This is a genomic window from Thermoflavimicrobium daqui (assembly GCF_003313465.1).
Classification (GTDB): Bacteria; Bacillota; Bacilli; order Thermoactinomycetales; family Thermoactinomycetaceae; genus Thermoflavimicrobium; species Thermoflavimicrobium daqui.
The window spans coordinates 1-230,686 of sequence record NZ_KZ845666.1 but is presented as its reverse complement, the minus strand read 5'-3'; the positions used below and the strand labels follow the sequence as shown (position 1 = coordinate 230,686).

General features: G+C 36.8%; 195 protein-coding genes, 2 tRNA genes, 1 rRNA gene, 1 other RNA gene and 2 pseudogenes (1 of these 201 cut by a window edge). 154 read left to right on the top strand and 47 right to left on the bottom strand.

What is annotated here, in order from left to right; translation table 11 throughout:
• Positions 1-3,194: the 5' portion of a phosphodiester glycosidase family protein gene (locus DL897_RS09165; RefSeq protein ID WP_113658846.1), read on the bottom strand. 172 nt of this gene lie to the left of the window's left edge; the window shows 3,194 of its 3,366 coding nt (coding positions 1-3,194); the start codon lies at positions 3,192-3,194; its stop codon lies off the left edge, out of view.
• 556 nt (positions 3,195-3,750) lie between these two features.
• On the opposite strand from DL897_RS09165, the gene DL897_RS09160 reads away from it, so the two are divergent.
• The 8 genes and pseudogenes from DL897_RS09160 to DL897_RS09125 all read left to right on the top strand — a co-directional run bounded on the left by DL897_RS09160 (position 3,751) and on the right by DL897_RS09125 (position 9,590).
• Positions 3,751-4,533, top strand: coding sequence for an alpha/beta hydrolase (locus tag DL897_RS09160; RefSeq protein ID WP_168188736.1), 783 nt, complete (start codon positions 3,751-3,753; stop codon positions 4,531-4,533).
• 106 nt (positions 4,534-4,639) lie between these two features.
• Positions 4,640-6,937, top strand: a complete 2,298-nt coding sequence (rnr, locus tag DL897_RS09155) for a ribonuclease R (protein WP_113658844.1) — start codon at positions 4,640-4,642, stop codon at positions 6,935-6,937.
• Positions 6,938-7,112: 175 nt separating this feature from the next.
• Positions 7,113-7,580 (top strand): SsrA-binding protein SmpB, encoded by a 468-nt coding sequence (gene smpB, locus DL897_RS09150; protein WP_113658843.1) that lies wholly within the window; start codon positions 7,113-7,115, stop codon positions 7,578-7,580.
• A gap of 114 nt (positions 7,581-7,694) precedes the next feature.
• Positions 7,695-8,058, top strand: a transfer-messenger RNA (tmRNA) gene (ssrA, locus tag DL897_RS09145).
• Between the two features lie 13 nt (positions 8,059-8,071).
• Positions 8,072-8,147: transfer RNA gene (locus DL897_RS09140), tRNA-Thr, on the top strand.
• Positions 8,148-8,193: 46 nt separating this feature from the next.
• Positions 8,194-8,508, top strand: a complete 315-nt coding sequence (locus tag DL897_RS09135) for a hypothetical protein (RefSeq protein WP_113658842.1) — start codon at positions 8,194-8,196, stop codon at positions 8,506-8,508.
• 74 nt (positions 8,509-8,582) lie between these two features.
• Positions 8,583-9,022: pseudogene (locus tag DL897_RS19040) on the top strand (phage holin family protein).
• Positions 9,023-9,026: 4 nt separating this feature from the next.
• Positions 9,027-9,590: an N-acetylmuramoyl-L-alanine amidase family protein gene (locus DL897_RS09125; RefSeq protein ID WP_113658841.1), complete on the top strand. Its 564-nt coding sequence runs from the start codon at positions 9,027-9,029 to the stop codon at positions 9,588-9,590.
• Positions 9,591-9,683: 93 nt separating this feature from the next.
• Here DL897_RS09125 and DL897_RS09120 read toward each other — a convergent pair whose 3' ends face one another.
• Entirely contained in the window at positions 9,684-11,135 is a 1,452-nt protein-coding gene (locus DL897_RS09120) for a helix-turn-helix domain-containing protein (RefSeq protein WP_168188735.1), read from the bottom strand.
• Between the two features lie 380 nt (positions 11,136-11,515).
• Between DL897_RS09120 and DL897_RS09115 the strand changes: the two genes are divergently transcribed.
• The 14 genes and pseudogenes from DL897_RS09115 to DL897_RS09055 all read left to right on the top strand — a co-directional run bounded on the left by DL897_RS09115 (position 11,516) and on the right by DL897_RS09055 (position 22,500).
• Positions 11,516-11,809, top strand: coding sequence for a hypothetical protein (locus tag DL897_RS09115; protein WP_113658839.1), 294 nt, complete (start codon positions 11,516-11,518; stop codon positions 11,807-11,809).
• Positions 11,810-11,858: 49 nt separating this feature from the next.
• Positions 11,859-12,155 (top strand): hypothetical protein, encoded by a 297-nt coding sequence (locus DL897_RS09110; RefSeq protein ID WP_113658838.1) that lies wholly within the window; start codon positions 11,859-11,861, stop codon positions 12,153-12,155.
• Positions 12,156-12,167: 12 nt separating this feature from the next.
• Entirely contained in the window at positions 12,168-12,602 is a 435-nt protein-coding gene (locus tag DL897_RS09105) for a hypothetical protein (protein ID WP_113658837.1), read from the top strand.
• Positions 12,603-12,882: 280 nt separating this feature from the next.
• Positions 12,883-13,095 carry a hypothetical protein gene (locus DL897_RS09100; RefSeq protein WP_113658836.1) on the top strand — a complete coding sequence of 71 codons (213 nt, stop codon included), beginning with the start codon at positions 12,883-12,885 and terminating at the stop codon, positions 13,093-13,095.
• A gap of 90 nt (positions 13,096-13,185) precedes the next feature.
• Complete coding sequence (locus DL897_RS18245; protein WP_168188712.1) at positions 13,186-13,329, top strand: hypothetical protein; 144 nt, start codon at positions 13,186-13,188, stop codon at positions 13,327-13,329.
• Between the two features lie 73 nt (positions 13,330-13,402).
• On the top strand, positions 13,403-13,900 hold the full coding sequence (locus DL897_RS09095; protein WP_113658835.1) for a lasso peptide biosynthesis B2 protein: 498 nt from the start codon (positions 13,403-13,405) through the stop codon (positions 13,898-13,900).
• Between the two features lie 79 nt (positions 13,901-13,979).
• Entirely contained in the window at positions 13,980-15,497 is a 1,518-nt protein-coding gene (locus DL897_RS09090; protein WP_206186507.1) for an asparagine synthase-related protein, read from the top strand.
• On the top strand, positions 15,490-15,759 hold the full coding sequence (locus DL897_RS09085) for a PqqD family protein (protein WP_113658833.1): 270 nt from the start codon (positions 15,490-15,492) through the stop codon (positions 15,757-15,759). Before DL897_RS09090 ends, DL897_RS09085 begins: the two co-directional genes overlap by 8 nt.
• 36 nt (positions 15,760-15,795) lie before the next feature.
• Positions 15,796-17,571 (top strand): ABC transporter ATP-binding protein, encoded by a 1,776-nt coding sequence (locus tag DL897_RS09080; protein ID WP_113658832.1) that lies wholly within the window; start codon positions 15,796-15,798, stop codon positions 17,569-17,571.
• A gap of 581 nt (positions 17,572-18,152) precedes the next feature.
• Positions 18,153-18,899, top strand: coding sequence for a hypothetical protein (locus DL897_RS09075; RefSeq protein ID WP_113658831.1), 747 nt, complete (start codon positions 18,153-18,155; stop codon positions 18,897-18,899).
• Positions 18,889-19,398: pseudogene (locus DL897_RS09070) on the top strand (alpha/beta hydrolase family protein); the annotation flags it as partial. The gene DL897_RS09075 and the pseudogene DL897_RS09070, both read left to right, overlap by 11 nt.
• A gap of 209 nt (positions 19,399-19,607) precedes the next feature.
• Positions 19,608-20,162 carry a TetR/AcrR family transcriptional regulator gene (locus tag DL897_RS09065; protein WP_113658829.1) on the top strand — a complete coding sequence of 185 codons (555 nt, stop codon included), beginning with the start codon at positions 19,608-19,610 and terminating at the stop codon, positions 20,160-20,162.
• A gap of 1,007 nt (positions 20,163-21,169) precedes the next feature.
• Complete coding sequence (locus tag DL897_RS09060; protein WP_113658828.1) at positions 21,170-21,694, top strand: DUF3995 domain-containing protein; 525 nt, start codon at positions 21,170-21,172, stop codon at positions 21,692-21,694.
• A gap of 272 nt (positions 21,695-21,966) precedes the next feature.
• The gene (locus DL897_RS09055) at positions 21,967-22,500 is read left to right on the top strand and encodes a GNAT family N-acetyltransferase (protein WP_113658827.1); all 534 of its coding nucleotides are present in this window, start codon (positions 21,967-21,969) and stop codon (positions 22,498-22,500) included.
• A 1,081-nt stretch (positions 22,501-23,581) separates the two neighbouring features.
• On the opposite strand, the gene DL897_RS09045 is transcribed toward DL897_RS09055, so the two are convergent.
• Positions 23,582-23,998, bottom strand: coding sequence for a DUF6463 family protein (locus DL897_RS09045; RefSeq protein ID WP_113658825.1), 417 nt, complete (start codon positions 23,996-23,998; stop codon positions 23,582-23,584).
• Between the two features lie 586 nt (positions 23,999-24,584).
• Here DL897_RS09045 and DL897_RS09040 point away from each other — a divergent pair.
• From DL897_RS09040 to DL897_RS08970, 17 genes are all read left to right on the top strand, one after another.
• The gene (locus DL897_RS09040) at positions 24,585-25,067 is read left to right on the top strand and encodes a DUF3995 domain-containing protein (protein ID WP_240627329.1); all 483 of its coding nucleotides are present in this window, start codon (positions 24,585-24,587) and stop codon (positions 25,065-25,067) included.
• A gap of 1,236 nt (positions 25,068-26,303) precedes the next feature.
• Complete coding sequence (locus DL897_RS18630; RefSeq protein ID WP_240627327.1) at positions 26,304-26,546, top strand: hypothetical protein; 243 nt, start codon at positions 26,304-26,306, stop codon at positions 26,544-26,546.
• The gene (locus DL897_RS19035) at positions 26,519-26,701 is read left to right on the top strand and encodes an N-acetylmuramoyl-L-alanine amidase (RefSeq protein ID WP_420824126.1); all 183 of its coding nucleotides are present in this window, start codon (positions 26,519-26,521) and stop codon (positions 26,699-26,701) included. Before DL897_RS18630 ends, DL897_RS19035 begins: the two co-directional genes overlap by 28 nt.
• A gap of 109 nt (positions 26,702-26,810) precedes the next feature.
• On the top strand, positions 26,811-26,963 hold the full coding sequence (locus DL897_RS18240; protein WP_168188734.1) for a hypothetical protein: 153 nt from the start codon (positions 26,811-26,813) through the stop codon (positions 26,961-26,963).
• Positions 26,964-27,794: 831 nt separating this feature from the next.
• Positions 27,795-28,358, top strand: coding sequence for an antiterminator LoaP (loaP, locus tag DL897_RS09030; RefSeq protein ID WP_113658823.1), 564 nt, complete (start codon positions 27,795-27,797; stop codon positions 28,356-28,358).
• A gap of 548 nt (positions 28,359-28,906) precedes the next feature.
• Entirely contained in the window at positions 28,907-34,012 is a 5,106-nt protein-coding gene (locus DL897_RS09025; RefSeq protein WP_240627325.1) for a non-ribosomal peptide synthetase, read from the top strand.
• A gap of 34 nt (positions 34,013-34,046) precedes the next feature.
• Positions 34,047-35,315, top strand: a complete 1,269-nt coding sequence (locus tag DL897_RS09020; RefSeq protein ID WP_113658989.1) for an MFS transporter — start codon at positions 34,047-34,049, stop codon at positions 35,313-35,315.
• 175 nt (positions 35,316-35,490) lie between these two features.
• A complete protein-coding gene (blsG, locus tag DL897_RS09015) occupies positions 35,491-36,600 on the top strand; it encodes an arginine 2,3-aminomutase (RefSeq protein WP_113658822.1) in 1,110 nt (369 codons plus the stop codon).
• A 98-nt stretch (positions 36,601-36,698) separates the two neighbouring features.
• Positions 36,699-43,220: a non-ribosomal peptide synthetase gene (locus tag DL897_RS09010; protein ID WP_168188733.1), complete on the top strand. Its 6,522-nt coding sequence runs from the start codon at positions 36,699-36,701 to the stop codon at positions 43,218-43,220.
• 29 nt (positions 43,221-43,249) lie between these two features.
• A complete protein-coding gene (locus DL897_RS09005) occupies positions 43,250-50,509 on the top strand; it encodes an amino acid adenylation domain-containing protein (RefSeq protein ID WP_168188732.1) in 7,260 nt (2,419 codons plus the stop codon).
• 51 nt (positions 50,510-50,560) lie between these two features.
• Positions 50,561-51,475 (top strand): GHMP family kinase ATP-binding protein, encoded by a 915-nt coding sequence (locus DL897_RS09000; RefSeq protein ID WP_113658819.1) that lies wholly within the window; start codon positions 50,561-50,563, stop codon positions 51,473-51,475.
• Between the two features lie 311 nt (positions 51,476-51,786).
• Positions 51,787-54,297, top strand: a complete 2,511-nt coding sequence (locus DL897_RS08995; RefSeq protein WP_206186506.1) for a non-ribosomal peptide synthetase — start codon at positions 51,787-51,789, stop codon at positions 54,295-54,297.
• 27 nt (positions 54,298-54,324) lie between these two features.
• On the top strand, positions 54,325-55,587 hold the full coding sequence (locus DL897_RS08990) for a cytochrome P450 (protein ID WP_113658818.1): 1,263 nt from the start codon (positions 54,325-54,327) through the stop codon (positions 55,585-55,587).
• A gap of 116 nt (positions 55,588-55,703) precedes the next feature.
• Positions 55,704-56,459, top strand: a complete 756-nt coding sequence (locus DL897_RS08985; RefSeq protein ID WP_113658817.1) for a thioesterase II family protein — start codon at positions 55,704-55,706, stop codon at positions 56,457-56,459.
• 296 nt (positions 56,460-56,755) lie between these two features.
• Positions 56,756-57,382: a FusB/FusC family EF-G-binding protein gene (locus DL897_RS08980; protein ID WP_113658816.1), complete on the top strand. Its 627-nt coding sequence runs from the start codon at positions 56,756-56,758 to the stop codon at positions 57,380-57,382.
• A 704-nt stretch (positions 57,383-58,086) separates the two neighbouring features.
• Positions 58,087-59,517: an alanine/glycine:cation symporter family protein gene (locus DL897_RS08975; protein ID WP_113658987.1), complete on the top strand. Its 1,431-nt coding sequence runs from the start codon at positions 58,087-58,089 to the stop codon at positions 59,515-59,517.
• A gap of 369 nt (positions 59,518-59,886) precedes the next feature.
• Positions 59,887-60,753 (top strand): hypothetical protein, encoded by an 867-nt coding sequence (locus tag DL897_RS08970; RefSeq protein WP_113658815.1) that lies wholly within the window; start codon positions 59,887-59,889, stop codon positions 60,751-60,753.
• A 71-nt stretch (positions 60,754-60,824) separates the two neighbouring features.
• On the opposite strand, the gene DL897_RS08965 is transcribed toward DL897_RS08970, so the two are convergent.
• Positions 60,825-61,529 carry a DUF1259 domain-containing protein gene (locus DL897_RS08965; RefSeq protein ID WP_276308578.1) on the bottom strand — a complete coding sequence of 235 codons (705 nt, stop codon included), beginning with the start codon at positions 61,527-61,529 and terminating at the stop codon, positions 60,825-60,827.
• A 441-nt stretch (positions 61,530-61,970) separates the two neighbouring features.
• On the opposite strand from DL897_RS08965, the gene DL897_RS08960 reads away from it, so the two are divergent.
• Both DL897_RS08960 and DL897_RS08955 read left to right on the top strand, forming a co-directional pair.
• The gene (locus DL897_RS08960) at positions 61,971-62,816 is read left to right on the top strand and encodes a YitT family protein (RefSeq protein ID WP_113658986.1); all 846 of its coding nucleotides are present in this window, start codon (positions 61,971-61,973) and stop codon (positions 62,814-62,816) included.
• 250 nt (positions 62,817-63,066) lie between these two features.
• On the top strand, positions 63,067-63,825 hold the full coding sequence (locus DL897_RS08955; protein ID WP_113658813.1) for a DUF4931 domain-containing protein: 759 nt from the start codon (positions 63,067-63,069) through the stop codon (positions 63,823-63,825).
• Between the two features lie 308 nt (positions 63,826-64,133).
• Here DL897_RS08955 and DL897_RS08950 read toward each other — a convergent pair whose 3' ends face one another.
• Both DL897_RS08950 and DL897_RS08945 read right to left on the bottom strand, forming a co-directional pair.
• Positions 64,134-64,619, bottom strand: a complete 486-nt coding sequence (locus tag DL897_RS08950) for a hypothetical protein (RefSeq protein ID WP_113658812.1) — start codon at positions 64,617-64,619, stop codon at positions 64,134-64,136.
• An 82-nt stretch (positions 64,620-64,701) separates the two neighbouring features.
• Positions 64,702-64,884, bottom strand: a complete 183-nt coding sequence (locus DL897_RS08945; protein ID WP_113658811.1) for a hypothetical protein — start codon at positions 64,882-64,884, stop codon at positions 64,702-64,704.
• A 351-nt stretch (positions 64,885-65,235) separates the two neighbouring features.
• On the opposite strand from DL897_RS08945, the gene DL897_RS08940 reads away from it, so the two are divergent.
• From DL897_RS08940 to sat, 7 genes are all read left to right on the top strand, one after another.
• Positions 65,236-65,772 carry a GNAT family N-acetyltransferase gene (locus tag DL897_RS08940; protein ID WP_113658810.1) on the top strand — a complete coding sequence of 179 codons (537 nt, stop codon included), beginning with the start codon at positions 65,236-65,238 and terminating at the stop codon, positions 65,770-65,772.
• Between the two features lie 249 nt (positions 65,773-66,021).
• Positions 66,022-66,942, top strand: a complete 921-nt coding sequence (locus DL897_RS08935; RefSeq protein WP_113658809.1) for a sulfite exporter TauE/SafE family protein — start codon at positions 66,022-66,024, stop codon at positions 66,940-66,942.
• A gap of 118 nt (positions 66,943-67,060) precedes the next feature.
• A complete protein-coding gene (locus DL897_RS08930; RefSeq protein ID WP_168188731.1) occupies positions 67,061-67,855 on the top strand; it encodes a sirohydrochlorin chelatase in 795 nt (264 codons plus the stop codon).
• Positions 67,856-67,887: 32 nt separating this feature from the next.
• A complete protein-coding gene (locus tag DL897_RS08925) occupies positions 67,888-69,513 on the top strand; it encodes a nitrite/sulfite reductase (protein ID WP_113658807.1) in 1,626 nt (541 codons plus the stop codon).
• Entirely contained in the window at positions 69,510-69,731 is a 222-nt protein-coding gene (locus tag DL897_RS08920) for a DUF3906 family protein (RefSeq protein WP_113658806.1), read from the top strand. The genes DL897_RS08925 and DL897_RS08920 overlap by 4 nt, the downstream gene beginning before the upstream one ends.
• A gap of 17 nt (positions 69,732-69,748) precedes the next feature.
• Positions 69,749-70,477 carry a phosphoadenylyl-sulfate reductase gene (locus DL897_RS08915; protein ID WP_113658805.1) on the top strand — a complete coding sequence of 243 codons (729 nt, stop codon included), beginning with the start codon at positions 69,749-69,751 and terminating at the stop codon, positions 70,475-70,477.
• Between the two features lie 25 nt (positions 70,478-70,502).
• Entirely contained in the window at positions 70,503-71,666 is a 1,164-nt protein-coding gene (gene sat / locus DL897_RS08910) for a sulfate adenylyltransferase (protein ID WP_113658804.1), read from the top strand.
• Between the two features lie 131 nt (positions 71,667-71,797).
• On the opposite strand, the gene DL897_RS08905 is transcribed toward sat, so the two are convergent.
• Positions 71,798-73,090, bottom strand: coding sequence for a homocysteine synthase (locus DL897_RS08905; RefSeq protein ID WP_113658803.1), 1,293 nt, complete (start codon positions 73,088-73,090; stop codon positions 71,798-71,800).
• Positions 73,091-73,504: 414 nt separating this feature from the next.
• Here DL897_RS08905 and DL897_RS08900 point away from each other — a divergent pair, with 414 nt between their 5' ends.
• The 5 genes from DL897_RS08900 to DL897_RS08880 all read left to right on the top strand — a co-directional run bounded on the left by DL897_RS08900 (position 73,505) and on the right by DL897_RS08880 (position 77,249).
• Positions 73,505-74,041 (top strand): NAD(P)H-dependent oxidoreductase, encoded by a 537-nt coding sequence (locus DL897_RS08900; RefSeq protein ID WP_113658802.1) that lies wholly within the window; start codon positions 73,505-73,507, stop codon positions 74,039-74,041.
• A 193-nt stretch (positions 74,042-74,234) separates the two neighbouring features.
• Positions 74,235-74,310 (top strand) — tRNA-Ala (locus tag DL897_RS08895).
• A 765-nt stretch (positions 74,311-75,075) separates the two neighbouring features.
• A complete protein-coding gene (locus tag DL897_RS08890; RefSeq protein WP_113658801.1) occupies positions 75,076-75,684 on the top strand; it encodes a DedA family protein in 609 nt (202 codons plus the stop codon).
• Positions 75,685-76,217: 533 nt separating this feature from the next.
• Positions 76,218-76,358 (top strand): winged helix-turn-helix domain-containing protein, encoded by a 141-nt coding sequence (locus DL897_RS18865; RefSeq protein WP_276308577.1) that lies wholly within the window; start codon positions 76,218-76,220, stop codon positions 76,356-76,358.
• Positions 76,359-76,691: 333 nt separating this feature from the next.
• Positions 76,692-77,249 (top strand): hypothetical protein, encoded by a 558-nt coding sequence (locus DL897_RS08880; RefSeq protein WP_113658800.1) that lies wholly within the window; start codon positions 76,692-76,694, stop codon positions 77,247-77,249.
• A gap of 304 nt (positions 77,250-77,553) precedes the next feature.
• Here the strand turns inward: DL897_RS08880 and DL897_RS08875 are convergent, their stop codons facing one another.
• Positions 77,554-77,739 (bottom strand): hypothetical protein, encoded by a 186-nt coding sequence (locus tag DL897_RS08875; RefSeq protein WP_113658799.1) that lies wholly within the window; start codon positions 77,737-77,739, stop codon positions 77,554-77,556.
• A gap of 449 nt (positions 77,740-78,188) precedes the next feature.
• On the opposite strand from DL897_RS08875, the gene DL897_RS18860 reads away from it, so the two are divergent.
• On the top strand, positions 78,189-78,323 hold the full coding sequence (locus DL897_RS18860; RefSeq protein ID WP_276308573.1) for a hypothetical protein: 135 nt from the start codon (positions 78,189-78,191) through the stop codon (positions 78,321-78,323).
• 487 nt (positions 78,324-78,810) lie between these two features.
• Here the strand turns inward: DL897_RS18860 and DL897_RS18855 are convergent, their stop codons facing one another.
• Positions 78,811-78,942, bottom strand: coding sequence for a hypothetical protein (locus tag DL897_RS18855; protein ID WP_276308572.1), 132 nt, complete (start codon positions 78,940-78,942; stop codon positions 78,811-78,813).
• Between the two features lie 397 nt (positions 78,943-79,339).
• On the opposite strand from DL897_RS18855, the gene DL897_RS08870 reads away from it, so the two are divergent.
• The 5 genes from DL897_RS08870 (at position 79,340) to DL897_RS18235 (ending at position 86,325) form a co-directional block, all read left to right on the top strand.
• On the top strand, positions 79,340-80,341 hold the full coding sequence (locus tag DL897_RS08870) for an ABC transporter permease (protein ID WP_113658798.1): 1,002 nt from the start codon (positions 79,340-79,342) through the stop codon (positions 80,339-80,341).
• A gap of 12 nt (positions 80,342-80,353) precedes the next feature.
• The gene (locus DL897_RS08865) at positions 80,354-81,334 is read left to right on the top strand and encodes an ABC transporter ATP-binding protein (protein ID WP_113658797.1); all 981 of its coding nucleotides are present in this window, start codon (positions 80,354-80,356) and stop codon (positions 81,332-81,334) included.
• Positions 81,335-81,550: 216 nt separating this feature from the next.
• Positions 81,551-82,534: a S16 family serine protease gene (locus DL897_RS08860; RefSeq protein ID WP_168188730.1), complete on the top strand. Its 984-nt coding sequence runs from the start codon at positions 81,551-81,553 to the stop codon at positions 82,532-82,534.
• 631 nt (positions 82,535-83,165) lie between these two features.
• A complete protein-coding gene (locus DL897_RS08855; RefSeq protein WP_113658795.1) occupies positions 83,166-85,070 on the top strand; it encodes an ABC transporter ATP-binding protein in 1,905 nt (634 codons plus the stop codon).
• A gap of 1,102 nt (positions 85,071-86,172) precedes the next feature.
• The gene (locus tag DL897_RS18235; RefSeq protein ID WP_168188729.1) at positions 86,173-86,325 is read left to right on the top strand and encodes a hypothetical protein; all 153 of its coding nucleotides are present in this window, start codon (positions 86,173-86,175) and stop codon (positions 86,323-86,325) included.
• Positions 86,326-86,513: 188 nt separating this feature from the next.
• Here the strand turns inward: DL897_RS18235 and DL897_RS08850 are convergent, their stop codons facing one another.
• From DL897_RS08850 to DL897_RS08835, 4 genes are all read right to left on the bottom strand, one after another.
• Positions 86,514-86,699, bottom strand: a complete 186-nt coding sequence (locus DL897_RS08850) for a hypothetical protein (protein ID WP_113658794.1) — start codon at positions 86,697-86,699, stop codon at positions 86,514-86,516.
• 247 nt (positions 86,700-86,946) lie between these two features.
• The gene (locus DL897_RS18230) at positions 86,947-87,090 is read right to left on the bottom strand and encodes a hypothetical protein (protein ID WP_168188728.1); all 144 of its coding nucleotides are present in this window, start codon (positions 87,088-87,090) and stop codon (positions 86,947-86,949) included.
• Positions 87,091-87,922: 832 nt separating this feature from the next.
• Entirely contained in the window at positions 87,923-89,701 is a 1,779-nt protein-coding gene (locus DL897_RS08840; protein WP_113658792.1) for a protein kinase domain-containing protein, read from the bottom strand.
• A 16-nt stretch (positions 89,702-89,717) separates the two neighbouring features.
• Positions 89,718-91,640: a protein kinase domain-containing protein gene (locus DL897_RS08835; RefSeq protein ID WP_113658791.1), complete on the bottom strand. Its 1,923-nt coding sequence runs from the start codon at positions 91,638-91,640 to the stop codon at positions 89,718-89,720.
• A 778-nt stretch (positions 91,641-92,418) separates the two neighbouring features.
• On the opposite strand from DL897_RS08835, the gene DL897_RS08830 reads away from it, so the two are divergent.
• The 4 genes from DL897_RS08830 to DL897_RS08815 all read left to right on the top strand — a co-directional run bounded on the left by DL897_RS08830 (position 92,419) and on the right by DL897_RS08815 (position 96,794).
• The gene (locus DL897_RS08830) at positions 92,419-93,927 is read left to right on the top strand and encodes a hypothetical protein (protein WP_113658790.1); all 1,509 of its coding nucleotides are present in this window, start codon (positions 92,419-92,421) and stop codon (positions 93,925-93,927) included.
• Between the two features lie 227 nt (positions 93,928-94,154).
• Positions 94,155-95,087: a tetratricopeptide repeat protein gene (locus DL897_RS08825; protein WP_113658789.1), complete on the top strand. Its 933-nt coding sequence runs from the start codon at positions 94,155-94,157 to the stop codon at positions 95,085-95,087.
• Between the two features lie 237 nt (positions 95,088-95,324).
• On the top strand, positions 95,325-96,182 hold the full coding sequence (locus DL897_RS08820) for a DUF6612 family protein (protein WP_113658788.1): 858 nt from the start codon (positions 95,325-95,327) through the stop codon (positions 96,180-96,182).
• A gap of 270 nt (positions 96,183-96,452) precedes the next feature.
• Positions 96,453-96,794 (top strand): hypothetical protein, encoded by a 342-nt coding sequence (locus tag DL897_RS08815; RefSeq protein ID WP_113658787.1) that lies wholly within the window; start codon positions 96,453-96,455, stop codon positions 96,792-96,794.
• Between the two features lie 291 nt (positions 96,795-97,085).
• On the opposite strand, the gene DL897_RS08810 is transcribed toward DL897_RS08815, so the two are convergent.
• A complete protein-coding gene (locus DL897_RS08810; RefSeq protein WP_113658786.1) occupies positions 97,086-97,448 on the bottom strand; it encodes a peptidase inhibitor family I36 protein in 363 nt (120 codons plus the stop codon).
• Between the two features lie 820 nt (positions 97,449-98,268).
• On the opposite strand from DL897_RS08810, the gene DL897_RS08800 reads away from it, so the two are divergent.
• Complete coding sequence (locus DL897_RS08800; protein ID WP_168188727.1) at positions 98,269-99,219, top strand: class I SAM-dependent methyltransferase; 951 nt, start codon at positions 98,269-98,271, stop codon at positions 99,217-99,219.
• Positions 99,220-99,270: 51 nt separating this feature from the next.
• On the opposite strand, the gene DL897_RS18225 is transcribed toward DL897_RS08800, so the two are convergent.
• Entirely contained in the window at positions 99,271-100,113 is an 843-nt protein-coding gene (locus tag DL897_RS18225; protein WP_168188726.1) for a sunset domain-containing protein, read from the bottom strand.
• Between the two features lie 188 nt (positions 100,114-100,301).
• Here DL897_RS18225 and DL897_RS08790 point away from each other — a divergent pair, with 188 nt between their 5' ends.
• From DL897_RS08790 to DL897_RS08780, 3 genes are all read left to right on the top strand, one after another.
• On the top strand, positions 100,302-101,123 hold the full coding sequence (locus tag DL897_RS08790) for an SDR family NAD(P)-dependent oxidoreductase (protein ID WP_113658782.1): 822 nt from the start codon (positions 100,302-100,304) through the stop codon (positions 101,121-101,123).
• Between the two features lie 331 nt (positions 101,124-101,454).
• On the top strand, positions 101,455-104,406 hold the full coding sequence (gene fdhF, locus DL897_RS08785; RefSeq protein ID WP_113658781.1) for a formate dehydrogenase subunit alpha: 2,952 nt from the start codon (positions 101,455-101,457) through the stop codon (positions 104,404-104,406).
• Positions 104,406-104,891: a helical membrane plugin domain-containing protein gene (locus tag DL897_RS08780; RefSeq protein ID WP_113658780.1), complete on the top strand. Its 486-nt coding sequence runs from the start codon at positions 104,406-104,408 to the stop codon at positions 104,889-104,891. Before fdhF ends, DL897_RS08780 begins: the two co-directional genes overlap by 1 nt.
• A gap of 53 nt (positions 104,892-104,944) precedes the next feature.
• Here the strand turns inward: DL897_RS08780 and DL897_RS18220 are convergent, their stop codons facing one another.
• Positions 104,945-105,121, bottom strand: a complete 177-nt coding sequence (locus tag DL897_RS18220) for a hypothetical protein (protein WP_168188725.1) — start codon at positions 105,119-105,121, stop codon at positions 104,945-104,947.
• Between the two features lie 384 nt (positions 105,122-105,505).
• On the opposite strand from DL897_RS18220, the gene DL897_RS08775 reads away from it, so the two are divergent.
• Together DL897_RS08775 and DL897_RS08770 are read left to right on the top strand one after the other, a co-directional pair.
• Positions 105,506-106,216 carry a response regulator transcription factor gene (locus tag DL897_RS08775; protein ID WP_113658779.1) on the top strand — a complete coding sequence of 237 codons (711 nt, stop codon included), beginning with the start codon at positions 105,506-105,508 and terminating at the stop codon, positions 106,214-106,216.
• Entirely contained in the window at positions 106,213-107,955 is a 1,743-nt protein-coding gene (locus DL897_RS08770; RefSeq protein WP_113658778.1) for a sensor histidine kinase, read from the top strand. Before DL897_RS08775 ends, DL897_RS08770 begins: the two co-directional genes overlap by 4 nt.
• Before the next feature lie 27 nt (positions 107,956-107,982).
• Here the strand turns inward: DL897_RS08770 and DL897_RS08765 are convergent, their stop codons facing one another.
• From DL897_RS08765 to pyc, 4 genes are all read right to left on the bottom strand, one after another.
• On the bottom strand, positions 107,983-108,708 hold the full coding sequence (locus tag DL897_RS08765) for an ABC transporter permease (protein WP_113658777.1): 726 nt from the start codon (positions 108,706-108,708) through the stop codon (positions 107,983-107,985).
• Between the two features lie 15 nt (positions 108,709-108,723).
• Positions 108,724-109,437, bottom strand: coding sequence for an ABC transporter permease (locus tag DL897_RS08760; RefSeq protein WP_113658776.1), 714 nt, complete (start codon positions 109,435-109,437; stop codon positions 108,724-108,726).
• Positions 109,434-110,354, bottom strand: coding sequence for an ABC transporter ATP-binding protein (locus tag DL897_RS08755; protein ID WP_113658775.1), 921 nt, complete (start codon positions 110,352-110,354; stop codon positions 109,434-109,436). Before DL897_RS08755 ends, DL897_RS08760 begins: the two co-directional genes overlap by 4 nt.
• A 147-nt stretch (positions 110,355-110,501) precedes the next feature.
• The gene (gene pyc, locus DL897_RS08750; RefSeq protein ID WP_113658774.1) at positions 110,502-113,948 is read right to left on the bottom strand and encodes a pyruvate carboxylase; all 3,447 of its coding nucleotides are present in this window, start codon (positions 113,946-113,948) and stop codon (positions 110,502-110,504) included.
• Positions 113,949-114,573: 625 nt separating this feature from the next.
• Between pyc and murC the strand changes: the two genes are divergently transcribed.
• The gene (gene murC / locus DL897_RS08745; protein ID WP_113658773.1) at positions 114,574-115,863 is read left to right on the top strand and encodes a UDP-N-acetylmuramate--L-alanine ligase; all 1,290 of its coding nucleotides are present in this window, start codon (positions 114,574-114,576) and stop codon (positions 115,861-115,863) included.
• A 137-nt stretch (positions 115,864-116,000) separates the two neighbouring features.
• Here the strand turns inward: murC and DL897_RS08740 are convergent, their stop codons facing one another.
• Positions 116,001-117,173 carry a polysaccharide deacetylase family protein gene (locus DL897_RS08740; RefSeq protein WP_113658772.1) on the bottom strand — a complete coding sequence of 391 codons (1,173 nt, stop codon included), beginning with the start codon at positions 117,171-117,173 and terminating at the stop codon, positions 116,001-116,003.
• A 473-nt stretch (positions 117,174-117,646) separates the two neighbouring features.
• Here DL897_RS08740 and DL897_RS08735 point away from each other — a divergent pair, with 473 nt between their 5' ends.
• The 6 genes from DL897_RS08735 to DL897_RS08715 all read left to right on the top strand — a co-directional run bounded on the left by DL897_RS08735 (position 117,647) and on the right by DL897_RS08715 (position 124,518).
• Positions 117,647-118,966 carry an APC family permease gene (locus tag DL897_RS08735; RefSeq protein WP_113658771.1) on the top strand — a complete coding sequence of 440 codons (1,320 nt, stop codon included), beginning with the start codon at positions 117,647-117,649 and terminating at the stop codon, positions 118,964-118,966.
• A gap of 223 nt (positions 118,967-119,189) precedes the next feature.
• Complete coding sequence (locus DL897_RS08730; RefSeq protein WP_113658770.1) at positions 119,190-119,423, top strand: hypothetical protein; 234 nt, start codon at positions 119,190-119,192, stop codon at positions 119,421-119,423.
• Between the two features lie 127 nt (positions 119,424-119,550).
• The gene (gene holB / locus DL897_RS08725) at positions 119,551-120,549 is read left to right on the top strand and encodes a DNA polymerase III subunit delta' (RefSeq protein ID WP_113658769.1); all 999 of its coding nucleotides are present in this window, start codon (positions 119,551-119,553) and stop codon (positions 120,547-120,549) included.
• Positions 120,550-120,695: 146 nt separating this feature from the next.
• Positions 120,696-120,821, top strand: a complete 126-nt coding sequence (locus DL897_RS18850; RefSeq protein ID WP_276308571.1) for a hypothetical protein — start codon at positions 120,696-120,698, stop codon at positions 120,819-120,821.
• 129 nt (positions 120,822-120,950) lie between these two features.
• The gene (abc-f, locus tag DL897_RS08720; protein ID WP_240627323.1) at positions 120,951-122,585 is read left to right on the top strand and encodes a ribosomal protection-like ABC-F family protein; all 1,635 of its coding nucleotides are present in this window, start codon (positions 120,951-120,953) and stop codon (positions 122,583-122,585) included.
• A gap of 598 nt (positions 122,586-123,183) precedes the next feature.
• Positions 123,184-124,518: a tetratricopeptide repeat protein gene (locus DL897_RS08715; protein WP_168188724.1), complete on the top strand. Its 1,335-nt coding sequence runs from the start codon at positions 123,184-123,186 to the stop codon at positions 124,516-124,518.
• 73 nt (positions 124,519-124,591) lie between these two features.
• Here the strand turns inward: DL897_RS08715 and DL897_RS08710 are convergent, their stop codons facing one another.
• Together DL897_RS08710 and DL897_RS08705 are read right to left on the bottom strand one after the other, a co-directional pair.
• The gene (locus DL897_RS08710) at positions 124,592-125,272 is read right to left on the bottom strand and encodes an ABC transporter permease (RefSeq protein ID WP_113658767.1); all 681 of its coding nucleotides are present in this window, start codon (positions 125,270-125,272) and stop codon (positions 124,592-124,594) included.
• 21 nt (positions 125,273-125,293) lie between these two features.
• Positions 125,294-126,205 carry an ABC transporter ATP-binding protein gene (locus DL897_RS08705; RefSeq protein WP_113658766.1) on the bottom strand — a complete coding sequence of 304 codons (912 nt, stop codon included), beginning with the start codon at positions 126,203-126,205 and terminating at the stop codon, positions 125,294-125,296.
• A gap of 270 nt (positions 126,206-126,475) precedes the next feature.
• Between DL897_RS08705 and DL897_RS18845 the strand changes: the two genes are divergently transcribed.
• Positions 126,476-126,607: a hypothetical protein gene (locus DL897_RS18845; RefSeq protein ID WP_276308570.1), complete on the top strand. Its 132-nt coding sequence runs from the start codon at positions 126,476-126,478 to the stop codon at positions 126,605-126,607.
• A 2-nt stretch (positions 126,608-126,609) separates the two neighbouring features.
• Positions 126,610-126,801: a hypothetical protein gene (locus tag DL897_RS08700; protein WP_145962212.1), complete on the top strand. Its 192-nt coding sequence runs from the start codon at positions 126,610-126,612 to the stop codon at positions 126,799-126,801.
• A gap of 148 nt (positions 126,802-126,949) precedes the next feature.
• Here DL897_RS08700 and DL897_RS08695 read toward each other — a convergent pair whose 3' ends face one another.
• On the bottom strand, positions 126,950-127,360 hold the full coding sequence (locus DL897_RS08695) for a hypothetical protein (protein WP_113658764.1): 411 nt from the start codon (positions 127,358-127,360) through the stop codon (positions 126,950-126,952).
• Between the two features lie 154 nt (positions 127,361-127,514).
• On the opposite strand from DL897_RS08695, the gene DL897_RS08690 reads away from it, so the two are divergent.
• Together DL897_RS08690 and DL897_RS08685 are read left to right on the top strand one after the other, a co-directional pair.
• Positions 127,515-128,459 carry a 4-hydroxy-3-methylbut-2-enyl diphosphate reductase gene (locus DL897_RS08690; protein WP_113658763.1) on the top strand — a complete coding sequence of 315 codons (945 nt, stop codon included), beginning with the start codon at positions 127,515-127,517 and terminating at the stop codon, positions 128,457-128,459.
• 234 nt (positions 128,460-128,693) lie between these two features.
• The gene (locus tag DL897_RS08685; RefSeq protein ID WP_113658762.1) at positions 128,694-128,930 is read left to right on the top strand and encodes a DUF2553 family protein; all 237 of its coding nucleotides are present in this window, start codon (positions 128,694-128,696) and stop codon (positions 128,928-128,930) included.
• Positions 128,931-129,048: 118 nt separating this feature from the next.
• On the opposite strand, the gene DL897_RS08680 is transcribed toward DL897_RS08685, so the two are convergent.
• The gene (locus DL897_RS08680) at positions 129,049-129,237 is read right to left on the bottom strand and encodes a hypothetical protein (RefSeq protein ID WP_113658761.1); all 189 of its coding nucleotides are present in this window, start codon (positions 129,235-129,237) and stop codon (positions 129,049-129,051) included.
• A gap of 119 nt (positions 129,238-129,356) precedes the next feature.
• Entirely contained in the window at positions 129,357-129,755 is a 399-nt protein-coding gene (locus DL897_RS08675) for a DUF4383 domain-containing protein (RefSeq protein WP_113658760.1), read from the bottom strand.
• A gap of 214 nt (positions 129,756-129,969) precedes the next feature.
• On the opposite strand from DL897_RS08675, the gene DL897_RS08670 reads away from it, so the two are divergent.
• A complete protein-coding gene (locus DL897_RS08670) occupies positions 129,970-130,875 on the top strand; it encodes an alkaline phosphatase family protein (protein WP_240627355.1) in 906 nt (301 codons plus the stop codon).
• Positions 130,876-130,879: 4 nt separating this feature from the next.
• Here DL897_RS08670 and DL897_RS08665 read toward each other — a convergent pair whose 3' ends face one another.
• Together DL897_RS08665 and DL897_RS08660 are read right to left on the bottom strand one after the other, a co-directional pair.
• Entirely contained in the window at positions 130,880-131,233 is a 354-nt protein-coding gene (locus tag DL897_RS08665) for a L,D-transpeptidase (RefSeq protein WP_113658758.1), read from the bottom strand.
• Positions 131,234-131,286: 53 nt separating this feature from the next.
• Entirely contained in the window at positions 131,287-131,469 is a 183-nt protein-coding gene (locus DL897_RS08660; protein WP_113658757.1) for a hypothetical protein, read from the bottom strand.
• A gap of 779 nt (positions 131,470-132,248) precedes the next feature.
• Here DL897_RS08660 and speD point away from each other — a divergent pair.
• The 8 genes from speD to DL897_RS08620 all read left to right on the top strand — a co-directional run bounded on the left by speD (position 132,249) and on the right by DL897_RS08620 (position 141,056).
• Positions 132,249-132,653: an adenosylmethionine decarboxylase gene (gene speD, locus DL897_RS08655; protein ID WP_113658756.1), complete on the top strand. Its 405-nt coding sequence runs from the start codon at positions 132,249-132,251 to the stop codon at positions 132,651-132,653.
• Positions 132,654-132,786: 133 nt separating this feature from the next.
• Positions 132,787-134,295, top strand: coding sequence for a carboxypeptidase M32 (locus tag DL897_RS08650; protein WP_420824125.1), 1,509 nt, complete (start codon positions 132,787-132,789; stop codon positions 134,293-134,295).
• A 206-nt stretch (positions 134,296-134,501) separates the two neighbouring features.
• Entirely contained in the window at positions 134,502-135,356 is an 855-nt protein-coding gene (locus tag DL897_RS08645) for a hypothetical protein (protein WP_113658754.1), read from the top strand.
• Positions 135,357-135,492: 136 nt separating this feature from the next.
• Complete coding sequence (gene bioB / locus DL897_RS08640; RefSeq protein WP_113658753.1) at positions 135,493-136,497, top strand: biotin synthase BioB; 1,005 nt, start codon at positions 135,493-135,495, stop codon at positions 136,495-136,497.
• Positions 136,498-136,650: 153 nt separating this feature from the next.
• Positions 136,651-137,424, top strand: a complete 774-nt coding sequence (locus DL897_RS08635) for a sporulation protein (RefSeq protein WP_168188722.1) — start codon at positions 136,651-136,653, stop codon at positions 137,422-137,424.
• Between the two features lie 183 nt (positions 137,425-137,607).
• Positions 137,608-138,456: a malonyl-ACP O-methyltransferase BioC gene (gene bioC, locus DL897_RS08630; protein ID WP_113658751.1), complete on the top strand. Its 849-nt coding sequence runs from the start codon at positions 137,608-137,610 to the stop codon at positions 138,454-138,456.
• A gap of 108 nt (positions 138,457-138,564) precedes the next feature.
• Positions 138,565-139,284 (top strand): response regulator transcription factor, encoded by a 720-nt coding sequence (locus DL897_RS08625; protein ID WP_113658750.1) that lies wholly within the window; start codon positions 138,565-138,567, stop codon positions 139,282-139,284.
• Positions 139,281-141,056, top strand: a complete 1,776-nt coding sequence (locus DL897_RS08620) for a sensor histidine kinase (protein WP_113658749.1) — start codon at positions 139,281-139,283, stop codon at positions 141,054-141,056. Before DL897_RS08625 ends, DL897_RS08620 begins: the two co-directional genes overlap by 4 nt.
• A 136-nt stretch (positions 141,057-141,192) precedes the next feature.
• Here DL897_RS08620 and DL897_RS08615 read toward each other — a convergent pair whose 3' ends face one another.
• On the bottom strand, positions 141,193-141,990 hold the full coding sequence (locus DL897_RS08615; RefSeq protein WP_113658748.1) for a PIG-L deacetylase family protein: 798 nt from the start codon (positions 141,988-141,990) through the stop codon (positions 141,193-141,195).
• Positions 141,991-142,396: 406 nt separating this feature from the next.
• On the opposite strand from DL897_RS08615, the gene DL897_RS08610 reads away from it, so the two are divergent.
• From DL897_RS08610 to DL897_RS08600, 3 genes are all read left to right on the top strand, one after another.
• Complete coding sequence (locus DL897_RS08610) at positions 142,397-144,775, top strand: 3-hydroxyacyl-CoA dehydrogenase/enoyl-CoA hydratase family protein (protein WP_113658984.1); 2,379 nt, start codon at positions 142,397-142,399, stop codon at positions 144,773-144,775.
• Between the two features lie 23 nt (positions 144,776-144,798).
• Positions 144,799-145,980, top strand: a complete 1,182-nt coding sequence (locus DL897_RS08605; RefSeq protein ID WP_113658747.1) for an acetyl-CoA C-acyltransferase — start codon at positions 144,799-144,801, stop codon at positions 145,978-145,980.
• Positions 145,981-146,092: 112 nt separating this feature from the next.
• Positions 146,093-147,868: an acyl-CoA dehydrogenase family protein gene (locus DL897_RS08600; RefSeq protein ID WP_113658746.1), complete on the top strand. Its 1,776-nt coding sequence runs from the start codon at positions 146,093-146,095 to the stop codon at positions 147,866-147,868.
• A 250-nt stretch (positions 147,869-148,118) separates the two neighbouring features.
• On the opposite strand, the gene DL897_RS08595 is transcribed toward DL897_RS08600, so the two are convergent.
• From DL897_RS08595 to DL897_RS08585, 3 genes are all read right to left on the bottom strand, one after another.
• Positions 148,119-148,853, bottom strand: coding sequence for a YheC/YheD family protein (locus tag DL897_RS08595; RefSeq protein ID WP_113658745.1), 735 nt, complete (start codon positions 148,851-148,853; stop codon positions 148,119-148,121).
• Between the two features lie 310 nt (positions 148,854-149,163).
• A complete protein-coding gene (locus DL897_RS08590; protein WP_113658744.1) occupies positions 149,164-150,357 on the bottom strand; it encodes an aminotransferase class I/II-fold pyridoxal phosphate-dependent enzyme in 1,194 nt (397 codons plus the stop codon).
• Positions 150,354-150,845 (bottom strand): Lrp/AsnC family transcriptional regulator, encoded by a 492-nt coding sequence (locus DL897_RS08585; protein WP_113658743.1) that lies wholly within the window; start codon positions 150,843-150,845, stop codon positions 150,354-150,356. Before DL897_RS08585 ends, DL897_RS08590 begins: the two co-directional genes overlap by 4 nt.
• A 286-nt stretch (positions 150,846-151,131) precedes the next feature.
• Here DL897_RS08585 and pruA point away from each other — a divergent pair, with 286 nt between their 5' ends.
• From pruA to DL897_RS08550, 7 genes are all read left to right on the top strand, one after another.
• Positions 151,132-152,676, top strand: a complete 1,545-nt coding sequence (pruA, locus tag DL897_RS08580) for an L-glutamate gamma-semialdehyde dehydrogenase (protein WP_113658742.1) — start codon at positions 151,132-151,134, stop codon at positions 152,674-152,676.
• 297 nt (positions 152,677-152,973) lie between these two features.
• The gene (locus tag DL897_RS08575) at positions 152,974-153,702 is read left to right on the top strand and encodes an amino acid ABC transporter ATP-binding protein (protein WP_113658741.1); all 729 of its coding nucleotides are present in this window, start codon (positions 152,974-152,976) and stop codon (positions 153,700-153,702) included.
• A 20-nt stretch (positions 153,703-153,722) separates the two neighbouring features.
• Positions 153,723-154,559 carry a glutamate ABC transporter substrate-binding protein gene (locus DL897_RS08570; protein ID WP_113658740.1) on the top strand — a complete coding sequence of 279 codons (837 nt, stop codon included), beginning with the start codon at positions 153,723-153,725 and terminating at the stop codon, positions 154,557-154,559.
• Positions 154,560-154,730: 171 nt separating this feature from the next.
• Positions 154,731-155,378, top strand: a complete 648-nt coding sequence (locus DL897_RS08565) for an amino acid ABC transporter permease (protein ID WP_113658739.1) — start codon at positions 154,731-154,733, stop codon at positions 155,376-155,378.
• 15 nt (positions 155,379-155,393) lie between these two features.
• Positions 155,394-156,047: an amino acid ABC transporter permease gene (locus DL897_RS08560; protein WP_113658738.1), complete on the top strand. Its 654-nt coding sequence runs from the start codon at positions 155,394-155,396 to the stop codon at positions 156,045-156,047.
• A 160-nt stretch (positions 156,048-156,207) separates the two neighbouring features.
• Positions 156,208-156,831, top strand: coding sequence for an undecaprenyl phosphate transporter UptA (uptA, locus tag DL897_RS08555; RefSeq protein WP_113658983.1), 624 nt, complete (start codon positions 156,208-156,210; stop codon positions 156,829-156,831).
• Between the two features lie 168 nt (positions 156,832-156,999).
• Positions 157,000-157,188: a twin-arginine translocase TatA/TatE family subunit gene (locus DL897_RS08550; RefSeq protein WP_113658737.1), complete on the top strand. Its 189-nt coding sequence runs from the start codon at positions 157,000-157,002 to the stop codon at positions 157,186-157,188.
• 58 nt (positions 157,189-157,246) lie between these two features.
• Here DL897_RS08550 and DL897_RS08545 read toward each other — a convergent pair whose 3' ends face one another.
• Together DL897_RS08545 and DL897_RS08540 are read right to left on the bottom strand one after the other, a co-directional pair.
• Entirely contained in the window at positions 157,247-157,441 is a 195-nt protein-coding gene (locus DL897_RS08545) for a YbdD/YjiX family protein (protein WP_113658736.1), read from the bottom strand.
• Positions 157,442-157,445: 4 nt separating this feature from the next.
• Positions 157,446-159,521, bottom strand: a complete 2,076-nt coding sequence (locus tag DL897_RS08540) for a carbon starvation CstA family protein (RefSeq protein ID WP_113658735.1) — start codon at positions 159,519-159,521, stop codon at positions 157,446-157,448.
• Between the two features lie 348 nt (positions 159,522-159,869).
• Between DL897_RS08540 and gatC the strand changes: the two genes are divergently transcribed.
• The 8 genes from gatC (at position 159,870) to DL897_RS08500 (ending at position 166,953) form a co-directional block, all read left to right on the top strand.
• The gene (gatC, locus tag DL897_RS08535; protein ID WP_113658734.1) at positions 159,870-160,160 is read left to right on the top strand and encodes an Asp-tRNA(Asn)/Glu-tRNA(Gln) amidotransferase subunit GatC; all 291 of its coding nucleotides are present in this window, start codon (positions 159,870-159,872) and stop codon (positions 160,158-160,160) included.
• Between the two features lie 10 nt (positions 160,161-160,170).
• The gene (gatA, locus tag DL897_RS08530; RefSeq protein ID WP_113658733.1) at positions 160,171-161,637 is read left to right on the top strand and encodes an Asp-tRNA(Asn)/Glu-tRNA(Gln) amidotransferase subunit GatA; all 1,467 of its coding nucleotides are present in this window, start codon (positions 160,171-160,173) and stop codon (positions 161,635-161,637) included.
• Positions 161,634-163,067: an Asp-tRNA(Asn)/Glu-tRNA(Gln) amidotransferase subunit GatB gene (gene gatB, locus DL897_RS08525; protein WP_113658732.1), complete on the top strand. Its 1,434-nt coding sequence runs from the start codon at positions 161,634-161,636 to the stop codon at positions 163,065-163,067. Before gatA ends, gatB begins: the two co-directional genes overlap by 4 nt.
• Positions 163,068-163,126: 59 nt before the next feature.
• Positions 163,127-163,423 (top strand): hypothetical protein, encoded by a 297-nt coding sequence (locus DL897_RS08520; protein WP_113658731.1) that lies wholly within the window; start codon positions 163,127-163,129, stop codon positions 163,421-163,423.
• A 126-nt stretch (positions 163,424-163,549) separates the two neighbouring features.
• Positions 163,550-163,798 (top strand): hypothetical protein, encoded by a 249-nt coding sequence (locus tag DL897_RS08515; RefSeq protein ID WP_113658730.1) that lies wholly within the window; start codon positions 163,550-163,552, stop codon positions 163,796-163,798.
• 18 nt (positions 163,799-163,816) lie between these two features.
• The gene (locus DL897_RS08510) at positions 163,817-164,473 is read left to right on the top strand and encodes a YidC/Oxa1 family membrane protein insertase (RefSeq protein WP_113658729.1); all 657 of its coding nucleotides are present in this window, start codon (positions 163,817-163,819) and stop codon (positions 164,471-164,473) included.
• Positions 164,474-164,794: 321 nt separating this feature from the next.
• A complete protein-coding gene (locus tag DL897_RS08505) occupies positions 164,795-165,523 on the top strand; it encodes a response regulator transcription factor (protein ID WP_113658728.1) in 729 nt (242 codons plus the stop codon).
• Positions 165,520-166,953, top strand: coding sequence for a sensor histidine kinase (locus DL897_RS08500; protein WP_113658727.1), 1,434 nt, complete (start codon positions 165,520-165,522; stop codon positions 166,951-166,953). The genes DL897_RS08505 and DL897_RS08500 overlap by 4 nt, the downstream gene beginning before the upstream one ends.
• A 53-nt stretch (positions 166,954-167,006) precedes the next feature.
• Here the strand turns inward: DL897_RS08500 and DL897_RS08495 are convergent, their stop codons facing one another.
• The 3 genes from DL897_RS08495 to DL897_RS08490 form a co-directional block, all read right to left on the bottom strand.
• Complete coding sequence (locus tag DL897_RS08495) at positions 167,007-167,882, bottom strand: GNAT family N-acetyltransferase (RefSeq protein WP_168188721.1); 876 nt, start codon at positions 167,880-167,882, stop codon at positions 167,007-167,009.
• Between the two features lie 128 nt (positions 167,883-168,010).
• Positions 168,011-168,139, bottom strand: a complete 129-nt coding sequence (locus DL897_RS18840) for an EYxxD motif small membrane protein (protein ID WP_276308568.1) — start codon at positions 168,137-168,139, stop codon at positions 168,011-168,013.
• 16 nt (positions 168,140-168,155) lie between these two features.
• Positions 168,156-168,398 carry a YgaP family membrane protein gene (locus DL897_RS08490; RefSeq protein WP_113658725.1) on the bottom strand — a complete coding sequence of 81 codons (243 nt, stop codon included), beginning with the start codon at positions 168,396-168,398 and terminating at the stop codon, positions 168,156-168,158.
• Between the two features lie 115 nt (positions 168,399-168,513).
• Here DL897_RS08490 and DL897_RS08485 point away from each other — a divergent pair, with 115 nt between their 5' ends.
• A complete protein-coding gene (locus DL897_RS08485; protein WP_113658724.1) occupies positions 168,514-170,286 on the top strand; it encodes an adenine deaminase C-terminal domain-containing protein in 1,773 nt (590 codons plus the stop codon).
• An 81-nt stretch (positions 170,287-170,367) separates the two neighbouring features.
• On the opposite strand, the gene DL897_RS08480 is transcribed toward DL897_RS08485, so the two are convergent.
• Positions 170,368-171,177: an ABC transporter ATP-binding protein gene (locus tag DL897_RS08480; protein WP_113658723.1), complete on the bottom strand. Its 810-nt coding sequence runs from the start codon at positions 171,175-171,177 to the stop codon at positions 170,368-170,370.
• 413 nt (positions 171,178-171,590) lie between these two features.
• On the opposite strand from DL897_RS08480, the gene DL897_RS08475 reads away from it, so the two are divergent.
• Entirely contained in the window at positions 171,591-172,946 is a 1,356-nt protein-coding gene (locus DL897_RS08475; RefSeq protein ID WP_113658722.1) for an O-antigen ligase family protein, read from the top strand.
• A 33-nt stretch (positions 172,947-172,979) separates the two neighbouring features.
• On the opposite strand, the gene DL897_RS18475 is transcribed toward DL897_RS08475, so the two are convergent.
• Complete coding sequence (locus tag DL897_RS18475) at positions 172,980-173,762, bottom strand: carbohydrate-binding protein (protein ID WP_113658721.1); 783 nt, start codon at positions 173,760-173,762, stop codon at positions 172,980-172,982.
• Positions 173,763-174,243: 481 nt separating this feature from the next.
• On the opposite strand from DL897_RS18475, the gene DL897_RS08465 reads away from it, so the two are divergent.
• On the top strand, positions 174,244-175,134 hold the full coding sequence (locus DL897_RS08465; protein ID WP_168188720.1) for a DNA-3-methyladenine glycosylase family protein: 891 nt from the start codon (positions 174,244-174,246) through the stop codon (positions 175,132-175,134).
• Between the two features lie 30 nt (positions 175,135-175,164).
• Complete coding sequence (locus DL897_RS18210; protein WP_168188719.1) at positions 175,165-175,314, top strand: hypothetical protein; 150 nt, start codon at positions 175,165-175,167, stop codon at positions 175,312-175,314.
• 190 nt (positions 175,315-175,504) lie between these two features.
• On the opposite strand, the gene DL897_RS08460 is transcribed toward DL897_RS18210, so the two are convergent.
• On the bottom strand, positions 175,505-176,503 hold the full coding sequence (locus tag DL897_RS08460) for a mechanosensitive ion channel family protein (RefSeq protein WP_113658719.1): 999 nt from the start codon (positions 176,501-176,503) through the stop codon (positions 175,505-175,507).
• A 48-nt stretch (positions 176,504-176,551) separates the two neighbouring features.
• Entirely contained in the window at positions 176,552-177,526 is a 975-nt protein-coding gene (locus tag DL897_RS08455; protein ID WP_113658718.1) for a metal-dependent hydrolase, read from the bottom strand.
• A gap of 641 nt (positions 177,527-178,167) precedes the next feature.
• On the opposite strand from DL897_RS08455, the gene DL897_RS08450 reads away from it, so the two are divergent.
• The 22 genes from DL897_RS08450 (at position 178,168) to DL897_RS08345 (ending at position 206,349) form a co-directional block, all read left to right on the top strand.
• Positions 178,168-178,482: a hypothetical protein gene (locus DL897_RS08450; protein WP_113658717.1), complete on the top strand. Its 315-nt coding sequence runs from the start codon at positions 178,168-178,170 to the stop codon at positions 178,480-178,482.
• A gap of 25 nt (positions 178,483-178,507) precedes the next feature.
• Positions 178,508-179,608 carry an A/G-specific adenine glycosylase gene (mutY, locus tag DL897_RS08445; protein WP_113658716.1) on the top strand — a complete coding sequence of 367 codons (1,101 nt, stop codon included), beginning with the start codon at positions 178,508-178,510 and terminating at the stop codon, positions 179,606-179,608.
• Positions 179,609-179,755: 147 nt separating this feature from the next.
• Positions 179,756-181,597, top strand: a complete 1,842-nt coding sequence (locus tag DL897_RS08440; RefSeq protein ID WP_113658715.1) for a VanW family protein — start codon at positions 179,756-179,758, stop codon at positions 181,595-181,597.
• A 338-nt stretch (positions 181,598-181,935) separates the two neighbouring features.
• Entirely contained in the window at positions 181,936-183,711 is a 1,776-nt protein-coding gene (locus tag DL897_RS08435) for a VanW family protein (protein WP_113658714.1), read from the top strand.
• 459 nt (positions 183,712-184,170) lie between these two features.
• A complete protein-coding gene (locus DL897_RS08430) occupies positions 184,171-186,066 on the top strand; it encodes a VanW family protein (RefSeq protein WP_168188718.1) in 1,896 nt (631 codons plus the stop codon).
• A gap of 552 nt (positions 186,067-186,618) precedes the next feature.
• A complete protein-coding gene (locus DL897_RS08425) occupies positions 186,619-188,553 on the top strand; it encodes a VanW family protein (protein ID WP_113658712.1) in 1,935 nt (644 codons plus the stop codon).
• 295 nt (positions 188,554-188,848) lie between these two features.
• The gene (locus DL897_RS08420; RefSeq protein WP_240627321.1) at positions 188,849-190,030 is read left to right on the top strand and encodes a VanW family protein; all 1,182 of its coding nucleotides are present in this window, start codon (positions 188,849-188,851) and stop codon (positions 190,028-190,030) included.
• 239 nt (positions 190,031-190,269) lie between these two features.
• Positions 190,270-191,697, top strand: a complete 1,428-nt coding sequence (gene pabB, locus DL897_RS08415) for an aminodeoxychorismate synthase component I (RefSeq protein ID WP_113658711.1) — start codon at positions 190,270-190,272, stop codon at positions 191,695-191,697.
• 285 nt (positions 191,698-191,982) lie between these two features.
• Positions 191,983-192,651 carry a hypothetical protein gene (locus tag DL897_RS08410; RefSeq protein WP_113658710.1) on the top strand — a complete coding sequence of 223 codons (669 nt, stop codon included), beginning with the start codon at positions 191,983-191,985 and terminating at the stop codon, positions 192,649-192,651.
• 158 nt (positions 192,652-192,809) lie between these two features.
• Positions 192,810-193,232 carry a GNAT family N-acetyltransferase gene (locus DL897_RS08405; RefSeq protein ID WP_113658709.1) on the top strand — a complete coding sequence of 141 codons (423 nt, stop codon included), beginning with the start codon at positions 192,810-192,812 and terminating at the stop codon, positions 193,230-193,232.
• 115 nt (positions 193,233-193,347) lie between these two features.
• Positions 193,348-194,646 (top strand): S8 family peptidase, encoded by a 1,299-nt coding sequence (locus DL897_RS08400; RefSeq protein ID WP_113658708.1) that lies wholly within the window; start codon positions 193,348-193,350, stop codon positions 194,644-194,646.
• Between the two features lie 501 nt (positions 194,647-195,147).
• Complete coding sequence (gene proC / locus DL897_RS08395; protein WP_113658707.1) at positions 195,148-195,969, top strand: pyrroline-5-carboxylate reductase; 822 nt, start codon at positions 195,148-195,150, stop codon at positions 195,967-195,969.
• Positions 195,970-196,080: 111 nt separating this feature from the next.
• Positions 196,081-196,635, top strand: coding sequence for a DUF402 domain-containing protein (locus DL897_RS08390; RefSeq protein WP_113658706.1), 555 nt, complete (start codon positions 196,081-196,083; stop codon positions 196,633-196,635).
• A 1-nt stretch (position 196,636) separates the two neighbouring features.
• Positions 196,637-197,152: a signal peptidase I gene (lepB, locus tag DL897_RS08385; protein ID WP_168188717.1), complete on the top strand. Its 516-nt coding sequence runs from the start codon at positions 196,637-196,639 to the stop codon at positions 197,150-197,152.
• Positions 197,153-197,353: 201 nt separating this feature from the next.
• Entirely contained in the window at positions 197,354-198,133 is a 780-nt protein-coding gene (gene codY / locus DL897_RS08380) for a GTP-sensing pleiotropic transcriptional regulator CodY (protein WP_113658704.1), read from the top strand.
• Positions 198,134-198,519: 386 nt separating this feature from the next.
• The gene (locus tag DL897_RS08375; protein WP_113658703.1) at positions 198,520-200,274 is read left to right on the top strand and encodes an ABC transporter ATP-binding protein; all 1,755 of its coding nucleotides are present in this window, start codon (positions 198,520-198,522) and stop codon (positions 200,272-200,274) included.
• 49 nt (positions 200,275-200,323) lie between these two features.
• Positions 200,324-200,746: an ATP-binding protein gene (locus DL897_RS08370; RefSeq protein WP_113658702.1), complete on the top strand. Its 423-nt coding sequence runs from the start codon at positions 200,324-200,326 to the stop codon at positions 200,744-200,746.
• Positions 200,747-201,201: 455 nt separating this feature from the next.
• Positions 201,202-202,158 (top strand): heme o synthase, encoded by a 957-nt coding sequence (gene cyoE, locus DL897_RS08365; protein WP_240627319.1) that lies wholly within the window; start codon positions 201,202-201,204, stop codon positions 202,156-202,158.
• Positions 202,159-202,454: 296 nt separating this feature from the next.
• On the top strand, positions 202,455-203,462 hold the full coding sequence (coxB, locus tag DL897_RS08360) for a cytochrome c oxidase subunit II (protein ID WP_338067081.1): 1,008 nt from the start codon (positions 202,455-202,457) through the stop codon (positions 203,460-203,462).
• Positions 203,463-203,593: 131 nt separating this feature from the next.
• Positions 203,594-205,414, top strand: a complete 1,821-nt coding sequence (gene ctaD, locus DL897_RS08355; protein WP_420824131.1) for a cytochrome c oxidase subunit I — start codon at positions 203,594-203,596, stop codon at positions 205,412-205,414.
• Positions 205,414-206,037, top strand: coding sequence for a cytochrome (ubi)quinol oxidase subunit III (locus tag DL897_RS08350; protein ID WP_113658701.1), 624 nt, complete (start codon positions 205,414-205,416; stop codon positions 206,035-206,037). The genes ctaD and DL897_RS08350 overlap by 1 nt, the downstream gene beginning before the upstream one ends.
• Positions 206,038-206,040: 3 nt before the next feature.
• Entirely contained in the window at positions 206,041-206,349 is a 309-nt protein-coding gene (locus DL897_RS08345; RefSeq protein ID WP_113658700.1) for a cytochrome C oxidase subunit IV family protein, read from the top strand.
• Between the two features lie 175 nt (positions 206,350-206,524).
• Here DL897_RS08345 and rlmD read toward each other — a convergent pair whose 3' ends face one another.
• A complete protein-coding gene (rlmD, locus tag DL897_RS08340; protein ID WP_113658699.1) occupies positions 206,525-207,910 on the bottom strand; it encodes a 23S rRNA (uracil(1939)-C(5))-methyltransferase RlmD in 1,386 nt (461 codons plus the stop codon).
• A 394-nt stretch (positions 207,911-208,304) separates the two neighbouring features.
• On the opposite strand from rlmD, the gene DL897_RS08335 reads away from it, so the two are divergent.
• From DL897_RS08335 to DL897_RS08310, 6 genes are all read left to right on the top strand, one after another.
• Positions 208,305-209,045 carry an ABC transporter ATP-binding protein gene (locus tag DL897_RS08335; protein ID WP_113658698.1) on the top strand — a complete coding sequence of 247 codons (741 nt, stop codon included), beginning with the start codon at positions 208,305-208,307 and terminating at the stop codon, positions 209,043-209,045.
• Entirely contained in the window at positions 209,042-211,750 is a 2,709-nt protein-coding gene (locus DL897_RS08330) for an ABC transporter permease (protein WP_113658697.1), read from the top strand. Before DL897_RS08335 ends, DL897_RS08330 begins: the two co-directional genes overlap by 4 nt.
• 69 nt (positions 211,751-211,819) lie before the next feature.
• Positions 211,820-212,515, top strand: a complete 696-nt coding sequence (locus DL897_RS08325; protein ID WP_113658696.1) for a response regulator transcription factor — start codon at positions 211,820-211,822, stop codon at positions 212,513-212,515.
• Complete coding sequence (locus tag DL897_RS08320) at positions 212,512-213,498, top strand: sensor histidine kinase (RefSeq protein ID WP_113658695.1); 987 nt, start codon at positions 212,512-212,514, stop codon at positions 213,496-213,498. The genes DL897_RS08325 and DL897_RS08320 overlap by 4 nt, the downstream gene beginning before the upstream one ends.
• A 181-nt stretch (positions 213,499-213,679) precedes the next feature.
• Complete coding sequence (locus DL897_RS08315; protein ID WP_113658694.1) at positions 213,680-214,096, top strand: YjdF family protein; 417 nt, start codon at positions 213,680-213,682, stop codon at positions 214,094-214,096.
• A 462-nt stretch (positions 214,097-214,558) separates the two neighbouring features.
• Entirely contained in the window at positions 214,559-215,071 is a 513-nt protein-coding gene (locus tag DL897_RS08310) for a hypothetical protein (protein ID WP_113658693.1), read from the top strand.
• Between the two features lie 141 nt (positions 215,072-215,212).
• Here DL897_RS08310 and DL897_RS08305 read toward each other — a convergent pair whose 3' ends face one another.
• Positions 215,213-215,617 (bottom strand): globin domain-containing protein, encoded by a 405-nt coding sequence (locus DL897_RS08305; protein WP_113658692.1) that lies wholly within the window; start codon positions 215,615-215,617, stop codon positions 215,213-215,215.
• Between the two features lie 5 nt (positions 215,618-215,622).
• Positions 215,623-216,921 carry a glutamate-1-semialdehyde 2,1-aminomutase gene (locus tag DL897_RS08300; RefSeq protein ID WP_113658691.1) on the bottom strand — a complete coding sequence of 433 codons (1,299 nt, stop codon included), beginning with the start codon at positions 216,919-216,921 and terminating at the stop codon, positions 215,623-215,625.
• 226 nt (positions 216,922-217,147) lie between these two features.
• Here DL897_RS08300 and DL897_RS18205 point away from each other — a divergent pair, with 226 nt between their 5' ends.
• From DL897_RS18205 to DL897_RS08265, 6 genes are all read left to right on the top strand, one after another.
• Positions 217,148-219,052: a hypothetical protein gene (locus tag DL897_RS18205; protein ID WP_168188716.1), complete on the top strand. Its 1,905-nt coding sequence runs from the start codon at positions 217,148-217,150 to the stop codon at positions 219,050-219,052.
• Positions 219,053-219,086: 34 nt separating this feature from the next.
• The gene (locus tag DL897_RS08285) at positions 219,087-219,824 is read left to right on the top strand and encodes a sporulation protein (RefSeq protein ID WP_168188715.1); all 738 of its coding nucleotides are present in this window, start codon (positions 219,087-219,089) and stop codon (positions 219,822-219,824) included.
• A 25-nt stretch (positions 219,825-219,849) separates the two neighbouring features.
• Positions 219,850-220,605 (top strand): sporulation protein, encoded by a 756-nt coding sequence (locus tag DL897_RS08280; protein WP_113658688.1) that lies wholly within the window; start codon positions 219,850-219,852, stop codon positions 220,603-220,605.
• Between the two features lie 89 nt (positions 220,606-220,694).
• Entirely contained in the window at positions 220,695-221,702 is a 1,008-nt protein-coding gene (locus DL897_RS08275) for an ABC transporter ATP-binding protein (protein WP_113658687.1), read from the top strand.
• A 34-nt stretch (positions 221,703-221,736) separates the two neighbouring features.
• The gene (locus tag DL897_RS08270; protein ID WP_113658978.1) at positions 221,737-222,489 is read left to right on the top strand and encodes an ABC transporter permease; all 753 of its coding nucleotides are present in this window, start codon (positions 221,737-221,739) and stop codon (positions 222,487-222,489) included.
• A 2-nt stretch (positions 222,490-222,491) separates the two neighbouring features.
• A complete protein-coding gene (locus tag DL897_RS08265; RefSeq protein ID WP_113658686.1) occupies positions 222,492-223,277 on the top strand; it encodes an ABC transporter permease in 786 nt (261 codons plus the stop codon).
• A 30-nt stretch (positions 223,278-223,307) separates the two neighbouring features.
• On the opposite strand, the gene gerPC is transcribed toward DL897_RS08265, so the two are convergent.
• Positions 223,308-223,595, bottom strand: coding sequence for a spore germination protein GerPC (gene gerPC, locus DL897_RS08260; RefSeq protein ID WP_168188714.1), 288 nt, complete (start codon positions 223,593-223,595; stop codon positions 223,308-223,310).
• Between the two features lie 121 nt (positions 223,596-223,716).
• Here gerPC and DL897_RS08255 point away from each other — a divergent pair, with 121 nt between their 5' ends.
• The 8 genes from DL897_RS08255 (at position 223,717) to DL897_RS08220 (ending at position 227,832) form a co-directional block, all read left to right on the top strand.
• On the top strand, positions 223,717-224,151 hold the full coding sequence (locus DL897_RS08255) for an Hsp20/alpha crystallin family protein (protein ID WP_113658684.1): 435 nt from the start codon (positions 223,717-223,719) through the stop codon (positions 224,149-224,151).
• 108 nt (positions 224,152-224,259) lie between these two features.
• Positions 224,260-224,481: a spore germination protein gene (locus DL897_RS08250; RefSeq protein WP_113658683.1), complete on the top strand. Its 222-nt coding sequence runs from the start codon at positions 224,260-224,262 to the stop codon at positions 224,479-224,481.
• A complete protein-coding gene (locus tag DL897_RS18200; protein WP_168188713.1) occupies positions 224,478-224,669 on the top strand; it encodes a hypothetical protein in 192 nt (63 codons plus the stop codon). Before DL897_RS08250 ends, DL897_RS18200 begins: the two co-directional genes overlap by 4 nt.
• 86 nt (positions 224,670-224,755) lie before the next feature.
• Positions 224,756-225,220, top strand: a complete 465-nt coding sequence (gene bcp / locus DL897_RS08240; protein WP_113658681.1) for a thioredoxin-dependent thiol peroxidase — start codon at positions 224,756-224,758, stop codon at positions 225,218-225,220.
• A gap of 16 nt (positions 225,221-225,236) precedes the next feature.
• Positions 225,237-226,025 carry a class I SAM-dependent methyltransferase gene (locus DL897_RS08235; RefSeq protein WP_113658680.1) on the top strand — a complete coding sequence of 263 codons (789 nt, stop codon included), beginning with the start codon at positions 225,237-225,239 and terminating at the stop codon, positions 226,023-226,025.
• A 21-nt stretch (positions 226,026-226,046) separates the two neighbouring features.
• Complete coding sequence (gene nth / locus DL897_RS08230) at positions 226,047-226,694, top strand: endonuclease III (RefSeq protein WP_113658679.1); 648 nt, start codon at positions 226,047-226,049, stop codon at positions 226,692-226,694.
• Positions 226,695-226,942: 248 nt separating this feature from the next.
• Complete coding sequence (gene perR, locus DL897_RS08225) at positions 226,943-227,380, top strand: peroxide-responsive transcriptional repressor PerR (protein ID WP_145962210.1); 438 nt, start codon at positions 226,943-226,945, stop codon at positions 227,378-227,380.
• Positions 227,381-227,514: 134 nt separating this feature from the next.
• Positions 227,515-227,832 (top strand): YbjQ family protein, encoded by a 318-nt coding sequence (locus DL897_RS08220; RefSeq protein WP_113658677.1) that lies wholly within the window; start codon positions 227,515-227,517, stop codon positions 227,830-227,832.
• 63 nt (positions 227,833-227,895) lie between these two features.
• Here the strand turns inward: DL897_RS08220 and DL897_RS08215 are convergent, their stop codons facing one another.
• A complete protein-coding gene (locus DL897_RS08215) occupies positions 227,896-229,254 on the bottom strand; it encodes an AMP-binding protein (RefSeq protein WP_113658676.1) in 1,359 nt (452 codons plus the stop codon).
• A 404-nt stretch (positions 229,255-229,658) separates the two neighbouring features.
• Positions 229,659-230,102 carry a DUF2614 family zinc ribbon-containing protein gene (locus DL897_RS08210; RefSeq protein WP_113658675.1) on the bottom strand — a complete coding sequence of 148 codons (444 nt, stop codon included), beginning with the start codon at positions 230,100-230,102 and terminating at the stop codon, positions 229,659-229,661.
• Positions 230,103-230,430: 328 nt separating this feature from the next.
• On the opposite strand from DL897_RS08210, the gene DL897_RS08205 reads away from it, so the two are divergent.
• Positions 230,431-230,686: ribosomal RNA gene (locus DL897_RS08205) — 16S ribosomal RNA — on the top strand; the annotation flags it as partial.

The following is a 230,686-nucleotide window of genomic DNA, read 5'->3' as shown; positions in this document are numbered from 1 at the left end:
AATTGAACATTAGCTGGGTATTGAATTGGAAATGTATAGTTATCAGCCTGTATACCAATGAGAGTGACCGTTTCTTCTTTTCCTACTGAAAAAGCCTCCTTATCTACTTTTGCATCTTCTAAAATGGGGCGAACATCCACCACCCTGCTTCGTTCTTGCGTAAAGAGTGGCATAGACTGCTGTTTTTGGCTTGCATTTTGACTCATGCCGAATACAGCATAAGCGAAGAAGCCACCTTTGTCTTTCGGAGCGTATGGGCGTTTTCCGTTGGGACCAACGATGGCATAAGTAACACCGTCTCGTTTTTCAAAGTGATTGGAGTGAGCATGCCCCGTAATCATCATCACTTCTTTTTTACTTTCTTCTTTAAATTGGGTCAATTGTTTTTGGACTAAGGCTGCCTCTTTACTATCCGTAAACTGGGAGGTATGTGAAGAGAGTTGGTCAAATAAGGGATGGTGACCAAGTATCACTAACTTTTGTATCGTTTGATCCTTTTTTGTTTTATTTAGCACTTCTAGTAATCGGGGCCATTGCTGAGAGTCACTAGCACGCAGACCACCTTGTGAGGTATTAAGGATCACAAACCGGGTTCCTTTATGATCAAAAGTTTGGAAAGCATTTTTCAGACGAAATGTTTGTAAGAAATGATTGAGATTTCCAGATCCATAAGATTCATGATTTCCTGGAACAACATAATAAGGAACGTTTACATGCTCGTCTAGCAATTTTTTAAGAAAAGCAAAGTTCTCTTTTGTATCATGATCGATCATATCACCATTAAAAACAATGAAATCCACACCCGATTTTTGTACATCTTTGATTGCAGCTATCGCATTTTTTACTTCCTTGCTTTCAGGACTATCACTTACTAGATGCAAATCTGTAAGTACAGCAAATTTCCACATTTTAGTGGAAATGGGTTTGTTTTGTAGTACCATTGGATGTTTGGTTACGGAAGTTTCAGGTACATCGAGTGTAGTAGATACTTTGGTCGTAACATCATCAAGGATGATAAAACCTTTATCCTTCTTTTTTATATCTGGTTCTACCAAATAGATTTGGTTTAGTGAAATCGGAAATTTCACTCCAGCAGGTACTGCTGCCTCTACATACTTCCAACCTTTCCAATTGACTTGATTGGCTAAATCAAGTGTATGATAAGTACCGTTGGCATCTCGAATACGCGTTCTCAACCAATGATGATTTCCTTCATCTCCATATACTTTTACGCCTATTTTCTTGACATCTCCACTTAGCTCTAAAAAGGTATTCGGTGGTAAAGTATAGACAGCACGCGTACGATCTGAAGTAGTAAAGTCATAATCTAATTTGATTGCTTTCCCTCCATGACCGGGTGAGTCTACATAAGAAAGGCTACCAATAACCTCAGTGGGGAACTTTTCGAACTTCCACGGTTTACTTTGATCCTCAAATGTTTCAATCGTATTCGACTTTAGACCCACTGTTACACCTAAATGGGCTGTAAATTTACCTGCTTTTGCCTTAATTAGTGTTGCTCCCTGATCTGTTTTTGGAATGACTGTAAAGGAACCATCTTCGCCCGCTTTCACTTCAATCACATTGTTATCATAAGACAGCTGGATATCACGAGGCTCGATATAGGTCTCATAACCTTCTGCATCTTTGCCTGTGACTAAGAAATTGGCTGTTTTTCCTTGATCTAAGCCGATATGATCTGGTTTAATGCTTAAAGAGGCAAGCTCGCCTAATACACGAACTTCTTTCCTAGAACTTACAGCCTTGTGTCGAACGGTGACATATCCTTTTCCAGGACGCATTGCTTTAAAAATGGATCCATTACCTTTAAAAGTACCAATCGATCCATTGGCATACCAGTGCATTTGTTGCTCTGTTAATTTCATAGGTGCATATGCGGTATCATAAGGGAATGCCTTAAAATCACGACTGAACTTGGGGAAAACACGATCACTGCGTGTTTCGATTTTAAATCCTTTTATTTTTCCAGTTTGGCTATTGTTCCAAACTCCGACTCCATTGGGAACAGGACGTTCTTGACCATCAGAGGGACTATTCACGACTTTAAGTCCTCCTTCTCCCAAAGGACGACTAACCATTGTTGAGGAACCACCACCATCTAGATTAACCGCATGGTAAGCACCTTGTTCTTTCATAAATTCGGCTAGCTGCATTAAAGTCATACCCCGACTGTCATTAGAGCGACCATCAACAACAGTTAGGATCATTTTTTTTCTATCTTTACTAAAACCGATGGCGGTACGTGGGTGTACAGGTCCATTATCTTTCGTAGCGACTTCGCCATCTTTGACTAAGATATCCCCAGCTCCAACAGCGAAGAAAAGATCTTTGGCATTTGGACGAGTTTGAATTTGAATGTCAACTGAATCACCAACTGATAAACTCCGAAGGAATTCGGCTGCTTTTCCTTTACCGGATAAGAGACTTTCGCCATCTTTTAAAGCATCAGAGTATACTTGTCCATCGAAGTGTTTGACTATTTTTCTATCGCGAATTAACACTTCACTATAAACATGGGCTCCTTCTTTTAGATGTTGTCGAGAAGCATTGCCCCAATCCGATGTATAAAGGTTTAAGTGATCATTTTCGATGGAATGGTTATTGATGGCTGAAAGAGTAAATGTTTTTTCTTGAGCAACGACCTTTCCTTCAAACAAGAGTGACGTTATCTGTCCTAAGTGATCTTTGCTGACAAAAGCTGAATTGCGAGTTCCCCCACTTTTTAAAACTTTTCCATTTTGCACAGCAGCGCCTAATGGAGCTTGAGTATTACGGATATCAAAAAAATCCCCATTGACCCCTGCAATGGCTCCACTTTTCTGCATTTGCTTGCTAAGGGCTTCCGAACTGGCTACTTGCCCTGGAGTCAGTAGGTTGGTTTGTACTCCAGGTTTAGTTAATTCAACACTTAACGTAGCTCCTTTGTTCCACCCTAGGGAGTCAAAGCGATGAAAACGTGTCAGTTCGATTCCGGAAGCAATCATCTCCTTTGTACTTTCTTGATGAATAAGTGTAGGGTTGTTTTGCGATTCATTAGGTACAAATGAGCGTGGTTCAATCCGTTGTAATTCACCTGACTCGTGAATGGGATTAATAGCTCCTTGAACAGAGATAGGAATAAGAAGTAGGAAAAAAGTAAGAAAAAGTGCAAGGGTTTTTCTCAACTTGTTCATCTAATTACTCCTCTCAAATTTGCCTATAATGTAATTTCATTAGATCAGTCGCTGATCGTTTTTGTACTTTCTCTTGATATCATCTGGCAATTGTTGAGATTACAAAAAACGACTGACTCAAATAGAACGATGGTCTGAGTTTAATGTGATTTTACAAAATAATATATTTCCAAAAATAATACTTATATATTAACTATTAATTAATTTAATATATATATTTATAAAAATTACCTATAATACTTATGCGATTCCAATTCATACCAAGCCTATTTACGTAAGATGGGAGTAACTTTTTACAGATGAAATTCTTTTTAGGATCATATATTTAGAAACTTGATTAAATCAAAGTGCCTAAAACAAATGATTACTGTCTAAAATATCAACCTTAGAATTGTTATGAATTAAAAATGAAAAGTAAAGGGGATATTTTAGTAAAATAATATTTATGGTTAGACTGACGATGGATTAATAAAAAGGATTTAGTGGAATTAAGAGCTTGTGGACAACCATTATTTGCATGTTTTATATTAATTTTTTTGAAAAGGAGTGGGGATCAATGAAGATCGTTCGACGCTCACCAGAGCCTTTTTTTTATTCTGGTGGAAAAACGGGAATCCTGTTAATACATGGTTTTATGTCTAATCCTTCAGAACTTAGACCTATGGGACAATATTTTATAGATAAAGGGTATACAGTATATGCACCTTTGTTAGCTGGACATGGTAAAACAGCAGAAGTAATGGCAGAAACTGATTGGGAAGATTGGTGGAAAACGGTTGATGACGCCTACGACTATTTGAATAAGGAAAATTTGGATCATATATATGTTGCAGGATTATCGATGGGTGGAGCGCTTAGCTTATATTTAGCATCACAAAAGCAAGTCGATGGCGTTATTTCGATGTGTGCCCCGATTTGGATTCAGCATTGGGGAGACATGCTAGCATCATTTATTTATCACTTCTACCCCTTTTATAAACCTAAAAATAGACGGAAACGCGATCCGGAAATTGAAGCAATGATGGTTAAAATGGATCGAACACCCATAAAATGTGTTGCAAGCTTACGAAAGTTTATTCGTTCCGCTTTGCGCCCTAATCTTTCTAAAGTGAATGTCCCAGCACTGATTATTCAATCCCGGCATGATGAAACAGTAAAACCGGAAAGTGCTAATTATATTTATAATCATATTTCATCTGAAAAGAAATCTTTATCTTGGTATGAGAAATCCTGTCATATTATTACATTAGATAAAGAACGAGGGAAATTATTCCAGGAAGTTGAACAATTTATAGTTAACAACAACCAAAATTTGAGTAAAAATCCTAATCACGTCTAAACTAGAGAGCGAAACATTTGATTATAGACCTTTAAAAAAAGATAAACCGTCTAGTTTAGATGGTAAGCTTGAAGAGGTTAGGTTTAGTTGAAAGGAGCAAAAATGAATGACAACTGAACTCGATATTCGAAGGTTTATGCTGGAACAAGCATATAAACCACTTACACTTGAAGAATTAATCATCGCTTTTGCAGTAGATGAAGAAAAGAAAGATGAATTTATTCGGTTAGTCAATGAGCTTGAAGCAGATGGAAAAATCGTACAGACAAGGACTAAGAGATATGGTGTGCCAGAACGCTTTAATTTAGTTCGAGGGACATTACAAGGGAGTTCCAAAGGATATGGATTTGTCATTCCTGATCATGCTCAAATGCAAGATGTCTTTATTCAGCCTAATGATATGAATGGTGCAATGGATAAGGATCTAGTTTTAGCCCGTATCCATACACGGAAAAGACAAGATCGTCGTCCTGAAGGAGAAATTGTCCGTATTGTAAAGAGAGGGCGCGAGCAAATTGTAGGTACCTTTATTGCATTGAATCAGCATTTTGGGTTTGTGGTACCTGATGATCCGCGTTTAACCACCGATATATTTATTCCAGCTGAACATCGTCAAGGAGCGGAAAATAAACAAAAAGTAGTAGTCAAGCTTCTAAATTATCCCAAAGGTAGACATAGTGCAGAAGGAGAAGTCATTGAGATTTTGGGGAATAAAGATGATCCAGGTGTTGATATTGTTTCCATCATCCGAAAGCATGGTTTGCCTGAGGAATTCCCAGAAGATGTTATTCGAGAAGCAGAGGAGATTCCGGAAAAAATTAGCCCAGAAGAAATCGAAGGAAGACGTGACTTGCGAGCTCGGAAGATGGTGACGATCGATGGTGAAGATGCTAAAGACTTAGATGATGCTGTATCAGTCGAGCGCCTTCCAAATGGTCATATCCGTCTGGGAGTGCATATTGCTGATGTAAGCTACTATGTACAAGAAGGTAGTGCTCTTGACCGAGAAGCTTATGAGAGAGGGTGTAGTGTATACTTAGTAGACCGAGTTATACCGATGCTACCCAAACGTTTGTCTAATGGGATCTGTAGCCTTAATCCTCAAGTAGATCGTCTAACCATGACTTGTGATATGGAAATCAACCAACAGGGACATGTGGTCGATTATGATATCTATCCAAGTGTAATCTGTACCAATGAGCGGATGACTTATACTGCTGTGAAAAAGATTTTGATCGATGAAGATCCTGAGTTAATCGCTCAGTACTCATCCTTAGTTGAAGACTTCCGATTGATGGGAGAGTTAGCTGAGATCTTAAGAAATAAACGAATGCATCGAGGGGCGATCGACTTTAACTTTGATGAAGCTAAGGTCGTCGTTGATGAAAGTGGGAAGCCGGTCGATGTAGTCAAACGCCCTCGAACAGTGGCCGAACGTTTAATTGAAGAATTTATGTTAGCAGCCAATGAGACAGTAGCCGAACATTTTTATCGCTTGGATATCCCTTTTGTTTATCGGATCCATGAAAACCCTGATACCGAGCGACTACGGTCGTTTTTTGAGTTTGCTTCTAGCTTTGGTTACTCCATCAAAGGAAAGCCAGATAAAATAAAACCACGCTCTCTACAACGATTACTAACGAAGATTAGTGGTTTGCCTGAGGAAAAAGCGATTAGTACGGTTATGCTAAGATCGATGAAACAAGCCAAGTATGCTGCCGAATGTATCGGTCACTTTGGTTTGGCGGCGCCTTTTTATACACACTTTACCTCACCGATTCGCCGCTATCCAGATCTACTTATTCATCGCATTATGCGTGAAGTGTTCACCCAAGGGAGCCTATCGTTGGAGAGAATCGATCAGCTTAATAACTTTTTACCTGATGCCGCACAGCATTCCTCCATTCGTGAGCGTGTAGCCGTGGATGCCGAACGTGAGACACAAGCCCTAAAACAGGCAGAGTACATGCAGCAGCATATTGGTGAAGAGTTTGAAGGAACCATCAGTAGTGTAACATCGTTTGGTATTTTTATAGAGCTACCTAATACGATTGAAGGCTTGGTCCATGTGAGCTATCTCACTGATGACTACTATTACTACGATGATCGTTCCTATCTATTGATCGGTGAGCGGACAGGAAGGATCTTCCGTATTGGTGATCGGGTGATCATTCGTGTTCATCAGGTTAGTTTGGAAGAAAGGAAAATTGACTTTGAGCTCCTTGAGCACTTTGGCGAGCTTACAGAGCGCAGTCGCAAGAAAAATAAACCTAAAAAGAATGAGTCAAGAAATGGTAAACCGAAAGAAAGACCTAAAGTAATCGACCTTGATGAAGCGAAAGATAAAGCCAAGAAGAAAAAGAAGAAAAAAGTAAAACGGAAAAAGGCAAAGAAAAAGAAATAAAGGAGGAGGTATAACTAACGAAGATTTAGCAAAAGGGAGGCTGCGTTGTTATATGCAATCCAAGCCTCCCGTATCTTCTCAGGATAAACCACTACTTTATATGAAAGTATTGACTATTTTCATTTCTATTTGATATAATTTAATCCACTGTATTTTAAAAGTTGGTGGTGAGAACATGGGTCAAAATAAAGGGGTTAAAGTGATTGCAAGAAATAAAAAAGCACTGCATGACTATCATATCGAAGAGACGTTTGAAGCTGGTATTGTCCTTACAGGTACCGAGATCAAGTCGATTCGCCAAGGACGGGTCAACTTAAAAGATAGCCATGCCCGTATTGATAAAGGAGAAATATTTATCATCGGAATGCACATTAGCCCATATGAACAAGGCAACCGCTTTAATGTAGATCCTACTCGCACCCGAAAGCTTCTGATGCGTCGGAAAGAAATTGATAAGCTACTGGGTACCACCAAACTAAAAGGATTAACATTAATTCCGCTCGATCTCCATCTTAGAAATGGATATGCGAAAATACAATTGGCCCTTGCACGTGGGAAAAAATTATATGACAAGCGAGCAACAATGGCTAAGCGGGATGCAGAGCGGATGATGCAGCGGAAACTCAAGGAATATAATCGGTAGAAAGTCAAAAACGATGAGCGATTTCATAGAGGAAAGCCTGGATAGAGTATTGCATTTTTAAATAAATCTGTTATAATATAGAAACGTAGCCAGTCAATCTCAAGACACTCATAAGGGGGCGTTTTTGGGATTCGACGGGGATAGTTCGAGCGTTAGTAGCGAGCCGAGGGGCTGCGCTTCTCGTTAAACACGCAGAGCCAAAATGTAACTGGCAAACAAGAAAACTACGCTCTAGCTGCCTAATAAATCAGCTAGGACTCACTTCTCCATCGCCTATGTGGAGCTGCTGGGTCTCAAATTCTAGTAGGCTAGCCGACTAGTCCGCCACAGACTAGAAGGCGAAATATTTGTGGCTGGCCTGAGAAATCGCCTGTCACTGGGCAGTTTCGAGGGTGAGATTTGAATACAGTGACTGCGCTCGGAGAATCTGGCGTGGCGATATCTTCGGACAGCGGTTCGACTCCGCTCGCCTCCACCAAAACCAATATCGTGCTGATGTAGCTCAGCTGGTAGAGCACTTCACTCGTAATGAAGGGGTCGCAGGTTCGAATCCTGTCATCAGCACCACTTCAAACCCTTGAGAAATCAAGGGTTTTCGTGTTTTTAGGGGGTCTTGGAACTATTAAAAATTAGCATAAAAATGGAAATTGACCACATTTTGACCACGCACTTAAGTGAAAGAGCTGAGGCTGACTTCTTATGTACCGCAGTAATGAAAGGGACGTTTAAAGGGGAGAAGCTAAAAGATGTAGACACTGAGTTTTTTCTACTTGTTGATCCGCAGGGGTACTCCTATCCACGTTATGTAGGGTTGAGTATACACTATGTAAGAAGTAATCAAAGGATTGGGAAAGACTACCACACGCTGATTTCAAATGTAAGCGAGCAAATGGAAAAAATAAAAACGCCCGGCAGACACCGGACGTAAAGCAAAAGACCTAATTACAATTTTAACAAAATTCCTCACTAGAGACAACTGGTGAGGAATTTTGTTTTTTTAAAATGAAGGAAGGAGCAATGAAAATGGACTCTGTTTTTAAAGTTGCTACGGGAGTAACTGGTTCTCTAACCGTTTATTTATGGGGAGGTTGGTCTTCAGGGCTACAAGCCCTTTTAGTACTTGTCATTATTGATTTTCTACTAGGTGTGATAGTAGCAGGAAAAGAAAGACAGCTATCTAGTCGAGTAGGTGGAAGAGGCATTCTGAAGAAAATTATGATGTTCATCATTGTGGCAATCGCTCATATGGCAGATACAGTTGTAGGGAGTGGGCATCTGTTCCGAGATGGAGCGGTCTTTTTTACTTAGCGAACGAAGCATTAAGCATTATGGAGAATGTGGCTAAAGCAGGGGTTCCAATTCCAACACAGGTAAAAGGGGCATTAAAAGTTCTACAAGATAAGGGTCAGGTTAATAAAAAAGAAAAAGCGGAGCAGGAGTGAAATTATGAGAGAGTTTAGGCTATTCATTGATCCAGGTCATGGTGGCAGAGACTTTGGAGCTGTTGACCATGGGCTAAGAGAGAAGGATTTAACATTATCTATTGCATTGGAGATGGAAAAGATTATTCGATCTGAGTATCAAGGTGTGAAAGTAAGAATGTCGAGATGGAATGATAGGTATGTTTCACTGTCTCAACGGACAAGAAAGGCAAATGTTTGGGGAGCTGACTTTTTCCTCTCCATACATATTAATGCAGGTGGAGGGACAGGTTGGGAGTCTTTCACTTATAGTGGGGACTATCCTGAAAAAGCCAAAACACTTGAAGCTCAGAATCAAATTCATAAGGGTATCATCAAACGATTGGAATTTTTTAAGGACAGAGGCTCAAAACAAATGGATTTACAGGTTTGCTGGCAAACCAACATGATGGCGATTTTAACAGAAAATGGCTTTGTAGATCACTGTAATGATGCCATTTTTTTAAAAGATCATAACAAGATTAGTGAAATAGCTAGAGCACATGTATTAGCTATTGCAGAAATTGTTGATTGGAGAAGGAGAGCTTGAGGTATAGATAAATGGATACTTAATTGGATGAGAGGTAGAGGTACAATCCCCTACCTCGATTTATTTAATGATCTTTTTCTAGCTTGTTTACTATTAAATCAGATTATCTGGTGGTTCGCCTTCTAAAGACGTTGATCGATTGTCAGGGGGCTCTCCAATATGGAGTAAAATTTTGCTTGAAAATTGTTTATCCATGTATTCGCCACCTCCTCTTTTAATATATTCTACGTTAAAACGGAAAGATCTTTCCATACATAATTTTAATTTCTCAGAATCAAACTTTTCATAACACATTCCAAGCTTTACCCATAGTTCATGTTCTTTTTCTACCCAAAAAAACTTTTTATGAGCCTGAGATTGTATTTTGGCAATTTCTAATGCCTGGGAATAAGGGGCAATTGCTTTTCTCAATTTATTTTTTGAGAAGTAACAGTCACCAAGGGCCACCAATGCATCATGATATCTTAGGACTTCTTGCGATTTAGTTTTCTTCCCTAGCTCTACGGCTTCCAATAAAGCTTTTTCCGCTTTCGTAGTATGGCCTTGAGCTTTATATAGTTTGCCGAGTAAGGTTAGAGTGGTTACTAATAAATACTCTTTCTGATACTTTTTTTGTATTTTAGGTTTTGTGTCTAGAGCTAAAAGGAAATATTCCTCTGCTTGGTCAAAGTCTTGCTCATTGATACAAATGGAACCATAAGTATTTAGTAGCTCTACTGCCCGATCTAAAATATTGTTTTTTAGCGCCAGAGAAATTCCTTCTGATGCACTTTCCCGTGCCTCTTCATAAAGCTCCATTTTATTTAATAGTGCAGCTCTGTTTTCATGAAGACTGATCTTAGCATCAATACTATAGATCTTGTCTCTTTCATCCCAAAGTTTATCAACCGTTTTTTTAGCAGTTTCAGTTTCTTGATCTAGATTAATTAGATAGCTTATTTTACCAATAAGTAGTGAGTACTCTGTTTGGCTTTCACTTTTTGTAATCAAAGACCTTAAGCCTAGATTTACATGGTCTAATGCCTTAACCAGATCATTTTCCTGAAAGTAATAAGTCCTAGCTAAATCTTTGTGACAAGCCGCTTTTAAATTAGTTTTGTGGAAATCAGGATAGCGTTTAATAATATTCAGAACCTGATGAAAGTGTAAGCGTGCTTTTCCCCAGTTCTTCTTTTTTAAATAGCATCTACCTTTTAGGTATTCAACATTAGCCATTAGAGGACTAATCGAAGGAATATTTAATCTATTTATCTTTTTTAAAACCTGATCAGGTCCTTCAAGATCAATTCGGCGCTCAAGATTTAATAGTTGATTCAGTAAGCGTTGTTGTTGATCCTGTTCACCCTCTAGTAGACTAGGAAGTTCATCTTCTGTAATACCAAGCTCCTTAGCATAGATTACAACTTTCTCCCATGAGACTTTAGTAGACCCTCGCTCAATGTTGCTAATGGTAGAGGTAGATATGTCATCATTTGCAAAGTCTTCTAAAATCTTCCCTGAAGCTTTCCGTTTTTGACGTAACACTCTACCAATACGTTTATACATTTCACTCGAAGGTTTGTCCTCACTACCGTTCCTCATTATGACATCGCTCCTAATTACCTACTAAAAATATTTTTATCATAAAAACGGTGTTAATTTCAATATATCAGAAAATTTTCGTCCTTTTCCAAAAAAAAAATGTAAAATTCATTTTTTGTGTATCTTCTAACCCTATTTGAAACTTTTTCTAAGGAAATGAGATCATCGAACTAAAATTTATTAATTATTGCAAATATTATTTAATCATTTTATGATGTTATTAATTAGAAAATTTGAAGGTAGTATACTTGCAAGTAAACGAAATCCTAGGATATTGGCTAATATATTGCTTTTATCTAATCAATTCATTTTGAGTAATTTTATTATAAAGGGGTGTAACTTTTGTGAAACTATTTATGAAAGGTCTATCAGAAGAAGTTGAGGCTTTTTTAGGAGATTTAGAGGCGCAACAAAAATGTGAGATTATTACACATTACAAAGAAAGAGATTACTTTGATTCTGATCAACTCCGAGCGGGAGTAACTGTCCACAATTTAAGAAAGCGACGAGATTCAATACTTTTACACATGACTACTAGTAAAGGTGACAAGATTAAGTTGGATTTGTTAGACGGTAAGGTTTTTCAGATGGATGGACATACCTTTATTACGGGAAAAATCTACGATATTTTTGGATAAATTTCCTCGATATAAAAGTGCATTATCAAATTATGGAAGGTGAATTAGGATGCTTAAAATGCAAGTGCTAGGAGAGCAACAAAAAGTAGCTACATTTATGGAAGGCTTTAAATCCCTTCCACAGTACCAAATTCTCACAGAAACTAAGTCATACAATCAAGTATTGGATACAGAGGTAGCGTTTGCATTGTTTGAGGTTAATCAAAGTAAAACACACTCCATGATGTTGCAAATCACCACTATGAATAATAAAGAGCTGGTTTTAAATCTAGATCAAGCACAAATGAGGAAGGCAGAGAACGGTATTACCTGGATTAAAGGAAAAGTGCACGATATTTACTGGTAGGGAGAGTATTGAATGACAAGCATAAATGTAAAAGTAACTGGTTCCGGACATGATGTGGTTCAGTTCGCTTTAATATTAAGCGAATACTTCGATATTGACTTTAGGGATGTGGTTCAACAACCATCTACTGGTAACGAAAAAAAGATAGATTTAGAGTTTAAAACATCAGTAGAGCAACCAAAGCAAACAGCATATTCTTTGGCTAATAAAATGTTTTATATATTAGCCTTTGAGTTTTTTAACACACCTGAAGGGCAGAGCTTACAAGATGAGTTTCAGGAAAGTATCAAGACACGAAGCCAATCAGCATGTAAAAAAGTAAGATTGAAAGCCCTAGAAGTAATTCATCAGAGGATGATGCTCAATTTCGAATGGTTAATGCGACAGAAAAAACTATCAATTACAACAGACTCCTTGGATCATCCTCAAAAAATTGGAGTACTTTAGGGAAACTTGCTTCATCCGATGGCGGCCACCATTGGATGAAGCTCCCTTAAAAAAATATCTTATTGTTATTATACCATTCGAATAATTAAAAACAAAATTACAAATTTAGCAATCCGAAAGGAATATGAAGAGTGAAGCAGTAAAGACTTTGTCCCAGCATATTTGAAAACTGATCAGTTCTTTTTGAGACTCTTTATTGCAGCACATCGATACTTGTCAGGAGAAAATAAAAATCTAATTTTATGGTAATGTATTACCTTAATACGAGAGGAACGTGGAAGTGAACCAGATAAATGATGCTAGTTTTATTGAAATACACAGAAAGTATACAAATTATGTCCGTATGAAAAAGTGGTTACGAACCTTTGAGTGTATTTTTTCTAAACATGCAGAGATTTGTTTGGCTTGTAATGCTTTGATTGTTTGGCCTATTGGGGAAGTGAGACCAGAAAAATGTCGACAGTGTCGAAAGATGGTACATGAAAATATTTAAATAATAAATTCTTTTAGGTTATATCAAGTTAAGGGGGTGGTATAACACTTAATAATTAATGTTTTCAGATAATTAATGGAGGTGATATTCTTGAAAGCAAAAATCCCATTTAAAAATCCTGAGTTAAAGGTAGTTGGAGAAATTAAAAAGGTAGTAGGCGCAGGTGGACATAATAACGACGATGGTAACGGTAATATCTATAGTAAATTAGCTAACAATGGAAGATTGAATTAATTAACATTAACACAAAGCATACAAGAGTGACTTTCAGTTGCTCTTGTATGTATTTTTAAAAGGGGAGTCATTGATGGATCTTTATCAATCTATGATTACTGGGACCAGTCAGCGTGTGGATGTGCCTGACTTAAATTTTTTACAGTTGATAGTTATAGTAAAATCAGTTCTCAAGGCCATCTACCTTTATAAAAAGGAAAATCCTTTGGACATACTTCAGTACTTTCCTCTACGTTCCACTAACATAAAAGAAACTCCACAAATAGTGTACTTATTCGCTAGAAAAGTATCCGTTTTTTCTCAGGTGCTTATTAATATTTTTAGGAGAGAAAGCCTTTGCTTAGAGAGATCTATTATTACTTGTGCTGCTTTACGCTCCGTAGGAATTGAAGCTCAAGTTATTATTGGATCTAGAGCATCGGCAAACTCTTCAACTAATTATTTGTATCATAGTTGGATAGAGGTATTAAATAAACCCATAAACGACGTGGATGGAGTGAAGCAATATTTTAATGAAATACATCGCTTTCCTATGGAGGTAAACAATGAGAAAAGTGAATCATCTTTCTGATTTTTTCGGAATGAAAAACAAATCAAGCTTCCTTAAATGGAAAGGAGAGATTTGGTCGGCCACTAGCCAAAATCAAGAGGTGCTTCATATTTTAAGAAATGATCAAGATGATTCTGCAATAAAACAATGTCTTTTACTTATTAAGTCGAATCCTCATATTTTAAAAGATATAGAAGGGGCCTTTGTTTTAGCTTTGTTTGATTCGGAAAGCCAAATGGGGATTCTATATAAGAGCTTCCTGTGTAAGTATTCGGTTTATATAAGAAAAAATGAACTTTCATTGGATTTTTCTACAAAAGTAGAAGATTTGATTCCGAAGGGGGTTTACTTGATCGACTGTATTGATCCTGAAGTAATTTTATCTATTTGTTTAGGAGAAAGGATAAACTCGAACCAGTCATATTTTAATGAAATTCAACGGGTTTCAAACGGTTGCATACTATTTTATGACAAGGGTGAAGTTTCTCTTAGACAAATTGATTGTTTAAAAGAAAATCAACATAAGTATAGAAGCTTAAATTGCTATATAGATACAGCTAGAGAAATTATGAAAAAAACAGTTAAACAACGAATTAAGGATGAAGATAAAATCACAGTTGTCCTGAGTGGTGGAATGGACTCATCGTCGATTTTAAGCTTTTTAAACTCAATGAATGTACCAGTACAAGCTGTTCATTGGAAGTTTAATGGAGTAGCAGATGAGTCTTTCTTTTCGAGAAAAGTAGCATCTTATGAAAATGTTTCGTATACAGAGATCGATACAGAAGAAATGATCTGCTCATCATCATATATTCCAGAATGGAATTATGAGCTTCCTTACAATCATGGGTATTTTCCTATGTTTGAACAAACATTACAAGTCTTACAACAATCGGGGTCTAATAAATTAGCTACTGGATATTTAGGTGATGATATTTTCGGTAGTTACTCAAGTGACATTTCAATTCGATCCTTATTTGCCCAATTACCATTCAAACAAAGTCTTCGATATATTTATGAGGCACTGGGTACCCCGCACATTTCCGATTTGCAACAACGATATCCAAGATTACATTGGTATAACAAATATTTAACACAAAATGCTATTGAAAGAATAGATGCAAAACATTATTCTCAGTTCTCTTTAAAAGATCATTTTATGTCTTATTCCAATCTTGAAATAGACTCTCTATTAGAAAATTATTATGTACAAAATGGAGTACATTCATTTCATCTATTCCATAGTAAAGAGTTGATGGAGTGGAGTTTGTCTTTGCCTATGGCATATAAGCTATTTCCTTCAGGAGGTCAATGGATAGATAAAATAGTACTTAGAACTATGTTTTTAAACATCTTACCAAAAGAATGTATACGAAGAAACTATAAACCTGTCATGACTAACTTCCATGAGAAATACGTTATCCATAATAAAAATCAAATTTTATCTATTTTAAGTGAAGAATCACACTTACATCATAGAGGGATTATTGATGCAAATAAAATACTAAAGATGGATAATGAGTCCATGGCAATAGCCGCATCAGGGCTAATTACTTGTTGTATGACTGAGGTATGGCTTCAAGGATTAAGTAATAGAAAGGGGAAAGATTATGTATAGGAAATCTGACTATGTGAAGGTTTCTAAATTGTACAACGAGATGCACTTGATGCATCTTGGAACGGGGGTTTGTTACAAATTAAATCTCATTGCTACTTTATTTTGGGAACAAATTTTGTTAGCTCAGTCCAATGAAGAGGCAATATCGAACTTGTTAAGAGAAATCGAAGGTGAAAAAGAGGAAATTGTAGAGGCATATGCAAATTTTAAGAGTGAATTGTTAAAAGAAGAGTTAATTAAGGCGGGAACACATCTTAGCTAAGATGTAACTCTCTCAGCTGATGGTAGGAGTGAAAGAATGAATATAACTCAAACGAATAAGTTTGCGAATAACCAAAAGGAGCCTACAGCTAAGACAGGTATTTCTATTTTGCAACTTATTTTTTTTCAAAGGAAGTATATCCTTATCAGTTTAGGTTTTATGATCATTTCTGTTTTACTCAATCTGACTTCTCCTTTATTTATGAAGCAGATGATTGATACAGCTATACCAGAAAAAAATTGGAGCTTATTAGTTGGACTAATTATTGGATTAATTTCTATTCCTATTTTTGTTACCTTATTTACCTTTTTAGGTGACAAATATAATCACCGAATTGGCGCTTATGTCACAGATCAGCTAAGAAAAAAGATGTTTTATAAATTAACTCACTTCTCACCGAAAACTTATAATCACTTAAAGTCAGGTGATATTGCTGGACGAATGTATAGTTGTGGTGAAGTTGGTGATCTATATATTACTCAGTTTGTTGTTCCAGGGATTCTACATGGATTGATGTTTATTGGTATTACAGGTATCATGATATACCTAAATTGGAAGTTAACTATTATTTCTTTAGTAATCCTACCAATCATGTTTTTCTTATCAAAAAAGCCAGCCATGTCCATTAGAAATATATCTCAAAATGTCATGCAACTCCAACAGGAGCTATCTAGCTACACAACTGAGCTAGTTCAAGGACTTAAAACGGTTCAAACTTTGAATCAGGTACAAAAAGAAAATGATTATCAATATAAATGGATAGATAACTATCGTATCGAGAGAACTAAAGCCTTCATTGTAGGGAGTTTTTCTGAACTACTTAATAAAGGTCAACAGGCTCTAGGAATAGGAGTATTATTCGGATACGGTAGCTATGAAATTTTCCAAGGAAATCTAAGTATTGGATCTCTAGTAGCTTTCGTAGCTTACTTCTCTCAACTTTTTGGCTCACTGGAAAAGGCACAATTTGGATTAGTAAAAGGGATTGAACTAAAACCAAAGCTAGAAATGATTAAGGAGATATTAGATGTCAACGACGAGCAAGATTTTGAAACAACCTCTCCTACCCCATTAAAAATTAAAGGTGAGATTAAGTTTCAAAACGTTTCCTTTGCCTATGACGGAGATCGAGGGCAAGTGAATAATATCAACTTACACATTAAACCTGGTCATTTGATTGGAATTGTTGGACCATCTGGAGGAGGAAAATCCACTATTTTAGATTTGCTTTTAGGCTTCTATACTCCCGATAGTGGTTCAATTTTCTTAGATCAATACAACCTAAAAGAGATACCCTTAAAAGAATTGAGAAGTAAAATGACTCTAGTATCTCAAGATGTTTTTTTGTGGAACAAATCCATAAAAGATAATCTTCAGTATGCTAATCCTGATGCATCAATACAAGATTTAGAGAAAGCTTGTTATGAAGCACAAATATTAGACTTCATCCAGCAACTTCCACAGGGATGGGATACGGTGGTCGGAGAACGTGGCGTAAAAATCTCAGGTGGAGAGAAACAGCGATTAGCTATCGCTAGAGCCTTATTAAGAAACCCACAAATTATACTCATGGATGAGCCTACATCGGCTTTAGATTCAAAAACTGAGGCCCATTTACAAGAGCATTTAGAAAGGATATTTAAGGGTAAGACGGTTATAATCGTTGCTCATCGTCTTGCTACCATTCGAAATGCTGACAGTATATTAGTGATCAAAGATGGAGAAGTAGCAGAGGTAGGAACTCACGAAGAGCTATTAGAGCGAAAAGGAATTTATGATCAGCTATATAGAGAACAATTTCAAGCTAACTAGTATGGTATACATAAATATTACTGATGAACTAGAGAATAACCTTGTTGCTTACTTAAAAATCCCCTTAAATAGCCGAGCCTCAGGGGCTATTTTATTTTTTTTTTGTTATTTGGGGACAATTTAATTTGTCTAGGCATAAGTAAAGTCTCCCACTTTACCAGTTAATTTCTACTTATGCTTTGGAGCAACCTCCATGGATTCAGTATACAGGATCCTGAAAATTTAGGTATTAACTCTTTCGACTGACATTTAAAATAATTGTAAGTGTAGTCTTATATCAGAATTGATATAGTAATAAGGTGGATGAAGAGATTATACTTGAATAACATAATATTTCCTAAGTTTATAGTAAGTGTTATCACCTGTTATTTAGTTGAGTTTATTGAGAAAACTGTGGTTTATTTTAGTATGAATCAACCAAAACATGTAAAAACAGAGTTTATAAAGTGATTGAGCAAAAAACAAGAAATTACATTTAAAATTGATTAGCCATTTACATCTCTGTGTACCCATCATTTAGATTGACATTCAGTAGGACATATATTTATAAAAAATGAACAAAGAGGATAGGAAATAGAAAGATGATCCAATTTCAAACTGAACTGATTCAAGAATTTCGTTGGAAAGTGAATAGTAATCACTATTATGTTTTAAATAAGTACGCTGATTTTGATGGTAAAAATCTATGGAGTGTCATTTGTTCCGCTATGGACTGGATTGAAGTAGCTGTGGACGGAATTCCTTATATTCAGCTGAAGCATCAAAACACTAATTTCGTATCACTCAGTTTGATGCAACTTATTTGCGCGATGGACCTGATTGTCAAAGCAATCATACAACTGTATCGTGTGTTCAAACTAGATTATCCATATGAGAAAGACCAAAGTATTTTTCATCAAAATAAACCAGACGATAAATATTTTAAGCATATTCGAGCCATGTTTGGGGTTCATCCTGTTAATTTAAAAGATGGAAAGGAAAGATATTTTGCCAGTTGGTCCACTCCCAACTTAGCAGATGATTTCTCTGTAATAGTATATAGCCATCAAGTAGGAAAAGAGAGCATCCAACACTCAATTAATATTTCTGATTTAGTTCAATATACGAACCAACGTTACCAACTTCTGATAGATTTAATAAATCATATAGAAGATGATTATGATCAACACTTAAAGAATTATAAAGAACGTCAAATGGAGATCACCACAAATGTTACTGATGAAATCATTCTCTTATTGAAAGAGAATAAACAAAGGTTTGGAGAAGGTGAAGCCTATTGGTATGAGCTGAGTGAGTTGAATTGCTTATTCCGTTCCACCACCTTTTGATAAAGCCAACTTTCCATCAGTGACCATCTATGATAACGTGCGTTTTCAACATCAGTTGGTTACACAAAAATTCGGTATCAAAAAAATCGCACTCGTCAATGGGAGCAATCCAAACGTTAGAATGGGCTGCAAGTTATCCAAATATGGTTGAACGGATCGCACCGTTTGCTGGAACTGCAAAAAATTGGCCCCATAACTGTATACTTATCGATGGCTTAAAATCAATCATACAATTACATCCTGAGTGGAAAAATGATCAATATACAGAACCCCCAATCCATGTATTACGTACATTTGGTCGTGTTTATGCAAGTTGGGGATTTTCTCAAGCATTTTACCGTAAAGCCCTTTATAAAGAATTGGGATACTCGACCATAGAAGATTTTGTGGAACAATTTTGGGAAACCAGTTTCACAAAATTTGATACCGATGATCTATTAACTATGCTTTGGCATGGCAACATGCTGATATTAGTGCAAACGATAAATACCAAGGGGATACATTAGAGGATAGTAAATTTGAAGCGAAAGGGATTTTGATATAGTGAATGGTTTCTGGGTGAAAGTCATGTTACACTCTATACTATCTAGCTAAGTAAAAATCGTTGAAAGTTCTTTCAAGAGTTGATGCTACTATCGGCATTGTGCAACTATTACTTATTAATATAGATAGTGTATTCAAGTTAAATAATTTGAAAGGAGCAAAAATGTGAAAGGTAAAACTAAATCCTTATGGATATATGAAGGTTTTGCAATACTCGAAGAAGCAGGACCAGATCAATTGACAATCGATGAGCTTTGTCGCCGATTAAAGCTTACGAAAGGTTCATTTTATTATCACTTTAAAAATCGTCAAGACTACATTCGTTCATTGCTTGAATTTTGGGAGGAAGATAGTACTCAACGAATCATTAATTTAAGTCAAAGTGAAGAGTCTGATCGTGAAAAGCTTGATCGCCTAACTGAACTTGTTACTAAAGAGCAAAATCGTTCGCTGGAAGTGAAGATACGCTCTTGGGCAACACACGACGAGAAAATTCGGTTATATCAACAACGTGTTGATGAACAAAGAATGAACTATGCAAAAAAATTGTGTGCAACTGTTTACAAAGACAATGTTGATAGTAATATGTTAGCGCAAATTTATTACACAATACTTATAGGTTCACAACACCTTATTCCACCTATAAAAGGAAAGGAGCTTATGCATATATTTAAAACGATTAGCCAACATATCACCAAATATAGTAAGATGACTGAATGAAATTCATCGTTAGTAGCACCAAGGATATTTCGCAAATTTTACATGGGTAGCACAATGCCATTATGTTTGAGTAATAGATTTTATCCATACACATTGATAATGAATTTTTCTTATGTATTGATAAATTAGGTGAAAACGGAGCTGTTGACATGGACACCCAAACAACCAAAGGAATTGGTTAGGAAGAAATATTGCAATGCCATTTATGGAAACAATGGATGACTTTGAGAACTGTCACGGCATTAAGATGGACATCCTTAAGATAAATGACAACTTTCGTGACTAAACAAACTATTGGGAAACTTGTATGAAAGGTTTTTATTGGGAAACGGCTCCGGAAAAACCTGATTTACACGGTGATAATTAACTGATAATTCACTCCTTTGATGGAAAAGATTTTTAATTTTGCTATTTATTAAGGCGAATTTTATGTTTTTTTACAAAAAAGGCTTGAATCTAATAATTGGTTTGTTTCGGCACACTTTAGATGATAGTTAAAATAGTTGCTAGGAAACTTGTCTAATTAGATATAAAAATGTTCATTACACATCAAATTTAAACACACAAGATTATTAAGTTAACAAGCTGTAGCAATGTCAAACCAGACCAGTTTTGAGTGTTCATCATTATTCAACTGAAGTACACCATTTCCCCATGTAACAACATGATATGCACTCAACTAAACTCCATAATCTATTTCAATATCTCTAGAATTATTATATAAGAGTGGAGCCACTCCTAACTTGTCCTTAAAGATGCCAAAAATAAATACCATCTAGTATGGTATGCTGTTAAGAAATATATAGTTTATAGACGTATTTATTTTTTTCTTCTTATACCGTTAAATAAATCGTTTGCACATTGGATTCAATTATGTTTGGCAGGTGATACTTGCCTACGTTGAACCTTTTTCCAATCGTCATTATCCCAAATTGTAGGACTGTTTGTTTTTTGGGGAATATCAATGTAGCTGTCACCAGTTTGTTATGTAAAGGATGTGTACATAGGTGAACTTTCAAAATAGGATTAGTGATCTAACTTCCAGACAATCACGATCAAAAGAGTGGGCTGCATACACTGCTAGTATTTGGTCATTTATGTTTGCAACTATAAGTTTCTATTGGGCTGCTGGAGGAACCTTAGGTGCCAATACTCTTGGAAATGGTATCAAAGCAATGGCTTTGGAGCGTGATCCCGTTTTTGTTATGATTTTGTGGATTACTGCTGTTCTAAAATTCCTCCTAGGATTCCTTGCACTTGCATTGGTTCGTCGTTGGGGTCAATCCATACCTCGTTGGTTGCTATTCGTCTCTACTTTTGGTGTTGGAATGGGGATGGTCTTTTATGGAGGGGTAGGTTTAATTAAGGTTGCACTGATGGAAATTGGTGTCATAAGTATTCCCAGTGCTATTGGTCCGCAGGCTGTTCATTGGTATCTTATACTTTGGGAGCCATTTTGGCTGTTAGGAGGAATTCTATTCACTATTGCAGCTTGGTACTACAACCATGGACATCCTCATCGACGTGTTTGAAATACAAGCAATAACGATATCATATTAATAACTCAAAAAGTAGAGGATTTACAACATTATGTTAGAAGGTTTGATAATGAATGAGCAAACTCTTTTCGTTTATAGATTCTCCAACTGTTGAAGAGTTGCTATTTTCATTCTTATTGGATCATCGCAACATAGCAGAGTGGTGAGTATGCATAATATATACACCTTTTCAAAGACTATACAGTATGGTATGTTATTGTCAACAAGTTTAAATATAATTTATTAAAAGAGAAGGAGATTATAAAATGAAAATCTTAATTAGACAAGAACTTACTGAAGAATATAATACGACTGAGATGATTGTTAAAAGAGCCTTTTTAAATGAAGTATATAGTGACAAGAAAGAGCATCTACTTATAAATCGTATTAGAAAATCAGATGCATTTATTCCTGAACTTTCATTAGTTGCAATTGATCAAAACAAAGAAATGGTTGGTCACATTCTTCTATCTAAAATTACAATCGTAGATGCTGAAAAAACAGTGGATTCTTTGGCGCTTGCTCCAGTGGCTGTCGTACCTGAGTACCAGAAAAAGGGGATTGGAAGTCAATTAATTCATGATGCATTAAAAAAGGCAAAAAAAATTGGTTATCATTCAGTTATTGTTTTAGGACATAAAAATTATTATCCAAAATTCGGATTTAAACCAGCGAGTTTATGGAATATACGAGCCCCATTTGAGGTGCCTGATGAAGTTTTTATGGCTCTAGAATTAACTGAGAATTCCCTTAAAAATGTGCAGGGTGTAGTTCGTTATTCAGATGCCTTTTCAGAATAAAGCTACTTTAGTAAATTGATTAGATATTAATTAGAATGAGATTGTCCACTGAAAATCGTTTTTATCATTTTCAGTGGACAATCTTTTTATATGATCTGTGACAGATGGAGAAGGGATTCAAGCTTCCAATTTGACGATTAATGAAAATCCTCCAAAACATAATGTAAATCTAAAATCATTACTCTGTACCATTAAACGCCAACTTATCTACTATTTGTAGAAAGAAGAGCATGTTTTTTTTCACTTTTGGAGTAATATTTTTTAGCTTTATATCACATGTATCCAGTTAAGTCTTATAACCAACCTCAATCGCGTCGCACTCTTTGTGCTTCTCGTGTTGCTCATCGTCCACTTTGTGGTGCTATGTGGCATTGGGGCTATCTCCCTGAGTGGTTTTCATGATTCATAATTTTTTCCTTCTAGGACTGAATTAGTATGTATTATACTCGTTTTTTGCTGATAGATGGAATTAATCCTGTTTCCGACGAAACTTATAATGGTATTTCCATACACATATAGCATTCAACCAAAGGATTATAGAGAGAAAAATAATTTGTGCTTCTGCTTCAACTAGTATTAGCATGGTGCAGACTATAACTGCTATTGTATTTGCTATATCAGCCAACCAAAAAAGTAATCTCTCTTTGTCTTTGAGTGAAACAAGAAGATAATTAATAAAACTGAGTAATATAAGAAAACATCCAGATATCAAAAACCAAACAGAATCTAAATTATAATGTGAATAAAACAGGGGAGTTGAAAAACAATGAATGACACCAATAACGAGAATGAGGAGATTAGTGATCATTAAAGTTTTTTTCATGGTAACCAACCTTTCATAATAATTTATATCCCCAATGATATTACCAAATATTTATAATTAATTTGGTATCCTACGATGATAAACTATAATTTCATCCATCCAAGTGCTTTACTGATTTCAAAAAACCTCGCATATAAGTATGGGAAACAGACGTGCCAGATGTAGTCTCAAGGATCAAGATGTTGGCAGGCAGCCACACGGAACCGGAGCTTTGATGGTGGTTGTATGCTTCTTGTGAAAATCTCATATGGAACCTCTTCAATGTTTGTGTTTTGTTCGGATTTGATAAATAAGCAATAATAGACCCTCTATAACTAGAAACCAAAACCCTGAAATAGGTGCAAGGATGGAAGATACTACACCATATAATAAAATTCCCCAAACTAGAAAGGTTGGAATTGTATAACCTCGTTGAATACTCCATAAAATATAGCCACCCAATAAAGCAGATGGAAAACACAAGCTTTCAATTGAAGTCCAAAAATTTCGCTGAAACACAATGTCACGATTTTCCCAAGGTGGGACAACTGAGTTCCAAAGACCAGACATTATAAACTGTTTCCACATCTCGTGGTCTGCAATGATTGCGTAAATAGGATGAAAAAGACCCATAAGGATCAGTAGCCCTCCAGCTAGTTTGGGAAGCCATAAATGGGAAGAGCTTTTTTTATTCATTGCCTTGCCTCTTAATATAAAATCAGAAAATTCCCTATTCTTTTTTATGAATGCGATATCGTAAGTAGACATTAGACAGATCAACAAAGGGAATGGATTATATATTATTTCATTCCTTTTGACATTATACCATACCGTATGATATAATTTCGAAAAGAATGAAATTATATAAGTTAAATATTGACTTATTAACTTACTGAACGGCCAAACTCTGATTTTCGGAAAGCTATACCTATTTCCAAGAGATCCCGATTTTGAAGTTAATATATCAGTTACTAGAACATTTGATCATATGGTTGATCGAACCACTTTGGTTTAAAAGTGTTTTGAACAACTTGTAAAATATTATCCGACAAACAAGGAATGATGAACCATGTATATGAATATAAAACAAAGTTCAATCAATAAAAAATTACCAACTCAAAATTTGAATGCCTTTGAACGTTTTACAAAGGTATCTGTCTGGCCTGCCTATGTGGGCTTCTTCTGGGCGCTCATGTATGCAGTTTTCGTCCGTTTCTATGAAGCAGCAGGCGGAGTTATTCACAATTCGGCTCAATTTTAAGGAGACACTAGCGGGCTTTACATGGCAAGTTACAATGCAGGTGTCTTAATCCTAGTCTGTGGATTCATCTTGCTTACGCTTGTCAAACCGTATGGAAGGATTATTCCGACGTGGATACCGTTGATTGGGGGGTTAAAAATCCCTCGTTTGATGATATTAATTCCTACTCTTTTATGTGCTGCCTTTTTAATTGCACACGGAGTTTCTGGAATGATTATATCAACTCTGTCTTTAGCAGGTGTTATTACAATGAAGCTGCCTCATTGGATTGTGTTTGATATGGACAGTTTGGCTTTATGGGATCTCTTGCTTTACCAACCATGGTTTCTTATCATGGGTATATTGACCTGCTTAACAGCTGCTCACTATGCGCATGCTTCTGGTGTTCAAATCTCTACTATGAGACGAAGCACGGTACTGTATTTGATCTTTGTTTTTCTGCTGACTACATTCTTTGTATTCTCTATGCTTTTTGACTTCGCCGATAAAATAAGTTTCTTTTAATTATAATGATGGTTTTCTTTCATGTATTTGAGATCGTGCTGTTCAGCTTTAGGAGGAAATATGTGTTTAATTGAATAAAAGACACGAAAATTGATGAAAAAAATTGATTATTTTTAACGCATTAGAAAGATTTACTGATAAACATATCCGTCAGATGTTAGGATAATACAGAATACTGAAACAAAGGGATAAGTCCTATTATGCGTATCGAGATCATACTCTGATCATTCTTTTATTAGGTACGGGTATGCAAATAGGTGAGGTAGCTCTACTCATCACAGAAAAGCTAGTAAAAGGGCTAGAAACTTCTAGAAAAGCATGACAATTAAAAAACAAAAAGGGACTGGGACAGAACAACTTTTCTCTCTCGTGGATGAAGACTAAACTCTTAATATAAAACGATGTTCGACCTGATGTACATCGATTTTTTATCAGAGTTTAGGAGTAGTAGATCAAGTCGAAACTCAGTTTTATTTTGTGGAATAGAAAAATCCTCTCGCTTTTCATTATAACAACAAACATATTCAAGTGATCTTGGGACCTGAGCAGTACAGTCTCACATGATGGTACTTTTTCATTTGGATGACTTATCATTTTTGGCAATTCTGAGATAATAGAATGAGGTTTATTATGAACTGATACATCGAGAAGATAGGGATGAATGAAAGGAAGGACACTCAAATTGCTTACTGTTGTAAATGCCGTAAGCCTCATCTCGACAAGAATGGGCAACATATAGGAATCGAAAAAAATCGAGTTTGGTTCTGCGAAAGTCATGAGTGTGAGAAAGATCAAGAGAGCATATGAAGTTACCAATCGATGAAGGACAGATCTTATACTTGAATTATATCTTTTGTGAGTATTTCAGTAAAAAAGATAAAATTTGGTATAAAGAATACCAAGTGATGCAAGACTTTGTGACCAGTCAACTCCATTGCTCAGTATATTGATCTTGGTCACGTTGGGGAGTTTGTCTGGGGGAGATTCGTAAGACTACTATTTTCTATTATCCGAATTTGAAACCTATTTTGAATATGGTGGCGAACTGCTTGTCGCTAAGAATATAATATGTCATTTAATATTGTTTACACTTGATTTGTCGGGAATGTGGGGCTCGATTAGATTATCATTTTGATGATAAAGGCACGATGATTAGGGTTGATATTAACTAGATACGATAGAGTAGAAAGCAAAATGAAGTATACATTAGACGTTACAAGAGAACGAGAGGATTTTATGAGCTTATGTGAATCAGTAGTGATTATGAGTTTTCCTCCCAAGATTCCAAGTTGTTTTTCTGTAGAGGCATGGGGTGTATATCTTCATAACACTCATAAAATATGGTCAGAAGAACAGATGAGAGATTTAGGTATTCATGTTCCATATGGAACGCAGGCGGTGGGGAAAGGATTGAAACATTTTATTATGCTTCTAGTTCAAAAAGTAAGAGGTTGGCTGAATGTATTCATAGTGAAGTAATTGGAGGGACATCTCAAAAAAACCGAGGTCTTAAGGATGGTTCACATTTATGGGTGATTCGTAAGACAGTCATGCCAGCGGTATTGATTGAATTTGGATTTATGGATGATTCTCAGCTGAGAGAATCGAGATTAATGATAGATCAGAAATTTTAACAAGAATGTGCTATTGAGGTATGCAAGGGAATTTGTCAGTTTTTTGGAGTAAAGTATACAGAGCCAAGTAAGCATATATCTGAAAGTATCATTAGACAGAGATTGTTATTTGGAGGCGGGTTCTCCAAAAGCATCAAAAGAACTATCCCGTTGGATTTTAGATTGGCGTTTACGTGGAAGACCTGGATACGCATCTTTACAACCTGTTATCAGTGAATCTAGGTCAAGTAAAGATGTTCGTGTAGTACTGAAAAAAATGTGATAGTACTTTTTGGGAGACTATCTCTTAGAGAGGGATTTCTATGGAAAAGGTTAGGAATAGTAATGGACAAAATGAAGATAACAACAAGAAAGTGTATCAAGCTCCAGCAATTTACACGCTCAGATCATTTGTAAAAAGAACCTTAGGAAATAAGTTTAATGATACTGCTGATTTAAAGAATTACTATAGTTAATCTTTTTTAAAAAAATGGATAAGAACGTTTAAAATTGCATCCCAGATAATATCTGGAGTGGGTATATATGAAATTTTTTGTGGTTTTTTCTCAAAAAATTGTTCCCATCCTTGGCTTCACCACTTACACATTTATCAGGTAATTACTAGGTATTTAGTGAGATGATTTTTGACCACAAATTGTCATCAGCACCAACCTAGTAATGACACGGCTTTTAACGAATTTGGAAGCTTCCAAAAATGAAGTAGTCGCATCGAAACACCTTTTTACTAAGCGAGACCATTTCAATGCATGATTTTTTCATGTGAGGGAGTGGTCTTTTTTGTTGCTTAAATTTGCTATAGAAGAGGGTGGAACAAGATATACAATAATTTAATAATAAAATATATTAATTGTATAATTATTTATTAATAATAAATTTACAACTTAAAAAAAATTAATTCAAAGATGACTTTTCCATCTTTTTCTGCTAATATGGAATTATCATAAAAAACCAAAAGAAAATTAATTGTTGTTACGGCACGTTAATGGACTGAGGGGACATAGTGTAATTGATGTAGTGCAGGTAATATACTTGGATGAAAGGGCGAAGCTATGCCACCGGCCAAAAGCGAAGGTAGGAGGGCAGACTGATTCCAATGGATTGGTATGCACTGTTCGTTCAAACTGGACAAGAAGAATTGGTAAAAGCTTTGATCACTAAGTATATTGATGAATCAACGATCAAGGTAATGGTTCCAAAAAGGAAAATAAAAGAAAGAAGACAAGGTAGACTATATGAGACAAGTAAGATCATATTTCCTGGATATGTATTTCTCAATACGTGCATGAATATAGACTTATACTATAAGCTCAAACAAATACCAAAGTATCTTCATCTTCTAAATAATTATCAGTATAACATTGACTACAAGTACGATGATATAAAGACTCAGGACAGTCAAAACTCTGCTTTTTGTCCAATCAAAAAAGATGAGATCGATCTCATTCTTCGATTGGTTCAAAGTAAAGAAGAAATTGGTTTTTCGAAAGTTTATACGGAAAATTCTAAAATTATGGTCTGTTCTGGTCCTTTAAAAGGGCTGGAGGGGATCATAAAAAAAATAGATAAGCGCAAAAACAGAGCGAAAATTGCTCTTAACTTTATGGGGATGATTCAAACAGTGGATGTTGGAATCGAAATATTAACCACTCCTGTATAGATAAACAAAATACTTATAAAATCGGAATGTATTTATTATGTAAGTGGAGTTAGTATAGTTCTATGGACACATCTTAGTTAAATTCTTGCAATAAATTTCAAGGAGAAGGATGTGTCCTGCAGTTTTTGAAATGGTGTCTACTTACACGACCCGAGTAGCAGGCAAGCAGTTCCACAGTTTGACTGTATTATTTTAATTATTTTCAGAAAATACAGTTATTATGGATAGTCAATATTAAAAAATGGGTTAATTAAGTGAATTATTTTTTGTGTATTGAACGGGGGAGTATAGACTCTAAAAACATTTACTTCGGAAAATTATAGGAGTAGTGAAATGAATGGCATTCAAATTTTAATAATATTCCGTATTATATATCAAATTGATAATCAATGTATAGCCTAGAATGAAAATTTTCCCCCACGAATTGCGTATCATCGTTTAGATAATGTGGCTCGGGGAAACTGATGACGGAACTGCAAAACGACTAGAGGCTATAGAGAAGCTCATTGAAGTGAAGAATAAATGCTTAAAAAGAGAGGAAGAAGAAATTGATTCAAAATGAGAACTTAAGAAGAATGCTAGAGTGGAATTGTACCGATGTGGATTTACCACAAATCTGTCTTCATCAGTTATTTGAAAGGCAAGCTCAACAAACTCCTGATCTTGAAGCGGTTGTCATCGGCAATGAGTTGATTACTTATCAAGAATTGAATAAGAGAGCGAATCAAATTGCTCATTTTTTAGTAGAAATGGGAGTGAAGCCGAATACCCCAGTAGGCTTATTCATGGAGCGTTCCATTGATATGGTTGTTGTATTAGTAGGGGTTTTAAAGTCTGGAGGAGCTTACTTACCCATTGATCCAGAAGTTCCAAAAGAGCGTGTTCATCAAATTCTACAAGAGGCTAAATCTCCATTATGTATATGTAATAATGATTTACAAGAGCTTAGACATTCCGAACTGACTAGTTTTGTCATTCTAGAAGAAGTCAAAGATATTATCTCTCTTTTACCAGAACATAACCTAGATGTTAACGTTACACCAGATGATATGGTATCTGTTTATTATACATCTGGCACAACAGGGACACCTAAATGTGTCGCAAATATTCATAGAGGCTATGTGAACAAAATGTTAGCGATGCAGCGAGCTTATCAATTGAAGATTGGTGAGACGCTGTTACAAAAAGCAAGTATTGCTTTTGATGACTCTTCCGTAGAGATTTTTTGGCCGCTGATATCTGGTGGAAGGGTAGCATTAATGGAGCCGGGTCTACATCGAGATCCAAGAGCCATTGTAGAGGCATTGATTCACTATAAAGTTACATATATGTATGTAGTTTCTAGTATGTTAAGCCGAATCCTAGAAGAAATAAGAGAAGATGAACGTGACTCATTCATCGGCTTAAAGGGAGTTTTTGCTGGTGCAGATCCTTTAACTTCGGATATAGTAGATAGATTTTTCAAAAAATTGCCGGGTAAACTTTATAATACTTGGGGCTCCACAGAAGTCTCGATTGACGCAACCATTCATACTTGTACACTAGATGATCTCCATGAAGATGGAGTCATATGTATAGGAAAGCCGTTTGATAATGTATATGTTTATATTCTTGATGAGAAAATGCATCCTGTTCCGGTAGGAGAAGTGGGAGATCTCTACGTAGCAGGAGTTGGCGTATCTAGAGGCTACCTAAATCAATCTAAGAGAAATGCCAAAGTGTTTTTACAGAATCCATTTCAAGAAGGAACAATGTATAAAACAGGAGATAAAGGATATTACAGACCAGATGGCTCAATCATGTTTCTAGGTCGAGTAGATAACCAAGTAAAAATAAGAGGGATTCGAATTGAGCTAGAAGAGATTGAAAAAGTGTTACGCAAAGAGCAAAAAGTAAAAGAGGCGATTGTTCTATTAAGGGAAGAAATTCCAGGAATCAAGCGTTTAGTTGCGTATGTTGTACTGCATGGAGGGGAAGAACTTACAATTAGTCAATTGAAAGCGGGTATGAAAAATTATTTACCCCAATATATGATGCCTCATTTCATCATCTTTTTGGATAAAATGCCTTTAAATCAGAACAACAAAATAAATAAAAAAGCACTACCTGCCCCAAGTGCAATACGACCTAATGTCGAATCAGAGTATGTGGCTCCAAGCAGTGAATTGGAAGAGTGGTTGACAGGGATTTTTGCTGAAGTTTTACATATCGAAAAGGTTGGAATCAAGGATGACTTTTTTGAGCTTGGTGGAGACTCTATATCAGCGACTCAGGTTATGACCCGTATACGTGCTTTTCTGGATCAGGATGCCCCTTTAAAACTGTTGTTCGAACATAAAACGGTAGCCGAGTTGGCAAGCTATTTCCATGATTATGAACCTGCAAATGAAGTCAAAACAATTCAACAAATACCCAGAAACAGAGAAGCTTTTCCTGCGTCATTTGCTCAAGAAAGGCTATGGATAATGCAAGAATTGGATAAGAATCAGCCTGTTTATAATGAACCTATTGCCTTCAGAATCAAGGGTCATTTAAATAGTACAGCGTTAATCCATGCATTACAAAAGATAGTTGAAAGGCATGAAACGTTGCGAACCTCTTTTAAAATGGAGGATGAACAGCTGACTCAGGTGATCGTGGATGAGCTAAAATTGGACATCCCTGTATATGATCTAACTACCATGCCAACCGAAGAACGCAAGGATTATGCCCACAAGGTCATGTATGGAGACGCCAGAAAGCCTTTTGAACTCCAAACAGCTCCATTGTTTCGGGCTATGCTATTTAAGCTGAAAGATGAAGAATGGTTTTTATATATGAATATGCATCATATTATTACGGATGCTTGGTCTTTCCTCGTGCTCTTAAAAGAGTTAAATATACTCTATGATGCTTTCCAGAACGACAAATTATGTCCTTTAGAGCCGCTATCGTTCCAGTATCTTGATTTTTCAAGCAGGCAAAGAAACTGGCTGGAGAGAGGTGAGATCACTAGACAGCTCGATTTTTGGAAGGCAGATCTAGAAGGTATGCCTACCGTATTGCAACTGCCTACTGATTACCCAAGACCTGCCGTTTTAACGTATGATGGGGATAAACTCTATTTTTCGATTGATTCTTCGCTAGTAAAACGAATCAGAGAGTTGGCAAAGAGCAGCCATGCTTCGGAATATATGGTCTTCCTGTCGGCATTCAATCTTCTTCTTCATCGTTATTCTGGACAAAAGGAAATTTTGATCGGTTCTCCGACCGCCAATCGCAATCAACATGGATTAGAACATTTAATCGGCTTTTTTGTTAATACTCTAGTCATCAAAAGTATATACAAACCAGGAACCTCCTTCTTTGATTATTTCAATGAGGTAAAAGAACGTTGCTTTACGATATTTCATCATCAAGACGTCCCTTTTGAGAGATTAGTAAGTGAATTGCAGCCTGAAAGGAATATGGACTATTCTCCATTAGTTCAAGTTATGTTTGCGTTCCAAAATAAAATGGAAGAATCTCTGGAATTACCTGGTCTAAACGTTGAACTGATCAATCTGAATAACCATACAGCTAAGTATGACATGACCATGTTTCTAACAGAGAATAGCAGAGAGGAATACCAAGGTGTTCTTGAATTTAACTCAAATTTATTCAAGAAATCAACGATTGAACGATTGGTTGAAAACTTCGTCACACTGTTGGAGCAAGTCGTATTAGATTCTAAGAAAGAGTTAGCTGCATATTCTATCGTATCAGGAGCAGAGCTAGCCCAAATCATGAAACTCAATGATACAGACCATGAATTTGAGATGTGCTGTCTCCATGAATTATTTGAACGGCAAGCACAGCTGACTCCAGATCATACCGCCGTTGTTTTTGGAGATGAAAGTTTAACCTACAGAGAGCTTGATGTACTTTCAAATCAGCTAGCCCATTATCTAATCTCAGAAAAAGGAATAGGACCGGATCAAATCATTTCTATATGTATTGAACGTTCTATAGAGATAGTTGTTGGACTTTTGGGAATTTTGAAAGCTGGAGGAGCCTTTTTACCTTTGGATACAGAATCTCCTCCTGAAAGATGGCGCCAAATTATAATGAACTCGGGCTCTAAATTATGCTTAACTCAACTCTCCCTTTCTCAGTCTCTGCCGAATGATATGATGGATGTTGTGGTGTTAGAGCTAAACCACAAAGATATTTTTGCAACAGCATCTAAAGATAAGCCGATGGTTCATGTTACTCCTGAGCATCTTGTATCTGTTTACTACACATCTGGTTCAACGGGAGTACCTAAAGGAGTAGCCAATCTTCATAAAGGTTGGGTGAACCGCATGATTTGGATGCAACGCTACTTTAAATTAAAGCCAGGGGAAACTGTACTACAGAAAACAACATTAACATTTGACGATGCGGCTGTTGAATTTTTTTGGCCGCTCATGGTGGGCGGGCGTATTGCTCTAATGAAGCCAAACCTACATCGCGATCCTAGAGCGATTTTGGATGATGCCATTCAATACCAAGCGGTACATCTGCAGTTCGTTCCGAGCATGTTAAATATGGTCCTTGATGAAATAACACCAGAGGATATAAAGAAGCTTTCCTCATTGAGAAGTTGTATTTCCAGCGGGGAAGCCTTAAGTCCGAAAACGGTGAATCGTTTTTTTGAAACCATGCCAGGAACCCTTAATAATACCTGGGGTGCAACGGAGGTTTCCATTGATTCTACGATTCACACTTGTACGATAGAAGATACAAAGGATACTGGGCCCGTTTGTGTAGGGAAGCCGATCGATAATAACTATGTTTACATTTTGGATGAACATTTACAGCCTGTGCCAATTGGTGTGGTTGGAGATTTGTATCTAGCAGGGGTAGGTTTAGCTAGAGAGTATTTAAATGATTCAGAGAAAACGGACCGTGCATTTATTTCAAACCCATTTACTTCAGGCGAAAGAATGTATAAAACGGGAGATCGAGGATACTTCCGTGAAGATGGCTCCATTAAGTTTATAGGACGAGCGGACAATCAGGTGAAAATTCGTGGAATGCGCGTAGAGCTTGGGGAAATAGAGAATGTACTCCAAAAGCATCCACTAGTTAAAGACGTAGTTGTGGTAATAAAGAAGGAGACGGATGATCTGAAACGCCTTATTGCGTTTATAATCCCTAGTGATCCGGAAGGGATAAGAGAGGATAAAGAGATAAGGAATTATCTGAAAAGCAAGCTGCCAGAGTACATGGTGCCTAGTTTTCTCTTTTATCTCGAGCAATTTCCATTGAATAGCAATGGAAAGGTAGATCGAAATCAGCTTCTTCAACAGGATTTAGTGTTTCATCTTGATCATGAGTCATACGTTGCCCCACAATCTATGGCTGAAATCGCACTAGCGGAGATTTGGATGGATTTATTGAAGCTTAATCGAGTTGGGGTATTGGATCGTTTCTTTGAGCTTGGAGGTCACTCCTTACTTGCCACTCAAGTTCTTTCACGAATTCGCAGGCGTTTCGGGGTGGAGATTCCGTTACAGGAAATATTTTTGAAGGAAACTATACAGGAGTTAGCGTTAGAATTGGAAGAGCAATTAATCAGAAAGATTGAGAATATGTCAGATGAAGAGGCTAGTATGCTTCTAGAACAGTTAGATGAAAGCTCAATCTCCTAACTCATCAAAAATAAATGAAGGAGTAAATAATCAAATGAAGCTCCAGGGACTATGGTTACACAGAGACTTTAGAAACTTATGGTTTGGACAAACGATGGCTATGTTTGGAAGCCAGATCACACTATTAGCCTTTCCATTGTTAGCATCAATACATTTAAAAGCAACATCATTACAGATGGGGATTTTATATGCTGTGGAGTTTCTACCTATATTATTTATAGGATTACATGCAGGGGTTTGGGTAGATAGTAAACCCAAAAAGCCGATGTTGATTACGGTGGATATCATAAGAGCCATCTTAATTTTATGTGTTCCAGTTGCAATGTACTTCAATCTTCTACAGATAGAGTTATTTTATGTTATTGTTTTTCTGATTGGAGTCAATACCGTTTTTTCAGATATAGGTCAACTATCTTATCTTCCCTTTATCATAGAAAAGGAAGAGCTTATTGAGGGTAACAGCAAGATGGAATTTAGTAGTTCAAGTGCTTCAATTGTAGGGCAGAGCTTAGGTGGGGCTTTGGTTCAAGCTTTCACAGCCCCCATCGCCATTATCATTACAGCGTGTACATTTCTTACTTCTTCCTTATTTCTTTCTAGAATTAAAAAGAAGGAACCACCCATCCAAAAGGAGGGCCCAAAAGACGAAAAGATCATGGCGCAAATTTTAGAAGGAATTAAATTTGTAACAAAAAACAAAATAATGGGGAAATTAACGATTAGTGCGATGATCTTTAATTTTTTCACAGTGTTAATGGAACCCATATTTATTCTCTATGTCTCACGAGAGCTGGACATTCCTCCGATATACATTGGAGTCGTCTTTGCCATGTCGGGAGTTGGCGCTCTCCTAGGGGCGTTTATTGCTGGACCCATGACAAAAAAATTAGGGGTGGGACTGAGTATTGTTACATCCTTAATCATTGCAGGAACAGCTACGCTAATGATTCCTTTAGCTACCCTTTTACCGATGTATTATTCAATCGCATTATTGATCTTTGTACAGATCGTCGATTCAAGTATGCTCATTGTTCATAACATCAACCAAAGAAGCTTAAGGACATCGATTACCCCAGACAATTTAATGGGGCGGATGAATGCGTCTATTCGATTTTGCATCATGGGAACTGTTCCATTAGGTGCTGTGATTGGTGGAGCCTTAGGGGATTGGATTGGAACGTTACAAACGTTAATTATTGGTGCTCTCGGTATACTAGTAGCAGCCATCTATCTATCTATGTCTTCCATTCGCTCGATAAAAGATCTACCCAAAACTACTACGCATGAAGAAATAAGCCTTTAGTCTTGATTAAGTAGTAAATTATAGATGGATTATGAAAGGGGGGATTACTAAAACGATAAGTTAGTGAATAGAACAGAGCAGAATCGTTATTGATGACCAGAGTATAGGATATGTATCAAACAGGTCTATTTGAAGTGCTTGTATGAAAACATTTTTTAAGGAGGAATAAATCATAATGAACGTGAGCTGGGATTGGAACGATTGGAACCAACAGTTTAGAAATCGAATTCAGACTCTAGAGGAGTTAAAAAAGCATATTCATGTTTCCGCTGAAGAAGAAGCAGCCATTAAAAGAAGCGAAGGAATTTATCGCTGGGCTGTCACTCCGTATTATGCTTCACTAATGGATCCGAACGATCCAAACTGCCCGATAAGAAAACAGGCTATTCCTTCATCGAACGAATTTATTAAATACGATTATTCAGATGTAGATCCAGTAGGTGATACAAAGTACCGAGTGACTAATCGTGTCGTTCATAAATACCCAGACCGAATCATTATGTTAATAACAGATACTTGTCCCGTTTACTGTAGACATTGCACACGAAAATATCATACAACAGACCTAGATGGAACCTATTTTGGAGACAACGAAGTACAAACCTTTGAAGACGATTTTAAGTATATTGAGGACCATCCTGAAATTAGAGACGTTTTGTTGACAGGGGGAGATCCCTTAACCTATTCCGATAGAAAATTAGAAAAAATTATCGGAAGATTGAGAAGTATCCCGCATGTAGAAATTATTCGTATAGGATCTCGATATCCTGTCCTATTACCACAAAGAATTACAAAAGAATTTTGCGAAATGCTAGAGAAATATCATCCGATTTGGTTAAATACACATTTTAATCATCCTAAAGAAGTGACGGAAGAATCAGCGAGAGCCGTTGATTTATTGCTTAGACATGGGATTCCTGTACAAAATCAAAGTGTTCTATTAAAAGGAATTAATGATGACCTAGACACGATGAAAGAATTGCTACATGAGTTGGTCAAAATACGCGTAAGACCTTACTATTTATATCATTGTGACAATGTGACCGGGGTCTCGCATTTCATGACATCTCTAGAAAAAGGAATAGAGATTATGAAAGGGCTTGTAGGGTATACTACAGGGTTTGCAACTCCAAACTATATTATTACTACAATAAATGGAAAAATACCAATCCCTATTGAAACAATCATCGATTACAATGAAGATGGACTAGTACTAAAAAGCTATGAGAATAAAGAAACCATCCTTCCTTATTTAACGCCTGAAGGGGCGGTTGAAGTTAAATAAAATGAAAAAATCGTATACCGTCTCGATGAGATGGTATACATTTTCTTTTTTAGCAAAGTAATGCAATGACTAAAGCAGCTGGAAGGAGAGGGCTCGATATGAATCATGATGAACGTAAGTCTAAACTCTCAGCAAAGAAGCAACACCTATTAAAAACATTATTAAGAACGAAAAAAAATAGTCATTCATTTACCTCAGAAATTCAGATCGCCAAACGAGAAGGCGATATCCCCGTCTCTTCAGCCCAAAAAAGATTGTGGTTCTTAGATCAGCTTCATCCGCAACACCCTTTTTATAATATTCCCTTGCTTTTCCGCATAAAGGGGAGACTTTCAGAGACAGCATTACAACAGAGTATCCAGGAATTGATACGAAGACATGAAACCTTGCGAACCACTTTTTCCGAGGTAAACGGTGATCCAGTTCAGGTGATTACTGAAGAGCTTCAATTTAGAATGGATGTCATCGATATAGAAAATAACTCTTTAACTCAAATGGAAGATAGAGCGATGGAGTTGCTTTTAGAAGATGCACAGTTACCGTTTGATCTAGCTAATGGTCCCCTTATTCGTGCTAAACTAATTCGTCTCAATGAAGAAGACCACTTCTTTATGCTAAATATCCATCACATCGTTTCAGACGGTTGGTCTACTGGTGTTTTGTATCAAGAGTTAGAGACTCTTTATGAAGCGTATCTAACAGGGAGTGCATCTCCTTTACAAGAGCTGAAAATTCAATATGTTGATTATACTCTATGGCAGAATGAATGGCTTAAAGGGGAGGAAATGCAAAGGCAGTTATCCTATTGGAAAGAAAAGCTAAGTGGAGAATTACCCGTTTTACAATTGCCTTGGGATTTCTCACGGCCGAATCGTCAATCATTCAGAGGAAAGAGCATCTCATTTACAATCCCACACCGCCTTACATCATCGCTAAAGAAACTAAGTCAAAGAGAAGGCGTTTCACTGTACATGACATTGCTAACTGCATTTAAAACCTTGTTACATCGCTACACTGGACAAGAAGATTTAATAGTAGGGTTGCCGATTGCTAATCGAAGATTTCAGGAGATAGAGGGACTGATTGGTTTCTTCGTGAATACGTTAGTTTTACGCTCTTCTCTTTCTGACAAGATGACTTTTCTAGATTTCCTTCGCCAAGTTCAAGAAGCTACTTTAGAGGCCTATTCCAACCAAGATGTGCCATTTGAAAAGGTGATAGAGTCGATCCAACCTGACCGTGATTTAAGTAGCACACCAATTGTTCAGGTTTTGTTTAACTTGATTACGTCTACTCCTCCTCTCAAGCTAAAGGATGTAATAGTAGAGGCATATGACATAGACAATCAGACAGCAAAGTTTGATTTAGATGTTTTATTACAAGAATACCCTGATCACATTATCGGTATTGTCGAATACAGCACTGATTTATTCAAAGAAGAAACCATTACCCGTATTTTTGATCATTTTCTAACACTATTAAATAGTATTGTTGAAGATCCAAAACAGCCTATTTCTCAGTTAAAGATGATGAGTGATTCTGAGGTTCAGCAGGTACTTGTGGATTGGAACCAGACCGTTACATATGATATGCCAGAAAAGTGCTTGCATCATCTCTTTGAGGAGCAAGCAGAGAAAACTCCTGATGAGCAAGCGGTTATATTCAAAGAAGCTTCTTTAACCTATCGGGAATTAAATGCGTTAGCCAATGGACTAGCTCAACAGTTGAGAGATAAGGGAGTCGGTCCTGACGTAGCTGTAGGAATTTGTATGGAAAGATCGTTAGAAATGATCATTAGCGTTCTTGGTGTACTAAAAGCAGGTGGAGGATATGTACCTCTAGATCCCGCTTTTCCCGAGGAGCGTTTATCCTACATCTTAGAAGATACGAATGCTCCTGTGATCTTGACTCAGTCTTCATTTCAAGTATTACTTCAGAAAGTCAAAGGGCATCTGATTCTATGTGATCATCTACAGGATATTACACCAACCGAGCAAAATCCCAAAGTCGACGTCACCCCTGATCACTTAATGTATGTGATTTACACCTCGGGTTCAACGGGGAAGCCGAAGGGAATTATGATGGATCATCGCCCCCTGGTCAATCTGATCCAATGGCAGAACAAAAATTTGTTGTCTCCTAAAGCCAATGTACTTCAGTTCTCAACTCTTAACTTTGATATGTCTTGCCAGGAGATCTTTGCCACATTTAGTAATGGAGGAACCTTAGTACTTATTGACGAGAGAACGAGGAAGGATCCAGAGGCACTATTCAAGCTGGTCTTAGATGAAAAGATCAGTCGTGTCCACCTTCCCTATATTGCTTTTCAACAGCTAGCTGAAGTAGCCGATCAATTTGATCTAAGCCAGTGCAAGTTACAAGAGATCACCGTTTCAGGAGAACAGTTTCGAATTACTCCTCAGATCAGAAGCTGGGTCAACCAGTTAAAAGGATGCCGTATACAAAATCATTACGGACCATCAGAAACTCATGTGGTTACAGCCCTGATGATCGATGACTTAGAACAAGAAGAAAACCCATTGCCACCCATTGGCAAGCCGATTGACAACACAGAAATCTATATTCTTGATTCTCAGCTTCAGCCTGTACCTATTGGTGTACCAGGAGAGCTATACGTAGGGGGGATCTGCCTAGCAAGAGGGTATTTGAATCGAGATGAATTGACTCGCGAACGATTTATTCCACACCCATTTTTGGAACATTCGAATGCCCGGCTCTATAAGACCGGGGATCTTGCACGCTTTTTGCCTGATGGAAATATAGATTATTTAGGAAGAATGGATGATCAGCTGAAAATTCGTGGATATCGAGTTGAACCGGGAGAAGTAGAGTCTGTGATTAATCAATTTCCTGGTATTCAGGAAACGGTCGTCATGGGCCATGAAGAATCAGGTCAAGCTTATTTAGCCGCTTATATCGTTGCTGATCATAGGCTAAACCAGGATCGTTTAAAAGAACATTTAAAGCAACAAATTCCAGAGTATATGATCCCATCCATCTTCATGCAGATTGAAGCCTTACCACTAACGCCGAGTGGCAAGGTAAGTCGTCGCTCGCTTCCCAAACCAGACCGAAATTTATTAACAGAGAACAAGACTGAACCAGAAACGGAAATGGAGAAGTGTATTGCTGCCATTTGGGCGGAAGTATTGAATTGTGAACCAATCGGAAGAGAAGATCATTTTTTTGAGCTAGGGGGACATTCTCTCTTAGCCACAAAAGTGATCTCGCGTGTTCGTTCCACTTTAAACAGTGATTTCCCTTTGCATTGGATTTTTGATTATCCAAGGTTATGTGAATTAGCGGCTTGTGTAGAAGAGCATTTACAAAAAGAGTCAGAGCATAAAGCTGAAAGGGTGTCCCCTGCTCCTCGTGAAGCATGCATGCCGCTTTCGTACGCTCAGGAGAGAATATGGTTCTTTGAACAGCTGCAGCCGGAATTAACGGCATACAATCTATCATTTGCTGTACAAATACAGGGTAACTTAGATATTCATGCGTTAGATAAAAGCTACCAACAAATCATTCGGCGACATGAAGCGCTTCGTTCCACGTTCCCAGCAAAGGATGGTCAACCGGTACAGGTCATACACCACCCTACTCCATACACTATTGAAAAGGTTGACTTAAGGCACTTAAAGGATGGAGAGCGTGAACAGCAAGCTAGAATCTTAGCCAATCAGGAAGTAGACAAGCCTTTTGATTTGGCTTGCGGTCCGCTTATCCGGGCAATTTTATATCAGTTAGATGATCAGGAATGGGTGCTTCTGTTTACCATGCACCATATTGTATCTGATGGTTGGTCGATGTCTATCTTTGCAGATGAACTATTCATTGGTTATCGAAACGAACTGATTGGGGACGATAACTTACCTCCTGACCTACCCTTGCAATATGTTGATTATGCGGTCTGGCAACGTAATTGGCTGCAAGGAAAAGTATTAACAGAACAAATGGACTATTGGAAGCAACAGTTAGAAGGAGCCTTGCCACTTCTGCAGCTTCCTACTGATCGCCCACGACCTGCTGTGCAATCAAATCGAGGAGCAAGTGTACGGTTTAGCTTTAATCAACAGCTAACTGAGTCTATTAATCGCTTCTGTCAGGAAGAGGATGTCTCGTTATATATGACCCTACTGACAGCATTTAAAGTATTATTGCATAGATACACAGGTGAAGAAGACCTGCTTGTAGGTACACCCATAGCGAACAGAAATCGAAAAGAATGGGAGTCTTTGATCGGCTTCTTTGTTAATACTCTTGTGATCAGAACCCATCCTCAAGCAAAACAGACATGGCGAGAGTATCTAAAGCAAGTGCGTGGTGTGGCATTGGAGGCTTTCGAGCATCAAGACGTCCCTTTTGAAAAGTTGGTTAAAGAGTTACAGCCACATCGAGACTTAGGGTACTCCCCTTTGTTTCAAGTGATGTTTATTTTACAAAATACGCCGAATGAATCGGTGAATCTCCCATTCATTGACATTCAGCCTGTTGAGCTGAATACACAAACTGCTCTTTTTGACCTCACATTAGAAATGGAAGAGATAGAAGGAGAGATAAGAGGAACGGTTGAGTATGCAACAGATTTATTTGACGAAGATACGATACTTCGTTTTATCGGACATTATGAGCAGCTATTACACGGTATGTTAAAGGCTCCAGATCAACAAATTTCGCAGACTCCTTTGTTAACGGAACAGGAGCGACAATTATTACTAACCGATTGGAACCAAAATGTTGAGCAAATACCGGATCATCAATGCTTGGTTCATGAGCTGTTTGAGAAAACGGTGGGTCGCTATCCTGATCAGATTGCTGTAGTGGATGGAGAGGACACGTATACGTATCGGGAATTAAATGAAAAGGCGGACAAAATTGCTTCAATATTAAGACAGAAACAAATTGGTCCGGGGACGATAGTCGGAGTTTATCAAAAGCGTTCAATTGAATTAGTGGTTTCCGTGATGGGTGTGTTAAAGGCAGGAGCTAGCTATGTTCCGCTTGATCCAAGTTATCCTATGGAGCGAATCGCTTGGATGATAGAAGACACACATACTCCTGTGATCTTAGCACATACAGAGCTGGTTAATCGTTTACCAAATGATGAGTTTGATACGGTCTTAGTGGATAAAGCTCTGACGGAGTCCGTGGTTATCAGCTCAGAGCAACTGGCACGACAGGCGACATCTGAAGATCTTGCCTATGTGATCTATACCTCAGGTTCGACAGGCAAGCCAAAAGGGGTCATGATTCGTCATCGTTCTTTAGTCAACTTGATTTATTCTATTGTCCGTGGAAAACAGTTGGATTCAAGTGATCGAGTGACCCAGTTTGCGTCTATCAGCTTTGATATGGCTATTGAAGAAATGTTTCCAACTCTTATTCAAGGAGCAACATTAGTGTTACGACCAGAAAACATTTTGGTTACGAATGATTTTATGGACTGGATTTACCATCAACGTGTTTCAGTTCTATACTTGCCTACCGCCTATTGGCACTATTTAGTGAATGAGCTAGAGGTAGGAAGGGATGTATTCCCTGATTCTTTAAGAGTGGTGGATGTTGGGGGAGAAAAAGCCTCCATGTCTGTGTATAAAAAGTGGATCCAGATTACAGAAGGACGTATCCACTGGATCAATAGCTACGGACCAACGGAAGCCACTGTTGCGGTGTGCAGTTACTCTGATAAAGAATCTGACCAGCTCGACGAGTGTAAAGAGATTCCTATTGGCAGAGTGTTTCCTAATGTTGAGCTCTACGTTTTGGATAGCCATATGCAACCTGTTCCTATCGGTGTTTCAGGTGAATTGTATATAGGAGGTGTAACTCTAGCAGAAGGCTACCTTCATCTTCCTGATGTAACCGCACAAAAATTCGTTCCACATCCTTTTAGAGATAAAGAGCGGCTGTATAAGACAGGAGATCTCGTTCGCTACCGTAAGGACGGACAGCTTGAATATATAGAGCGGATTGATTCTCAGGTTAAAGTACGTGGCTTTCGCATTGAACTAGGGGAGATAGAAGCCACGCTTGAACAACATCCTGACGTCCAACAAGCACTGGTGATGGTGCGAGAGGATTTAATACCGGGTCAAAAGCATTTGATTGCGTATTTGAAGGGGGAGAGGTTGGGAGACTCGATGGAGTCTATTCGTTCTTATCTAAAAGAAACTCTGCCTGATTTTATGATGCCAGCTTCCTTTGTCCACATAGAGGACTTCTCTTTGACACCAGGAGGGAAAGTAGATCGCAACTTATTGCCAAAACCGCAACTACCTCAAGTTATCAATGAAAATGAGCAACCTCGCAATTGGGTTGAGGAAAGGTTGGCTTCCATTTGGATGGAGGTATTGAATCGAGAACAGATCGGTATCCATGAGAATTTCTTGGAAATAGGGGGACATTCATTACTAGCTACTCAAGTAATGTCGCGGATTCGCAATGAGTTTTCAGTAGATGTTTCATTACAAGTCATATTTGACTCTCCTACGATTGCTGAAATGTCCAACATCATTCAAGCTTGGAAGGATCAAGGAAAGGCTGAAAGAAAATTGCCTATAAAAAAGGTTTCAAGAGTTCCTAGACATATCAAGTTTTAAAGCTTCAAACAGAGAGGATGTTAGACAAGATGAAAGAAAGCCTTTCAACAGAGTGTTATGTCTTTCCAACTTCATTTGCTCAAGAAAGACTGTGGTTTGTTCAGGAGACACTATCTGATCCATCTGTATACCATGTCCCTATCTTATATAAGATGCAGGGAAGTATTCGGGTTGATCTTTTACAACAAAGCATAAACAAAATTGTAGAGCGACATGAGTCATTACGGACCTGTTTTGCAATTGAAAATAATGAGATGGTACAGGTCATTTATTCGGAGAGTGATTGCCCTTTGCAACAGATTCAGATGCCTGGATTAATTCAGGCATCTGAATCTATCCCTGCTGAAGTACAGGAGTGGGTAGAAAAAGAAATGCGCATTCCATTTTCTTTGCAAGAGGGTCCACTTCTTCGATGTTATCTCATCTCCTGCAGTGATTATGAGCATTATTTATTTTTAAACATGCATCATATTATTACGGATGGGTGGTCCGTTCATCTGTTTATGAAAGAATTGACCACACTTTATGAAGCTGCTCTAGAAGGAACCGACGCGATTTTACCTGAATTGCCTATTCAAATGGCTGATTATACGCAATGGCAAAGAGAGCTTTTGCAAGGAGAATATCTTGAGGAACAGCTTGCGTACTGGCAGAAGAACCTAAAGGGTGAACTCCCCGTCTTAAGGCTGCCTAAAGCTCGTCCAAGGAGCTCTATCGTCAATCATAAAGGTTCAAGTTACAGCTTTCATATCCCTCTGGAGACATCGCAACGTTTTACTAAATTATGTCAAGAGAGAGGCATTACCTTATATATTGGACTATTAGCTGTATATAAGGTATTACTGACACGATATTCTGGACAAACGGACATCGTTGTAGGAACACCGATTGCGGGCAGAAACTCCCGTGAGGTTGAAAATTTGATCGGTCTTTTTGTGAATACATTGGTGATTCGAAACCATTTGGCTGACAACCCTTCCTTTACAGAGTTTATGCAGCAGGTCAAAAAGGCTTGTTTGGAAGCGTATGATCATCAAGATCTTCCCTTTGAGGTGCTAGTAGAGAAATTAAATCCGGGTCGGAGCTTAAATCATTCTCCTTTATTTCAAGCGATGTTTGCTTTTCAAAATACACCTGAGATTACGTTTGAGCTTCCTGAAGTTCAAATCATTCCTGTAGATTTAGAGACGGGAACAGCTAAGTTTGAAATTTATTTATCTGTAGAGGAAACGACAGATGGGCTTTATGGAGTATTTGAATACCAAACGGATCTGTATGATTTAGAGATGATTCAGCAACTTGCCATGCACTTTAATGTTCTGTTGGAGCAGATTGTGCAAGATCCAGATTTGAAGGTAATGAGTATCCCTCTGTTGTCTGAAGAAGAAAAAGCACAAATCCTGCAATTATCAAGTAGCCATCTCCTTGAGGGAGAGCAAGAGTTAGATTGCTGTCATCAGCTTTTCTCAGCTCAGGTGGATCGCACACCTGATGCGATCGCGGTAAGCTACAATGATGGTTCGTTAACCTATTCTGAATTAAATCGTAAAGCTAACCAGTGGGCGCATTATTTGCAGAAAAAGGGAGTCTCTTCTGGAACTTTGGTTGGACTCTGTGTGGACCGATCCTTAGAATCAGTGATTGGCGTGCTCGCTATATTAAAAGCGGGTGGGGCGTATGTCCCTCTTGACCCTACGTATCCAGAGGAGAAAATTTCAAAAATAGTAGAGGATGCGCAAATCAACATGGTCCTTACCCAAGAAAAATGCATCCGCTGTCTACCAGATTCGGTTGAAACCATCGTTTGTTTCGATCGAGATGATGATTGGACTCAGCTGGAACCTGAAGAAGATCCATCTGTAAATGTTTATAGTGAAAGCATAGCTTATATTCTGTATAGATCTGATTCTATGGGCAAACCAAAAGGAATTGTATTTTCTCATGGAAGTATCACTCAGACACTTCATTCCATTAGAAACTGGATGAATGAGAAGTATTCGATAAATGAGAAGCAACAGGACATCTGGACTCTTTTTTACTCGCTGGATCATGCCTATTCGATTTTGGAAATATGGGGGGCTCTATTACAAGGTGATAAGCTCGTCATTGTTCCTCGGTGGATTACTCGTTCTTCAAAGTACTACTATGAGCTACTGATTAGAGAAAAAGTAACCATTCTCATCCACACCATTCCTGTATTTCACACTTTATTAAAAGCAGGTGAGAAAAGAGAGTACAGGCTAATTCCACAATTACGACTGGTATTATTGGGAGGAGAAGCAGGAGAACTCTCTATATTATCTAGCTGGATGGAGAGACAAGCTGAACAACTTCCACAAATCCTGTATATGTATGGGCTCACTGAGGTGAATGGTCCCATTACTTGTCTCTCAGCTCTGAAAGAAGGTGAATGGAGAGCTCAGAATAATAGAATGGGTGCCCCTCTTTCAGGAGTGGAAGTTTATATCTTAGACACCTATCAACAACCTGTTCCAATTGGAGTACCAGGAGAAATTTATATAGGGGGACCTAGACTAGCAAAAGGCTATCTCAATCCTACTGATGAAGCAATGGACTGTTTTATTTCTCATCCGTTTCAAAGTGATACATCCGCTCATTTATATCGGACGGGAATCGTAGGTAGATATTTATCTAATCATGAACTAGAGTATCTAGGACGTTTAAGAAAACAGGCAACCATAGAAGGTTACCAATTTAGCTTAGAAGAAATAGAGAACGTCTTCATTCAACATGCACATGTTAAGGATACAGTTGTTCTGGCAAAACAAGATGAACAGAATCATCCGTGCATCGTGGGATATGTAGCTACTGACACAGAGCATCATGTTCAATCATCCGCTCTTCGTCAGTTTCTATCGACAAAAATACCAGAATATATGATTCCTCAATCCATAGTTGTGATGGAGTCATTTGCACTCAAATCCAGTGGAGAAGTAGATCTTGACTCATTACCAGATCCATTTAAGAAAGAAAACAAAAATACAGCCTATGTGCCTCCTAGAAACGAGATAGAGAAAAAATTAGCAGAAATCTGGTCCAAAGTACTACAAATTCCTCAGGTTGGGATAGATGATAATTACTTTGTTCTGGGTGGAGATTCTATTCGCATACTTCCGATCGTTTCTATGGCAAAAGAACAAAACATAGACTTTCAAGTAAAGGATTTATTCTCGTACCAAACGATTCGTACGTTAGCCTCTCAGGTACAGATCGTACAGCAAGATGAGGAAAATGCGATTACGCCTTTCAGTTTAATTTCTCAAGAGGATCGCGAAAACATTCCTGATGGTGTGGTGGACGCTTACCCCTTGACACAATTGCAACGAGGAATGCTTTTTCATAGTGAGCTGCATCCGTCCTCTCGTTTATACATTGATATATTTCGCTTTTCGATACGAGGCTCGTATCGTCTAGAAGTTTGGCAAAAAGCGCTAGAGCGACTGATGGACCGCCATCCTATTCTACGCACCACATTTGATTTAACGAATTATAGTGAGCCTTTACAATTAGTGCATAATCATCAGGAAACACCAATTTTCTACCACGATCTGCGTCATCTGGATTGGGATGAACAAGAAGTATGGTTACAAGATTGGTTTGAAAAAGAAAAGGACATACCATTTGACTGGAGTCAGGTTCTCTTTCGTGTTCATATCCATCAACGGAAAGATCAATGGATCCATGTATGTATCGCACAGCATCACTCCATTTTGGATGGCTGGAGTGTATCGTATTTTATGACTGAGCTTTTTGAAAATGTAGATCGGTTACTTGCGGGAGAGGAATTGGAGCATAAGGAGACTTTGTCTTCTTTATTTAGAAATTATGTCCAGAAAGAATTGCAAGCGGTTCAGTCTGCTGAGCAGGAAGAGTACTGGAAACAAAAGCTGAGTGGAGCTGTTTATACTAAAATTCCTCGTTGGGATTCAGCTAAAGGAAAACAGCCAGAAATGAAGCTGCGAGAGATCTCGATTTCGGAGAAAACGTCCCAAGGTCTTAAACAATTAGCTGAAAGCTATCAAATTCCATTGAAAAGCTTGCTGCTTGCTCTCCATTTACGAGTTTTAAAGCTATTAAGTGGTCAATCTGATGTAACCACTGGAGTCGTTTTTCATGGTCGTCTGGAAGAAAGAGACGGGGATCGAGCTTTAGGTTTATACTTAAATACCCTTCCTTTTCGTTTGAATTTGGATGGAGGATCATGGATTGAGCTGGCTCAACAAGTTCTAGCTGTTGAACAAGACCTGTTTCCATATCGTCGCTACCCTATGGCAGAGATTCAACAAAAGACATCGAATGGAGAGCCATTATTTGAAACCTTTTTTAATTTTACTCATTTCTATATTTCAAAACAAATCTCTCAGTATAAACACCTTGATATACAAGAAGAACAAGGCTTGGCAGATACGAATTTTCCGTTTGGAACAGAGTTTGCGATTGACGTGGAAAGCAACCGTGTACAACTGATCTTACGCTGGGACGCTTCCATCTTTCAAGAAAAACAAATCCAACTGATTGCAGGATACTATCAGAAGGCAATGCAAGCGATGACTGTCTTTCCAAATGAGCGATATGAAACGGTTACACTGATCTCTGAAGCTGAGCAAAAGGAGATCCAAAAGTGGAATCAAACGGAAAAGAGATATTCCGAGAAGCATGTGCTACACCATTTAATAGAGAAGCAAGTGGCTAGAACACCAGACGATATCGCATTAATTTATGAGGGGCAGCATCTCACTTTCCAGCAATGCAATCAAAAAGCGAATCAGTTGGCTCGTCTTCTAAGTAAGCATGGAGTGAGGTCTGAAGTGAAAGTGGGTGTTTGCTTAGAACGTTCTGTAGATATGGTGCTTGGCTTGCTTGCTATCTTAAAAGCAGGAGGGGCTTATGTCCCATTGGATCCTTCCTTTCCTAAAAAGCGAATAAAGGAATTGGTAGAAGATGGTGAGATCACCGTTGTTCTGACGAAAAGCAATTGGGCTCAGTACTTTGCGAATGGGGAGACCCATGTGATTTGTATGGATCAGATTGGTGATGAGTTGTCTAGCGAACCGGCAACCAATCTAGATATTCCAGTAAGTCCAGACCAGCTTGCCTATATGATTTATACGTCTGGATCTACAGGGAAACCAAAGGGTGTATTGATTTCGCATCAGGCAATTGTCAATCGACTCCTGTGGATGCAAGAGGAGTACAATTTGCAAACAGATGATCGTGTCATTTTAAAAACTCCTTTTACTTTTGATGTATCCGTTTGGGAGTTCTTTTGGCCGTTGCTATCAGGAGCTGGCTTAGTCATTGCCAAACCGGAAGGACATAAAGATCCAGACTATCTTGTTTCATTAATTCAGAAGGAACAAGTGACGACGATTCATTTTGTCCCGTCCATGTTGCATGCCTTTTTAGAAGCAGATGATGTTGGACAATGCAGTAGCTTGAAAAGAGTCATATGCAGTGGAGAAGCGTTGTCTATTGAACTTCAAAAACGTTTTTTTGAAAGGTTGTCTTGTCAGCTGTTTAACTTGTACGGACCTACTGAAGCTGCAGTGGATGTAACCTATTGGGAATGTAAACCGAATGATTCACTCTCAACTGTACCTATCGGGTTTCCTATTTCGAATATTTATATCCGCTTGCTGGACGAGCATATGCGACCTGTACCGGTGGGAGTGCCTGGAGAGCTATATATTGGTGGAGTGGGTCTAGCTAGAGGGTATCATGGTCGTCCGGAGTTGACTAAGGAACGGTTCATCTTGGATCCTTTTCATCAGGATCAGAAGGCTCGCTTATATAAATCAGGAGACTTAGCAAGATATCTTCCCAATGGAGCCATTGAATATTTGGGTCGCTTAGATCACCAGGTGAAGATACGTGGCTTCCGGATTGAGCTAGGAGAGATTGAAGCTGCATTACTTCAACATCCAAGAATTCGAGAGTGTGTAGTGCATACAGGGAAGGATCCAACAGGTAATACAGTACTCATCGCTTATATGGTTATGGAAAATCCGGCTGATAAAGTAAGCATTCAACAGCTGCATACGTTTTTAGAAAAACAAATTCCTGCTTATATGATTCCAAGCCGCTGGATGTTTATTGACGAAATGCCGTTGACAGTAAGTGGTAAAGTGAATCGTCGAGCCCTCCCTAGGGTGGGATCAGAGCATCGACGATCTGATTCTAACGATCTCCTGCCAAGGGATCGATGGGAGTGGAAGCTATTTGAGATATGGAGAAAGCTTTTGGGAGTAACTTCCCTTAGCATCCGTGATTCTTTTTTCCATATGGGTGGTAATTCATTACTTGCTGTTCGGTTGATGGCTTTGATTCAAAAAGAGTTCCAACAGAAAATTCCATTGGCTTCCATTTTGCAACATAGCTCCATCGAGCAATTAGCCCAATTATTAAGGAAAAGTAGAACGAAGCCCCCTTCTTCTTTGGTCACTTTACAGTCTGAAGGTAAGCAAAATCCACTGATCTGTATTCATCCTGTAGGAGGAAGTGTGCTATCTTATCTGCCTCTTGCCCAAGCTCTCGGGAAAGAGAGACCGTTATATGCGGTTCAGGCAGAAGGGTTAGACGGGGAAACAGCCATCCATGAGGAGATCCAACAGATGGCTCGACGATATATTCAAAGCATTCGTTCAGTTCAACCCCATGGTCCGTATTATTTGCTTGGATGGTCGTTTGGCGGTTTAGTTGCTCATGAAATGGCCTGTCAGCTTCAACAAGTAGGTGAACAGATTGATCTGTTAGTGCTACTTGATTCTCGAACTCCGCAATCAAACGGTCATGAGGGGGAGTTGAGTGAAGAGGAGTGGATCGAGCTATTTTTGCAAGATTTTATTGGGATGAACAGTCTTGGGTTAGATCTTTCTACTGCTGGAGAACAGCTACAAAGCAATCAGTTAGAGCAGGCTTGGATGCAAAGAGTGGCTCATATCGCAAAGCAGGATAACATGCCAGAGCTAGAGTGGGAATATCTCAAACGTTATTTTGAGGTATTTCAAGCAAATCTTAAATCCATATCTAAGCACGAACCTCAATGGTTTGATGGGACGATCACTTGGTTCATAGCCAGTATGGAAGCGGATCAATCAACAGGAGGCAGAAGATGGGAGCGCTATGCTGAAAAGGTGACTACTATTTCCCTTAATGCGGATCATTACTCGATCATGAAATCACCCCATGTTGAAGCTATTGCGAGCCATCTTCGGTCCATTCTATCAAATAGAGCAGACACAGTCGAAATAAGCGATCATGTTAAGTAGGTGTAATCAGATTTAGTTCATTCATACCATTTTAGAAAAGAAGGGGTGCTTATGTATAAGTTTGAGAATATGACTCAGTCGCAATCGATAACAAAGATAGGAACAGGGAAGGCATTTGGAACGTTTGGTGAACTGTTACAAGGAGTCATGAGTAAGTGTGATTTAGATTTTTTGGTCACTTTTCCGATTACCTGTTTTGCTCATGCTACATTTATATCCGATCCTTCGAGGTCAGATGTTGAGGTTTCCCCTTCATTCAAGAGTAAATCAAAAAAAGTAGCGGAATTACTTCTTCAAGAATTTGGCCTTCATCGTGGTGGGAAATTAGTGATCGAAAGTGATATTCCCGTTGGAAAGGGACTAGCAAGCTCATCAGCCGATTTGGTAGCAACGGCACGTGCCATCAGCGCTTGCTTTCATCTCTCACTGACTGAGGAACAAATGGAAAACGTCATCAGGCAGATTGAACCCTCAGATGGAGTGATGTATTCAGGTGTTGTCTCTTTCTATCATAAGCGGGTGCAGTTGAAAGAGTATATTGGAGATCTACCGCCCCTAACTGTTGTCAGTATAGATGAGGGTGGACAAATGGACACCATCCAATTTAATAAAATTCCAAAGCCCTTTTCAACCAAAGAAAAAAAGGAATTTGACGTATTGCTAGACATGATTACGAAGGCAATTCGTGAACAAGATGTTGAAATGATAGGGGAAGTAGCAACGCAAAGCGCCATACTAAACCAAATGCTGAGACCCAAGAAATGTTTGCACGACATGATTCGAATTTGTAATGAAGTCGGTGGACTCGGAATTATAGCTACTCACAGTGGAACATGTCTAGGCATTTTACTATCTCCTAATGATCAAGGTTACCAGCAAAAGCTTCTCATATGTCAAGAAAAGCTACAGCAGTTACAAGGACATGTGGGTATTTACTACTCTTGGAATGGAACGGGTGCTTTATGATTGAATCTATCGATTCGCATAGGGAACGTGAAGCGGATAGTAAGTCAATATTGACGTGAATCATAAAGAATCAATATCACACGTCAACATCAAACATTTCACCTTTTGATCGTAAACTACTAATTTTAACGTATAACAGTGTGGATAGTCTGCCACAAATAGAATTAACACGTCCTGATTTTCTTGCAGGTAGAAACTTTGATCCATTAGAAGTTTACGAAAATGAAGAATGGGATGCAGATGTCATAAATGAAAGAATTTATTAATTTCCCTGAGAGTTAAGTTAAGACAAGCTACAAGGAGGAAATACAATGGTGGAAAGGTCAATCAAAGACATGGATAGGGTAGACCAAAGTAAACATGCAATGAATGCATGTGAAATAGAAATGAGAGCGCCAATATTAAGTTCCTATATAGATGGAAAAAACAAAAATAAAGGAGTAGAGGAGATAGAGACTTATAAGTTTACTCTCCCTATTCATCATGATTTCCTAACATTACAACCGACCGAGCTAGCTCTGGGTCTATTCATCGTCGTCATGAGCCGGTACACCGAACAGAAAGGCTTACTGCTAAGCTATCGAAACTTTGAAAAGAAAGAGGAAGGGATATTGGAGATAAATCTTTCAGATGATCCTTCTTTTAACATTTTAATAGAAAGGATACTTGAAAGTAACCTTCTTCATAGAGAAAAACAAGATTTCACTTTGTTACAAAGCGGAGATGATCCTCTAACGGTCCGCTTTAGCTTTGGTAGTGATACAGAAGCTAGTACACTAGCCCCTCTAGCCTATGAGCAACAAGAAATTCCCATCCAGATGGATGTGCACTTCCATCTGGATGGGGGTCAGCTTTTTGGAGTAATCATTTACAATAAAGGGTTATTTAAGCAGAGCTTTATAACCCGATTAGCATCACATATGGAAACAGTTCTCTTAGATGTACGAGAAAGGGATAAAGCTGTCCTTCCCATTTCTTCTCTTAATCTCATTAGTAAGCAGGAAGAGGCTCTATTAAAAAAATGGGGGAGAATAGACGAACTGTTCGAACAATACCCTTGTGTCCATCAGCTGTTTGAAGCTCAGGTAGAAAAGGCACCTCATTCCATCGCTTTAAGTTTTCAAGGTGAGCCATTGACATACCAGCAATTAAATGAACGAGCAGAAGTGTTAGCTAATCGCATTGCTGAAATTGGAATTGAGCCTAATCAAGTTGTAGTTATTTTAGCAGAGCGTTCATTGGAGCTTGTTACGGCATTATTAGGAATTCTAAAAGCAGGAGGATGCTACTTAGCGTTAGAACCCAATACTCCAAAATCTCGATTGAGTTATATTTTAGAAGACGCATCACCGAAATTAATCCTGACTCAAGATCGATTTTTAGACTGTATTCGTGAAGTGGAGATTCCTAAACTAAGTTTGGACAACGAGGAAACGTTTCAATATACAAATCAAAGAACCAAGGTCCCTATAGAACCGGATCAGCTCGCTTATATCAGTTATACGTCAGGATCAACGGGGAGTCCAAAGGGGGTTTGTGTACCACATAAGGCCGTTTCACGTCTTGTGTACCAATCCAATTTTCTTACTGTTTCCTCAAGTGATGTTTTTCTGTTACTTTCTCCAGTCGCTTTTGACGCATCTACTTTGGAGATCTGGGCACCATTGGCAAACGGTGGACGTCTAGCTATTTATGATCCAGCTCCAGTAACATTAGATCATTTAGCGAAAACGATACAAGCAGAAGGAGTCACAACGCTTTGGCTTACAGCTGGGTTGTTTCACTTAATGGTTGATTCTCATATTGAGGCCTTTGCTGATGTAAAGCATGTGTTAGCTGGGGGAGATGTTCTATCCCGTATTCATTTGGAACGGCTCTTAACGGTACACCCTCACCTTACATTTACCAACGGCTATGGACCAACCGAAAACACAACGTTTACGACTTGCTGGACAACGAATCAAATGGTTCACGAAGGCTCAATCCCCATTGGATCGCCGATCAATGGTACACGCGTTGCGATCTTAGATGCTAACCTGCAGTTGGTACCAGTAGGGGTACAAGGAGAACTGTATGTGTTGGGGGCAGGACTGGCTAGATGCTACTTGAATAACCCTGCGGAAACAGCACAGAAATTTATACCAGCTCCCTTTACATCAAATCCGGAAGAAAGAATGTATAAAACGGGAGACCTCGCTCGATGGAGGGATGATGGTACAATTGAATTCTTAGGACGTGCTGATTACCAGGTTAAAATTTATGGGTATCGAGTTGAACTGGGAGAAGTAGAAGCGACCATTTTGCAGCATGAAGTTATAAAAGAAGCGGTTGTCGTGGCTCAGTTAGATCCTTCTGGTGGGAAACGACTGCTTTCCTATATCGTCCCTGATAAAACGAAAGTAAAATCGGCAGAATGGATAGTAGAGCTTCAAGCATTTTTGAAAGAACATTTACCTCCATATATGGTTCCTTGGGCGATCATTCCAATTGAAGAGATTCCACTCAATGCAAATGGGAAAGTAGATCGTTTCAAATTACCATCGGAAACTCGCGTGCCACGCAGGTTGAATACGGCATATACTCCACCTAGAAATCAAACGGAAACTTATCTTGCTCAATTGTGGGGAGAAGTACTGGCAGTTGAACCTATAGGTATTCATGACAACTTTTTCTTAATTGGCGGTAACTCACTGACTCTAGCAGAAATGACATTACAAATACAAAGGCAATTTGGGATTGAAGTCCCATCTAGAGTGCTCTATCAAAAGCCAACGATTGCGGAACTTGCTTCCTTTATTATTGAATCGAGCTCAAGTGATTAATCAATCGATATGTGGAGGGAATGGGCTATGAATAAGTCTTATTTTATGGATTCATCTCATATCAATCTCGAAGAAGTAGATTTAACGGATCCCTATCTATACAGTAATGGCAATCCTCATTTAATCTGGCACGCGATGCGAAATCGTGCTCCTATTCACTGGCAAACAGTCAGGGAAGGATTAGGGTTTTGGTCATTGACGAAATATAATGACGCCGTTAAAGTATTAAAAGATCATGAACGTTTTACTTCGGAAAGAGGAACCTTATTAAACTTGTTAGGCACCAACGATCCAGCAGGTGGGCGTCAATTGGCAGCAACTGATCCGCCACGACATACCCAAATGAGACGCCCATTACAGCAAGCCTTTAACACAAAAGCTTTGGAAAAACACATCGAATCCATTCGTTCTGAGGTATATAAGGTGTTACAACCAGCTGTGGGAGGGGAACTTTTTGACTTCGCTGCTGCTAGTACGTATTTATCAACCTCAGTAGCAGGAATCTTATTGAACCTCCCTTCAGAGGATTGGCCAATGTTAACACAGCTTACATCGATGGCTGTTGCTCCTAGTGACTCGGAGTATGAGCTGCAAGACGGAAGCAAAGCGACTCTGGAGAGAGCACACCGCGAAATTTTTGCTTATTTCCAAGATATTATTCAGCAACGTCAACGCACTCCTGGAGATGACCCGATTAGTATACTCTTATCCTTAGAAGTGGATGGGCAACGCATGAATCCAGGCGCTGTTATATCAAACTGCTACAGTCTCTTACTAGGGGCGACAGTGACTACTCCTCATGTCTCTAGTTCAGCATTGCTAGAGTTAATGAAGTCAGGAGGGTATGAGGAGTGGGCTGCACATCCAGAGCACTTGACTAGTGGTGTTGAAGAAGCTATACGCTGGTCATCTCCTGCAAGTCACTTTATGAGATATGCTACCCAAGATGTAGAAATACGAGATACGAAGATAAAAGAAGGCGAAGCGGTTGTGGTTTGGTTAGGCTCGGCGAATCGCGATGAGGATATTTTTCAGGACCCATACAAATTCAATTTTCGGCGTAATCCGAACCCTCATATATCCTTTGGAAGCGGGCATCATCATTGTCTTGGTCATACGGCAGCAAGACTATCATTAGGAATTCTGTTTAAAGCGCTTCTTGAAAATTTCGAGTCCTTTGAACTTAAAGGAGATGTCGAATATCTTAGCTCCAACTTTATATCAGGTATTAAGCATCTTCCGGTGATAGGGCATATCCGTTCAGGAGCAGAGAAACATTTCCGTATATAACGTATGTGATGGTTCATTAACCTGTGGATTGTTAGCGTTCAATAGATATTTTATTATTCGATAATTGTAAGCTTTAAATAGAGGTAAGAATTTAATATCAATAGAGGTGAGAGGATATGGAACCATTTTATGATTCTTCACAAGAGCAAAATCCTTGGTTTTTACGTGAGCCATCTAATCTGAGTAAGGGTAGACTGTTCTGCATTCCTTATTCGGGTTGCGGGGCAAGCATGTACCAGCATTGGCCTGAGTTCATCGGAGATATTGAAATTTGTCCTATCCAATTACCAGGGCGAGAGAACCGCTTCCACGAGCCATCTTATACAACATATGAAGCGTTAGCCGATGACTTAGCGGATGCATTAACCCCTTATCTGGATCGTCCGTTTGCTTTTTTTGGCCACTGCGGATCTGCTTTACCTAGTTATGAGACTACTGTTCGCCTCATTCAAAAAGGTGGACCTGTTCCAGTAAGGTTATTTGTTTCCTCTCAAGTTGCTCCACACCAAGGACCTTATGGCCGTTTCCTCCAGCTGACAGATGACGAGCTAAAAAAAGAGATAGAACTATTAATGCGGAGAATGGGAGGAACCCCCTTACCAGATTTTATTGATTTAAGTATTGGGATCATGAGAACGGACTTAGAAGCAAACCGCCAGTATAAGAAAGAGGAGCCTTTTCCTCTACCTTGTCCAATCACGGCTATTGGATGGCAACAAGATGTAGAAGTTGATCCGTCGTTAATGGACGGATGGAGGGAATATGGCGAAACTACATTCCACCTTTTCAAGGGGGATCATCACCAATTTCTTCAGGCTCCTATGGAACTGTTAACAGCGATTGTTGAAGACATGGAACAGAGCATGTACTAGGAATACTTCTTTCTTGTTCTGCTCTTCTTGTACGCATCTCTTTGAATGGAGGAGTGCGATTCAAACGATATAGCAACTCTCAGTAGTAAATAAACGTTGAACTTGACGCATTTTCATAGAAAAATTAGAAAAACAAAGATTATTTGTTGATGAGTTCGGGTATGATTGTTTACTATATAAACTTCATTTCTCTTCTCGTTTTAGTTTTAATAGAGCTCATTATGTCTAAAAATTTGAAGCAAATTCCACTTCCCTTAAGATGAAAAGCAAGCTAACTTTGAAGGGAGTATACGCTGGTGGTATTACTAAAACCTCATGAACTAAATTTTATTCGTCAGCAGTTAAGTCATTTAATTCAAACTGTTTATTTCGTTGGAGATTATAGAACCTTACGGTTAACAGAGGAGGCCGTCGAGTTCAAGATCGGGGAAGTCATTAGTCATTTGAGTCCTGAGATAAGGAATTTGTTTCAGAATATAACCCGATTTCGTGGACAGGGTGAAGTCAATACTTTTATCCAGTCATTATCACCTTATGTAGAAAAATTTCCAAAGCTCTCATCTAATCAGGTTCGAAAACTTTTTTCCAAAGTGAAAAAACTGAGTATGCCAGACTTTGAAAAAATGGAGGATTTAGCTTTGGAGTATTTAGGTTGGAGAGATATAGCGACTCATTCGCTATACCTTGTCTACCATGAGAAGGGAGAGTTATATGGTCTTGATTGTCGGTATAAACCAATTTCAGGAAATAAAAGTGTCTTCTGCTGTCTATGTAATCAAAGACGTATTGGAAATCAAATAGGATTGGTAACTACCAAACGAAATAATGATTTAGTATCAGGGAATTACATGTGTCTTGATAGTCAACTATGTAATCAGGATATAACGGATATCAGAAAACTACGAGAATTTATGGGAGTATGATTAGAGGTCTGGGGATATGGAAGCCAGATTTTTTGACATTCTTTGTATCACAGGTGGAGAAGAGGAAACTAAAAAAAATACAAACCTCTCTCAAGGTATTACACTTTTGGGAGGACTTATACCTATCAAATGATTATAGGAGAACTAAAAGCACAAATCAGTTGGGAGGTAAGCAATTAAATATACGGAATTGATACAGCCTTCCCTTATTTCGTAATATCTTGAAAAAAGTAGCTATGTACTTATGTACATGGCTTTTTTGTATTTTTAATGGAGAACTTATCCTTTTGTACAACTGGTGACTAAATACGTGAGGAACAGAAACGAAGGATACAGCCTAATCTTGATGAAATAGGGCATTTTCTTTGATATGATGAAGGGTTTGCAAAAATTGTAAACCCTTCATTTACTGGTTCAAGGAGTATTTTCTAATATGATCAAAAGTATCTAGTTTATTATATAGTTCCATTCGCTTAAATAATTACACTGGCTATTTATAATTATAGTTCTGCTCTGGTTCCATCTATCATTTCTCCTTCTGTCAAATAGGACTATTCCCCTAAAGGTAAATATTTCAATTCCATATTTACATATAAATATTGTGTTAAATATGAAAAGAATTTATAATTTAAGACACTACCATAAATAAAGGGGGTCTCTTTTTGGAACAGATCATTAATCTGATTAATGAGTGGTTATGGAGTATGCCGATGATTTATCTCTGTCTTGGTGCAGGATTATTCTTTTCGGTGATGTCTCGTTTTTTGCAAATAAGGCATATTAAAGAAATGATTCGACTCTTATTCAAAGGAGAAAAATCAGAAGCAGGAGTTTCTTCATTCCAAGCTTTAGCTCTTTCTCTCTCAGGGCGTGTTGGAACAGGGAATATTGCCGGAACGGCCACAGCTATTGCATTTGGTGGACCAGGTGCTATCTTTTGGATGTGGTTGATTGCTTTCATCGGTGCTGGAACCGCTTTCGCAGAATCGACTTTGGCACAAATCTATAAAGTAAAGCAAGATGGTCAATATCGAGGAGGTCCTGCTTACTATATAGAAAAAGGGATCGGCTGGAAATGGTATGGTGTGCTTTTTGCTATTTCAGCTATAGTGGCGATGGCAATATTAATGCCCGGAGTTCAATCAAATGCGATTGCTTCAAGCTTAAATATGGCATTTGGCTTAGATTCAACGATTACAGGAATTATTCTTATTGTATTATTGGGATTAATTATCTTTGGTGGAGTAAAAAGGATCGCTAATGTAGCTCAATTTGTTGTTCCATTTATGGCGATTGCCTATATTGCTCTTTCTCTGATCATCATTATTGTTAACTTTTCCAAGTTGCCAGCTGTCTTTGTTTTAATCTTTAAAAGCGCATTTGCTTTTGATCCTATCTTTGGTAGTATTATTGGTTTGGCGATTCAATGGGGAGTCAAACGTGGAATTTATTCTAATGAAGCAGGTCAGGGAACCGGACCACATGCTGCCGCTGCTGCTGAAGTATCCCATCCGGCCAAACAAGGCTTAGTCCAAGCATTTTCAATCTATATAGATACCCTTTTAGTCTGTTCTGCAACCGCTCTCATGATTTTATTTACGGGTATGTATAATGTTGAGGCGCCAGGACAAGGAAATGTGGCAGCAGAACAAAAGCAATTTTTAGTACAGAACATCGGGAAAACTGTAGAAGCAGGGTCTGGATATACTCAAATGGCGATTGATTCTGTGATTCCAGGAGTGGGCTCTGGGATTGTTGCGGTGGCTTTATTCTTCTTTGCTTTTACCACAATTATGGCTTACTACTATATTTCTGAAACAAATATTGCTTATCTCACACGAGGGAAAAATAGTAAGTGGCCTATGCTTGTCTTAAAATTTGTCATCCTTGCAGCCACTTTCTATGGATGTGTTAAAACAGCCAAAGTTGCGTGGACATTAGGAGACATTGGGTTAGGACTTATGGTATGGTTGAATCTCATTGCCATTCTCATTCTATTTAAGCCGGCAATGAAATCACTCAAGGATTATGAGCAACAGAAAAAGCAAGGCTTGGATCCTGTATTTGATCCAGAAAAATTGGGAATTAAAAATACAGAGTGTTGGGGAAAAGAATCAAAGAAAAAAATCGTATAATTCAGCTATAAAATTTCTAATCTTTCATAAGTTGAGATCGAAGAGAATGTAAAACATAATTCACTTAAAAAGGTGATCAACTTGATCACACCAAATATAAAGAGGGGAAAAGTCCCCTCTTTACTTTTTCAATTAGCCTTCGCATGTTTTATTTCTAAAACCTAAAGGTAGTCGGAAGCCAAGAGAAATAACAAGTAGTAACAATATCTAAAATCCGATTAAAATCCCTTTTAAAGGCTGGTCTTATATGTAAATCATTAGTAAATCTAACTAAAGTTAACTAAAAAGACATACTCTATCATTTAAAACAATTTAGATGTGCAAACATACATGCTAAAATGAGAAATATCTTTTTTGTAGGAGGACTATATGATAAGAAAAGGACTTGCCCTTATTAGTATTTTATCACTATTGCTTATATTTAGTGGTTGTTCAGAAGCTGTACAGAATAACAAAACGACTGCTAGCAAGGAAACGACCACTGAAAAGAAAGAGCCATCGATTATCGATATTTTAGCTAAAGCAGAAGAAGCTATGAAAAAAGAAAAGGGATATACATATTCGATGGATATGGAATTTGATATGCCTGATGTAAAAGATGGATCATTTAAAACACACTTAGATATGAAAGCGACTACCAACCCAGAAGTAGCTCATGCCATAGGAAAAATGGAAGGTAAGGCAGAAGGTCTAGAACTTGGAGTGCCTGTGGAAATGTATTTCACGAAAGATGAATCATATATCAGTGTAATGAACCAATGGATTAAGGAAAAAACTGAACCTAGTGCAAGAGCTACAGGAAGTGTAGATCAGTCTACAAAGGATATCGTGAAATTGGTGAATGCAGCAGGTAAAGATAGCAAAGGAATTAAGTTTAGCAGTGAGAAAGGGATCATTAAAATAGAGTTTGATCAGCAAGCATCTTCGAATGATGAATTCAAAAAAGCAATAACTGAGTTTGCAATGGAAAGTATCAAAGAACAATTGGAAGACCAAGAGAATCAAGTTAAAGATTTATCTAATCTAAAAATTAACGATATGAAAGTCGCTGTCGAGATTGATGAAAAAACGATGGAATTTAAAAGACAACAAATCGAATATAATGTCTCTTTAGACAAGCAGAGTACAATTACAATGAAAGTGGATTTCAAGGTAACTGGAAAATATGATGGAACCATTACTATTCCAGAATCCATTAAGAAAAATGCGATTAGTGAAAGTCAATTGGGACAATGATATGATAAAAAGTCGTATCCCTTACCATGAAAATAGGGATACGACTTTTTGTTTATTTACGATCAAAAAAACTATCTCTCTAATACTCTAAAAGCTTCAGCTGTCTTTCGAGCGAATGTAATTGGGTTTTCGACGGATTGCCAATGAATATACATCGATCTTTCTCTGTCAAACATCCAGTGATTGTGTAAGGCTGATACAATAATACCACGTCGACGAAGAGCAGATAGGAAAGGATTAACTTCTCTTTGGAAGATGACTGTTTCTCCTAGGTTTAATGCTCTCCCTTGTCGGTCTATTGACTCAAACGAAAATAGAGCAGCTAATGCTAAAGGTGATCGACTAGGGCGCCCTTGGATATTCATGCTTATGTTTCGAATTCTTGTAACTGTACAAACTCCATTTACAACCTGTGGTGTTCCACCTAAAATTTGTGCAAATCGCCTACATAATGGACTGATCGTAGCCATACAAAACATCCTCTCTATGCATTTTGGTTCAGAATATGTTCGAGAGGGTGTTTTTGTAATGGTTATGAAACCATTTTTTATCATTATCTGTATTGGATGGGCATAAACAGGAACCGGTTTTTCCTTTAAGATCTTCTTAAGTGCCCCAATGTGATCCGAATGACCATGTGCTAATACGATTCTTTGGAGAGGACCAGCTTGTAGTTGATTGATAAATTTTAGAATTCCTCTGGATATCATAGATACCCCAGCATCTACTAAAGTAGTTCCATCTTTGTGCACGACGACCCAAACTTGATTCGGAATGAATATCTAAGTTTTTTAAACCCCAAACATGATCTGAAATCTGCTTCTAATGAAGATCGAATAATGACTGGAGAACGCCTCATTTGTTCGCCTTAGTACCCCAATTATTCTATATCATAATTAAATATTATTTAGTTATTTTAAAATAATATATAGTAAAATGTAGCAGGGATATCTATTTCATCTTAAGGTAAGAATACATTTACTAGTATATCAGCTAACCTTTACCATCGCTATTCACTCGAAAAGGAAAAAAACAAGGCATATGATCAGATTTTCCATTCATTCACCTTTATAATTTGAAAATGAAAACCAATTCCTTACAACTAAATAAATTTAGTATGTTATAATATACTGTGTAGGAATCATTATTATTTACTATTATCTAAAAAGGAGGTTTATTTATTGGAGGCTACTGTAACACAGGTCAAACATAAGAAAATGTCGATTGGAAGATTATTTAAACAAGGCTTTTTTATCTTACTTGGAGCGGTTTTAGTCGCAGTGGGTCTCGAGATTTTTCTTATTCCTAATCAAGTAATTGATGGGGGAATTGTTGGAATTTCCATTATATTGTCCCATCTAACAAAGATAAACCTTGGAATCCTATTATTTGTATTAAATATTCCATTTTTCTATTTAGGATATAAACAGATCGGAAAAACTTTTGCCTTATCCACTTTATTTGGTGTTTTAGTGATGTCTATCGGTACAAACTTACTTCATCCAATATCACCGTTAACCAAAGATCCTCTGCTAGCATCTGTTTTTGGTGGAATTATTTTAGGAATTGGCGTAGGAATGGTTATTCGTTATGGTGGCTCTTTGGATGGAACAGAGATTCTAGCGATCTTGTTTACCAAGAAGCTTCCTTTCTCCGTTGGGCAAGTCGTGATGTTTTTTAATTTGTTTATCTTGGGAAGTGCTGGCTTTGTTTTTGGTTGGGATCGGGCGATGTATTCTTTGATGGCTTATTTCATTGCCTTTAAAATGATTGATATCACCATAGAAGGTTTTAATGAGACAAAGTCGGTTTGGATTATTAGTGAAGAGTCTAAAAAATTAGGAGCATGTATTTTAAATCGTTTAGGCCGTGGGGTTACTTATTTAAATGGAGAGGGAGCCTATTCGGGCGAAGGAAAACAGGTGATTTTTTGTGTGGTTACTCGAATCGAAGAAGCGAAATTAAAATCGATTGTAGAAGAAATTGATCCACAAGCCTTCTTAGCGATCGGAAATATTCATGATGTGAGAGGCGGAAGGTTCAAGAAGAAAGATATCCATTAAAAGCATAAAATCGACCATTTAATGCGAATAAACCTCGAAATAAGAAAAAAACCGGTTTTTTCCTTTATTATGGTAAAAGTCGGCTTTTTTCTTATTTTGAGTATGATTAATTTAAGAATGATGATATCGTCTAGTTTCTTTTTTTGTGAGTTTGATACAATGAGTTTGTCAGCTTACTCGTAGATAAAAGTGAAATAACTTAAATGAAATATTTATATACTTAAGGAAACAATTTGGTTGGTGATAATGAATGGATTCACATTTGATTTTTAATGCCCAATTAGCAAAAGGAAAGCCCAATAGTATTAAAAATAGACAAACTATTTGCCCCTTCTGTAACTATTGTGATGAAGAAGCGATTCTGGCAAGAAAAGGCTCGATTCTCTTAGTGAAAAATAAATATCCCACATTGGAGAAAACATTTCAAACAGTATTGATCGAAACAGACAATTGTGATGAAGAATTATCTCAATATCCTAAAGGGCATTTGTATGATTTATTTCAGTTTGGAGTCGATTATTGGTTGGAGATGGAGCAGAGTCGAAAGTATGCATCAGTTTTATTTTATAAAAATCATGGTCCTTTATCAGGTGGAAGTATACATCATGCACATATGCAAATAGTCGGTCTAGAAAACTATGATTATAGCAAATCGGTAAAAAAGGAGTATTTTGAAGGAATCGTCATTGATCAGAAACAGGGAGTTACATTAAATATTTCGACCAAACCGAAAATAGGATTTTACGAATTTAATATTATTTTGCCTAATCGAAAAAACATAAATCGAATGGCAGATTACATTCAAATCATGGTTAGGTTTTTACTTCACGACTTTCATAAAGACTTGACGAGTTATAATTTATTTTTTTATTTAGTGGATGATCAGATTATGGTGAAGATCGTTCCGCGTTTTCCTGTATCGCCTTTCTATGTTGGGTATAGCATTCCACAAGTACCTAACCAACTAGAGTTAACTAGGGAGAAGATACGCTCTTTGTATTTTAAATAGGTTAGCAGATAAAAACCCCACCTTTACAAAAAAGACTTTGTCTACAAGAGAAACCACCGTTCTTCATAAAGAGTGGTGGTTTTAAATTTACTTGTATTGTACGAAAAGGTAAGAAATCACACTCGTACATGACTACTTTCAAAATAAAGGAGAGATCTTATTTAATATATTGTTTTTAGAAGTCTCTAAGTAGTATACACGTGATATGCAAGTATAAAAGCAGGCTATACCTGTTAAACGTTTCTTTGAATCAAAGAGTAAAGTACAGAATCAGTCAAGGTAAGAGACTCTTTGCCATTTCGATTAGCTTAGAGTTCTCTACGTTGATAATAGTAATCGGTTTGTGAATTCCTTAGGTATTCTGATTCCTGTCTGTTATATTTCACAGCAAGTGGTAAACAGATGGCATGTGTTAGGGATAACAATCCAAATAGGAGTGTAGCATTCAGTATCCATTCATCATTACGGTGCAGCCAGCTTATCGGTATTGGCAAATTCAATTGATTGAAGATCCATAATGCTAAAGAAATGAAGAAGGGTAGATAATATAAACTTCCATTGATATGTATTTGGCGGAACTGTCGCTTTGGATTACTTGGATGGAGCTTTTTGACTTGATAAGTGTAATAGCTAATATAGAAAACTCCACTAATAAAGTAAAAGACGAATAAGAGAACCCATTCAATTATGGAGTGATATTTAATGATATATATATTTACAAGAATAAATAGCAAGAAGGTTAATGGGAATAAAACTAAAAAGAGTAATTGAGGTATCAAAAGTTTTAACTTCATGAAATTGCACCTCTTGGAATTTTTTAAACCAGATCAGTTTCGATTTTTTACCACTATATTTAACCTTAACTACGATAGTTGCCTAGCTATTCATGTGCTGCAGTTGCTGATCAATTAACCGAATTATAAACTCACATTCTTCTATTTCAAATTGATTCTGCTCTTCCTGAAATTGTTTTAAACAAAAGACGGCATGCTTACGCCATTTTATGAGATCATCATATGAACAACGTTGGATTTCCATACGAACATGTTCACGGTGCATAAGTTGATTCACTCCAATATGAAATAAGAGGTTGCTCTATCTATGGAGAAAAAAATCATGTACTACCTTCGAAAACAACCTAAAATTAAGATATCCTAGCTAGATGTTATCATGAAAAGAGGTAAATGGAAAATGAAATAGATTTAACAATTTCCCCCTAAGAAAATCTTTGGGGAAATTTTGTGTAAAGGGTGGGCTTCTTATATTTTACTTTTCGAAAACGTCAAGCATGAAGAACAATAAGTACCTTTTTATGGTTAAACAAAGGGACTTTGTCAGGAAAATATGTTAAAATAATATATCCATTTTCAATAATTGGTAAATGAGGTTCTATTATGAAGAGGTGAGCTGATGACAGTCTTATTAACTCCAAGAATGAAATTACGTCCTTTTAGGCTCGAAGATGCTCCAGAAGTAAAACAATTAGCGGGGATATGGGACGTAGCTAATACTACAGCGAGGATTCCTTATCCCTATCCAGATGGGGAAGCAGAGAGATGGATTCAATCATTAGAAGAGAGTGATAACTATACATTTGCCATGGTATCCCAAGCTGACGAACATTTAATCGGAAGTATTAGTTTAACGATACGAAATCATGGAATTGCCGAGTTAGGTTACTGGATCGGAAAGCCTTTTTGGGGTAATAGATATGCAACTGAAGCAGCTCATGAAATTCTTCGTTTTGGATTTGAGGATTTAAAGTTACATCGAATTGAAGCACAAGCATTATCTCGAAATACAGGTTCATTGCGTGTACTAGAAAAAGTAGGATTTTTGCAAGAAGGTCTGTTAAGGGACTATCATTATCGGTTTGAGAAGTATGAAGACATCATTCAGTTTGGTTTATTAGCATGGGAGTGGAAATTAAAAAAACATAGTTCATAGCCGTCTCTTTATAAAGAGGCGGTTTTTTTTATGAGGGTGTTCAATTAAGTAGAGAGATCACCTTTTAGTGTTGACACATTTTATTCAAATATAGTAAAATTCCCATAACAATACTCAAGTAACCTAATAGGAATTGTCATATTTAATAAAGTCCTATATAACAAGCACTCATCATAAGCGAATTATTTTTTTGCATTTAATTCATAGTAAAATAATAGGTATTATATGTATTGGGAGGGTGGGCTGAGCATGCAGCGTCTGATCGTATTAGCACTGGTAGGGTTTGCTGCACAGTTGGTAGATGGTGCACTTGGTATGGCTTATGGAGTTACTTCTACATCGCTTTTATTGATTGCTGGGGTAGCACCTGCGGCTGCATCAGCCTCCGTGCATCTGGCAGAGGTTGTGACAACTGCTGCATCTGGAATTTCACATATTAAATTTGGAAATGTCGATAGACGTGTAGTACTTCGTTTAATTATTCCTGGATCGATAGGAGCTTTTTTAGGTGCATGTTTTGTTAGCTATTTGCCAGGGGATGTAGTAAAGCCCTATATTTCGACTTTTTTACTTTTACTTGGAGCTTATGTGCTTTTTCGCTTTTTGTTGGTTAAGCAGGCAACAAGGGAACCGAAAGTAGATACTTCTAATAGAAAAAAGCCCTTATCCAAAAAAGAAGGCCGCTTTCTTTCTTCATTAGGTTTGGTGGCAGGATTTGTCGATTCCACAGGAGGCGGTGGTTGGGGCCCGCTAACAACCCCGATTTTACTTACCAAAAAGAATGCAGAAGCACGAAAAGTCGTGGGAACGGTAGATACAAGTGAGTTTGCGATCGCTGTATCATCAACTCTGGGCTTCCTAATTACACTTGGTTGGGAGCAGATTCATTGGGATTGGGTAATTGCGTTAATGATTGGTGGTATCATCGCTGCTCCGATTGCAGCTTGGTTAGTAAAGTGGATCCCATCTCGTATCTTAGGTGTCCTCGTTGGCGGATTGATTATTTTTACCAATTTGAAAAATATATTTAAGTCTTTTAAGTTGATCCCAGCAAGTATTCATAATGAAATTTATATTATTTTCACCATATTGTGGGCTGTTGCTGTGGGTTATAGCATTATTAAACAAGTCAAAGAGTCAAAAATTCGAAAAGGTGTATCCGCTTTATAGAGATGAATGATGTCGATTTACATAATAAAGGATCATAGTGAAGGCACTTCACCATATGACCGATGATGTCGAGCAGAGAGATGATTGAATGGATGATTTGTATAGGAGGGGGAGTGAAGTGGAAGCTGTACTTTTTATAGGACATGGTAGCAGAGTATCTAAAGCTAATAAGGAATTATTACTTTTTACTAAGAAAGTAGCTCTGCAACTGGATGCACCCATCATCGAAACTTGTTTTTTAGAATGGGTATCACCAAATATTCCACAGGGTATCGATCGTTGTGTTAGACGAGGAGCTAAGCGAATCAGACTGCTTCCGATCATGCTTTTCGCAGCAGGTCATGCCAAAGTAGATATACCGCAAGCGATAGCAAAAGCACACCAAAAATACCCCCATATTCAATTTGACTATGGTCAGCCTATCGGTTCGGACAAAGGAATGTTACCAATACTGATGAATCAGCTGTATTTGGTACAACCGTATCCTAGTAAGCAAACGGCAGTTTTGATTGTAGGTCGAGGATCTAGTGACTTGGATGCTAATAGTGAATTATATAAAATAGCTCGGATGTTTTGGGAAAAAAGCGCAGTGCAGTGGGTGGAAGTAGCTTATTACGGCGTAACTTATCCAAGTTTTGAAGAAGGAATTGAGCGGTGTATTACTTTAGGAGCGAAAGAAGTCATTATTCTACCATATTTATTATTCACGGGGGTGATCATGAGGCGAATGAAAGAGAAACTGGAAATACAAAAAAAGAAGGTTCCGTCTATTTCACTACAGATGTGCCATTATCTCGGTGCGGATGATCTATTAGTTGATGTATTCTCCAATCGGTTGAATCAGATGGAACTACCTAATCAGGTAGAACCAATGAAATACCCTTATTTTTGGCAATACGCTTTATATCAGTAATTTAGAACTTTGTTATAAAGGAGTAGATGAAATTGGCTAAACAATGGGCATGGGCTGAACAAGCTGATCAATTAAATCAAGTGGAACGATTGAAACTAGAACAAGATGGATTAGACATTATTAACGATATCATCCATATCTATGCAAAAGAGGGATTTTCTTCAATTCCAGAGGAGAAGTTTAGTTTATTTAAATGGGCTGGCGTTTATCAACAAAGACCGAAGTCAGATGGGTACTTTATGTTACGTATACGTATCCCAAGTGGATTACTTACGAGCCAGCAAGCACGGGTATTAGCTTCTCTATCCCAAGATTATGGTAGAGGGCTGATTGATGTAACCACACGTCAAGCCGTGCAATATCATTGGCTCCAAATTGAAAATTTTCCAGACATATTTAAGCGATTAGGTGAAGTAGGCTTATATTCATGGGAAGCGTGTGGAGACTGCCCGCGAACCATCGTAGGTAATGCTTTAGCTGGAATTGACCCCAATGAGCTTATTGATACACGACCCATTGTTGCAGAATTAGAAAAGGCTTTTCTATTAAATCGGGAATTTTCCAATCTCCCACGTAAGTACAAAATTTCGATCTCATCTAGCATATATAATCCAGGAAATGCTCAAATTAACGATTTATCCTTTACCCCTGCAGTGAAAGAAATTGATGGAGAAGAAGTAATTGGGTTCCATGTTTGGGTAGGGGGTGGTTTATCAAATCGTCCCCATTTGGCAAAACAGCTTAATATTTTTGTACGTCCCGAACAAGTAGTTGAAGTAGCAAAGGGAATTACGGAAGTTTTCCGCGACCATGGTTATCGAGAAAAACGACATAAGGCACGGCTGAAGTTTTTAGTAGCGGACTGGGGAGTTGATAAATTTCTCGAAGTGCTAACAGAAATTATCGGTCCCTATCCAACACGTGGAATGGATAAAACAGTAGGTTGGAATGCGGGTTATTTTAATGGTGTACACCGTCAAAAACAAGATGGTTATTATTATGTCGGATTAAACATTCCAGTCGGTCGAACATCAGCAGAAGAGTTTTTCCAACTTGCTGATCTTGCTGATCAATATGGGTCCGGAAGCTTACGAACAGTCAATACACAAAATATCATTATCCCTGATGTTCCTAAGGATCAATTGGATGAACTACTGAAAGAACCATTATTACAACGTTTAACTCCTCAACCAAAGCCTTTTACAGGCTATGCTGTTTCATGTACGGGTATTGAATTTTGTAACTTAGCACTTACAGAAACCAAAGAACTAATGCGACGTACTGCTGAATTTTTGGATCAAGAAATTGAAATCGACCAGCCCATCCGTTTACATGTGAACGGTTGCCCAAACTCTTGTGGACAACAGCAAATTGCGGATATTGGACTATTGGGTGGAAAGATGCGTACAAAAGAGGGGATGGTTGAAGCTTATACCATCTCGATCGGTGGACATTTACATGGTGATGGTCAATTTAATACACAACTAAAAGGACGTGTAAAGTCAGATGATGTGCCTCATGTGTTAAAAGGATTGGTTTTACTTTTTAAGGAACAAAAGCAGTCCAATGAGACATTTACTCAGTTTATGGAACGTGTGGGGGTAGAGCCTTTCCAAGAGCGCTTAGATTATCTATTAAATCAGGAGGTTTCTGGATGAGCCAGCAAGAGTTATATCTCTATCGCATACAGGTAGAAGGGGAAGAAAAAACATTTCATCTTGTTGTAGTAGCTTCCTCAGATGAAAAAGCATTTGATACAGCTGAAAAAGAGTTAGAACGATATATGCTGGTAAGTCCAAAGGTGAAAGAATGGTTGCTATTGGAGAAGAAACGTATTCGGTCAGGCGCAGGCTATGTGATTGATCCAACTGTATAAAAAAGGGAGGAGATTTTATGGGACAAAATCTAAAGAACGATTTACTCATAGAGGATTTACAACAAGCAGCTATAGACTTCAAAGATGAACATCCTACTGAGATTATTCGGTGGGGAATCGATCGTTTAGGTGCTTCAGCTTTTACACTTGCTTGTAGCTTTGGTTACGAAGATGTAGCATTGGTTGATATGTTACTGAAAGTAGATCCTGATGTCGATATTTTTTATTTAGATACGGATCTCCATTTTTCTGAAACCTACGAAATTCGTGATCGTTTACACGAATATTTTCAAAAGGAATTTACTCGTGTATCACCAGTGCTCTCTCTTAAACAACAAGCAACAGAACATGGAGAGAAACTGTGGGAGAAAAGTCCTGATATCTGCTGTCGAATTAGAAAGGTAGAGCCGCTTCGAAACTATTTACAAGGATTTGAAGGATGGATTACTGGAATTCGCCGCGAGCAATCTCCGACCCGTGCCAATACAGAGGTGATCGAGTATGATCAGACTTTTGGCTTAGTGAAGATCAATCCACTTGCCTTTTGGGATACAAAGCAGGTTTGGAATTATATCTACGAACATCAAATTCCTTATAACCCTCTGCATGACCAGAATTATCCAAGTATTGGTTGTTTCCCCTGTACACGTCCTGTTCGTCCAGGCGAAGATCCACGGGCTGGTCGGTGGGCTGGAACACAAAAGATAGAGTGTGGACTGCATAATACACCGCTGGAATCGAAATAGATAGAAAAAGAAAGGGAGTTTTTACATGGTTACACCACATGGAGGTACATTGGTGCATCGTGTACTTGATGGAGAACAAAGAGAAAAGTGGCTGGAGAAAGTATCCGATTTTCCTTCTATTACTGTTTCTGATGTAACTTGCGCTGATTTAGTTTGCATAGCGACCGGAATTTTTTCTCCATTAACAGGTTTTATGAACGAGCAAGATTATCGTTCGGTTCGTGACTATATGCGACTAAAAGATGGTACAGTTTGGAGTATTCCTATTACCTTACCTGTTCCAGAAGAGCAGGAAGAAATCATTCGCCATGCAGAATATCTGACCTTGAAGGATTCTCAAGGTCTTATCCTCGCAGTGGTTCAAGTCGAAAGTGTGTATGATGTCGATCTTGGCGAAGAAGCTAAAAAGGTATTTGGAACTGATGACAAAAACCATCCAGGCGTAGCTCGTCTGGATGGTCAAAGTTCATTATATGTAGGTGGAGCAGTTTGGCTCTTAAATCGCCCGAATTTTGGTGTGTTTGCGAAGCATTACTATGATCCAGTGGTAACACGCAAAATATTTGCCGAAAGAGGCTGGAATAAGGTTGTTGGCTTTCAAACTCGTAACCCTGTTCATCGAGCACATGAGTATATTCAAAAATCAGCTTTAGAAACGGTTGATGGTCTATTTTTGCATCCGCTCGTAGGTGCGACTAAAGCTGATGATATACCAGCAGATGTAAGACTTAAAAGTTATGAAGTTATATTGAGAGAATATTATCCTACAGAACGTGTATTTCTAGGAGTTTTCCCAGCAGCAATGCGTTATGCAGGACCTAGGGAAGCTATATTTCACGCACTTGCACGGAAAAATTATGGTTGTACCCACTTTATCGTAGGGAGAGATCATGCTGGTGTAGGCGATTATTACGGAACCTATGATGCTCAGAAGATTTTTGATCAGTTTACAGCAGAAGAATTAGGAATTACTCCTCTATTTTTCGAGCATAGCTTTTATTGTAAGAAGTGTGCAGGAATGGCTTCATATAAAACATGTCCACATCCTTCAGAGAATCATGTCATTTTATCAGGCACTAAAGTACGGAAAATGCTTTATGCAGGAGAAATGCCACCGCCTGAATTCTCACGTCCTGAAGTGATTCAAGTCCTTATTAATGGTTTACGGGAAAAACAGACCGTTTTTTAGAAAGCTAGATCATCCATGAATTTAAAAATATAGAAGGAAGTTTAATATGAAAGAATGGGTTTCTCTTAGGATATGAGTGAAAGAGAAACCCATTTTTTATCAGTAATAATAGTAGAAGAAACGACTATTAACTAATTACTTTGACTTTTCCTTAATGCTTGATCTAAGTCTTCGATAATATCTTGAACTGCTTCGAGTCCAACGGATAGACGGACAAGCTCAGGTGAGACACCCGATGCACGCTGCTCTGCTTCTGTTAATTGCTGATGTGTCGTACTGGCTGGATGAATCACAAGCGATTTGGCATCTCCAATGTTAGCCAAATGAGAGAAAAGTTGGAGCTCATGAATCAATTTCTTACCTGCCTCATACCCGCCTTTAATCCCAAATGTAAGAATCGCACTTTGCCCATTCGGTAAATATTTCTGAGCCAACTCATAATTCGAATAACTTTCGAGCCCTGGATAGTTAACCCATTCGACATGGGGATGAGTCTCTAAGAATTTGGCAACTTGTAAAGCATTATGGCTATGACGCTCCATACGCAGATGTAATGTTTCCAGCCCTTGAAGGAGTAGAAAAGCATTAAATGGAGAAATAGCTGCTCCAACATCTCTTAATAATTGTAGACGAGCTTTCATGATAAAAGCGGAAGCACCAATATCTTTCGTATAAGAAAGTCCATGGTAACTGGGATCAGGTTCTGTAAAGTCGGGGAATTTATTTTCTTTCCAAGTGAATTGACCCGAATCAATTATAACACCCCCGATGGAAGTCCCGTGTCCACCGATAAACTTCGTGGCAGAGTGGACGACAATATCTGCACCAAATTGGATGGGTTGGAGAAGATAAGGAGATGCTACCGTATTATCGATGATGAGTGGAATTTCAGCTTCATGAGCAATCTTGGCAACTGCCTCGATATCTAATATATCCAACTTAGGATTCCCGAGGGCTTCAGCAAAAATAGCTTTGGTTCTACTTGTTAAGGCATGTTTAAAGTTTTCCGGATCACTCGAATCGACAAATTTGACTTGGATTCCTAACTTGGATAAAGTGTGATGAAATAGATTATAAGTTCCACCATATAAACTACTTGAAGCGATGATCTCATCTCCACTGTGCGCAAGGTTTAAGATCGCGTAAGTGGTGGCTGCTTGACCAGAACTAACAGCTAAAGCTCCAATTCCGCCTTCTAGTGCAGCGATACGTTGCTCAAGAACGTCCTGTGTTGGATTCATAATACGTGTATATATATTCCCAGGTTCAGCCAAAGAAAAAAGATTGGCTGCGTGCTCTGGAGAATCAAAAGTATAAGAAGAAGTTTGATAAATAGGAACGGCTCGAGAACGGGTGGTTGGGTCAGGCTCTTGTCCAGCGTGTAAAGCTAATGTTTCGGGATGCCATTTCTTCTGTTGATCCATGTAATCATCTCCTGTATATGTAATATATCGGGTTATAAAACATTAAATTCCCATCTGTTTAGTCAATATTAATCGAAAAGAAATCATAATTCAAGTAGGAAAATTCGTTCTATTAGTAGAGTAATGAAGCTAGAGGACCTGATCAATAGATCGATCATGATTAGTTTATCATAGATTTGTAATAGATAAGAATCTTTATTAATCAAGTAATATTCATTTGACTCAGAGAAGTAAGTGGGTAAGCGATAAGTGGTTAATTAAGAAACGATCTCAATGAATATATTAATTAACAAGTCAAAAGTTCATATTTTTGTGTCATGTTATGTGAAACATTTAACAATTGAATCTTTATAATAGTTGATGGGATGATATTATTTGGGAGAATACTTCCATTTTCCTAGAAGGGGATTCATTATGAAAATACTAGTATTAGTAGCCCATCCAGATTATGAACATTCAAGAGTAAGTCGCTGTTGGGTCGAAGAATTACGAAAAAGTCCTTATGTGACAGTACATAACCTACAAGCTATGTATCCAACTGGCCAGATCAATATCTATTATGAGCGTGAATTAATACTCCGACATGATCGGATCGTCTTTCAATTCCCGCTGTTATGGTTTCAACCTCCATCCATATTAAAGAAATGGCAAGATGAAGTATTAACTTATCTGTGGAATGGAAGCGAAGGAGATAAACTACGCGGTAAGGAGTTACTACTAGCAATGTCGATGGGAGCAAAAGAGGAAGATTATCAGCCTAATGGATTACATGCTCTAACCATGGAGGAGATTATTTGTCCCTATCAAGCATTAGCTCGTTTAATTGGTATGAACTTTTTACCTTCATTCCAATTTTACAATGCAGTTAACGCTACCCATCAAGAAATACAAGAAAGTGCCAAGCGTTATGTGGAGCATATTTTGGAAGTGAGCGCTACTCCTATTGCTTAACTTGATGAGTTAAAGCTTAATGGCAGTACCCGCTGAGCCGAACTCATAAACCTTCCCTAAAGTTGGGGAGGAATTTTTTGAAAAAATATCATGAATTATTGGATAATGGCTTAGGTCATGAATATAATAGACAATGAACTTCTTGACAATCCAATTTCATTATCATAGAATAGAATTGTTGCTAACTATATATGGGGCATTAGCTCAGCTGGGAGAGCGCTACACTGGCAGTGTAGAGGTCAGCGGTTCGAGCCCGCTATGCTCCACCAAATTGTCTACAGACATTTTTAAGACATCTGATCTTTATAGAAAGGGTGTCTTTTTTTGTGTTTAAATGAGTGGGTAAATCATATTTTTTCAAGTATGATACTAATTTCTGACTACTAGTCATAGGAATAGAATAATAAAGAAAATTTTTGTGAATAGCAGATAAACTTAAGTCGATATCACTGATAGTACTGACCGGGTTGTATTGATGGTCCTGAAATATGATTATATTAAAGATTTAAATTTGCCTAGTGAGCTTAATAGCAGCTGGAGTAACTAGAATGATAGGTGAATAGGATATTTAATATGATCAAAAATGATGAGTTAAACTTACTGAATAGTGTTTAAAAAATAGGGTCTGTCGTTTTGCAATATAGATTAGGTTATCATTTCGTTTTATGTTCAAAAAAACTACCTTGTTGTAGCAATATGCTTTTTGATAAACTTAATCCGGAGAAACAGGGATCTATAATCGAAGTGTTTGCGTAAACTAGGTGCACAGGATGACCTAGTAGAGAATGTCTGTAGTTTCTTCTCATCTCTGATCATAAAGCTGTACGAATGGTTGTAAGTGAAAAATCTTACTTGATAGATAAATGATGCTGTATTGATCAGATATGACTATTTGTAGAGCTTAAAGAAGCTATTGATTCGGGGAAAATTAGGATAATTGTGGGTGGTTGTAATTGGATGAATGTTTGCCGTTATAACTTAATGAAAGGCGCTTGCGGTATTTTATATGACTAAGCAATCCGGAGGTTATAAAGATGGAAAGCTGGATTATCGAATTTATGGAACGGTTTGGTTACTTTGGTGTTTTTCTAATGATCGCATTAGAAAACCTATTTCCACCTATCCCATCAGAAATTGTTCTATCTTTTGGTGGCTTTATGACTACGAAGTCTGATTTAACCATTACTGGTGTTGTGATCGCTTCGACTGTAGGTGCTGTTGTAGGAGCAATTATCCTTTACTATATTGGAAGATTGCTTGATTTAGAAGGTATGGAACGAATTGTTGATCGTTGGGGACATATACTCAGAACAAAGAGAGAGGATATTCATAAAGCGTACGGTTGGTTTGAAAAGTATGGGATCTGGACTGTATTTTTCTGTCGAATGGTTCCCATTGTACGTAGTTTGATCTCGATTCCTGCAGGTATGGCTAAAATGAACTTTCTTGTTTTTTTGTTTTTTACTACCATTGGATCACTTATTTGGAATTTGATCCTAGTAAATTTAGGTGCTGCACTCGGTGCACAATGGTCTAAGGTGATGGAGTATATCAGTATCTACCAGAATGTTGTGATCGTGATTATTGGTATATTGCTCGTTGTAGCAGGGATCTGGTATGTTCGCCGTCTTCGCTCTCAATAAACTTAATCTATAGTCATGCAGAAATGTCATAATCTTCATTGCAAAATTCCTTTATAGCAAATTTTGTGTTCGATTTTGGATATGTCTAGGACTATATCAGACTATCGACAATATAGATTTTCCTTTTCCGGTAAGGACTTTTGCTTGTTTTTTAACAACGAGAGTGAAACGGAAAAGGAAAACCACTAATTAGAAGAATGAGAGAAATCATGGCTTATGTGAAATTAGAAAAGCGAAACAATTTGAGAGATCAAGATATTGGGATAAGTTTTCCTTTCAGTAAAGGCGTGGCTAATAGTGCAATTGATTCGTATGAATTATTGCTCTTTTAGCCTTTTTTATTGACTTTAGGGACCAATTATTAAGATTGTTTGTGGGAATTTGTAAAAATTATCTCCATTCAGCATGTCACCATTGATACGGCAAAAAGGCATGTCTTTTGCAAGGGAAAAGAGATTCAACTCACCCCGCATGAATTTGATATCTTGGTTTTATTATCTCATAAGCCCGGTGTGGTATTTAGCTCAGAGTAAATTTATCAAGAAGTATGGAATGAGCCAATGATTATATCGAATAATACAGTGGTTGTGCATATTAGGAAGTTAAGAGAAAAAACCGAAATAGATACGAAAAACCCCGTATTAATTTTAATGGGGTATAAAGTGCAGCCGTAAGAAAATGGATAAGATAAGGTCATAGAAGGAAAACCCATCTCTTAGAGTGGAGTCGAATTAGATTAATTTAGCTTTCTCGTAGAACACCCCAAAGATTTGACTCTTCTAAAGTATAATGAAACCTTAGAGTTAGGAATGAATATTGTGATTATACCTTAATAAATTGTTAATTTATAAAAATGATAGGATTAAATATTGACTGTAATATAACAAGGTAAGTATAATAGACTTTATGTTAGTTTACCATTATTTGAATGAATCATAAGATATTTCTAAAGCTAGAAGTGAGTAGAAAGCATGAAAAATATTGTTTCAATCATTAGGAGGAGCTATATGAAAAAGCTTGGCCTACATATTTTAATTATAGCTATTTTACTTTTTTCATCAGCATGTAGTAGTAATCCACAAAGTTCACCTGATGCAGTTCTTACTGATATTATTAAAAAAGCCACTTCAGGTAATCTAACAGAGATTTATAAATTAGAATCGATGGTTGTATATACTAGTCCATATCGACAAGGATGGCTACAAAAGAATATTAAAAAGATATCAGGAAACCTTACCAAATCAAAGTTTATTAGGGAAGAAGTAAAATTATTAATAGCAGAAAATCCATATCGTCCGCAAACAGATACCTACAAGCATTATATTGTTAAGTTACCACTTGAAGAAGGATCTAAATTAGTAGCAAAGGGAGTTCCATCTAATGATATTCAAGAGTTAACAAATGGTGTATTGGTTGGTCTAGTTTCTTTAGATAATAAATGGTTCTTAGACCTTTCTTACAAAGATATGGGATCAGTCAGCTTTCAAAAAAGTTCTCCTCCAAATGCAGAGAACGAGATAAATTGGGAAGAAATAAAAGAGGAAATGGTGTTGCCAGCCTATTAGTTATCTAATGACAAAGATAGGGATTTACTGAGGGAATTAAGAGAGTTATAGAAGTAGATAATAAAGTAATGAAAAAAACCCCATCGATTTGGGGTTTTTTGTGCTTTTGAAGGGTCTTTTCAATTTTAACTAGAGTAGGGCAATTTCGGATTCACATTGCTCCTTTTTAAAGATCCAAGACCCCACAGGGTTGGAGGTGGTGAAATTTGCCTCACAGGCGGTTAATAATATAAGCACTAAAAAAGAATAAGAATAGTAATTTTCCTTATAATTTAGTCTCATAGTTAGTAGATGATAGTAAAGATCATCGAATAAAGCTCCAATATATTTTATAGGCAAGTATTCCAATCGTAGCTAATAAGAAGATAACTCCAAGGAAAATATTCAATTTCGAATTTCGTTTTTTTCCTTCTTCAAAGAAGTGATAGGTTAAAAAAATACATAGGAATAATCCGATTAAAGTGATAATGGGTATTAGCAACTCTAACATCTTAACACCTCTTTTCTGAGAAATTAATTAAAAGTTTCCCCGCATAAAATATAGATAAAGTACTATTAGACATTAATAAAACATGAAGATTTCGCACATAAAATAAGTAATTTAATACGACCCAGTTACATATTATTAATAATAATCTAGGTTTGATTTATATTGTATTTTGAATAAAAATCCCAAATTAGTCAATATGCAATGATCGAACTATTTCTATATTTGTGTTCCATTTTGTAAAGAAAGTTTAATCCAAGATGACAATGTTATATTTTATTTAAGGTAATATTATGTATTCATAACTATCATTTTATTTTATCTATAAATGAATATACTAACTTGAGTGATTTACGCTATATATCCAAAAAATAAACTCTTGACATTAATTTGATTAGTTTTTAGAATGGAAATATATATTCATATATATTGAATTGAAAGGATAGATCATAATGAGTAAATGGAATACAACTTGGATTTATTTACCGATCAACTGGAGAATTGATTGGAATGCATTCTTTAAGCGTTACTTTAAACCTAGAAAAACCGTTCGTAAAGTTACTAAGAAAAGAAGACACTATTGCTAAGTTATAGATAAAGATAGTTGAATAAAAATGAATGTAAAAAAAGAATGGTTTTCATTTAGAAAAACCATTCTTTTTTGTTATATCAATTTGTAATTCTTCTTGTTAAAAGCGAGTTCCCTTTTTATATTTAACTGATACAGAAGCGGTAAATAATTGAAGTACCTTTTTGAAAAATCCAATTGACTTTTCTATGCGCATTTTTAAACAGCCACCTTTCATTTGATTAGGAATGCTTCTTCTATATATTGATTTATCATAATGGTTGGTGATTGTAAACATTCATTTTGATAAATTATTAATGATCTGAATAATGAGTGGTTATTAGGGTTATTCGTTAAGATAAAAAGGTAAATTCTTTTTGCGAAAGGATTGTTTATGAAAAATAGAAAATAATCTAATTCCCTATTGGGGAATTAGATTAAAGTATACCTAATTAAGATTATTAAACGCTATATATTAGCTTTATAACTTATAGTATTGGGTATAACTATTTACGCTTATTGTAATGATTATTAGCACTCCATCCCCAGCCAAATCCACCTAGCCAGGTACGAGCTCTTCTCCCAAACCCACTATTCCAAAGACCTTTGCCTATTTTCCACAAGTTCCCTATCCACATAAATAAGCACCTCGCCATGTTAAAATTGGTTAAAACCTATTATTTGATGACTAAGCGAAATGCTAATTAAAGTATTGTTCATATACACTTGATGATAGTAAATAAGGTTTTGCTTAGGTAATATGCTTAGCCTTCTTAGTTAAATATAATATAAATTCATTATATAGTCAATAGTATAATTAATCAATAGATAATATATATTCACTAAATATAGAATATTATTATATTTTTTCTAAAGAATCTATCATATATAAATTCAAAAAAACTAAAAGAAGTCGCTAAACCTTATAGACTAGTTGCCAAATGAAATTTAGACGAAAGTTGAGTCAGAATAATGCATTGTGACAGAAAACAAATATAATATAATTGAGACATAATAGAGGGAGGATAAACTATAGTGAAAATATTTAGGCTAATACAAAATGAACATATGAAATTATTTAGTAAAATTGGGACTTGGGTGATGATTGGTATTCTCTTAATAGTTGCTGTTAGTATGGCTATAATTGGTAAAAAGGCATATGAGCCATATAAGAATCCTGAAAGATGGAAACAAGAAACAGCGGAGAAAAAAATTAAGATCGAAGAGGAAGTTGCCAAAGCGGAAGAAAAAGCAGCGAAGGAAGCTGAAGAGGGGAATGATAATGAAAATGTTAGTCCAGAGGATGAAGAACTTGCTATTAAACAAGGTGATCTAAAATACTACGAATATCGAATCAAACATAATATTAAAGAAAATGGGATTCAAACATATTTAATGACTTCCACAAATACCATGGCTGTTGTTGTAATAATGTCTATTATTATTAGTTCAAGTATAGTATCTAGTGAGTTTTCTATGGGTACTATTAAGTTATTAATGGTTAGACCTGTAAATAGAATTAAGATTTTACTATCTAAATATTTAACAACCGTTATGATGTTATGTTTATTTACTATCCTATTTATTGTATTTCATTTTATAGTAGGAGCCATATTCATAGGTTTTGACGGGATAGATGGAACCTTCCTGTATCTAAAAAAAGACAAAGTGGCGCAAACAGACTTTTTACCTTATCTAAGTGAAAAAATAATGTTTAATTTAATTATAGCTCTAGTTACAGCTTCTCTTGCATTTATGTTATCTACGGTCCTTCGTAGTTCTCCATTTGCTATGGCCTTAGCACTATTTGTTAGTTTACTAGGTCCTGACTTGAGTGGTTATTTGATTTCTAAGAAGTATACTTGGGCTAAATATGTTCTCTTTACCCATATGGATTTAAACTGGTATTTAGATGGACTTAAACCACCGCTTAAAGGAATTACGATTAATTTTTCTCTTACAATATTGGCGATCTACTACTTAGCTTTTCTTCTTACCGCTTTTATCACTTTTAAGAAAAGAGATATTTCTACTTAGGAGGACATCTCTATGAGTATAAAAACGAAAAATACAACTAAAAAAGCGAGTTCAAAAGTTAGCTCCAAAAAAAAAGGAAAAAATTCGACCCCAGCTTTGAAAATTATTAATTTAAAAAAAGAAGTTAAAGGGAAGCTACTAGTAAAAGGACTAGACTTTGAAATCAAAAGAGGCGAAGTTTTTGGTTTTCTGGGGCCCAACGGTGCAGGTAAAACGACGACAATACGGATGTTGGTTGGTTTAACCAATATATCTGAAGGTGATGTCTTTATTTGTGGTCATAGTATCAAAAAGGAATTTGAAAAAGCGATTGCACACGTGGGGTCGATTGTTGAAAACCCAGACTTATATAAGTTTTTAACTGGTTATCAGAATTTAAAGCATTTTGCACGGATGAATGATGTAGATAAAAAGAGAATTGATGAAGTTGTTGAATTAGTAGACTTGAAACATGCGATCCATTCAAAAGTGAAAACCTACTCTTTGGGAATGAGACAACGTTTAGGACTAGCTCAAGCTTTACTTCATCGCCCTTCCCTTCTGATCCTTGATGAGCCTACAAACGGTTTAGATCCTGCTGGTATTCATGAATTACGTAATCATTTACGCAAGCTAGCCCATGAAGAGAATTTAGCTGTTTTAGTTTCAAGTCACTTACTAACAGAGATGGAATTAATGTGTGATCGTGTAGCAATCATTCAAAAAGGTGAACTCATCCAGATTCAGAATGTAAAAGATTTTACTTCGAGCGATGATGAAGAACGTGAGGTAACTTTTGAAATAAAGCCGATTGATGTAGCTATACGTTTACTACAAGAGCATTTTCCGGATAAGGAATTTGTAACAGATAATAATAAATTGACACTGATGATCAAACACCAAGAGATTCCTAAAATCAATGCTTTACTAGTGACTTATGGTATTCATGTATATAATATTCAGCAAAATACGAAGTCCTTAGAAGAGAAATTCCTAGAGGTAACTGAAAAATAAATCTTAATACTTTAAAGTAAATGGGCTGACATTTGGGTTTTTCTAAGTCAGCCCATTTACTTTAAAGTATCTAACTGTAATAATTAATTAAGTTTATAACTCTTCTTTCTATTTAGGTATAAGGTTTATACTTGTAGTAGAGGAATTATCTTGGTAATATTTTTAAAGGAAATTGAAAACTAAATTTTCACTTAATCAAAAGTAAGGAGAATGAAGATGAAAAAATTATTGATAAGTATAGTGATTCTTGTCTTACTGGGGATTGCATCAATATATATACCCATTCCGGGATATATGGTTATTACACCTGGGGAAATGCTAAATACGAAAGAAATGATTCAAGTTGATCAAGGAACAAAATCAAAAGGTGACTACTATATCACGTCTTTTGAACAAGGTCCGGCAAATGCTATTTCCTATTTGTTTAGCTTTACGGGGATTATAAAAGTAGAGCCGATGCCACCATTAGATGAGCAAAAGATGGATGTAGAGAAAGGAAAGGCTGACTTAGAAAATTCTAAACTAAGTGCAATGACAGCTGCCATTCGTAAAGCTGGGAAAGATGTTAAGTATGAACATAAGGGATGGGAAGTACTCAAAGATGACACGAAATACGGCATAAAGAAGGGAGACTTGCTTCAAGCAATTGATGGGATATCACTCAAAAGCTCAGAAGAATTTTTCTTACCAGATTTAATAAAATACTATGAGAAGAAGAAGGTAGGAGATACAGTTACTTATCAGATCCTTCGTGGAGAAGAAACACTTGAAGTAAAAACAAAGTTAGTAGAACAAAATGGACAAAAAATAGATGACCTTAATCTTCGATTAAGCGTAAAGCAGAAAGCGGAGTTTCAATCTCCAGTTAAAGTAAATTTTAAAAAGTTAGATCTAGGTGGTCCCTCTGCAGGGTTAATGATGACATTGGACATTTTAGATGAGCTTTTACCAGAGGACTTAACCAAAGGAAATAAAATTGCAGGGACTGGGACCATTTCTGCGGATGGAAAAGTAGGAATCATTGGAGGCGAAAACTATAAGGTACTTAGTACAATAGATACTGGTGTTAAAGTGTTCTTCTGTCCGAAAGAAAATGCAAAGTTAGCTCAAGAGACTGTAAAGAAGTATGACATAAAAGTCAAGGTTGTTCCTGTAGCAACACTGGATGAAGCAGTGGAGTATTTGCGGAATATGAAATAAATGAAGGCGATTTACCAGGTTATACTTTTATAATCCCGTTATTATGAATACTCATCCTCCCTTTTAATTTATCCATCTCTTTTAAATTGACCCAATACTATAATTGAATTAAAATATAATTGTATTTGAATTACAATTAAAAATTGTAAGGGAATTGACTAGTCAAAGTGGATAAATATTAGACAAAAAATTAGAGTAATAGGGAGGGAATTTCATTGATCAAATTGGCTCTCAGAGGAGTAGCTTTGTTTGGATCATTTATTGGGTTAAGTACCTACTTTGGTTATAAGGCAAAAAAAGCTAGAAAGAAAAAATAACTAGTATATTTAAAATTGGTCTATGATCGTAGTTTTACAATTTTATCTAGTGAAATTAAATTCGTTGAGTCATAGTAGTAATAAGTAGCGGTCGCCATAGGAATGGGGCGACCGTTAGTTTTTTACATATGATTAGTTGTTCAATATTCAAAAATATGCTAACCTTAACAATGAAAATATACATAAAAAATAATTAATAATTAAACTACCATATCCATTTAATTAAATTAGTATTATATTTAATTCGGCTATTTATATTTATTGCAAATAATCGATCCCAGATGTTGTCTTAGGATAGAAAGTGAGGCATCAAGATGGCAAAAGGTCTTAAAAGGGAAGTGAATTTTGGCTGGCTATGGAAGACCACGACTCCACCGAAGAAACAATTAATCCTTGGAATCGTATTAACACTAGCAAATACAGGTGTAGGGCTACTAATTCCTCTCTTTATCAAAGATATAGTGGAAGGCTTAAAAGGAGGATTTTCCTTTATTGATCTTGTTCCAGCTCTACTACTGGTGGTTTTACAAATAGCGTTAGGAACCATTTCCATGTATCTACTCTCATATGTAGGATTATCTGTAGTAAGAAATTTGCGAGAAAAGACGTGGAGTAAGCTTTTACAACTCCCTATGCCTTTCTATAAGAAGAACAAGGCTGGGGAGGTATCAAGTAGAGTGATCAATGATACCTCCGTCGTGAGTGAGCTACTCTCTTCTGATATTGCAGAGTTTATAGCAGGTGTATTACAGGCTGTTGGATCAGCTATTTTTCTATTTGTACTCGATGTTCCACTTACATTAGTTTTACTGGGGTCCCTACCACTTATTTTCTTAATTGTTATTCCTGTTAGTAGAATTATTGCTAAAATCTCAAAGGAATATCAAGATAAAATGTCTGAATTTAGTGGTTATGTAACAGGGTTGGTAGGCGTTGTACACTTAGTTAAAACGAGTAATACAGAGAAAGATGAAGCTGAAAAAGGGAAGGATTATGTAAATTCGTTGTTTTCCTTCGGGCTAAAAAGAGCTAAGATTGAGTCTTTATTATCTCCTTTAATGAGTACATTTATCTATGGTGTGGTTATATTAATTGTAGGATATGGTGCATATCGAGTTAGTCAAGGAGCGATTACTTCAGGAGAACTTATTGCTTATTTATTATATTTGTTTGAGATCGTTACACCTTTTGAAGTCATAGCCCGCTTTATGGGTGAACTTCAAGAAACAAAAGGCTCCATGTTTAGACTTTATGAAATCTTAGATGAGGATAGTGAAAGTAAGATATTTAAAGGGAAAAAGAAACCAAAAAGTTGTGAAGTATTAGCTTTTAAAGATGTCCAATTTAATTATGGAAGCAAAAAAGTTCTTAAGAAGATCTCCTTTGAAGCAAAAGCAGGAACCATGACAGCTCTTGTCGGTCCAAGTGGAGTGGGTAAAACGACTTTATTCTCTTTGATGGAACGTTTTTATGCTCCGCAAAAAGGTGGTATTTATTTAGATGGAGAGAATGCAAGTCGTTTTGACTTAGGACTATGGAGAAGAATGTTTAGCTATGTATCACAAGAAAGTCCTATCATTGCCGGCTCGGTAAGAGATAACCTACTCTATGGTGTTGATAAGGATGTATCGGATGATGAACTAATTGAAGCAGCAAAACTAGCCAATGCTCATGATTTCATTATGAAACTTCCTGATGACTACGATACGGTCTTAGATGAAAAAGGGGGTAACTTATCAGGAGGACAAAGACAAAGACTTGCGATTGCTAGAGCGTTTTTAAGAGATTGTAAAATACTATTATTAGATGAAGTTACCGCCAACTTAGATGGAGATTCGGAAACAATGATTCAAGAGTCGTTAGAGTCACTGATTAAAGATAAAATTGTCTTTGTGATTGCCCATCGAATTTCAACGATCCGAAACGCTGATCAAATCGTAGTATTAAATGATGGTAAGGTTGCTGGTATTGGAACGCATAATGAATTGCTCAGTAATAATGACTACTACCGTCGACTTGTTCATCAACAATTTGCCCAACATATGCTGGAAGAACCAGAGAATCTGGATTGGTTGGATGACTTTGCTGCCGATATTGATCAGGTCATGGAAGGATTCCATACAGATATCATGACAGCACTAACCAGTTTAGAACAAATACGTTCGGGTCCTCTAACACGAATACAGACGAGAAGGATATTTATTAGTGATGATAACTAGTCATTAATAACTGTGAATTAGGAACAGATGATCTATATAAAGTTATAACTTTATTCTAAGAGGTAAATAATTTATTAAATCAAAAAGCAGAAGAATAGACCTTAAAGAGTATCTAACTGCCCTTTGAGGTCATTTTTTATACAAAAGACATACAAATTAATCAATTTCAATGCTTCTTGATTAATAGCAGGACTGATCATAGGTTTAATTACCTTAGATAAACTTTGTTTATTCGTATTTCCAATGTTTATATTTTGTCTTTATGGCTATAAGAAATTTAGTAGAGGTAGGTTAGTTGAATAGATAAATTTAATTTTGTACTATAATATTTATATAAATATATCTATTTTAATACTTATAAGTTGACTAAATGATTAGATTAGATTATATTAGATAATACACTAATCCAATTAAATCATAATTGGAAAGGTTCAATTTTATCTTCCATATAGGAGGTTAAATGCTATGGGTTTAGGTTGGCGCTTCATGAAAGGTGTTTATGGAACTCTTGGAACTTTTCTAACAGGTAGAGGAATCACTCATTATTTACGTAAAAAAATGAGAAAATAGGCTTTAGTTTTAATTGATCACTAAATTTATTTAACTTAGTAAAAATTTAAACTCAATATTACTTATAGTAACCAAAAAGAAGAGACAAAAAGTATCAAGTTTAAATAACCACCTATATGATTTTTATAGAAGTATAAATCATATAGGTGGTTTATATTATATTTTTGTTAAATACAATAAGATAGTTGTTTCTGTTCATCTAAGGACGGCAACCTTTATTTGTGAAAAATCCGGGTAAGTAAAAAATATTTACCCTTAAATAAATATAATTTATTTTAACATTTAAGAGTTGACTAAATGATTAGATTAGATTATATTAGATAATATACTAATCCAATTAAATCAAAATTGGAAAGGTTCAATTTATCTTCCGTACAGGGGGTTAAATGTTATGGGTTTAGGTTGGCGTTTCATGAAAGGTGTTTATGGTATTCTAGGAGCTTTTGGGACAGGTAGAGGAATTACCCTTTATTTTCGTAATAGAAAAAGAAAATAAACTTTAAATTCAATTGATAACTAAGGAGGTAATATTATGTGGAAAGGTTTAATTAAATTAGGTAGATGGGGATCAAATGCTTTTTCAAAGTACTACCTCAAATCAAGAAAAAGGAAAAAAATAAATATTGGTGTAGGTGGTGGGTTTTTTGGTCTAGGAGTATATGAAGGATCTAGAGAAAAGCTATAAAAAGAATATGGTAGTATTTATATAATTAAGCCATTAGTTATCAACATTTAAATAACCACCCATATGATTTTTGCTTCTGTGAAAGTCATATGGGTGGTTTATAACTAAAAAAAGCAGTTTAACACTTTAAAAGAACCTGCGAACTACTAGGTTCCTTTCCTTTTTATACTCCATTTTATGAGATATGTCTAACGAATAAAGCTCCAATATATTTTATATACAAGTGTAATAATAAAAGCTATGGCAAAAATAACTCCAAGGACGGTACTAGCTTTCGAGTTTTCCTTTTTTCCTTTATCAAAAAAGTGAAAACCTAAAAAGAAAAAAACAACTAAACCTACCCATGTTACAATGGGTACTAAAATGTTAGCCATATAAGTTCTCCTTTTCACTTGTTTGTAATTCTGTAATGAAGGTAAAATCAAGTTATTTTGAGGATATTTGTAAACTAAAATGAGTCCGAAGTTTATTGCAAAATTTTTATTTCCTGTGATCAGACCAACTAGAAGTAATTAAATCCAATATAGATTCAATATTGGACAAAGCACATCTAAAAAATAAAATTTTAGATGTGCTTGTTAATATGGAGAAATATTGTAGAACTACTTAATTATTTAATTATTATTTAAACATACCTCTAAGGTCCCAACCTGTCCAAGCCCAAAGACCTCTACTACCCCACTTAGTGGTTTTTGGGTATTTAGCTTTAACAATTGCTTTTTTGCCTTTAAAAAATCTACCTGCTCTTACAATCCATGAAAACATTGGAAAACCTCCTCCAAGTCATATTTCTCAACTATTAAAATACAATTATATAATACTATTATTTAATATTAAATTCAATACTAAATCTAATACTAAATGGGAATTTTTTAATTTATTAAATAGGGGAATCGAGTTGGAAAGATCCCTGATGAGTAACCTAGCCAACATTTATAAATAGACATGACCAAAAGCTAGTTTGGTCAAGATAGAGGAGGCATTCTTGGTGTCGTATTGGATATGAATTTTCATATTCTTTAAAATAGATAGACAATCATGGGGTTCTCTGAGATTATTTTAGGGAGTGCATATTAAAAGTTTCACGATCAAAGATCGAACTTTATTTTATATATGACAGCTCCGATAAAGGCTAAGAGGCATATTATCCCCAGAACTATAAATGGTATCGAACGCTGTTTTCTCCCTTTTGCTAGGGAAAATATACCCACCCATAATAAAAGTAATGGTACTATAAATGTTGCAATTCGTATCAAAATATCCAACATTTTAATTACCCTTTCTGATGTTAATCAAGATGAAAGAAATTCCCGTTTCTTCTGCATGGTAAATGGTTTTTTTACCTATTCCCAATATTATAATAGTAGAAAATATTAGTCAATGATAAATATATATCATCTGAATTTTATGGGTAGGTTAATTCCAAAGATTAATCTGAATTAGATAAGGCCAATCTATTTTAAGCTTAGTAAGTGTAATTGCCCCAGTTTGTCAAGGGATTAAGGTTACTTATAACTGATCATCAAATGGTAAATTAATAAATTAGACAAGACAAATGGGGCAATTTAATCATAGATAAAAAAGAGAATATAACCAATTATTTAGGTTGAATAGACCCTTCTCCGATTAAACGAATATAGCTTTTGGCTTGAACTTCTGGAAACTTAATATCTTGAAACCACCCAGTAAGCCAACTGTCCTGATCATGTTTTGCCATGATTTCCATATCAATTTCTTTTATCTTAAAATCAGTTTTGTCAATGATTAATTTGGCTTTTAGAGTGCCGCTTTTTAGAGCACTTGGTTTAATCTCTTGCATTTCCCAAAAATTTTCTACAAAAGAATAAAATGAATCATTTTCATTTAAGTTTAAATGAATCACATATTGATTATCTTGTTCTTCGTATTTAGTCTTTTGGATATAGCTTTTTATTTTAGATAATAATTCTTGGGGATGATAGTGTTTATATATTTTTAAGCCACAATTTGAAGATAAATTCCAACTATCCTCATTAATCTTCCCTTTGTAGCATTTGCCTCCTTCGATTAACTCAGCTGTTTCAGAACCCTTGTATTTTGCGAATATATAGTTTGTTTGTAAAACGATATCAGTTTGTTGATTTATTTCTTTTTTTCCTAAGGTACGCGTTTCGTCCACTTCTAAGTGAACTCCATTCATTTTATCGATATTGGCGATAGACTGCTCTAACAAATTTTGTGTACTTTCTTGCTCTCTATTTAAAGGCTCAGACAGATCTGGATCTCCAGTGATTAGCAAGATGATATAGATAAAAATGAATGTTAATACGATATATAACCCGCTTAATAAGAGGAACCTTTTAACCTTTCCTGATTGTTTTAAAGAAGTATTTTCGTTACTTTGGATATGTATTACTTCAGTTTGAGATTCTTCATCGGATTCTTCTTCTAGAGCTTCATCCTCATTAGACTTTTCCTCATCCCATGATGTATCTGAAGAATTACTTTCTTCTTCATCTGATTCTTCTTCATCTTCTATGATTTCTTCTTCCATTTCCTCTTCTTCCGCGAGTTGTAGTTTTTTTTCTACTTCTTCTAAAGCCTCAATCATTTCATAAGCGGATTGGTAACGATCCTGTGGGTTTTTTGCTAAGGCTTTATAAAGAATTTCACATAATTCATCAGGCAGATTTGGATTCAACCTTTTGGGATCGGGAATCGGTTCATTTACATGTTTTAGAGCGATTGAAAAGCTTTCTTTCCCTACAAATGGAAGTCTTCCGGTTAAAATTTGGAATAACACGATTCCCATGGAATATAAATCAGATGGAATTCTAGCGTCCTCGCCTTTGGCTTGTTCAGGAGAATAATATTGGGCCGTTCCAATGACCATTCCTGCTTTAGTTAGCTCCGAAAAAGAAGATAATAATTTTGAGGCACCTAAGTCCATTAGCTTCCATCGTCCATCTGCTGAATACATAATATTGGTTGGTTTAATATCACGATGAATGATGCCTAAGTTATGAGCCCTTCCGATTCCTCTTAATACTTGAATCATAATCGGAATAGCTTCTTCTGGTTCAAGGATTCTTTTTCTACTAAGTTCTTGCCAAAGAGTTGGACCACTCATTAGTTCCATGACCATATAATAGGTAGTGCCTTCTTGTCCCACATCATGAATTTGGACAAAGTTTGGATGAGATATTTTGGCTAAAGCTTTGGCTTCTTGGAGAAAGCGATAAACGAATTCATCGTCCTCCATAAGATGTTCATACATCACCTTGACTGCTACATCTCTATCAAGTAGTTCATCTCGTGCTTTGTAAACTCGGCTCATCCCACCTCTACCGATCCTTTTGAGTAATCGATATCTGCCCGCTAGTTTCTTTTCTTCCAAGTGACTCACCTACTTCCTAGCCTTTTAAAGTGCGTTGAAGTGCTAACATCATCTCTAAAGCTGTCTTAAATCTATTTTTAGGCTCCTTCTCTAAGGCTTTCAAAATAATTTTTTGTAGTGCATCTGGAATATTGGAGTTATATCCCTTGGGCTCTGGTACAGGTTCATTTAAATGCTTTAATAAGATCATATGTGTTTGATCGGCAATAAATGGAAGGTGACCGGTAACGAGTTGATACAATATAATCCCTAAAGAATACAAGTCAGATTGTATGCTTATTTTATCCCCTTTGGCTCTTTCAGGTGAACAATATGGAGCCGAGTCTAATTCACTTTCCATTTTCGTGGGTGGATCATCGGAGTTGACCCAAGCAATTGTAAAATCGGTTAGCTTATAGTTGCCGTCTTCATCGACTAGAATACTGGCTGGTTTAATATCCCGATGAATAATTCCCTTTTGATGAACTTGATCTAAACCCTCTAAAATTTGCATACATATTCGAACGGCTTGTGACACAGCAAGGGGTTTACTTTTTTCTATCAATTTTTCCAAACTAGGACCATCAATGTATTCTACAATCATGTAATGAATTTTACCATCTTGTCCCACATCATGTACTTGAACAACATGAGGATGATAGATTTTAGCTTTGGTTTTCGCCTCGCGAATAAATCTGCGAACCCATTCCTGTCCTTCTTCTAAAGATTCGTCAATTAGTTTAACTGTAACGTATCTTTCCAAAGAATTGTCAAATCCTTTGTAGACTTTAGCTACACCACTTAAATGCAAATACTCTAGAAGCTCATATCTTCCATTTAATACTTTCTTACTTAATTGCTTTTTTTGCTTCATCTTTTGAGTAAGTCTTAAGAGTTTAGAAGAGGCATCAGAATTTGAGTAACCCGACTTATTTGATGTAGATGGGATAAATGGATTGATATTATCTATAACAAATGGGTTTAAGACATCGGGTACTCCTAGGGCGAAAGGATTGGTTCGTATATCAGATACCCCTGGAATAAAAGGATTCGTTTGTATATCAGATGCACCTGGTACAAAAGGATCATTGAGATTATTAGATACTCCTGAAGAAAAAGGATTAGTAAGTGGATCGATATTTTTCTGGTAAGATACAAGAGCTTCTTTCATTTCTAATGCTGAATGATATCGTTCTGAAGGGTTTTTAGCTAAAGACTTTAGAATGATTTCATCCAAATCTTTAGGAATTTCTGGATTGAGAGAACTAGGAGGTAATGGAGTCTCTTTTAAATGTTTTTCGGTAATATCGTGAATGGTTTCACCTTGAAAAGGAGTTCTGCCCGTTATCATCTCATATAATAGTACACCTGTTGAATAAATGTCTGAAAAAATATGTAAACTTTCACCTAGAATATATTCAGGAGCGTAATATAAGGATTTCTTCACGTTTTCTTTTGTGTTTGCTAAAGAATGAAAGGAAGAGGTCAGATGATAAAGACCACAATCCGCTATTTTTATTTGCTCAGCTTTTGTCAGATATACATTGTATGGATTAAGATTGGCATGAACTATATTTTGATTATGGAGAGCAGACAATCCATTAAGAATTTGACTACCTATTTTGAGCACATCATAAATCGCTAAGGGTCTTTGACCTACCAACTTCTTTTTTAATAGATGATCTCCTAGTGGTTCCAGTGTAATATAGTATAAACCTTTCACTAAACCAAAATGATATACTCGAACGATATTTGGATGAGCTAATTTTGCTATGGTTGTAATCTCTTCTTCAAAAAGTTTTCTAGTATGCTCATCGATCTTTTCAACGAGGTGATCAATTACTTTAATATCGACCGTTCGATTTCGTTTTAAGTCTTTTCCTCTATATATAGTAGCAAAACGATCCGTTTCTATCTTTTCGAAAATTTGATATCGATCAGAAAATCCTTTCTTTGTCATTGAGTTCACCCTTTAATAATAATCTATATAAGGATTATATTATAGTTCTCATTTATACCCCCATACTTAAAGACGATAGAAAGCAAAAAATAATTAACAAAACTATTTCCATTCTTGAACTAAAGTATGTTAGTAACTTATAATATTGATATAATTTTCGGGTACATAATACATTTGCTGATGATGGATATACTACCAGTTTTTTGGTTGATAATATATTGAAATTATATATTATAATAGATTGATTATATAAAATATTAAGTCTTAATGCGATAAACTTTAAACCTAGAGAGCAAATCGTAGTGTAGAGATAACTTTTTTCTAATATGGACTGATAATTAGGACAAGAATGAACTCTTATCACAATAATGGCCGGTTTTTTTAGAGAACATCCTCCTATTATCACTAATAAAAAAAGTACCTTCTGTTAGGCTTTAAGGCATCTCCAGTGAAAAGAAACCCAATTACCATTAAAGGTACTATTATACAATTTTAATCTAAATAGATAATTAGGTCAATTAATAAAAGAAACTCATGTTTTTGTGAGAAAATAATTTTAGATGGAGGACTTTGGTGAGAGATGTATCTCTAAATAAGCATACCCTTAAAGTAGTACAAGGTTTATCGATTCATGATAAGAAAATATACCCTAAATAAAGGGAATCAAAAAACAAAGTAACTGGAAAAAGGTCAGTTGAGTAAAGTAAATGAAATTTCCTATAAATAGGAAGGGGAGATTATCTACCCCTTCCTATATAAATATAGAAGGTGATCTTCTTTGAAAAGCATATCGTATGATTTAAATGGTGGTTTATTAACTCATAACTTACAGTCAAACGAAATGACCTATGTGGTTTCGTTATTAGATTCGGAAGCAGCTGATGATGCTCTCTTTGATCTCTTCGATCTATATGACCTAGGTATTTCATTTAATATTGAGATGGAAACCAATCATGAGAACCAAGACTTATCTGTGAAATATCAAGTCGATCAAGGATATTTACCCTTATCTTTTATAAAAGATGGTCTCACGTTGGAACAAAAACTAGATATCTCTTTAGGGATTATTGATATTAGCCGTTTTTTTGAGAAGAATTCCCAGTTTGTTTTAGCACTAGATCCTGTCAATATATTATTTCATAAAGAAGAGAAGCAGGTGCGCATCCTCTATGTAGGTATTCGAGGGATCATGCCCATAGCCAAAGAGCATGAAGGATTAGTGAATGACCAAGTTAAGAAATTTTTTGAATCACTATTTCAATATACAGATAGGATTTTTAAATCTTTGCCTCCACATGAGCAGATGGCTAATATTCAACTTCGACAAAGCATCGAAAATGCCAAAAACCTAGATGAATTAGAGTCGCTTTTACGTAAGGAACAAGAAGGTTTACCTAATAGGATGGAACGCTTGATTAAATGGCAAAAAGAAGAAGAGGAACGGAAAAAACAAGAAAGAAAGAAGGCAGTAAGAAAAAAAGCGATACAAAAGAAGCATTCACTTTCAAAAGAAGATGTCATAAAGATTGTTAATAACTATCGTAAAAGAAAGTTGCGCTTAAATATCATGCTAGGAGTCATTGCCATTATAGTTGGTGTGACTAGCTTTTTTTTATCGCAAAAATATTTATTTCCAACAAATCAGATGGATCAACAAATGGAAGATAATTTAAAGAAGGGGAAAGATTTAGCCGCATTGCAAAAATATGAAGAAGCGGTTCAGCATTTTAATAAAATCAAGCTTACAAATTTGGGTAAGGAGGATACACAAATCATTTTAACTTCTTACTTAAATGCGAAACAACCACAAAAAATTATCGAACTAGAGCCTTCTTTGACGAATGACATTATTAATTTTTATATAAAGATCAAAGACTTTGATACGATCAAAAAACTAAAGCCACAACATCCTATTATCCAATTTGAACAAGCGATCATCAAGCAAGACGAAAAAACTGTTATTTCTTTAAAAGATCAAGTACCTTTGGATGATCGCAGAAAGATGATGATCGCATTTGCCATGTTAGCTGAAAATGATTTGAAAAAGGCACTAGGCTTTGCTAAAGAGCAAAAGCAACAAGCTTTAGAAGAGACCTTATCTAATATTGAGAAGAATGATTTTGGTAAGGCTTATGAATATGTAAACAAACAAAGCTCAAAGTTTTTGACCCGTATTATGAAAGAGAGAGAGTTGGATTATATACGGAAATCCACACTAGCAGATAGTGAAAAGAAGAAAAAAGCAGAGCCGATTTTAAAAGAGATAGAAAAACTAAAAAAAGATTAGTACTAAATAAATAAATTGATAATATTTCTTCATATACGAATGAGATAAGAAGTGGAATTTGTAGAGAGTGAGAGAGTTTCTGCTATTGATTCCTAAATTTTGTAAATTGAAATTTAACAGGGAGTGTTCTACCTTTATTCGTTTTTTATACTATTCTATCACCATTTTTTCTGATAATATAAGATTGAGTTTATTTAAAATACTGTTTTTAGGGGAGGAAATATTTAATGTCTAAAGCAGAATTAAAAAAGGAGATTGCAGAAGGTTTACAGCTACTTGAAGATGGTGACTTTGAAGAAGCTGAAAAATGGTTAATTAATGCAGCAAATTCAGGTAATCAATCAGCAATGGTTGAGCTCGGATTTGGTTATATAGAAGGTAATTTTGGTGAAGAAGCAGACCCACAAACAGGGGTTGAGTGGCTTGAGAAGGCAGTAGATTTAGGGAATAGCGATGGAATGACTCTATTGGGATTGTATTATTTAGATCAAGGAAAAATGAAAAAAGGTTTAGGATTGCTTAACCAAGCGGCAGACTTAGATAATCCAGATGCGATGATTCCGCTTGGTATGATTGCATTAAGTCAAAAAGATGAAGAAGGGATCGAGTGGCTGAAAAAAGCTGTTGAATTAGAAAGCGATGAAGCAATGTTAACCTTAGGTTCACTTTATTTAGAAGGTGAATTAGTAGAGAAAGATATTGAAGAAGGTGAAAGCCTATTAAGACAAGCAGTTGAGCATGGTAATGTAAATGCATTAGTGGAATTAGGCCTTTATCTGCTTGATAATGATCAAGCTGAAGAAGGAGAATCTTTGCTCCGTAAGGCAGTAAAAGAGGGACATGACGATGCTATGTTAGAATTAGGCCTCTATTTAATTGAAGGAGATGTTCTTGTTCAAAACGTAGAGGAAGGCGAAGATTTACTAAGAGATGCAGCAGAGCAAGGAAACGAAGGGGCTATGCGTTGTTTAGGTGTTTTACTCATCCAGGGAGAACACTTAAGTGAAGATGAAGAAGAAGGTAGAAAATGGTTAGAAGAAGCAAACGAATTAGGTAATGAAGAATCTTTACGTGAGTTAGAAAAAGCGATTAAGAAAGGTGAAGTATCTGTTGGAGGACGGAAGAGCATTCAAATAGCTATTGAATCCTTAGATATTTAGTAATACTGGCTCTCTTTATGATTTGAACAATAATTAAGTACTAAGAAATCAGCACTTCTCATGTTTGTTTAGATAGGTGGTACCTATATAAATTCTAAATAGTTACAAATGTATTAAGAGATATGCATGATTTGTAAAATAGATAAATGAACCTTTCGAATAGTGTTATTGCTAGACCCACCTATCTTGAAGATCATTTCATTCATTGAACAAGTTGGAATAGGGAAAGGGATAATTATGAAGCGATTTATTTATTTACTTTTTTCTACTCTCTTAGTTTTCGGATTATTAGTTGGATGTTCCAGTGAGGAAGAAACCAAAAGTGGTGGTGACTCTGGAAGTAGTGATACTCAATCTGATTCAAGCTCTTCCAAGGTAAGCACAGTTAAAGCTAAAGAGGTAATCAATAAAGTAGCAAAAGATTTTGATAAATTAGATGGTGTTACTTATAAAGAAACTGTAAGTGGTGAGCTTGAAAATGAGGGTGTTAAACAAACATTCTCATTAAATGGGGAAGGGAAGATGAGTATCTCTCCATATAAGGAGCAAATATCAGGGAAATCGACTTTTTTCGGTACTGAATTGTCCTATGAAAGTTATCAGGATGAAAGCTATGCATATTTCCGTAGTAAACTAGATAATAAATGGAAGAAACAAAAGGCAGAGCCTCGAGAATGGGCTAAAGATTTACAGGATTTAGCAGGCTATATAGACTCGGAAAAAAAGAATAATGACTTTGCAAAAGTAACGCAAAATGGAAGCAAATACTCCTTTGACTTAAACTTGGAAAAAGCAAAAAGTGATTCAGTGAAAGATCAAATAAAGGATAAAGCAAAGTCGATTATTGTTGAAGTTCTTGGTGATAATAAAGACTTTAAAATTGGCGATGTTAGAATAGAGAAGTATAATGTAAAGCTAGAATCTGATGATAAAAAGCCAATGTTGAAAAAATTAATAACCGAGTTCGATGTACTACTACCTCAAGATAGTAAACTTATTAAAGTTCATATTAAGCAAGAAATAGAAGTCAAAGGCAAATATGATGAACGGATTGATATTCCAAGCGAAGCAACCAGTGCGAAAGAAGAAAGTTAATTATATCCAATATGATTAAATGAGTGATGATCCCTTAATGAGTAAGAAAGGGGATCGTCATTTTTTATGTTTACTTAAAAAGAACGAACTCTTCGTACACTCTATGCTATATACCTAACTGTGAAAAATTAGTTTGTTTCCCTACAGCATTTTAATTACAAAGCACATATATTTTTTATGACACAAAATAAGGAGGGAATTAAATGAATTTCTATTACGATGATGATGATAGGGAAATGTGGGAAGATATGTTCGATGAAGAAGTAGAAGTTGAACAATATCCCGGATCCAATCAATTTTGTAGAAGAAATCCTTGGCATCCTGCATGTCGCGATCGGCATCGTGATTTTTGCAGGAGAAATCCCTGGCATCCAAGCTGCCGTGATCAACACCGTGATTTTTGTAGGAGAAATCCCTGGCATCCAAGCTGCCGTGATCAACACCGTGATTTTTGTAGGAGAAATCCCTGGCATCCAAGCTGCCGTGATCGGCATCGTGATTTTTGTAGGAAAAATCCTTGGCATCCCGCATGCCGTGATCGGCAACGCCGTCGTGATTTCTGTAGAGACAATCCCTGGCACCCTGCATGTCGTTGATAACATTTATTATTGATTAAACACACGTCTGGCTATATCTCTATATTTTTACGATTATACCAAGTAATGTGTACAATTACTTATTTTTATAAAAGAACCCCCATACTTTCATCTTAGGTATGGGGGTTCACTTTACTAGATAAGAGAGGAGATATTATTAGATTTAAATAAATATCTCCTAGTTACACGGTGTAGAGTGATATGCTTATAAGAGTGGTTTTCCTTCCATCTTTTCCCTAAAGTCGTTTTTTAGTTGAAAAAGGAAATCTAGTTTGTTTTCAGCTTTAGAGCAAAAGTCTCTACTTTTTTAGTCAACTGCTAAAGAGGAAATGATATCATTAAATGAATTGCCTACATAGCCAATTTTTTGACAACCATGATAGGTGACATATCGACCTTGATAATTCGCATGCTCAAATAGTGTGACTGAGTTAACGGAACAATCCACCTTGACAGAAGAAGCAATATCATTAAAGTCATTGCCTACATAACTTGTATCTCCACAAAATCTCTTGGCTCTTCCTTGAAAGTTTGCGTGTTCATACAAAGTGACACATCCCGATTTGGTATCTACGTTGGGAGAAAGATTAGCTGGTGCAGCAAATGCAAAAAATGGAATGGAAAGTACTAATGCAAGAGACATTCCCAATGGAGCAAAAAGTTTTTTCAAAATAAAACCCTCCTGTTATGGAAATTTATTACAGGAAAATAATAACACAATTAGGTGAATATTTCAAATAGATATCGAAATTATTTACCAGTTTCACTATCCATCTTTTATTACCAATGTTTCTAATAACTGTGTATTTATATGAAAATTTTATTGTTAATGATACAGAGTTATTTTTATCCGGAACTTCGATTTTAATAAAAAAAGATAGAGATCAGTCTCTTTTTAAACTAATTTAGAACGTTGTGAGGTAATTTAGTTTAAAAGGTTAGCTTCAAAATGCTATAGGTGAATATTTTTTAATATTTGTAAAATAGTTAAGGGTATGTCAAAATAAAGTAAGCAGTAGTAGATTTCGATTATAGAGAAAAAGGACTACTTTATAGTTAAGAGTTTAAGTAGATTTTATTTAAAAGAGGGAGAAGAATAATGGTTGTTAATGTGAAGGAACTACAATTAAAAAGAAGAGCTAGGTCTATAGAGAGGATATTTCGTAAGAATGCAGATATTTGCTTTAGCTGTTATTCTCTTCATGTATGGGGATGGGGAGAGGCAAAACCAAAGCATTGCCGAAGGTGTAAAAGCCCTTTTAGTTAAGAAAATAGATATTTATAGTAGTAGGAATTGGGGGATCATTTTACTTTTTCATTTAGATAATAGGATCTTCCCAAAATACAGGCATCGAATATGAATTTTAAAATACACATTTGTAAAAATACATATGGTTTAAATCATAATCATATACATAAAGAAAATGAAATACTTTCACATCATTGATAGCAAACGAGGCAATGATTATTTTGGGAGTGAATATGTATCGATGCCTGTTAATCATAACGAATCAAAGAGGAAAAATCGTGCGAGTAAAACGGCTGAGTTTGTCGCTTTTTTTCGTGCGCTAGAGTATTCTTATCCGAAAGAGCGGCGTTTATTTGAAGATCCTTTTGCTTTGCGGTTTTTAAGTCCCTTTTTACAAACAGCAACGTATCTATCAAGAGTACCCCTTTTAGGGAGGGCAGTTCCATACTTAGTCGATCGCTTCGGACCAGGTGCGAGGGCATCAGGGGTTGCACGTACACGTTTGATTGATGATCATCTTTCGAATGCCATCGATCAAGGAATTGAACAAGTGGTTATTTTGGGATCAGGGTTTGATAGTCGTGCTTATCGCATTCCTCATATCAAACGTGTACGTGTTTTTGAAGTAGATCAGGCTCGTACCCTTTTGGTTAAGCAAAAAAAAATAAAGCGTGTATTAGGGTTTTTACCACGAGGAGTTACTTATATTGAGACGGATTTAAATATTCAAAAGCTAGAACAAACTTTGGTGAAGGAAGGATTTGATTTGGCACGCCCAGCATTCTTTATTTGGGAAGGGGTGACCAATTATCTGACAGAACAAGCTGTGGATATGACCCTGCGTTTTATAAGCACCACAGCACCAGGAAGTTTTATTCTTTTTACATATGTTCATAAACATTTGATTGACACTTTAGCTGAACGTCCAAGTATGCGACGGATCTATCGATTGTTACAGCGGATCGGAGAGCCTTGGACTTTTGGGATGATTCCAGAAGAATTACCAGCTTACTTGGAGGCAAGGGGATTACAACTGATAGAAGATGTAGATTCCTTTGAATTTCGCAAACGGTATATGAATCCATGTGGTCCCCATATGAAAGGATATAAATTTTATCGAGCGGTACTCGCTCAAGTTAAAAGCAAAGACCCTGAATTGCAAATACGTTTTTTTCGTTCATTTTTTCATTGAAAAAAGCTTTTAGGCAACGAATCAGGATGCCTAAAAGCTTTTGAATGGTTGTTATCTTTTTGATGGTCTAAACCCAGCAGCTCTAGCTTCAGCTTCGGTATCAAAGCATTCTTCTGCTTTGGTTCTTGCGTAATATTTCCCACCAGGTACATGGTATATTTTTCCGTTACTACCGATATTCCCTTTGATGCGACAGCCACTGCTTTGTTTATTATCTGAATCAGATGATTGAGTATTATTTTGGGGTTTTGTGGAGCTGGGTTTTTTATGATCAGAGGAATTCTCCGATTTTTTATCTTCCGTTTCTTTTTTCTTTTGTTCCTCTTCTTTCCGTTCCTTTTCTTCTGCTTGCTTTTTCTTTTCATCTTCTTTATTTTTTTCTTCTTTTTGATCATCATTTTGTTGTACAGTTTGTTTTGGAGGATCTTGGGATTTTTTGGTGTCAGTATCACCAAAAACAGCAACACAAGAGCCGAGAAGCAGGATAATTCCAGCGATCATAAGGCAGCCTAAGCCAGCTCCTACTTTTTTCTCTAATAATACTTTAGCTTCATAGACACTACCATAATGTGCTTGATCAATGTAAACAACAACACGTATATACGCCTTTGATCCTTTATATTTCACATGAATTGTTTTGCTCTCATGATGGCCTGGATAAATGACAGGGAGTGGTCCATCTAATTTGTCAGGTGGAACACTGATCCACTCTTGTCCATCTTTACTTTCTTGAACTTCAAAAGTATGGACGCCATCACCAATATCAGATATATTAATTTCAATGATCTTGGTTAAATAGCCTTTTACTTCAACTGCTCGACCTGCTTCACTATGAGCTCGAGTGGTCATAGGCAGTGAAACCATGGCATCCACTTTTTTTGCTTTTTTTCCCATTTGTTCCTCCTCATAAGGAAAAGTGATCGATCATTTGTTCTTTTTTTAGTATAAGATAAATAGAAAAGATTAAGTATGAATCTTATTTGAATTATAAATATGATAACTATCTATTATGGTTTATTATATTAAAAAAGTAAATATATGTATATATTACATAATTAAATATAAATGAAGGAGATGGGTCGATGGACAGACCTGTTGCGTTTGTGACCGGGGCATCAAGTGGGATTGGTCTTGCGACAACATTGGCTTTAGCTAAGGAAGGATATCATGTGATTGCAGCGATTAGAAATTTACAAAAGCAAGGAGAGATCCTACAGCCAGCTAAAAAGGAAAACATCCAAGCGAGGATTCAAATTTGTGAGCTAGATGTAACAAAGCCTGAGAAAGCTAGTATCGTAGCCAATCAAGTATGGGAGGAGCATGGACGACTCGATATATTAATTAACAATGCAGGAATTTCTGTACCTGGAGCCGTAGAAGAAGTTGATTTTTTAGATTGGAGAAAGCAATTTGAGACCAATTTTTTTGGCATCGTTTATGTAACAAAAGCATTTTTGCCAATGCTCCGCGAACAAAAACGGGGTCAAATCATTAATATGAGTAGTGGAGCCTCTTTTTTGGGATCACCCTATACAGCACCTTATACAGCTTCCAAATGTGCTATTGAAGGTTTTAGTGAATCCTTACGTTTTGAACTACTACCTTATGGAATTTATGTTGTTTTGATCGAGCCAGGATTTTATCAAACTAACATTTTAAAGAGAGAGACTAATATAAGCCCTCATTCACCTTATAAAGCAGATGTGGAGAGGATTCAATCTTTTTTAAACCGCTTTTCTAATCAAGCAAAAGATCCACGTATAGTTGGAGAAAAAATTGTAGCTATTAGTAAGAAAAAGGCACCACGTATGCGTTATATTTGTGGTGGAGATGCTAGAAGGCTGTTTTGGATAAAGCGTTGGCTTCCTTTTCGGGCAATTGAATGGTTTTTGCAAAGGATGTAGTGAATGAAATAAATACGACTACATAAGAAAGAATTTCTCAGACAAACTATTCTACTTGTGATAGAAAAATTCACAAAAAGTTCTATATTTCCTTTTTAAATTAATTGATTTATAATTAGTTTATAATCCATGGTTGAAGTTCATTGATGTATGAGTAATCAGAGTTAATCATTCATCATGTTCTTCCTGATGCTATGGCGGGATTGATGACTGGTCTGTATATGCTTAGTGATTAACCCACCATAAAATAAACCGGAGCAGGGCAGGAGTATCAAGTCTGTATGCACGGGTTGTTTTATGGTGGGTTTTTAGTTTCGAGGAGGTTTTTTTAATGAAGAAAGTCCAATTTCAACTGGATGGAGTAACCCATGAAGTCCAAGAAGGTAAGCGGTTACTTGATTATCTTCTTGAGCAAGGGATTGAACATCCGCATATTTGTTACTCTCCGATTATGGGTCCGATTCAAACATGTGATACATGTATGTGTGAAATTGATGGGAAGATCATGCGAGCTTGTTCTACACACGTAGAAGAGGGAATGAACATTCAAACTTCTTCTAAACGGGCTAAAGATGCACAAGCGGAAGCAATGGATCGAATTTTAGAAAACCATCTATTATATTGTACGGTTTGTGATAATAACAATGGAAATTGTCGGGTTCACAATACGGCTGAATTATTAGAAGTAGATCATCAAACACGTCCTTTCCGAGAAAAAGGTTATGAAGTAGATATGTCTCATCCCTTTTATCGTTATGATCCTAACCAATGTATTCTCTGTGGACGTTGTGTTGAAGTTTGTCAGGATGTTCAGGTGAATGAAACCTTGACGATTGACTGGGAGCGGCAGATGCCAAGAGTCATTTGGGATCAAGATACTTCGATTAATGCCTCTTCTTGTGTATCTTGTGGTCAATGTGTAACGGTTTGTCCTTGTAATGCTTTGATGGAGAAATCGATGTTAGGTGAAGCCGGATTTATGACTGGAATCGATAAAAGCTTATTAGATCCTATGGTCGATCTGGTTAAAGAGGTAGAGCCAGGATATAGTACGATTTTTGCAGTATCTGAAGTAGAAGCAGCCATGCGCGAAAAAGTGATTAAAAAGACTAAAACAGTTTGTACTTTTTGTGGTGTAGGTTGTTCTTTTGAAGTATGGACCAAAGATCGCCAAATCTTAAAAATTGAACCGACGGAAGAAGCACCTGTAAACAGTATTTCAACGTGCGTTAAAGGGAAATTTGGTTGGGATTTTATCAATAGCGAAGAACGAATTACCACCCCACTGATTCGCAAAGGCGATGAATTTGTCCCAGCTACTTGGGATGAAGCTTTAACTTTGGTTGCTAAGAAATTAGGAGAAATTAAGGAAAAAGATGGAAGTCGAGCATTAGGCTTTGTAAGTTCGTCGAAAACGACGAATGAAGAGGCATACTTAATGCAAAAATTAGCTCGTCAAGTTTTTGAGACAAATAATGTAGATAACTGCTCACGCTATTGCCAAGCTCCAGCGACAGATGGATTAATGTCTACAGTTGGATATGGTGGAGACTCTGGAACGATTAAGGATATTGAAAGTGCAGGGCTCGTTATTATTATTGGAGCTAACCCGACTGAAGGACATCCTGTACTTGCTACGCGTGTAAAACGTGCTAAGAAACTACACGGACAAAAACTCATTGTTTCTGATCTTCGTAAACATGAAATGGCGGAGCGCTCAGATATTTATCTTCATCCAAAACAAGGAACCGACTTTGTTTGGCTAACAGCCGTAACGAAATATATCATCGATCAAGGATGGCAAGCGCAAAACTATATTCAGGAACGTGTAAATCAATTTGAAGAGTACAAGGAATTACTCGAGAAGTATACGCTTGAGTATGCTGAGGAAGTCACGGGTATTTCTAAAGACCAGCTCATACAAGTAGCCAAAATGATTTGTGAAGCAGATGGAACCTGTGTCCTTTGGGGGATGGGTGTTACCCAAAATGTAGCTGGTTCTCATACTTCAGCCGCGATTGCTAATCTCTTGTTGGCCACTGGTAACTTTGGGAGATCAGGAGCAGGTGCGTATCCACTGCGTGGACATAACAACGTGCAAGGTTCCTGTGATATGGGGGCGCTGCCACCATGGCTTCCGGGTTATCAGCATGTTAGCGATGATATTGCTCGCCAAAAGTTTGAGAAAGCTTATGGTGTCAAGATTTCTAATAAGCCAGGTTATACCAATATTGAAATGTTACAAGCTGTTGATCGAGGCGAACTGAAAGCGATGTATTTAATGGGAGAAGATATGGCTTGGATTGATTCCAATGTCAATCATGTCCATAAGTCTTTAAGTAAGCTAGACTTTTTTGTTGTTCAAGATGTATTTTTTACGAAAACGGCCCAGTTTGCGGATGTCATATTGCCGGCTGCACCATCTTTAGAAAAAGACGGTACCTTTACAAATACAGAGCGCCGAATTCAACGCCTCTATCAAGCTCTACCTCCACTTGGAGAGTCCAAGCCAGACTGGTGGATCATCCAACAGATTGCAAAGCGTTTGGGGGCTGATTGGAATTATCAACATCCAAGTGAGATTATGGATGAGATAGCGAGTCTAGCTCCCATTTTTGCAGGTGTTTCTTATGAGCGTCTCGAAGGATGGGATAGTCTGATCTGGCCTGTTCAAAAAGATGGAACGGATGAGCCACTTCTTTACACCGAGCGATTTAATTTCCCAGATGGTAAAGCACGCTTCTCACTAGTCGAATTTATTCCACCGATCGAGTACCCTCAAGACTTTGATCTTACTTTGAATAATGGACGTTTACTTGAGCATTTCCACGAAGGAAATATGACCAATAAATCAAAAGGAATTCAATATAAGTTCCCTGAGGTATTTGTCGAAGTTTCACCAGAATTGGCTCGTGAACGCAATATTAAAGATGGATCACTCGTAAGGCTTATATCTCCATATGGGGCGATCAAAATTCGGGCTGTGGTTACAGAGCGTGTTCAAGGAAAAGAGTTATATGTACCTATGCATTCAGTTAGTCATGAAAGCGCAGTGAACATCTTAACAGGGAGTGTCGGGGATGTCCGAACCCAAACGCCTGCTTATAAACAGACGAAAGTTCGGATGGAAGTGCTAAAGGTGGACGGAACTTCTCCATTACCGATGTACAACCCAAGATATGCAAAGCGAAATCCACAATTGGGTGTACAGGTAGAAAGAAAGTGGGCTCGAGAAGATTATGAACCAATTGCTGACGTGAATGTCGCAGGGGGTGGAAAGTAATGGCACGTCCAATCACTAAGATTCATAAACCAGCTCCTACCGAACAGGAGAAGCAAAGTAAAGCACTGGAAAATGTGGTTCAAGAGGTAGCAGAGAATGCGGATGGGCTTCGCGAAACGATGAAACTACTTCAAGAACTTCACGATAGTGGCATTCTTAAGGCACTCAATGCTCTGGTTGAGGCGAAAGAAGATGTGGCTAAGATTGCTGTTGATCTATTAAGACGAGATCAAACAACGAATGCGATTAATAATGTGATGGCGATTTTTAGCGTCTTTTCGCAATTAGATCCAACGGTGATTGAAAAGTTAATGAATAGTGTAAAAGCAGGTTTGGATAAAGCAGAGGATAGTATGCATTCTCAAGCTGAATTAGGTGTATTTGACTTAATCAAAGCATTGAAAGATCCTGATATTAATCGTGCACTCGTTTTTATCCTTAATCTTTTAAAAGGTGTAGGCGCTGGGCTTAAAGAAGGAAAATGAGTAAAAATAAAACCATTCCCTAATCCAAAACGATGAAGGGAATGGTTTTTTTCTTACCAAGTTAACCAATCGAGTACATATTGATAAGAAATTTCTTCCCCCTGATTCATATCTGCTATTTGCCCCATACCAATATAGGCATAAAACCAATCTGGATGCTTTTGGACAAGTAAGGTTCCTAATATGCTTTGATAGGATTTGCCTGCCCCTCGTTGATCCCAGTTAACCACGAGAAAGTGCTTTTCTAGTTTAGCATGATAAGGTCTAACAAAACCAATTTGACCTGTTTCTGGCCCACCATGTAAAAAGAGAAGGAATGGTTGCTGTTGACTAACACCGTGAATGAGTAACCACTGTTCGCTTTTTCTCTAGTGTTGCTATACTTCCATGAATGGTTTGATTATGTTTGTCTCGAATTGGAGGTGTTTTACTACGAATCATTTTTTTACCTCGTTCCTTCAAAGATAACGTGCTATTAATGTGAATATGATTATTAAATATCTTATAATTAATTTGTTTTTAATTACAAGTGAAAAAAGGGATATCGTTTCTTTATCTACACTTCCTTTATAAGTAGAAATATAAAAATGAAACCGTAAAAAAGGATGAAAAGAATGAATGATGCCAAAATTTTACTGGTTGATGATGATTTTGATTTACTGACTTTGTTATTAAAAGCAATGCGTTCTGAAGGCTTCAATCATGTTTATACTGCAACTACAGGACAAAAAGCACTGGAAATGATTAGCCGTGTGCCGTTTAATTTGGTCGTATTAGATGTCATGCTTCCCGATGGAAATGGTTATGAAGTTTGTACAGAAATTCGGAAGAAGTCTCATGTTCCTATTTTTTTCTTAACTGCTCGAACTACCGATTTAGATCAATTGACCGGTTATAGCGTGGGAGCGGATGACTATATATGTAAGCCTTTTAATCCACTTATTTTTGTGGCTCGAGTAAAAGCACAGTTAAAGAGAGTTAGAGATAACCGATTGAAAAGAGATGAAATGACGATTTATGATTTTGGACGATTTTCTTTAGATGAACAAAGAGGAGTATTAAAGGTGATTGGTCAAGAGATAGCTTGTACAGCGAAAGAGTTTAAGCTGCTAGCATTTTTTTGTAAGCATCCTAACCAGATCTTTAGTGCAAGTCACCTATATCGAGAGGTTTGGGGAGAAGAGAGTTTAGGACTCGAAAATACAGTGATGGTTCATATCCATAGTCTACGGAAAAAAATTGAAGAGAATCCTAGTCAACCCAGATATCTTCTCAACATTCGGGGACTTGGGTATAAGTTAGTACCACTGGAGAATGGGAGATGAAATTAGAGGCTCGTTTGTCTTTGCGGTTTTTGATAGGGATGATCGTGATTTTAGTCATTGTGATAGGAGTCCTTTTTATTTCAGCAGGACTCATTCAATACTTTTATATGGATCAAGCTACTAAAAAAGAGTCTACCTCTCTTTCAAAACAGCTAGATCAAGATATCAAACGAATTAAGTCACAAACCGTGCTTGTGGGTAATACAATCCATTTAACTAGAGGAACGGCAAACTGGCTTAGAAAAGAGGAGTATACTTTACAAATTATTAACAATCAAGGAAAAGTGATTTATTCATTTCAACCCTTGGATCAAATGTCTAAGCATTATACAGCTGGGGATCTCCTTACATTAAGAGAACAGAGTAAAAAAAGAGGGATTTATATTTCTATCTGGTCAGATCAAGTAAGTAAAAATAGATTGATCTGGATTTTGGCTAAGCATGATAAGAACCACCCTGCCTACCTGTTACATAAACTAGTGGAAAAAGTAAAGTGGAAAGGAAATCAACTAACTCTGCCACCTAATCCATTAAAAGATTTGGTTAAACAATCAGGCTGGTTACAAGTTTTTGATGAAGAAGGCAAAGTGATTTATCGTTATCAAGGGCCACAGGCTAAGTGGATGAATCTTTCATTAGGAGATTTGACGCATCAGTTGTTATATGAAAACCTGATATATCTCGAAGAGAAACATGGGCAACAATCCTATACTTGGGTTCTTCAACCTGATAAACACAAGGAAATTGAAAATAGTAAAAATGATCCATTCCACTTTGTTAGTGCTATGTTTATTGCTTGCATCGTTCTCATCGTCTTAATCTATTTATTTGCGAAAAACTTGAGTAGACCGATTTGGTTTGTTATGGACTGGATTCAACAGTTAGCCAAAGGACATTATCAGATTCCAGAACCATTAACTTCAGGAAGTGGAAAAAAGAAAAACCAAATTTTTCACGAAGTGTTTCAATCACTAACGTTTCTCTCAGAGTCATTATCTGATTTGGAAGAGGAGCGAAAAAGACTTGAACAAGCTAGAGAAGAATGGTTAGCCGGAGTTTCGCATGATTTAAAAAGCCCTCTTTCTTCTATACAAGGATATGCTGACTTATACACATCAAAAAAATATCAATGGACAAGAGAAGAGATCAATGAGTATCTTGAACTCGTTAAGCAAAAAACGGAGCGAGTTTATCAATTAATCGACGATTTAAATATCACATTTCGCCTTAATAATCACGCCTTACCTCTCCAGCAAACGCCAGTTAATGTAGCTAAATTGTTGGAATCTATTGTGTTTGATACGATGAAAAATAAAGGTGCACATATCACATTGAAATCAATATCCTCGTATACAATCATGTATCTATTAGATGAACAATGGTTTCATAGAGCAATCCAAAATTTGATTGAGAACGCGGTCGTTCACAATCCGCCTGAAACAAATATCGAAGTGAATCTCATGATGATCCAAGGAGAAGGTGGAGCGCTTGGTTTTCGGATTACGATTCGAGATGATGGTAAGGGGATAAGTCCAGACATATTAAGCCGACTGTTTGAAAGATATGTTCATGGATCAAAGAGTAGGCATAGCTCTGGGTTAGGCATGTCTATTGCAAAGCAACTAATCGAAATTCAAGGAGGTCGAATCGAAGTAAGGAGTGAAGTAGGAATAGGAACTGAATTTGAAGTCACATTTCAACCCGTTATTGAAAAGGTTACCAATATCGAGACCAGTTAAACGATGTTGGTAACCTTAATTATACCTCTACCAGTCATGTTTGTTTGTGTATGCTAAGGAAATGAAACTAAATAAGGTAAACATAACAAGAAGAGTTATCCATAGCATAAGCGGATCAATTGGGGCGGACCATTCATGTTTACTAGGCATCATGGCGAGAAAAGGATGACACCAAGGATAAAAAACAGCCAGCTTTGGAGATCCTTGAGCGATGACAGAAGGAATCGTAAAAACGAAATTAATTGTAAAAGGAGTTGCAAAGTTGCGAAATAGGATAGATAAAAATAGGAGGAGTAAAGCTAAAGGAAAAGAAGCAACCCATCCACTAAATAAGCTAGATAGAATCATTTCCCATGGAATATTTCCATCCAGATGACTAATGATTCCAGTCAGCAAAAAACCAAGTAAGAAGATAAACTGTGTTAGAAGTAACAATAATATTAAAGTGAGAAATTTACCGATGAAAATGTAAAAGCGGGGAAAGGGAAAGACAAATAACTGTTTCCATCCCCCTCCAATATGCTCGTACCGACAAAGTAGTGCAGCAAATACACCTGTTACAATCGGATATAAAAATAAAGAATATTTATGCAGAGATAAACTAAAGATCCATTCCCAACCTGTCCATCCTTTGGTACTCGTGGTAGGGATACTAAAGCCAATCCATAGTGAAATAATAGGAGCAAATAGTAGAATAATCGCTACTAGCCGCCATGGTAACTTAAGTAATTCGGAACGAAAATAATTGATCAACTTCTAGATCCTCCCTTAAATATCTCTCTTGGTAATGTAAGTTGTAATCAATACAAAAAGAATGATACCGATATTCACTCCAATGATGGGCCATTGTGTATAGTTTCCTTCTAAAAGTGGTGAGGCAAGGGGGACATAAGCCCATGGAAAAAGGTATGGGAGTAGCCCAGAACTGTTATAAGCTACAAATAAGGAAGTCATAGCTCCGAGTGACCCAATGATGATAGGTAGAGACTGGTTTTTCATGCTCATTGAAAGTCCAAATTGGATCGACAGCACGGGAAATGCTGCAAGATAGGGATAGATCATTTCTTGAAATACGAGATCCCAGCGGACCGGATCTCCTAAACCGATTAGAATCCCCAGTAAAATGAGACCGATTGCTGTTAAAAGCACAGCCGTCAGAATAATTAAGTGAATCCAGATCAATTTGCTAAGAAAGAGCTTTGTCTTGGAGATGGGAAGAGCAAATAAGAACTTCCAAGCATGGGAGTCATGTTCGATATTGGCTATCATCGCAGCTAATAAGGTGATACCTAATATTAAACAGACTGGAAAAAAATTATGTGCCCATGCGATAAAGCCCATCCATCCTTCGGAAACAAGCTCGGTTCGTGCTGTATAAATGATGGCTAAAAAACCTACTAGACAGCTAGGTACAATTAAAACTACCCATGGAACCCACGTGTGTCTCAATTTAGAGTAATCTGATTTTACGAGTTCGATCACAAACTTTTCCCCTTTCCAGTAAGCTGGATAAAGATATCCTCTAGTGAACTTTCCTTTCGCTTTACTTCATAAATCGAGAAATAATGCTGAACGAGATTTTGAATAAGATAAGCGGTATTTTCTTGATCCAATTGATAAAGAGTGATAATCCCTTGATCTAAAGTGGCCGGTAAGCCCATACTTTTTATTAGATTGAAAGCCTTTTCGGGGGAACTTACCACAAATTCGACTTGAGAACTGGTCGTTTGCTGTTTTAGTGTTTGTAGCGTATCTTGATAAATCAGTTTTCCTTGGGAGATAATCCCTACATGTGTTGCGACTTGCTCAATTTCAAAGAGAAGATGGCTTGAAATAAAAAGAGTGGCTCCTGTTTGTTTGGGTAATTGGGTTATTAATTCCCTAATTTCCTGAATGCCTGCCGGATCTAAACCATTGGTTGGCTCATCTAAAATAAGTAGCTCTGGTTCTGCAATCAGACTTGCAGCAATGCCCAGTCGTTGTTTCATTCCTAGAGAGTAACTTTTGGCTAGACGATGAGCATCTTTAGATAAACGGACAAGTCGCAATACCTCATCGATTCTTTTTGGATTAAGTCCTAAAACTTGTGTGATCACTTTTAGATTCTCATATCCGGATAGATGACCATAGTAGGTCGGATACTCCACAAGTGATCCTACTTTTTTTAAAATCTCATTGCGCTGTTTTTTCATATCTTTTCCGAGAAGAAGAATATGCCCTTGAGTCGGCTTACTTAGCCCCAATAACATTTTAATTGTCGTCGTTTTTCCTGCTCCATTGGGACCTAAAAAACCGTAAATTTCTCCTTTAGGTACTGCAAGGTTTAGTTTGGATACTACTTGTCTTTTGCCAAACTGTTTGCTTAGCTGAAATGTTTGAATCGCATAGTTCGTTGTCATGTTTATCACCCCCCTCGCAATATAGCAAGGAAATCTTAAATCTACTTTAAATGAATCATAGAGGTGGATTAAATTTGTTTTGAAGCACATAAAAAAGACCTTTCCGATTGAGCATATATTCAATCGGAAAGGTCTTGTGAAAATGAATTACTCCATTTCAATCAGTAAGTCTCCTGCTTCAATCATATCGCCAGCTTTAACATGAATCTCCTTAATGATACCATCAGCAGGAGATTGTACAGTTGTTTCCATCTTCATGGCTTCGCTAATCAGGAGATGCTCCCCTTTATTAACTTTTTCCCCAATGTTGGCTAATACTTTAAGCACTTTACCAGGCATAAATGCTCCAATATGATTTGAGTTTTGAGGATCTGCTTTGATGCGTTGGTCTTCACTAATAATTGCTGAATGATCCTTTACACGAATTTCACGAGGTTGTCCATTTAATTCAAAATAGACGATGCGGCTTCCGTCAGGGAGTAGATCACCTATACCAGCTAGCTTGATAATCAGTGTTTTACCTCGTTCAATACTGACGGATATCTCTTCGCCTGGGCGTAATCCATAGAAGAAAGTAGGCGTATCAAGAACAGAGAGGTCGCCAAAATCTTTTCGACTTTTTTCGAAATCAAGGAAGACTTGTGGATACATGATATAAGAGATCATATCTAACTCGCTTGGAGTACGACCTATTTTTTCCTCTAGTTCTTTTTGTAGCTGATTAAAGTCGATTGACTCTAGCCGTTCACCTGGTCGATGAGTAAAGCACTCGCGATCTTTGACGATTAATTCTTGCAAACGTTTTGGAAAGCCACCCGGTGGCTGACCAAGGTATCCTTGGAAGAATTGGACAACTGAATCGGGGAAGTCTAATCGCTCTCCTTTTTCAAAGATGCTTTGCTCATCGAGATTATTTTGTACCATAAATAAAGCCATATCACCTACTACTTTAGAAGAAGGAGTCACTTTGACAATATCGCCAAATAATTGGTTTACGGTTGCGTACATCGCTTTAACTTCTTCCCAACGACCACCGAGTCCTACTGCTTTCGCTTGCTGCTCTAGATTGGTATATTGGCCACCTGGCATCTCATGAATATAGATTTCTGCATTGCTTGATTTCATTTCGCTTTCAAAGCCTTGATAGTATTTGCGAACATCTTGCCAGTAGTCGGCAAGCTTGTTGTAGTTTTCAACATGGAATTTTGGGTCACGCTCAGTGCGTTCTAAAGCGGTAATCAGCGCATTTAAGCTAGGCTGAGAAGTGAGACCGGACATAGAGCTAACACAGGTATCCACGATATCTACACCAGCTTCAACCGCTTTTAGAAGCATAGCTCCACCATTTCCAGATGTATCATGTGTATGCAAGTGAATAGGAATGCTAATTTCCTGCTTTAACGCTTTAATTAGATCGTATGCAGCATAAGGTTTAAGGAGTCCAGCCATATCTTTAATCGCCAAAATATGGGCTCCCGCTTTTTCCAACTCTTTTGCTAGATTAATATAATATTTCAGTGTATATTTGGTTTTCGAAGGGTCTAAAATGTCACCTGTATAACAAATCGAAGCTTCAGCTATTTTTCCAGCCTTACGTACAGACTCAATGGCGAGCTGCATACCAGGTAACCAATTGAGACTATCAAAAATCCGGAATACATCGATGCCATTTTCAGCAGCTGCTTTGACAAATGCCTGAACCGCATTATCAGGATAGTGGGTATAGCCTACTGCATTGGCACCACGAAGCAACATTTGGAATAAAATATTCGGTATCTTTTCTCTTAAAAGCTGGAGCCGTTCCCATGGGGATTCTTTGAGAAAACGCATACTGGTATCAAAGGTCGCACCACCCCACATTTCAACCGAGAATAGGTCTGGAGCTAGTTTACTGGTTGCTTCAGCGATCGCTACCAAATCATAAGTACGTACACGAGTTGCAAGTAAGGACTGGTGAGCATCGCGGAAAGTAGTATCTGTAATCAGCACTTTCTTTTGTGCCTGAATCCATTCGATGAGTCCATCTACACCTTCACGATCCAAAATCTGTTTGGTTCCTTCGGGAACTGGATCTAAAACAGAGGTTTTGGGGATTCTTGGTAAATCAAAATGGGGCTTTTTTTCTAATTTAGGTAAGTTTTCATACCCATTTACAATGATATTACCTATATAATTTAAGATTTTGGTTCCTCTATCTTTACGAGTATCAAATTTAAATAGCTCAGGAGTTGTGTCTATAAATGATGTATCATAATTTCCTGATAAGAAGTCTGGATGAGCAATCACATTTTCTAAGAAGAGTAGATTGGTTTTGACACCGCGAATACGAAATTCCAGTAGAGTACGTAACATTTTTTGCGTGGCTTGTTCAAATGTAACACCATATGTGGAGATTTTCACGAGCAATGAGTCATAATAGGGCGTGATCACGGCACCTGTATAAGCGTTTCCAGCATCTAAGCGAACACCAAATCCTCCTCCCGAACGATAAGCGACAAGACGCCCAGTATCAGGGAAAAATCCATTTTCCGGATCCTCAGTAGTAACACGGCACTGAATTGCATAACCGGTGGTTTGTACTTCTGCTTGCGAGCCGATAGCAATTTCTGGATCAGTAAGTTTGTATCCTTCAGCAATGCGAATTTGTGTTTGTACAATATCAATTCCGGTTACCAATTCCGTAATCGTATGCTCTACCTGAACCCTTGGATTCACTTCGATAAAATAATACTTTTGATCAGGAGTGACCAAAAATTCAACGGTACCTGCGTTAGTATAGCCAGCATATTTCATCAATTTGAGAGCTGATGCACATATTTCTTCACGCAATTCCTTAGTTAAAGAGATACTAGGAGCTACTTCAACGACTTTTTGATGACGACGTTGCACTGAGCAATCACGTTCATAGAGATGGACGATGTTGCCATGTTCATCACCAATGATTTGAACTTCAATATGTTTGGGTTTTTCTAAAAATCTCTCGAGATAAACTTTAGCATTACCGAAAGCAGAACGAGCTTCGGATTGAGCACGTTCGATCGCGTCTTGTAGTTCTGATTCACTACGAACAATACGCATTCCACGGCCACCACCACCAGAAACGCCTTTAATAATAATTGGATAGCCAAATTCTTTAGCGAATTGGGTTGCATCCGTAAAAGATTCAATTGGCTCTTCAGTTCCTGGGATTACAGGAATACCAGCTTGAACAGCCATATTGCGCGCTTCAACTTTATCGCCAAACTTTTGAATTAGTTCAGGAGCAGGTCCGATAAAAATAATACCTTCATCCTCGCAACGTTTAGCGAATTCGGTATTTTCTGCCAAAAATCCATAACCAGGATGAATAGCATCGACATCGTTGCGTTTAGCTACTTCGATAATACTATCGATATCTAAGTAAGCCTCAATGGGGCCTTTTCCAGCTCCTACAAGATAAGATTCATCTGCTTTAAAGCGGTGTAAAGATAAGCTGTCTTGTTCGGAGTAGATAGCGATGGTACGAATCCCCAGTTCGGTAGCAGCACGGAAAATACGAATTGCGATCTCACCACGGTTAGCTACTAACAATCGGCTAATTTTTCTTCGTTTCAAAGCTCATACCTCCTAGTTCTGATTTTACACAGATGATGCAGTGTACTTGCTCAGTTAAGTGAATTTTCCCCTCTTGCAGAATATTTATTTTACTTGATGAGAAAAAGGGTTTAGATAAATAATATATTATTTCATTTAATTATACCCTGAAAAGGGCTGAAATAACATTCTTTGCGATCCACCAAGCAAAATGACCTTTAGAGAAGACTACTTATACACGGTTTTCCTTTTCTAATTTCAGTGACTTTTGCTCGCTATTGTATTCAGTGGAGTGAAAGGGAAAAGGAACCTGTGGTCCAAAAACTATTACTTTTTAATCTTCTTTCTATAGTATAAATGATGATAACACATTTCATAAATAGAAATAATAATTTACAAAATAATTTCCTTTCGAAAAAGGAGATATTACCCAAGCGCTCTTTAGTACAAGGTAAGGTATATAATGTCTAAAGATCGAATACTCATTTAAAAATCATTCTTTTACTAACATGAAGATTCATTTTTTTATCTATATAATCGGTTGAATTTTATAAAATTACGGTCGGGTTATGCTCCAAAGTAACACTTATTAGTAAATAAGAATAAAGATAAGATAATCCATGGATTAAGCGATGGAGGGAAAGATGTGGCAAAATATCATTTGGTTGGAATTAAGGGAGCGGGAATGAGTGCTTTGGCTCAAGTTTTGTATGATATGGGCTATGATGTACAAGGCTCTGACCAGACAATCTCATTTTTTACTCAAAAACCTTTAGAGAGATTGGGAATTAAAATACTCCCTTTTAATCGAGATAATATACAAAAGGGTCAGATTGTTATCGCTTCTAATGCATATACCAATGATCATGTAGAAATTGAAGAAGCACTGCGTAATCATATTGAATTTTATCGGTATCATCAGTTTTTGGGTAAATTAATTGAGCCGTTTACCAGTATTTCAATTACAGGTGCACATGGTAAAACCTCTACTGCCGGTTTAATGTCGCATGTTTTAAGTGCACTTACCCCTACCTCATACATTGTAGGAGATGGATCAGGAAAGGGAGGGAAAAACCAAAAGTATTTTGTATTAGAAAGTTGTGAGTATCGACGACATTTTTTATCCTATTTCCCAGATTATGCGATTATAACCAATATTGACTATGACCATCCTGATTATTTTACAGGGATTGGTGATGTTAAAGATGCTTTTCAGCAGATGGCTTATCAAGTAAAGAAATATATTATTGCTTGTGGGGATGATCCAAATATTTTAACTATCTCAGCGAAATGCCCTCTTCTATATTATGGACTGCATTCACATAATCATTTAGTAGCTAAAAATATAATTAGAGATCATGAAGGAACTTCGTTTGATGTGGCTTATAAACAAGCGGAAATGGGGCGTTTTTGTATTCCAATGTATGGAACACATCATGTACTTAATTCATTAGCTGTGATCGCCCTATGTATATTGGAAGACATTCAATTATCTTTGATTCGACCTTATTTACAATCTTTTCAAGGTGTACGCCGAAGGTTTGCCGAAAAGGCTTTTGGGATGAATATGGTTATTGATGATTATGCCCATCATCCAACAGAGATTAGTGCAACAATGGAAGCAGCTAGACATAAATATCCGACTAGAAAATTAATAGCGATATTTCAACCACATACATATTCAAGGTTAAAACACTTTCTAGAAGGATTTGCTAAAGCTTTACAATCTGCAGATGAGGTTTACTTATGCGATATTTTTGGGTCAGCACGAGAAAGTGATGGAGATATTTCGATCGAAGATTTGCTAAACCGTATTCCTTCTGCCAAATATTTGACGCGTCAAAATATTGATGCCCTTAAGCAATATACAGATTCTGTTTTATTATTTATGGGTGCAGGTGACATTCAAAAATATCAAAAATGGCTTATGTCTTAAGAAGTAAAAGAATGATAAAAGCCTTCATCCCTTATCACTTTTGATGAAATATGGGATGGAGGCTTTTTAGTAACCCTAAAAAATGGAGCAAACTTATCAACTAGGGTCTAGTAATTCATCTGTGATATAGGATCAACTTAATAGCCAGGATCTGTAGGGCGACTTTGGTCTAAGATGCTTTTTGAATCATATAGGTCTGTAAATAAATGAGCTTGTTTACGCATCCCTAATCCATCTGCATGCCGACGATCAATAAATACTGCATTTCCGTGATACTCTTCATAGGTTTGTGATCCAACAGGCTGGAAGATGCGAAAGCCTAATTGTTTTAAGTGATCCAGGCGAGGATCACCAGCGGGAATCGCTGCTCCATAGGGATAAACGTATATTTTTGTAGGACCGATTAGTGACTCTACTTCTCTTTTCCACTTGGCACTATCATCTATCAATCTCTCTAACGATTGCTTACTATGATCGCGATGATGGTAGCTGTGTGAGGCAAAGTTCCATCCTGTTTCTTTAAGCTGCTTAATAATCGGTTGTACTGCTTTCCGTTCTTTTTGTGCATGGGGGTTTTCTAAGTCGAATTGATTGGTTTCTTCATTATAATTTTTGGATTGAGTACGATAACCCAAAATCCCTTCATAACCAGTTAAGTTCAGAGTAGCTTTTGCACCATTTAATGAGAAATCAGGATGCTGCTTAACGAAATCATCTAAGATAGGAATGATCCCGTTTTTACGTGAGATTATTTTTTTCCCTTGTTCATTGATTGAATAGGTAGCTACTTCCCCATTTTTATCTAAAACCAGCTTGCTAACGGTTCCATAATCAATATGATTTTCTTGATAATAATTAAGATCGTCAACAGAAAGAACGATGGGTTTTTTACCTTTAGGAACCATTAACTTTTTGCGTTGAATTTCTTTTTTTCCTTTTACATCAACTTCTTCATAGATGTCATTGATATTGACTAAGATAAAATTTCTTTTATAGAGAGAATCTAAAATGCGATTAAACTCGGTAACAGTGACAAACCACTTGTCCATTTCTTTTGATTGGAAGTCTCCTCGAAATGCTTTTTTAGGATAAGCAATCAAGGGATGAAAAAATAGGTGCTCAATGGGTCCTTTATAGCGAACTAGATTTTTATGCTGATAGGGCTTTATTGGCTTGTTATCCTTTGTGACATCTTGAGAATTTTCTTTCTTAAAAGCAGAAAGATTAGGCGAAAATTGAAAGAGAATTCCTATAACAATTACTCCAACGATAATGCTACCTACAATGGAAATATAGAATTTTTTTGACATATAAAATCACCTTAATTCACTGTGTTTTTTCTAAGTTGAATAATAATGTTATTCCCCGAATCATAATAATGTCTAGTATTTGAAGATTCCTGATATAAATGGGATGGTAAAGAACCCTTCGATTGTAATGAAATATAAATGGCAATTGTATTTTATTTTTACTATTTGGTGTATCGATAAATGATAGATGGTCATTTTATAAAAAAATTAGGATAGATATCATTCTATTTTTATATTAAATTTTTGTATACATTGTAACGGTAACTGTTTAAATAATGTAACATTTTAATTTATTTTTAAAGAGAGTATGTTTCATAATTCGATCCAAAGCCTGGATTTCTCATATAAAAATAATAGACTTTACCACTAATATTTTGATATTATAGTAATATATTACCACTTTACTATATTAAAGCGAGAGAGGTATACTTATTTCATATTTTTTTAATCGATGTAGTTTTAGGTGAGAGAAAATGAAATTATTCAAAGAGAAGGATCTTAAAAAGGATTTAGGTTTCTGGTCGGCACTTTCGATTGTAGTTGGTGTAGTTATTGGATCAGGTGTTTTCGTAAAGCCTGGAACTGTTTTATCTTATGTGGGGGGAGATACAAACCTTGCCCTTCTAGCATGGCTTTTTGGTGGAATACTTACACTTGCAGCTGGATTAACTATTGCAGAGTTAAGTGCTCATTTTCCAAAAACAGGAGGGCTTTATGTTTATTTAGAAGAGGTTTATGGTAGATTTTGGGGTTACTTAAGCGGATGGGTTCAATGTGTGATTTATCAACCAGCTCTAATTGGAGCGATGGGACTTTACTTTGGTTCACTAGTGGCTCACTTCTTTTTTCTAAATAAAATTTGGGGATTATGGATTGGAATTAGTGTGGTACTATTCTTAACTCTTGTCAATAGTTTGGGTGTAAAGTATGGTGGCATCATCCAAGTGATTACAACGATTACAAAATTAGTCCCCATTTTTTTTATCGCCATTTTTGGCTTGTGGAATGGGAATAACCATATTTTCTTTTCTTCCTCAGGGATTAGTAGTGAAATAAGCATGGGAGCAGCTATTCTTGCTACTCTATTTGCTTATGATGGATGGATTGCTGCAGCATCTGTTGCTGGAGAAATGAAAAACCCAGCGAAAACATTACCTAAAGCCATTATCACGGGCTTAATGATTGTTATAATTGCTTATTTATCTGTCAATTTGGCTCTTCTAAAGTTATTACCAGCTAAAGCTGTACAGTTAAGCGGTGAGAATGCAGCGAGTACAGCGACGGAGATTTTGTTTGGTAGTGTGGGAGGTAAACTTTTAAGTATAGGAATTATCATATCGATTTTTGGTGGATTAAATGGAAAAATCCTTAGTTATCCTCGTGTGTTATTTGCTATGGCGAAGCATCATCGTTTCCCAGGCTCTAATTTCTTATCGTTTATACATCCAAAATTTAAAACACCCATTTTTGCGGTGTTTTTTGAAGTGGCATTGTCTATTATTTTTATGTCTATCAGTAATCCAGATCGTTTATCTGAAATATCGATTTTTGCTATTTTTATCTTTTATATTCAGGCGTTTATCGCCGTTTTTATATTAAGAAAGCGGAAGCGAACTATAAGTTGTTTGTATCGTGTACCCCTTTATCCACTTACCCCATTACTTGCGATTGCAGGTTCACTGTTTGTTGTTATGAGTACGATTATCTATGACCCTAAAGGAACCCTATCTGCAATTGCTTTGATTTTACTTGGTTTACCCTTTTATTGGTGGATGAATCGGATGAGAACATAACGAAAGAAAGCATGATCTTTACTCGCTCTCTATATTGATAAATTAATATCTTCTTAATATATCTTTAAATATAATTTTACAATCAGAATCGGTTAATACTGGTAAAATAGTTCATGTTGTTAGGTAATGTTGCCTCTATACAAAAAATTAATTATAAAGCCACATATTTTAATCAGGGAAAAGTTTATGGTTCGGAAATGTGTAAAAGAAAAGAGGGAATAAAATGGTGCGAAAACAACTAATATCATTGTGTTTATCAGCAGCTCTCATCATCTCTCTAACGGCTTGTGGTGATGATGATGGATTTGTTGCTAGCGTCAATAGCGATGTTTACCATCCGGCTAATTGTAAAGTGGTTGACAAAATCAAAAAGGAGAATCGTATTTACTTTAAGACAGAAGAAGCAGCTAAAAAAAGTGGTCGCCATCGAAGCGATGTAAAGGAATGCTGGAAGTAATTAGCACGAAAAAACTTGGTATGAATATGGTTGATCATGCCAAGTTTTTTTATGTTAAGCTTATTTTTTCGTTATAATAAAAGCAGTGATTTTTTATCCATCTCCATCAGAAAAAGAGGTGGTTGTTTTGTCTTTGACAGATATGAGCGGGCAGCCACAAGTGATCCGTTTATTACAAAACGGATTAGCTACTGGACAAATTGCCCACGCTTATTGCTTTTATGGTCCCGCTGGAGTAGGTAAAAAGCAGATGGCTTTAGAGTTAGCTAAAGCTCTTAATTGTGAGCATCAAGAAAACGATGCTTGCGATGAATGCTTAACATGTAAACAGATTGCACATGGAAATCATCCAGATATCGTTTCGCTTCATCCTGATGGAGCATTTATTAAAATGGATCAAGTAAGGGCTTTACAAGAGCGATTTCAGTACAGTGCAGCAGCCCACGTAACCCGTGTCGTGATTATGGAACATGCGGATCGGATGCGACCAGAAGCGGCAAATAGTTTATTAAAGTTTTTAGAAGAACCACTTTCACCGATGGTAGCGATTTTACTTTCTGAGAATATTCAAGCGATTTTACCCACCATCTTATCCCGATGCCAAAAAGTTCGATTTACAAGTTTAAGTCCTGAATTACGGATGAACAAAATGATCCAATTAGGAATACCTGAACATTTAGCTAAAGTGCTGGCATATATATCTTATGATAAGATTGAAAAAAACACGGAAGAATGGGAAATATTGATCGATCATCTGATTCATTGGAGTCGAAAGATTGGGCAGGAAGGCTCTATAGCGTTACTAAGCATACAAGAAGATTGGTTACAAGCGGAGATTACACAAGAATCTCTCTCGTTAGTACTTGACATACTGGTTTTATGGTTTAGAGAGCTTCTTTATTATCAGCTGAACAAACGCTGTACTACGTTTTTACAGTGGGAGCAGGAGTGCCGAATGCAGTCGATGCTTTATGACCAATCACAAATTCTTCATGCTATCGAAGTGATCATGAACTCCCGTTCGCAGCTTTCGAAATTTATTCAGCCCCAAGCTATTTTGGAGCAAATGGTTTTAAAAATGCAGGAAAAGCCCAAAAAAGAAGGGTTTTCGGCTTTAACTCAGTAGCATAGATAAGGCAAAGGGCATTTTTCGGCTAACCTCTATGATGCAAATCAATAGCATGGTTATTGCCAAGTCACTATTGCTAAAGGTTATTAAAATTAGATATAATAGATCAAAATCACGATGAAATGACAAGGAGGTGAGGGATCTTGCGTAAAGGAATGAATGGAGTGGCGGATTGGTTTGTTGTGGAAGTATCTGCCATTACTCATGTTTTGGCTGTAGACGGGATCAGTGTGTCCTTTTACAACCAAAAAATTCCATTTATTCTATAGCAAACGTAAGAACCCTCCCTTTCTCTCTATAAAGTAGATCGATTTGATATCATCTTTTCGATTTAGAGCCATCAGCAAGGGGCGTTTGCTGATGGCTTTTTATTATCTAAAATTAGGAGTTGACTTGTCATGATCGTGTGTGCTGGAAATCAAGTTGGAAAAATGTTAGGTGGACACTGGATCTTTGAAAAAGTTCAGTTTGAAATACATGATGGTGATCGTATTGGTCTTGTTGGTGCAAATGGAAGTGGTAAAACAACATTATTAAAATGCTTGCATGGAACCACAAATATTGATCGTGGAGAAATTTTCCTGCGTAAAAAATCGCGAATTGGCTATTTAGCCCAATCTCCTGAATATCCAGCTCAAATAACTGTGAAAGAAGTTTTACGATATCCATTTGCTCATTTAATGAAAATGGAAAAGAGAATAGAGAAGTTAGCCGAGCAGATGGGAGAAAGCTATGCAGATGAAAAGAAATTTGCAAACCTAATGAAAGAATGGGATCTTTTGCAACAGCGTTTTGCTGATGAAGGTGGATATCAGATGGAATCTCAAATAGCCCGAGTCGCAAATGGATTAGGGATTGATGAATCGATGTGGGCACTACCATTTTGCCAACTAAGTGGTGGTGAAAAAACGAAAGTAGGTTTGGCTACTATTTTATTATCCAATCCGGATTTATTGTTACTTGATGAACCAACTAATCACTTGGATTTAACAGCGATAGAATGGCTAGAAGATTATCTCAAACAGTTTTCAGGTGCGGTCGTTGTTGTTTCGCATGATCGATATTTTCTAGATCGAGTCACCCAAGTCACTTGGGATCTTGAAAATGGAGAGCTTACTTCCTATCAAGGGAACTACACTTCGTATACCAAGCAAAAAGAAGAGCGTTTATTGACCGAATTTCAAGCATACCAAGAGCAAGAGAAAAAGATTAAAAAGATGAGAGAAGCGATTAAGCGGCTAAAAGATTGGGCAAATCGTGGAAACCCTCCCAATGATGGAATGCATCGCCGAGCCAAAAGTATGGAAAAAGCTTTGAATCGTATGGAAAAAATAGAAAAACCGATGCTTGAAAGGAAAAAAATAGCACTCAATTTCTCATTAAAAGGTCGAAGTGGAAATGATGTTTTAGTACTAGAAAATGTGACTAAAAGTTATGGAGATACAACCCTATATCAAGATATAAATTTAACCATTCGTTATAAAGAGCGTTGTGCAATCGTAGGAGGGAATGGCACGGGGAAGTCTACGTTACTTAAGATGATTCAAGGGAAGGAACAAGCTGATCAGGGTAAAATACGGCTAGGAGTAGGGGTTAAGGTAGGATTTTTATCACAAGATGACTATGAAGATGATCCTGAGCAAACTGTATTAGATACATTTCGTGAACATGTCACTGTTTCTATCGAAGAAGCACGGCATATTTTAGCGAGATTCCTTTTTTATGGTTATGCAGTTTTCCGTAAAATAAAAGATTTGAGTGGTGGAGAGCGAGTTCGTTTACGATTAGCTCAACTAATGTATCAAGATGTAAACTTCTTAATCTTAGATGAACCAACTAATCATCTCGATATTGATTCTCGAGAAGTTTTGGAAGAAGCACTCTTCGATTTTCCAGGTACGATTTTAGTCGTTTCGCATGATCGATACTTTTTAAATCGCTTGTTTTCACGGATCTATTGGTTAGATCACCATCGGATGATTGCTTATGAAGGGAATTATGATCAGGCTAAACAAAAACGAGATGAAAAGTAGGTTGTCCTTAAACTTGGCTATCCCTTTCCCAGTTAAATAATGGTTACGATCAAATACCCAATGGGTGAGAAAAGGGAAGCATATATAATGGGAATTTTTTCAATAAGTTAATAGCTGAATGCGATTCTCAAGTATTTATTTACAAATAGAGAAGAAAGAAGTTTATCTTATATAGTAAAAAATTGATTTTTATACTATTGAAGAGCCTTGTCTAAAACAGGGCTCTTTTTATGATGTTTTGAACAAATTACTTAGTTGAAAATTAGGGTTATAAAAAAATGTACAATGCTCTATTTTATTGATGGTTGAGGGAATTAGGCTCAATCCTAAGTAAACTGATTGTTTTTAACGATATTGGCGTTTTGACAAAAGTTAAATGATTATAATGCTCTTTTTATGTTATTAATATAATATTTAATTTTTCTAATTGCAGTATCTAAAAACAAATGATAACATTAATAGAAAAAATAAATAAATTAGGCCCTTTCACAAATAATGCCAAATAAGCCAATTAATAATGGTTTATTTGAAAAAAGTAGAGTTGCTACGAGAGTGACTGCATGTATATATGAATCATTTTAATAACGGAGGGGTCGCTTTGAACGTATTTCAAATTGCTGAAATTGGTAAATTCATTAGGAAAATAAGAAAAGAAAGGGGGCTACGTCTAGAAGACCTATCCGATGAGCAAATCTCTACTGCCACGATTAGTAACATTGAACGTGGAGTCCCCCATGTAAATCAGGAGAAAGTCTTATATCTAATGAAAAAAATGAATTTAGATATGGATAAACTACCTGAGATATTAGTAAGAGAAAATGAAGATATGGAAAGTATGTTCTTAAAGTTTCATGCAATTGAGAATATGTTACATTTAAAGCAATTGGACGCAGCATGGGAAAGTTTAAAGGAAATTTCAGAAGAGTCAACCTTCCAATATCAAGCAACCATTCGATCTCTCAAAGGTCGGTACTATCTCTCTTGTAAGAAATGGAGAAGAGCTGAAAGAGAGCTTACTGAATCCAATTTATTAATTCAACAAGATCCTTACGCGAAAAAAGTTTGCCTAGAAGCTCTTAACTATAATTTATTGGCTTATTGTTCCTATAAACAAAACCATTTGCAACAAGCTCTAAAATATATTGAAAAAGGATTAGAAGTTGTAGGAACAGAAGCTGGGGATGACGACCAAATTAAGTATAAATTAATGATGGATCGCGTTGTCTATCTAGAAAAGATAGGAAGAATCGAAGAAGCTCTAAATTATGTGGATCTATTATGGGAAGAAATTTCCGAAGTTCGTGACATTACTGTATTAATTCAGATCTACGCTTTAAAAGCAGAGCTATTACGTAAGATCAAACTATATCATGACGCCATTCGTTATGCTAAAGAAGGAATTAACTTAGCTGTAAGTGCAAAAGATTATGATAATCTCACGTTCTTATGGACAACGCTTGGAACTTTATATTTAGAGCTCGGAAACAAAGAGGATGCTGAAACGTGCTTTAAATTAGTTCTAAGCTTTCAAGATTATGTTCAAGATAAACATAAACTATTACTAGCGAATAATATTCTTGGTAGTATTTATGTTTTACAAGATCGTCTCGATGAGGCTGAGAGCGCTTTTATGAAAGCAATTGAATGGGGAGAAAAAATAAAAGGTACAAAGGAATTAGTTCACTCTGTGTTCTTACTCGGTAAGGTTAAACGGCATAAAGGAGAATATTTAATAGCGATTTCCCACTATAAACGAGCATCTGATTTAGCCCGTAAAATTGATTGGAATCAAGCTACACTTCGCTGCTACTTTGAGATTGCCAATTGCTACCGTCAATTAGGTGATCAAGATAATTTGAAGAAATATTTCGATCTCATGAATGAAGTTCAACGTGAAATAGATACAAAAGATGGTTTATTTCAACTGCAGTAACCACAAGGTGTGCAAATGAAGTGTGCCTTTCACCTTTGCTAGATGAAAGGCATTTTTTATTTACTAGATTTTCTTAATGGATATCCATGCGGGTAAAAGAATAAAAGCCAATGGTTAGAGTTAGTATACTTAAGCCAAGGCAAATGATCGAAAATGTAACAGGCTCATTGACAATCATCATTGGGTATAGCCATGCAGACAGATAAGGTAAATCTCTACTTACAACGCCACTTAATATCCATCCACCGAGTCCAACCATTAAAGGTGCAACAACACCACTAAAGCGCGCACCAAGCCAAACCTGTAAAAAGATCAAATGAAGGCAAGCAAAATAAGAAAGTAAAAAATGACCAATAAACTGCATGGGTGAAAAGTCCCCACTTAGGCCAATGATATGCCCTGTAATCATCTGTCCAATCATTACAATAAGATAACCAATTAAAACAATACTACATAAGTACAAAGTATGCGCTAGATAAAAAGTAGATCGAGAGATAGGCTGAACTAATGTATTTTTCCACATATGATTGTTAGTATACAGCTGGGAGGACATGAGGGATAAAATCATTATGCCTATGGGCAAGATAAAAACTACCCAACTAGCATTTGGGAATGAATAAGTAGCCCAATTAAACTTCTTCGGAGATGGTACAGTCGTTAATACTGAAAATATAGGTACAATCATAGCTAAATAAAAAATAGAGGTTCGTTTTGCTCTGAGCCATTCAGCGGAGAATCCTCGTAGTAAATCCATCTTTTCACCTTCTTTTTTATATTAGGAAGCAGCTGATTCTGTTTGAATTAGCTCCAAGAAAATAGATTCAAGGTTTGATTGCTGTAGATAAATACCTTGGATCTTCATATCGTTCTCTATAAGTAGACGAATGATTTCATCAATTTGTTCCTCAGAACCAGGAATTTGTATGGTATCGTTTTCAAGATAGACTTCTGGGTAATGGACTTCTAAAAGGTGGATCGCCTCAGACATGGACTTACATTTGAGATGAATCATTGCTTTACCGCGACGAGTGATTCTCTCCATTTCACCTTGGTATAAGAGTTGCCCAGCGTGAATAATTCCCACATGAGAGGCAATTTGTTCAACCTCTGATAATAAATGACTTGAGACGAGAATGGTATAGCCCTGTGTTGGTAGACTTTTAATCAGATCGCGCACTTCACGAATTCCACTCGGATCTAATCCATTGGTCGGTTCATCTAAAATTAATAATTCAGGTTGACCTAGTAAAGCTATGGCAATTCCTAATCGTTGACGCATACCTAAGGAATATTTTCGAACATCCTTATTTTGGGCATGGCTTAAGTCTACTATTTTAAGAACATGGTCTACTTGACTTTCTGGGATATTGCGTAACTTACATATATAGCGAAGATTATCTTTTCCGCTTAAGTGATCAAATGCACTGGGAGTTTCCACTAAAGCGCCAATACGTTTAAGTATTTCATTTCGATTGGGTTTGAAAGATTTTCCAAATAAACGCACTTCACCAGATGTGATATGAATTAATCCTAAGATCATACGAATGGCTGTAGTCTTCCCTGCCCCATTTTCTCCTAAAAAGCCATAAATGCTACCACGAGCCACCTTCATATTTAGTTGATTGACTGCTGTAAATCTGCCATATTGACGTGTTAAATTAATTGTTTCAATAATCAAGTCGGACATTTTCATCACCTCAATATTTAACTTGCCAGTATTTTAAGTAATGAAAATAAACTACAGATTACTTCTACCTTAACATCAGGTTAATTCTAGTGAGCTGATCTCTTAAAGCTTGCTCCTGTGGTCGTTTCTATAGAGAAGGATATCTTTTTTGTAGATTTAGCATAGATTCTGTAGAATCTTTATCTATGAAATGTAAGTGACAGGGGATACTAATTTTTAAATATTTATGCTATATTGAATTTGACATCAGGTAAGAGAGGAGCAAGGGAGATGGAATGGGTTTCAGAAGAGTATAAAAGTGGACAAGAGAGAAAAGAAGACTTGCAAAGGCGAATTTTTGAGACCTATAAAGAATTAGAGAAAACAATTAAAGAAGTAGAACAAGAGAAAAAAGGTTGGTAATAATGAAAGAGCGGACAGCATATTTTGATGATGATTACATAAATAAAAGAACGGATCTAGTAAAGAGACTTAGAAGGTATAAAAAAGAGTTGGAATATCTGATTCATCGCGAAGAAAAGGAACTGGCAAGACTTGACAGAAATATTGAGAAATTAAGATATCCCCTTTTTGTAGAAGAAGAAGAGTCTGAATAGGCAGAATATAAAATGGTTGAGTGGATACAAGAAAAGAAAGATATGTAAATCTAATATCCAAAAGATACCCGTCTCACATTGATAGTGATACGGGTATCTTTTGGATATCGATTGCTTACAACTATTATTTTTTTAAGAGGGGCTTTGGCTAGCTTGAAGAAGACTCATAGCCCATATCTGGAGAATCATAGTAGCGATAACGATTTGGGGAATCAGGGGATTCAGGAGATTCGTATGGCCCACGCAAAAAGTTGCTACTTGAAGAAGACTCCCAATAACGACGGCTGGTATGTTTGCGGCAATGCCTTAACATCCATTTCATTATTTGTTTTTCATGTTTATGGCACATTCTCATATAATCATACATATGTTTTAACATTTTATAATCATATGGAATACATGGAACTTGAGTTGGAGGTATAATAGGCCTCATAGGTATTTCTTTCATGGGTGGTCTAGGCATGATCGGTTTTGGGCAGACAGGTGGCTTATGGATTGGTTTAGGATAAGGTGGCATAGGCGGACGTGGCATAGGAGTTACTTTTTTCTCTTTTTCCACAAGACATCACATTCCTTTCTGGTTTAATGGCACAATGCATCTTATGATGGAAGATGTGTAGATGTAACTAATGAATGCGCCTATCTTTGCCACTTGCAGAATAAATGATTAATCGGGATAATAACCTAAGAGAGAATTCGGAAGGACGATGATCATGGAAGTATTAAAAATTACCCCGCGTGGTTATTGCTACGGAGTCGTCGATGCGATGGTTTTAGCACGTCAAGCAGCACGAAATTTGGATTTACCACGTCCAATTTATATATTAGGAATGATTGTTCATAATCGTCATGTCGTGGAATCATTCACAGATGAAGGGATTATTAGTTTAGATGGTACAGATCGACTGGAGTTATTAGATAAGATCGATCATGGAACAGTCATATTCACAGCGCATGGTGTTTCTCCTGAAGTCCGTCGTCGTGCTCGTGAAAAAGGTTTAACCATTGTGGATGCAACTTGTCCAGATGTGACACGTACACATGATTTAATTCGGGAGAAAGTAGCAGAAGGATATGAAGTGATTTATGTCGGGAAAAAAGGCCATCCTGAGCCGGAAGGAGCTATTGGAGTAGCACCTAATCATGTGCATTTAGTAAGTAATGAAGAAGACGTTGATCGGCTTGAACTGAATACAGACCGGTTAATCGTAACAAATCAAACAACCATGAGTCAGTGGGATACCGCTCATCTGATGAATAAGGTCAGAGAAAAATTCCCTACAGTAGAAATTCATAATGAGATTTGTCTTGCTACTCAGGAACGGCAAGAGGCAGTTGCAGAACAGGCGAAAGAAACGGATTTAGTAATCGTAGTCGGTGATCCACGTAGTAATAATTCCAATCGACTTGCACAAGTTTCTGAAGAGATTGCTGGTGTGAAAGCATATCGTGTTGCAGATGTGACGGAGATTGATATTGAGTGGTTAAGAGGCAAGAAGAAAGTAGGCGTTACCTCTGGAGCCTCTACCCCTACCCCTATAACACGTGAAGTGATTAACTTCTTAGAGCAGTTTGATGAAAATGATTCCTCAACATGGATTCCAACACGTACAGTACAAAGAAATAAAATTTTACCACCTGTTCGTAAGAAGAAGTAAATAAAATTACACTAAGGACACTTGCAAATAGGCTAAGTGTCCTTTTTTGGAAGTGGATATAGATTGTAATTAATAATAAATAGTAATTATTATAAAATGATATTGACTATCAAATGATACTATGTTATTTTTATTGCTATAGAAAACAAGTACCAAGTAATTACAAATATATTTTTAATAAACGAAATATATATCATTATATAATTTCCGGTTTATTTAGGGGGCATATAAAGGATGTCAATTGCGAATTATCGGAATATTACATCTGAAATAATAGGAAAATTAGATCGTGGTAAGCTCTTATTGTATTATCATAATCAGCTCATTGGTCTAGTAGAATTAGATCATCATAGTATTTCTTTGAATGAAAGATATAAATTGAACGGAACACAAATTTATATAAAAAATCAAGGTGAAGTAAATAATACTGTAGACAACTATGCGAATAATTGCGATTTAGGTTGGTGTTAGTTTGTTAAGATGAATAGTAAAATAAAATAGAGCAGCGGCCAAATTTTATGGCCGCTACCTATCCATTTTTTGATGAATGACGAACTAACAATCTTTTTGGCATTATTTTTACAATTTTTTATCTAAAAGAGTAACGCTGTTGCTGTTGTTGGGGATACTGGTTTGACATGAAGTCATAACATTGATTCATCGTTCCGCGAAATTCAACGCGATGGTCTTTTTTTAAAGGATTATACCAAGCGAAATAGTGATCTTCGTGAATAATTGATGGTGGTAATTTGTCTGAATCTCTGATGACATAGTACACCGAAAACACACCTCCTGATTTGTATTATGGACAAGATATATATCATTTATCCATCTTTAGGAGAAAAAGGATAAAAAAGGACCAACTGATGGAAGATCAGCTGGTCCCTTCTATTATATTTACTGATCAAGGTTTTGCGAGGAAGAAGAGGTGGAAGAGGCCTGTTCTGATGCGATGGATTCTTTGGCAAAGCCTGCATAAAGTGCGACGGCAGCTACAATAAAATGAACTACTTCCATTAAAGGAGTCACCATAATTAAGCCGAAGATGTTGTTGGTAAAAAGCCCAAAGATCGCTACAAGAAGGTAGATGACACCGAAAGTTCTAGCTGTCCACTTACTGTATTTTTCATTATTGCTAACAGCTAGGAAAAGTGCTCCTGAAATAAAGTGTGTTAAGTTATGGGCTAATGTTAAATGTAAAAGGTTGTGTAAAGCGCCTTGGCTTGGAACAAAGAATCCTAACAAACCTATAAGTACAAATACAGTTCCGAGAATTTGCATGATTGTCTTTCTCATAAAAGTAACCCCCTATTTTGAATTTTCGACCTAATATTATATAATTAGACATATCCCCTTAAAATTCCTATTTAGATTAAATTTTCCAGAGAATATTTGTTAAATTTTTCGTCAATTGATCGAAATACCCTATTATTAGCTAGAAGGATAATTGGTTTGGTGCTTTTTAGTCATTGAGGGTATACAAAATTTGGAGGTGAGAAAGTTGTCTACGGTGCTTCTTTTTATTGATGGTGTAGGATTAGGTGAAGAAAAAAGTTATAATCCGTGGTTTATATATCCGACTCCTCATATTAATCAATTGCTGCGTGGGAAGTCTTTAGTTCGACAAGCTACGGGCGATTATGGGGATGAAGTAACTTTGCTCCAGACGGATGCATGTTTAGGCATTGCTGGTATCCCTCAAAGTGCAACCGGACAGGCTACCATTTTCACTGGTAGGAATGCTCCTATGGCGATGGGGAAGCATATGAGCGGTCTTCCTTTTAAGAGATTACGTGAATGGGTAGAAAAAGATAATATTTATTTACAGTTTGAGCATAAAGGATGGAGAGCAACTTTTGCCAATAGTTATACGAAAGAATATTTTGAACGGCCTGTAACCAAGCGAGGTTGGATATCTGTGTCAACAGCAGCTATTTGCTCAAGTCAAGAGCCCATTCGTTTACTCCCTGACTTAATCGCTGGAAAAGCGGTGTACCATGACTTAACACGAAAGACTTTAAAACGATGGATTCCAGAAATCGAAGAGATTACTCCTGAACAAGCAGCCATGGACTTGTGGGGAATTGCTTATGAAGTCGATTTAGTTATCCATGAGTTTTTTCTAAGCGATTTGGCTGGGCATAAGCAACAGAAAGAGCTTATAGAATGGGTTATAAAAACTTATGATCGATTTTTGGGTGAATTGGTTCGTTTAAAAAGGAAAGAGGATTTGATTGTCTTAACCAGTGACCATGGGAATAGTGAGGATTTACGTGTGAAAACACATACGATGAACTCCGTGCCAACTTTAATTATAGGAAAAGAGAAAGGGATCAAAAAGAAAGATCAGAAGAAATGGGATTTAACTCATATTGCCCCTTTATTGCATCGGATGGTTCAACAGCAGAAAGCGTAAGCTTTTAACGATGAATGGACACAAATGTACCGATTTTTACATAGCGGGCCAACTCCTCAACATCACGGTTATACATACGTATACAACCTTTTGACACTAATTTCCCGATGGATGAAGGGCGGTTCGTGCCATGTATACCATAATGAGGACGAGATAAACCGAGCCAGTAAGATCCAAAAGCTGTTAAAGGGCCACCTGGATAAGTATAGGGATAAGGGACTTTACTTACGATGCGATAGTTACCAACAGGAGTTCGAGTGGCTATCTTTCCAATACCAATTGGATAACTTCTGATAATACGGGTATTTCGATAAAGATAAAGTCTTCGTTTGGAAAGAATAATAAGTATAGAATACATCAAGGTTCCCCCCTTTTTTTACAATATCCTATGTGGCAAGAGGGAGGAGTGTTTCATACATCATCTATGTCATAACGAGAATGCTCAGGTAAGTAAACATCATCTGCTATTTGCTCGCGTTTTAGACGTTCCAATAACTTTTTATATTCATCTGCACGTGCATATGGCGGCTCTGTTTCTAATACTTTGGTTAATGCACGTATCACTATATTACGCTCATTTTCATTTAGATGCATGATACCCTCCTATAATCTAACATCTTCCATACAAGAATAGTCTTTTCATTTTCAGTAAATATTATTCTTTATTAAGGAGATTTAGACATCGGACCTCTTTTAATATAAATGACTAAAATGACAATGATCACTCTATTATATTATCATTGGCTAGGACCGATGATTAACTTGTCATAACATTGACTCCCACATTAAAATCTGTGGTTAATTAATAGAGGTTGTTGCATAAAGCACTCGCTCATCGTTTTTGAACTCACTCCCGTTGCGGTTTGATGCAAAAGTCGATCCTACACAAAAACGATTCGCTCATATTTTAGGAGTGATCTAGGTTTTTGATCCAATTACGCAACAAGCTCTAATAGTCACGTATTATTATATGGATTTATCATATAAATTTACGGAATTACTCTGCTTTTCGCCTATATAAAATTCTAGAGTATTTGCTTATCATTGAGAAATAATATGATCCAGTTAATTTTTTTTTATATAATAAAATTTATTTTAAAAATGGAATTATGACATTTTATTATTATTTTATTTTAATTATCTTGATTATTATTTTTGAATGGTATAGGATAGCTAATATATAAAAGAAGGTATTGAAGTCAAGATAATTATGTGATAAGTTATATTTCGTGCAAAACAACTGAGCTAGTAGGATCGAGGATTCACTTAAAGGGTTGGGACCTCATTGGACTAACCTTCCCCCGTGGTGAACGAGCAGATCCTAGCGGAATTTGGCTCAACACAAATTTTTGCTAGGAAGGGGGCCGAAAGAGATGGAATATTCTACTTTCGGAAGGCATGTTGCCATGGATGCGTGGGGTATTAATTTTAACCTACTGAACGATGTAGATGAGTTAAAATCCCATTTAGAGAAAGCTGCGATTGCATGTGGAGCAACAATTCTCTCCACACAAGCACAAAAGTTTGACCCGCAGGGCGTAACCGTTTTAGTGATGCTCTCAGAGAGCCATCTGTCGATTCACACTTATCCTGAGAAAGGCTTTGCTGCACTTGATTGTTACACTTGTGGTCACACAGTTGATCCCATGGTTGCTATCCAGTACATGCTCGATGTTTTAAAACCAACCCAATCATATCCAAAAGTCCTCCACAGAGGCGATGGACCTATTGAGGTTGTCCAACCAAAATCAGAATTGAAATCTCCAGTTACCGTTTGATTAATATTCAATCCCTTTACAAATGATGTAAAGGGATTTTTAAGTATATGTTAAGTAATAACGATGAATTGTTTTAGGTCTTATTTATCATTTTCATATACTATGATATAAAAGATAGAAAGGAGTGATTTTATTGGACCAGAAATATCAGGAACTAAAGAATCGATTACGTGAGATTTATGATTTGCAATCTGTAATGAGTATGTTGTCATGGGATCAAAATACCTATCTTCCACAAGCAGGATTCAAGTCTAGAAGTAATCAGCTGGCTTTATTAGGTAAGATCATTCATGAAAAGGAAACAGATCCTGCTTTAGGTCAATTAATTGAAGACCTAGTTCCATGGGCGGATAAATTGTCGTATGATTCAGATGAGGCGAGTTTGATTCGTCTAGTTCATAGAGAGTATCAAAAGGCGATTCGTGTACCTCCATCATTTATCTCACAGTTTCACGAGCATATAGCTCAAACTTATGAAGCTTGGGCTCGTGCTCGAGAAGAAAATGATTTTACAAAAGTAGCACCGTATGTTGAAAAATCTTTAGAGTTAAGTCGTACATATGCAAACTATTTTCCTGGATATGAACATATAGCAGATCCTTTAATTAATGAGTCTGATTATGGGATGAAAGCACATCAGATTCGCCAGATCTTTGGTGAGTTAAGGGATCAGCTTGTTCCTCTGGTCGATCAGATTACTTCTCAATCATTAACAGATTCCTCACCATTACTTCAACATTATCCTAAAGAGCAGCAGTTAGCATTTAGTCAGTATGTTATCAAGAAATTAGGATTAAGTCCGCAGCGTTCACGACTTGATTTAACCATTCATCCCTTTATGATTCGTATTTCTGGTGATGATATACGAATTACTACACAGGTCAAAGAAGATGATCTATCTTTTTGTTTATTTAGTGTGATTCACGAAGCGGGGCATGCACTATATGAACTAGGTATTCATCCTCCATACGATGGTACACCATTTTATGATGGTACTTCTAGTGGGGTTCATGAGAGTCAATCGCGTTTGTGGGAAAATGTGATAGGTCGTAGTCGTGGTTTTTGGGAACACTTTTATCCAAGACTTCAACAGTACTTTCCATCACAATTGAATCATGTTTCATTAGAACAATTTTATCTAGCAATTAATCATGTAGAACGTTCGCCTATTCGTATTGAAGCGGATGAGGTAACTTATAATTTACATGTGATTATTCGGTTTGATTTGGAATTGGCTTTGCTTGAAGGTAAATTGGAAGTTAAAGATTTACCAGAAGCTTGGCGTTATCGCTACCAATCAGATCTAGGTATTACCCCTTCATGTGACCTAGAAGGTGTCCTACAAGATGTACATTGGTATTCAGGAATGATCGGAGGAGCCTTCCAAGGTTATACGATTGGGAATATTTTAAGTGCACAGTTTTATGAGTCTGCATTGAAAGCTCATTCAGAAATTCCAAATCAAATTAAACAAGGTAACTTTGAAACGTTACATAACTGGTTAGTTGATCATATTTATCGTTATGGTAGTAAGTACACAGCTGAAGAAATTATTTTAAAAGCTACAGGTTCTTCATTAACTATTCAACCATATTTATATTATTTACGTAAAAAATTTGGAGAAATCTATTCTCTTAACTAGTAGTTAAAGTGAAAATTAATTAAGAACCATTTTTCTGAAAACCACTTGGCATGGGAATAATCATACATAAAAACAGAGAAATGGTTCTTTCTGTCTATAAAATAGATAGTTGTAAATTCTTTCTTTTGTCATAAATTATATGGTACGTTAAAGTGTTTATAGGTATCATTATATAAGAGCATTTATAGTAGAAAGGGTGTCGGTAGGTGAGCGTAAAAAAGGGATTTGAAACGTCAGAGGAATTAGAATATATGAGCTTTCCTAATCTAGAAAGCGAACTTTCCAAAGAAAAAAATATTATTAGTGAAATGTTAGCAGATGAAAAAGAACATATGGATGTGGATGTTGAGATTATGACTCGTGAAAATATAGAGCCCAACCCTTATGAAACTTTCCATGAAACAAGAACCGCAGATGAGGAAAGTTGGGAAGAAGATGCCTGGGTGGAACGTTGGCGTTCAAACCCAGAAAAATATCTGATTAGTGAAATTCCACCTGAGTTAGCAGAGCGCATGGAAGCAGCACTTCGTGAGAATAAGATGAAAAAGAGTGATTTTATCTTAAAAGCGCTTGAAGATGCTTGCAAAAAAGCTGAGCTGGATAAAATACGCCACCGTGGTTTAGCAGAAGGAGATTTTGCTAAATTAATTAAAGACCCTGAGACAGGTATGTACCGTTGCTTCCCTTCGGATTTCTTTTCTGAGGAAGAGCTTTATGGCTTTGAAGTAATTGATGGTAAATATTATCAAAAGCGGTGGGAGAAAACCAATTCAGGATGGATCAAAGTAAATAAAGGATATTTTGAAGCTACACAAGATCAAGAAGCAAGATATATTAAAATGGTAAATAATAAACCAGTAGGCACATGGCAAGTATACCCATTCGACTTTTTTGAAGATGGTTGGAAGTGGGGACAATATAATAAAGAAAAAGTCATTGAAGTAAAAGGACGTCAAGTGGAAGACGGTCCTCTTCTCTTAGATGTTTACATAGATAATGAACGAGTTGAATCTGTACAAACAACACAAGAGGTACACCGTATCATTAAAAACTATTTGTAAAGGGGATCGAAGTGGTCTCCTTTTTTGTTTCCTTATCCATGGTAGATAGTTTACCGTTAACATGCTATACTTTATGCATAATATGTAAACTTAATTATCTAATCTAGTTTACAAATAGGATAAGGGAGGGAAGAGAATGAAAGAGCTAGCGGCTCAAACACTGTCTCCTTGGGAAAACTATGCGAGTAAAGCTTTAGCAGGTGAACTTCTTACACTGGAAGAAGCTTTATCAGTACTACAAGCAGATGATAATGAAATTTTATCGATTCTTCACGCTGCCTTTCGTGTTCGTTACCACTATTATGGTAAAAAAGTGAAGTTAAACATGATTATCAATGCAAAAAGTGGACTATGTCCAGAAGATTGTGGCTATTGCTCCCAATCGATTGTATCTACTGCTCCGGTTGAAAAATATACCTTATTACAGAAGGATATATTATTAGATGGAGCCAAAGAGGCTTTGTCTAGAAAGGCTGGAACCTATTGTATTGTAGCAAGTGGTCGAGGTCCTACACCTAAAGAATTGGATGAGGTGATAGAAGCAGTAAAAGAGATCAAAAGTCAGTATCCACTAAAAATATGTGCTTGCTTGGGAATCCTAAGTGATCAACAAGCAAAGCGATTGAAAGAAGCAGGAGTGGATCGTTATAATCATAATCTAAATACGAGTGCAAGTCATTATGAGAATATCACAACAACTCATCATTATGATCATCGGGTTATGACTGTTGAAAAAATTAAAGAAGCAGGCATTTCACCTTGTTCAGGGTGTATCGTAGGAATGGGTGAGACAGCTGAGCAGGTCGTAGAAGTTGCTTACTCTTTACGTGAGTTAGATGCAGATTCCATTCCGGTGAACTTTCTAAATTCAATTCCAGGAACACCACTTGAAAACCTCAAAGAATTAAATCCTAGATATTGCTTGAAAGTTCTTGCTTTATTTCGCTTTATTTGCCCAAGTAAAGAGATTCGTGTTTCAGGTGGTCGGGAAGTAAACTTAGGTACATTACAGCCGTTAGCACTCTATGCAGCTAATTCAATTTTTGTTGGAGATTACTTAACTACAGAAGGTCAAACCATTGGTTTAGATCATCAAATGATTGAAGATTTAGGTTTCGAAATCGAAGTGTGTGCTTTATAAAGGGAGCTTTGTCACTGAAAATCTCATATACTTACTTGGTTGTTCGAAAGAGAAAAGAATCACATCAAAATCCAGGAAGGTACATTTTGTGCTTTCCTTTTTAATTTTAAGGACTTTGAAGATATGTTAGGATAGGGGATAGAGGTGAATATGATGTTTAAGAAACTGTTAGCTTCCGCTGGATTTGGCTCTGCCCAAATTGATTTAATATTACATCAAGATTCGCTCGTGATGGGTGAACCAGTCATCGGACGAATTGTGTTACAAGGCGGCGATGTTGAACAGGAAATCGAAGGGCTATCGGTTGAGTTTTGTCTAGCTTCTAGCTTTAAAAGAGATAATCATTATGAGGCAGTGGATGAAGTCATTGCTCATATTGAAGTTACATCGGAGATATTTACCATTGCTGAAGGGGAAACAAGAGAATTTCCTTTTCATTTTAAGTGTCCGAAATTGTTGCCTGTTTCGTCTTTAAATACTCGCTATTATTTTCAGACCAATATGGAGATTAAATATGGATTAGATTCCTATGATCGTGATTGCGTGGAAGTGAAACCGATAGGTTTACAGAAAAACTTTTTAGATGGATTTATAGCATTGGGATTTGTACATCATGCTGAAGGTTATACAGGAAATAAAAATGGTGGAACACAAATTATCAAATTTCGTCCAACTACATGGCTAAAAGGAAAGTACGATGGGATTGTTTTTATGTATCAACCGAATCAAATTCAGAATACTGTGAGTGGTTTTTTCGAACTAGATCAGAGAACTCAGGGGCTTTCTGGCTCACTTGCAGATAAATTGGATTTAGATGAACGAAAAGGGCGATTTCATTTTACTAAAGAAGAATTATCTACAGTAGAACGGGCTAGCCAGACGATAAAACAATTCATTATTGAAAATTCCATAAATTTAATTGGTTGAAAGAAGTGCTTCCCAAGGCACTTCTTCTTTATTGAAAAACTTGCCATTATTTATAGAAGGAAATAAAAGAAAAAAAAGCGAAACAATAGCCAGATTAGATAATGATTCCATTTTTCGTTTTTGATTCCTTAAGAGGGAGGAGGAAGAAAACAAGTCGAGATTTGACTATGTTTTCGAGATTGGTTGAATATCCATATTGATAAAAAGCAAATGCTGAAGCGTTTGAATCGAGTAGCTAAAACTTATGATGAGTTTGCAACCATTCATCGTAAAATGGCCTATCAAGTTCTATGGCAACTAAAAAATTGTGCATGGCATGGTAGGAGAATACTTGAAGTTGGATGTGGTACGGGTTATTTGACACAACTTTTACTTGATTACTATCCAGAAGTGAATATTACAGCGGTCGATCTAGCTCATAATATGATTCAATCTGCATATGAAAAAGTAACACCAATCTCGCGTGTTCACTTTGTTGTAGGGGATGTAGAAGACCAAGAATGGAAGGCTAATAGTTTTGATTTAATCATTTCCAATGCTGCGATCCATTGGCTTCAGTATCCAGAGGAAACAGTGCAAAAGTGGGTACGATCGCTTCGGCCCCATGGATATCTGATTGTTTCTACATTTGGTCCAAATACGTTACAAGAGTTAGCTTATATTTTTCATCAAGTTGAGTTACAAATGGGATTAGTACCTGAAATACATACTTTACCATTACGTCCTGTTGAAGTTTGGGAGAATATATTTTATCAAGCAGGATGTGGACAGGTTGAATCAGAAGAAAATTGGTTTAGACAAAAATATGCAAACTGCCGACAGCTTTTATATACGATAAAGGCGACTGGAGAGAGCTATAATAATACAAGGCGAAATATTATTACAAGTTCGCGAATATTAGAGCATGTTATGCAAAAATACGGACAAGCATTTCGTTGGAAAGAACAGGTATATGTAACCTATCATTTAATGTATATAGTAGCCCGTAAATTAGGAGAGCATTTGGAATCGACAAAAATGATGGATGGATAGTGGATATAAAGAGATTATGTATGAAATTTTAAGAAGAATCCCTAGTGTTAGGGGTTTTTTTGTTAGAATGAAATAGTTAGATAGTAATGTTAGAAAGGATAGAAGTATATGTCTGATGTGCGTATTTTATTAGTAGATGATGAAGAGTCGATTATAGATATTTTAAGGATTGTTTTGACGAAAGAAGGTTTCCAACATTTATATACTGCTTATGATGGGCAAACAGCAATGCAGTTATGTAAAAAAGTTCAGCCTCATTTAGTCATACTTGATGTCATGCTTCCAGATATGGAAGGTTTTGATGTGTGTCGGGAAATCAGGAAGTTTACGGATATTCCAGTTCTGTTTTTAACAGCTAAAAATGCTGATTTGGATAAACTGATTGGTTTTAGTATGGGAGGAGATGACTATATTACAAAACCATTTAATCCTTTGGAAGTAGCAGCCCGCGTGAAAGCACAGTTGCGTAGAATTCAGAGGGCTCATCTTCCCGAACAAAAAGAAACGAGTATCTATGATTTTGGGCATTTTTGTGTTGATCTTGAGGCGGGGCAGCTTATTGTAGAAGGAAAAGAGGTACCATGTCCAGCGATGGAATTTAAGCTGTTAGCCTTTCTATGCGCTCATCCTAATCAGATTTTTAGTAAACAGCAAATTTACGAGCAGGTGTGGGGAGAAGAAAGTATCGGAGATGATAATACAGTAATGGTTCATATACGGCGAATTCGCGAAAGAATTGAGCCTAACCCAAGTAAGCCCCAATATCTGGTTACAGTAAGAGGCTTGGGATATAAAATTGTTGCAAAACAACGAGGGAAATTATTATGAAAATCTCGATTTGGGGTCGTTTTATTTTAATTATTTTCATGATGGTCGTTTTATATTTTTTCTTGTTTTTCTTTTTTAATATGATTGGCTACGGTTTGGTAAATGGATGGCCATGGGAAAGCAAAGGAGAAATGTATAAAGAAGTATATTCGTTGATGATTAATAAGAGTTCGATCAAAAAGAATCAAGTGAAGGTTCCCCATAAAATGTTGAAGCAGATGAAAAAAGAAGAATGGATGCAAGTTTTAGATGAACAAGGAAATGAAATCTATCAGTATCAAAAACCAGATCATATCCCAAAGCACTACTCATATCTACAGTTGACAGATTTAAAACATAGGAGTATATCAACTGGCTATCAAATATATACATTCGACGCAGAGAAAGAGAAAAAACATTATACCTTTGTATTTGGTTATGCTCCATTCGATACACAATTAGTCAAAAAAGAAACGAAGCTGCATGGGAATCAGGTTCGTATTTCGGAACAAGCTTTACAAGAAATTCATTCAGTAAATGCTTGGTTACAAGTATTAGATGATCGTGGTAATGAGATATTTCAGTATGGTCGCCCATCTCAGTATCCTCGTCATTATAGCCCTGGAGAGTTTATCTATTATGATGAAAAAAACTCTTTAGATAATCATCTTTATTATATGATAGATAAAGTACAAGGAAAGCAGCTCACTTGGGTGATAGGTTTTCGAAAGCCTATCATGGAAAAATATTATCGTAGCTTCGGGATGATGTCGAGTGATATCAACCAGAAAGCGATTTATACAGCTTTTAGTGGGATTATTAGTTTTTTACTATCAATCCTAATTGTTACAATTTTATTTGCTCTTTATTTTACGTCTCCGATGCTACATATTATGCAATGGTTAAAACAGTTGGCTGTAGGAGTGTATGAGGAACCTACTAAAAAGGGAATTCCTCGTAGTATAAGCCGTTTAACTGGTGAACTAAAGCGTTCCTATCGGAATTATTTTGAAGTGATTCAAGCAATGAAATATTTAACTTTTGTATTAAAGAAGAATGACCGAGATCGCCGAAAGCTTGAAAAGACGAGGGAAGAATGGCTTGCAGGTGTCTCTCATGATCTAAAAACTCCTCTTTCCGCAGTAAAAGGATATGCTGATTTGTTGGCAGAACCTCAATATGAGTGGTCTAAGGAAGAAATCCATCAATATGCAGAAGTGATTCGGGAAAAAGCAAATTACATGGAGAATCTAATTAATGATTTAAATCTTACATTCCGTCTGAAAAATGATGCATTGCCATTACAAAGAAAGCCGTTTAACTTAGTAGAACTTGTTCGGAGAGCTGTCATTGGTATTATGAATGATCCACGGGCTGAACAAGTAGAGATTCTTTTTGAAACCGCTAAAGAAACAATTATATATCCTGTGGATGTAAAGTGGTTAAAACGAGCCTTAACCAATTTATTAGTCAACTCTGTGGTTCATAATCCTGCTGGAACTCAGATAGTAGTCAGAATTGAACAAAACCCGGTTGATGATCAAGTCCTTATTATTATCGAAGATAACGGAGTAGGAATGGATCAGAAAACACTTACCCATTTATTTGATAGATACTATCGTGGAACAAATACGAAACACCTAGAAACAGGAACTGGTTTGGGAATGGCCATAGCGGATCAATTGGTAAAGGCACATGACGGACGAATAGAAATTGATAGCACACTGGGGAGAGGAACGAAGATTTGCCTTTGCTTTTCTTTGAAATCACCCTTTGGAGTTCTTAATAAGTAAATTTTACATAAAAACTAAATGAAACTTCGGTTAAACAATGCGGTTTTCCTTTCGGAAAACCGCCAATTGAGAAGACGGTGTCTTTCATGTTAATAATGATGAGTACAAAGGGATAAAGGTATTTTTCATGGAAATATCAGTAGTCTGTTTGTTTAGCATATTTTCTATACTGAAGTATCTTAAACTGTTTAGGAACACTAAGGTATCCACAAGCATACCACCCTTTTTCAGGTTCCCAATGTTTATAAACTTCGATCGCACGATCTAAGACTAAAGCATCTGAATAAACATTTAAATGGATAATTTCCCCTTTAATACGATTTTGTGGGATTCTATTTTTGTTGAGGCGATCTGTATAAATAGAAGCATAGGTAACATAACGTTTGATTTTGCCTTGCGATTTTAAATATAGGAGTGCTCTACCTACATCTGCATGATCTTTATGATAATCATTCATACTCATCCCCTTGTGGAGAGCATTCGGGTATTTTTTTTCAAATGAAATAATAATATTTCGGAGCTTACTTTGATCAAAATTCATATTTTTTAAATGGAAATCATATTGATGATTAGGTTGAACTCCTAGCACCGTAGCAGCGCGATGAAACTCCCTAACACGTGCTTTAGCAAATTCTTCTTTTGTAATCTGCTTTTTTAGTCTTTGATTGATATTATGAAGAGCTTTAGAGACTTCACCTTGAGATAGTAAAATGAGTATGACATTTTTCCCATCTCTAATATCGTTGATAATAGGAACACCAAAAGTTAAGACTTCATCATCTGCATGAGGAACATAATAAATGACTGTATTGGATTCCACATGCTCAGTTTGTGTGTAAGCCGAAGCTCCTTGATCAGACGTAATATAAAAAGTCATTATAAAAAATAATATAGTGGTAACGATCAGTTGAATAATGATCGATTTGGTTTTCAATTTGTTCCTACTCCTCTAACCCTAAGCATTTCTTGTATATCATATCATAATTCCTTTTTAGTCTATACCCAATAATTAGTAAGTTATATTATTTACAATAGAATTATAAATAAATCTGTAATAAACCGTATTAGATATTGGACTTCTAATTTTTCTATGAGCTATCTTGTAAAGCAAAATATAAAAGGGTGTGAAATCAGTAATTTTGCCCTACCACTTATTTGTCAAGGGATATTTTATTATTTTTTGAAACAAAACTATGTCTTTTCCTCTTGACGTAAAGAGAAAACCGATAAATAATATTATTATAATGAGTTTAAAAAGTACCAAATTAGTTTGGACTTTTTTTTTCAATAAAAATGAATGATTGTTCATTCATGCTGATGTAGGAGGAGGAATTGCCTTGATAAAGATAAGAAAAGCAGCTGTTCTCGGTGCTGGAGTTATGGGAGCGGCAATTGCTGGTCATCTGGCGAATGTAGGGATTGAGGCGTATTTATTAGATATCGTTCCTAGAGATTTGTCTGAGGAAGAGAAACAAGATAGAAAAGCAAGAAATCGTTTAGCTCAAGCAGGTAAGGATCGGCTTTTTAAGGAAAAACCTTCTCCACTGTATGATAAAGCCGTTGCTGATCTGATTCATGTAGGTAATTTAGAAGATGATTTAGATCAACTTCGTAACGTTGACTGGATTATTGAAGTTGTTGTAGAAAACTTAAAAATAAAACAGGACTTATTTGAACAAATCGAAAAAATATGGAAGCCAGGTATGATCGTTAGTTCAAATACTTCAGGTATATCAATTAATCAAATGGTTGAAGGACGCTCAGAAGAATTTAAAAAGCACTTTTTAGGTACACACTTTTTTAACCCACCTCGTTATATGAAACTATTAGAAATTATTCCAGGTGAATCGACAGATCCTAAACTTGTTCAGTATATGAAAGCGTTTGCTGAAGAAGTGTTGGGGAAAGGAGTAGTCCTATGTAAGGATACCCCTAATTTTATAGCAAATCGGATTGGAACTTATGGATTACAAGTTACTTTACATGCGATGGAGGAGTTCGACTTAGGTCCTGATGAGATCGATGTGGTTACAGGTCGAGCGATGGGAAGACCGAAAAGTGCTACTTTCCGTACCTTGGATCTAGTAGGTCTCGATACCTATATGCATGTATGTAATAACGTATATGAACATGTTACGGATAAAGAGGAAAAGGAAGTATTTAAAGCATCACCTTTACTTAAAAGAATGGTGGAAAATAATTGGATTGGTAGTAAATCGGGTCAAGGTTTTTATAAGAAAGTAAAGACAGAAAAAGGAAAAGAGATTTTAGCTCTGGATCCTAAAACCTTGGAATACCGTTCACGTAAGAAGTTGAAAGCGAATTCACTAGATCAGGCTAAGCGTGGTAAGACTTTAGCGAAAAAGTTACAAGCACTTATTTATGGAGAAGATACCGCTGGAAAGCTGGCTTGGTATATTACGAAGAAAGTACTTTTATATTCAGCAAATCGCCTTGAGGAGATTGCTAATGATATTGTGAGTATCGACCAAGCGATGAAATGGGGATTTAACTGGGATTTAGGACCTTTTGAGATTTGGGATGCCATTGGGGTTGAGACATCTGTCGCACGGATGCGAGCCGAGGGAGAAAAGATACCGCGTTTGGTAGAAGAATTATTAGCTGCTGGAAAAAGCTCTTTTTATGAAAAAGGAGATAATGGGGTAAAGTTCTTCCACATCGGAGGTCAATTTAGAGAAGTTCAAGAAAATGAAAAAGTGATCAACTTGGCTCAGCTCAAAGCACAAGGTAAGGTCATTAAAGGAAATAGCGGAGCTAGCTTAATCGACTTGGGTGATGATATCGCTTGCCTAGAATTTCATTCTCCTAAACAAGCGATTGGCCCTGAAATTATCACTATGATGAACTATGCAGTCAAAGAAGTCTCAGCGAATTATCGTGGTTTGGTCATCGGGAACCAAGCACCTAATTTTTGTGTTGGAGCCAACTTAATGTTGATGTTAATGGAGGCTCAAGATTACAATTGGCCGGAAATTGATATGATGGTTCGTCAATTCCAAAAAACGATGGGCTCTCTTCGCTATTTAGATAAACCGGTAGTGGCTGCACCATTTGGAATGACTTTAGGTGGTGGTGTAGAAGTATGTTTGCCAGCTGATCGTCTTCAAGCCGCAGCTGAAACATATATGGGACTTGTCGAAGTAGGAGTTGGTTTGATACCAGGTGGAGGAGGAACCAAAGAGTTGCTTTTCCGCTGGATGGATGGTGTGGATCCAAAAGATCGGGTAGCTCTACAACCACTAGTAAATCATGTATTTATGGCAATAGGGCAAGCCAAAGTTTCGACTAGTGCTCTTCATGCACGTAAGTATAAATTCTTGCGTTCATGTGATGGTATTACAGCAAACAGTGATCATCTTCTTTATGATGCAAAGCAGGTTGCGCTCGGCTTAGCGAAGTCTGGTTACAAATCACCACAGCCTATCCGTATACCAGTTGTAGGTGAAACGGGCTATAGCCTTATGAAGTTAGCTGCTCATGATCTTATGCTCTCCGGTTATATATCAGAACATGATTATAAGATTGCAAGTAAATTAGCTTTCGTGTTAGCAGGTGGAAATGTTCCAGAAGGGACAGTTGTTAGCGAAGAATACTTGTTAGATCTGGAGCGTGAGGCCTTCCTAAGCTTAATTGGAGAGCCGAAAACACAAGCGCGTATGCAATATATGTTGGCAAAAGGAAAACCATTACGTAACTAGGTTAGATAAAGGGGGAGAGAGCTATGCGTGAAGCAGTAATTGTTGCAGGAGCAAGAACAGCAGTTGGAAGAGCGCATAAAGGGACTTTGACACAAACCCGTCCAGATGAATTTGGGGCAAAAGTGTTAAGTGACTTACTAAAGCGCGTTCCACAAGTTGATCCAAAGGAAATTGATGATGTGATTATGGGGTGTTCATTTCCTGAAGGCGAGCAAGGAATGAACTTAGCGCGAATTGTAGCACTTAGGGCAGGTTTACCAACGAGTGTTCCTGGAATGACCGTTAATCGGTTTTGTTCATCAGGACTGCAAACCATTGCCATTGCTGCTGAAAAGATCATGACTGGATTTGCGGATGTGATGATCGCAGGTGGCATTGAAAGTATGAGTTTAGTTCCAATGGTTGGTTTTAAAACAGCACCCAATCCCTATTTAGTTGAAAATATGCCTCAAGCATATATGTCAATGGGACATACAGCGGAAGAAGTTGCAAAACGTTACGGTATTTCTCGTGAGGAGCAGGATCAATTTGCTTTAGCAAGCCATCAGAAAGCCTATGCAGCAATTCAAGCAGGCAAGTTTAAAGATGAAATTGTACCGATTGATGTAGTGAATCGATTTGTAGATGAGAGCGGAAAGCTGCAAGAGGTTCGGCAGGTTTTTGATACAGATGAAGGAGTGCGTTCAAATACTTCCTTGGAAGTGCTCGCAAAATTACGCCCAGCTTTTCGTGTAGGTGGATCAGTCACAGCGGGAAATTCTTCACAAACAAGTGACGGTGCTGCCATGGTCATGATCATGTCTCGCCAAAAAGCAGAAGAGCTAGGCGTTAAACCACTTGCTATTTTCCGTGGGTTCACCGTAGGTGGAGTTGATCCAGATATCATGGGTGTAGGCCCAGTTGTTGCGGTACCAAAAGTTTTGGAAAGAACAGGAATCCGCCTACAGGATATTGATTTAATTGAATTAAATGAGGCATTTGCTTCCCAATCATTAGCAGTGATTCGAGAATTAGGCTTTGATCAGGAGATTGTCAATGTGAACGGTGGAGCAATTGCGTTGGGTCATCCACTAGGTTGTTCGGGTGCTAGACTTACCGTTACCATTTTGAACGAGCTTGAGCGCCGACAAAAACGATATGGTCTGATCACCATGTGTGTTGGTGGAGGAATGGGAGCAGCTGGAATTGTAGAACGAATCGCATAATACGTGAAAAATAGCCTTTGAAGATAATGGAGAAATATTTTCGTCACGTAACCAATGTGTCTATCCAAAAAATCTTTTTATAACTGATTACATGGAAAAGGAGAGGTTAGCCATGACAGAAACAAAAAAAGTCAAAGGTGGAGCATTTCTACTTGAAGAAAGTGACATAACCAGTGTATTTACCCCAGAAGATTTTACTGAAGAGCATAAAATGATTGCAAAAACAACAGAAGATTTTGTGAAAGATCAAGTATTACCCGTTTTAGAAGAAATTGAAAATCATCAATTTGAGCATACCGTTCGGCTTCTAAAAGAAGCAGGAGAATTAGGATTGCTCGGAGCAGACGTTCCTGAAGCATATGACGGTTTGGGTTTAGATAAGATTAGCTCTAGTTTAATCACAGAAAAAATTGCAATAGGACGTTCATTTGGACTATCTCATGGTGCCCATGTAGGAATCGGAACACTCCCCATCGTGTTTTTTGGCAATGAAGATCAAAAGAAAAAATATCTCCCAGGACTAGCAACAGGGCAAAAAATCGCTGCTTATGCACTTACAGAACCATCTTCAGGATCTGATGCACTCGGAGCTAAAGCGACTGCCAAGCTAAGTGATTGTGGGAAATATTATATTCTAAATGGTGAAAAACAATGGATTACCAACTCTGGTTTCGCAGATGTTTTTGTGGTATATGCCAAAATTGATGGAGACAAATTTACTGCTTTCATTGTAGAGAGAGATTTCCCAGGTGTATCTGTAGGACCTGAAGAGAAAAAAATGGGGATTAAAGGTTCCTCGACTAGAACATTGATTCTAGAAGATGCACAAGTTCCTGTTGAAAATCTTCTAGGAGAAGTAGGAAAAGGACATAAAATCGCTTTTAATATTTTAAATATCGGTCGTTTTAAATTAGCAGTGGGTACGGTAGGTTCTGCTAAGCGTGCAATCGAAATCTCAGCCCAGTATGCAAATCAACGTAAACAATTTAATATCCCAATTGCTAAGTTTGGATTAATTCGTGAAAAAATTGCTAATATGGCTATTAAAACCTATGCAAATGAAAGCATTGCCTATCGCATTGCTGGTTTGTTTGATGCAGGTCTTGAGGGAGTGGAGAATGCTGAAGGTTCTGTTGTTGCCAATGCGATTGCTGAATATGCTTTAGAGTGTTCTGTTGCCAAGGTATTTGGATCAGAAGTGCTCGATTATGTAGTAGATGAAGGTGTCCAAATCCACGGTGGATATGGATTTATGTCAGAGTATGAGATTGAAAATATGTATCGTGATTCCCGTATCAATCGAATCTTTGAGGGAACCAATGAAATTAATCGTTTATTGATCCCAGTGACCTTAATGCGTAAAGCCATGAAAGGAGAACTTCCATTCTTCCAAGTAGCACAAGATCTACAAGAAGAAATCTTAACACTGATGCCATATATGCCAGATGAAGATGCTCCTGTGCTTGACGCAGAAAAGCATTATGTGGAAAGTGCGAAGAAAATTTTCTTGATGATTGCGGGTCTAGCTATGTTGAAATATGGTGAAGATATTAAGCGTGAACAAGAAATCGTTCGAGATCTTTCAGACATCGTTATTGAAACATTTGCGATGGAAAGTACATTATTACGTACATTAAAAGCGTTAGAGAAAAATGGTGAAGCGAAAGAGCAAATCAAAGTCAATCTTTGTCGTGCCTTTATCTATGAATCGATGCAACGAGTAGATGCAGTAGCTCGCCATGCATTAGCGGCAATGGAAGAAGGAGATACCCTACGTACTCAGCTTTCAATGCTAAAGAAATTTACACGTCTGGAACCAGTCAATGAAGTAGCTTTAAAAAGAACGATCGCGAAACGGATCTTAGAAGTAGAAAAATACGTTGTTTGATTTAGGATTAATCGCTTCGTGAGATGATCTTACAAATATCAGAAATTTTATAGGTATAAAGCTAACCCACTGTTGAGTTTTATAGGATAGAGGGTTAGCTTTTTTCTCCTTTTAAGTAGCTGCATGAATTAGAGCACAAATTTTTTAATTGCTTAGACATCGTATAAATAGATCATGTTAAATAATGGGATCAAAACTATAGATTATTTCTAGAATCAAATTGAATCGCTGTTTGAATCGGATTGAACAATTAAGTGGCATATTCACGTAGCTTTAAGATATTTTCATAAGTCTTTTTATCCGTTTTAAATACAAGTAACCCTGGCTTGATATTGATTTCATATAGCCAAAGGTGTTTATCTGAATCGATTCCAATATCTAGACCAAACTCAGACCATTTTGGGTAGGAATGACTGATAGTTTGTGCTGCTTCTATAGATATTGTGGAAAGTGAATGGATTATTTGCTGAGCTTGGGTTGGATCTAACTTAAGATCTTCTGTAAGTAAGGGAGTTATTTTTTTGGAGATACCACCACTATATGCATTGGTAACAATACTATCTTTTGGAGCTATACGTCCAATAATCCCACCGATTATCCATTCATTATTTGTGCGAATCATATGAACACGAATATCGAAAAGCTTTCCTTCAAAGGTAAAGCTATCAATTCCTTGCTGAATAACATAAGAACGTTTCATTTTAAGTTGGAGTATTTTTTGCCAAAGAGGAAAAACCTTTGTGTATATCCATTTAAGTGGTTCATTTTTTATTTGTAATAGATAAGAACCGTTGGGGTGGCGTGTGATGCGCATAATTCCTTTCCCTTGACAAGAATTATCTGGTTTTAGATAAATGGTAGGGAAAGATCGTAGCATATTTTTTAAATGATATTGAGATAGTCGTTCAATTGTTGGTATATGAGGAGTAAGGAGAGGATTTTTAGCTAATAGTTTTGCGTTATTCATTTTACTAATTACGCTCACTTTTTTCACTTCCTTTATTATAGTTTATTTATATAGATTATGAGTTTGAGAGCGAAATGGAAGTGTGGGTATCCTATAAACCCAAAGAATAGAAAATGGAAACATACCTAGGATACCCATTTGAGCGTGAATCATTATAAATGAATTGAGTAAATTGTCTGTAAATAATATGTTGTGTAGCTAGAATTGAGCGAAATAAAAACCTATTATTGGGGTTTATCATATACTCATTTTGCATACCTCTCTTTGAATAAAAGAATAAAAGTTGTTCGTAAATAAGCCAGCTATCCTTTTGATAGCTGGCTTTATGTTAAGAAATGGATGAGAGTAGGATATTTTTCCGTTTCTTTTTAACAAAACGTTCGATTCGTCGCAAAGCTTCATCTAGCCGATCTAAGGAGGTGGCATAGGAACAACGGATATGTCCCTTCCCACTCGGGCCAAAAACATCTCCAGGTACAACAGCAACACTTTCCTCTTGGATTAGTTCTTCGGCAAAAGTATGTGCATCCATGCCTAAAGGTTGGATGGATGGGAACACATAAAAAGCCCCTTGCGGCTCATGACAAGTTAATCCAATTTCTTGGAAGGCTTTAACAACAAAACGTCTACGTCGATCATATTGTGAAACCATGGCTTCACACTCAGATAATCCATTTTTTAAAGCTTCAAAAGCAGCGATTTGGCTTGTAATGGGTGCACAAAGTGCTGTATATTGATGGATTTTTAGCATAGCTTGTAGTAAAATCTCTGGAGCAGCGACATAGCCTATACGCCATCCAGTCATAGCAAAGGCTTTGGAAAATCCACTAATTAGAATGACATGCTCTTTCATACCAGGGAGTGAAGCTAAAGAGAAGTGATGACCACGATAGGTTAGCTCTGCATAAATTTCATCAGAGATCACCAAAAGATCATGCTTTTTAATTACCTGTGCGATGGGTTCCCAATCCTCTTTACGCATGATAGCCCCTGTAGGATTATTAGGATAACAAAGAATTAATACTTTGCTACGAGGAGAAATGGCTTTTTCTAAATCTTCCGCTCGTAGCTTAAATCCATTTTGTGAAGAAGTAGGGATGGCTATGGCTTTTCCACCAGCCAGTTGGACACACGAAGTATAAGAAACATAGCAAGGTTCAGGAATTAATACTTCGTCTCCATGCGTAATCAAAGTACGCAAGGCAATATCAATTGCTTCACTTGCACCGAAAGTAACTAAAATTTCTGACTGCCCATCATAAGCAAGGGAAAAGCGATCAGATAGATATTGACTTATCTTTTCTAAGAGTTCAGGCATACCTTGGTTTGAAGTATATGAGGTCATTCCTCTTTCGAGCGCATCTACACAAGCTTCCCGAATATGCCATGGCGTAGTAAAGTCTGGCTCTCCTACACCTAGAGAAATAGCATCAGGTTTTGTGTTAACTAGGTCAAAAAAACGCCGGATTCCAGAAGGGGCTAGTTGTTTAACTATTGGGGAAATTTTTTCTTCTAAATTCATGGACTTATCACCAACCGTCGATCTTTATCAGGTTCATCTAAAATGATTCCATCTTCTTTGTATTTTTTTAGAACAAAATGTGTCGTAGTACTTACTACGAAATCAAAAGAAGCCAGCTTTTCTACGAAGCGACCCACTTCTTCCATGGTATCTACTTCTAGAGCCACTGATAAATCGTAGGCACCAGACATCAAATAGACGCTTTGTACTTCGGGAAAAAGATAAATTCGCCTTGCCACGGTATCAAATCCATAACCATGTTGTGGAGTCACTTTTACATCAATTAAGGCATTGACTCTCCTCTTTCCTGCTTTGCGCCAATGAATACTTGCCCCATACTTTAAAATAATCCCTTCATCTTGGAGCTCTTTAATGATTTGCTCTACATTCTCTTTAGACAAGTCTAACATATGTGCGATCTGTTCTGCAGTCAAACGCGCATTTTCTTCCAGCAAGGAGAGGATTTCTAGCCGAAGTGGGTCAGCCATGTGTGATTACACATCCTCCTTATACAAAATCATACACTATTATATAACAATCCCAGTGCAGGGGAAACAAAACGAATTAATACAGTGATATGATTAGTGAAGGATAGCCAATTGGAAAGTAAAGACAGGCTGATAAAAATTGTTTTTGATGAAAAGGAGCATCAACCCCTTTGGATTCGGGAAAAGCTATTAAAGAAGGTTATTTATAAGATGTTCGATTTAATTTGAAGTGAATAATAGAATAAGTTACAATTAGTAAGGAACCATTTATAGGAGGTATATGGAAATGATTTCTTTTAAAAATGAGCCATTTACAAACTTCGGCAAAGAAGAAAATCGTCAGGCTTTTCAAGCGGCATTAAATAAAGTACGTGCTGAGCTTGGAAAAGAATATGATATTATTATTGGTGGCGAGCATATCAAAACTCAGCAAAAAGTGAAATCAATTAACCCATCGAACTTAGATGAAGTAATTGGAATTGTCAATGAAGCTGATATTGACTTGACAGAAAAAGCGATGCAAGTTGCAGCAAAAACTTTTGAAACTTGGAAAAAAGTTGCTCCTGCTGCTCGGGCTCGTGTTTTATTTAAAGCAGCAGCTATTATGCGTCGTAGAAAACATGAGTTTTCCGCATGGATGGTGTTAGAAGCAGGAAAAAGCTGGCCAGAAGCAGATGCAGATACGGCTGAAGCGATTGACTTTATGGAGTTTTATGGACGTGAAATGCTACGTTTAGCTGAACCGCAACCGCTTACACCTATTCCTGGAGAAGATAATGAGCTTACATACATCCCACTAGGTGTCGGGGCGATTATCCCACCGTGGAATTTCCCACTTGCCATTACAGTTGGTATGACAACTTCGGCGATTGTTGCAGGGAATACTGTTGTATTAAAGCCAGCTACCCCAACGAATGTAATCGCTTATAAGTTTATGGAAATTCTTAGAGAAGCTGGTCTGCCTGATGGTGTTGTTAACTATGTACCAGGTCCTGGACCAGAAGTCGGAGAATATATGGTTACACACCCATTAACACGCTTTATTTCATTCACGGGTTCCCGTGCAGTCGGACTTAGAATCAATGAGCTCGCAGCGAAAACAGTTCCAGGTCAAAAATGGATTAAACGTGTTGTAGCTGAAATGGGTGGAAAAGATTCGATTGTAGTAGATAGTGACTCCGATCTTGATCTTGCAGCAGAAGCTATCGTGAAATCGGCATTTGGTTTCTCTGGGCAAAAATGCTCTGCTTGTTCTAGAGTTATCGCTCATCAAGATATCTATGATGAATTGCTAAGTAGTGTGGTTGAAAAAACGAAACAATTAAAAGTAGGCGAAGCGAAAGACCTAGGTATCGATATGGGTCCAGTTGTAGATGATAAAGCATACAATAAGATCCTTGAATATATGGAGATTGGTAAAAAAGAAGGCCGTTTGATGGTTGGTGGTGGAAAAGCAGAAGGAAATGGTTATTTCCTACAACCAACGGTCTTCGCGGATATTGATCCAGAAGCAAGACTCGCACAAGAAGAGATCTTTGGTCCGGTTGTTGCCTTTATTAAAGCAAGAGACTTTGATCATGCTTTGGAAATTGCTAACAATACGGAATATGGATTGACAGGTGCTGTAATTGCACGTGAGCGTGAGAAATTAGAAAAAGCACGTGAAGTATTCCATGTTGGAAACTTGTATTTTAATCGTAAATGTACTGGTGCTCTCGTTGGTGCTCAGCCATTTGGTGGATATAATATGTCTGGAACATGCTCTAAAGCCGGAGGACGTGACTATCTCTTACTCTTCTTGCAACAAAAATTGGTTTCTGAGGCTCTATAACTATAAAAGCTTTAGCCCGTATCACATTATTGAAATGTGGTACGGGCTTCTTATTTTTTACTTCGTTGCGAATCGTTTTTATGTAGGATCGACTTTTATGCCAAACCTTTGAGTTGGAAACGATGAGTGGCTTTTTTATGTAACAACTTCCCCGAAGAAAAAATTATATAATATTTTAAATTTACATTGCTAGTGTAAAAAGTATAATTATTGACATTTTAGTGTATAAAATTTATATTATACTAAAGGATATAATCATCCGATTATATGGTTTATTCGTAAAAGGAGGGGTGGCTTATTATTCAGTTTTCAAATGTAAACAAATATTTCGGAGAATTCCATGTTTTAAAAGATATTAATCTAACAATCGAAGCTGGTGAAGTGGTTGTCATATTAGGTCCAAGTGGATCAGGAAAAAGTACATTGCTTCGATGTATTAACCGCTTAGAAGAGATTTCTTCAGGTGAATTAATAGTAGATGGTTTTAAAGTTCATGAACCAAAAACAAATATCAATTTAATGCGCCAAGAGATCGGTATGGTTTTTCAGCATTTCTATCTCTATCCACATAAAACCGTATTAGAAAATATTACATTGGCTCCAATAAAAGTAAGAAAGATTGAGGAAGGCGCTGCAAAAAAAATGGCGATGGAATTGTTAGAAAAGGTGGGAATTCCTGAAAAGGCCAACTCCTATCCTTCCCAACTATCAGGTGGACAACAACAAAGGGTTGCCATTGCGAGAGGATTGGCTATGAAGCCAAAAATCATGCTGTTTGACGAACCTACTTCTGCTCTTGATCCAGAAATGATCGGTGAAGTTTTAGATGTTATGCGTACTTTAGCCAAAGAAGGAATGACGATGGTTTGTGTTACTCATGAGATGGGTTTTGCACGCGAGGTAGCTGATCGGGTCATATTTATGGACGAAGGCAGAATTTTGGAACAAGAAAGTCCATCACAATTCTTTAAAAATCCTAAAGAAGAAAGAACGAAATTATTTTTAAGTCGTATTTTACAACACTAATGTATTAAAGGAGGATATATATGGCCGTTATAAAGAGGTGGATGGTTGTAGCATTTTCTTTTCTATTAGTCTTTACCATGGCAGCTTGTTCTACCAAAGAAGATAAAGCTGCTGGAGGAGACTTAGAGGCTATCAAGAAGCGTGGTAAGCTAGTAGTGGGGGTAAAGTATGATACTCGACTATTCGGATATAAAGATCCTTCTGATAACCAAGTAAAAGGGTTTGAGATTGACTTAGCAAAAGAGCTAGCTAAAAAACTATTTGGTGATGAAAATAAAGTTGAATTTAAAGAGGTAACATCAAAAACGAGAATTAAAATGTTGACCAGTGGAGATATTGATTTGATTGCAGCTACGATGACTATTACAGAGGAGAGAAAAAAGCAAATTGATTTTTCTCATGTTTACTATTTGGCTGGACAATCACTATTAGTACCAAAGGATAGTGCAATTAAAACAGTAAAAGATGCTAAAGGCAAAAAGGTTTCTACAGCTAAAGGAGCAACCAGTGGTAAAAACCTAGAGAAACATGTACCAGGCGTGATTGTAGAAGAGTACGATAACTATGCAGATGCCTTTACAGCATTAAAAAGTAAAAAAGTAGATGCTGTGACTACAGATGATAGTATCTTACTTGGAATGGCCGAAAGTGATAGTAATTATCATGTTCTCTCAGAGAAATTTACCAAAGAACCCTATGGAATGGGAATTAAAAAAGGAAATGAACAGTTAAAGAAATATGTTAATGATTTTATTGTAGAAATTCAAAAGAACGGTAAATATGCAGAATTATTTAAGAAGTGGTTCAAAAAGGACGCGCCTACAGATTTACCAAAGGAAGCTGTTCTGGAGAACTAAGAATAGCAAATGTACAAGAGAAATATATGAAATACTTTTTAGAATGGGTTTCTCTTAAAGCGCTTTCAAAAGAGAAGCCTATTCTAACCAAAAAGATGAGTCGAAATGGATGGGCTTTATAGGTAGAAGTCCATTTTTTGATCCTTTTAACAGAAGGAAAGGGGTGTGGAAATGGATTTTAGTTTTCTTGAAGTACACAAAGAAGATTTTATAGATGGTTTTTTTACAACATTAAGTGTTAGTTTGGTTGCGCTGGTTTTAAGCTTAATTATTGGAACAATCATGGCTGTATTACGTATTTCGCATAGTAAGATTCTTCGTGGAATTGGAACCGCTTATGTTGAGTTTTTCCGTAATACGCCTATTATTATCCAAGTCTTTTTCTTTTATTTTGGCTTGGCATCCATTCAGATCAATTTATCAAAGTTTATGGTTGGATCACTTGGGCTTGCCTTTTATACGGGGGCATTTATGGCTGAAGCGATTCGCGCAGGAATTCAAGCTGTCCCAAAAGGGCAAATGGAGGCTGCACGTTCTTCTGGATTAACATACATTCAAGCAATGTGGTATGTCATTTTACCACAAGCATTTAAGATGGTTATACCTCCTTTGGGGAATCAGTTTATTAATCTAGTGAAAAACTCCTCGATATTGGCGATTATAGCTGGAACAGATTTACTTTATGCAGCTGATATTGCGATTGCCAATTATGATGTGACTTCTGTCTATGTGTTTGTGGCTTTATTATACTTGGTGATTACGATTCCACTTAGTATCGGTGTGAACTATCTAGAAAAACGTTGGTCTAAACAAGGATAAAAGGGGGGGACATTTGTGGATTTTTCAAGTGTATTGGATCCCACACATTGGTCGGCGTTACTAAGTGGACTAAAAGTAACACTTCTTGTTGCTTTCTCTGCTATTATTTTAAGCTTTATATTTGGTACAATTCTTGGAGTGTTGCGATATACGAGAATTCCGGTTGTATCTCATTTAGCAATTATCTATATCGAAGCGATCCGTAACCTACCATTGCTACTCATTATTTTCTTTGGGTACTTTGCTTTAAAGGATTGGGGAGTACAAATACCGATTGCTCTTTCGGTTATTATTAGTATGACCGTGTTTACCTCTGCTTTGGTTGCTGAAATTGTCCGTAGTGGTCTTAACTCGGTAGACAAAGGGCAGATTGAAGCGGCTCGATCGCAAGGGTTTACTTATACCCAAACATTGTGGTATATAATCATGCCACAAGCCATGAAAAAAATGATTCCACCCATGGTTAGTCAATTTGTTTCTTTATTAAAAGATACTTCGCTTGCAGTGGCTATTTCTTTGCCAGAATTAACACATGCTGCTCAAATTATATATAATTCAAAGTACAATGCTACGATTCCACTGTTAATCTTAGTTTCATTGATTTATTTTGTAATCAATTATTGTCTATCTTTAGCAAGCCGTTATTTGGAAAAAAGATTAGCAGGCTAAAAGAATTGTCTTATTTTATCAATCACGTCTCTTGATGAAGACGTGATTTTTTGTGCGAGTTTGGCATATTTATGTGACAGGTTATGAAAAAGGTAGACTTACTTTCCATGTTTTCGCTATCATCGTGTTAACAGAAAAAGAGCGAAAAGGTAGGGAGTCTATGAAAGATTTGATTATGTCTCTATTAGAATGGCTAATGGATCTCGGTTATTTTGGAATTATGCTTGGATTAATGGTTGAAGTGATTCCAAGTGAGATTGTTTTGGCTTATGGTGGCTTCCTTGTTTATAAAGGAGAAATTACTTTTGTTGGAGCTGTCATTGCAGGAACCATTGGGGGAGTTTTAGCACAGCTATTCCTTTATTGGTTAGGATACTATGGTGGACGCCCATTTTTAGAGAAATATGGTAAATTTATTCTGATCCGTAAGAATCATCTTGATCTTGCAGAAAGTTGGTTTCAACGTTATGGTACGGGGGTAATTTTTGGGGCTAGGTTTATCCCCGTGGTGCGCCATGCCATTTCAATTCCAGCCGGTATCGCTAAGATGGGGTGGCTTCGTTTCACTATTTTGACTACACTAGCAGTAATCCCGTGGTCTATTGCTTTTATATATCTTGGACAAAAGCTGGGGACTCATTGGAATGAAATTGATGAAGTAGCAGGGCCTTACACAACCAAGATCGCTATCGGAATTGGTATTTTACTTATTTTGTATTTCCTCTATAATTGGTTTCAGAAGCGGAAAAAAGAAAAACAAAAGCCATTCTACAATCGGTATTGATTTCCTAAATACGAGAATTCAAAACGTAGTATAATATCAATAGTATATCGCCCGATATAAAGGAGGTGCAGTTCTGATACTTAAATATAGAATGATCAAATTAGTGAACACAAAAAGCGGCTTTTAAAACAGGGCATAGGATCTATATTTAAGTAGCAGATAAAAGCCATGAGCATTGGTGGACTTGAATGGGTTCTTATTTTTGTTGTTGCTTTAATTTTGTTTGGTCCGAAAAAATTGCCAGAACTCGGTCGGGCTGTTGGGAAAAGTATCCGTGAATTTAAGCAGGCAACTAGTGGAATGTTAGATGAAGAAGATAGAAAGCAACCGAAGAAAGAAGAAGCACCCAAAGTATAAAAAGGATGAAGTAAAACTGCTGACTCTTTACAAAGTCAGCAGTTTTTTTATGGACTATTTAACAACAACGACGGATGGTTCCGCCTCCATACTTTTCATCATTGGCTTTACGATGGAATTCTGCTTCACTCATGGGAGTTGCTCCTGGATGATTTTTGTAGAAATGGTCCAAATATTTTTGATAACTTGGAACACCCGCCATCGTATTTAAAAATTCAGCAAATAAACGAAATGGCTTTTTCCAATCTCCCATTTGATCATCCTCCAATGGTAGTTGGTTTATTTGGGATATATTCTGACTCTTTGAGAGGTAATTTTTCATGCTTAATTGTGACTTTATACCAGATTCTAGCAGCATCAATAATAATGATAATAACCAGTATCATGAAGATAGCGGTTAAGACAGCATCTATCTGATTGTTAAATACAATTTGTTTCATCTGTTCCATATTTTTAGCTGGTCCGATGATTTTTCCTGCATCAATAGCGGTTTGATACTTATCAGCAGCTGCGATAAAGCCAATTTTGGGATCAAGATCAAATAGCTTTTGCCAACCCGCAGTCATAGTTACCATTGTAAGCCATACAAGAGGAACGATGGTAACCCAAGAATAAACTTTTTTACCCATTTTAATTAAGATGGTGGTTCCGACAACCAAAGCGACAACTGCTAACATTTGGTTAGCGATACCAAATAATGGCCATAATGTGTTGATTCCACCAAGCGGATCAATGACACCTTGATATAGGAAATATCCCCAACCAGCGACGATAAGCGCACTCGCAAGTAAATTGGCGGGATACCAATCTGTCTTCCCTAATTTAGGTGAAATATGTCCAAGTAGATCTTGGAGAATAAAGCGACCGACTCGCGTTCCAGCATCAATAGTAGTTAAAATGAAAACAGCTTCAAAAAGAATGGCAAAATGATACCAAAAAGCCATAAAAGCTTTTCCACCAATAATATTGGAAAAAATAGTGGCCATTCCAACAGCTAATGTAGGAGCGCCTCCAGTTCTAGATAAAATGGTATTTTCTTCAATGTCATTGGCTAGTTCCTGAAGGTCCTGAGGAGTTACTGTAAAGCCCATCTGAGTAATCTTTGTTGCTGCGGTCGTTACATCAGGACCAATAACTGCTGCTGGACTATTCATGGCAAAGTAGACCCCTGGAGTTAGAACGCAAGCAGCAATTAAAGCCATAATTGCGACAAATGATTCAGTAATCATACCACCATAGCCAATCATACGTGCATGTGATTCGCGGCTAATCATTTTGGGTGTCGTTCCTGAAGAAACAAGGGCATGAAAGCCAGAAATAGAACCACAAGCAATGGTAATAAAGACAAATGGAAAGAGATTACCAGCGAAGACAGGCCCTGTTCCATCGATAAATTTGGTGAAAGCGGGCATTTGAAGATCAGGTAAAACGTAGACAATCCCAATCGCCAGTGCAAAAATAGTTCCAATTTTGAGGAAAGTACTCAGGTAGTCACGTGGTGCCAAGAGTAGCCATACAGGAATAACTGAGGCAATAAAGCCGTAGATGATCATTAACCAAGCAATCATTTCACCATCAAGTGTAAAGATTTGAGATAAAGTAGGATGATCAGCTACATATTTACCCGCCCATAATGAAGCGAATAGTAAGATAAGTCCGATAATGGAGGTTTCCAAAATTCGGTTGGGACGGATAAAGCGCATATAAATCCCCATAAATAAAGCAATTGGAATGGTCATAGCCAAAGTGAATAAGCCCCATGGACTTTCCGCCAAGGCATTCACTACAACTAAGGCGAGTACAGCAAGTAGAATAATCATAATGGCTAGAATAGAAATTAATGCTACAAAGCCACCAACTGGGCCAATTTCTTCTTTAGCGATCTCTCCTAATGACTTTCCATTGCGGCGCATAGAGCCAAATAGGATAATAAAATCTTGTACAGCGCCACCTAAAACCACACCAACGATAATCCATAATGTACCAGGTAGATACCCCATTTGTGCTGCTAGGATAGGACCGACGAGCGGACCAGCGCCAGCTATTGCTGCAAAATGATGACCAAAGAGAAACCATTTGTTGGTAGGAACATAGTCTTTTCCGTCATTATGCACTTCAGCAGGGGTTTTCCTATTGTCATCCAATTCAAACACTTTTTTTGCTATGAAACGGCTATAGAAGCGATAACCTATAGCATAAATACAAACTGCTGCTGTAAGTAACCAAAAAGAGTTAACTGTCTCACCTCGTTGTAAGGCGATTAATGCTAAAGCAATTGCACCAATAGCGGAAATAATTGCCCAAATAACATAAGATAACCACTTTTTCTTCATTCAATTAATCAACCCTTTCTATGATATAGAGAAAGTTAATATTTCATTTTATCATTTATTATACTAGAAAAAATCGAAAAATAAATGACTTTTATTAAATGGTATTAGGTTAAATATTTCTAATAGTATTTTTATAGATATATATTTATTTATTGGTTTTTTTTTGATGAAGTAGGTATATGCATATATAAGACTCTTGAATCGAACGATGTGTTCATCATAATAAGGACAATGAAATGCATTAAATTTATGCTATACTGTGTAAAGAGTACGCTGGATATACTAGCTATTAAAATGAAGTGATAGATATATTTTTGATTCATGAGTGATATGGAGGTGAAGAGTTTTATGGCTATATCTAAAGAGGAAGTTGTTCATGTGGCTACGTTGTCACGGTTGAAATTAACAGAAGAAGAAACAGAGCAATATACAAAACAGTTGAATGATATTCTCCAATTCGCTGAAAAATTAAACCAACTAGATACGGAACAAATTGAGCCTACAAGTCATGTACTACCCATCGAGAATGTATTACGTGATGATGAAGTGCGTCCATCTATTCCACGTGAGAAGGCTCTACTTAATGCACCTGATCAAAAAAATGGAATGTTTCGAGTTCCAGCTGTATTTGAAGAATAGGAGGAAAACGATGTCTCTTTTGCGTTTATCCCTGAAAGAAATACATAATCGTATTCTTAAACGAGAGCTTTCAGCTAGAGACTTAGTAGAAGAATCACTCAAGAGAATTGAAGAAGTGGATGGGCAAGTACGAGCTTTCTTGAGCATAGATGCTGAAGGAGCCAGAAAACGCGCAAACAAACTAGACCAAGAGCTAAAAGAGGGAAAGAGTTCAGGATTATTGACAGCAATCCCTGTTGGACTTAAGGATAATCTATCAACTGAAGGAATGACAACGACTTGTGGTAGTCAGTTATTAGCAAACTATCAACCTATATATAATGCCACAGTTGTAGAAAAACTATCAGCGGTACAAACCATTTCTATTGGGAAAACCAATATGGATGAGTTTGCGATGGGCTCTTCCAATGAAAACTCTGGCTTTTATCCAACTCATAACCCTTGGGATTTAGAACGCGTACCTGGTGGATCTAGTGGCGGATCTGCTGCTGCTGTAGCTGCTGGAGAAGTTTATTTCTCTTTAGGTTCGGATACTGGTGGATCCATTCGACAGCCTGCCTCTTTTTGTGGAGTTGTCGGGTTAAAACCTACTTATGGACGTGTTTCTCGTTATGGACTTGTGGCTTTTGCTTCATCCCTTGATCAAATTGGACCACTAACCAAAAATGTTGAAGATGCGGCTTATGTACTACAAGCAATTTCAGGCTATGATCCCAAAGATTCAACATCGGCAAATGTGGAAGTGCCAGACTTTTTATCCCATCTCACTGGTGATATAAAAGGATTAAAAGTTGCTGTTCCTAAAGAGATGCTTGGTGAGGGAATTGATCCAGGAATTCGCGAACAAGTGAAGCGAGCTCTGGCTAAGCTAGAAGATTTGGGTGCCTTTATAGAAGAGGTTTCTCTTCCACACGTGGACTATGCAGTAGCGACCTATTACTTGATTGCTCCGGCGGAAGCTTCTTCTAATTTGGCACGCTATGATGGAGTTCGTTATGGGATGCGTAAGGAAGGAAGAAATCTCTTAGATCTCTATTTAGAGACACGAAGTCAAGGTTTTGGTTCTGAAGTAAAGCGCCGGATTATGTTAGGTACTTATGCTCTTAGTTCAGGTTACTATGATGCCTATTATTTAAAAGCGCAAAAAGTCCGTACCTTGATTCGAAATGACTTTGAACAAGTCTTTGCTAATTATGATGTGATTGTAGGTCCGACTGCGCCCACAATTGCTTTTAAAATGGGAGAGAATATAGATAATCCGCTCACTATGTACCTTAACGATATCTTAACGATTCCCGTGAACTTAGCTGGGCTTCCATCTATTAGTATACCTTGTGGTTTATCTGAAGGAATGCCTGTTGGATTGCAAATTATTGGCAGAGCATTTGATGAAGCAACGGTTCTCCGTGTTGCTCATGCATTTGAACAAGCAAGTGAACATCTGCCAGAACCGCAAGTGGGAGGGATCCGTGTATGAGTAAGTATGAAACAGTGATCGGGCTTGAAGTACATGTTGAATTATCAACGAAAACTAAAATCTTCTGTAGCTGTTCGACTGAATTTGGTGCCCCTCCGAATACACATACTTGTCCAGTTTGTTTAGGACATCCTGGAGTTCTACCTGTCTTAAATCGTGAAGCGGTCAATTATGCCATAAAAGCAGCGATGGCTCTTAACTGTCAGATTGCTGAGTATAGTAAATTTGATCGTAAAAACTATTTTTATCCTGACTCGCCCAAAGCTTATCAGATTTCACAATTTGATCAACCAATTGGTGAACACGGCTTTATAGAAATTGACGTCGATGGTGAAAAGAAACGAATTGGAATTACTCGTGTCCATTTAGAAGAGGATGCTGGAAAATTAAATCATGAAGAGAATGGGGATTCTTCACTCGTTGATTATAATCGAGTAGGTGTACCACTCATAGAGATTGTATCAGAACCCGATTTACGATCTCCACAAGAGGCAAAAGCCTATCTGGAGAAATTAAAAGCAATTATGCAGTATATCGAGGTTTCAGATGTAAAAATGGAAGAAGGATCTTTACGATGTGATGCCAACATTAGTTTACGGCCTGTTGGTGCAAAAGAATTCGGAGTCAAAACGGAACTTAAAAATCTAAACTCGTTTCGCAATGTAGAGCGAGCATTAGAGTTTGAACAGTTGCGACATGCTGAAGTTTTAGATCGTGGTGAAGAAATTGTTCAACAAACATTACGGTGGTTGGAAAATGAAAATCGCACGAAGTTGATGCGTAGTAAAGAAGAAGCCCATGACTACCGTTATTTTCCTGAGCCAGACTTGGTTCGTCTTTATATTGATGAAGCGTGGAAGGAAACGATTCGTGCTACTATTCCTGAACTGCCTGATGCAAGAAAAGAAAGGTATGTTACAGAGTATGGTCTTTCCAATTATGATGCGAGTATTTTAACTGCTAGCAAAGCTACTGCTGACTTTTTTGAGCAAACTGTAGCAGATAAAGTGGATGCGAAGCTGGCGGCTAATTGGATTAGTAGTGATTTGTTAGGATATCTCAATAGTGAAGGATTGGAACTTCATCAAGTTCAAATGAAACCAACTCATCTGGCGAAAATGATTAGCCTTATCCAAAATGGAACAATTAGCTCGAAATTAGCTAAGAACGTATTTAAAGAGATGATCGAAACAGGACATGATCCGAAACAGATTGTGGAAGAAAAAGGCTGGGTTCAAATTAGTGACGAAGGTCAACTTAAAGAGGAAGTAGCCAAGGTCTTAGATCATAATCCACAATCAGTAGAAGATCTAAAAAATGGAAAAGAACGTGCGATAGGTTTCTTAGTCGGACAAGTTATGAAAGCAACAAAAGGCAAAGCCAACCCGCAATTGGTAAATAAGCTGATTCGCGAACAAATCGGTATATAAGCGGCCAGCTCGTCCCACTTGGGGCGAGCTCTTTTTTGCAGGAAGAGAGGTGGGATTCAATGGTAGCTATATATATTTTGCTTATGTTAATCAGTTTGTTTTTTGGAGTACATGCGTTATTTATTGCTAATGCACCCGTTGAAGCTGTACACATGTTAATTTTGTGTATGTATTTCTTCGTGACCATTTATGAATTTTATGGGAAGCCATTTCGGTTACCAATCTATTATCTACTAGTTTTTTTACTGATAACAGATACGCTATTTCAACTATTTATTATTACGAACATCTTTGGTTTAATTAGTTTATTGTTTGCTTTTTCTGCTTGGCAGTCTTTAAAGAGGCTAAGAGGATAAGTTTTTTATTCTTTTATATAAAACTATATGAAGACCTTTGTAAATCAATATGATATTGTAGATAGCTCATTTTCTAACGATATGTTAAGCTAATCCTAATCAAAGAAATAGAGGAGGGAGAAGAGATTGGAACTTGATATGGGGTCTTCATATGAATGGATTGCTCTATTTACATTAGTGTTTGTCACAACCATACTACTGCAAGTCCATTTACCAGAAAAGCGGCTACTTTTAGCTGTCTCTTCCCCTTCCAAACGGCTAGACTTCATCCAATCTTTCATTCAGTTACAAAGACTAAAGATTTTACGTCCCATACGTTTACGGGTGGGAGAAGATGAACCAGATCATAACCTCCTTATTGATTCAGAAAAATAAATAAGGAGGTTATAAACCTTGATTAATCAATTGGTTGAGTGGGTAAAGCCATTTTTTACATTACTAGAACAGGCTGTAGGCGACTGGGGACTAGCAGTCATTCTCTTTACACTGCTAGTAAGGCTTTGTTTGATACCTCTTTCGATCCGACAATCTAATTTTGCTGTGAAGCAGTTTCTTTTCTCGCAGCATGTAGCTAAGTTAAAAGAAAAATGGCAAGGAAATCAACAGAAAATGACAGTTGAAATGACTAAAGTTATGTCAGAAAAAAGCTTTAACCCTTTCAGTATGTTATCAACAGTTATTTTACAAACGCCTATTTTTATGACTATTTTTGCTTTATTTCATCACTTAGGTCCAACTGCGCATTCGGTGTTTATTCCTTGGGTTGCCAGTATTGGACTACCAGATCCTTACTTTATTTTTCCAATTGTGACGGCGATTTTATGTGGTCTACTATCAAAAGTGGCATTAATCCCTGATGATATGATGACAACGACTGCTTCTAATCCTATGTCATTCTATATTATGGTAGGGTTTTCTTTATTCATTCTATGGAGTGCTCCTGTGGCGATTTCTCTTTACTACGGTACCTCGAGTCTTTGGGGGGCTATAGAACGGAGATTATTACGTAGCCGTGTTCGCAAACTGATAAGTCAGGAACAGCAACAATAAGCTATTTCATCGTTATAACTATCAAAAAAGCTAGTCATTCATTTGACTGGCTTTTTTGATAGAAATAGCCTGTCTAGTTCATAGCTAAATACTTCCCCGCGCACTCCCATAGCTTTGATCTTATACTTTGCTCTGTTTGTCTATTTGGTAAGTCATTCTAAAACACGTGGGCTTTTGATTACATAATGCGACATGCTTTGGTAGTATGTCGTATCATTTTACTGTTTTATACAAATCATCTTTTCATACATGATATGATAGATAAGAATTAACGGTCTAAAAGGTATTGAGGGCAAAAAAAGGAGTTGAAAATAGCGATCAATGTATATAGAAGAAGGAAAAATTCTCCTCGTTGATGATGATCAACCGATTTTAGAAATGCTTCAGTTTATGTTGACTAAGGAGAAATTCGCCAATATTTATACAGCGGAAACGGCTAAAGAGGCATTAAAATTGGCAAAAGAAGTTCGACCTGATTTGATTGTATTAGACATTATGCTACCTGATGGAGATGGCTTAACTGTATGTAAAGATATACGTCAATTCACGGAAGCCCCTATCTTGTTTTTAACTGCGAAAAATTCGTATTTAGATAAGTTGGCAGGATTTAGTTTTGGTGGGGATGATTATATTACAAAGCCGTTTAATCCGTTAGAAGTCGTTGCACGCATTCGTGTACAACTCAAACGTCATCTCAAATCAGTAGAATTACCAGCCAAAGGAAATATTTGTTATGATTTTGGGTATTTCCAAGTCGATGAAACTGCTGGCCAATTGTATATTGAAGGAAAAGAAGTACATTGCCCAGCTAAAGAGTTACAACTGCTTCTTTTTTTATGTCAAAATCCGCAACGTGTTTTTAGTTTTCGTCAGATCTATCAACAGGTTTGGAAAGATATTTATGACTTAGGGGGAGAAAATACGATTAAAGTTCATGTTCATCGCCTACGAGAAAAAATAGAGCCAAATCCAAGCAAGCCCATTTATCTTTTGACAGTGCGTGGATTAGGCTATAAGCTGGTGGCCCCAAAGGGCGATAATGGATTATGAAAGGAAGGTTGACGCGGTATTTTTTCTTAAGCTTAGGAGGAATATTCGTTTGTATTTTTGCTTGGATGAGCTTTTTGATCTACCTCTTCTTTGGCAGACAAGAGATTCCAGAAAATCCATTAACAGCTAATTATTTAAAGAAGATTGCAGTCAAAACTCAGATCAATACACAGCGAGTGCAGATAGACTCACAAATTTTGACTTACCTTCGGCAGCAGCAGATATGGCTTCAAGTGTTAAATGAAAAAGGAGAAGAAATTTATTCGTTTCATCGTCCTACCTCTATACCTCGTCATTACGCACCAGGACAGCTAGTTGCCTATCAAAACTATCCTACTGAATCGGGTTATCACATTTCCACATGGTATGAAAAAGTGGATGGCCATATTTATACTTGGGTTACGGGAGGAGCTCCAGCACGCTCTCATAAAGGCTATATACCGGAAAGTGAGCAATATCAATATACAACTTATCTGGTAGCAGGATGGATCGTAATTATTCTACTAATTGCCACTTTCTCTGCATTTCGCTTAGGTAATCCCCTCTTACATACTTGGTCATGGCTTCAGCAATTAGCTGATGGGGACTATAGTGAACCACTAGATCGTAAAGGGAGGCCGAGATCCTTAAATCGCTCAGGCAAAATTAAGCTCTCTTACCGTATTTACCGTGAAGTGATTGATTCATTATATAAACTTACTCAAACGTTAAAACAAAATGAGCAAGATAGAATCCGTTTGGAAAAAACACGTGAAGAATGGATGACCGGAGTTTCACATGATTTAAAAACTCCACTCTCAACGGTAAAAGGGTATATCGAAATATTATCCACAGAGAAGTATGAGTTAGATAAACATGAGCTTGACTTTATCCTAAAAACGTTGGGACAGCGTGTAAAATATATGGAAGAGTTAATACATGACTTTAACCTTACATTTCGTTTGAAGAATAATGCCCTACCACTTCATAAAGAGAAAGAAAATATTGTAGAATTGCTTCGTGAATCCATCATTGATTGTATCAATTTGCCGAAAGCCAATGAGTATGAATTCGATTTGGATACCAATACGAAAGAGCTTTATGATGTAATTGATCGAAAGTGGTATAAACGAGCCATTGATAATCTACTTGGTAATGCAATTAAGCATAATCCACCAGGAACAAAGATTCAAGCGCAACTTAAGCAGCTTGATCAAGGATACGAAATCGTGATTCGCGATAATGGCAAAGGAATGGATCATGAAACGAAAGTGCGTTTGTTTGAACGTTATTTTAGAGGTACTAACAGTAATCAAAATTCACTGGGGACTGGACTGGGAATGACCATTGCTTATCAATTAATTCAAGTGCATGGAGGGAGAATTCATTTACATAGTAATCTAAATGAAGGGACAAAAATTGTGATTCAATTTACACAAAATAGGGGATAAAGTGTGGACTTCTCTTGAAATTATAATGTAATTCAAGAGAAATCCATCTCTATTTAGCTTAGAGTTTTGGTCATCCAAACCTGCCCTAGTTGATAATCAAAGCCGATCTCCCGAAGTAATTCATCTAAGTCTATATCTGCGTGTAAATTAAAAGTACGATAGGATTGAGCAGGTTTCGTTTTATTTATAACATGGGAAATCAGTTCAATGAAAATATCTTTACGGTTTTTCTCTTTGGGAGTCACTTCTAAGTGAAAAAAATTAACCGTTTGTAAAGACGTAATAACTTGAAATAAAGCATATCCAATCGTTTCATTTTTTTCATTGGATAGTATGATTGCTTCCGCATCAGGTAAGCTTGCTAACTGATTCTGCCAAGGAGCCCACCGACGGAAAAAAGGAAGGTGGACTAGATCCCGCTTAAAAATGCTCTGCACAGTATTTGGTGTATGTTCGGTAGTCAATGAGCTTAACTTGCTTTTAGCTTTTTTAAGATCAAGGGAGTAAAATTTTAAATGGTCGATAATTTGATAACCCATTTTACTATAGAGATGAATGGCTGTTAAATTTCGATCAATAGCTTCAAGTGTAGCAACCTCTACTTGTTGTTGATGGTATATTTCAAAGCACTTTTCCATCATCAATCGACCTATGCCTTGTCCACGATAATCAGGAATAACACCAGTTCCTCCATTCCAAGCTATTTTTTGATTATTAATCTCTCGAATCCCATTTAAGATAAACCCAACAGGTTTTTCTTTATCATAGGCGACAATGGATAGATCAGGAGAGAGATCTTCTTTGGCCAAACGTTTCACATAAGATGACACATCTGTTTTCATTTCTGTAAAGTAATCTTGAAAGGCATGGTTCATTAGATCTACCATTTCTTTTAAGGAACAATTACTTAGAAATTCAAATCGAATCATATTCATCCTGCTTTCTATAGATTGGGAAATTTATAATTTTATTTTACAAGAATTGATCTATAAAAGGTAAAGATAAAAAAGCCTCTCTTTGCAAAGAGAGGCACATTTTTAACGGTTTTAAAAGGAGATCATGAGCGAGTTGTACGTCGGCGACGATATAAGTTTATAATTAAAGCAGAGACAACAATAATCCCAATAATTGTAATAATAACAAAGCTATAATCCCCTAGAAGCTCATACAAAAGATTACGATTCATATAATCAAGTCCTTTACTACCCTTGTGTGTCAAACGCTTGGCTTTCCATTTTAGCTGACTGCTGATTAGGTCTAAATATTGCAGTAATAGGACAAAATCGGGTTATTCCTGAAGCGACTTTCACAGCTGAAAAGATTGCGATCATCCACGGAAAGACACGATATGGAGAACGAGCCGAACAAGCAGTACACCAAGCTAAGCCAACTAAGCCGCAGGTAATGCGAATCAGGGCATTCCAAGGGCTCATATTTTTTTGCATATCCTCACTCCCTCGCTTCTTTAATAACTAGTCTTTACAATTTCCCTCTTATTATGCGAAGGATAAATTATTCGGTTGCCGAAATGATAAATAGTTAAACAAAGGAGTTGATCAAATGGGAATTCAGCTTACATTGGATGAGCAAATACTACTTTCAGATGTTGTTATGGGCAGGAAAAAGCCTACTCGTTTAATTAAGGGTGGGACAATACTTAATGTTTATACAGGTAGGTTAGAAAAAAAGGATATTGCACTTGCTGGAAAGAGGATTGCTTTTATTGGAAATCTAAAGCAAAGTGGTCTATATCTTGATTCATCAATAGAGTCATTAGATTTAACTGGATATACTTTAGTACCTGGTTATATTGAACCGCATGCACATCCAACCCAGCTATATAATCCCCTAACTTTAGCAGAAAAAGTACTAACTTTGGGAACGACAACATTGATTAATGATAATATGACTTTTTTCACCATGTGGAATATGGAGGAATTGTTGGGGTTATTAGATCAGCTAGAGAACTATCCTGTTAAACAATTTTGGTGGGCCCGATTGGATGCACAGACGTATTTAAACAATCAGGAAAAGGAATTGTTTTCAACCGAACGTGTCCAAAAATTTTTATTTCATCCGCTTGTCATACAAGCAGGTGAACTTACAGATTGGCTTCCTTTACTTATGGGCGATGAAACGATGTTAAGTCAGGTCACGATGACAAAGCAGGCCGGTAAACGTGTAGAAGGCCATGCTTCTGGAGCATCTTATCGTACTTTATCTCGTTTAGCGGCCATTGGAGTGACAGCTGATCATGAAAGTATCTCGGTAGAAGAAGTATGGAATCGCCTGGAGTTAGGGTATATGACAACCTTACGTCATAGCTCGATTCGCCCTGATTTACCTATCTTAATAGAAGGACTCCTACAAAAAGAAAATGTTCCATGGCATCGATTGATGTTAACAACAGATGGAGCTACCCCCCTTTATTTAAAGCAGGGATTTCAGGATCATATTATACGAGTAGCTATTCATCATGGCTGTGACCCCATACATGCTTACCAGATGGTTACCATCAATCCGGCTATCTATTATCATATGGAAGAACATATTGGTGGATTGGCACCCGGGAGACTAGCTAATATAAATGTATTAAATTCCCTTCAAGATCCTACTCCTGTCATGGTACTGGTGGATGGAGAGTTAGTCGCCAAGCAAAGAAAAATGTTGCAATCATTTGAAACGAATCCTTGGAATCATTTTAAAAGTGTTAAGTGGGGAAGTGATTGGCGTATACAGGAAGAGGAATTTTCCTTACCTTCTCGAAAAAAGGATAAAGTGCCTATTATTCAATTGGTCAATGCAGTGATTACGAAATTACAAGAAGAGAATTTAGAAGAGGAAAACGGCTGGGTAAAATGGGAGGAAAATGATGATCGTTTATTAGTATATTTAATTAGTCCTGTGGGGAAGTGGATGACTTCAGCTTTTTTACGAGGATTCGCACGAAATATAGACGGACTTGCCTCAAGCTATAACGGATCTCATGATTTGTTAGTAATTGGACGTGACAAGAAAGCAATGGCTCAGGCGGCTAATCATGTATTGGAGCATGGTGGAGGGATCACTTGGGTTCAAAACAGTCAAATCTTATATCATATACCACTTCCTATCAGTGGTTTTATGAGTACAAAGTCAGTGGATGAATTGAACGAGCAGTTAGAACCATTTATCACTCAATTACGTGCTTTTGGATATACATTTTCAGATCCGCTCTATACTTTTTTATTCCTATCCTCTACTCATTTACCACAAATTCGTCTGACACGGGCAGGAATTATGCAAGTTAAAGAAAAAAAGATACTATATTCAGCAAGTAAGAGGGGTATATAAATATAGAAGATCATAGCCAGATCTGTTTCGAATAAAATAGATGACCAGGGGACTTCTCTTATGCGGATGTCCCCTGGTTAGTTAACTAGCTGAACGGATTAAATTTCTCCCTTTACCATGGGCAATACATAGTGGTGTACCAAAGAGTGGATCTTTCGCAATTTCACAATGGAGATCAAAAACCTCTTGAACCATTTGTTCGGTCACAATGTCTTCTGGTTTACCTTCTGCATAAACTTGTTTATTGCGAATAGCAATGATATGGTGTGCATAACGGCATGCCAGATTAAGATCATGTAGTACCATAATGATCGTTCGCTTTTGTTTTTCATTTAGCTCAAATAATAAATCTAAAATTTCAATTTGATGTGTCAGATCAAGGTAAGTTGTCGGTTCATCTAATAATAATATATCTGTATCTTGCGCCAAAGTCATTGCAATCCAAGCACGTTGGCGTTGACCACCTGATAATGAATCAACGGCACGATCTGCTAAAGGGGTCATTTGAGTAACTTCTAATGCCCAGTTTACTTTATCTTCATCTTCTTTAGACCATTGTTTTAACCAAGTTTGGTAGGGATATCGCCCTTGTTTGACTAATTGTATAACAGAAAGGCCTTCTGGTGCTTCAGGACTCTGTGGCAAGATGGCTAAGTTTTTGGCAAGCTCTTTGGTGGGTTGCTTTGCAATCTCCTTACCATCTAGTAAAATAGATCCTGATTGTGGCTTTAAAAGTCGAGCAAGTGACCGTAGAAGTGTAGATTTACCACAGCCATTGCTACCTACTAAAACTGAAATCTTCTTGTGGGGAATACTTAGATTTAATTCTTGTATAATCGTGTGAGGTCCGTAAGAGAGAGTTAAATTACTTGTTTCTAAACCGTGTGTCAAAATAATCCCTCCAAGTTAGATGAGGCATGGAATCGAACTTGTTCTCTTCTTTCATTTTATGAGAAAGATTCTCAACCGTCAATGAATATTGTCCTGCTCTCTAAAGGAAGAAATTAAGATGGTATCGAAGTTATATAAACCCATGTGTAATAATTGGTATAGGAGAGCCACTAAAAAAACCTTTGTATGATTTATAAAGAATGGATCGGATGACTTGCATGTTGTTATAACATAAGCAGTGAATAAAATGAGAAAGGAATAAAAGCAGTATATTTTGTCGTATTTTTATTTTTTGGTAAATTTATTTATGTTAATCGGGGATAAGTTTTATGTAACTTGCCCTTTTTAATGGTAATCGCTATAATACTATAGACATTTTGGTATTAGAATTAAGAAAAAGGGAGTTTATACTCTTGAAATCAATCACTCAAAGAAAGTGGGTTATGGGTTTAACGCAGTTATTATATTTATCTATTTTAATTACACCGTATGCCCCACCTGTTTTTTTGTTTTTAATTGGAATTATTACTATTTTTATTTATAGAGAGAAGTGGCCGCTTTTAAGCTGGCCTGAAAACATTTTTTTAGGTTTTGTTCTTCTAAGCGCTATTAGTTGGGCTGTGAGTCCTAGTTGGTATCAAATAACTACGGAACCTGTACCCATACAATCTTTTCCAGTAGGCATTGTTCCTGTTTTTCTCTTTGTGACTTATTATCTTTTGACAGTTTGGATCAAAGGCATTGTAAAGTGGTCTCCAGCTGAAGTTCGTAGAATGTATATTTATTTTTGGTTGGGAGGGCTGTATGTTGTAGCTGTTGTATTGATTCAGCAAATGAGCGGGAGTATGAATGGTAGTGAACTATTAGAGCACCTGCTTAACTTTTATAGAGAGAATCAATGGCAGAGCGAAAATCCAGAAAGAAGTGCAGGAACCGCAGGAAATTCAAATATAACAGCTGCTATGCTCATCTGTTTTGCATTAATGAGTATTTATGCCCAATCTGTACTGTATAAAAGGTGGCAGAAGATAACTGCTTTTGGTGTATTCCTTTTATTTTGCTATTCCATTTATTTGACAGGATCACGTGGAGCATGGGTTGGACTAGTAGTGGGATTATTGGTTCAGATTTGGATGAAAGGACATAGAAAAATCACATTAGCCATTTTACTATCTCTAGGCAGTGTAGTAGCCTTATTTCCATCATTAATCCCTCGTTCAGATACCATATTGACTACTTTCCAAGCACGTATGAAAATTTGGAAAGTAGCAGTAGAGATTTTCAAAGAGCATTGGCTTATAGGAGCATTACCCCTTCATTTTGCTCAGATTTTCCATCAAAAAACAGGTGAAGCAGTTTATCATGCGCATAATGTGTTCCTTGGTATTGCTTCAGAATTTGGCATCATTGGTTTTGGTTTATTTGTAATGCTCATTGTTGTGACGATGATAAGAGCGAGACGTTGGCGGAAGCTGACAAATAGTAAAGAAGAAAGATGTTTAGCAGGAATGCTGGTCTCGTTGATTATCGCTTTACTGGGTCAAGGAATGTATGACTATCCTTTATTAACACCACAAGTAGGTCTTATTTTTATGCTTAGTATTATTATTATTCATTCTCAGTACGAGCGAGCTTTAAAGATGAAAAACGATGGAGATCTTAAATATGAAGTAAAAAGCTCTAAGACTCTTGACTTTAAGCCCGTATCAACCTTCATTATCGGTATGAAAAACCTTTTTAAAAGCGAACACTCCCGTCGCCTACGTTAATGGGTAGAGACGGGAGTGTTTTTTTCTTATGTTCTAGTGAAATACTTCCCATGGATTGATCCAACCGAAAAAGATTCGTGTACCAGGAGGTACATTTCGGCTTGGAACAGTAGCTTTATAAACCTTTCCATTATAGGAAACTAAATCGCTAGTTTGATACCATTGGTTACTCTGCCAAGCTGGAGGGAGATTAGTATTTGGTTTAGGTCTAGGCTTGGGTTCTGGTTTGGGTTCTGGTTTGGGTTCTGGTTTAGGTTCTGGTTTGGGTTCTGGTTTAGGTTCTGGTTTGGGTTCTGGTTTGGATTCTGGCTGATGATTGGGCTCGTCTTTTTGCTCAGGTTGTTTATTAGACGTTTCATTGTCTGGCTGGACTTTTCTCGTGTCTTTAGTTCCTATCTTTGAAGAAGAAGCTTGTTTATGCGCCACATTATTGTTTGCTTTTGAGTCTGATGTCAGTTCCTTTTGCTTCTCCTTTATTTTAGGAGCTATACTTTTCTCTGAGGGTGCCTGGTTTACAGTTTCTGGTGAAGTTGTTTCATTAGCTGCTTGACTTTGTTTTTTCATTGAATCAGGAGTAGATGTTGAACTATAAGCAGTTATACCTGATTTTTTCTCTGGCTCATTTGGTTGCATTGCATAAATTATACCAGATAAAGTAAATAAAAAAATGAGAACGCCTACTCCGGTCCATAGGAAAGGTAAACGTTTTTGTCCACTCCTGTTTTTTCGGCTTGGAAGTGGTGGTGTCGGAATGATGGGCTGCGAAGAGCTCCGTTTAGATCGTAAGTTCTTTGAACTCCGATTATGCTCGCTCATTACCTTAGTTCCTCCATTCGATCTACTTGGAATTTTATCATAGCATAGTTAAAGAAAAAATCAATGAATAACAATATTCTAAGTATATATTTAATGTCAATATTATATTATTAGATAATAGTATTTTAAGTTACAAAAAAAGTATATATATCATTTTTAAAGTGGATAAATATTATTTATATAAATTTATTATAGTCTTTATCGCTAAAATTGACGAAAAATGAAATACAAAAATTTCAAGTATGTATTTTTGTATAACTGAATCGAAATTATCATTATTTGATTGAAAAAGAAAATAAATTTGTAGGAGAATCTCTTTGAGAGAGCTCTTGAACTGCTGCTTATCGTTTCTCCGCTCTCACTCCTGTGGCTTTTTCTAGGAGTAGTCTAGGTTTTTGATCGAATAATGGAGTATGCACTTATAGGAGATTCATGCTATATACATAAATATGTTACAATGTGGGAAAAAGGTGTGAAGGTTGTGTGTTTAAGAATTCCTTTAAAATATCCTTACTCCTTTGATCAAACAACAAAGCGTTTGCGCTATTTTTCTAAATCAAGTTATCTAGAAAAAGATGGAACATTTTATCGAGCTATGCGTTTAAAAACAAGGACGATCGTAGTAGGGATCTCGTATATACCTATGTACTCAGCCTTAGAAATACAAGTAGATCAACCATTATCCAGTTTAGAGGAGCTAGAGTTACTTGAAATAGTAAAGCGAGTATGGTCTACTGAAATTGACTTGACCCCCTTCTATAATCATCTCGAAGATAAGGTTTTGCGACCGATAGTGCTTGCAAGACAAGGACTCCATTTGATCCTAGATCCAGATATTTATGAATGTTTTATTAAAACGATTATTGGTCAACAGCTACAAACGTCATTTGCTGCGAAATTGGAACAACGTTTGATTGAATTAGTGGGAGATCAGATTGATTATCATGGAGATACTTTTTGGGTATTTCCAACTGCAGAGCAAATCGCAAAGCTTACCTATGAAGATCTTCAAAAACTGCAATATAGTCGGCGTAAGGCTGAATATATTATAGATATCTCACGATTAATTGTTAATGGTAGATTGGATCTCAATAATCTATGGGATAAGTCAAATGAAGAAGTAATGGAGTTGTTGTTACCTTTGCGTGGTGTAGGTCGTTGGACGATTGAATGCATCTTATTATTTGGTCTAGGTAGATCTGATCTGCTTCCTGCTGCAGATATTGGGTTAAGAAATGCCGTGAAAATGGCGTATGGTTTGGAAAAACAACCAACAGAAAATGATATTCGAAAGTTAGGAGCAGCTTGGGCACCTTATGAGAGCTATGTTACGTTTTATCTGTGGGATTACATTACGCAAAATAAGAAATGATGTATCTTAAACATAGGAAGGGGGATATCTGTGGCTAGAAAAAAGAAAAAAGAGACTCGAGTAGCTTCAGTAGATGCAAATGGGATTTTTATGCGTGAAGTAAAAGGGACAGCTTTATGGGTAATTATTTCCCTTGGAATTGTTAGTGTACTAGCCGTTCTAAAATATACTTTACTTTAGATGTGTCAGTCATTGTTATAGATTAAATATATTTTAATTCAAAAAATGGGTCTCTCTTTTTCACTTAAGTAAATGAAGTGGAAAATAAAGAGACCCATTTTATAATGACCAATATTGTTTTAGCAGCGTGTACCTAGTTGAAGTAGGAGAGAAAAAATGTATATCAGTCATCCTATTAGTCACTATAAGTTTATGATCGAACAGGCTCTTTTGTCCGTTCCTTATTTTGGACTTGTAATTCATAGGCTTGATCAGGACTATAGATGACACTACGAGTATAGGCAATCTCAATTCCATTCTGGTGTAAAGCATCTAATGCTTCTTTACGGATATCACGTTCTAATTGGAAATAAGCATCAGGAGAGCAAAGAGCTGTGATCATAAATTGAACTCCATTCATATCCATATTAGTAAATTTCGCGATATCCGGATCTTCGATAAGGTCTTTTGTATATTTTTCTTTGATCTGGGTACATGCTTGTTCTAATGATGTTATGACAAGATCAAAATTTGTTTCAAGTGGAACAGTGATATTAATAATGGCACGCATCTTTTCACGGTTATAGTTTGTGACTTGAGTGATCGTTCTATTGGCCAAGTAATGTAAGCGTTGATTAAACTCACGGATTTTGGTTACACGTAGCCCTACCTCTTCCACTGTTCCAGTTATCTGATTATTAATTTGGACAAGGTCGCCAACCTCCAATTGGCGTTCAAAGATCAGAAAAAATCCGCTTATGACATCTTTGACTAAACTTTGAGCTCCAAATCCAATCGCTAATCCTAAGATACCCGCACCAGCTAAAACAGGGGCTAAGTTAATGCCAAAGATAGATAAGATGGTTAGGATCGCAATGAAATAAAGTGTATATTGAACAACAGAGTTAATTAACTTTCGTAGCGTATGACCTTGATTGCTTTGGACACGGCTAAATGAGAAAGTTTTATTGATCAATCGCTGGATCAGTCGCACAGCTATAATAGTAAGAGCTATGATCAAAATGATTTCACCCAAGGGCATTAAGAGATACTGAAAAGGATCTTCAATGATATTGACAAATAAGCTTTTAGTTTTATGGGCTATGTTCTCAGCTAAGTTTTGACCTGTATCTGTTTGAGGATTTTTTGATATATTTTCGGCTATTTTTTTTTCAACATCTGTTGAAAAAGCTAGTAAGTCCGTTCCCAAAATCACTACACCTCATTTCTGGCGGATATAGATGTTTTTTTATGTGAATTAGGATAACATGTGTTGTACTTTTTTGTCTAATTGCTCTTCACTAATCCAACCTACAAAAGAATCAATGAGGTTTAGCTGATGATCAAGTAGAGCTACAGCTAGAAACGGAAAGTTTTTCTTATGATGATATCGAACATCAAACCATCTTACTTCATAGCCATATGAGCGAGAATATACAATGGGATAACCAAATGAAGTAAAAGATAAAAAGGAGGAGATAGGCTCTGCTTCTTTGGAATGAATAGCAGCAGGATGTTGTAGATCCTTTGTAGAAAGTTCTCCAGTCCATTTTATCTGTCCTTGACGAATTTCTCCCATTCGAACCCTGTTCTGTTGTCTTAGTACAACTTTCCAATCATTCCATCTTATAGTAGGTAAAACAGTATATTTCCCAGGCTCGCCAACTTGTTTCTTAACCCATTTAGACTTTTTCGCATGCACCCAAGTTCGCCACGAAACGTAGGTGATCATAATTAAATAAATAGCTGCAAAAATAAGCCCAGGAGAGATTGGTGAAATAAACCATAAACCAAAGCCGATCAAATGAATGACAAAGATAAAAGGATCAAATATATTAATGACATTCCAAGATATCCAACGGTTCGAAAAAGGTTTCAGTGCTTGAGTACCATATGCATTAAATAGATCGATAAAAATGTGAATAAATACGGCTAAAAAACTCCATAGCCATACATGTAGATAATTTTCCGTTAAGAAGAAGGATAAAACAACGGTTATAAGTGTAGGCCATAGTAAAAGCATTGGAAGTGAATGAGTCCATCCACGATGATTTCGTATATAGGCACTATTCCCTTTAAGACGATATAAGGTGTCGCAATCAGGAATTTGTGAGCCGATTGTAGTAGCAAAAAGGATCGCATAAGATATTTGCGTATCCTGCAGTAAGGTAGGGTCAAGATGTGCTAAACCGTAAAGGCCGATTCCCATGGCAAGGTGAGTTCCTGTATCCATATAACTCCTGCTACTGTCCAATATAGACAAAATGTCCGTTTTAGTTTTGCTTAGGATGGCAAGTCCTGTTCTGACCTATGTTTTTATGGACCTAGATTGAATAACGGGTTTTTAATTTTGAACTGCGAAATTTTCTAGGAAAGTTGATAAATATAATTAATTTTTAGGAAAGGAAAGCGTTATATCATAAAAACATATGAATAATCTGGATTCATCCATATATTACTTATCACTCTAAAACTAAAATTAAGTAGGACATTTAATCTAGAGGTAGCAGGTAACCTCCTTCCTTAATAAAAAAATTTACTTTTTCTAGAGCAGATGTTACATAGATTATTAAAAGGCTGGATTATTTCTAGATTAAAAGCAGATTGCTTTGGTGTAAAATGGACTTTTTGATTGAGGTTTAGGCGAAAGTAAGGTTCGAAAGAGATGCGTAGCTGATTTATGCCATATCCTCTTTATAATATAGAAAATGCAATTGGAAGTGACTCTTATTTAGAAGATCATTTTGGTACTTACATAGTTCATTGGGTTAACGGAGTAAATCATATTTGTTAAGATAGAGGCTGTTACATAATCAGAATCACTTACGTATATTTGATCTATCATATAATGGATTTAAGAAAGGGGATTCTTGTATGAATACAGCACGTTATCTTTTATTTATAGAATATCAAGTTAAGGATTCAAAGTGGAATGATTTTCTGGCAGCTCGACCTAATCTTAAAGAAAATGTTAAACAAATAGGACCAATTTTGTCACACTCATTTTTAGAGAGTAAAGAACAAGCGGGTTTGATTGTAGAGATCATCGAAGCAAAAGAACCACATTTAATTGAACAAGTTAAACAGCTTCGGACAGCTACAATCGGTGGTGTTTTAGATGAATTTGACTCGCTAATTAAAGGAGGACGAGAAAAAGTTCGTGCTTGGACTTTTGGACATTTAGATTAAATAACAAGGTGGTATCTAAGAGAAAATGATTCGGAAAAAAAATCATAAAAATTTAACCATAAATCTACCTCCAAAAGAAACAATACAAGTGATCCAGAAAGAATTGTTAGACTGGTATAATCAAAATCAACGCGATCTTCCTTGGAGGATTAATAAAGATCCTTATCGGATTTGGGTTTCCGAAGTCATGTTGCAACAAACCAGAGTGGATACAGTAATTCCGTACTACGAACGATTTATGAAGCAATTTCCCACCCTTGAAGACTTAGCAAATGCAACAGATGAACAAGTGGTAAAAGCATGGGAAGGTCTAGGATATTATTCGCGAGCGAGAAATTTACATTCTGCAGTTAAAGAAGTGGTTGAAAAATATGCTGGAAAAGTCCCAGATCAACCTGAAACCATTTCGCAATTAAAAGGAGTGGGCTCATACACGACAGGTGCCATTTTAAGTATAGCTTATAATAAAAAAGTACCTGCTGTGGACGGTAATGTGATGCGTGTTTTTTCTCGTCTATTTGCGATTAAAGAAGATATTGCATCAGCTACCACTCGCAAAAAAATGGAATATCTAGCAGATTCTCTAATCCCTGATCAAGCACCTGGAGATTTTAATCAAGCATTGATGGAGTTAGGTGCTCTAGTTTGTACACCTGTTTCTCCGCAATGTTTATTTTGCCCTGTTCAATCGGTATGTCATGCATCTCATCAGGGTATTCAAGGAGAATTACCTTATAAGAAAAAAGCCAAGCCTCCATTAAAGGTGCCTGTATTATTTGGTTGGATCACATCTGACTCAAAAGTTTTACTCGAAAAACGGCCAAATAAAGGCTTATTACGTGGAATGTGGGCTCTTCCAACCTGGGAAGATGTTATTGAATCTAAAGCGTTAGACACGATGCAAAAAATTGTGATCGAAAACAATTGGTTAGTTAAAAATATAAATATAAAGGGGAATCTGGAACATATTTTTAGTCATCGTCACTGGAAAATTAGTTTAGTTACTGTGGAGTTGATAGAGCAAGGATTGGAACCATCATCGAATTTAAAATGGATATCTTTGGATGATATAGAAAAAATAGCATTGCCTAACGTTTATCGAAAAGCTCTGAAAATGTTAGTTTAACATTTTGTAATACATTTACTCATCATCCTCGTTTAAAATAGTATTTGATTTATTGTTTAGGTTTTTGCATTTACGGGAAGCTTTTGCATTAGAGATTCTTCTTTTTAACAAATTTTTACATATCAGAGATAAAAAGGAGGGAAATAGGTGGAAGGAAGAAAAATGCCATTTGGAGATAAATATCCAGTCCCTGCCTCCAGAAAATCTCTTCATTCGATGTTGTCTCAACGTACCGATCAAGGATCATCAGCCAAAAAGTCGTTGCTAGGGAAAAAGATAAAAATTGAAGAAGAATCAGAAGCATATACAGAGGAAGATCTTTACCAAAAACTCAAGATGTTTCGAGAAAGACCATTATCAAAAGAAACGGAGTTTTCAATGATGCCTGAACATATTAAAAAGAATATTTCCTCATCACAACGCGAATTCTTGATAGATACGGAACAGAATGAAAATGATTTATCAGCATTTATGACTAAGGAAGAAGACGACACATCCGAATTAGGTTTATTTGAAGCAAGAAATTTAGATAGCTGGAGTACAGATTTTACTGGAACCTCAAGCCGTCCACCTGAGCGAAAGAAAACATACACGTTGACTCCAAATGTGGACTTTCAAACACAGCAAGAACAAGAGCCTATTCAAACTGAGTTTCAACAAAGAAACCCAGGCACAGCACGAACTGGCAAGGGACAATTAAAGAGTACTGCAAAGCATAAACCACAAACAGCTCACAAACCAAGCGTTGTTAAGAATTTAAATCAAGTAAACTCAGGGGTAAATGCTCAACCTAAAAAACAGGAATCGCAATTTAATAAGCCAACGATTGGATCACAACCACGTCCTGATTCGTCGAATGTAGTTCAGTTTGAGCGTGTGACTCCCCAACCGGTAAAGCCGATCAATCCTTCGGGAACAAATCGATACATTACATCGCAGGCTATTAAAAAAGAAGAGGAACCGTTTACATCTGTTTTTCAGAATCCTGAGCCTGTACCACAAATTCCGCGACCAGTACCACCAAAACCATCTAAGGTACAGTCACAGGCAGCTCCCACAAAGAAGGTATCGATTTTCTCGAGACAGTCAAAGTATTTTATGATGATTTGTATGATCGTAGGACTTTTAATAACAGGTACAGGCTTGGCTTATGCAATCAAAACATTTGGTCTATCGGATACAGGTAAGCTTTTTGGAGACATGGCTCGATTACAAGCAGGCGATGAGATATATAAGTTAGAGCTAAACAAAGTAGGATATGATGGTAAAAATCCTTCATCTATAAACAAAAAAATGGTTCTTAATTGGATTAATACCACTGTCAAACCAAAAGTTGAACGTCCAGCCAAAAATGCTCAACTTAAAGGTAAAAAGATTAGTGATGGAATGATTAAAGAACAAAATGGTTTGCAGATTGATATGCGCCAATTAAATCAATGGTTAAATAACCCTTCTGTTATTATTAACCAGACCAAACAAGTTCCTTTAGTAACAGTAAAACCGAAATGGACAGAACAAGACTATAAAGAGATCGATAAGAAACAAATCAGTGAAGTGAAAAAGAAGTTAACAACAGATGGAAAAAACTTAGAAAAACTGAACGGATGGGTAGTAGATCCAGGGCAAACTTTTTCTTTAACAGAAGCTTTAGGTGAGGCTTCAAAAAAAGAGATAAGCGTATTATCAAAAGCTTTATCTGCTGCTGTATCCGAGGCAAAGTTAAAGAATAACAGTAAAGATAAGACAGAAGGTGAAGAAGTCAGTTCCAATAGTAAATTCTATTTTACCAATAGTTATAATAAGCCGATTATGCTTAAATTAAATGTAAAGAAAGAGTCTTTGAATTTAAAAATATTAACGGCTCCAGGAGCTGTATCATCCATTTCAAAAAAGAAAAGTGATACAAACAAAGATCAATTTGAAAATACAAAGAAAGAAGAAGATAATCAGTCTAATGCTTCTCAAGAAAACCAAGGAAATAATGAATAAAGCAGAAAGAATTTCTAAAAATCGCCTAAGATATGGGCGATTTTTTTATTAGGGAATCTGCCTGTAGCGTTTTTTTAGATTATCCATTATCATATATTATAAAGGGTTATTTATACATATAACAAAGGATATAGTTAAGATACAGAAGGGAATAAATGTGATGATACATTTTTTTGTTTGTTTTAGCTTTTTATGCACTGTGTGTTCATTGGCTCTATAGATGTAAAATATATCTAGTTAGGATATAAATTAACGGAGTTCTTCTATTTTTGACAATTTTCCTTAGATGATCAATAATAAGTGTCCAATATGAAATTACACCAAAGGGGAGAAATTGGGTGGAAGATCAAAAAAAGAATAGGGTGAATGAAGAAGCTCAGTCAGAGAAAGAAAAAAAGAAAATATGCTCTGAGCAGGAATCTTCTGAGGATACAGAACAAGCTTTAGAAGAAACGGAGAGACTGGATGAAACGGTATCTTTCTCCAGTGAGTCTGATATTGAAAAAAAAGGAAAAGAGCAAGTGAAACAAGGAGTTTCACAGGATACCATCTTGCTATTTGAACAGTGGAGTACGGATGAAAAAGAAGAAACAGAGATCGCAGAGGCAAATAAAGAGACAATAGTAGAAAATCAAGATAAACAAACTATTGAGAAAGAAAAAAAACAAAATGAAAATAAAAGTTCTTCGTCCGAAAACCTAGAAGATGATCTTTCTATTTTTGAGCAATGGGGTACTGAAATAGCGGCCTCAGAGGAGTCTGATGAAAATTCGGAATCAAAACATAAGCCTGTTAATGATTCCCAGTCATTAGATGATGTTATCTTCTTCGATAAGCCTTTTGAACCAGTGAAAAGTAGTCAAGATGACATCAATATAAAAAAGCCTAAAAACATAAATTCCCCTGCTGCTAAGCAATTACAAACAACTCCTCCTACTGAACAATCCTCGAAAACTAAAGGATATTCCAGAAAATGGATCGTTGGGATCGTGGCTGCCAGCTTATTACTCGTTGGCGGTGGAGTAGCTACTTATACGCTTTCAAAAACAGAATATTACAAAGAAGAGGTTCAACCTAAATTTATTGGATATCAAATACAGCTAAAATCCAAACAAAAAACCTTTAAATTAGATCTTGGATCAATTGGCTATCATGGAGATTATTCTTCTCTTGACAAAAAGAAACTAGCTGCATGGTTAGATGGAATTCGAAAGGAACTGGATCAACCAGCTGTCAATGCCAAATTAAAAGATAAAAAAGCAGGTACTGATATTATTCCAGAAAAACCTGGGCAATTAGTTGATACAAAACAGGTTGTTGAATGGTTCAAGGAAGGTAATATCAAAAAGCTCTACAATCGTCCTAGACAGATTCCAATGATTGAAGACAAACCCACTTTAACTGCCGCAGATCTAAACAATCTGGATAAAGTGAAAATCGGAAAGTTTACTACCAATATGGGAGCTACGGCAGGAAATCGTGTTGAAAATATTCGCCTTGCATCGAATACGATTGATGGTTTTGTGTTAAAACCGGGTGAAGTCTTTTCATGGAATGGTTATGTTGGAGATACCACAGCTGATAAAGGATATAAACCAGCTGGAGTAATCGTAAATGGAAAAATGGCAACAGGATATGGGGGCGGAATCTGTCAAGTATCTACCACACTCTTCAATGCAGTTGAGAAAGCTGGCTTAAAAATTGTTTCACGAACAGCACATAGTAAACCAGTTGGATATGTACCACTTGGTAGAGATGCTACTATTGCCTATCCTTATACTGATTTTAAATTTGCCAATAATTTAAATAAACCGGTCGTGATTAAAGCGGATGCTTCTAGTTACTTATCGACTGTTGCTGTTTATACAATGCCTGGAGCAAAAAAATTAACCAAAGAAGAATTAAAAGAATTAAAATATCCAAAACCAAAGACAGATTCCTTTACTAAGCTATTATTGGGATATGATCCTGAAGAAGAAAAGCGAATCAAAGAACTACAAAAAAGCGATGATAAACCAGAAGTAAAAATTACAGATGATATGTTAGATCAACCAGTAGAAACAAAGCCTGGCCCAAACCAAAATGAAGATGAAAATGAAGCAAATAGTTTATAAGAAAAATTTTTGGAACTGGTTGCATAAACTTTTTTCTTTATTTAATGATCCGACTGTTGTTTGCTTTGTGAAGACAGGAGTAAAACGGAAGAAAAAAATTATCAATATAAGTAGGCTTTATTCAACAAGTGAAGGGCTTCTCTTAAATTTAGAGAAGTCCTATTTTGGTTTAAGCAAATATTGTACTTTTTAAGAAATACTAATGAATAATTTATATATTTTTAATAAATGATGTATGAATTATATAATAATATATGGCTGATTTCCTAGGGGTCATGTATATTTTAGTATAGGTGAAGCTAAAAGTTTATGTCTTAAACTCAATATAAATTTACCTAAAATATTTAAGATCACCTATTTTCTGTAAACAATAATATTAAGCATTACTACATGGAATTCCATCAAAGGAGAGACGAACAGAGTGAAATACAAAAAAAGAATAGGCTTGAAGAGGAATCCTTGCCAATTCAAAAGGAGCAAGAGGAAGCTTCAGAAGAGGATGTAGGTTTAGAAGATTTTGCTTTTAATGAAGATGCTCCAGATTCTTCTTCGCAGGAAGAAATGAAGGACAAAGAGGATTCAGATGACTCTATCTCTCTATTTGATCACTGGGGTACTGATGCAGCAGAAGAATCAGATACTGAAGAGAAAGATGAATCTGCTAAGTCCGAAAAAGAAGTAGCAGATACATCAACTTCAGTAGAAGAGGCTGCTGCCAAAGAAGAGCAAGATTCTAATGAGGAGATCTCCATTTTTGATGAATGGGGCACCAGTGAACAAGAGGATCAATCAGAGGTAGAAGAAGTAAAAGAAGAACAAGAAAATGCTGAAAGTAAGGATGAAACATCTAGAGCAGATGTAGAAAAAGATGAAGATAGCAACGAAGTATTATTTGCTACCTTAGAGGAGGAGACAGAAGATAAGCAGGAACTAACTGCTGAAATGTCATCTGAAGAAAAAGAAGTTCAAGCTAAACATGAACCAGAAGAGAGTATCGAAAAGAAAGATGAAGAGCCAAAAGCTTCGGAAGAAAATAAATCTCTTAACGATGTGGCTTTCTTTGATAGACCGTTTGAAGTTTCGGATAAAGAAAAACCTATTTTTGACGAACAGAAAGATGTATCATCTGGATTTAAACCATCAATAGAAGAAGATATAAAAGTTAAGCTGCCGGATCCAACACCACCCGTAAAACCACCGATATCGATTACTGAAGAGAGACCCTCCTTTCTTCAGCGTTCAAAAAAATGGATCATTGGTCTGGCAGCCAGCTTAGTGCTGATCGGTGGGGGAGCATTTGGATTTAGTAAGTTTTCAAAAACCGAGTATTATTTACAAGAAGTTCAACCATTGTTTAAAGGATATAATGTACAACTGACAGCAGGTCAGAAAAAATATGATTTAGACTTAAAGAAAATTGGCTTTGATGGGGAAAATTACGCAACGATTGATAAAAAGCAGTTAGCAGCATGGCTGGATGGTATTCGCAAAGAGTTGGATCGCCCAGCAGTGAATGCGACATTTAAAGATAAAAAAGCGAATACGGGAATTAATCCAGATAAAACAGGTAGCTTAGTGGATACCAAACAAGTTGCGGATTGGTTTAAGGAAGGAAATATTAAGAAACTATATAATCGTCCGAAGGAAATCCCCATGGTTGAAGATAAACCAGCTTTAACAGTTGCTGACCTAAAAAATATGAACAAAAAGCTGGGAACCTATGATACCGTTTTAGGTGGCTCAACGGGAGCGCGTGTAAAGAATATTCGAATCGCTTCCAATACAATTGATGATTTTGTGTTAAAACCAGGGCAAACATTTTCATGGAATGGATATGTTGGAGATACCACAGCCGATAAGGGATATTTGCCAGCTGGGGTTATCGTAAATGGAAAAATGGCAACGGGCTATGGTGGAGGCATCTGCCAAGTATCCACAACGCTATACCAAGCAGTAAAAAACAAACTAACGATTGTGGAACGTAGACCTCATAGTAAACCAGTTGGCTATGTACCATTAGGTCAAGATGCAACGATTGCTTATGATTATACGGATTTAAAATTTGCCAATCCTTATGATAAGCCAGTTTTGATTAAAGCAGATGCTTCAGGTCCGGATGTGGTTGTATCTGTTTATACGATTCCTGGTGCTAAAAAATTAACCAAAGATGAATTAGCAGAACTAAACAGTCCAAAAGCTAAAACCGAATCGTTTACCAAACTTCTTTTAGGATATGATCCGTTAGAGGAAAAAATCAAACAAGATATGAAGAAAAAAGGTAAAAACAAACATGAAGATGATATGATGGATGTGCCTATGGATCCACAAAAATCAGATGATGCAAATAGCTTATAATCATATGAAGCCTGTTGTATAACAAAAGGGGATCAATCAAAAGTTTTTAATCCCAACTTTTCATTTAAAGTGAAGCGAAATATAAGAAGCCCGTACCACTATCGATGTGATACGGGCATTATTTTAGGAGTAACTTATTTAGTCCTACTATTTTGATTCATCCCTTTTTACAACAAAGCCAAATTAGCAAGATAACACTGGTGAACATTTTGTAAATTTTTCCTAACAGATGTATGAATTATACAAGAATAGCTAAGATTTCAGTGGCTGATTTCTTTTGAATCATGTATATTTTAACATATATATAGTTAATGGATATTTATTTATAACAAATAACATAACCAGTTTGAAGTAAGAAGATAAGCATCTACTACATGAATTTTTGTTTATACTTGCTTGTTGTTACTTAATTAAATACAGCTAAGGATTGTAAAATATATCCATATTTGGATATAAATTTACTTGATTCATTTGAAATAATCCACTTACTCCCTGTAGATAACAGCAACAAGCAGTTTCATATGAGATTACATCAAAGGAGAGAAGAACAGAGTGGAAGACAAAAAAAAGAATATGCTTGGGGAGGAAAATCTTCCAGATCAAGAGGAGCAAGAGAAAGCTTCAGAAGAGGATGTAGGTTTAGAAGGTTTTGCTTTTAATGAAGATGCTCCAGATTCTTCTTCGCAGGAAGAAATGAAGGACAAAGAGGATTCAGATGACTCTATCTCTCTATTTGATCACTGGGGTACTGATGCAGCAGAAGAATCAGATACTGAAGAGAAAGATGAATCCGCTAAGTCCGAAAAAGAAGTAGCAGATACATCAACTTCAGTAGAAGAGGCTGCTGCCAAAGAAGAGCAAGATTCTAATGAGGAGATCTCCATTTTTGATGAGTGGGGCACCAGTGAACAAGAGGATCAATCAGAGGTAGAAGAAGTAAAAGAAGAACAAGAAAATGCTGAAAGTAAGGATGAAACATCTAGAGCAGATGTAGAAAAAGATGAAGATAGCAACGAAGTATTATTTGCTACCTTAGAGGAGGAGACAGAAGATAAGCAGGAACTAACTGCTGAAATGTCATCTGAAGAAAAAGAAGTTCAAGCTAAACATGAACCAGAAGAGAGTATCGAAAAGAAAGATGAAGAGCCAAAAGCTTCGGAAGAAAATAAATCTCTTAACGATGTGGCTTTCTTTGATAGACCGTTTGAAGTTTCGGATAAAGAAAAACCTATTTTTGACGAACAGAAAGATGTATCATCTGGATTTAAACCATCAATAGAAGAAGATATAAAAGTTAAGCTGCCGGATCCAACACCACCCGTAAAACCACCGATATCGATTACTGAAGAGAGACCCTCCTTTCTTCAGCGTTCAAAAAAATGGATCATTGGTCTGGCAGCCAGCTTAGTGCTGATCGGTGGGGGAGCATTTGGATTTAGTAAGTTTTCAAAAACCGAGTATTATTTACAAGAAGTTCAACCATTGTTTAAAGGATATAATGTACAACTGACAGCAGGTCAGAAAAAATATGATTTAGACTTAAAGAAAATTGGCTTTGATGGGGAAAATTACGCAACGATTGATAAAAAGCAGTTAGCAGCATGGCTGGATGGTATTCGCAAAGAGTTGGATCGCCCAGCAGTGAATGCGACATTTAAAGATAAAAAAGCGAATACGGGAATTAATCCAGATAAAACAGGTAGCTTAGTGGATACCAAACAAGTTGCGGATTGGTTTAAGGAAGGAAATATTAAGAAACTATATAATCGTCCGAAGGAAATCCCCATGGTTGAAGATAAACCAGCTTTAACAGTTGCTGACCTAAAAAATATGAACAAAAAGCTGGGAACCTATGATACCGTTTTAGGTGGCTCAACGGGAGCGCGTGTAAAGAATATTCGAATCGCTTCCAATACAATTGATGATTTTGTGTTAAAACCAGGGCAAACATTTTCATGGAATGGATATGTTGGAGATACCACAGCCGATAAGGGATATTTGCCAGCTGGGGTTATCGTAAATGGAAAAATGGCAACGGGCTATGGTGGAGGCATCTGCCAAGTATCCACAACGCTATACCAAGCAGTAAAAAACAAACTAACGATTGTGGAACGTAGACCTCATAGTAAACCAGTTGGCTATGTACCATTAGGCGAAGATGCAACAATTGCTTATGATTATACGGATTTAAAATTTGCCAATCCTTATGATAAGCCAGTTTTGATTAAAGCAGATGCTTCAGGTCCGGATGTGGTTGTATCTGTTTATACGATTCCTGGTGCTAAAAAATTAACCAAAGATGAATTAGCAGAACTAAACAGTCAAAAAGTTAAAACCGAATCATTTACCAAACTTCTTTTAGGATATGATCCGTTAGAGGAAAAAATCAAACAAGATATGAAGAAAAAAGGTAAAAACAAACATGAAGATGATATGATGGATGTGCCTATGGATCCACAAAAATCAGATGATGCAAATAGCTTATAATCATATGAAGTCCTAATGTATAAAAAAAAAGCTTCTCACTTTATGTAAGTAAGTGAGAAGCTTTTTTTTCTAATGGGATTGACAACTATAAGAGTGAAACGGTAGAAGGAAAACTGCAAAAAGAAAACGATGTTTACAGCGCTAATTAAGGAAACTTTTTATATATTATCTAACAAGTATATGAATTATTTATAATTAAACTAAATTTAAGTAGAGCTTTTGATACGAATCGTGTATATTGTAAGAGCTGAAGTTTTGGAGTTGAAGCTTGAGATATACTAGGGGGTTAAATTTAGTGAAAAAGATATTAGGGATCTTGGTTATAGCCCTGGGCGTAATAGGAGGGCTTATTTTTTACTTCGTTAGTGATAAGGAAAAAACAGAAGCTGTCTCCGAATCTGTTAAAGAAACAGTCGGCCTTGGTCCAGAACACTCCATCAAGCTAAAATCAGACGATAAAACATTTACTTTGGATTTATCAAAAGTTGGTTATGATGGTAAAGATACTTCAACTATTAATAAAAAAGAAGTTGAGAAATGGATAGAAGAAAAAGTAAAAAAAGAAGTGGAACAGCGTCCTAAAAATGCGAAAATGGATAAAATTGGATCACCTATTGCTCCTGAGCAAAGAGGCCGTGTGATGGATCCCAAAAAGATAGATGAATGGTTAAGTGATTTAAAACCATTAATTAATAAAACGACAGAGATTCCTCTTGTTGATAAAGACCCATTAGTGACAGCAGAAGATCTTAAAAACGTAGATAAAAAGAAAATTGCTAGTTATGTTACCTACTTTGATAGTCAGAATACAAATCGGAACACGAATATTCGTTTAGCAGCAGAAGCCATGGATAAAATCGTCGTGAATCCTGGAGAGAAATTTTCCTTTAATAAGGAAACAGGTCCACATGATGCTGCCCATGGTTATAAGCCAGCTACAGTGATTGTTAAAGGAGAGTTTACCCAAGGAATTGGTGGAGGAATTTGTCAAGTTTCTTCTACTTTATATAATAGTGCAGATAGAGCAGGATTAAGAATTACTAGATTACAGCATCATAGTAAAGGTGTTACCTATGTTCCACCAAATAGAGATGCAACAGTTTCAGATGGTGGACCGGATTTTGAGTTTAAGAATAATTATAAAAAACCTATCGCAATTCGGGTTGTAATGAAAGAGACTTCGATCACTGTTCATATTTATAGCGTTCCTGAGTTAGAACCGAATAAACGGATTGTTCCTGATGCCCCTAATAAAGCACAAATTAAGCAGGAGAAAGTAAAAGATCCTACTAAACCTAACGCAAACTTACCGAAGGATGATAAAATCAACAATAATGATCCAGATAAAAAAGACCAAAATCAAGATGCTCAAAATCCAAGTCAACCAAACCAAGATCCTCAAAAACCAACGGAGCCCAATCAAGATATAAAACCGGTAGATCAAGATCCAAATGGGCAAAAATCTACCAATCCTTAAGTATGATGTGAAAAACTGTTGTATAACGAGCGATTATAAGTAAGCGAATATCTTAAATGCAAAATAGAACCACCTAGTGTGTACTGGGTGGTTCTTCTATATTTTTAATAGATACGGTATGATAGAGGTTGTTCTATCCATATGCTTTTCCCGATATAGCTCCGATTCAAAAATAATCAGTTATAAGGGCTTTTAGGTGTTTTTGGTATTGTAGTTATACAAAGGGTAGGTGCTAGATAATGAGGATTTTACTTGAAGAGATTCCTTTTACTCCCCATTTAGAAAGAGTTTTTGCAAAAGTCTATCAGTCATGTCCTTATGCTTTTTGGTTAGATGGAAATTTACTTGTAAAAGGAATGAGCCGTTACTCTTTTATGGGGGCTAATCCTCGTTTTCTAGTCAAAATAAATAAAGGAGTAACACAAATTACTTTTTCAAATCGTCGTCATCAAACTTTATCGATAAATCCATTTTTAGCATTACAAAAGATATTGGATGATTATAAAGTAGATAGTCAGTATGATTTTATTCCATTTCTTGGGGGGATGATTGGCTATCTTGGTTATGAAATGAAACAATATGCAGATAAAATTTCTAATCAGTCCAATGAATTCTTTAGTCTGCCAGAAGCTTGGTGGATGTTTGTTGATCAGGTTCTAATTCATGATCACATCGAACAGAAAACATGGTTAAGCTATTTGGTAATAGATGAACAACCAGAAATAGCACAATATAATATGAAAAGAGAAATTGAGCGAATAAGAGGGGCTTCTGAACAGGTATTACCCGAATTACCATTATGTTCACCCCAAATCAATATGGACGATATTTCGTTTTTAGCAAAAGAGACTAAACAAAGTTATATAAAAAAAGTAAATAAAATTAAGTCCTATATTGCTCAGGGGGATATTTATCAAGCCTGTTTTACTTACCCTATTACAACTTCGATTGATGACCCCTTTACTTTATATCGATTATTGCGTCAGATTAATCCTGCACCTTTTTCAAGTTATATACAATTTGGAAATTTATCTATTTTATCAACTTCACCAGAGCGTTTTGTAAAACTGGATAGTAAGCGATGTTTGGAAAGTCGACCTATTAAAGGTACACGTCCTCGTTCTTCCGATGCTAAGCTTGATCAAATTACAATTGAGGATTTAGTATCTAGCGAAAAAGATCGTGCTGAAAATTTAATGATTGTTGATCTTGTACGTAATGACTTTGGTAAGGTGTGTATGACTGGGCAAGTTTGGGTACCCGATTTGCTACAAGTGGAATCTTATGCTACAGTTCATCAACTTGTTTCGACTGTAAGGGGAAAGTTGCTCCCAGAGATAAAAATAATGGAAGCTATTAAAGCCGTATTTCCAGGAGGATCCATGACAGGAGCTCCTAAAATTAGAGCGATGGAATTATTGAACGAACTTGAAAATGAAAGAAGGGGAATTTACTCAGGTGGCTTAGGCTATCTGGACGTACGAGGAAATTTTGATTTGAGCATGGTTATTCGTACGATTATTTGTTGTTCAAGACAAGCTCTATTACATGTAGGTGGAGGAATTGTGACCGATTCAGATCCAGAGAAAGAATACCAAGAGACCAGAGATAAAGCTTATGCTTTAAAAAAAGCGATTTTGCAAGTAAAGAACTCCTATGTACATTAAAAACGTCTTTCTTATTCTGGTTGGCGATTTACCAATTAGCTATTGAAGCTGCCCATAAGGGTAGAACTAAATAAACCCACCCCCAAATGCTTGTAACACGATCTATAGTGGTACAGGCATTTTCTATTTTAAAGTCCGAGAGTCACTTTACTAACTTAACTAGCCATATTTCATCATTCATTTGGTAGAGTCGTGGGAAACCCAATGAATGAAAATTTATGTTTTATAAGAAAAAATGATTGGGAATGATGTTAGTAGGGCTGAAAAGTGGAGAGTGGGATGTGAATGGTAACCAAAGGATGGATGGCATGGGTGTTAAAAGGGGCTACGGTCTTTCATGTATTCACTTTGTTTTGTATTTTTTTTGTCCTAATTAAAGTAACAAGTGGACCTATAGTCCATCGTTTGACTTATATCTATAACAATAAATATTGGGTAGTTTTATCCTGGAGTACTATGATCCTAAGTTTAGTCAGTGTCATGCTTATGTTTACGTACTTGTTAAAGGTTTTAGATACTACTTATCGGATATGGCTACATTGCGCATGGTTTATTTCTATGATTGGAACAGTCGCTGCTTTCATTTTTCATTTAATTCAGGTGATGATTATTCCTACACTCTCAGAGCTATTTTTTTATGCTCCTTCAACCGATTTAATAAAACATATTTTAGACTGGGATCGTATACTAATGAACTTAAGTGAGCTCTTTATTCCACTTTGTTTTTCGATTGCAGGTTTAATTTTTACGTTTGTCATGTTTTATGATCGTGGTTTTACGATATCTTTGTGTTGGTGGTCTTTAGGGTTGTGGGGATTTCTTTTCATTAGTAGTATCAATTTTTCATGGATAAAATATAAAGAATTGTTTGTTTCTGTTATTATTTTACTATATATTCCATGGACTTGGAACGTGAGTAATACGGTCAAATCTCGAGAAAAAAAGGATAAATAGGCTATTGATTAGGTATAATAGGCTGATATTACATGATGAATTCAAAAATATTTCTCTTTACAAATTGCCAACAATCTATTAATATACTAAACTATGTTTAAGCTATTATAAATTGATTCCATGTTATTATATAACAGAGAATTCGGGGGGTAAGTTTGATGCGCCTTCGCTCTTTTCAATTATCCGATATCATAGCCGTGCAACAAATTTGGGCTATGACAGCATCACACAAGAAAGAAAGAGAAACTCTCCGCGTTTTATCAGATCAACTAGCACGGGATCGTGACTTGGTGATTGTGGCTGAAGCAGATCATGGAGAAGTTGTTGGCGCGATTGTTGGTACGATGGATGGCCAGAGTGGATTTTTCTACTGTTTAGCTGTACATCCCGACTATCGAAACCAAAAAATTGGTACGGCACTTGTTAACGCTTTATATGCTCGCTTTCAACGTAAAGGGGTTAAAAGAATTTATATTACTGTCGATGAGGGTACAGAGAATTTAGCCCCATTTTACCAACATTTAGGTTTTAGTAATTGGTGTCATACACGTTATGAAAAGGACTTGTTAGCATTTGGTTGAAATTTCATAAGATTTATGATAAAAAAATCTGCCTACTTAGGTAGATTTTTTATTATGTCTACATGCAGGGGATTTCATCTAAAACCGTGAATATATACTTATTGGAGGGATGTCTATGATTAAATGGAAAAAGGCTTGGTTTTTGGAAAGTGAAAGAATGATTGACCCAAGTCTCCGTTTTGAACTGCAACATATACGTACCCGAAGTGTCGATGCTGAACAAGCATCTATACCTGTTATTGTTCAGTTAAAAGAAGAGACAGATGAACAATTTGTGCATGAACTGTATGAACTATGCGCCGAGAGGTCGTGTAATGCAGTAGACGGTTATTTATCACTTCTCTCTGGATTCTATGGACGGATTCATCCTGAAACAATTCGTAGCTTGTCAGAATATGATCAAGTGGCTCATATTTTCTATGATCGAAAAGTACAGCTCTTTCTAGATGTAGCTAAAAAAACCACTGGCTCTTTAGATGTACAATTACAAAAAGGATTAACGGGTAAAGGTGTTACTATCGTAATCATTGATACAGGTATCCATCCACATAAAGATTTAATTGAGCCCAAAAACCGGATCATAGGGTTTCATGATCTTATCCATGGTAAGAAAGCTCCTTATGATGACCAAGGGCATGGTACACATTGTGCGGGAAGTGCAGCTGGGAATGGTAGACTTTCCCAAGGGCTTTATATGGGAGCAGCTCCTGAAGCTAATTTAGTGGGGATTAAGGCACTTGATGCAGAAGGTGGCGGGAGTTTATCCAATGTGATACGTGGGATTGAATGGTGTGTGAAGAAAAGAGATGAATATGGAATTCGAATTATTTCGTTATCACTGGGATCTCCAGCAACGATGCCATACCGGCAAGATCCTCTAGCACAAGCTGCCGAAAAGGCATGGCATCATGGTATTGTCGTTGTTGCTGCAGCAGGAAATGAAGGTCCTTATGCAGGAACGATTAGTACTCCAGGAAATGATCCAGTGATTATTACTGTTGGAGCAGCAGATGACAAAAATACGAAGTCGCACCAGGATGATGAAATTGCTCCTTTTTCAAGTCGAGGTCCTACGCCAGATGGGCTTGTAAAGCCTGATATATATGCTCCTGGAGCTGATATTTGTTCTCTTAATGTACGAGGGTCAATACTGGATCAACAACTTCCAGAGAATAAGGTTAATGATGACTATATTCGCTTGTCTGGAACATCGATGGCAACACCTTTTCTAGCAGGTGTAATAGCACAATTGCTTGAAGCAAATTCTCAGTTAAGTCCTAACGATATTAAATGCATTTTAACAAATACATCCAAAGAAATTAAGGGAGATCAAGCTGGCTTTATCGATGTAAAAAAAGCAGTGAAGTTAGCTAAACAATATGTAAAATTCCAAAAAAATTTTACCCATCCCTAAAGACTGAAACTTCATAATATATAGTTTATCGGTAATGATTGTATAAATATGAAATTATCATGAATCGATCAAAATTAATGATATTATAAGAAAGTCTATCAATAGAAAGGCGATTTTAAAATAAATTGAACACGACTCAAAAGCTAAATTTAACATACATGGGATTAGGTATTGACATTAAATATGTTTTACTTTAATAATAAAACAAAGTTTATGAAGAACAAACGTGATGATGAAGGCTAGTAAAATAGATTCATTAGTACAGAGAGTAAAACCCTTTGGTTGAGAGGTTTTACCATAATGGCTATTTGAACCCACCTTCGGATACGGCTGATGATAAATCAGAGCGGTTCACCTACGTTACTAGGTGAGTGATTAGAAAGTCACTTACGAGTTGAGTGCATTTTTATGCACTAATAAAGGTGGTACCGCGGAAGGAGCCTCTTTCGTCCTTTGGATGAAAGAGGCTCTTTTTATTTAATTTTATAGGAGGGAATCAACATGATAAAAGATACAAAATTTGTTTTTATGGGTGCTGGTTCGATTACAGAAGCAATTTTATCCGGATTACTTGAAAAAAATAAAATTTTAGGACAAAATATAACTATACTAAATAAAAGTAATTACACTCGATTACAGCATTTAAATCAAACGTATGGGTTAGGTATGCAGTCTGATTTAGCTAAAGTAGTACAAAGGGCAAATATTGTTATGATTGCAGTGAAACCTAAAGATGTTAAAAGTGCGTTACTAAAGTGGAGAGATTTTATTACTGAAAAGCAATTAATTATTTCAGTAGCTGCAGGTGTTTCTACTGAATATTTAGAGGACCTTTTACAAGGGAAAAATGCTGTGATTCGTGCAATGCCAAATACATCATGTGCTGTTGGTCTTTCTGCTACGGCTATTTGTAAAGGTAAGTGGGCAACAGATGAAGATGAAAAAATCGCAGCTGAGATATTTTCGGCAATAGGTATGGTTGTATCTGTCAAAGAAGAAATGATGGATGCAGTCACCGGTTTATCAGGAAGTGGTCCTGCCTATTTTTATTATATGGTGGAGGTATTAGAAAAAGCCGGTATATATGCGGGATTGGAACCTGAAACAGCCCGAGAATTAACTCTACAAACCATTTTGGGAGCTGCTCATATGTTAGTGGAAACAGGGAAAAAGCCTAATGATTTAAGAAAAGAAGTAACTTCTCCAGGAGGTACTACACTCGCAGGTTTAGAAGTATTGTCCAAATATCGAATGGATCAAGCAGTGAAGGAAGCTGTATTACGTGCTAAAGAACGGTCCAGAGAGCTGGGGCAGTTTTTCTAAATCCGGACAAAAGTCCGGTTTTTCTTCACTTGAGTGAATTCAGATTTTTTGTGTTATATGATGATCTTTTTTTGGAAATAAAGTAAATGGATGGAATTTTAGGAGGGAATCATGAAGTCACTTGAAAGAGGAGATATCATTCGAATAAAAAGTGTGAAATTTCCAGATCAAATGCATCGCATTTGGAAGAAGTCTGTTGTACTACAGGCTGAAAATCCGCTCATACTTGCTAACTATGATGTAGAAGTCGTTAATGCTGACGGAAGTGAAGGGATTTTTCAAGGATTGGCGATTTGTATATTTTTTCAAGATGAGTGGTTTAACACTATTTTGCTTTACAATGATCAGGGTAGATTGAAGGAGTATTACATAAATATTGCTTCACCCTATCAATTAGATCAGGAGCACCAGACACTTACTTATATCGACTATGATATTGACTTCATTGTTACTCCTACGCTTGAGTATGTGATTGTTGATGAAGATGAATTCGCTGATCATCAGGAATGCTTCCACTATCCTGACTGTATTGTGAAGAAAATTTCACAAGCAGTTGTTGGCGTGGAAGAACGGATTCGAACACAGCAAGATCCATTCCATCCTGTATTTGCACAGTATTGGTATCAAAGCTATCAATCACTGAAAAGAGGAGATGGACGAATGTAAAATGAAAATCCTGGGGAAGTGGACTTTAGTATTTATGCATGTAACCCTATTTATTTGTTTGGTACAAGAGTATGGTGTTGCTTTTTCGATCGTTAATGGTACTTCCATGCTACCTACAATCCATGATGGGGATCGATTATTCGTCAATAAATTAAGAGTTTTAATAGATTGCCCAAAAATTGGAGATGTAATTACTTTTAAAGATCCTTCACAAATGGATCGTTTTCTGGTAAAAAGAGTAATTGGGGTTTCTGGTGATACTATTCAAATAAAACATGGTGTAGTGTATCGAAATGGAAAAATGGTGTCTGAGCCTTATATTGATACACACATTGAAGATGGGGACTTTGGTCCAATTACTGTCATGCCAAACACTGTGTTTGTGTTGGGAGATAATCGGCACCGATTTGCAAGCAGAGATAGTCGCTACCAGAGTATAGGCTTAGTACCAATTAAATTAATTCATGGAAAAGTTGAATTTATTCTCTGGCGACCATCATTTAGTGCTTTTCTTTAATGAAAGAATGGGATAACAATTCGAAAATTGTTCACAAAAGGTATTTTGCTTATTTGTCAAAATATCGCATAATAGGAAAAGCGCATCCCCTTTTACCATTGTTTACTTTAATTTTCTTGTAATCAAAAGGCCGATTTAAATACCCACAAACTGGGTGATTCGTTCATCATAAACTAATATTTAAACTAGGAGGATTCTAGGATGGACTTACTAACAAAAACACGTCGTATTTCTAAAATCTTACAAAAAAATGTCGGACATCATTTGGTTGACTTTGATGATGTTGCGCAAGTACTTTGTGATGTATTGCACGCAAATATTTATGTTTTAAGCCCAGAAGGAAAAATTTTGGGCATGGCTATTGATCATCAAATCGAAAGTGAACGGATGCAACAGTATTTGCATGATCGTACTTTCCCAGCTGAATACGCAAAACTGTTGATGGAAGTAGACAAAACGATGCCAAACGTAGATGTTGATAGCCCTTATACCGCTTATCCAACTGAAATGAAAGACATTTTCCGTCATGGTTATACTACTTTAGTTCCAGTCATTGGTGGCGGAGACCACTTGGGAATTTTGGTTCTCTCTCGAATCAATGAACCATTTGTTGATGATGACTTGATCTTAGCTGAGTATGGGGCAACAGTTGTAGGTATGGAAATTCTTCGTGAACGTGCTGGTCAAGTTGAGGAGGAAGCACGTAGCCGTGCAGTTGTACAATTAGCGATCAATTCATTATCTTTCAGTGAATTAGAAGCTGCAGAACATATTTTCAATGAATTAGATGGACTTGAAGGTTTACTTGTTGCAAGTAAAATTGCAGACCGTGTTGGTATTACACGTTCGGTTATCGTTAATGCGCTTCGTAAGTTAGAAAGTGCAGGTGTAGTTGAGTCTCGTTCTCTAGGTATGAAAGGAACTTACATCAAAATCCTTAATCTGAAACTACTACCTGCATTAGAAAAAGCTCGTCATTAATATATACCCAATAATAAGCCTGAGAACTCTAATAAATTGAGATCTCAGGCTTATTTATTATAATAAATAATGTCATCATAAATAGGCTAAACAATTAATTATATCATGGCAATATTGAGATTAGTATAAAAATAATGTATAATGTTATATAATATTTATTGCAGTTTATTGAATGAATGCGTTAAATTACTAATCGTGAAAACAGGTAAAGAGATCCAATTATTGAAGGTAGCAATCCCTAGTTTTAGTATAAATAGAATTGAATCTTTTTCAGTCTTTGTCACGTTAAATTGTGTAAAAGACCTAGATATGACAAACAAACTAAAACGAATCTTTGCTATAATGAGGTAGATTATTGTAGTATCACTTCAGGAGATGACGAAGAGATGGGAAGTGTACGCAGATATCTACAATTTATTAAACCTTATTGGAAAAAGATTTTACTCACTTTCGGAGTCGGTGTTATTAAGTTTGCGATTCCTCTTCTTCTTCCACTCCTGTTAAAATACGTAGTTGATGATTTGCTATTAGCTTCGTTACCGAGTGAAGAGAAATTGCAAAAACTAGCCTGGGTCATTGCCGGGGCTTTCTTTATATTTACAGTGGTTCGTATTCCTGTAGAATATTTTAGACAGTATTTCGCACAACGGGTTGCCAGTAATGTTTTATTTGATCTCCGTAATCATTTATTTGATCACTTACAAAAACTATCCTTACGTTTTTATCACAATCAAAAAGTTGGACAAATTATTTCTCGTGTAATTAACGATGTGGAACAAACCAAAGAATTCGTAGTTACCGGGATGATGAATATATGGCTTGATTCTGTGACTTTAGTTATTGCAATTGTGATGATGCTTTGGTTAGATCCATGGATGACACTGATTTCCATAGCTGTATTTCCATTGTACGGAGTATCTGTCAAGTATTTTTTTAAGAATTTGCGAAAATTGACCAAAGATAGATCTCAGGCTTTAGCTGAGCTACAAGGACATTTACATGAGCGGGTACAAGGTATTTCAGTTATTCGTGCATTTCATTTAGAGGAAGTTGAAAAAAAGAATTTTGTCAATAAAAATGAACAATTTTTAGAGAGAGCAGTTAGCCACTCGAAATGGTTAGGGAAAACTTTTGCAGCGATTAATACAATAACTGATTTGGCACCTATATTGGTCATTGGTGTTTCAGCATTTGAGGTGATTCAAGGAAGATTAACGATTGGTGAAATGACTGCTTTCTACGGATATTTAGCACAAATTTATGCACCGGTTCGACGTTTAGTGAACTCATCAACCACTTTAACCCAAGCTCATGCTTCGATGGATCGTGTCTTCGAATTTATAGATGAACCTTATGAAATCAATGATCAAGCAGATGCGATCCATGTTGAGCAAGTACAAGGGCAAATTGAATTTAGGCATGTTTATTTTCGTTATAATGAAAAACAGGATTGGGTTTTAAAAGGAGTTCATTTACAGATACAGTCTGGGCAAACTGTTGCGTTGGTGGGACCGAGTGGAGGGGGCAAATCTTCACTAATCTCACTGATTCCTCGTTTTTATGACGTATCAGATGGTAAGGTACTTATAGATGGCAGAGACATCCGTGATTTTACAATTCGTAGCTTACGTAAGCAGATTGGACTTGTTTTACAAGAAAACATTTTATTTAGTGGATCTGTAGAAGAAAATATACGGATGGGGAAAATCGATGCTTCCATGGATGAAGTGGTTGAAGCAGCCAAAGCCGCGAATGCTCATGATTTTATTATGGAGTTGCCAGAAGGCTATCAGACAGAAATTGGTGAACGGGGAGTGAAACTGTCAGGTGGTCAAAAGCAGCGAGTGGCCTTAGCTAGGTTGTTCTTAAAAAATCCTGCGATTTTGATTCTGGATGAGGCAACTTCCGCTTTGGATCTTCAATCAGAGCATTTGGTTCAAGAGTCTCTGGAAAGATTGGCAAAGCACCGAACGACGTTGATCGTTGCGCATCGTTTATCTACGATTACACATGCAGATCAAATTTTTTTCATTGAGCAAGGAGAAGTGAAAGAAATTGGAACGCATGATCAGCTCATGAGTCAAGACGGGAAATATGCTCAGTTGTTTAAGGTGCAACACCTTCATTTACCATCTACTTAAGACGAAAGAGACAAAAGAAATGCTCGCAAGATGATGGAGGCGAAAATAAGTGGATAAAACAACTTTTCAGATAAAAGAGGAAGAGAATATTGTCCATGCTAGAAGCGAAGTGCGAGAGATTTCAAGAAGTCTAGGCTTCGATGAATTAGATCAAGCGAGAATTGTACAGTCTGTGTCAGAACTCGCCAGAAATGTAATTCAATATGCGAGTGAAGGAACAATTACTGTAGAAGTAGTGGTTGTAGCAGATCGAAAAGGGCTTCGAATCAAGGTTGAGGATTTTGGACCTGGTATTCCTAATGTACAAGAGCTATTGATGGAACCGAAAAGAAAGCATAATGGAGAAACATCTGGAATTCAGCAAGTTCGGATGTTGATGGATGATATAAACATTAAGACCTTAGAAGAAGGTACTTGTGTTGAAGTCATAAAGTGGTTAAAAACCAGTACAATGTTAAATGGAAAAAGCTAAAAAGTATATCTCTATTCCGATACCGTCTTTTATTAAAAAGACGGTATTATATTTTGAGATAAGTAGATATTATTGTTAAAGGGAGGATTTTCATTTATCGACACAAAAAGTTCACATAAATGTCACTTAAATGTCAAGTTGATGGATGATTAAAATTAGATGGAGATTTCGTTAATTAGTTTCCTTTTCTCGTGATATTTCCATATTATGAATCTTTTTCGTTCACTCTTGCACTAACTTTTTATATCATCTACAATGATGATGATATTAAAGGCCCATAATGGTTTATTTTTAATATTTTTAAGGGAAATTGTTTTTTTCCCTGCAAAAGCCCCTATAAAATTTTATATTTTTTCAGTGTGATTACCAATTTTTCTCACCTCCTTAGATTTGTTAACTGTATATGACATTCAAGAAGGTGCTGTATCATTTTAAGCTGGAAAGGAGGTCATAGTGTGGAACGATCCATACCTCAACAATCAACCACAAACCAGCTTATACCTTCAGAGTCTTATTTGGAAGCGGGTAAGACAGGTTGGCGTGATTATATTGAGATTACCAAGCCAGGTATAAATAAATCGAACCTTTTAGCTACATTTGCTGGATATTGGATCGCAGCAGGCTTCACTTCTTTTAATGTCTGGACTTTTTTATTAACGATGTTAGGAACTGCTTTGGTTATTGCAGGTGGCGGAACAGTCAACAACTATTATGATCGTGATATCGATCCAAGAATGGAGCGAACGCGTCAAAGAGCGATACCTGAAGGCAAGATTAGACCAACAATTGCTTTATGGTATGGGATCATTTTAACCATTCTTGGTATTATAGTTCTAGCGGTTGGAGTGAATGCACTTGCTGCTTTTTTAGGACTCATGGGCTTTTATGTATATGTCATTATTTATACCATGTGGTTAAAAAGAACCAGTACACTAAATACAGTTATTGGTGGGATTTGTGGTGCAATTCCTCCGTTAATCGGTTGGGTTGCTGTAAAAAATTCGCTGGATCTATCTGCATGGGCCCTTTTCCTAGTCCTATTTATGTGGCAGCCACCTCATTTCTTCGCACTAGCCATGCGGAAAGTGGAAGACTACCGTGCTGCGGGAATTCCCATGCTACCTGTGGTAAAAGGTTTTAAGGAGACGAAAAAACAAACTTTTATTTTTACCTTACTACTATGTTTGTCATCACTGATTTTATTTTTCACAGGGGTTTTAAGTTGGTTTTACCTTATTGTTGCGCTAGTTTTAGGTGTTGTGTATATTGCCTTGGCTTTAAAAGGTTTTTATACGAAGGACGATGATCAATGGGCGAAGCAAATGTTTCTATTCTCATTGATCTACCTAACTGTCATATTATCAGTGATGATTATTGATGTGGGAATTACTGAAATCATTAAGATGTATTAAATATGCTAACAGCGCATCAAGCTGAAAATAAATAAAATGCTGTTGAGCTGTTAAACATCACAAGGAGATCTGTTCTAGGGTGCTTGGCTTTCACTGAAAAACATAGTATGGTGTTAAAAGAAGTTGTCTTCGAGAGACGAAGCGCGGGCAATGAAACTGTAAACGGTTTTTGCCCGCGCCCTCTGAGTCTTTATACCGAATAGAAGACAACTCCCTAGGAACACGACTCCACTATTTTTGTGCTGAATTTAGTGAGTCAGCTCAGCCAATGTAACAGAAAGCGAGGTTTGATTGTGGTGAGTCGACAACGTTTGTGGCGAGTGCTTTCCGTATTCGCACTGATGGCTCTCCTTTTGGCTGGTTGTGGCGATCCTAGACTTAACGCTTTAACACCAAAAGGAACCGCGGGGGATATGCAGTTAGACTTAATTACCCTCAGTATTTTAATTATGCTTGGTGTATTTGCAGTTGTTATTACGATTTTTGTTTATGTACTTATTCGTTATCGGAAGAAAAAAGGTGTAACTCGTGAAGTGAAACAAGTTCATGGAAGTACACTGTTGGAAATTGTTTGGACGGTCATTCCAATTATTTTGTTAGCTATATTGGCTGTTCCTACTGTACAAACCACCTTTAAATTGGCTGCTGCTCAGCCGAAAACAGAAGATGCTCTAAAAATTAAAGTGACAGGGTATCAATATTGGTGGGAATTTGAATACTTAAATGCAAATGGGAAACGTTTTAAAACGGCACAGGAACTTCATATTCCTGCAGGGGAAAAGGTATACTTAGAAATTCATGGTAAAGATGTATTGCACTCTTTCTGGGTTCCTGCATTAGCGGGGAAAATTGACGTAGTACCTGGGCGTGTCAATACGATGTGGATTGACGCGAAACAGCCAGGTAAATACCAAGGGAAATGTGCTGAACTTTGTGGTGCAGGTCATGCACTCATGGATTTCAAAGTCTATGCCCATAGCAAAGGGGACTTTGATAATTGGGTAGCGCAGCAGACTACTCCGTATAAACCGCAAACTGTAGCGGAAAAAGAAGGAGAAAAAATCTTTAAACAAAACTGTATTAGCTGCCATGCAAATCCAAATCCAAAAATTAAAGGACCTGACTTAAGTAAATTTGGTACACGAGAAACAATTGCAGGGATCTTATCACATAATGAAACAAACCTTAAAAAATGGTTAGAAGATCCTGAGTCAGTAAAACCAGGTGCTCGTATGCCTAAGATTAACTACTTAAACGATCAAGAAATGAAAAATCTGATGGAATACTTAATGAAAAGCAAATAAGGATTTTGAGAATTGAGGGAGGGACGACTGTGGGCACACTTCTCATCCTTCTTGTCCTTACCTTATTTTTAGCCGCGATTTTGACAGGAGGATATAATAAAGAATTCCTACTACGTGCGCGGCAAACTAAGGTGTGGGATTGGCTCACAACAGTGGATCATAAAAAAATCGGTATCATGTACTTCCTGTCTGGCTTTTTCTTTTTATTGATAGGTGGACTTGAAGCGATTTTTATGCGTTTGCAGTTAGCAGTACCTAATAACGATCTCTTTACTGGAGATATTTTTAACCAATTACTTACTATGCACGGAACGACCATGATTTTCTTGGCTGCTATGCCAATGATCTTTGGTTTGATTAACGTAATTATGCCTCTGCAAATCGGGGCACGTGATGTTGCATTCCCATTTTTAAACTCACTTGGTTTCTGGCTATTCTTTTGGGGTGGTATACTTCTTAACTTGAGTTGGTTCTTTGGTGGCGCACCAAATGCAGGTTGGACTTCTTATACGTCCTTAGCCTTGAATAGCTATAGCCCAGGTTTAGGTGTCGACTATTATGTACTTGGTTTACAGATTACAGGTATTGGCTCTTTAATGAGCGGAATTAACTTTATTGCAACGATTATCAATATGCGTACTCCAGGAATGACCTTCCTGCGTATGCCGATGTTTACTTGGACTTCATTCGTTACATCAGCTTTGTTGGTATTCGCAATGCCACCACTCACTGTGGCACTTTTACTTCTGATGTTTGATCGTGTATTTGGTGCCGCCATTTTCGATCATGCGATGGGTGGAAGTTCGGTCATTTGGCAACATTTGTTCTGGATTTTTGGTCACCCAGAAGTATATATCGTTATCTTACCAGCGTTTGGTATTATGTCTGAGATTATCAGTACCTTCTCGAAAAAGCGTCTATTCGGTTATACCTCAATGGTATTTGCGACTGTATTAATTGGTTTCCTAGGCTTCATGGTTTGGGTACACCATATGTTTACTGTTGGACTTGGACCGATGTCTAACTCAATTTTTGCGGTAGCTACGATGGCGATCGCGGTCCCGACTGGGATTAAAGTCTTTAACTGGCTCTTTACAATGTGGGGTGGAGAAATTCACTTTAAAACCCCAATGCTATGGGCAGTTGGATTTGTTCCTACTTTCGTTATCGGTGGTATGACAGGGGTCATGTTATCTGTTCCTCCTGCTGACTACCAATATCAAGATAGTTATTTCGTTGTAGCTCACTTCCACTATGTACTTGTAGGTGGTACTGCATTCGCTTTATTTGCCGGTGCATATTACTGGTGGCCAAAAATGTTTGGCAAAATGCTCAGTGAGAAGCTAGGTAAATGGCATTTCTGGTTATTCTTTATCGGCTTCCATATGACCTTCTTCCCACAACACTTCTTAGGTCTATTTGGAATGCCACGTCGGGTCTTTACCTATCAAGCAAATCATGGCCTTGAATTGTTAAACTTGATTAGTTCAATTGGGGTCATAGGAATGACGTTAGGTACTATCTTCTTTATGGTTGCTGTTGTCCAAGCGGCTAGAAGTAAAGAGTTGGCTCCTGCAGATCCGTGGGATGGTCGTACGCTTGAATGGTCAATTCCTTCTCCAGTACCAGAATACAATTTTGCTCAATTACCACTGGTGCGTGGTGCGGATGCATTCTGGTTAGAAAAACAAGCTGGTAACAAAGAAATGACTCCTGCAGAACCATTAGGCTCGATTCATATGCCATCTGGATCATATATTCCTATGTTAATGTCTCTTGGATTGTTCGTTGCTGGGTACGGATTTGTCGTAAAATCTTGGATAATCGGTGCAATTGGTATCGCCTTTACCTTTATCATGATGTATATTCGATCTTTTGAACAAGATTTCGGTTATCATATCGAACCTGAGGAGATTAACGGTTCGGCTAAGGCTAAGGAGGTTAAAGCGTAATGGCTTCGCATATTCATCCTACTGATCGTCCGACTAAGCCTGGCCACCTAGAAAAAGCTACCTTAGAAGGTAAAAATAAAGTAATGGGTTTCTGGCTTTTTCTTGGAGCTGAAACAGTCCTCTTTGCATGTTTATTTGGTACTTACTTAGCATTGCGTAATTCAACAATGGGCGGTCCAACTACACAAGAGTTGTATGACTTAAAATTGGTTGGTTTAGCTACATTTTTCCTTTTGACTAGTAGTTTAACGAGCGTTTTGGCAATGAACGCAATGAATCGTCTTAATGTACGTGCAATGCAGTTTTGGCTGGGTGTGACTGTTTTATTAGGACTTGCATTCTTGATTTTGGAGATTTATGAGTTTGTTCATTATGTTCATGAGGGACATACGTTTACTAGCAGTGCATTTGGCTCTTCGTTCTATGCGTTAGTTGGAACGCATGGAGCCCACGTAACATTTGGGATTTGTTGGATTATAGGCTTGATGATCCAAACAGCCAGACGCGGACTTACTTATGAGATGGCACCTAAACTGTTTCTGAGTAGTCTATATTGGCACTTTATCGATGTTGTGTGGGTATTTATTTTCACACTTGTGTACTTGCTCGGAAAGGTGGGGTAATCGGTGTCGCAAAATACTAACCAAAATACCACCAATACAACTTCTCATAAACAGGAAGGTGCAGGTAAGCACATCTTAGCATTTATTGTGATGATTGCACTCACCGCAGTATCCTTTTACTTGGTAATGAATAATGTGGTTCCTAAAAATATGATTCTTCCATTTCTCTTGATCCTAGCTGCAGTGCAGGTGTTTTTACAACTATTTATCTTTATGCATTTAAATCAAAAAGGCTCTTCCTACTATACGGTTTTTATGATTGCAGGCATTCTCATTGCAGTCATTTCTGGTGCAGGGATTATGTTAATGTAGCATAGAGATCAGCAGAAAAAAGAAAGGGTTGACTCTTTATAATAAGGGAGTCAACCCTTTTATAGTGTTAATCCAAGTGAAGGAAATACCGAACACTTGTGGTAAAATTTTATGTAGAGGTTGCCCTCTTAATCAGCCACGTATTGCTTCCCTATTCCCTCCCGCTCAACATGCTCTATGTAACTACTTCTCTTTCTAGTAGTGTGATACTTTCAATATGAGCTGTTTGAGGAAACATATCCAGTGGAATCACTTTCTTGACTTGATATCCTCCACGAATTAATTGTTGACAATCCTTCGCAAGTGTTGCAGGATTGCAGGAAACATATATCATACGGGGAACCTTCACTTCTAATAAGGTATCAATAAGTGCCTGACCTAAACCAACTCGAGGAGGATCTACTACCACTAAATCAGGTTTTAACCCTTTCTTCACCCACTTTGGAATAAGAATTTCGGCTTCACCAACAACATATTCAGCATGGTCAATCTGATTAACTACTGCATTTTCTTTGGCATTTTCGATTGCTTCTGGAATAGTATCCATGCCTAAAACCCGTTTTGCTTTTCGAGCTAACCATATTCCAATCGTTCCGACCCCACAATATGCATCGATTACTGTTTCGTTTCCTGTTAGTTGGGCTAGTTTTTCGACTTCTTCGTATAACTTCCTCGTTTGTACAGGATTTAGCTGAAAGAAAGCCCGGGCAGATAAAAGATAGGTAATTTCCCCCAACTGTTCACTGATTTTCTCTGTTCCCCATAATAAACGACTCTCGTTACCGAAAATAAGTGAGGTTTTATGTGGATTATGATTTAGAACAATGCTTTTTACTTGAGGTAAACGCTTGATAACCTCCGAAATGAGTGCTTTTTCTTCAGGGAATGATTTGGTCCGACTGATAAAGACCAGCTGTATCTCTTTTGTAGCAAAAGAAATCCGTACAACGATATGTCGAATAACTCCTTGGTGCTTACGTTCATCATAGATCGAAATTTTTAATTGCTCGATAATATCTCGTACTATTTCCAATGCTTGATTTACTAATGGATGTTGAACTGGACATTCTTTAATCTCTACTAAGCGATGTGATTTTGCAGAAAACATCCCCATTACTACACGTTGTTCAATGCTCTGAAGAGGAAATTGGGCTTTGTTGCGATAGGTCCACGGTTCGGACATCGATATTGTTTTCTCGATGGGAATATCAGCTAGATTTGTATATTTTCGAAAGGCTTCTTGTACAAGTTCTCGTTTCAACCGACGTTGAAATCGATAGTCAATATGTTGTAACTGGCAGCCCCCACAAGTTTCATAGATGGGACACTTTGGTTGAATCCGATATGCTGATTTCTTCTTCAAACGGACTAGTTTAGCTTTAGCAAAATTTTTTTCGACTTCATCGATTCGCGCTACCACAAATTCCCCTGGAATCGCTCCTTCAACAAAAATAACTTGTTTTTGATAATATCCTACACCTTCTCCATTAATCCCTAATCGTCGAATAGGAAGCTCGACAATCTGTCCTTTATGTAAGTGAATTTTTTTCTTTGTACGCATTGTTTCATATAACCACCTTTGTCCACCAGTTCATACTTAATTCAAACTCTATTGTAACGAAGTCCGATGTAGATGCCAAAAAACTAAAGAATATGGATGAATGAAATAGGTATGCCCAATAATTAATTCATGTAAAACCAAACCAGAGAGCCATTTTCTTGTCCTTCAATACGAGATAAGAAATTCTAAGGGATAAAGTTGGCTTAGGACATAGGTGAAAATGTGACTATTCACGTATTATATTTGCTAACTCAACACTGCTTTGTTTGAAATAAAGAATATGTATGGAAGTTTATTTTCTATTGATCTTGACAACATCTTGATATTATCCTGATAGGATTCCGATAAAATCCATGTAAGATATGAAGAGCAGCAAACGAAAGGAAGAGAGAAAATGAATACCAATGCCTTAATTACAGCAATAGATATTTGGAAGACATTTGGACAAGGTGAAAATAGAGTGGAAGCATTACGCGGATTATCTCTAGAGATTATCAGAGGTGAAATGGTGGCGGTCATGGGTCCTTCTGGTTGTGGAAAAACCAGTTTACTCAATTGTTTATCCGGTATTGATACCATTACACAAGGAAAAGTTTTCATTGAAGGTGAGAGCCTATATGAAATGAAAGAGAAAAAGCGGGATAATTATCGCTTAAGACGGATGGGATTTGTCTTTCAGAGTTATAATTTAATACCTGTCTTAACAGCGATAGAAAATGTAGAATTACCACTTTTATCCCAAGGAATGGGACCCAAGGTGGCTCGTGTGCGGGCGGAAGAAGCACTTATTCGTGTAGGTTTAAAGGATCGATTTCAACATTTTCCGTTCGAGTTATCAGGCGGACAAGCTCAACGGGTTGCTTTGGCACGTGCGATTGTTAATCATCCACGAGTGATTTGGGCTGATGAGCCTACAGGAGCATTGGATCGGGAGACAAGTAATAGGGTACTCGATTTATTTGATCATTTTCATCGCGTAGATGGAACAACGATTGTTATAGTTACACATGATCCAGAAATTGCTGAGCGGGCTGATCGAATCATCTATATGGATAGTGGTAGAATCATCCAAGAGCGAGATCCTAGGCAAAGACGGAACTATCATATGAGTTGGAAAGGAAAAAGAGGAGAATGAACTGGATTGGAATCGGGATTATCGTATTTTTTCTAGGAATGATTGGCTATTATTTATGGCGATCACCTCATTTATTTCGGATGGCTTGGCGTAATGCATGGGTACATAAGCGAACCACTATATTTACCTTAATAGGCTCCTTGGAAGGAACAGCTTTAATCACAACAGCGTTTATGTTATATGCATCAATTCAAGTGAGTTTACAAGAATATGAGATGACTCATATTGGGAAGATTGAAAGTGATATAATGGCTCAATCAGGTCTAATTACTGAACAAGATGTTCAATCACTTAAAGAGAATCTAGAGAAGTATACGGCTTTACCAATAGTAAGCTTTTATGGAAACTTAATAAAAGGTAAAGAAAATCACATTCCACATATTGCTATTCATGCTTTTTCATATCCAGAAGCAAAAAAGTGGGATGCTGAGGCGATTCAGTCTTTCCCTACAAAAGTGGGAGCAAATGAGATTGTTCTATCACAGCGTGCAGCAGCTCAACTCGATGTAGACGAAGGGGATCAAATCCAACTGATGATTCCTACAAAGCAAAGGGCGCTATTTTTAATAGTTAAAAAAGTCGTGTCTGAACATGGTCTAACTGGTTATCGTGGAGTAAAACAAGGGAAAGCAACGGCTTTTCTCTCTTTAGAAACAGCTCGCGGTGCGTTAGGAATCAAAGAAGGGTATACGAATATTCTTGTTACGAACTTTATTGACCCCAAATCACTAGATCAAAGCAAATGGGATTATTTTCCAGTTAAAGAGTATGTACTTAGGACTGTAAATAATGTCCAAAAGTTCGTCGATTTGTTCTTCGTTACGAGTTTAGTTGCCATCATCATTGGGATTGTTTTGGTATTAAATATCTTTAAACTGATTGGTGAAGAAAGGCGAAGAGAATTAGGAATTATTCGAGCAATGGGGATGAATGGAGGCGATTTAGCTCGGGTACTTCGTATTGAAGGGCTTGTCTATGCAGGGATATCTAGTTTTTTTGGTATGATACTTGGTATAGGACTGTCGGTACTCGTACTTCAACAAATACAAGATCTGATCCATCTGATGTCGCAATATAGTCATGATATTGAGTTGTCCTATCGATTTGTGATCGAACCCAATTTCTTATTCACTGCGGGTGGAATTGGATTTTGTCTCGTTTATTTCTGTATGATGTGGATCGCTTGGCGAGCTTCCAAGCAAAATATTGTCCATATGCTACAGGAGGCTAAGATTCAAGAGAATTACTCCTCACTTTCAAGTGGGCGTAGGAAATGGAAAACATCTTTATATCTGATGTGGGTGCTGTCCATCTTTATTTTGATCGGGTTAACCTTAACCCCTGCATATCAAGATTGGCTAACCAAAGAGTTACCTAATCAAGAGAATTATATCTATTCTGGTGTGGTTGTCTATACTTTTATTAGTACAATCCTACTCCTTCCGTTTATCATCCCGAAGCTACTGGCTGGAATTTTAAAAGGATTACACACTCGTTCCAAGTGGATCGCTACTTTACAAATCGCTTTTCGTTATCCAGTTGCTTATAAAAAACGTACTTCACTGATTCTGTTTATGTTTATGATTGTCCTTTTCTTAACCACTTTTTCCAGTATGATTGGAGCTACATTTGCAAGCTGGGGAGATCAGAAGGTACCACGCCGAGCGTTAGCAGGGTATGACCTAGCTGCAAAGAGCGAGCGCCATGTGTCTACGAAAGAACTACAAACTATGTTGAATCAGTCGAAATATGTGGAACAGGATCAGATTAGCACTGCTGTATCTGTTCTGCAAGCGAATACTTCCCCCAAAAGCCCTGATATTAAAGTGAACGGAATCGATGATCAGTTTGCAAGGCATAATCAGATCAAATTGGAACAAAAAGCAGGAAAAACAGATCAAGAGATTTGGCAAGAAGTAGCGCAAAATCCAGATGTGACAATCATTTCAAGACGGGACTTGGATTTATTTGAACAAAATCAGCCATACCAATTTAAAATTGGCGATCAAGTACCGATTCAAGTGGAAGGAAAAGTAATCTCCAAGAAACTGATTGGGATTGCTAAGACTTATCCAGAGAGCTATGGCTATTTCGTCTCGTCTGGGATTTGGATGAAGCAAAGTGAAGTTGAACGACTTGCACAAAAACCTGAAAGTACATGGTTGATTCAGGCAAAGCATCTAGAGAAGTTAGCACATTTGGCTAAACAGATACAAAAGGAAATAACAACACAAGGGGCTTATCAACTTGTTAACCCTCAACAACAATTGGTAATATCAAGTTCTTTTGTACAAGTGATTTTCTCCCTGCTTGAATCCTTTAGTTTCTTGGCAGTAGTCATTGGTTTAGCCGGTTTAATGGTTATTATGTTTCGGCAAGTACAGGAGCGCAAGCAACAGTTAGGCATGATGAGAGCTATGGGGATCGACAAGAAGCTGGTTTATTGGAGTATATTTAGTGAAGGGTTTATTATTGCTATTCTTGGTATTTTACTCGGTACAGGAATCGGTGTTTATGCAGGTTCGCTTACTATAAAACCGTTTGGCGATGCTAAGAAATTAGCCAAATATCAAGAACTATTTCCAACATTTAAGATTTTATTGTACTTTGTTTTAGCTTTATTGATCTCTATCTTTGGTTCGTTCTTACCAGCTAGAAAAGCGCTGACAGTTTCTCCAGTCGAAGCGACACGATATATCAGTTAAAATCATATGGGAGAGGGAAATTCGTTTCCCCCTTCTGTTTGTGTGTTTAGAAAGTGGGAGGATCATGGCATGGGGAAAAATATTTTAATTGTGGATGATGAGCAAAAAATCTTAGATGCTGTAAGTAATTACTTAATAAAAGAAGGTTTTTATACACAAACTATGACTTCTGGAGAAAAAGCGATCGATTACGTTTCTAAAGGAAATATTGTTGATCTAATTTTACTCGATTGGATGATGCCAGGGAAAAATAGACTTGAAACGTGTCGGGAGATTAGACAGATTTCCGATGTCCCCATTATTTTTCTAACCGCAAAAACCGAAGAGTTTGATAAACTCTTTGGACTGGAGCTCGGAGCTGATGATTATATCACTAAGCCCTTTTCTATGCGTGAATTAGTTGCACGAATTCGGGTGATTTTACGAAGAGTGGAACGTATGAGTACAAAGGTTGAAGAAGAACTTATTCGTTTTCAAGGACTGGTTCTATCTCCACAGCAACATAAAGCTTGGTTGGAAGAAAAGGAACTAGTCCTTACCCAAACTGAATTTAAAGTTTTATTAATTTTAGCTACTCATCCGGGGCGGGTTTATAGTCGCTCTCAATTGGTAGAAATGGCTTTAGGTGCTGAATATTTGGGATATGAGCGCTCCATTGATACACATATTTATAATTTACGTAAAAAAATGAAGGAGATTTCACCTTACTTTATAGGAATTCGAACGGTTTTTGGGATTGGTTATACACTGGGTGAAGATCAATGAAAAGGTTAAGTATTTTCTTTCCTTTATTTGCAGTGCTATTTACTTTAGCCATTTTAGGAGCATTTTGGATACCAACGCACGATAGTGGTTGGAAGATCATTCTATTATTGTTATTATGGCTAAGCGGTATTAGTTTGATTGGACTTATCTGGTATCATTATGAACATAAAAAAGCGTGGTTAGCTCGGATCATTAACGAAACAGCTAATCACCCCCATATTCATCAGCAGAGTTTTGAGTCAGATGATTTCACTGAAGTAGTACAAGCAGTTAATCAATTAGGTAAGCGAATTCTTAAAGAGGAAGAACGAAGAGGGCAATTGATTGCTGATGTTGCCCATGAGTTACGTACACCTCTTACCATCCTACGAAGCCAACTAGAAACTTTGGTATTAGAAGGAAAAGAAGTATCCATTCATCAACTTATACCGTTAGTCGATGAAATCATTCATATGCAACAACTGATTCATAATTTACAACAGTTGAGTCTCGCGAAAGCAAACCAAATTACGATAAAAAGAAGTTGGTTTGTATTTCAGGAATGGCTCGAAGAAATTATTGAAACTTTAAATATCAAAGCCATAGAAAAAGAAATCGAAGTGAAAGTAGAGGGGAAAGTGTCTAAAGAAGTATACTGGGATTCCTCTAGAATGAAACAAGTAGTGATTAATCTACTCGGCAATGCGATTAAATATACAGAGCAGGGTGGAAAAGTAAATATTGTGTTGAAGCAAAGTCAAGGAATAGTCAAAATCCAAATTATCGATAATGGCCCTGGGATTCCTCCTGAAAAGTTACCCTATGTTTTTAAGCGCTTTTATCGTGTTGATGCCTCACGTAGCCGAGTATCGGGAGGATCCGGCTTAGGACTTGCTATTGCTAAAGAGTTTGTTGAGTTACATGGCGGTTCGATTTATGTGGAAAGTGAGAGTGGAGAAGGAACCACTTTTACCGCTATTTTACCTATTTTCCCTGTCGATTGAGGGAAAAGGATTTGTGTTATAATAGAAAAGTAGGTTACTTACTATTATAAATAAAATAGGTAGTGTAAAAACACGAATCGGTTGGTAGTCCGATTGCATGAAATCGACTTTTCATGTCAGTAACCTTCCCTTACTCCCCTAGGGATGTCCATCACTACTTATTCAACAGGGGGGGCTGTTCATGAAGCTAACGGTTTATTTTGATGACCAATGTCAATTTTGGGTTGGAGTAGTCGAAGAACAGAGTGAATCTAAGTTAAAAGCAGCAAAAAAGATTTTTGGGTCTGAGCCGAAAGATCAGGAAATCTTGGACTTTATCCAATACCAAATGTTGGAGCTGATTGAACAAACGGACGCGATGGTTTATGTCACAACGAAAAGAAGTAAAAAGCAAAATCCAAAACGTCTAGCTCGGCAAGCAGCTAAAGAAATGAAACAGCGTGGGGTTACTACTTTTGCTCAAGAAGCAATTAAACTTACGATGAAAGAACGTAAGAAAGAACGAATTCAAAGTAGAAAACAACAAAAACAGGAGTTAGCTGAGCGAAAAAGGCAATTAAAAATCGAAAAAAGAAAAGCCAAACATCGCGGTCGCTAATGAGATACCTCCTAGTCTGATCAGATTAGGAGGTATCTTAATTGGTAAGATATCCAGTTAGAAGAACGACGTTTTTGATGCGCGCGATTAAGGAAGAGATAGAAGAAAAATTGTTAGCTAATGGAATCATAGCCTTATTTGATGGATATGAAAATTAGTATTATATGAATCAAAACCTTAAACCACAAGAGCAGAAAAAACTACTTAAACATTGGATGTCAGATCAGCTTTTTTAGAAATCTTTAACTTACTGATTAGCTGGCTCTCTATTTAGCTAACTATTATAAGTTGTTTTTGAATACTATTATCATTTTACATAAATACAATGATTGTATATCATTGGAATTCACTGTATAATAAAAATGACTAATCGGTTAGTTTTTAGTATTATTCAACTTTATATTTTTCTAAATTTTAGGATTTTTCATTTTTGTCTTATGAACAGTATTAAGAGGGTATGTATTGAAAAAGTTTTCATCTTTATTATTTATCGTTTTCTTTATTGTTTCGATTTCAGGTTGCTCGAATTTGAGTGATCCACAACAGGTAACAGTTGAATATGTGAATGCTATAGTTAAAGAAGATTTACAGATTGCTGAAAGAGAAGAAACTGTGGTTTCTTTAAGTGCCACGAATGCTACTCCTGAGGTTAAAGATATAATAGAAGAAGTAAAAAAGGTGAAACAAAATTCACAGGATTATACAGGGAAAAACTGGTTAATTGGCTCTTATTTTATTGCCCAAAACCCCTTCGAGCCAGAGACGGAATCATATAGCTCACAAATTGTCCATATCCCAGCTAGCAGTTACAAAAAAGCAAAAAGAAGGGACTTATACTTATTTTTTAGGCTTATTAAGGGTAATGGGGAGTGGAAAATTTTCGATTTTCAAGATGAGCCCAAGAATTATACAGAGGGAAAAGCTATCCTTGATTATCGCATGAATCAGCAGGAGGCTTGGCAGCAAATCGACTAGAGTAAAAACATATATCACTTTTAGATGAGTGACTGAGGAAGCTCTCAAATCCAGTTATTATTTATAGCATTCGTAGCATTCATTTAAAATGAAGTGAAATATAGGAAGCCCATACCACTTTTAATGTGATATGGGCATTTTTTATCTATTAGACTTAGGATCGGTTTTTTCAGGCTGATTGACCATATGATGAGCAGACATGACCAGACGAGACCATATTTGTTCACGTGGCTCACCAACAATCTCTACTTCATCCAAAGCTTGATGCATACACTCTAACCAAGCTTGGGCTCGTGATGGGGTGATCGGAAAAGGTAAATGGCGTGCTCTTAACATCGGATGCCCGTATTTTTCAGTGTAAAGAGGGGGGCCACCAAAAAACTGTGTAAGAAATAAGTATTGCTTTTCCATGACAGGCTGTATATCATCGGGAAAAATCGGCTTTAGTAAAGGATGGGCTTGGACACGGGGATAAAAAGCTTCGACTAATTGCCGAACTTTGGTAGCGCCACCTATACTTTCGTAAATACTCGTGAAGGAATTCAATTTGATCACCTCATCGAAGCCATTTGGCTAAAGGTATGTTCAACTGCTTTCATTGTTTCGGTGATATCTTGATCACTATGTGAAGTAGTAATAAACCAAGCTTCGTATTTAGATGGAGCTAGATATATACCTTGCTCTAACATGATACGGAAAAACTTAGCGAACATTTCTCCATCTGATGCTTGAGCTTCTTCATAATTGGTAACTGGTTGATTCGTAAAGTAAACAGTCAATGCTCCACCATATTGATTTAAAGTGATCGGAATTTCGTTCTCTTGGGCAGATTGCCTAATTGCCTCAGCAAGTCGTTTCCCTTTTTGAGCTAACTCTTCATAAAGTCCAGGGCTAGATAATTCTTGTAAGCAAGCGATTCCCGCTGAAATAGATAACGGATTTCCAGCCATGGTTCCTGCTTGGTACATGGGTCCCATTGGAGCTACCTTATCCATAATTTCTTTGCGCCCGCCATATGCTCCAATTGGAAGACCACCACCGATAATTTTACCCAAAGCAGTAAGATCAGGTTCTATATGATACAATGTTTGAATTCCACCATAATGAAAGCGGAAGCCCGTGATTACTTCGTCATAAATAACTAGTCCCCCTGCTTGATGTATCAGTTCATTTACTTTTTCTAAAAAACCAGGTTGAGGAGGTACGATGCCAAAGTTGCCTACAAGAGGTTCTACAAGCACAGCAGCAATTTGATCTCCCCAATGGTTTACTGCTTCTTGCAGTGCATCTAAATCATTATAAGGTATCGTGATTACTTCTGATGCGATACTTTGTGGAATCCCAGCACTATCTGGAATACCTAGAGTAGAAGGACCAGAGCCTGCAGCAACTAAAACGAGATCAGAGTGTCCATGATAACAGCCTGCAAATTTAAGGATTTTATCACGTCCTGTATAAGCGCGAGCTAAGCGAATCGTTGTCATAATTGCTTCAGTACCACTATTGACAAAGCGAATTTGTTCCATAGAAGGAATGGCGGAGCGTAGCATCTTCGCAAAATAGACTTCCTTTTCAGTGGGGGTACCATAGAGTATTCCATTTTCGGAAGCCTCAACGATAGCTTGGTGCACAGCAGGGTGAGCATGTCCTAATATAATGGGTCCAAATGCAGCTAGATAGTCAATATATCGATTTCCATCCACATCCCAGAAATGGGAGCCCTTAGCTTTTTTCATAAAAATAGGAGCACCACCGCCAACGGCTCTAAAAGAACGAGATGGGCTGTTTACACCACCAACAATGACGTTCAGTGCTTCTTGATATATTCGTTCAGATGTGCAAATATTCAACGTATCTTCCTCCTTTTGTACAACTCAAACTCCATTGTACATAATAAATGCTTAGAAATGGAGGTTACTATAAAATCGTTAGTGGATTAATCATCTTCGAATGTTCGTTCTTTTTGGTTGTTTGATTCTTTAATCATATGATATGCTTAATTTGGATACGTTTGCTTTTTTTAAGGATATAAATAGATATTATTTTTATTTTAAATAAGGTTGGAGGCGAGAAACCGTGTCGTGTTTTAAAAATGGCGAAAAATATAGAGGTCGCTATTTAGTAGAAAAAGTAGTCCCATTTTTTGATGGAGAACTAGCGATCACCAAGTTTGAGGGAAAGCGTTACTATTTACAATCAGCAAAATTATTAAGACAAGCTCCTCCACGTTCAATTCAGCAATACCTTTCCATCGAAAATCCATTAGTTATGCCCTATAAAGAAGTGTATACAGAGGATAAATATATTGTTTCAGTTCGTCCTTATGTAGCTATTCAACCACTACCTCATTATGTATCTAAAAACGGTGTTAACGAGGATAAATTCCTTTATTGGGCAAAGCAAATGGTAGAGTTGGAGGAATATCTAAAGTCATTTAATCTACCCATGTATCTTTTAAAAGATCCTCGTAATATCGGAATTACCAGTGAAGAGAAAATCAAAGTTATTTTCTGCGGAGTAGAACAAGTCACTTCATTTGAACCTTCCGTTGATTGGGGGACTTTTTTTATTAGCTTGCTAAAAGGAAAATTCCCAAAAGGTAATGCTAAGCAAGTCATTCGTGAACTAAATCTTACGAAAACACTAGTTCAATTCTTGGAAAAATCGATTGATAATGATCAGGTGGAATTTGTTAGTGCCTTAATCGATAGTCATATGCAGAAATCGGGTAAATCTACAAAACAGGCAAAGCCAACAATTGCGAGTAATAAACCAGCCAAATCAGCAAAACCAACAACTGCAAGTAAACCAGAAAAACAAGCAAAGCCAGCAAAACCGGCAAGATCAACAAAACCAACTCCATCTGTCCTAGATAGTCGCCCACCGTTACAAGGTGTTGGTGGTAGACCAACATTTAAGATTCCTATGCAAGAGAAAAAGCTACCACCCAAAGTGGATTTAGACAAAACGATTATTCGAGGAAATGGAGAAAATTGGATAGAAGAACAACCTGCACATGAAAATCTAATACAAGCGCAGCAACCGCCTATTGCTAAGAAACCATCGTTATCTTTTAAACCTAATCAAGTTAATATAGATGAGCTAAGTCAAAAGACCGAATTTCGTATTCCTTTGCAAGCGATTCGTGAGGAATTAGAGAAAAAGGAAATGGAGCGGGTTGATCAGCTACGTAAACAGCATGAGTTGCAAGAGAGAGATCTGCTTACCACTTATCGACAAGAATTTGAGCGGCGGAAGCAAGAGCTATTAGAAAAACAACGTCGGGAATTAGAAATGCAAGAACAAGAATTATTAAAACAACAACAAGCTGAATTCGAACGTTTACAAAAAGAGCGTTTAAAACAAGAGCTAATTATACGTGAGCAACTTGAATGGGAACAGAAAATGAAAGAGCGTTTGGAACAAGAAAGAAGAGAGTTTGAGCTGAGAAAGGAATCGCTTATTACTAAACTTGTGGAAGAACTGAAAGAACAAGAGAGAGAGTTATTAGAAGAACAACGTTTAGAATTTGAGCGGCGTATGCAAGAACGTTTGATTATGCAGCAAAAGGAGCTAGAACAGCTATTTGGTGCAGAGAGCATAGCTAAGAATTCAAGCTTAAATCTAGATAATACCAAGCCTATTACACGTATTTATGAAGAAGAAGCTAAACAGGTTTCTAAAGAACAACCTATTTACGAAGAACAACCTGTTTACGAAGAGCAGCCTGTTTATGAGGAGCAGCCCGTTTATGAAGAGCAGCCCGCTTATGAAGAGGCTTATGATAAGTATGAAAGCCACTCGCAAGTAGAAGATGTAAAAGAAACAGTAGTAGAAGAAAAATATGAAGAGCCAGCAAGCCCATCCCATGGACTTAACCAAGAAACAGTGCAACAAATTAATCATATGCATGCTCGGTTAGCCAAACAATTTGAGGAATATAAAAATTACATGTATGCAAATCGCTCCCCACAAAACTAAAGGTTTTTGTGGCTGCTAGGGGGGATAACTGGAAGTGTTTGAGAAGTGGTTAGCGAGTTTTGGAATCGGGTCAGCAAAGGTAGATACTCGGTTAAATCAAGAAGATTTTTTCCCGGGAGATCAAGTAGATGGTCAAGTTGTGATTCGCGGTGGTGACTCTGTTCAACAGATCGAAGATATATATTTAGAATTAATTGTGGAATATTTAAAAGATGGAAAAAATGTACGTCATACTTATCAACAATACTATTTAGCTGAAAAGATTATTGTATCTCCTGGTGAAGAAAAAACGGTTCCACTTACATTACAACTGCCGATCGATTTACCTATGTCTACTGGACAGTTTCCAATCTATTTGCAAACAGGTTTGGATATTAAGTTTGCTAAGGATCCAAGTGATCGAGATCGGATTAATATATTACCACTACCACTTATTCAAAAGGTCTTAAAGGATATTGAGGATGCAGGTTTTATTTTATATCGAATTATGAACTCTCCTACCACTAAAAAAAAGTCTCGTCCCTTTGAACAGATATTCGAATTTAAGCCGACAGGTCGTTATCAAGGAATCTTAGATAAGCTTCATGGTAAGTTTGAATATAATGATGACCATGTTTTAATCGTATTCAATCTATACCGTTCAGGAGATATCATTAGCTACTCATTTACATGGGAACACCAAAATCCTAGTGGAACCTTATTGATTAATAATCAGCCTTGTGAAGAAGACCCACTATCTAAAATTCAAGAGTTGTTAATCCGGAGAAAATAGGGAATTTATTATAGGAGGAAGATGAATGTTTGAAAATGCCTTAGCTAGCCTAGGGATCGGAGCTGCGAAAGTGGATACCCGACTAGAAAAATCCACTTATCGACAAGGTGAACAGGTTCTGGGAGAGGTTCATATTCAAGGTGGAAATGCTCCTCAAGATATCGATGAGATTTATCTTTTTTTGGTGATGCAATATCATTATGAGGGAACACAAGCTGAGTATGTGATTGACGAATTTCGCCTGACAGATCGATTTGTAATTGATCAACATGAAACCAAAATCATCCCTTTTCATTTTCAATTACCTTATGATACACCTGTTTCTACGGGAGGCTCTCCGATTTATCTAAAAACAGGGCTTGATATTAAAAGGGCTATTGATCCAACTGATTTGGATGGAATTGAAGTCTTACCTCATCCGTTAATTGATCAAATCCTGTTAACGATTGAAGATATTGGTTTTCGCCTGACTCAAGTAGACCTAGATTTTGAACAATTTCACTCGCGAAATCCATTCGTCCAAGTATATCGATTTCAACCATTAAGCTCTTATGCAAACTATTTGGACTTGCTGTCTCTGGTCTTTCAGCCGCATGGTAAAGAAGTGGATGTGATCATGGAGATCAATCGCAAGCCCGTTGATCTGAAAAGTTCGATGGAAGAAGCCTTGAACTTAGATGAACGGCTAGTTCAGTTCGTACTCACGGTAGATGAGATCCGAAATATTGCCTACTTACGTGAAAAATTGGGGCAATATATTCATAGTCAAATGGAGGCTTAGAGCCAAATAGCATTCCTAGAAAGGAATGCTATTTTTGCTGAAAAGTGACAAACTAGTATAATAGGATGATAAGCGAGAGGTGAAAAATATTGTTAGCTATTTATGCCAAAGGATTAACCAAAGAATTTAAGGTATTTCAAAGTCGTCCTGGACTCATCGGGGCTTTTCGTGACTTATTAAATCGTAAGTATCGAACGATTCGAGCGGTTGATGGAATTGAGATTAAAATCGAGCCAGGTGAAATGGTTGGATATATCGGAGAAAATGGAGCTGGAAAATCTACAACGATCAAGATGCTTACAGGAATTTTACAACCGACGAGTGGAGAATTGAAAGTAAATGGATTTGATCCTCATAAAGAAAGAGAGAAATTTGTCAAAACAATTGGGGTTGTGTTTGGACAAAGAAGTCAACTATCGTGGGATATTGCAGTGCAAGAGTCTTTTCGTTTATTACAAAAGGTTTATCAAATCCCCAAGTCTGAATATACACCGCACTTAAAACGTATGATCGATATTTTAGAGATTGGTAATCTCTTAGATCAACCGGTTCGTAAATTGAGCTTAGGACAGCGGATGCGCTGTGAACTAGCAGCATCTTTGATACACAAACCGAAGTTACTCTTTTTAGACGAACCTACAATTGGGCTCGATGTATTAGTGAAAGATAATATCCGTAAATTCCTAAAAGAAATTAACAAAGAACTTGGGACAACGATTCTCCTTACTACCCATGATATTTCGGATATCGAAGCTTTATGTTCTCGTGTAATCATGCTTGATCAGGGAAAAATCATTTACGATGGAAGTTTAACAAAGCTGAAAAGTGAATGGGGAGGTGGACGAAAAGTCCTCTTTGAGATGGAAAAAGAAGTTTCATTAGATGAGCTAAAAAAACGTACCGCTGATTTATCTATTCATTGGGAGAGTAAATCTTCGCGACAATATATCGCTTATTTAGAACGTGGTGAAGCAGGTGTCTCGGACCTATTATCTCGACTGGTTCAAGATATTCCCATATTGGAAATGCAAATTGAAGAAGCGTCGACAGAAGAGATTGTACGCAAGATTTATCAGGAGGGGATACCTGTTGTTTAATACTTATCTGGAAGTGATCCGCATCCGGTTTTTGATGATGCTAGCTTACCGAGTCAATTATTATAGTGGAATTATCATTTATAGCTTAAATATTGGAGTCTACTATTTTTTATGGATGGCCATTTACGGTAATAATCAGAGTTTACAAGGGCTTACTGCTGTCCAAATGGCCACTTATATCGCGATTTCTTGGATGGCTCGAGCTTTTTATTTTAATAACTTGGATCGAGAGATTGCACAAGAAATCCGTGATGGAACGGTAGCAATTCAGTTAATTCGTCCGTATCATTATTTGTTGGTTAAAGTATTTCAAGGATTTGGTGAAGGGTTATTCCGTTTGTTATTATTTAGCATTCCTGGAATGATTGTCGTTTCCTTAGTATTTCCGATTGTACTGCCTACGGTAGGGAGTGTTTGGCTGAAATTTGCTTTAAGCTTATTATTGGGCTTTATTGTAAATGTGGAGCTAAATTTACTTACAGGGCTTCTTGCTTTTTTTGTTTTGAATAACCAAGGTTTAATCCGTGCGAAACGTGTAATGGTTGATTTATTGTCTGGACTGTTTATTCCCATTACCTTTTATCCTGAGTGGGCTCAGATGATATTAAATTACTTACCCTTTCAAGCAATCAGTTATTTGCCAAGCATGATCCTCGTGAAAGGATTAAGTGGAAGTGAGTGGATACACGCCTTACTTATTCAGATAGCATGGTGTATCTTACTCTGTATTCCGATTCAAATGATTTGGAACAGGGCGAAGAAAACTTTAGTAGTACAAGGTGGTTAACCATGTTTCATCTTAAATTATTTCTCGAATACTTTAAACAGTATATGAAGGTTCGTCTTGCTTATCGTTGGGACTTTTTAGCTCAATTTGTAACCGATTTTTTATTTCAAGCAGTCAACTTGGTTTTTATCTTGGTTATTTTTGGACACACGAGTCAGTTAAACGGCTGGAATCGTTATGAAGTGATCTTCATCTATGGTTATTTTTTGATTCCATGGGCTATTTTCTCAGCTATTTTTAATTTATGGGATTTTAATGAGAGGTATGTTATTCGGGGAGAATTGGATCGCATTCTAACACGACCCGTACACAGCTTAGTTCAAGTTATTATGGAAACGATGACTCCTGAGTCATTAATCGGAGTAGTTACTGGGTTTATTGTGATGGGATGGGCGGCAATGGGACTAGACCTAACATGGACTTGGCTTGATCCGCTATTATTTTTGCTATTTGCGTTAGGTGGAGTTGCTATTTATGCTGGTATTTTTATTACTTTAACCAGTATCAGTTTATTTACAGACTCAAAATCGGATATACAGCCCATTATGTTTAATATCGGAACATACGGACGTTATCCTATCAATGTTTATCATCGAGTGATTCAGTTTGTCCTTACATGGATTTTACCATTTGCCTTTGTCGGATTTTATCCAGCAAGTTATTTACTTGATAAAAGTCATTGGCAGTGGTATGCGATGATTACTCCACTTGTGGGAATCGTATATTTTTGCATTGGAGTATTTGTTTGGAATTGGGGTATTCGTAACTACCGTGGAGCAGGGAACTAGTGATAGCTGGGTGCAATTTACCCAGCTTTTTTAGCTTGGGCTTTCCATATCAAGGTCTACTTCAATATTGGTTTTTTCTTCCTTAACAATCTGATCAACAACTTTTTTAACATCTTTAGCATCTCCAGAAGATGTTAATCCTACATTTAATGTCCCGCTCAAAGTCTGAACCTTGAGCTCATGAATCTTATATTCAATTTTATCGATTTTTAGGGATTGAAGAGACTCTATTTTTTCCTTTAAATTCCTATTTTCGTTTTTCAATTTGGCTAATTCTTTTTCTAGTTGATTTAATCGATGCCATATATCTGCTAGCAATATCCTCTCCCCCTTTCTTTATTTTATTTATATGATCATGTGAAGATAATTCATACTATGTAGTGTCCAAATAGGCTCAATTTGCATATTCTATAGGCGATTAGGGAGAAAGGGTGGTTTAATGGCAAAAGTAAAAACAGGCACAGAACGTTGGCAACAGCTGGTTAGAAGTTTTTTGGGAGAGGATTTTTTTGATGATATCGTAAACGTAAATGTATCGAGGGATAATGAGCTATGTGCAGACGTGTATCATACTAAAAATGAAGTGATTATTGTTATTGATATACCTGGAGTTGAAGATATTCACTCCATTGACATACATGTAGATGGAGAAACATTATGGGTGAAAGGAACTATTCCTTCTCCTTATCAAGGTTATCAATCTTTTTTAGTGGAACGTAAGCAAGGAACATTTCAGAAAATGATTCCCTTAGGAACGACTGTATCAGAGAAACAGAGTTACGCTCGATATCGTAAAGGTGTACTAGAGATTCGTTTCTCTAAGTTAAAGCCATATAAGAATAAACAAAAAATTAGGATTGTTGAGCAAGGTTAACATTTTAAGATTGTTCCCTTCTTTTTTTGTTTTGGCATGAGAAAACTGCATATAAAGGCTAAGTAACTATGGAAGTAGTTCGTGGTTCAACAGGAAGGGGATTATAGAATGGGATCAGTTAATAATGTATTTAATATAAAAATTATTAGTGTCGCTAACTCTGCATCCGTTAACTTTGGCAGTACAATTAATATCGGTGCACAATCTTTTACCAAAACAGTGGGAGGTTCAGGACCAATCGGAGATTTCCCTCGTAACATAGATCTGGAACGCAATATATATATTGATCCAGATGTGGAGGATCAAATCACTGAGGTGGGGGGATTATGATTCAGATTTGTATTCGGATGATTCAGGTTACAACCATCAGTAATGCAGGGTCCCTGAATATCGGTACCACAATTAATCTAGTCCAAACTCCAGAAGAAGACAAACAGCCTATAGAACCCCAACCAACTCCACCAACTCCACCAACCCCACCAACCCCACCGACCCCACCAACCCCACCAACCCCATAGAAAAAACGTATCATTTATATGTCGGACATGATACACTCTATTCAGTATATACTAAGACCAATATCTATTTTGGAGGTGCACTTGGTATGATTCAAGAAGGTCAACCAGCGATTGATTTTACTTTGCCTGCATCTAATGGTCAAGAAGTATCCTTATCTGATTTTCGTGGTAAGTATGTGGTGCTTTATTTTTATCCAAAAGATATGACACCTGGATGTACCACAGAAGCTTGTGACTTTCGTGATTACCATAAAAATTTTACTGAGTTAAACACGGTAATTCTAGGAGTTAGTCGCGATAAAATTGCATCGCATGAAAAGTTTATTCAAAAATATGAGCTGCCTTTTTTGCTATTAAGTGATCCAGAAGCTAAAGTGTGCGAACAATATGGGGTTTTTAAAGAGAAAACCATGTTTGGAAAAAAAGTAATGGGAATTGAACGTTCAACATTTATCATTGATCAAGAAGGAATTGTACGAAAAATTTATCGAAAGGTAAAAGTGAAAGACCATGTTAAAGAAGCATTAAAATTTATTCAAGAACAGTTATAAAAGTTGGGTGGGGAGAATGGAGCAAAATTCAATGTATGATTGGCCTGATTACTATGATTGGACTTCGACAGGCCTTGATCATGATATTACATACTATGTAGAATTAGCAAAGCAATATGGTGGACCTGTGTTAGAATTAGGTTGTGGAACAGGTCGTTGTACCTTAGCAATAGCAAGAGAAGGAATTCCTGTTGTTGGAGTAGATATATCTGCCAACATGTTAGAGCGAGCCCAACAAAAAGCAGAAAGTCTTGGTTTAGCTCATCAAGTGGAATGGATTGAATCAGATATGGCAAAGCTCGATTTAAAGGAACGAAGGTTTCCACTCATTATTATTCCCTATCGTTCCTTTTCACACTTAATTCAAGTCCAAGATCAGCTAGCCACTTTAAAGCGAATTTATCGTCATTTATCTAATGATGGGCTTTTTGCAATGAATATTTTTTCTCCCCAGATGGATCAATTAATTGATATAGATGGAAAATATGCTTTCCGTGGCACTTTTCCTATTCCTGGTGGGAGAGAAGAAGTAGAAGTATATGATTATACTGAAGTGGACTCATTTTATCAGATATTATATGTGATACGCTATTTTGAGCATTTTGATGAACATGGAAAGTCACTGTGTAGAATCAAATCAGATATGCGTATTCGTTATACTTTTCCAGTTGAACTAAGTCACTTGTTGGCATTATGTGGTCTTCGCATCGAAAATCGGTTTGGTTCTTTTTACCGTGCCCCGTTTGATCATCGAAGTGAAGAGTTGATTATTGAGGCAAAAAAAGTGATCAGAGTGAGTCAGTGATAATTGTAGGGGGTGATCTGGATGAGTAAGAAGCCTAAACGTGTACCTACCCGAAAAATTCTTGATACTTTATCCCAGATGTATCCAGATGCTCACTGTGAACTAAACTTTCGTAATCCTTTTGAACTCCTAATTGCAACGATTTTATCTGCTCAGTCTACAGATCGTCAAGTCAATAAAGTAACTGAAAAATTATTCCAGGATCATCCTACCCCAGAAGATTTTATTAAGCTAACTGAAGAAGAGTTAGTAGAATATATTAGAGGTTTGGGATTATTTCGTAATAAAAGTAAAAATATCTTAAAAACGTGTCAGATCTTAGTTGAACAATACGATGGACAAGTTCCCAAAAGTCGTGAGCAACTAGAAAAGCTACCTGGTGTAGGTAGAAAAACAGCGAATGTCGTTTTAAGTAATGCTTTTGGAGTACCAGCTTTAGCAGTTGATACGCATGTACACCGGGTTGCTAATCGCCTTGCGCTTGCAGATAGTAAGACACCACTTGAAACAGAGCAGCAACTTATGAAAAAAGTTCCTAGAAAAGAGTGGAGCGATACACATCATCGAATTATTTGGCATGGACGGCGAGTGTGTAGTGCTCGTAATCCCAAATGTACAATGTGTGAACTTCTTCCATATTGCTGGAGTGGAAAACAAGCGGTAAAATAGAGAAATATCAAGGATTTGCTCTAAAAGAGCAGATCCTTTTTTCTTAATTTGGATAGATTTGTTCATGAATCTGAGCTACTAGGGATAGAGTGAAATAAAACAGAGGGGGGAAAGTAATAACAGCTTACTATTCTATCTCCCTTTGCTTTCCATTGACAAACTTTGGAGATCATCGTAGACTATTTATAGATATTATTAAAAGAGAATCGTTCTCATTATGAACGGTTTATAGAAAGAGGGAGATCATCATGAATTCCCGACTAAATGTAGCTGTAGAAAAACTAAAGCAAAATGGCGTACGTATGACCCCGCAACGACATGCGATCTTAAATTTTTTATTTTCGTCAATGAGTCATCCAACTGCAGATGAGATCTATAAAGCCTTGGAGAATAATTTTCCGAATATGAGTGTTGCAACAGTATATAATAATCTACGTTTATTTAAAGATGCAGGGTTAGTTAGAGAACTAACATATGGTGATGCCTCAAGTCGATTTGATGCTAATATGACTGAGCATTATCATGTTATCTGTAAAAAATGTGGTAAAATTACTGACTTTGATTATCCTTCTTTAATAGATGCTGAGCAAGAAGCATCAAAGAACACCGGGTATCGGGTAGAATCTCATCGTATGGAATTTTATGGTGTTTGTCCAGGTTGTCAACATGAATATCCAGTCAATTAAAATGGACGCTGTTTCCTTATCACTCAAATGTGATAAGAGAGGCGTCTTTTTTATTATGAATAGATCTGATGGATCATAGCTTATTGTAAAGAAGGTTATATTAAAGAAAAGCTTTAAAATATCGGAGGACTCAAATGATCATTACGACAACGCAATCAATTGAAGGAAAAGGAATTGATAGGTATCTAGATGTGGTAAGTGGTGAGGCAATAATGGGAGCGAATATTGTTCGTGATTTATTGGCATCAATTACAGATGTGATTGGTGGGAGAAGTGGGCAATATGAAACGAAATTTGCAGAAGCGAAAAATACAGCTATTCAGGTGATGAAGGAAAGAGCACAGAAACTAGGAGCTGATGCGATAGTGGGAGTCCATTTAGACTTTGAAGCGGTACGTGGCGAATTACTAACATGTATTGTTACAGGAACGGCTGTAAAATTAAAGCCTTAACGACTAAAGAGTTGATCTCCAACATGGAAATCAACTCTTTTATCACTGTCAATTAGATAGCTGTTACATTATTTTGACATAACCTTCTGCATCGATATGAGCTAGTATGTCTGTTTGTACCCACCCATTTTTAATTTTTTGCCTCGTTTTATCGGGCTGATTATAATATTGAATCATCATACTGGGGCTCTTAACAAGAAGCTTACCATTTGTAGAAATATCAAGTTCTACACCAGGAATCGCCTTGCCTACTGTTTCTGGTTTGATGTGAGGCCAGTAATTACAAGTAATTAGAGAAGTACACTCTGGTAAACAGTAAGTTTCTATGAGTGGAACATTTATTTGTGTGAAGAGTTGACTTTTTTCTGCAGCGAGAGGATCACCTGTTGAAAGCAAGAAGCGAAGTTTTCCACCTATTTTTTGTCTTAACTTAGAGAGAATGAGCCATTCTGCAATCATATATTTTTGAGTGAGGAAGGATGGAATGTTGCGATTTTGACCATATCTAGTATAGGTTATGTACTCTTGTGCTACTTGTAACGCCCATTCGTATTGTTTTTGTTTGAACCAGGAAGCTTGTTTAATTTGATGGTAAAGGTGATCATATAACTCATTAAATAGAGTAGGAGTTCCAATTAAAATCGTTGGACAACTTTCATGTAATTGCTCAATGATTGGCTTTATTGGATTCTGAAAAATAAGCGTAGCTCCATGCTTTAGCATAATTAAATATCCCATCATTCTAGCAAATGGATCAGCAAGCGTTAAAGGTGAATAGGTAAAATCGTTTGTAGAAATAGGGATAAGATAAGAAATAGAATGCAGGTTTTGTAAGATTTGCCCATGGGAGAGCATAGCTCCTGTTAATGGCTTATCAGGATAAAGAGAATATGTGATGGTAGCAGGATCATGAGATTGGATGTTATAGTAGACCCAATCTTCTGTTTCTAAGGTCGTGGTTCTGCCGATTTGTATACACTTTTCAAAGTTTAGAATATCAGAAAAACCCATATCACCTTGATTTAAATGGATTAGATATTTGACTTGACTGGGTAAAGGAGAAATGTGCCTAAGTTGATCGGGAGTTCCAAAAATGATCGCTTCGACTTCAGCATCTTTTAAAATGGCATGAACTCCCTCGCTAGAAGTTTTCGGATCGATAGGGACAGATATAGCTCCTAGGCTAAGAATGGCTAAATCGCTTATAATCCAACGGGGCTGATTGTCAGCAAAGATAGCTACCTTCGATTTAGGACGAATACCTATCTTTTCAAGTCCCATTGCAAAATCACGTATAATACTCCAAAGTTCTTGATAAGAAAGATGTTTTAACTGATCATCTTGTTTCCAACTCATAGCTGTTTCACTTGGAAAGTGCTTGATTGTATGAGCAAGCATCTCAATAAGATTATGTGAATTCAAGAAATAAAACCTCCTTTCGGAATAAAGGAATCCTAAATTAAATAGGTATAAAGACGATAGAAAAAGCTCTCTTGCTTGTGAAGGAGAGCTTTTTAAGTGATAGCAATTGTCTCTTCTAAATCAGTCACTTGTTCATCTAACTTATAATAACTTTAAAGACAAGGGGACTATTCGTTTATACCTTTAGAAGATCAGTACTTATAAAGAAAAGTTAAACCTATACCAATGGTTTCCGTGTAGAAGGAACGTAAGGCAAATACCTCTCCCTCGTTACCTATTTCTGGTTAATCGGCATCACTAATCCTACACGAAACAGTTGATTATAAAGATCGATAATTTTAATTTTTAGTAGCATGTTAGTGTATTAAGTAAGCGAGACATATTTTAAAGGGAAGCTAATGGTATTACTTTTCTTCATTTTTGTCATTTTGAGTAGAAGGAGAGTTTGTTTCTGTAGGAGCAGAATCGTACTTTTCTTCTTTTGAATCATTTTTTTGCGTTGGATTGGGAGCTTGGCTTTTTAGCGCATCAGCTGGATCTACAGACAGAATACTTCCGCAATGCATGCATTCGTCTCGTCTCCCTAAAACTTTCGTGTGCTTTCCGCAAACAGGGCAATTCACTTTTAGAGATTGGAGAGATAAGGTACCTGTCCAAAAATAGATGCCTACACTTGCTAAAACCCAGAGCATACCAAGAATAAAAAATAATTGCATAAGACTAGGGAAGAGAAAGCCAATGTACATAACTCCCAAGCCCAAGAAGATAAGAAAGAGAGCAAATGTACGAATTTTATTTAACTTCCCAGATAAAAGAAAAGCAAGCTTAGGTTTACGTTTTGTAGACATGATAAAAACTCCTTAGTAAGCTTGAAAGTGATTAAAGAAGGAACAAGAAATAGTGAATCAAATAAAACAAGTAAATTGTATCATGAGTCAATAAAATCAAGCAATGTAATTCATGAGAAGAAGAATATAAAAAAGGTGTTGACACCTATTTATATGTGTGTTAAATTATTAAATGTCGCCGCAAGAAAGCGGTGAAACAACTGAAAGTGTTCCTTGAAAACTAAAGAGTGAAACATGACTCGTTAATTCTGATGAGCAATCAAACTAGTAGCGGTAGTCCCAGAATTGTAGATTCCGGGACAAGAAGTACGAAGCTATCGCTAAGAATTTTTTTGAGAGTTTGATCCTGGCTCAGGATGAACGCTGGCGGCGTGCCTAATACATGCAAGTCGAGCGGGGAGTTTTCCTTCGGGAAAGCTCCTAGCGGCGAACGGGTGAGTAACACGTGGGCAACTTGCCCCTAAGACTGGGATAACTCCGGGAAACCGGGGCTAATACCAGATAATCTTTTCGCTCGCATGAGCGAATCGTAAAAGGTTTCGACCACTTAGGGATGGGCCCGCGGCGCATTAGCTTGTTGGTGA

Coding starts and splice junctions, on each gene's coding strand:
- DL897_RS09005 (WP_168188732.1), top strand. CDS start 43,250: ATGAAAGAAAGCCTTTCAACAGAGTGTTATGTCTTTCCAACTTCATTT.
- DL897_RS08625 (WP_113658750.1), top strand. CDS start 138,565: ATGTCTGATGTGCGTATTTTATTAGTAGATGATGAAGAGTCGATTATA.
- DL897_RS08835 (WP_113658791.1), bottom strand. CDS start 91,640: ATGACAAAGAAAGGATTTTCTGATCGATATCAAATTTTCGAAAAGATA.
- gatA (WP_113658733.1), top strand. CDS start 160,171: ATGTCTCTTTTGCGTTTATCCCTGAAAGAAATACATAATCGTATTCTT.
- DL897_RS08315 (WP_113658694.1), top strand. CDS start 213,680: ATGAAGCTAACGGTTTATTTTGATGACCAATGTCAATTTTGGGTTGGA.
- DL897_RS08455 (WP_113658718.1), bottom strand. CDS start 177,526: ATGGATACAGGAACTCACCTTGCCATGGGAATCGGCCTTTACGGTTTA.
- DL897_RS08985 (WP_113658817.1), top strand. CDS start 55,704: ATGGAACCATTTTATGATTCTTCACAAGAGCAAAATCCTTGGTTTTTA.
- DL897_RS08675 (WP_113658760.1), bottom strand. CDS start 129,755: ATGAGAAAGACAATCATGCAAATTCTCGGAACTGTATTTGTACTTATA.
- DL897_RS08210 (WP_113658675.1), bottom strand. CDS start 230,102: ATGTCTACAAAACGTAAACCTAAGCTTGCTTTTCTTTTATCTGGGAAG.
- DL897_RS08935 (WP_113658809.1), top strand. CDS start 66,022: ATGCAGCGTCTGATCGTATTAGCACTGGTAGGGTTTGCTGCACAGTTG.
- DL897_RS08375 (WP_113658703.1), top strand. CDS start 198,520: ATGGGAAGTGTACGCAGATATCTACAATTTATTAAACCTTATTGGAAA.
- proC (WP_113658707.1), top strand. CDS start 195,148: ATGATAAAAGATACAAAATTTGTTTTTATGGGTGCTGGTTCGATTACA.
- DL897_RS08255 (WP_113658684.1), top strand. CDS start 223,717: ATGGCAAAAGTAAAAACAGGCACAGAACGTTGGCAACAGCTGGTTAGA.
- DL897_RS08860 (WP_168188730.1), top strand. CDS start 81,551: ATGAAAAAATTATTGATAAGTATAGTGATTCTTGTCTTACTGGGGATT.
- DL897_RS08820 (WP_113658788.1), top strand. CDS start 95,325: ATGAAGCGATTTATTTATTTACTTTTTTCTACTCTCTTAGTTTTCGGA.
- DL897_RS08875 (WP_113658799.1), bottom strand. CDS start 77,739: ATGTTAGAGTTGCTAATACCCATTATCACTTTAATCGGATTATTCCTA.
- nth (WP_113658679.1), top strand. CDS start 226,047: ATGAGTAAGAAGCCTAAACGTGTACCTACCCGAAAAATTCTTGATACT.
- DL897_RS08975 (WP_113658987.1), top strand. CDS start 58,087: ATGCCGATGATTTATCTCTGTCTTGGTGCAGGATTATTCTTTTCGGTG.
- DL897_RS08320 (WP_113658695.1), top strand. CDS start 212,512: ATGAAAAGGTTAAGTATTTTCTTTCCTTTATTTGCAGTGCTATTTACT.
- DL897_RS08825 (WP_113658789.1), top strand. CDS start 94,155: ATGTCTAAAGCAGAATTAAAAAAGGAGATTGCAGAAGGTTTACAGCTA.
- DL897_RS18230 (WP_168188728.1), bottom strand. CDS start 87,090: ATGTTTTCATGGATTGTAAGAGCAGGTAGATTTTTTAAAGGCAAAAAA.
- DL897_RS08940 (WP_113658810.1), top strand. CDS start 65,236: ATGACAGTCTTATTAACTCCAAGAATGAAATTACGTCCTTTTAGGCTC.
- DL897_RS08620 (WP_113658749.1), top strand. CDS start 139,281: ATGAAAATCTCGATTTGGGGTCGTTTTATTTTAATTATTTTCATGATG.
- DL897_RS09105 (WP_113658837.1), top strand. CDS start 12,168: ATGACAAGCATAAATGTAAAAGTAACTGGTTCCGGACATGATGTGGTT.
- DL897_RS08405 (WP_113658709.1), top strand. CDS start 192,810: ATGCGCCTTCGCTCTTTTCAATTATCCGATATCATAGCCGTGCAACAA.
- DL897_RS08665 (WP_113658758.1), bottom strand. CDS start 131,233: ATGTATTCTATACTTATTATTCTTTCCAAACGAAGACTTTATCTTTAT.
- DL897_RS08505 (WP_113658728.1), top strand. CDS start 164,795: ATGTATATAGAAGAAGGAAAAATTCTCCTCGTTGATGATGATCAACCG.
- DL897_RS18225 (WP_168188726.1), bottom strand. CDS start 100,113: ATGGGAAAAAAAGCAAAAAAAGTGGATGCCATGGTTTCACTGCCTATG.
- DL897_RS08900 (WP_113658802.1), top strand. CDS start 73,505: ATGAAAATACTAGTATTAGTAGCCCATCCAGATTATGAACATTCAAGA.
- DL897_RS08990 (WP_113658818.1), top strand. CDS start 54,325: ATGAATAAGTCTTATTTTATGGATTCATCTCATATCAATCTCGAAGAA.
- DL897_RS08565 (WP_113658739.1), top strand. CDS start 154,731: ATGGATTTTAGTTTTCTTGAAGTACACAAAGAAGATTTTATAGATGGT.
- DL897_RS08690 (WP_113658763.1), top strand. CDS start 127,515: ATGGAAGTATTAAAAATTACCCCGCGTGGTTATTGCTACGGAGTCGTC.
- DL897_RS08855 (WP_113658795.1), top strand. CDS start 83,166: ATGGCAAAAGGTCTTAAAAGGGAAGTGAATTTTGGCTGGCTATGGAAG.
- gatC (WP_113658734.1), top strand. CDS start 159,870: ATGGCTATATCTAAAGAGGAAGTTGTTCATGTGGCTACGTTGTCACGG.
- DL897_RS08710 (WP_113658767.1), bottom strand. CDS start 125,272: ATGGATTTACTACGAGGATTCTCCGCTGAATGGCTCAGAGCAAAACGA.
- abc-f (WP_240627323.1), top strand. CDS start 120,951: ATGATCGTGTGTGCTGGAAATCAAGTTGGAAAAATGTTAGGTGGACAC.
- DL897_RS08600 (WP_113658746.1), top strand. CDS start 146,093: ATGACAGAAACAAAAAAAGTCAAAGGTGGAGCATTTCTACTTGAAGAA.
- bcp (WP_113658681.1), top strand. CDS start 224,756: ATGATTCAAGAAGGTCAACCAGCGATTGATTTTACTTTGCCTGCATCT.
- DL897_RS08330 (WP_113658697.1), top strand. CDS start 209,042: ATGAACTGGATTGGAATCGGGATTATCGTATTTTTTCTAGGAATGATT.
- DL897_RS09075 (WP_113658831.1), top strand. CDS start 18,153: ATGATCCAATTTCAAACTGAACTGATTCAAGAATTTCGTTGGAAAGTG.
- DL897_RS08500 (WP_113658727.1), top strand. CDS start 165,520: ATGAAAGGAAGGTTGACGCGGTATTTTTTCTTAAGCTTAGGAGGAATA.
- DL897_RS08485 (WP_113658724.1), top strand. CDS start 168,514: ATGGGAATTCAGCTTACATTGGATGAGCAAATACTACTTTCAGATGTT.
- DL897_RS09010 (WP_168188733.1), top strand. CDS start 36,699: ATGAATCATGATGAACGTAAGTCTAAACTCTCAGCAAAGAAGCAACAC.
- pabB (WP_113658711.1), top strand. CDS start 190,270: ATGAGGATTTTACTTGAAGAGATTCCTTTTACTCCCCATTTAGAAAGA.
- pruA (WP_113658742.1), top strand. CDS start 151,132: ATGATTTCTTTTAAAAATGAGCCATTTACAAACTTCGGCAAAGAAGAA.
- DL897_RS09120 (WP_168188735.1), bottom strand. CDS start 11,135: ATGTATAAACGTATTGGTAGAGTGTTACGTCAAAAACGGAAAGCTTCA.
- DL897_RS09040 (WP_240627329.1), top strand. CDS start 24,585: ATGGCAAGTTACAATGCAGGTGTCTTAATCCTAGTCTGTGGATTCATC.
- DL897_RS08235 (WP_113658680.1), top strand. CDS start 225,237: ATGGAGCAAAATTCAATGTATGATTGGCCTGATTACTATGATTGGACT.
- DL897_RS09080 (WP_113658832.1), top strand. CDS start 15,796: ATGAATATAACTCAAACGAATAAGTTTGCGAATAACCAAAAGGAGCCT.
- DL897_RS08880 (WP_113658800.1), top strand. CDS start 76,692: ATGAAAAAGCTTGGCCTACATATTTTAATTATAGCTATTTTACTTTTT.
- DL897_RS08270 (WP_113658978.1), top strand. CDS start 221,737: ATGATGCTAGCTTACCGAGTCAATTATTATAGTGGAATTATCATTTAT.
- DL897_RS08570 (WP_113658740.1), top strand. CDS start 153,723: ATGGCCGTTATAAAGAGGTGGATGGTTGTAGCATTTTCTTTTCTATTA.
- fdhF (WP_113658781.1), top strand. CDS start 101,455: ATGAAGAAAGTCCAATTTCAACTGGATGGAGTAACCCATGAAGTCCAA.
- DL897_RS09160 (WP_168188736.1), top strand. CDS start 3,751: ATGAAGATCGTTCGACGCTCACCAGAGCCTTTTTTTTATTCTGGTGGA.
- DL897_RS09125 (WP_113658841.1), top strand. CDS start 9,027: ATGAGAGAGTTTAGGCTATTCATTGATCCAGGTCATGGTGGCAGAGAC.
- DL897_RS08250 (WP_113658683.1), top strand. CDS start 224,260: ATGGGATCAGTTAATAATGTATTTAATATAAAAATTATTAGTGTCGCT.
- DL897_RS09055 (WP_113658827.1), top strand. CDS start 21,967: ATGAAAATCTTAATTAGACAAGAACTTACTGAAGAATATAATACGACT.
- DL897_RS08635 (WP_168188722.1), top strand. CDS start 136,651: ATGTTTAAGAAACTGTTAGCTTCCGCTGGATTTGGCTCTGCCCAAATT.
- DL897_RS08335 (WP_113658698.1), top strand. CDS start 208,305: ATGAATACCAATGCCTTAATTACAGCAATAGATATTTGGAAGACATTT.
- DL897_RS18235 (WP_168188729.1), top strand. CDS start 86,173: ATGTGGAAAGGTTTAATTAAATTAGGTAGATGGGGATCAAATGCTTTT.
- DL897_RS18845 (WP_276308570.1), top strand. CDS start 126,476: ATGGAATGGGTTTCAGAAGAGTATAAAAGTGGACAAGAGAGAAAAGAA.
- DL897_RS18860 (WP_276308573.1), top strand. CDS start 78,189: ATGAGTAAATGGAATACAACTTGGATTTATTTACCGATCAACTGGAGA.
- DL897_RS08740 (WP_113658772.1), bottom strand. CDS start 117,173: ATGTCAAAAAAATTCTATATTTCCATTGTAGGTAGCATTATCGTTGGA.
- DL897_RS09045 (WP_113658825.1), bottom strand. CDS start 23,998: ATGAATAAAAAAAGCTCTTCCCATTTATGGCTTCCCAAACTAGCTGGA.
- DL897_RS08920 (WP_113658806.1), top strand. CDS start 69,510: ATGAGCCAGCAAGAGTTATATCTCTATCGCATACAGGTAGAAGGGGAA.
- bioB (WP_113658753.1), top strand. CDS start 135,493: ATGAAAGAGCTAGCGGCTCAAACACTGTCTCCTTGGGAAAACTATGCG.
- smpB (WP_113658843.1), top strand. CDS start 7,113: ATGGGTCAAAATAAAGGGGTTAAAGTGATTGCAAGAAATAAAAAAGCA.
- blsG (WP_113658822.1), top strand. CDS start 35,491: ATGAACGTGAGCTGGGATTGGAACGATTGGAACCAACAGTTTAGAAAT.
- DL897_RS08265 (WP_113658686.1), top strand. CDS start 222,492: ATGTTTCATCTTAAATTATTTCTCGAATACTTTAAACAGTATATGAAG.
- DL897_RS08890 (WP_113658801.1), top strand. CDS start 75,076: ATGGAAAGCTGGATTATCGAATTTATGGAACGGTTTGGTTACTTTGGT.
- rnr (WP_113658844.1), top strand. CDS start 4,640: ATGACAACTGAACTCGATATTCGAAGGTTTATGCTGGAACAAGCATAT.
- DL897_RS08955 (WP_113658813.1), top strand. CDS start 63,067: ATGGATTCACATTTGATTTTTAATGCCCAATTAGCAAAAGGAAAGCCC.
- speD (WP_113658756.1), top strand. CDS start 132,249: ATGGAATATTCTACTTTCGGAAGGCATGTTGCCATGGATGCGTGGGGT.
- DL897_RS08545 (WP_113658736.1), bottom strand. CDS start 157,441: ATGGGAGATTGGAAAAAGCCATTTCGTTTATTTGCTGAATTTTTAAAT.
- DL897_RS08685 (WP_113658762.1), top strand. CDS start 128,694: ATGTCAATTGCGAATTATCGGAATATTACATCTGAAATAATAGGAAAA.
- DL897_RS08350 (WP_113658701.1), top strand. CDS start 205,414: ATGGCTTCGCATATTCATCCTACTGATCGTCCGACTAAGCCTGGCCAC.
- DL897_RS18475 (WP_113658721.1), bottom strand. CDS start 173,762: ATGAGCGAGCATAATCGGAGTTCAAAGAACTTACGATCTAAACGGAGC.
- DL897_RS08450 (WP_113658717.1), top strand. CDS start 178,168: ATGAATACAGCACGTTATCTTTTATTTATAGAATATCAAGTTAAGGAT.
- DL897_RS08700 (WP_145962212.1), top strand. CDS start 126,610: ATGAAAGAGCGGACAGCATATTTTGATGATGATTACATAAATAAAAGA.
- DL897_RS08490 (WP_113658725.1), bottom strand. CDS start 168,398: ATGCAAAAAAATATGAGCCCTTGGAATGCCCTGATTCGCATTACCTGC.
- DL897_RS09110 (WP_113658838.1), top strand. CDS start 11,859: ATGCTTAAAATGCAAGTGCTAGGAGAGCAACAAAAAGTAGCTACATTT.
- DL897_RS08495 (WP_168188721.1), bottom strand. CDS start 167,882: ATGATTCGATTTGAATTTCTAAGTAATTGTTCCTTAAAAGAAATGGTA.
- DL897_RS09095 (WP_113658835.1), top strand. CDS start 13,403: ATGGATCTTTATCAATCTATGATTACTGGGACCAGTCAGCGTGTGGAT.
- DL897_RS08660 (WP_113658757.1), bottom strand. CDS start 131,469: ATGCATCTAAATGAAAATGAGCGTAATATAGTGATACGTGCATTAACC.
- DL897_RS08945 (WP_113658811.1), bottom strand. CDS start 64,884: ATGCACCGTGAACATGTTCGTATGGAAATCCAACGTTGTTCATATGAT.
- DL897_RS08770 (WP_113658778.1), top strand. CDS start 106,213: ATGAAATTAGAGGCTCGTTTGTCTTTGCGGTTTTTGATAGGGATGATC.
- codY (WP_113658704.1), top strand. CDS start 197,354: ATGGACTTACTAACAAAAACACGTCGTATTTCTAAAATCTTACAAAAA.
- DL897_RS08605 (WP_113658747.1), top strand. CDS start 144,799: ATGCGTGAAGCAGTAATTGTTGCAGGAGCAAGAACAGCAGTTGGAAGA.
- lepB (WP_168188717.1), top strand. CDS start 196,637: ATGAAAATCCTGGGGAAGTGGACTTTAGTATTTATGCATGTAACCCTA.
- DL897_RS08705 (WP_113658766.1), bottom strand. CDS start 126,205: ATGTCCGACTTGATTATTGAAACAATTAATTTAACACGTCAATATGGC.
- DL897_RS18630 (WP_240627327.1), top strand. CDS start 26,304: ATGAGCTTATGTGAATCAGTAGTGATTATGAGTTTTCCTCCCAAGATT.
- uptA (WP_113658983.1), top strand. CDS start 156,208: ATGAAAGATTTGATTATGTCTCTATTAGAATGGCTAATGGATCTCGGT.
- DL897_RS08865 (WP_113658797.1), top strand. CDS start 80,354: ATGAGTATAAAAACGAAAAATACAACTAAAAAAGCGAGTTCAAAAGTT.
- DL897_RS08780 (WP_113658780.1), top strand. CDS start 104,406: ATGGCACGTCCAATCACTAAGATTCATAAACCAGCTCCTACCGAACAG.
- DL897_RS08590 (WP_113658744.1), bottom strand. CDS start 150,357: ATGAATTTAGAAGAAAAAATTTCCCCAATAGTTAAACAACTAGCCCCT.
- DL897_RS08775 (WP_113658779.1), top strand. CDS start 105,506: ATGAATGATGCCAAAATTTTACTGGTTGATGATGATTTTGATTTACTG.
- DL897_RS08520 (WP_113658731.1), top strand. CDS start 163,127: ATGGTAGCTATATATATTTTGCTTATGTTAATCAGTTTGTTTTTTGGA.
- DL897_RS08915 (WP_113658805.1), top strand. CDS start 69,749: ATGGGACAAAATCTAAAGAACGATTTACTCATAGAGGATTTACAACAA.
- DL897_RS08585 (WP_113658743.1), bottom strand. CDS start 150,845: ATGGCTGACCCACTTCGGCTAGAAATCCTCTCCTTGCTGGAAGAAAAT.
- DL897_RS09000 (WP_113658819.1), top strand. CDS start 50,561: ATGTATAAGTTTGAGAATATGACTCAGTCGCAATCGATAACAAAGATA.
- DL897_RS18840 (WP_276308568.1), bottom strand. CDS start 168,139: ATGAATCGTAATCTTTTGTATGAGCTTCTAGGGGATTATAGCTTTGTT.
- DL897_RS08970 (WP_113658815.1), top strand. CDS start 59,887: ATGATAAGAAAAGGACTTGCCCTTATTAGTATTTTATCACTATTGCTT.
- DL897_RS08850 (WP_113658794.1), bottom strand. CDS start 86,699: ATGGCTAACATTTTAGTACCCATTGTAACATGGGTAGGTTTAGTTGTT.
- DL897_RS08905 (WP_113658803.1), bottom strand. CDS start 73,090: ATGGATCAACAGAAGAAATGGCATCCCGAAACATTAGCTTTACACGCT.
- DL897_RS08550 (WP_113658737.1), top strand. CDS start 157,000: ATGAGCATTGGTGGACTTGAATGGGTTCTTATTTTTGTTGTTGCTTTA.
- DL897_RS08790 (WP_113658782.1), top strand. CDS start 100,302: ATGGACAGACCTGTTGCGTTTGTGACCGGGGCATCAAGTGGGATTGGT.
- DL897_RS08800 (WP_168188727.1), top strand. CDS start 98,269: ATGCCTGTTAATCATAACGAATCAAAGAGGAAAAATCGTGCGAGTAAA.
- DL897_RS08220 (WP_113658677.1), top strand. CDS start 227,515: ATGATCATTACGACAACGCAATCAATTGAAGGAAAAGGAATTGATAGG.
- DL897_RS09020 (WP_113658989.1), top strand. CDS start 34,047: ATGAAGCTCCAGGGACTATGGTTACACAGAGACTTTAGAAACTTATGG.
- DL897_RS08960 (WP_113658986.1), top strand. CDS start 61,971: ATGTCGATTGGAAGATTATTTAAACAAGGCTTTTTTATCTTACTTGGA.
- loaP (WP_113658823.1), top strand. CDS start 27,795: ATGGATTGGTATGCACTGTTCGTTCAAACTGGACAAGAAGAATTGGTA.
- DL897_RS08325 (WP_113658696.1), top strand. CDS start 211,820: ATGGGGAAAAATATTTTAATTGTGGATGATGAGCAAAAAATCTTAGAT.
- DL897_RS08280 (WP_113658688.1), top strand. CDS start 219,850: ATGTTTGAAAATGCCTTAGCTAGCCTAGGGATCGGAGCTGCGAAAGTG.
- DL897_RS18200 (WP_168188713.1), top strand. CDS start 224,478: ATGATTCAGATTTGTATTCGGATGATTCAGGTTACAACCATCAGTAAT.
- gatB (WP_113658732.1), top strand. CDS start 161,634: ATGAGTAAGTATGAAACAGTGATCGGGCTTGAAGTACATGTTGAATTA.
- DL897_RS09085 (WP_113658833.1), top strand. CDS start 15,490: ATGTATAGGAAATCTGACTATGTGAAGGTTTCTAAATTGTACAACGAG.
- sat (WP_113658804.1), top strand. CDS start 70,503: ATGGTTACACCACATGGAGGTACATTGGTGCATCGTGTACTTGATGGA.
- rlmD (WP_113658699.1), bottom strand. CDS start 207,910: ATGCGTACAAAGAAAAAAATTCACTTACATAAAGGACAGATTGTCGAG.
- mutY (WP_113658716.1), top strand. CDS start 178,508: ATGATTCGGAAAAAAAATCATAAAAATTTAACCATAAATCTACCTCCA.
- DL897_RS18855 (WP_276308572.1), bottom strand. CDS start 78,942: ATGTGGATAGGGAACTTGTGGAAAATAGGCAAAGGTCTTTGGAATAGT.
- DL897_RS08410 (WP_113658710.1), top strand. CDS start 191,983: ATGGTAACCAAAGGATGGATGGCATGGGTGTTAAAAGGGGCTACGGTC.
- DL897_RS08730 (WP_113658770.1), top strand. CDS start 119,190: ATGGTGCGAAAACAACTAATATCATTGTGTTTATCAGCAGCTCTCATC.
- DL897_RS08540 (WP_113658735.1), bottom strand. CDS start 159,521: ATGAAGAAAAAGTGGTTATCTTATGTTATTTGGGCAATTATTTCCGCT.
- perR (WP_145962210.1), top strand. CDS start 226,943: ATGAATTCCCGACTAAATGTAGCTGTAGAAAAACTAAAGCAAAATGGC.
- DL897_RS08995 (WP_206186506.1), top strand. CDS start 51,787: ATGGTGGAAAGGTCAATCAAAGACATGGATAGGGTAGACCAAAGTAAA.
- DL897_RS08735 (WP_113658771.1), top strand. CDS start 117,647: ATGAAATTATTCAAAGAGAAGGATCTTAAAAAGGATTTAGGTTTCTGG.
- DL897_RS08755 (WP_113658775.1), bottom strand. CDS start 110,354: ATGACAACGAACTATGCGATTCAAACATTTCAGCTAAGCAAACAGTTT.
- DL897_RS08390 (WP_113658706.1), top strand. CDS start 196,081: ATGAAGTCACTTGAAAGAGGAGATATCATTCGAATAAAAAGTGTGAAA.
- DL897_RS08950 (WP_113658812.1), bottom strand. CDS start 64,619: ATGAAGTTAAAACTTTTGATACCTCAATTACTCTTTTTAGTTTTATTC.
- DL897_RS08400 (WP_113658708.1), top strand. CDS start 193,348: ATGATTAAATGGAAAAAGGCTTGGTTTTTGGAAAGTGAAAGAATGATT.